The organism is Clostridium mediterraneense, assembly GCF_900091705.1.
GTDB classification, from domain to species: Bacteria; Bacillota; Clostridia; order Clostridiales; family Clostridiaceae; genus Sarcina; species Sarcina mediterraneense.
This window is the reverse complement of sequence record NZ_LT594785.1, coordinates 751257-981942: the sequence shown is the minus strand read 5'-3', so window position 1 is coordinate 981942 and position 230686 is coordinate 751257. Positions and strand designations below refer to the sequence as shown.

Annotated in this window: 212 protein-coding genes, 22 tRNA genes, 3 pseudogenes and 2 riboswitches (1 of these 239 running past the window's edge); of the genes and pseudogenes, 18 read left to right on the top strand and 219 right to left on the bottom strand. The window is 28.5% G+C overall.

Annotated elements, in window-relative coordinates; translation table 11 throughout:
- From BN8917_RS06750 to ilvN, 84 genes and pseudogenes are all read right to left on the bottom strand, one after another.
- Positions 1-1190 carry the 5' portion of a fused FliR family export protein/FlhB family type III secretion system protein gene (locus BN8917_RS06750; protein WP_066872321.1) on the bottom strand. It extends 634 nt beyond the left edge of the window, so the window shows 1190 of its 1824 coding nt (coding positions 1-1190); its start codon is at positions 1188-1190; its stop codon lies off the left edge, out of view.
- An 11-nt stretch (positions 1191-1201) separates the two neighbouring features.
- Positions 1202-1471 carry a flagellar biosynthesis protein FliQ gene (fliQ, locus tag BN8917_RS06745; protein ID WP_066872318.1) on the bottom strand — a complete coding sequence of 90 codons (270 nt, stop codon included), beginning with the start codon at positions 1469-1471 and terminating at the stop codon, positions 1202-1204.
- Positions 1472-1484: 13 nt separating this feature from the next.
- Positions 1485-2240 carry a flagellar type III secretion system pore protein FliP gene (gene fliP, locus BN8917_RS06740; protein ID WP_066872315.1) on the bottom strand — a complete coding sequence of 252 codons (756 nt, stop codon included), beginning with the start codon at positions 2238-2240 and terminating at the stop codon, positions 1485-1487.
- Positions 2237-2626 carry a hypothetical protein gene (locus BN8917_RS06735; RefSeq protein WP_066872312.1) on the bottom strand — a complete coding sequence of 130 codons (390 nt, stop codon included), beginning with the start codon at positions 2624-2626 and terminating at the stop codon, positions 2237-2239. The genes fliP and BN8917_RS06735 overlap by 4 nt, the downstream gene beginning before the upstream one ends.
- Before the next feature lie 12 nt (positions 2627-2638).
- Entirely contained in the window at positions 2639-3124 is a 486-nt protein-coding gene (locus BN8917_RS06730) for a flagellar basal body-associated FliL family protein (protein WP_066872310.1), read from the bottom strand.
- Between the two features lie 11 nt (positions 3125-3135).
- Positions 3136-3858 carry an OmpA/MotB family protein gene (locus tag BN8917_RS06725; protein WP_066872306.1) on the bottom strand — a complete coding sequence of 241 codons (723 nt, stop codon included), beginning with the start codon at positions 3856-3858 and terminating at the stop codon, positions 3136-3138.
- Positions 3858-4667, bottom strand: a complete 810-nt coding sequence (locus tag BN8917_RS06720; protein ID WP_066872304.1) for a motility protein A — start codon at positions 4665-4667, stop codon at positions 3858-3860. Before BN8917_RS06720 ends, BN8917_RS06725 begins: the two co-directional genes overlap by 1 nt.
- A gap of 28 nt (positions 4668-4695) precedes the next feature.
- Positions 4696-4881, bottom strand: a complete 186-nt coding sequence (locus BN8917_RS06715; protein WP_066872301.1) for a flagellar FlbD family protein — start codon at positions 4879-4881, stop codon at positions 4696-4698.
- Between the two features lie 55 nt (positions 4882-4936).
- On the bottom strand, positions 4937-6685 hold the full coding sequence (locus BN8917_RS14825) for a flagellar hook-basal body complex protein (protein ID WP_407641399.1): 1749 nt from the start codon (positions 6683-6685) through the stop codon (positions 4937-4939).
- A 180-nt stretch (positions 6686-6865) separates the two neighbouring features.
- Positions 6866-7549, bottom strand: a pseudogene (locus BN8917_RS14630) (flagellar hook-basal body complex protein); the annotation flags it as partial.
- 86 nt (positions 7550-7635) lie between these two features.
- Positions 7636-8031, bottom strand: a complete 396-nt coding sequence (locus BN8917_RS06705; RefSeq protein WP_066872295.1) for a TIGR02530 family flagellar biosynthesis protein — start codon at positions 8029-8031, stop codon at positions 7636-7638.
- A gap of 10 nt (positions 8032-8041) precedes the next feature.
- Complete coding sequence (locus BN8917_RS06700; protein WP_096030713.1) at positions 8042-8743, bottom strand: flagellar hook assembly protein FlgD; 702 nt, start codon at positions 8741-8743, stop codon at positions 8042-8044.
- 11 nt (positions 8744-8754) lie between these two features.
- Positions 8755-10092: a flagellar hook-length control protein FliK gene (locus tag BN8917_RS06695; protein ID WP_066872292.1), complete on the bottom strand. Its 1338-nt coding sequence runs from the start codon at positions 10090-10092 to the stop codon at positions 8755-8757.
- A 5-nt stretch (positions 10093-10097) separates the two neighbouring features.
- Positions 10098-10538, bottom strand: a complete 441-nt coding sequence (gene fliJ / locus BN8917_RS06690; RefSeq protein WP_066872289.1) for a flagellar export protein FliJ — start codon at positions 10536-10538, stop codon at positions 10098-10100.
- A gap of 5 nt (positions 10539-10543) precedes the next feature.
- Positions 10544-11854 carry a flagellar protein export ATPase FliI gene (gene fliI / locus BN8917_RS06685; RefSeq protein WP_066872285.1) on the bottom strand — a complete coding sequence of 437 codons (1311 nt, stop codon included), beginning with the start codon at positions 11852-11854 and terminating at the stop codon, positions 10544-10546.
- A 12-nt stretch (positions 11855-11866) separates the two neighbouring features.
- On the bottom strand, positions 11867-12619 hold the full coding sequence (locus BN8917_RS06680; protein WP_066872281.1) for a FliH/SctL family protein: 753 nt from the start codon (positions 12617-12619) through the stop codon (positions 11867-11869).
- Positions 12603-13619 (bottom strand): flagellar motor switch protein FliG, encoded by a 1017-nt coding sequence (gene fliG, locus BN8917_RS06675; protein WP_066872278.1) that lies wholly within the window; start codon positions 13617-13619, stop codon positions 12603-12605. The genes BN8917_RS06680 and fliG overlap by 17 nt, the downstream gene beginning before the upstream one ends.
- A 5-nt stretch (positions 13620-13624) precedes the next feature.
- On the bottom strand, positions 13625-15184 hold the full coding sequence (gene fliF / locus BN8917_RS06670; protein ID WP_066872275.1) for a flagellar basal-body MS-ring/collar protein FliF: 1560 nt from the start codon (positions 15182-15184) through the stop codon (positions 13625-13627).
- Between the two features lie 21 nt (positions 15185-15205).
- A complete protein-coding gene (gene fliE / locus BN8917_RS06665; RefSeq protein WP_066872272.1) occupies positions 15206-15535 on the bottom strand; it encodes a flagellar hook-basal body complex protein FliE in 330 nt (109 codons plus the stop codon).
- A 7-nt stretch (positions 15536-15542) separates the two neighbouring features.
- Positions 15543-15956 (bottom strand): flagellar basal body rod protein FlgC, encoded by a 414-nt coding sequence (flgC, locus tag BN8917_RS06660; RefSeq protein ID WP_066872269.1) that lies wholly within the window; start codon positions 15954-15956, stop codon positions 15543-15545.
- 1 nt (position 15957) lies between these two features.
- On the bottom strand, positions 15958-16350 hold the full coding sequence (gene flgB, locus BN8917_RS06655; RefSeq protein WP_066872266.1) for a flagellar basal body rod protein FlgB: 393 nt from the start codon (positions 16348-16350) through the stop codon (positions 15958-15960).
- Between the two features lie 354 nt (positions 16351-16704).
- Positions 16705-17562: a flagellin gene (locus tag BN8917_RS06650; protein ID WP_066872263.1), complete on the bottom strand. Its 858-nt coding sequence runs from the start codon at positions 17560-17562 to the stop codon at positions 16705-16707.
- 31 nt (positions 17563-17593) lie between these two features.
- Positions 17594-18652 carry a pseudaminic acid synthase gene (pseI, locus tag BN8917_RS06645; RefSeq protein WP_066872260.1) on the bottom strand — a complete coding sequence of 353 codons (1059 nt, stop codon included), beginning with the start codon at positions 18650-18652 and terminating at the stop codon, positions 17594-17596.
- 410 nt (positions 18653-19062) lie between these two features.
- Complete coding sequence (locus BN8917_RS06640; RefSeq protein WP_066872257.1) at positions 19063-20319, bottom strand: flagellin N-terminal helical domain-containing protein; 1257 nt, start codon at positions 20317-20319, stop codon at positions 19063-19065.
- A 138-nt stretch (positions 20320-20457) separates the two neighbouring features.
- On the bottom strand, positions 20458-20790 hold the full coding sequence (locus tag BN8917_RS06635; RefSeq protein ID WP_066872255.1) for a flagellar protein FliT: 333 nt from the start codon (positions 20788-20790) through the stop codon (positions 20458-20460).
- A gap of 3 nt (positions 20791-20793) precedes the next feature.
- Complete coding sequence (gene fliD / locus BN8917_RS06630) at positions 20794-22314, bottom strand: flagellar filament capping protein FliD (protein ID WP_066872252.1); 1521 nt, start codon at positions 22312-22314, stop codon at positions 20794-20796.
- A 22-nt stretch (positions 22315-22336) separates the two neighbouring features.
- Entirely contained in the window at positions 22337-22723 is a 387-nt protein-coding gene (gene fliS / locus BN8917_RS06625) for a flagellar export chaperone FliS (protein ID WP_066872249.1), read from the bottom strand.
- 23 nt (positions 22724-22746) lie between these two features.
- Positions 22747-22959, bottom strand: a complete 213-nt coding sequence (csrA, locus tag BN8917_RS06620) for a carbon storage regulator CsrA (protein WP_066872246.1) — start codon at positions 22957-22959, stop codon at positions 22747-22749.
- Positions 22960-23421, bottom strand: coding sequence for a flagellar assembly protein FliW (gene fliW / locus BN8917_RS06615; protein WP_066872242.1), 462 nt, complete (start codon positions 23419-23421; stop codon positions 22960-22962).
- A gap of 10 nt (positions 23422-23431) precedes the next feature.
- A complete protein-coding gene (gene flgL, locus BN8917_RS06610; RefSeq protein WP_066872239.1) occupies positions 23432-24424 on the bottom strand; it encodes a flagellar hook-associated protein FlgL in 993 nt (330 codons plus the stop codon).
- 17 nt (positions 24425-24441) lie between these two features.
- Positions 24442-26253 carry a flagellar hook-associated protein FlgK gene (gene flgK / locus BN8917_RS06605; protein WP_066872235.1) on the bottom strand — a complete coding sequence of 604 codons (1812 nt, stop codon included), beginning with the start codon at positions 26251-26253 and terminating at the stop codon, positions 24442-24444.
- A gap of 21 nt (positions 26254-26274) precedes the next feature.
- Entirely contained in the window at positions 26275-26685 is a 411-nt protein-coding gene (locus BN8917_RS06600) for a flagellar protein FlgN (protein WP_066872232.1), read from the bottom strand.
- A 1-nt stretch (position 26686) separates the two neighbouring features.
- Positions 26687-26965 (bottom strand): flagellar biosynthesis anti-sigma factor FlgM, encoded by a 279-nt coding sequence (locus tag BN8917_RS06595; RefSeq protein WP_066872229.1) that lies wholly within the window; start codon positions 26963-26965, stop codon positions 26687-26689.
- A gap of 123 nt (positions 26966-27088) precedes the next feature.
- Positions 27089-28228 carry a flagellar motor switch phosphatase FliY gene (fliY, locus tag BN8917_RS06590; protein ID WP_066872226.1) on the bottom strand — a complete coding sequence of 380 codons (1140 nt, stop codon included), beginning with the start codon at positions 28226-28228 and terminating at the stop codon, positions 27089-27091.
- Positions 28221-29216 carry a flagellar motor switch protein FliM gene (gene fliM, locus BN8917_RS06585; RefSeq protein ID WP_066872223.1) on the bottom strand — a complete coding sequence of 332 codons (996 nt, stop codon included), beginning with the start codon at positions 29214-29216 and terminating at the stop codon, positions 28221-28223. Before fliM ends, fliY begins: the two co-directional genes overlap by 8 nt.
- A gap of 27 nt (positions 29217-29243) precedes the next feature.
- Entirely contained in the window at positions 29244-29639 is a 396-nt protein-coding gene (locus tag BN8917_RS06580; protein ID WP_066872220.1) for a chemotaxis protein CheW, read from the bottom strand.
- 17 nt (positions 29640-29656) lie between these two features.
- Positions 29657-30013 carry a response regulator gene (locus BN8917_RS06575; RefSeq protein ID WP_066872217.1) on the bottom strand — a complete coding sequence of 119 codons (357 nt, stop codon included), beginning with the start codon at positions 30011-30013 and terminating at the stop codon, positions 29657-29659.
- Between the two features lie 17 nt (positions 30014-30030).
- Positions 30031-30633 carry a chemotaxis protein CheC gene (locus BN8917_RS06570; RefSeq protein WP_066872214.1) on the bottom strand — a complete coding sequence of 201 codons (603 nt, stop codon included), beginning with the start codon at positions 30631-30633 and terminating at the stop codon, positions 30031-30033.
- Between the two features lie 16 nt (positions 30634-30649).
- Entirely contained in the window at positions 30650-32665 is a 2016-nt protein-coding gene (locus BN8917_RS06565; RefSeq protein WP_066872211.1) for a chemotaxis protein CheA, read from the bottom strand.
- Between the two features lie 14 nt (positions 32666-32679).
- A complete protein-coding gene (locus BN8917_RS06560) occupies positions 32680-33441 on the bottom strand; it encodes a CheR family methyltransferase (protein ID WP_066872208.1) in 762 nt (253 codons plus the stop codon).
- 11 nt (positions 33442-33452) lie between these two features.
- The gene (locus BN8917_RS06555; protein WP_066872205.1) at positions 33453-34076 is read right to left on the bottom strand and encodes a CheB methylesterase domain-containing protein; all 624 of its coding nucleotides are present in this window, start codon (positions 34074-34076) and stop codon (positions 33453-33455) included.
- A 16-nt stretch (positions 34077-34092) separates the two neighbouring features.
- On the bottom strand, positions 34093-34578 hold the full coding sequence (locus BN8917_RS06550; protein WP_066872202.1) for a chemotaxis protein CheD: 486 nt from the start codon (positions 34576-34578) through the stop codon (positions 34093-34095).
- A gap of 10 nt (positions 34579-34588) precedes the next feature.
- Complete coding sequence (locus BN8917_RS06545) at positions 34589-35032, bottom strand: chemotaxis protein CheW (protein WP_066872199.1); 444 nt, start codon at positions 35030-35032, stop codon at positions 34589-34591.
- A 205-nt stretch (positions 35033-35237) separates the two neighbouring features.
- Complete coding sequence (locus BN8917_RS06540; protein ID WP_066872196.1) at positions 35238-35606, bottom strand: DUF1292 domain-containing protein; 369 nt, start codon at positions 35604-35606, stop codon at positions 35238-35240.
- A 202-nt stretch (positions 35607-35808) separates the two neighbouring features.
- Entirely contained in the window at positions 35809-39339 is a 3531-nt protein-coding gene (nifJ, locus tag BN8917_RS06535; protein WP_066872194.1) for a pyruvate:ferredoxin (flavodoxin) oxidoreductase, read from the bottom strand.
- 342 nt (positions 39340-39681) lie between these two features.
- On the bottom strand, positions 39682-40752 hold the full coding sequence (locus BN8917_RS06530; RefSeq protein WP_066872191.1) for an undecaprenyldiphospho-muramoylpentapeptide beta-N-acetylglucosaminyltransferase: 1071 nt from the start codon (positions 40750-40752) through the stop codon (positions 39682-39684).
- Positions 40753-40947: 195 nt separating this feature from the next.
- Positions 40948-42483, bottom strand: coding sequence for a single-stranded-DNA-specific exonuclease RecJ (gene recJ / locus BN8917_RS06525; protein ID WP_096030712.1), 1536 nt, complete (start codon positions 42481-42483; stop codon positions 40948-40950).
- Between the two features lie 159 nt (positions 42484-42642).
- Positions 42643-43581, bottom strand: coding sequence for a DUF4145 domain-containing protein (locus tag BN8917_RS06520; protein WP_066872184.1), 939 nt, complete (start codon positions 43579-43581; stop codon positions 42643-42645).
- A 65-nt stretch (positions 43582-43646) separates the two neighbouring features.
- Positions 43647-45398, bottom strand: coding sequence for a DUF2326 domain-containing protein (locus tag BN8917_RS06515; protein ID WP_066872181.1), 1752 nt, complete (start codon positions 45396-45398; stop codon positions 43647-43649).
- Entirely contained in the window at positions 45395-45640 is a 246-nt protein-coding gene (locus tag BN8917_RS06510) for a hypothetical protein (RefSeq protein WP_084748517.1), read from the bottom strand. The genes BN8917_RS06515 and BN8917_RS06510 overlap by 4 nt, the downstream gene beginning before the upstream one ends.
- Positions 45641-45695: 55 nt before the next feature.
- Positions 45696-47141 carry a metallophosphoesterase family protein gene (locus BN8917_RS06505; protein ID WP_066872177.1) on the bottom strand — a complete coding sequence of 482 codons (1446 nt, stop codon included), beginning with the start codon at positions 47139-47141 and terminating at the stop codon, positions 45696-45698.
- Positions 47142-47629: 488 nt separating this feature from the next.
- A complete protein-coding gene (locus BN8917_RS06500) occupies positions 47630-48949 on the bottom strand; it encodes a hypothetical protein (RefSeq protein ID WP_066872173.1) in 1320 nt (439 codons plus the stop codon).
- An 11-nt stretch (positions 48950-48960) separates the two neighbouring features.
- Positions 48961-49659, bottom strand: a complete 699-nt coding sequence (locus tag BN8917_RS06495; RefSeq protein ID WP_066872170.1) for a hypothetical protein — start codon at positions 49657-49659, stop codon at positions 48961-48963.
- A 107-nt stretch (positions 49660-49766) separates the two neighbouring features.
- Complete coding sequence (locus BN8917_RS06490) at positions 49767-51194, bottom strand: carbon-nitrogen hydrolase family protein (RefSeq protein ID WP_066872168.1); 1428 nt, start codon at positions 51192-51194, stop codon at positions 49767-49769.
- A 35-nt stretch (positions 51195-51229) separates the two neighbouring features.
- The gene (locus BN8917_RS06485) at positions 51230-51481 is read right to left on the bottom strand and encodes a hypothetical protein (protein ID WP_066872166.1); all 252 of its coding nucleotides are present in this window, start codon (positions 51479-51481) and stop codon (positions 51230-51232) included.
- A gap of 69 nt (positions 51482-51550) precedes the next feature.
- Entirely contained in the window at positions 51551-51706 is a 156-nt protein-coding gene (locus BN8917_RS14560; protein WP_207644763.1) for a hypothetical protein, read from the bottom strand.
- Positions 51707-51787: 81 nt separating this feature from the next.
- Positions 51788-52438: a hypothetical protein gene (locus BN8917_RS06480; protein ID WP_066872164.1), complete on the bottom strand. Its 651-nt coding sequence runs from the start codon at positions 52436-52438 to the stop codon at positions 51788-51790.
- A 27-nt stretch (positions 52439-52465) separates the two neighbouring features.
- The gene (locus BN8917_RS06475; RefSeq protein ID WP_066872162.1) at positions 52466-52945 is read right to left on the bottom strand and encodes a hypothetical protein; all 480 of its coding nucleotides are present in this window, start codon (positions 52943-52945) and stop codon (positions 52466-52468) included.
- A gap of 177 nt (positions 52946-53122) precedes the next feature.
- A complete protein-coding gene (locus BN8917_RS14355; RefSeq protein ID WP_159426731.1) occupies positions 53123-53275 on the bottom strand; it encodes a hypothetical protein in 153 nt (50 codons plus the stop codon).
- 56 nt (positions 53276-53331) lie between these two features.
- Positions 53332-53787, bottom strand: a complete 456-nt coding sequence (locus BN8917_RS06470) for a hypothetical protein (protein WP_066872159.1) — start codon at positions 53785-53787, stop codon at positions 53332-53334.
- Positions 53788-53812: 25 nt separating this feature from the next.
- The gene (gene recJ, locus BN8917_RS06465) at positions 53813-55579 is read right to left on the bottom strand and encodes a single-stranded-DNA-specific exonuclease RecJ (RefSeq protein WP_066872156.1); all 1767 of its coding nucleotides are present in this window, start codon (positions 55577-55579) and stop codon (positions 53813-53815) included.
- Between the two features lie 45 nt (positions 55580-55624).
- Positions 55625-56155, bottom strand: a complete 531-nt coding sequence (locus tag BN8917_RS06460; RefSeq protein WP_066872152.1) for a hypothetical protein — start codon at positions 56153-56155, stop codon at positions 55625-55627.
- Positions 56146-57948, bottom strand: coding sequence for a hypothetical protein (locus BN8917_RS06455; RefSeq protein WP_066872149.1), 1803 nt, complete (start codon positions 57946-57948; stop codon positions 56146-56148). The genes BN8917_RS06460 and BN8917_RS06455 overlap by 10 nt, the downstream gene beginning before the upstream one ends.
- Positions 57935-60118 (bottom strand): tyrosine-type recombinase/integrase, encoded by a 2184-nt coding sequence (locus BN8917_RS06450; RefSeq protein ID WP_066872146.1) that lies wholly within the window; start codon positions 60116-60118, stop codon positions 57935-57937. The genes BN8917_RS06455 and BN8917_RS06450 overlap by 14 nt, the downstream gene beginning before the upstream one ends.
- A complete protein-coding gene (locus BN8917_RS06445) occupies positions 60108-60461 on the bottom strand; it encodes a tyrosine-type recombinase/integrase (protein WP_066872143.1) in 354 nt (117 codons plus the stop codon). Before BN8917_RS06445 ends, BN8917_RS06450 begins: the two co-directional genes overlap by 11 nt.
- Positions 60436-61446: a tyrosine-type recombinase/integrase gene (locus BN8917_RS06440; RefSeq protein ID WP_066872140.1), complete on the bottom strand. Its 1011-nt coding sequence runs from the start codon at positions 61444-61446 to the stop codon at positions 60436-60438. The genes BN8917_RS06445 and BN8917_RS06440 overlap by 26 nt, the downstream gene beginning before the upstream one ends.
- A gap of 132 nt (positions 61447-61578) precedes the next feature.
- The gene (locus BN8917_RS06435) at positions 61579-61854 is read right to left on the bottom strand and encodes a hypothetical protein (RefSeq protein WP_066872137.1); all 276 of its coding nucleotides are present in this window, start codon (positions 61852-61854) and stop codon (positions 61579-61581) included.
- Positions 61855-61867: 13 nt separating this feature from the next.
- On the bottom strand, positions 61868-63082 hold the full coding sequence (locus tag BN8917_RS06430) for a M16 family metallopeptidase (RefSeq protein ID WP_066872133.1): 1215 nt from the start codon (positions 63080-63082) through the stop codon (positions 61868-61870).
- Between the two features lie 122 nt (positions 63083-63204).
- Positions 63205-64389, bottom strand: coding sequence for an SAM-dependent methyltransferase (locus tag BN8917_RS06425; RefSeq protein WP_066872130.1), 1185 nt, complete (start codon positions 64387-64389; stop codon positions 63205-63207).
- Positions 64390-64756: 367 nt separating this feature from the next.
- Positions 64757-65206 (bottom strand): hypothetical protein, encoded by a 450-nt coding sequence (locus BN8917_RS06420; RefSeq protein ID WP_066872127.1) that lies wholly within the window; start codon positions 65204-65206, stop codon positions 64757-64759.
- A 38-nt stretch (positions 65207-65244) separates the two neighbouring features.
- On the bottom strand, positions 65245-66162 hold the full coding sequence (locus BN8917_RS06415; protein ID WP_066872124.1) for a CPBP family intramembrane glutamic endopeptidase: 918 nt from the start codon (positions 66160-66162) through the stop codon (positions 65245-65247).
- A 114-nt stretch (positions 66163-66276) separates the two neighbouring features.
- Positions 66277-66840 carry a DJ-1 family glyoxalase III gene (locus tag BN8917_RS06410; protein WP_066872121.1) on the bottom strand — a complete coding sequence of 188 codons (564 nt, stop codon included), beginning with the start codon at positions 66838-66840 and terminating at the stop codon, positions 66277-66279.
- A 13-nt stretch (positions 66841-66853) separates the two neighbouring features.
- Positions 66854-69763 carry a DNA topoisomerase IV subunit A gene (locus BN8917_RS06405; protein WP_066872118.1) on the bottom strand — a complete coding sequence of 970 codons (2910 nt, stop codon included), beginning with the start codon at positions 69761-69763 and terminating at the stop codon, positions 66854-66856.
- 15 nt (positions 69764-69778) lie between these two features.
- Complete coding sequence (locus tag BN8917_RS06400; protein WP_066872115.1) at positions 69779-71725, bottom strand: DNA gyrase/topoisomerase IV subunit B; 1947 nt, start codon at positions 71723-71725, stop codon at positions 69779-69781.
- A 352-nt stretch (positions 71726-72077) separates the two neighbouring features.
- Positions 72078-73493 (bottom strand): glycosyltransferase family 2 protein, encoded by a 1416-nt coding sequence (locus tag BN8917_RS06395; RefSeq protein ID WP_066872112.1) that lies wholly within the window; start codon positions 73491-73493, stop codon positions 72078-72080.
- A 267-nt stretch (positions 73494-73760) separates the two neighbouring features.
- Positions 73761-74762: a ketol-acid reductoisomerase gene (gene ilvC, locus BN8917_RS06390; protein ID WP_066872110.1), complete on the bottom strand. Its 1002-nt coding sequence runs from the start codon at positions 74760-74762 to the stop codon at positions 73761-73763.
- A gap of 58 nt (positions 74763-74820) precedes the next feature.
- A complete protein-coding gene (locus tag BN8917_RS06385) occupies positions 74821-76335 on the bottom strand; it encodes a 2-isopropylmalate synthase (RefSeq protein ID WP_066872108.1) in 1515 nt (504 codons plus the stop codon).
- A 27-nt stretch (positions 76336-76362) separates the two neighbouring features.
- Positions 76363-78015 (bottom strand): biosynthetic-type acetolactate synthase large subunit, encoded by a 1653-nt coding sequence (gene ilvB, locus BN8917_RS06380; RefSeq protein WP_066872105.1) that lies wholly within the window; start codon positions 78013-78015, stop codon positions 76363-76365.
- 65 nt (positions 78016-78080) lie between these two features.
- Entirely contained in the window at positions 78081-79739 is a 1659-nt protein-coding gene (ilvD, locus tag BN8917_RS06375) for a dihydroxy-acid dehydratase (protein ID WP_066872102.1), read from the bottom strand.
- A gap of 11 nt (positions 79740-79750) precedes the next feature.
- Positions 79751-80821: a 3-isopropylmalate dehydrogenase gene (gene leuB, locus BN8917_RS06370; RefSeq protein ID WP_066872099.1), complete on the bottom strand. Its 1071-nt coding sequence runs from the start codon at positions 80819-80821 to the stop codon at positions 79751-79753.
- Between the two features lie 25 nt (positions 80822-80846).
- A complete protein-coding gene (gene leuD / locus BN8917_RS06365) occupies positions 80847-81341 on the bottom strand; it encodes a 3-isopropylmalate dehydratase small subunit (protein ID WP_066872096.1) in 495 nt (164 codons plus the stop codon).
- Between the two features lie 18 nt (positions 81342-81359).
- Entirely contained in the window at positions 81360-82619 is a 1260-nt protein-coding gene (gene leuC, locus BN8917_RS06360) for a 3-isopropylmalate dehydratase large subunit (RefSeq protein ID WP_066872093.1), read from the bottom strand.
- Between the two features lie 21 nt (positions 82620-82640).
- The gene (gene cimA / locus BN8917_RS06355) at positions 82641-84236 is read right to left on the bottom strand and encodes a citramalate synthase (RefSeq protein WP_066872091.1); all 1596 of its coding nucleotides are present in this window, start codon (positions 84234-84236) and stop codon (positions 82641-82643) included.
- Between the two features lie 26 nt (positions 84237-84262).
- Positions 84263-84784: an acetolactate synthase small subunit gene (ilvN, locus tag BN8917_RS06350; protein WP_066872088.1), complete on the bottom strand. Its 522-nt coding sequence runs from the start codon at positions 84782-84784 to the stop codon at positions 84263-84265.
- 421 nt (positions 84785-85205) lie between these two features.
- Between ilvN and uvsE the strand changes: the two genes are divergently transcribed.
- Both uvsE and ytaF read left to right on the top strand, forming a co-directional pair.
- Entirely contained in the window at positions 85206-86453 is a 1248-nt protein-coding gene (gene uvsE / locus BN8917_RS06345; protein WP_066872085.1) for a UV DNA damage repair endonuclease UvsE, read from the top strand.
- A 103-nt stretch (positions 86454-86556) separates the two neighbouring features.
- A complete protein-coding gene (gene ytaF, locus BN8917_RS06340; RefSeq protein WP_066872082.1) occupies positions 86557-87183 on the top strand; it encodes a sporulation membrane protein YtaF in 627 nt (208 codons plus the stop codon).
- A 49-nt stretch (positions 87184-87232) separates the two neighbouring features.
- Here the strand turns inward: ytaF and BN8917_RS06335 are convergent, their stop codons facing one another.
- The 10 genes from BN8917_RS06335 to BN8917_RS06290 form a co-directional block, all read right to left on the bottom strand.
- A complete protein-coding gene (locus tag BN8917_RS06335; RefSeq protein ID WP_066872079.1) occupies positions 87233-88678 on the bottom strand; it encodes a DEAD/DEAH box helicase in 1446 nt (481 codons plus the stop codon).
- Positions 88679-88746: 68 nt separating this feature from the next.
- Positions 88747-90126: an MATE family efflux transporter gene (locus BN8917_RS06330; RefSeq protein ID WP_066872075.1), complete on the bottom strand. Its 1380-nt coding sequence runs from the start codon at positions 90124-90126 to the stop codon at positions 88747-88749.
- Positions 90127-90264: 138 nt separating this feature from the next.
- Positions 90265-91428 (bottom strand): enoyl-ACP reductase FabV, encoded by a 1164-nt coding sequence (gene fabV, locus BN8917_RS06325; protein WP_066872071.1) that lies wholly within the window; start codon positions 91426-91428, stop codon positions 90265-90267.
- A 116-nt stretch (positions 91429-91544) separates the two neighbouring features.
- Positions 91545-92615, bottom strand: coding sequence for an NAD(P)H-dependent flavin oxidoreductase (locus tag BN8917_RS06320; RefSeq protein ID WP_066872068.1), 1071 nt, complete (start codon positions 92613-92615; stop codon positions 91545-91547).
- 205 nt (positions 92616-92820) lie between these two features.
- The gene (locus tag BN8917_RS06315; protein WP_066872065.1) at positions 92821-94272 is read right to left on the bottom strand and encodes an amino acid permease; all 1452 of its coding nucleotides are present in this window, start codon (positions 94270-94272) and stop codon (positions 92821-92823) included.
- 404 nt (positions 94273-94676) lie between these two features.
- Positions 94677-97115, bottom strand: coding sequence for a sensor histidine kinase (locus tag BN8917_RS06310; RefSeq protein WP_066872062.1), 2439 nt, complete (start codon positions 97113-97115; stop codon positions 94677-94679).
- Positions 97093-97791, bottom strand: coding sequence for a response regulator transcription factor (locus BN8917_RS06305; protein ID WP_066872059.1), 699 nt, complete (start codon positions 97789-97791; stop codon positions 97093-97095). The genes BN8917_RS06310 and BN8917_RS06305 overlap by 23 nt, the downstream gene beginning before the upstream one ends.
- Positions 97792-97994: 203 nt before the next feature.
- The gene (locus BN8917_RS06300) at positions 97995-99590 is read right to left on the bottom strand and encodes an outer membrane protein assembly factor BamB family protein (RefSeq protein ID WP_066872057.1); all 1596 of its coding nucleotides are present in this window, start codon (positions 99588-99590) and stop codon (positions 97995-97997) included.
- A 150-nt stretch (positions 99591-99740) separates the two neighbouring features.
- Complete coding sequence (mgrA, locus tag BN8917_RS06295) at positions 99741-100733, bottom strand: L-glyceraldehyde 3-phosphate reductase (RefSeq protein WP_066872054.1); 993 nt, start codon at positions 100731-100733, stop codon at positions 99741-99743.
- Between the two features lie 87 nt (positions 100734-100820).
- A complete protein-coding gene (locus tag BN8917_RS06290) occupies positions 100821-101420 on the bottom strand; it encodes a sugar O-acetyltransferase (protein ID WP_066872051.1) in 600 nt (199 codons plus the stop codon).
- A 134-nt stretch (positions 101421-101554) separates the two neighbouring features.
- Between BN8917_RS06290 and BN8917_RS06285 the strand changes: the two genes are divergently transcribed.
- A complete protein-coding gene (locus tag BN8917_RS06285) occupies positions 101555-102394 on the top strand; it encodes a patatin-like phospholipase family protein (protein ID WP_066872048.1) in 840 nt (279 codons plus the stop codon).
- 50 nt (positions 102395-102444) lie between these two features.
- Here the strand turns inward: BN8917_RS06285 and BN8917_RS06280 are convergent, their stop codons facing one another.
- The 6 genes from BN8917_RS06280 to BN8917_RS06255 are packed head-to-tail and all read right to left on the bottom strand — an operon-like array spanning position 102445 to position 107744.
- A complete protein-coding gene (locus BN8917_RS06280) occupies positions 102445-103305 on the bottom strand; it encodes a carbon-nitrogen hydrolase family protein (protein ID WP_066872045.1) in 861 nt (286 codons plus the stop codon).
- Positions 103306-103326: 21 nt separating this feature from the next.
- A complete protein-coding gene (locus tag BN8917_RS06275) occupies positions 103327-103851 on the bottom strand; it encodes a dihydrofolate reductase family protein (RefSeq protein ID WP_066872042.1) in 525 nt (174 codons plus the stop codon).
- 22 nt (positions 103852-103873) lie between these two features.
- Positions 103874-104608, bottom strand: a complete 735-nt coding sequence (locus tag BN8917_RS06270) for an ABC transporter permease (protein ID WP_066872039.1) — start codon at positions 104606-104608, stop codon at positions 103874-103876.
- Between the two features lie 4 nt (positions 104609-104612).
- Positions 104613-105323 (bottom strand): ABC transporter ATP-binding protein, encoded by a 711-nt coding sequence (locus BN8917_RS06265; RefSeq protein ID WP_066872036.1) that lies wholly within the window; start codon positions 105321-105323, stop codon positions 104613-104615.
- Positions 105323-106240, bottom strand: a complete 918-nt coding sequence (locus tag BN8917_RS06260; protein ID WP_066872033.1) for an ABC transporter substrate-binding protein — start codon at positions 106238-106240, stop codon at positions 105323-105325. Before BN8917_RS06260 ends, BN8917_RS06265 begins: the two co-directional genes overlap by 1 nt.
- A 16-nt stretch (positions 106241-106256) precedes the next feature.
- Positions 106257-107744, bottom strand: a complete 1488-nt coding sequence (locus BN8917_RS06255) for an aryl-sulfate sulfotransferase (RefSeq protein WP_066872030.1) — start codon at positions 107742-107744, stop codon at positions 106257-106259.
- A 298-nt stretch (positions 107745-108042) separates the two neighbouring features.
- Here BN8917_RS06255 and BN8917_RS06250 point away from each other — a divergent pair, with 298 nt between their 5' ends.
- Complete coding sequence (locus BN8917_RS06250) at positions 108043-108483, top strand: globin domain-containing protein (RefSeq protein ID WP_066872027.1); 441 nt, start codon at positions 108043-108045, stop codon at positions 108481-108483.
- 37 nt (positions 108484-108520) lie between these two features.
- On the opposite strand, the gene BN8917_RS06245 is transcribed toward BN8917_RS06250, so the two are convergent.
- Genes BN8917_RS06245 through BN8917_RS06235 form a run of 3 tightly spaced genes read right to left on the bottom strand, consistent with a single transcriptional unit; the run spans position 108521 to position 111714 of the window.
- A complete protein-coding gene (locus BN8917_RS06245; protein WP_066872024.1) occupies positions 108521-109555 on the bottom strand; it encodes a M42 family metallopeptidase in 1035 nt (344 codons plus the stop codon).
- A gap of 9 nt (positions 109556-109564) precedes the next feature.
- Positions 109565-110092: a PaaI family thioesterase gene (locus BN8917_RS06240; protein ID WP_066872021.1), complete on the bottom strand. Its 528-nt coding sequence runs from the start codon at positions 110090-110092 to the stop codon at positions 109565-109567.
- A 14-nt stretch (positions 110093-110106) separates the two neighbouring features.
- On the bottom strand, positions 110107-111714 hold the full coding sequence (locus tag BN8917_RS06235; protein WP_066872018.1) for a MutS-related protein: 1608 nt from the start codon (positions 111712-111714) through the stop codon (positions 110107-110109).
- A gap of 234 nt (positions 111715-111948) precedes the next feature.
- Here BN8917_RS06235 and BN8917_RS06230 point away from each other — a divergent pair, with 234 nt between their 5' ends.
- Positions 111949-113286, top strand: a complete 1338-nt coding sequence (locus BN8917_RS06230; protein WP_066872015.1) for a lipid II:glycine glycyltransferase FemX — start codon at positions 111949-111951, stop codon at positions 113284-113286.
- Positions 113287-113320: 34 nt separating this feature from the next.
- Here BN8917_RS06230 and BN8917_RS06225 read toward each other — a convergent pair whose 3' ends face one another.
- The 5 genes from BN8917_RS06225 to BN8917_RS06205 all read right to left on the bottom strand — a co-directional run bounded on the left by BN8917_RS06225 (position 113321) and on the right by BN8917_RS06205 (position 117592).
- Positions 113321-114064, bottom strand: coding sequence for an amino acid ABC transporter ATP-binding protein (locus BN8917_RS06225; RefSeq protein WP_066872011.1), 744 nt, complete (start codon positions 114062-114064; stop codon positions 113321-113323).
- Between the two features lie 13 nt (positions 114065-114077).
- Entirely contained in the window at positions 114078-115589 is a 1512-nt protein-coding gene (locus BN8917_RS06220) for an ABC transporter permease subunit (RefSeq protein WP_066872008.1), read from the bottom strand.
- 293 nt (positions 115590-115882) lie between these two features.
- Positions 115883-116668 (bottom strand): spermidine synthase family protein, encoded by a 786-nt coding sequence (locus BN8917_RS06215; protein ID WP_066872005.1) that lies wholly within the window; start codon positions 116666-116668, stop codon positions 115883-115885.
- 137 nt (positions 116669-116805) lie between these two features.
- Positions 116806-117198 (bottom strand): hypothetical protein, encoded by a 393-nt coding sequence (locus BN8917_RS06210; RefSeq protein ID WP_066872002.1) that lies wholly within the window; start codon positions 117196-117198, stop codon positions 116806-116808.
- Positions 117199-117301: 103 nt separating this feature from the next.
- The gene (locus tag BN8917_RS06205) at positions 117302-117592 is read right to left on the bottom strand and encodes a Dabb family protein (RefSeq protein ID WP_066871999.1); all 291 of its coding nucleotides are present in this window, start codon (positions 117590-117592) and stop codon (positions 117302-117304) included.
- A 415-nt stretch (positions 117593-118007) separates the two neighbouring features.
- On the opposite strand from BN8917_RS06205, the gene zupT reads away from it, so the two are divergent.
- Entirely contained in the window at positions 118008-118844 is an 837-nt protein-coding gene (zupT, locus tag BN8917_RS06200; RefSeq protein WP_066871996.1) for a zinc transporter ZupT, read from the top strand.
- A gap of 45 nt (positions 118845-118889) precedes the next feature.
- Here zupT and rlmD read toward each other — a convergent pair whose 3' ends face one another.
- The 3 genes from rlmD to BN8917_RS06185 form a co-directional block, all read right to left on the bottom strand.
- Positions 118890-120248, bottom strand: a complete 1359-nt coding sequence (gene rlmD, locus BN8917_RS06195) for a 23S rRNA (uracil(1939)-C(5))-methyltransferase RlmD (RefSeq protein ID WP_066871993.1) — start codon at positions 120246-120248, stop codon at positions 118890-118892.
- 18 nt (positions 120249-120266) lie between these two features.
- Positions 120267-120554, bottom strand: coding sequence for an RDD family protein (locus tag BN8917_RS06190; protein ID WP_066871990.1), 288 nt, complete (start codon positions 120552-120554; stop codon positions 120267-120269).
- A 181-nt stretch (positions 120555-120735) separates the two neighbouring features.
- Positions 120736-121425 (bottom strand): helix-hairpin-helix domain-containing protein, encoded by a 690-nt coding sequence (locus tag BN8917_RS06185; RefSeq protein WP_066871987.1) that lies wholly within the window; start codon positions 121423-121425, stop codon positions 120736-120738.
- A 190-nt stretch (positions 121426-121615) separates the two neighbouring features.
- Here BN8917_RS06185 and BN8917_RS06180 point away from each other — a divergent pair, with 190 nt between their 5' ends.
- Positions 121616-122938, top strand: coding sequence for a D-alanyl-D-alanine carboxypeptidase family protein (locus BN8917_RS06180; protein WP_066871984.1), 1323 nt, complete (start codon positions 121616-121618; stop codon positions 122936-122938).
- A 23-nt stretch (positions 122939-122961) separates the two neighbouring features.
- Here the strand turns inward: BN8917_RS06180 and BN8917_RS06175 are convergent, their stop codons facing one another.
- The 27 genes from BN8917_RS06175 to yaaA all read right to left on the bottom strand — a co-directional run bounded on the left by BN8917_RS06175 (position 122962) and on the right by yaaA (position 154114).
- Positions 122962-123876 (bottom strand): RluA family pseudouridine synthase, encoded by a 915-nt coding sequence (locus BN8917_RS06175; RefSeq protein ID WP_066871981.1) that lies wholly within the window; start codon positions 123874-123876, stop codon positions 122962-122964.
- Between the two features lie 24 nt (positions 123877-123900).
- Entirely contained in the window at positions 123901-124470 is a 570-nt protein-coding gene (gene yqeK / locus BN8917_RS06170) for a bis(5'-nucleosyl)-tetraphosphatase (symmetrical) YqeK (RefSeq protein WP_066871978.1), read from the bottom strand.
- 169 nt (positions 124471-124639) lie between these two features.
- The gene (gene yhbY, locus BN8917_RS06165) at positions 124640-124945 is read right to left on the bottom strand and encodes a ribosome assembly RNA-binding protein YhbY (protein ID WP_066871974.1); all 306 of its coding nucleotides are present in this window, start codon (positions 124943-124945) and stop codon (positions 124640-124642) included.
- Between the two features lie 20 nt (positions 124946-124965).
- Positions 124966-126252, bottom strand: coding sequence for a GTPase ObgE (obgE, locus tag BN8917_RS06160; protein ID WP_066871972.1), 1287 nt, complete (start codon positions 126250-126252; stop codon positions 124966-124968).
- A gap of 136 nt (positions 126253-126388) precedes the next feature.
- Entirely contained in the window at positions 126389-126685 is a 297-nt protein-coding gene (gene rpmA, locus BN8917_RS06155) for a 50S ribosomal protein L27 (RefSeq protein WP_066871969.1), read from the bottom strand.
- A gap of 4 nt (positions 126686-126689) precedes the next feature.
- A complete protein-coding gene (locus BN8917_RS06150; protein ID WP_066871966.1) occupies positions 126690-127061 on the bottom strand; it encodes a ribosomal-processing cysteine protease Prp in 372 nt (123 codons plus the stop codon).
- A 6-nt stretch (positions 127062-127067) separates the two neighbouring features.
- Positions 127068-127379 (bottom strand): 50S ribosomal protein L21, encoded by a 312-nt coding sequence (gene rplU, locus BN8917_RS06145; RefSeq protein WP_066871963.1) that lies wholly within the window; start codon positions 127377-127379, stop codon positions 127068-127070.
- A gap of 126 nt (positions 127380-127505) precedes the next feature.
- The gene (locus BN8917_RS06140) at positions 127506-128978 is read right to left on the bottom strand and encodes an Rne/Rng family ribonuclease (protein WP_235829981.1); all 1473 of its coding nucleotides are present in this window, start codon (positions 128976-128978) and stop codon (positions 127506-127508) included.
- 177 nt (positions 128979-129155) lie between these two features.
- Positions 129156-130010 carry a site-2 protease family protein gene (locus tag BN8917_RS06135; protein ID WP_084748507.1) on the bottom strand — a complete coding sequence of 285 codons (855 nt, stop codon included), beginning with the start codon at positions 130008-130010 and terminating at the stop codon, positions 129156-129158.
- A gap of 6 nt (positions 130011-130016) precedes the next feature.
- On the bottom strand, positions 130017-130898 hold the full coding sequence (locus BN8917_RS06130; protein WP_066871957.1) for a peptidoglycan DD-metalloendopeptidase family protein: 882 nt from the start codon (positions 130896-130898) through the stop codon (positions 130017-130019).
- Positions 130899-131036: 138 nt separating this feature from the next.
- A complete protein-coding gene (gene rodA, locus BN8917_RS06125) occupies positions 131037-132161 on the bottom strand; it encodes a rod shape-determining protein RodA (protein WP_066871954.1) in 1125 nt (374 codons plus the stop codon).
- Positions 132162-132254: 93 nt separating this feature from the next.
- Positions 132255-132515, bottom strand: coding sequence for a cell division topological specificity factor MinE (gene minE / locus BN8917_RS06120; RefSeq protein ID WP_066871951.1), 261 nt, complete (start codon positions 132513-132515; stop codon positions 132255-132257).
- Positions 132516-132527: 12 nt separating this feature from the next.
- Entirely contained in the window at positions 132528-133325 is a 798-nt protein-coding gene (gene minD / locus BN8917_RS06115) for a septum site-determining protein MinD (RefSeq protein WP_066871948.1), read from the bottom strand.
- 15 nt (positions 133326-133340) lie between these two features.
- On the bottom strand, positions 133341-133982 hold the full coding sequence (gene minC / locus BN8917_RS06110) for a septum site-determining protein MinC (protein ID WP_066871945.1): 642 nt from the start codon (positions 133980-133982) through the stop codon (positions 133341-133343).
- Positions 133983-134402: 420 nt separating this feature from the next.
- Positions 134403-137399 (bottom strand): penicillin-binding transpeptidase domain-containing protein, encoded by a 2997-nt coding sequence (locus BN8917_RS06105; protein WP_066871942.1) that lies wholly within the window; start codon positions 137397-137399, stop codon positions 134403-134405.
- 176 nt (positions 137400-137575) lie between these two features.
- Entirely contained in the window at positions 137576-140614 is a 3039-nt protein-coding gene (locus tag BN8917_RS06100) for a peptidoglycan D,D-transpeptidase FtsI family protein (protein ID WP_084748505.1), read from the bottom strand.
- Positions 140615-140945: 331 nt separating this feature from the next.
- Positions 140946-143924: a penicillin-binding transpeptidase domain-containing protein gene (locus tag BN8917_RS06095; protein ID WP_207644762.1), complete on the bottom strand. Its 2979-nt coding sequence runs from the start codon at positions 143922-143924 to the stop codon at positions 140946-140948.
- Between the two features lie 91 nt (positions 143925-144015).
- Positions 144016-144516: a rod shape-determining protein MreD gene (mreD, locus tag BN8917_RS06090; RefSeq protein ID WP_066871933.1), complete on the bottom strand. Its 501-nt coding sequence runs from the start codon at positions 144514-144516 to the stop codon at positions 144016-144018.
- Positions 144517-144535: 19 nt separating this feature from the next.
- Positions 144536-145387: a rod shape-determining protein MreC gene (gene mreC, locus BN8917_RS06085; RefSeq protein WP_066871929.1), complete on the bottom strand. Its 852-nt coding sequence runs from the start codon at positions 145385-145387 to the stop codon at positions 144536-144538.
- 7 nt (positions 145388-145394) lie between these two features.
- On the bottom strand, positions 145395-146420 hold the full coding sequence (locus BN8917_RS06080) for a rod shape-determining protein (protein ID WP_066871926.1): 1026 nt from the start codon (positions 146418-146420) through the stop codon (positions 145395-145397).
- Positions 146421-146437: 17 nt separating this feature from the next.
- Complete coding sequence (radC, locus tag BN8917_RS06075; RefSeq protein ID WP_066871923.1) at positions 146438-147121, bottom strand: RadC family protein; 684 nt, start codon at positions 147119-147121, stop codon at positions 146438-146440.
- 42 nt (positions 147122-147163) lie between these two features.
- Entirely contained in the window at positions 147164-147724 is a 561-nt protein-coding gene (locus BN8917_RS06070; RefSeq protein ID WP_066871920.1) for a Maf-like protein, read from the bottom strand.
- A gap of 305 nt (positions 147725-148029) precedes the next feature.
- Positions 148030-148791 carry a hypothetical protein gene (locus BN8917_RS06065; protein ID WP_066871917.1) on the bottom strand — a complete coding sequence of 254 codons (762 nt, stop codon included), beginning with the start codon at positions 148789-148791 and terminating at the stop codon, positions 148030-148032.
- Positions 148792-148959: 168 nt separating this feature from the next.
- Positions 148960-150414 (bottom strand): aminoacyl-histidine dipeptidase, encoded by a 1455-nt coding sequence (locus BN8917_RS06060; RefSeq protein ID WP_066871914.1) that lies wholly within the window; start codon positions 150412-150414, stop codon positions 148960-148962.
- A gap of 195 nt (positions 150415-150609) precedes the next feature.
- A complete protein-coding gene (gene rpsA / locus BN8917_RS06055; RefSeq protein ID WP_066871911.1) occupies positions 150610-151752 on the bottom strand; it encodes a 30S ribosomal protein S1 in 1143 nt (380 codons plus the stop codon).
- A 79-nt stretch (positions 151753-151831) separates the two neighbouring features.
- Positions 151832-153172, bottom strand: coding sequence for a DUF2334 domain-containing protein (locus BN8917_RS06050; RefSeq protein WP_066871906.1), 1341 nt, complete (start codon positions 153170-153172; stop codon positions 151832-151834).
- Between the two features lie 174 nt (positions 153173-153346).
- Complete coding sequence (yaaA, locus tag BN8917_RS06045; RefSeq protein ID WP_066871903.1) at positions 153347-154114, bottom strand: peroxide stress protein YaaA; 768 nt, start codon at positions 154112-154114, stop codon at positions 153347-153349.
- A 157-nt stretch (positions 154115-154271) separates the two neighbouring features.
- On the opposite strand from yaaA, the gene BN8917_RS06040 reads away from it, so the two are divergent.
- Entirely contained in the window at positions 154272-157247 is a 2976-nt protein-coding gene (locus tag BN8917_RS06040) for a helicase C-terminal domain-containing protein (protein WP_066871900.1), read from the top strand.
- Between the two features lie 26 nt (positions 157248-157273).
- Here the strand turns inward: BN8917_RS06040 and BN8917_RS06035 are convergent, their stop codons facing one another.
- The 9 genes from BN8917_RS06035 to BN8917_RS05995 all read right to left on the bottom strand — a co-directional run bounded on the left by BN8917_RS06035 (position 157274) and on the right by BN8917_RS05995 (position 166123).
- Positions 157274-157705 (bottom strand): CBS domain-containing protein, encoded by a 432-nt coding sequence (locus BN8917_RS06035; protein ID WP_066871897.1) that lies wholly within the window; start codon positions 157703-157705, stop codon positions 157274-157276.
- Between the two features lie 89 nt (positions 157706-157794).
- On the bottom strand, positions 157795-158700 hold the full coding sequence (locus BN8917_RS06030; RefSeq protein WP_066871895.1) for a 3'-5' exonuclease: 906 nt from the start codon (positions 158698-158700) through the stop codon (positions 157795-157797).
- A gap of 62 nt (positions 158701-158762) precedes the next feature.
- Positions 158763-160202 carry a transcriptional repressor LexA gene (gene lexA / locus BN8917_RS06025; RefSeq protein ID WP_066871893.1) on the bottom strand — a complete coding sequence of 480 codons (1440 nt, stop codon included), beginning with the start codon at positions 160200-160202 and terminating at the stop codon, positions 158763-158765.
- 114 nt (positions 160203-160316) lie between these two features.
- Complete coding sequence (locus tag BN8917_RS06020) at positions 160317-162059, bottom strand: DUF262 domain-containing protein (RefSeq protein ID WP_066871890.1); 1743 nt, start codon at positions 162057-162059, stop codon at positions 160317-160319.
- A gap of 149 nt (positions 162060-162208) precedes the next feature.
- The gene (locus BN8917_RS06015) at positions 162209-164005 is read right to left on the bottom strand and encodes a MutS family DNA mismatch repair protein (protein ID WP_066871887.1); all 1797 of its coding nucleotides are present in this window, start codon (positions 164003-164005) and stop codon (positions 162209-162211) included.
- 151 nt (positions 164006-164156) lie between these two features.
- A complete protein-coding gene (locus BN8917_RS06010) occupies positions 164157-165113 on the bottom strand; it encodes a metal ABC transporter solute-binding protein, Zn/Mn family (RefSeq protein ID WP_066871884.1) in 957 nt (318 codons plus the stop codon).
- A 327-nt stretch (positions 165114-165440) separates the two neighbouring features.
- Positions 165441-165620, bottom strand: coding sequence for an alpha/beta-type small acid-soluble spore protein (locus BN8917_RS06005; protein ID WP_066871881.1), 180 nt, complete (start codon positions 165618-165620; stop codon positions 165441-165443).
- 57 nt (positions 165621-165677) lie between these two features.
- The gene (locus tag BN8917_RS06000; protein ID WP_066871878.1) at positions 165678-165860 is read right to left on the bottom strand and encodes an alpha/beta-type small acid-soluble spore protein; all 183 of its coding nucleotides are present in this window, start codon (positions 165858-165860) and stop codon (positions 165678-165680) included.
- A 187-nt stretch (positions 165861-166047) separates the two neighbouring features.
- A tRNA-Trp gene (locus BN8917_RS05995) sits at positions 166048-166123 on the bottom strand.
- Between the two features lie 289 nt (positions 166124-166412).
- Between BN8917_RS05995 and tsaE the strand changes: the two genes are divergently transcribed.
- Genes tsaE through rimI form a run of 3 tightly spaced genes read left to right on the top strand, consistent with a single transcriptional unit; the run spans position 166413 to position 168018 of the window.
- Positions 166413-166877 carry a tRNA (adenosine(37)-N6)-threonylcarbamoyltransferase complex ATPase subunit type 1 TsaE gene (tsaE, locus tag BN8917_RS05990; protein WP_066871876.1) on the top strand — a complete coding sequence of 155 codons (465 nt, stop codon included), beginning with the start codon at positions 166413-166415 and terminating at the stop codon, positions 166875-166877.
- A complete protein-coding gene (gene tsaB / locus BN8917_RS05985; RefSeq protein ID WP_066871872.1) occupies positions 166871-167572 on the top strand; it encodes a tRNA (adenosine(37)-N6)-threonylcarbamoyltransferase complex dimerization subunit type 1 TsaB in 702 nt (233 codons plus the stop codon). Before tsaE ends, tsaB begins: the two co-directional genes overlap by 7 nt.
- A 2-nt stretch (positions 167573-167574) precedes the next feature.
- A complete protein-coding gene (gene rimI / locus BN8917_RS05980; protein WP_084748503.1) occupies positions 167575-168018 on the top strand; it encodes a ribosomal protein S18-alanine N-acetyltransferase in 444 nt (147 codons plus the stop codon).
- A gap of 93 nt (positions 168019-168111) precedes the next feature.
- Here the strand turns inward: rimI and BN8917_RS05975 are convergent, their stop codons facing one another.
- The 8 genes from BN8917_RS05975 to recD2 form a co-directional block, all read right to left on the bottom strand.
- Positions 168112-168711, bottom strand: coding sequence for an ECF transporter S component (locus tag BN8917_RS05975; protein ID WP_066871866.1), 600 nt, complete (start codon positions 168709-168711; stop codon positions 168112-168114).
- Between the two features lie 141 nt (positions 168712-168852).
- A riboswitch (FMN riboswitch) is annotated at positions 168853-168972 on the bottom strand.
- Between the two features lie 125 nt (positions 168973-169097).
- Entirely contained in the window at positions 169098-171254 is a 2157-nt protein-coding gene (locus tag BN8917_RS05970; RefSeq protein WP_066871863.1) for a Tex family protein, read from the bottom strand.
- 58 nt (positions 171255-171312) lie between these two features.
- Positions 171313-172411, bottom strand: a protein-coding gene (gene prfB, locus BN8917_RS05965) for a peptide chain release factor 2 (RefSeq protein ID WP_187117188.1) whose coding sequence is annotated in 2 segments (ribosomal slippage) — positions 171313-172332 and positions 172334-172411 — 1098 coding nt in all. Because the reading frame shifts where the segments join, the coding sequence is not laid out codon by codon here.
- Between the two features lie 144 nt (positions 172412-172555).
- Positions 172556-175075, bottom strand: coding sequence for a preprotein translocase subunit SecA (secA, locus tag BN8917_RS05960; RefSeq protein ID WP_066871857.1), 2520 nt, complete (start codon positions 175073-175075; stop codon positions 172556-172558).
- Positions 175076-175355: 280 nt separating this feature from the next.
- On the bottom strand, positions 175356-175892 hold the full coding sequence (gene hpf, locus BN8917_RS05955; RefSeq protein WP_066871854.1) for a ribosome hibernation-promoting factor, HPF/YfiA family: 537 nt from the start codon (positions 175890-175892) through the stop codon (positions 175356-175358).
- A gap of 483 nt (positions 175893-176375) precedes the next feature.
- The gene (locus BN8917_RS05950) at positions 176376-177002 is read right to left on the bottom strand and encodes a ComF family protein (protein WP_066871851.1); all 627 of its coding nucleotides are present in this window, start codon (positions 177000-177002) and stop codon (positions 176376-176378) included.
- A 20-nt stretch (positions 177003-177022) separates the two neighbouring features.
- Positions 177023-177943: a hypothetical protein gene (locus BN8917_RS05945; protein ID WP_066871848.1), complete on the bottom strand. Its 921-nt coding sequence runs from the start codon at positions 177941-177943 to the stop codon at positions 177023-177025.
- 12 nt (positions 177944-177955) lie between these two features.
- On the bottom strand, positions 177956-180214 hold the full coding sequence (gene recD2, locus BN8917_RS05940; RefSeq protein ID WP_066871845.1) for an SF1B family DNA helicase RecD2: 2259 nt from the start codon (positions 180212-180214) through the stop codon (positions 177956-177958).
- 153 nt (positions 180215-180367) lie between these two features.
- Here recD2 and nagA point away from each other — a divergent pair, with 153 nt between their 5' ends.
- On the top strand, positions 180368-181504 hold the full coding sequence (gene nagA / locus BN8917_RS05935; RefSeq protein WP_066871842.1) for an N-acetylglucosamine-6-phosphate deacetylase: 1137 nt from the start codon (positions 180368-180370) through the stop codon (positions 181502-181504).
- A 100-nt stretch (positions 181505-181604) separates the two neighbouring features.
- Here nagA and metK read toward each other — a convergent pair whose 3' ends face one another.
- From metK to BN8917_RS05905, 6 genes are all read right to left on the bottom strand, one after another.
- The gene (metK, locus tag BN8917_RS05930; RefSeq protein ID WP_066871839.1) at positions 181605-182780 is read right to left on the bottom strand and encodes a methionine adenosyltransferase; all 1176 of its coding nucleotides are present in this window, start codon (positions 182778-182780) and stop codon (positions 181605-181607) included.
- A 121-nt stretch (positions 182781-182901) separates the two neighbouring features.
- Positions 182902-183006: riboswitch (SAM riboswitch) on the bottom strand.
- A gap of 101 nt (positions 183007-183107) precedes the next feature.
- A tRNA-Tyr gene (locus BN8917_RS05925) sits at positions 183108-183193 on the bottom strand.
- Positions 183194-183198: 5 nt separating this feature from the next.
- Positions 183199-183274 (bottom strand) — tRNA-Thr (locus BN8917_RS05920).
- 35 nt (positions 183275-183309) lie between these two features.
- A tRNA-Tyr gene (locus tag BN8917_RS05915) sits at positions 183310-183395 on the bottom strand.
- Positions 183396-183400: 5 nt separating this feature from the next.
- A tRNA-Thr gene (locus BN8917_RS05910) sits at positions 183401-183476 on the bottom strand.
- A gap of 156 nt (positions 183477-183632) precedes the next feature.
- Positions 183633-184277: a hypothetical protein gene (locus tag BN8917_RS05905; RefSeq protein ID WP_066871836.1), complete on the bottom strand. Its 645-nt coding sequence runs from the start codon at positions 184275-184277 to the stop codon at positions 183633-183635.
- A gap of 105 nt (positions 184278-184382) precedes the next feature.
- Here BN8917_RS05905 and yyaC (BN8917_RS05900) point away from each other — a divergent pair, with 105 nt between their 5' ends.
- Positions 184383-184913, top strand: a complete 531-nt coding sequence (gene yyaC, locus BN8917_RS05900) for a spore protease YyaC (RefSeq protein WP_066871833.1) — start codon at positions 184383-184385, stop codon at positions 184911-184913.
- A 35-nt stretch (positions 184914-184948) separates the two neighbouring features.
- Here the strand turns inward: yyaC (BN8917_RS05900) and mreB (BN8917_RS05895) are convergent.
- The 19 genes and pseudogenes from mreB (BN8917_RS05895) to BN8917_RS05805 form a co-directional block, all read right to left on the bottom strand.
- Positions 184949-185824, bottom strand: a pseudogene (gene mreB / locus BN8917_RS05895) (rod shape-determining protein MreB); the annotation flags it as partial.
- 1 nt (position 185825) lies between these two features.
- A tRNA-Tyr gene (locus tag BN8917_RS05890) sits at positions 185826-185911 on the bottom strand.
- A 5-nt stretch (positions 185912-185916) separates the two neighbouring features.
- Positions 185917-185992: transfer RNA gene (locus BN8917_RS05885), tRNA-Thr, on the bottom strand.
- Positions 185993-186013: 21 nt separating this feature from the next.
- Positions 186014-186089: transfer RNA gene (locus BN8917_RS05880), tRNA-Val, on the bottom strand.
- A 13-nt stretch (positions 186090-186102) separates the two neighbouring features.
- Positions 186103-186188 (bottom strand) — tRNA-Tyr (locus BN8917_RS05875).
- A 5-nt stretch (positions 186189-186193) separates the two neighbouring features.
- Positions 186194-186269, bottom strand: a tRNA-Thr gene (locus BN8917_RS05870).
- A gap of 21 nt (positions 186270-186290) precedes the next feature.
- Positions 186291-186366 (bottom strand) — tRNA-Val (locus tag BN8917_RS05865).
- Positions 186367-186379: 13 nt separating this feature from the next.
- Positions 186380-186465: transfer RNA gene (locus tag BN8917_RS05860), tRNA-Tyr, on the bottom strand.
- A 5-nt stretch (positions 186466-186470) separates the two neighbouring features.
- Positions 186471-186546, bottom strand: a tRNA-Thr gene (locus BN8917_RS05855).
- A gap of 21 nt (positions 186547-186567) precedes the next feature.
- Positions 186568-186643, bottom strand: a tRNA-Val gene (locus BN8917_RS05850).
- 13 nt (positions 186644-186656) lie between these two features.
- A tRNA-Tyr gene (locus BN8917_RS05845) sits at positions 186657-186742 on the bottom strand.
- A gap of 5 nt (positions 186743-186747) precedes the next feature.
- Positions 186748-186823, bottom strand: a tRNA-Thr gene (locus BN8917_RS05840).
- A gap of 21 nt (positions 186824-186844) precedes the next feature.
- Positions 186845-186920, bottom strand: a tRNA-Val gene (locus BN8917_RS05835).
- Between the two features lie 13 nt (positions 186921-186933).
- Positions 186934-187019: transfer RNA gene (locus BN8917_RS05830), tRNA-Tyr, on the bottom strand.
- Between the two features lie 5 nt (positions 187020-187024).
- Positions 187025-187100: transfer RNA gene (locus BN8917_RS05825), tRNA-Thr, on the bottom strand.
- Positions 187101-187121: 21 nt separating this feature from the next.
- Positions 187122-187197, bottom strand: a tRNA-Val gene (locus tag BN8917_RS05820).
- A 13-nt stretch (positions 187198-187210) separates the two neighbouring features.
- A tRNA-Tyr gene (locus BN8917_RS05815) sits at positions 187211-187296 on the bottom strand.
- 5 nt (positions 187297-187301) lie between these two features.
- Positions 187302-187377 (bottom strand) — tRNA-Thr (locus BN8917_RS05810).
- A 156-nt stretch (positions 187378-187533) separates the two neighbouring features.
- Positions 187534-188178 (bottom strand): hypothetical protein, encoded by a 645-nt coding sequence (locus BN8917_RS05805; RefSeq protein WP_066871836.1) that lies wholly within the window; start codon positions 188176-188178, stop codon positions 187534-187536.
- Positions 188179-188283: 105 nt separating this feature from the next.
- On the opposite strand from BN8917_RS05805, the gene yyaC (BN8917_RS05800) reads away from it, so the two are divergent.
- On the top strand, positions 188284-188814 hold the full coding sequence (gene yyaC / locus BN8917_RS05800) for a spore protease YyaC (protein WP_066871833.1): 531 nt from the start codon (positions 188284-188286) through the stop codon (positions 188812-188814).
- Positions 188815-188849: 35 nt separating this feature from the next.
- On the opposite strand, the gene mreB (BN8917_RS05795) is transcribed toward yyaC (BN8917_RS05800), so the two are convergent.
- The 24 genes from mreB (BN8917_RS05795) to BN8917_RS05680 all read right to left on the bottom strand — a co-directional run bounded on the left by mreB (BN8917_RS05795) (position 188850) and on the right by BN8917_RS05680 (position 210599).
- Positions 188850-189884: a rod shape-determining protein MreB gene (gene mreB, locus BN8917_RS05795; RefSeq protein WP_066871830.1), complete on the bottom strand. Its 1035-nt coding sequence runs from the start codon at positions 189882-189884 to the stop codon at positions 188850-188852.
- Positions 189885-189974: 90 nt separating this feature from the next.
- Positions 189975-190226: a sporulation transcriptional regulator SpoIIID gene (gene spoIIID / locus BN8917_RS05790; protein WP_066871827.1), complete on the bottom strand. Its 252-nt coding sequence runs from the start codon at positions 190224-190226 to the stop codon at positions 189975-189977.
- Between the two features lie 83 nt (positions 190227-190309).
- Positions 190310-191038: a M23 family metallopeptidase gene (locus tag BN8917_RS05785; protein WP_066871824.1), complete on the bottom strand. Its 729-nt coding sequence runs from the start codon at positions 191036-191038 to the stop codon at positions 190310-190312.
- Between the two features lie 150 nt (positions 191039-191188).
- Positions 191189-192262 carry a stage II sporulation protein D gene (spoIID, locus tag BN8917_RS05780; protein WP_066871822.1) on the bottom strand — a complete coding sequence of 358 codons (1074 nt, stop codon included), beginning with the start codon at positions 192260-192262 and terminating at the stop codon, positions 191189-191191.
- A 129-nt stretch (positions 192263-192391) separates the two neighbouring features.
- Positions 192392-193657 carry a UDP-N-acetylglucosamine 1-carboxyvinyltransferase gene (gene murA / locus BN8917_RS05775; RefSeq protein ID WP_066871819.1) on the bottom strand — a complete coding sequence of 422 codons (1266 nt, stop codon included), beginning with the start codon at positions 193655-193657 and terminating at the stop codon, positions 192392-192394.
- Positions 193658-193677: 20 nt separating this feature from the next.
- Complete coding sequence (locus BN8917_RS05770) at positions 193678-194298, bottom strand: hypothetical protein (RefSeq protein WP_066871816.1); 621 nt, start codon at positions 194296-194298, stop codon at positions 193678-193680.
- Between the two features lie 180 nt (positions 194299-194478).
- The gene (locus tag BN8917_RS05765; RefSeq protein ID WP_066871813.1) at positions 194479-194877 is read right to left on the bottom strand and encodes an ATP synthase delta/epsilon chain alpha-helix domain-containing protein; all 399 of its coding nucleotides are present in this window, start codon (positions 194875-194877) and stop codon (positions 194479-194481) included.
- A gap of 17 nt (positions 194878-194894) precedes the next feature.
- Positions 194895-196283 (bottom strand): F0F1 ATP synthase subunit beta, encoded by a 1389-nt coding sequence (gene atpD / locus BN8917_RS05760; protein WP_066871810.1) that lies wholly within the window; start codon positions 196281-196283, stop codon positions 194895-194897.
- A gap of 23 nt (positions 196284-196306) precedes the next feature.
- Positions 196307-197176, bottom strand: coding sequence for an ATP synthase F1 subunit gamma (gene atpG, locus BN8917_RS05755; RefSeq protein ID WP_066871807.1), 870 nt, complete (start codon positions 197174-197176; stop codon positions 196307-196309).
- A 48-nt stretch (positions 197177-197224) separates the two neighbouring features.
- Positions 197225-198733: a F0F1 ATP synthase subunit alpha gene (gene atpA / locus BN8917_RS05750; protein WP_066871805.1), complete on the bottom strand. Its 1509-nt coding sequence runs from the start codon at positions 198731-198733 to the stop codon at positions 197225-197227.
- A 16-nt stretch (positions 198734-198749) separates the two neighbouring features.
- Positions 198750-198995 (bottom strand): F0F1 ATP synthase subunit delta, encoded by a 246-nt coding sequence (locus BN8917_RS05745; RefSeq protein ID WP_066871802.1) that lies wholly within the window; start codon positions 198993-198995, stop codon positions 198750-198752.
- A gap of 1 nt (position 198996) precedes the next feature.
- Positions 198997-199476, bottom strand: a complete 480-nt coding sequence (locus BN8917_RS05740; RefSeq protein WP_066871799.1) for a F0F1 ATP synthase subunit B — start codon at positions 199474-199476, stop codon at positions 198997-198999.
- A gap of 90 nt (positions 199477-199566) precedes the next feature.
- Positions 199567-199785: an ATP synthase F0 subunit C gene (atpE, locus tag BN8917_RS05735; protein ID WP_066871796.1), complete on the bottom strand. Its 219-nt coding sequence runs from the start codon at positions 199783-199785 to the stop codon at positions 199567-199569.
- Between the two features lie 67 nt (positions 199786-199852).
- Positions 199853-200527, bottom strand: coding sequence for a F0F1 ATP synthase subunit A (locus tag BN8917_RS05730; protein ID WP_066871794.1), 675 nt, complete (start codon positions 200525-200527; stop codon positions 199853-199855).
- A 55-nt stretch (positions 200528-200582) separates the two neighbouring features.
- On the bottom strand, positions 200583-200936 hold the full coding sequence (locus BN8917_RS05725) for an ATP synthase subunit I (protein WP_066871791.1): 354 nt from the start codon (positions 200934-200936) through the stop codon (positions 200583-200585).
- Positions 200937-201503: 567 nt separating this feature from the next.
- Positions 201504-202685: an acetyl-CoA C-acetyltransferase gene (locus BN8917_RS05720; RefSeq protein ID WP_066871788.1), complete on the bottom strand. Its 1182-nt coding sequence runs from the start codon at positions 202683-202685 to the stop codon at positions 201504-201506.
- 244 nt (positions 202686-202929) lie between these two features.
- Entirely contained in the window at positions 202930-204084 is a 1155-nt protein-coding gene (gene wecB, locus BN8917_RS05715) for a non-hydrolyzing UDP-N-acetylglucosamine 2-epimerase (protein WP_066871785.1), read from the bottom strand.
- A 73-nt stretch (positions 204085-204157) separates the two neighbouring features.
- Positions 204158-204787, bottom strand: a complete 630-nt coding sequence (upp, locus tag BN8917_RS05710; protein WP_066871781.1) for a uracil phosphoribosyltransferase — start codon at positions 204785-204787, stop codon at positions 204158-204160.
- Between the two features lie 25 nt (positions 204788-204812).
- A complete protein-coding gene (rpiB, locus tag BN8917_RS05705; RefSeq protein ID WP_066871778.1) occupies positions 204813-205262 on the bottom strand; it encodes a ribose 5-phosphate isomerase B in 450 nt (149 codons plus the stop codon).
- 91 nt (positions 205263-205353) lie between these two features.
- Positions 205354-206406 carry an L-threonylcarbamoyladenylate synthase gene (locus BN8917_RS05700; RefSeq protein ID WP_066871775.1) on the bottom strand — a complete coding sequence of 351 codons (1053 nt, stop codon included), beginning with the start codon at positions 206404-206406 and terminating at the stop codon, positions 205354-205356.
- Positions 206407-206411: 5 nt separating this feature from the next.
- Entirely contained in the window at positions 206412-207014 is a 603-nt protein-coding gene (locus BN8917_RS05695; RefSeq protein ID WP_066871772.1) for a hypothetical protein, read from the bottom strand.
- A gap of 93 nt (positions 207015-207107) precedes the next feature.
- Complete coding sequence (prfA, locus tag BN8917_RS05690) at positions 207108-208187, bottom strand: peptide chain release factor 1 (protein WP_066871769.1); 1080 nt, start codon at positions 208185-208187, stop codon at positions 207108-207110.
- Positions 208188-208247: 60 nt separating this feature from the next.
- Entirely contained in the window at positions 208248-209999 is a 1752-nt protein-coding gene (prmC, locus tag BN8917_RS05685) for a peptide chain release factor N(5)-glutamine methyltransferase (protein ID WP_066871766.1), read from the bottom strand.
- Between the two features lie 21 nt (positions 210000-210020).
- Complete coding sequence (locus tag BN8917_RS05680; RefSeq protein WP_066871763.1) at positions 210021-210599, bottom strand: thymidine kinase; 579 nt, start codon at positions 210597-210599, stop codon at positions 210021-210023.
- Between the two features lie 177 nt (positions 210600-210776).
- Here BN8917_RS05680 and rpmE point away from each other — a divergent pair, with 177 nt between their 5' ends.
- Both rpmE and BN8917_RS05670 read left to right on the top strand, forming a co-directional pair.
- Positions 210777-210980, top strand: coding sequence for a 50S ribosomal protein L31 (gene rpmE, locus BN8917_RS05675; protein ID WP_066871760.1), 204 nt, complete (start codon positions 210777-210779; stop codon positions 210978-210980).
- 136 nt (positions 210981-211116) lie between these two features.
- On the top strand, positions 211117-212226 hold the full coding sequence (locus BN8917_RS05670; RefSeq protein WP_066871757.1) for an MGDG synthase family glycosyltransferase: 1110 nt from the start codon (positions 211117-211119) through the stop codon (positions 212224-212226).
- A gap of 13 nt (positions 212227-212239) precedes the next feature.
- On the opposite strand, the gene rho is transcribed toward BN8917_RS05670, so the two are convergent.
- From rho to BN8917_RS05620, 10 genes are all read right to left on the bottom strand, one after another.
- Positions 212240-213757 (bottom strand): transcription termination factor Rho, encoded by a 1518-nt coding sequence (rho, locus tag BN8917_RS05665; RefSeq protein ID WP_265327633.1) that lies wholly within the window; start codon positions 213755-213757, stop codon positions 212240-212242.
- Between the two features lie 192 nt (positions 213758-213949).
- Positions 213950-214372 carry a YwiB family protein gene (locus tag BN8917_RS05660; protein WP_066871754.1) on the bottom strand — a complete coding sequence of 141 codons (423 nt, stop codon included), beginning with the start codon at positions 214370-214372 and terminating at the stop codon, positions 213950-213952.
- 59 nt (positions 214373-214431) lie between these two features.
- The gene (gene spoIIR, locus BN8917_RS05655) at positions 214432-215055 is read right to left on the bottom strand and encodes a stage II sporulation protein R (protein ID WP_066871751.1); all 624 of its coding nucleotides are present in this window, start codon (positions 215053-215055) and stop codon (positions 214432-214434) included.
- A 66-nt stretch (positions 215056-215121) separates the two neighbouring features.
- Positions 215122-215973 carry a 4-(cytidine 5'-diphospho)-2-C-methyl-D-erythritol kinase gene (gene ispE / locus BN8917_RS05650; RefSeq protein WP_066871747.1) on the bottom strand — a complete coding sequence of 284 codons (852 nt, stop codon included), beginning with the start codon at positions 215971-215973 and terminating at the stop codon, positions 215122-215124.
- A 127-nt stretch (positions 215974-216100) separates the two neighbouring features.
- Positions 216101-218704, bottom strand: coding sequence for a cyanophycin synthetase (cphA, locus tag BN8917_RS05645; protein ID WP_066871743.1), 2604 nt, complete (start codon positions 218702-218704; stop codon positions 216101-216103).
- Positions 218676-219518 carry a cyanophycinase gene (locus BN8917_RS05640; RefSeq protein ID WP_066871740.1) on the bottom strand — a complete coding sequence of 281 codons (843 nt, stop codon included), beginning with the start codon at positions 219516-219518 and terminating at the stop codon, positions 218676-218678. The genes cphA and BN8917_RS05640 overlap by 29 nt, the downstream gene beginning before the upstream one ends.
- Positions 219519-219641: 123 nt before the next feature.
- Positions 219642-221207 carry a DUF3794 and LysM peptidoglycan-binding domain-containing protein gene (locus BN8917_RS05635; RefSeq protein ID WP_066871737.1) on the bottom strand — a complete coding sequence of 522 codons (1566 nt, stop codon included), beginning with the start codon at positions 221205-221207 and terminating at the stop codon, positions 219642-219644.
- Between the two features lie 330 nt (positions 221208-221537).
- A complete protein-coding gene (locus tag BN8917_RS05630; protein ID WP_066875386.1) occupies positions 221538-221774 on the bottom strand; it encodes a Veg family protein in 237 nt (78 codons plus the stop codon).
- 198 nt (positions 221775-221972) lie between these two features.
- A complete protein-coding gene (gene yabG / locus BN8917_RS05625) occupies positions 221973-222848 on the bottom strand; it encodes a sporulation peptidase YabG (RefSeq protein ID WP_066871735.1) in 876 nt (291 codons plus the stop codon).
- Positions 222849-223051: 203 nt separating this feature from the next.
- Complete coding sequence (locus BN8917_RS05620; protein WP_066871732.1) at positions 223052-224056, bottom strand: CotS family spore coat protein; 1005 nt, start codon at positions 224054-224056, stop codon at positions 223052-223054.
- A 104-nt stretch (positions 224057-224160) separates the two neighbouring features.
- On the opposite strand from BN8917_RS05620, the gene BN8917_RS05615 reads away from it, so the two are divergent.
- Positions 224161-225291, top strand: a complete 1131-nt coding sequence (locus tag BN8917_RS05615; RefSeq protein WP_066871729.1) for a glycosyltransferase family 4 protein — start codon at positions 224161-224163, stop codon at positions 225289-225291.
- An 85-nt stretch (positions 225292-225376) separates the two neighbouring features.
- Here BN8917_RS05615 and BN8917_RS05610 read toward each other — a convergent pair whose 3' ends face one another.
- From BN8917_RS05610 to BN8917_RS05600, 3 genes are read right to left on the bottom strand one after another with little or no spacing between them, the layout of a single operon-like run.
- Complete coding sequence (locus tag BN8917_RS05610) at positions 225377-226405, bottom strand: CotS family spore coat protein (protein ID WP_066871726.1); 1029 nt, start codon at positions 226403-226405, stop codon at positions 225377-225379.
- 10 nt (positions 226406-226415) lie between these two features.
- Entirely contained in the window at positions 226416-227102 is a 687-nt protein-coding gene (locus tag BN8917_RS05605) for a hypothetical protein (protein WP_066871723.1), read from the bottom strand.
- An 8-nt stretch (positions 227103-227110) separates the two neighbouring features.
- On the bottom strand, positions 227111-228106 hold the full coding sequence (locus tag BN8917_RS05600) for a CotS family spore coat protein (RefSeq protein ID WP_066871719.1): 996 nt from the start codon (positions 228104-228106) through the stop codon (positions 227111-227113).
- 126 nt (positions 228107-228232) lie between these two features.
- On the opposite strand from BN8917_RS05600, the gene BN8917_RS05595 reads away from it, so the two are divergent.
- Entirely contained in the window at positions 228233-229369 is a 1137-nt protein-coding gene (locus tag BN8917_RS05595; protein ID WP_066871716.1) for a glycosyltransferase family 4 protein, read from the top strand.
- A gap of 42 nt (positions 229370-229411) precedes the next feature.
- Here BN8917_RS05595 and BN8917_RS05590 read toward each other — a convergent pair whose 3' ends face one another.
- Positions 229412-230002, bottom strand: a complete 591-nt coding sequence (locus BN8917_RS05590) for a GNAT family N-acetyltransferase (RefSeq protein WP_084748497.1) — start codon at positions 230000-230002, stop codon at positions 229412-229414.
- A gap of 198 nt (positions 230003-230200) precedes the next feature.
- Positions 230201-230686 (bottom strand): annotated as a pseudogene (locus BN8917_RS14750) (hypothetical protein); the annotation flags it as partial.

Genomic DNA, 230686 nt, shown 5'->3' with positions numbered 1-230686 from the left:
AACTTTCTTGTAGAAAACATATTTTTCATTCCCTTTATTGGATTTATCTTATCTAATGAAGGTTTAAGCCCTTCTCCACTTGCCATAAAGCCTGTTTGAAGTAAACTTGCAGCAACACCAACTATCATTATAGGCAAAGCTATAGCTAGAAAAAGTGATATAAATTTTGATAAACCAAGTAAAAAATTATTATTTATATCAAATTCACTTAAAGCTTTTCCAAAATCATACGAAAAATAATGTATAAGCAATTTTTTAAAGGATGTCACAATAAAAGAGCCAAAAGCAGTAATAACTAAAAGTATTGTTCCCAGAGTAAGAGCTGTTGATACTTCCTTACTTTTAGGAATCTGACCTTTTTTTCTTGAATCTGCCTTCTTTTTTGGTGTGGCTTCCTCTGTTTTCTCTTCTGAGAAAATAAATATTATTGGGATAGTAGTAAAAATTGATTTAATCAAATCAGGAATCAGATTAATTCCTGAAACTATAACATCTATTATTATTGGTAGTGATATTAAAAAACTTACAATCCCAACTACTATTTTTATAGGCATGCCAAGAACCATTACATTAAGTTGTGGTACACTTCTTGATATAAGACCCATAACTAAATCTGAAACTATTATTATCATCACTAATGGAATTGATATCCTAAGAGCTAAAATAAAATAACTAATAATAGCTTCTATAATAATTCCTGTACTTTGCTGGGATAAAATATTTCCTCCTAGTGGAATAATCTCAAAACTTTCTCTAATCATTCTTATAAGCATGTGGTGACCATCTATTATAAAAAATATAATAATTGCTACCCAATGAGTTACATTAGAAAGTAAAGTTGAATTTGTTTTTGTATTAGGATCATACATGCTTAACATAGATAGACCCATTTGCAAATCTACAAAACTTCCAGCCATACTTATAAAGTGAAACCATATTGATACTGCAAAACCAAGGACTATTCCTGAAATCACTTCATTTAAAATATTTAATATAAGCCCTATATCGCTATTTATATTTAAAATATCTACCCTACTTACTACAGGCATAAGAACAAATGATAATATTAATGCAAATATAACTTTTAATATATTTGAGCTTGAACTTGGAAAAAATACTGGTACAACTATAAAGAAAGCTGAAACTCTTATAAAGATAAAAATTAAAGCTACAATAGATTCTATCTCCATTTGTTGTCCCCCTAATTTGATATAGTTGCTATTATCTTAAAAATCTGTTCTGTAAATTGCATTACTGTATGTAACATCCAAGATCCTAAAAATAATCCTACTGCTGCTATCCCTAAAAGCTTTGGAACAAAAGTTAAAGTCTGCTCCTGTATTTGTGTTGTAGCTTGAATTATACTTATAACAAGACCAAGAACTATAGCAACTCCTAAAAATGGTCCTGAAACTTTTAAAGCTACAAGCATTGCATCTTTTATAATTCCAATAAGCATTGTATCTGTCATTTAATCACCCCAATTACATAAAACTTTGTACTAGAGATTTAACAAGTAAATACCAACCATCTACCATTACAAATAAAATTAATTTAAAAGGTAGAGAAATCATAGCTGGTGGCAGCATAAACATTCCCATAGACATAAGTACACTTGCAACTACCATATCTATAACTAAAAATGGTATATATATTAAGAATCCTATTTCAAATGCAGTTTTAAGCTCACTTATTATAAAAGCTGGAACAACTGTTGTTAAAGGAATATTATCCCTTGTTAATTCTTCCTTATTAATATTAGACATTTCAACAAATAACTCTAAATCTTTTTTTCTAGTTTCCTTTAGCATAAATTCTCGTATTGGTTTTGCTCCTTTTTCTATAGCTTCTTCTTGAGTTATTTTACCTTCCATATAAGGATTTAAAGCATTTTGATTTATATCTCCAACAATTGGTGCCATTATAAAAATTGTTATAAATAAAGCCAATCCAACTAAAATCTGACTAGGTATTGATTGTTGTGCACCTATTGCACTTTTAAAGAATGATAAAACTACTGCTATTCTAGTAAAACAAGTCATCATAATTAAAAATGATGGTAATAAAGTTAATACAGTAAGAAATATCATAAGCTTTATATTAGAAACATACTCTTTTGGTGTCTCCCCTAACGAAATATCAATACTAGCACTAGGATTTGCTACCGCTTTAATATCAGTAAAAAGAATCAATATTAAGCATATTAGTCCTATAACTAAAACTGTCTTTTTCTTTTTCATCTTTTTTCCCTCTTAAATTTCCCAAGAAATTCACCTAAACTATTCTTTATTATAGAAATTCCTTCATTATATTTAAGCCTTATATCATCATTTAATTTTTCCTTATTTTCTTCTATTACTTTTATCTCTTCTTTATTTAAATCCTTTATTTTTTCCATACCCTTTTCACTAGAAAAAATAACAGCTCCCTCTTCACCAAATTTAAAAATATATATACTTTTATTTTTATCTACCTGAGTTTTTTCTATTATTTTTACATACTTACCTTTAGAGAGCACTTTTATTTTACTTTCTCCATTTTTAAGAAGGGCAACTAATACAAGTAATAGCGCCCCTGAAAAAACAATCAATTTAAATATAAAGAAAATATAATCCATTATCTCCATTTGATGTCCCCTTTACTGAATTAATAAACTTTGGAAATATGCATCAGTTATAACCTCTTCAATATTTAATGATTTATTTAAGTTTGCTATAAGTTCTTTTTTGACTACATTTAAATCTGATATTTCTTCTACTGTTTTCCCTTTAAAATAATTAATAGTTGAATCTCTTAAAACAGCTATATTTTTATCTAAATTACCTGCAAACTCTTTATTTTCTGAATTATAATTTAATATAATCTTAGTCTTTATGTATCTTGAACTTCCCGTATCTTTAAGATTAATAACAAAATCTTCTCCTAAATCTAAATGTTCAGTTTTTATCTCCTTTTTCTCACTAGTATTTGTCATATCAAGCTTACCTTCCGCTTTACTTTTATTCACAAAATAAAATCCAGTAAAAGCAACTCCAAATACAAATGACATTGAAACTACAATTATAATTACAAGTTTCATTGTAGATAGCCCTGACACTTCCTTATCTTTTACACCCTTAGCCAAATTGCTCCCTCCTACTTAACTTCATTTTTTTCAGTAACAAATAATATTGAAACCCTTCTATTTGCAGACTTTCCTTCTATTGTTGAATTATCAGCTATAGGCTTATACTCACCATAACCAACTGCTGATAATCTATCTGCTTTAATATTCTTATTTTCAATGAAAAATCTAACAACATTGACAGCCCTTTCAACAGAAAGTTCCCAGTTACTTTTTCCTTTTTTATTTAAAGGAACATTATCTGTATGACCTTCTATTCTTATTTCACCAGAAGTATTATTTATAATTTCTGAAACTTTATTTAAAACATCCTTACTCTTATCTATAAGTTCAGCCTTTCCAGAATCAAACAAAAGACTTTCTCCAAGTTGAAGTTCAACACCTTCCTCTGTTTTATTTAACTTAACATTATCTTCAAGTCCTTTTTCTTCAATATATTTTTTTAGTTCTTTATATGTATAATCCTCTTCATTTTTCTCTATAATATCTTCACCTTCTATAGGAACTTGTCCATCATCCATATTAAAATCTAATATAGAATCACTCTTTTGACCTTGAAGAACTTGTTGAAAAGCATTAGATAAATTTTTAAGTTTTTCTGCATCAACTTCAGCCATTGAATATAAAAGAACAAAAAACGTCATAAGTAATGTCATAGTATCAGCATAACTAGCAAGCCATCCTGGTGATCCTCCACCATTATCGCCTTTATTTCTTCTTTTTTTCCTAGCCATTACTTATTATCTCCTTCTGAAGAATTAAGTTTTTTATTTAAATAAACTAATTTATCTTGAGGTCCTAAATATGTACTAAGCTTTTCTTCAACAACTCTTGGGTTAACACCTGATTGTATAGCTAAAATACCTTCAAGCATCATTTCTCTTATTGCAACTTCTTTTTTACTTTTTGCTGTTAGATTATTTGCAAAAGGTAAAAATATTAAATTAGCTAAAACTGAACCATAAAAAGTAGTAATAAGTGAAATAGACATTCCTGATGCTATAGATTCTGCATCACCTCCAAGGTTTGCAAGCATTTTTATAAGCCCAAGTAATGTACCAACCATACCAAAAGCTGGTGCATACTCCGCCCAAGCTTTTAAAAGATTTATCCCTCTATTATGTCTTGCTTCCATCTGCTCTATTTCTAGCTGCAATATTTCTTCAATAATTTCACCATCTACTCCATCAACCACCATTTGAAGTCCCTTTTTCATGTAACTATCTGAAATTTCATTTATTTCTTCTTCTAATGAAAGCAACCCTTCTTTTCTTGCTTTTGTAGATATAACAGCAAAACTATCTATAAGTTCTATTTCAGAAACTGCTACTTCTTTCATACTCTGAATTATTAACTTTCCGATATTTTTTATATCAGAAATTGAATAAGTAATTAATAAAGCACAGAATGATCCACCAAGTGTTATTGCAAGAGATTGAGTATCCCAAAATATAGAAAGACCTGCTTCACCTAGCATTCCCCAAATAATCATTCCAAAACCACTTACTATACCAAGCAAGGTAAGTACATCTGATTTTTTCATTTATGCATCCCCCTGACATTTAAATTCATTATTCTAAATGAATTCTTTTTTTAAATTCGATTATAGAAGAAATGACCTTATCTATTGACTCATTAACTATATACTTCTTTCCATTACTAAGAGTTAGTACAGTTTCTGGTACAGATTCTATTTTTTCAATATGATTCTCATTTAAATAAAATTCCTTATTATTAAGTCCTACTAGTTTTATCATATCTCCTCCATAAATCAAGCTTGAAGGGCAAAGCCCTTCATAGCTTTAATAAAATTTATCTCTTAAGATTTATAATATCTTGAAGTATTTCATCACCTGTATTTATTATTTTTCCACTTGCTTGGAAAGCTCTAGTTGTAGTTATCATATCTGTAAATTGTTCTGATAAATCAACATTGGACATTTCAACCATACCTTGTACTAATGAAGCAAATCCCTTTGAATTATCTTCTCCTGTTGTTCCTACACCACTTCTAATAGTTGCATTTCCAGAGTTTGCTGAAACTGAATAAAGATTTGAGCCCACTTTAGTTAAACCTTCTGGATTCTTAAAGTTTGCAATTGCTAATTGTCCTACAGCTGCAACTGATCCATCTTCTAAAATACAATTAATAATACCTTGACCATCTATATTAAAAGATTTAACCTTAAGTTCTTTATCAGTACCTGGAATCTTAACTGTCTCTGGTATTCTAAGAGTTTTTAATCCTTCATCATAAGCTTTAACTTCTTGAGTTCCATCAACAAAAGTAATAACTCCATCTTCACCAATACTTTGTACTGGAGTTCCATACATAGTTTCCAATGATTCTGTATTTCCTAAAACTGTTGGTTTTCCTGAAATAGATACCTGTTGATCTATTCCTGATTCTTTAAGAGCTTTATTTATAACATTTTGAACCTCTCTATTTGATGTTGCACCATCTCTTACAAAATTACCATTTATAACTATAAGTTTATCTTTTTCACTTACCTTAGCTGAAGTTTTTGCAGTAGCTGAAATATCTCCCATTACTATTTTGTATCCATTTAAAGAAGCACCTTGTTCAAATTCAAAAGTCATTCCAAATAATTCTTGCTGAACTGGAGCTTTAAATTCTGCTCCCCCATCAATTATTTCTGATTCTGAATCTATATCTATTTTCGCTCTTCCTTCTACTGTAACCCCTGGATTTATTCCCATTTGATCATTGATAAGCTTTTCTAGACTAGTAGCAGAAAGTACTCCATTTTCTAAGAAGTTACCTGATATCTTAACTTCTTTAATTTTTCCTTTATTATCTTTTACTACCTCTACATTTGGTTTATCTGCTTCTATATCAACAACTCTAAACTTAATATCATTAAATTCTTCACCTTTAGGGAACTTTAATTTAAAGCCTCCTATTTCTATTGCCTCAGGAGCTTTTTTCTCTTTTCCTCCTGATATAGTTGCACTAAATCCATCAGTAACATTTGTCATATCTATGCTTAAAGAAATATCATTAAATTTATCATTTATTGCAGCCTCTATTTCTTTAGCTGTAGCAGTTGTTTCATCCCTATATAAAATTTTTATAGTTTTTTCATTTTTATCTACAGTTATATCTGTCTCTTTTGATTTAGTAAATGAAATTTTATATCCATTAAGTGCATTTAATTTTTCTTGCTCTCCAGATGCAGTAAAATCTATAATTACTTTTGTATCATCATCTGGATCTTTTATTGATAATGGAGGATTTCCATTACTCCCTTCTCCTGATGTTGCTTCAAGACCTGATATTTGACTTGGTATACCTATTCCTGTAACAGTTTGATCTATTCCAGCTACTGATAAAGCTGATGTAATAATATCAGCAAGTTCTTCAGCTGTTGTAGCTCCTTTTTCCATAAAGTTTGCATTTAAAGTAATAATCTTTTCATCAGTATTAACCTCTGCTGATGGAAAAACTTTACCTGGAATTTTTGAATCTTGTATATCACCAATTTTAATACTGTATCCATTTAAATTACTTCCCTCAGAAAATTTAAATGTTACTCCCATAAGTGAAACTGAATTAGGAGATGTTGCATCTGAACCACCTTCAACTCTTTCACTTCCTAAATCAGGTAGTTTTGCTGGTTTACCCGTAGCATATACCCTTTGAGAAATTCCTGAAGAAGAAAGTGATTTATTTATTGCGGTTTCTACTGCTTCTGCTGTAAGTGTTGAAGTAGTAGAAAAATCTCCACTTATTTTTATTATTTTACTTCCCTTATCTATCTCAGCATCTGTTACTGTTCCTGGCCCTATTGCTCCTAATACAATCTTATATCCATTTAATTGTGAACCTGGTCCAAACCTAAAATCTAATCCTGCTGTTGAAACATCTACTGGATTTTGTCCTGTTGGTGACATTCCATTATCATCATTAGTTAATGGATAGCCCATTACTCTATATCCATCAGATGTAAGAAGATTTCCTGATTGATCTAAAATAAATGTTCCTGCTCTTGTATACATCATTTCACTAGATCCAGAATTAGTTATAGTATGAGCTCCAGATTTATGACTTAAAGATATATCATTATTTCCAAAGGACTCCGGCCCCTTACTTACCATAAAGAAACCAGCTCCATCTAAAGCTATATCAAGACTTCTTCCTGTTGGTTGTAACATCCCTTGAGTCATAACTGTATCAATACTTGCAAGTTGTACTCCTAGTCCAACTTGTTTTGCATTAACTCCACCTTTATTAGCTGTAGGAGCTGTTGCATCTGATACATTTTGAGAAAGCATCTCTTGAAACTTAACTGTTGATGATTTAAATCCAGTTGTTCCAAGATTTGCTATATTATTTCCGATAACATCTAATTTGGTCTGATTTACTTTCATACCTGATATTCCTGAATACATTGACCTTAACATTCTCTATTCCCCCTAATCTTTCATACCATCAATAATTCTATTTCTGTCGTTCAATAGAATTTAAAGCTTCCATTCCTGGTCCAGCTTTATATAATTACTACACTATCAATATTAGTAAAAACATTTTCTTTCACTCTTTCTTTTTCTACAACGGTTATAATTGTATTATTTTCAACACTAGCAAGTATTGCCATCTCCTTATATACCATAACTGTATTTTTTGAGCCTTTCTCTCTAGCCCTTCTAATCCCATCTCTTAAATTATTGAAATCTTCTTGCTTAAAATTTATAGAGCTTAATCTTTCTACTGCATGTTTTGATAGCTTGTATTCTTTTTTACTCTCAATTTCCTTATCTAAAAAATCCTTAAAAGTATACCCTTCTTTTATAGGAGTTTTATTTTTCTGTAAATTAACTTTCGAGCTAGATTCCCCTATATTCCCAATAGAATAAACTTGTCCATTTATAATTCTATAGCTCATTTACTTCACCCTATTTTTCTTCTGATTTATTAATCTCTTTTAATTCCCCAATCTCAATAACCTTGTCAATAGTTACAGAAATAACTTCATCACTATCTTTTATTTTTACATTAACTTTTATAATTCCATCTTCCTTAAAAGCACCTGTAACTGTTCCAATATAATTTTCATCACTACTATTTTTTTCGCTTAGTTTCACATCTTTTCCTATAAATGAACTAGCAAGTAAAAATGATGTATTACCATTTACATTATTTAAAGCTGGTAATGAATAATCTGGAACTCCTAAAACTGATATTATTGATTCAATAGGAAACTCCTTATAAACATTTTTTCCACTTTCTACAACTTCTACTGAAATACTTGTTTTTCCACCTTCAATATTTACAGCTTTCACTATTCCTGTATAAGGATTACCTTCTGAATCTGCCACATCAACTGAAACACCTTTTCCAACTAAATTTTGATTTGAATAATCAGTCATAGTTTTATTTAAGTTTTGCATCTGTTCCATTGTAGTAAATTGTGCCATTTGAGTTACATATTGTGTTGAATCTTGGTCTCCTGATAAAGGATCTTGATTTCTAAGCTGAGCTGTTAATATCTTAAGAAAAGCTGTTTTATCCATATCCTCTCCAGGCTTTACAATAGGTGTTCCCCTATCAGTAGTATTTTGACCTATAGTTGTTGTTAGCCTTGAATTAATCTCCATCTTTTATCCCCCTATACCATAATGTTTAAAGATGTTATATCCATTTCTTTTTCTAACTCTTCATTAAGTTCTATAAATTCATTTTTAGTAGCTTGATTTTTATTATTTCTCTCATCAGTAAATTTTTCTTTTTCATTAAAGAAACTTGTATCATCTTTATATAAAGAAATCTCAACTTCTGAAATTTTAATATTCTCATTAGATAGATGCTGCTTTATATCTGAAGAATTTATAAGAGCATATGTCTCTTTTTCACTTATATTAATTACAGCTTTCATTTTTTCCCCTTCTGTAATTAACTTAACAGCAATTTCTCCTAAATTTCCTGGATTAACTTTAACTATAAGCTCTTTTATATTATTTAAACTCATATGATTAATCATATTTTTAATATCAGAATTTATAGTAAACTTATTTACTGAAATTTCATTATTAGTTTCACTAAGCTTAGAGAAGTTTTGAATCCTTTGAAGATTTAAATCAAATCTATTCTGATTTTCTGAAGAAATTAATTTTGATAAGAATTTATCTTCTTTAGATAACTCTTCTTTATTATTTTCTTGTGATAAATTCTTGCTATCTAAGTTAAAATTAGTTTCTATATTCATTTCATCTAAATTTACCATACTTTCAGCTTGAACTATATTTGTCTTATTCGATTCAGTAGTAAAATTTTCTTTTATAATATTAAATTTCTCTCTCAATACTTCTAAATCCACTGATATATCTTTATCCTCATTTAATAATTTAGATAAAACTTCTTTTATTGCTAATTTCTCAGATAAATTATCATCCATAGATTCAAACTCATTAAATTCCTTAATCTCTTTAATAAAATTACTAAAGAAATTATTTAACTTACTATCTTTCAAATCTACTAAATTATTATTTTTAATATTGATAGAAGTTAAAATATCTCCTAAAAAATTCTTAAATTCCCCTATATCAAATTTATCTGATAAAATATAACTTTTTATATCTTTTATTAGATTTATATCATACTCTAAATTAGAGAAATCAATATTAACTGTATTTATATCCTGATTATTATTACTAATAAATAAACTCAATAATAAAATTGAACTTTCTAAATTCTCTTCATAGTTATCTTCTATTAACTCTTCTTTTGATTCTTTATTAATTTTATTATGTTCTATTTTTTCTGCTTTTTCATAATCATCTTGATTACAAACTAGCTCTTTAGAATTTCTAAGTTCTTTTAAATCTTGATTAGACTTAGCTTCAAGAACACTAGCAAAGTTCTCACCCTCTTTATTAGAAGTCTTCTTTTCTGGATTGTTTTTTTCTAAAAACTTAGTAATATCTATATTCTTTAATCCTATTTCCACTTAACTCACCCCCTTTCAAGCTTTCTAAAATGCCCGAAAAGAGCTATTTCATCATTTTCTATTTTTTCAACTCTCTCTTGTTCTTTTATAAATTTCTCATACTGCTTTTCACGCAATCTTTCAACTGTTTTTCTCTCTACCTGCTTATTTTTAAGATTAATTCTCTTTTCTTCTACTTCTCGCTCTTTTAAAATTAAATCTTTTTTAGTTCTTTCAATAGCTTTAGTTAGATTCTGTACATAAATTCTCTTAATTTTTTGATATGCAACTGTTTCATTATTAGAAACATAATTATATTTTGTATAATTACTCTTTAACTCTTCTAAAGAATCTCTTATCTCTTCTTTTTCTGCTTCTACTTTTTTAAAGATTCTTGCACTTTCTTCTTCATTTTTTCTTCTAATATCAAGAATCTTTTCTAACTTAAATTCAAACCCTTTTACCATAAGAACTATCTCCTAATTAATTTCTCTAACATACTAACTGATAAATCAAAATCTGCTTTTTCATCAATACTTTGTTTTAAAAAGTTATTAATATCATTATTTAAATCGACAGCCTTATCTAGTTTTCTATTAGAACCTCTTGCATAAGCCCCTATATTTATTAAATCTTCTGATTCTTTATATGTAGCTAGCATATCTCTTGCAAGTGAAGCGGCTTCTTTATGAGTATTTGTTGCAATACTTGGCATAAGTCTTGATACTGAATTAAGAATATCTATAGCTGGATAATGATTTTTATGAGCAAGTTCTCTTGATAAAACTATATGTCCATCAAGTATTCCTCTAACTGTATCAGCTATTGGTTCATTAAAATCATCTCCATCAACAAGAACTGTATAAAAAGCTGTTATTGATCCTTTATCTGATGTTCCAGCTCTCTCCATAAGTTTTGGAAGCATTGCAAAAACTGAAGGAGTATAACCTTTAGTTGCTGGAGGTTCCCCTATTGCTAGTCCAACCTCTCTTTGTGCCATTGCAAATCTTGTAACAGAATCCATCATAAGAATAACTTTTTTACCTTTATCTCTAAAATATTCTGCTATAGCTGTTGCAGTTAAAGCACCTTTTAATCTTACAAGTGCAGATTTATCAGAAGTTGCACATACAATAACTGATTTTTTCATTCCCTCTGGTCCTAAATCCTTCTCTATAAAATCAAGAACCTCTCTCCCTCTTTCACCTATAAGCGCAATAACATTCACATCTGCCTTTGCTTCTCTTGCTATCATCCCAAGAGTTGTACTTTTTCCAACTCCACTTCCTGCAAATATCCCAATTCTTTGACCTTCTCCACAGGTTAGAAAACCATCAATTGCTCTAAGTCCTGTTGGAAGAATTTCTTTTATTCTTTTTCTTCTCATTGGATCAGGTGGTAAATTTTCTAAAGAATAATATTCTCCATCTACTATGCCTTCTCTATCAAAAGGTTCTCCAATACCATCAAGTATTTTTCCAAGCAACTTATCACTACATTTAACAGATAGAGGTTTACCATGAGCAACAACTTTACATCCTGGAGCTATGCCTATAAGTTCACCAAGTGGCATAAGAAGTACTACATTTTCTTTAAATCCAACAACTTCTGATTTAATTGACTCACCTTTATGATTATATATAGTACAAAGCTCTCCAACTGCTGCCTTTATACCTTCAACTTCAATAGTTAATCCTATAAGTCTTTTAACTTTCCCTTCAAAATGATAAGCAGTTAAATTTTTTATCTTACTATTTAATAAAGAGAAATCAATATCTAACATAAAATCAACTCCTTAATAAAATAGTTCTTTCTTTATACTTTCCATCATTTTATCTATTCCAACTTCTACAAGACCACCATCTAAATTAATAAGTGCATTTCCTTCTCTTATCGAATTATCCTCAATAACAAAAATATCTGAAGTTATAGCCGAATTAGTTTTATAATCTTCAACTTCCTCTTCAATTTTTTGCTTATGAATTTTATTACATCTAATAATAAAAGTTTTACTTTCTCTTGATTCTTCTAATACCTTCGAAATAAAATCATTAATCCCATCTTCTCTAACAATTGTCTTTTCTAAAAGATGCTCTGTAATTCCATAAGCTAAATCTATTATTTCTTTTCTTTTTGATTCAAGATATTCTTCATATTGTTTTCTAACATTAGATAAAAGATTATAAGCCTCATTTCTAATTTCTTCAGCTTCTTTTTTTGCTATATCTATATTTGCTTCATAAGCTTCTTTATATCCATCTTCTTTACCGTTACACAATCCTTCTTTATAAGCTTTTTCATAACTTTCTTGCTCAATAAGCTTAGCTTTTTTATATGCTTCTAAAATTATCTTTTCTTTTTCCTGCTTTGCTTTTTCTAAGATAGTATTACTTATATTTGAAAGACTTTCTCTTGTTCTATCTCTTGCAAAATCTTTATTATCTTGATTAAAATTAGTTATTTCTTTATCTATATAGTCAGTTTTTATTTCCTTACTATCTGTAATATCAACACTAGGACTTTTTATAACACTATACGATAATTGCATCTTCTCCACCTCTTGATAATATTATTTCACTAGCTTCTTCTAGACGTCTTATAACTCCAACAATATTTTGCTGTGCTTTTTCAACATCTACAAGTCTTACTGGTCCTAAGAATTCCATATCTTCCTTTAATGAAGCTGCAGCTCTCTTAGATTGGTTTCTAAATATAGTCTCACAAACTTCAAGTGAAGATCCCTTAAGAGCAAGTGCAAGTTCTTTAATATCAATTTCTCTAAGAATTCTTTGAACATATACATCATCAATAGTAATAATATCTTCAAATACAAACATACTACTTTTAACTCTATCAGCAAGCTCTGCATCTTCAATTTCTAATGATTCAGTAATATTTTTTTCAGTAGTTCTATCAACTTGATTTAATATACCAACAAGTGTTTCAACTCCACCAAGTTCTGTAACCTCTGTCTTAACAACAGATGATAATTTATTTTCTAAAACTTTTTCTATTTCTTTTATAATCTCAGGAGAAGTATGACTCATAGTAGCAATTCTATACGATACCTCTGCCTGAACTTCCTCTGGAAGAGCTGACATAATCTGAGCAGCTTTTTCTGCTTGTAAATAACAAAGTATTAAAGCAATAGTTTGGGGATGCTCTCCTGAAATAACATTTAACACCTGACTTGAATCTGCCTTTCTTGCGATTGAAAAAGGTCTACTTTGTTGACTTATCTCAGCTATGCTACTTATTATTTCACTTGCCCTTTGATTACCAAGAGCCTGTGATAACATAGTTCTTGCATAATCAAGCCCTCCTTCTTTTATATAATCACTCGCTCTATTTAACTCTAAAAATTCTTTAAGTATTTCTTCTCTTTGATGTGAGCTAACTGAATTTATATTTGCTATTTCATAAGTTACCTTATGAATTACCTCATCTGGCAAGGCTTTTATTATTCCTGCTGAAGCCTCAGGTCCAAGTGTTATAAAAAGAATTGCAGCCTTTTGCACTCCTGTTAATTTATTTCTGTCTCTAGCCACATTTATCACCTCTCATTTTCATTAAGCCATGATTTTATAACATCTGCTACTTGGTTTGGTTTTTCAATTGCATACTTTTTAACCTCATCTTCAACATGATTTTTCTCATCCTTTATATGAAAATCAATTGGATTAAAGCTTTCAATTGAATTATCATCAACCGCTACATTTAAAATATTTTCTTTATCAACAAGCTCTTCTTTTTTATCTTTTCTTTTATTTCTAAATAATAAAATAGAAATTATTATTACTAATATTAAAGCTACTACTACTGAAGCTACTATTATAGTTAAGAACTTCTTTTTCTTAGCTTCCTTATTCATAGCAGTTATTTGTTTTTCAGCTTCTTCTTTTTGAGTACTATCAAAATTCATACTTACAACAGAAATTTGATCTCCTCTAGCCTGCTTATAACCTATTGCTGTTCCAACAAGTTCTTTGATAGCTTCTGTAGTCTTATTATCTAAATTTCCATCAATAACTACTGAAGCTGTAACTCTTTTTACTTCTCCTGGAGCACTTATAGTCTTAGTTTCTGTCTTCCCAATTTCATATTCAGTATTTTGTTCATTTCTAATATTACTTCCGTTATTTTCACCATCAGCTATATTATTACTCATATTATCATCAACAGGAGCTGTACTTACAGTTCCTCCACTACCACTTGCTTCTTTTATAGTAGTTTGATTTTTTATAACTTTATTTGGATCAACTATAATTTCAGTTTTTTGTTTTGAATCAAAATCTAAATCAACATTTATTTGTGTTTTAATTTTATTAGTTCCTAACACTGGATTTAAAAGCTCATAAACACTTTTTTGTAAAGCCTTTTCATAATCTTGCTCAAGTTTTCTTTGATTAGAAACAGCTTCTCCTGAAGAAACTATATTTTCTCCTTCATCTGTAAATAATCCATCTGATAAAAGCTTCATATTCTGATCTATTACTTCAACATTTTCTCTTGGAATATTAGATACTGATGAAGATATAAGTGATACTATTGATTTTACTTGTGAAACTTCTAAATTCTCACCAGTTTTCAGCTCTATATAAGCTGCAGCACTACCTTCTTCTTGCTCTTTCATAAATACAGTTTCTTCTGGAATAGTTATATGTACTCTAGCATTATTTACCTGAGGGAAACTTTTTATAGTTTTTTCTAATTCTCCCTGTGTCATTCTAAGCTTTTTAATATGAAATTCTTCTGAAGTTATTCCAAATGAACTTGCTTCATCCATTAATTCATATCCAACACTACCTCCATTTAAACTAGGAGCAATTTCTAATCTTAATTTATCTACTTGTTCTTTAGGTACAAGTATAGTATTACCCTCTATTTTCATATCAACTTTTAACTCTTCAAGTTTTTCTGTAACAAGTTTGGCATCCTTAGATTCAAGATCTGTAAATAAAACCTGATATTTATTGCTAAATGAAAAGAATATAAATAAAACAATTCCAATAACTACTGCAATAAGAGATATGATGACACAAATTCTAGCAAGCTTCCCCATAGCTTTAAATTTTTTTATAGTTTTCTTAAGGAATTCCTTAATCTTATTCATCTGCTTCTCCCCTAACTAAATCTAAATCTGAGTTCTACTTATTTCTTGGTATGCTTCAACTAACTTATTTCTCACTTGCATAGCAAGTTGTAGAGATAATTTTGCTTCTTCACCTGCAAGCATAACCTCATGTATACTTACCTCTTCATCTCCTCTAATCATTTTTTGAGTTAATATATCTGACTCTATTTGTTTATTATTAACCTTATCTAAACTATCTTTTAAAATATTAGAGAAACTATTATTACTCTTATCTAAAGACTCTTCTTTATCTACCTTATTTAAAAATAAATTACTATTTATATCCGAAACTTTATTATATGTATTAATTAAACTTGTGTTTATGTTCATTTAAATATTACCTCCCAATCTCTAAAGCCTTCATAAACATAGATTTTGAAGCATTTAATGTATCAACATTAGCTTCGTAACTTCTTGATGCAGCTATCATATCTGCCATTTCATTAAGAATATTAACATTTGGCATAGTAACATATCCTGTCTCTGGATCTGCATCTGGATGACCAGGATCATATTTTTGTCTTAAAGGAGAATCATCATTTACTATTCCTATTGACTTTATCCCATTCATTCCTAAAGCTGAATCTAAATTTTCTTGAAATACTGCTATTTTTCTAACATAAGGCTTTCCATCCTCACCTCTAGTTACAGAACTATTTGCAATATTAGATGCTACTACATCCATTCTAAGTCTTTCTGCTGAAAGTCCACTTGCACTAATTCTCATAGCTGAAAAAATACCATTACTCATATTACTTACCTCCAGTTATAATATAGCTTTTCATAGATAACTTAGAATTAACCTTAGATATAAGCGCATTATAAAGAAGCGTATTTGCTGCTTGATTTGTTTTCTCTATTTCAATATCAACATTATTACCATTAATATTCATTGATGTTTTCTCATCTTTTTCAAGCTTTATACTACCTATAGAACTATTATTTAATTTAACTCTTCCTGTTTTTTTGATATCTTCACTCACATCTCTAAGACTATCTTCAAAACTTACTACATATTTTTTATAATTTTTTGTATTTACATTAGCCATATTATTAGCTATTGCCTTTCCCCTTAATGAAGCTGTATCTAATCCTCTTTTAATAAGCTCATAAGTATAATTACCTGAATCCATATAAACTGACATAAAACCTCACCCTAAAAATTGTTTTTAATTAAAAACTTTACTTATTTTATTTTTAAATACATTTTTACCTTTATAATACATATTATAACTATAAATGGTACAAATTTCTATATAAACCTTCTATATTATTTTATAAATATTCCATATTCATCAAATTTCACTAAAATTAATTAGTAAATACTTTACATCTTTTTAACATTTCTAATTTATTTACATATTATTTTTAATCAATTTAAATTCATTTGCTAAAAAACCTTTCATAAACATTATTTTTTGTTATTAATCACAAAAAATAAAAATATCCTGTCAATATTTATTTACAAATAGACAGGATATCTCTCAATATTTTTTATCTTATTTAATTTTTTCTAAAACTCTTAAGGCATCATTAGGTAAATTATTAGTTTGAGCAAGCATAGCATTTCCTGCTTCCATCAAAACATTAGTCCTAGTAAACTCCATCATCTCTTTTGCTATATCAGCACTCTCAATATTAGATTTTGATCTCTCTAACATAACTTTACTTGATTCATGATTAGAGCTTAAAGATTCAAATGTATTTGCTAAAGCTCCAAACTTACTTCTTGCAGCACTTACACTACTTATAGAAGAATCTATAGCTGAAAGAGCTTTTGTTATATCTCCTTCTTCTATATTTATATCTTTAATAGAATTTCCTTCTTTATCTTTTAATGTATCAGAAGACAGATTATATCTAGGAATATTTATTTTATCCCCTACATTACTACCTGAAGTCATTGCAATAGTAATAGGATTCTCATTATTTTTAACTTCCTCATATCCAAGAAGTTTAACACCATTAAATTCTGTATTATTTGCTATATCATCAATACCAGCTTTAATATTTTCTATTTCTTTCTGAATTAAAACCCTATCTTCATTATTTAAAGAACTATTTCCAGCACTTATTACAAGCTCTCTCATTTTTATAAGAGAAGATGAAATACTATCAATTCCACCATCTGCTGTTTGCATCATTGAAACACCATCCTGAAGATTTTTACTTGCAACACTCAGTGCTCTTATCTGCATTTTTAAACCTTCACTTTGACTAAGTTTATTAGGATTATCTTTAGCTGACATAAGCTTAGTTCCCGATGAAATCCTAGCTAAAGTTGAACTATTTTCTCTAACAGTATTTTGATAATTCCTAAAAACATTTAAAGACATTATATTAGTATGTAATCTCAAACTAAGTCCCCCTATTTTTATACTAATCTCTTTACTTCTTTTCTATAAAACTCCAATCCATAGGAGTTCCCTTTTCTATATCTTTTATAGATTTTTTGCCTAATATATCTTCTATATATTTTGTTTCTAAACCATAACCTGGTCTTATACTTCTTACATTATTATTTGTAAATATTTCGCCCTTTTTTACATCTTTAACTACAAATAAACTTCTTGAATGATTTTTTGATTTCTTTTGTCTTGGAGTTAAATCATAGCTTACTCTACCTAAAGCTTTTTCCACTCTTCTTATTGAAGTAACCATTTCCTTAAACTCATGAGGTTCCATAGAAAATCTACTATCCTTACCACCATCATCTCTTTTTAAAGTTAAATGCTTTTCTATAATTTTAGCGCCCATTGCAGTAGCTGCTATTGCAATATCATTTCCTGAAGTATGATCTGATAAACCTATTGTAGTTCCAAAATTTATCCCCATATTTTTCATAGTATTTAAATTTATATCCTCTACTGGAGCTGGAGATGCAGAAGTACATTTTAATAGAGCAATATCTTTATTCCCCTCACTATAACAAGCTTGCAACGCTTCTTGTATATCTTTAAGTCTTGCTATGCCAGTTGCTATCATAATTGGCTTCCCCTTAGAAGCTACATATTTTATAAATGGAATATCTGTCATTTCAAATGATGATATATTATAGGCCTGTACTCCTATCTCTTCTAGAAAATCAACAGAACTACAATCAAAAGGAGTTGAAAAAAATACTAAGCCTTCTTTTTCTGCTATTTCTTTAAGCTTTATATGCCATTCCCAAGGTGTATAAGATTTTTGATATAGATTATGTAAAGTCTCCTCTTTAAAGATATCTTTTTGTTTAATTTGAAAATATTCATTATCACAATCTAAGGTTATTGTATCTGGAGTATATGTCTGAATCTTGATTGCATCTGCCCCAGCCCATTTAGCTTTCTTTATTATTTCAACTGCTCTATCAAAATCTTGTAGATGATTAGATGACATCTCAGCTATAACAAAACACTTCTCATGTTCACCAATTTTTATACCATCTATTTCAAAATACTTACTCATATATTCACCTACTTTCATATATTTATTTTTTATCCATTAAATTGTTTCATCTTTTAAAGATTTATAACTATTTTAATCTTTAAATATACAACTCTATATTATGTATATTAAAAATTCTTTTATATATAATATATTTCTAACTATTATATATTTAAAATTTAATTATCCTTAACTTAAGATTATATAAATATTAATCTATCCTTCTAAAACTCTAATTTCTTCTACTCTCATTTTTTCTTAAATAAGTATTTCACTTTAAGAAATTTTTCTATATAAACATATCATCGTATTTTTTAAATCTAAACTTTATACTTAGTACTTATAAAAATAAATATATACTTTTAAAATAAAAAAATTGCCTCTATGAAAATTTAATTTTCATAGAAAGCAATTTTAAAAACTAATTTATATTATCTTAACAATGATAATACTCCTTGTGGTTGTTGGTTAGCTTGAGCTAACATTGATTGAGCTGCTTGAACAAGAACATTATTCTTTGATAAGTTCATCATTTCTTTAGCCATATCAACATCTCTAATTCTTGATTCTGCTGCTTGTAAGTTTTCTGCTGAATTATCATTAGTAGCTATAGTGTGCTCTAATCTGTTTTGCATAGCTCCAAGCTTACCTCTTGCTTCTGAAACAGTTTCTATAGCACTATTTATTGTTTCTATAGCACCACTTGCTTTACTGTGGTTTGATACATCAACACCACCTATAGTAAATTTTGAACCATCAGCTAACTTACCTTTTTCAAAGCCTAAATCAGCTTCTTTTACTACCTTCCCACTATCTTTTAATTCTATACTATTTCCATTAGTAGGATCTACTTTTAATGTACCTATTAATTCTCCATCTTTAAGAACATTTGTACCACTTATTTCATAATTACCACTTGCTAAATCCTTAGCGCTAGCCCCAAGTTCATTTTTAACTGTTGCTATGTTATTTTTAACTGTTAATTCACTTCCAGCCTTTAATGTACTTGTTTCAAAATCAGTAGCTACTCCATTTACAGTAAGGGTACCAGCATTTATTGTTCCTACAGTATTCCCCTTAGAATCTAATAAGTTTGCACCGTTTTCACTTACAGTATAAGTTCCATCTTTTAAGTTGCTATCCGCTTTTAAAGTAACAGTATCATCTATTTTAGTTGTAGTAGTTAATCCCAAGCTTGATGAGTTTAACTTATCTATATCTAAGCCTACATTTTGACCACCATTAGCACCAATTTGTAATTTTCCACTAAATGATCCATCTAATAATTTTTGCTTATTAAATTCTGTATCTGTTGAAATTCTATCTATTTCAGTCATTAATTGATTCATTTCTTCTTGAATCTTTGTTCTATCTTCAGCTGTATTTGTATCATTAGCACCTTGAACTGCTAATTCTCTCATTCTTTGAAGCATATTATGAGTTTCATTTAATGCTCCTTCAGCTGTTTGAATCATTGAGATACCATCCTGAGCATTTCTTGAAGCACCTTCAAGCCCTCTGATTTGACCTCTCATTTTTTCTGAAATAGCTAATCCAGCAGCATCATCTCCAGCTCTGTTTATTCTTTGTCCTGATGATAGCTTTTCAATAGCCTTTCCTTGGTTTGTTGTGTTAATTCCCATTTGTCTATGAGCATTCATAGCATTTAAATTGTGATTAATTATCATAATTTATTCCTCCTTGATTTTAAGCTTTGACATCCTTGTCTTGCTTTTATATATTTATTTAAAGTTTTAAACCTTATACTTATATAATCGTTATAAATTCAAATTATTTAGTTTTAATTTTACTTTTTAACATTTTATTTACATTTTAATATTAACAAAAGATAAGTTTCCTACAGACTTAGAATATTTATTATTCATCTGTCTTCTTTTATTTATCTTTAAAAGCTCATTTTTAGCAATATCTCTATTTTGTTTTATCTTTTTTACTAAAAGTTTATCTTGTTTTAAGACTTCTAGTTTTTCTGCATAGTGCTTAAATTCTTCTTTTGAAAATTCAAGATTTTTTATTTTTTCTAAAATCTTATCTCTTTCTAAAAGATAATCCTCTAGTTTTAAAAAATCTTCAGTTTCTAATTCTTTTAAAGCTTTTTGACCTAAATCATTATACTCTCTTATTAATTCTTCTATCATTTATTACCCCACTGATTGTAGAAATTGTGACATTTGCGCATTAGCCTTATTCATAGCAACTTCTAGTCTTGAAAATTGAAGATAATATTTTTCTTCTTGAGCTTTAAGATTCTTAACTAATTTATCTATTGATTTTTGTTTTTCTTCCATTTTCTTAGTCATTTCATTATTTATAGAAGTTACAGTCCCCTCATATCCTGCTCTCTTTGCAAGATATGAATTTGAACTTACTGCTGTATCATATAAAGTATCTTTTAAATTTTCAAATGTTTCTGTAAGTTTTTTTCTTGTCTCTTCACCATCTTGAGTTAAGGCTTGTACAAGTTTATCTTCATCTAACTCAATTTTACCTTTACCAATTCTATAATCTGAATATGGACTTATCCCCATACTACTAAGTTGAGAACCTGATGTATTACTTGATATAGCTCCAAGTAATTTATTTAAAGCAGTTTGTAGGATATCATCTCCTCTTAAAAGACCAATTTTAGTTTTTTGTTCCCAAAGTTTAATCTCTGTTTCGCTCATCTCTTTTTTCTGATCTTCTGTTAAAGGCATATAACTTTTATCTCTTTTTTCTACAAGCTTTGAATTTATCTTATCTATCATTTTGTTATAATCAGTAACAAAGTTTCTTACATTCTCTACTACTGAATCAGTATTATTACTTCCTCTAAGAGAAGTAGTTTTAAATTCTCCATTTTCATCTTTTTCTGAAACTGAGTTTATAGTATATTGAATATTATCTATAGTAAATTGATTACTTTCTTTTTTAACAGTCTCTTTATTTCCATTAGCATCAACTAAATGAACTATAGCATCTGTTGCCTTTTCTTTAGCCTTTTCTAAATTAATTTCATTACCTTGACTACTTATTCCAAGCTCTATATCATTTGCTTCACCAGTTTTAGTACCACTGATTCTTATGTTATTTCCAAGCTCTGAATACTCAACTTTAACTTCTATTTTTTCTTTGTTATCACTATTTTTATTATAAGACTCAATAGAAGAATTAATTGCTTTAGTTAATTCTCTAATATTTATATCTCCGTTTGAATCAATCATTTCATCAGTAATAACTACATTTACACTTTTACCTTTTCCAAGTTCTAAATCAAAAGATTTTACTCCATTAGCATCTACTGTTATAGACTTTAAATCATTTTGACCTAATGTCATTGAACTAGCTTTAGCAAGCTGTTCTACTTGCACATCATATTTACCAGTCTTAGCTCCAGCAAGTCCTTTAGCAGTTACAACTCCTTCATCTGAACTTGTAAATTTAATAGTTTGATAATTACTACTTAAAATCAAATTAGTACTTTTATTAGCATTAGAACTTATATCAAAATATTTCGTATAGATATCTTTCATATCTTTCATAATATCTCTATACAATTCTTGCTTATATTCTATTAAAACTTTATCTTGTTTAGCTCTATCTACCTTAGTTTGATGAGCATTCATCATTTCTTTTACCATTGAATCAGTATCAAGTCCAGTAGCTATTCCACCAAGTCTCATAAAATCAACCCCTTATTAATTTCTATAAAGCTTGTTTTTTACTTATAGCATAAGCTTCATACCACATATCTCTTATCCCCGAAACTAAATCTATAAGCTCATTTGCTTTTGTTATATCTTTTTTTAAATTTGCCTGTGCAGCTGTTTCATTTATAAATCTATAAAGCTCAAATAAATCGTTTGTCCACTCTCCAGCATTTCTATCTAAAGTTGCCATTAGCTCTGAAAAAATATCTTGAACTCTTACTAAACTTTCATGTGCCATCTTAATATTATTTTCTTCTATTCCAAGCTTTCCCCTTTTAGCAAATTTTACAGCTCCATCTACCAGCATTAAAAGTAATTGCTCTCTTGAAGCACAATTTATACTATTATTTTTATAAATATTATGAGCATTTGCATTATACATAGCTGTTCCCCCAATTTATGTTGTTATTTAAAATTTTTTAAAACTTCTAAATCTATATTAATAGCATTATTATTTTCATTTTTTACTTCTTCTACTAGCTCTTTTCTTAATATAGAAACATCATTCGGTGCTTTTATGGCAAGCTTTACTGAGCCATCTTCAATCTTTACAACTGAAATTTCTATATTATCACCTATAACTATTCCCTCATCTTTTTTTCTTGTTAAAACTAACATTTATCTATCCTCCACTAAATAATGCTTTATCTTATAGTTCTCTGTTCTTAAAATTATTTGCTCTGCCTTATTTACTCTTACATTCATAACTATTGGAGCTCTTAAATTACTTGTTATTTTTTTAGGATCTTTATCTAAAGTAACAGTATTTAAAAGTAATACCTCTTCAGGCTTTTTAATCTCTAATCTTCTTATAACATCATCTTCTAGATCTATTTCATAATCTTTTTTAATATCAAAAGGATTCAAAACTACAAAAGCTATATTTTCATCTTCAAGTGAATGTAATAATTTAAACATTGGATTTTCTTTTATCTCTCTTAAAATAAACTTACCTAAATTCTCAAATCCAAGCATTCCTTTTTCAAAGCTTATAATTTCATTATCAGCATAAGATATATCTCCATAATGATTACTTTTTAAAATATTTATATCTTTTTTAAATGAACTATCTACTTTCATATTAATTCTCCTATCTTATATAATCAAGTAATGATGGTTGTATCACTTTTGCAGATGTCTGTAATGATGCCATATATATTGTTTGCATTGTAGCAGACTGCATTGTTTTTTCTGTAAAGTTTATATCTTCATTTGCTGATAAAACCTCTGTTAAATTAAAGTTTTCCTCTTCATTTTTAAGCTGTGCTGATTCCATTCTATTTTGCTTTGCCCCAACTTCCGCTCTAACTTTTAAAAGATTATCTATTGAACTAGTTATATCCTTTAAATTTTCATTAGTTAGCTTCGAACTTTCATCTAAATTCTTTGAAGAAATATTATTTGTTATATCACTTAAAAGAGACATAAGATTTATACTTTCTCGAACACCATCATTAAACTCTAAAATTTGTTTTGAGGTAACATTGTATTCCATAGTAACACCTTTAGATATTTCAACAGATAACTTTTTATCTAACATATCAAGCTGAGCCTTTTCTTTATAACTATCTGTATTTAAATCTATAATCTCTCCATCTTTTCCAGCATAAGAAATAACATTATTACCATTCTCATTTTTTTCTGTTATCACAGGCTTAAAAGTTGCTCTACTTCCTCCAAATATGTATTTACCATCAAAACTAGAATTTAATATTGTTCCTACTTCTTCTATTCTTTGATTAATTTCATCTTTTATAGCATTTTTCTCATCTTCTCCATAAGCAGCATTTCCTGCTGAAACCATAAGTTCTCTTATTCTTTGCATAGTATCAGTAAGTTGTCCAAGTGCTGTATCTGTTGCATCAAGCCAATTAATAGTATCTTTAATATTACTGTTATATTGCTCATTTGCTGATATATCACCATTAAGTTGCATACTTCTAGCTACTATAAAAGGATTATCTGATGGTCTTCTTACTTCTTTTCCTGATGTTAATTGATTTTGTATCTTATTCATTTTATTAAGATTTCTTTGCATATCATTTAAAAAGCTTGAAGTCATCATTCTATTAGTTATTCTCATCTCTCTTCCCCCTTACTCTATATAAGTCCATTAACTACAACATCTAAAAGCTCATTTACAGTTGCTATAACTTTTGCATTAGCATTATATGCATGTTGAAACTGCACAAGATTTATAGTTTCCTCATCTAAAGAAACTCCTGAAACACTATCTCTTTGCATAGCTATATCAAATACTAAACTAACTTGATTTTCTACCATTCTTTGAGCTTCCTGACTTTGAACACCAAGTCTATCTATACTATCTTTATAATAAGCTTCTAAATTCATACCACTAGTATTATTCTCAATCTTCATTCCATTATTAGTTAATCTATTTCCACCCTTATTTAAGTCAAATAAATCTTTTCTACTTTTTATAGATGTTCCTATATCCTGAAATCTAAGCATTGAACTTCTAAGCTGTGCTATTGCAAGAGCTCTTTCACCATCAGTTTCACCATCTATATAGTTATCAGCTGTATAAGGAAAATCTGAATCATGAGTTCTTGTTTTAAGCTTCATAGGATCTTTTAATATTTCCTTATTTATTGTTATATTAGCTGCTGTTATTTCAGATTCCGCTAAAAGAATTTCATCTAAATTAATAATAGTTCCATCTGAACCATATTTAGCTTTTGCTGAATTAACAAAAAGAGGCATAAAATCTTTATCTGGATAAGCTCCTTCTCTAGTTACACTAGTCATTCCTGAATGTATAGCATTAACTGCAAAAGCAATCCCCTTCGCCATTTTATCTAATTGACTTATATAATCATTTATATCTTTTTGTACAGAAATAGCTCCTGCTAGCTCTCCATTTTTAGGAACAAACACTCTTAGCTCACTTGCTCCAATAGTATCTCCATTTCTAATAGCTGAGCCATCTCCCTTAACTGCCATCCCCCTTGAATCAGATAAAAGTACTCTTGAATTTTGTAAGTCAGCAAGCTGTTCATCAGTTACATCTCTTATAGTAAGAGTTTTCATATTTGCCTCATTAGTTGAATCACCAAGTTGATAATATTTTATTTTATAAGTCTTACCTGCTGGGTCAGTTTTATCTTGCTCTATACTATTAATATATGAAAGCCTTGTATAATCACTATTTGGATCTGCATTAACAAAAGGAGGAATTTTACTTGTATCATCAGAACTTTTTAAATTAATTCCATTATTATGAGACTGCTCAACACTAATTCCAAACTTCCTACTTAACTCATCTAAAAGTAAATCTCTTCTATCCATAAGGTCATTTGGATTATTACCTGATACACTTACATTAGTAATTTCTTTATTTAAACTATCTATTTGATTTAATAAAGAATTTATATCATTAACTGAATTTCTTATTTCATCCTGAGCATTTGTTCTAAGTTCCATAAGCCTTTTAGATGTGTGATTTAAAGCATCTGTTAAAGCTAAAGTTTGTTGAACAACAACAGTTCTATTATTAGAACTTTGAGGTTGCTTTGATAACTCTTGCCATGAATCAAAAAATTTACTCATAAGACTTGCTATCCCTGTATCAGAAGGCTCATTAAATACACCTTCTACTTGTTGAAGATATGAACTTCTCATATCATATGTACCATATATAGAATTTTCATTTCTAACTTGATAATCAAGAAAATTATTTCTAACTCTCTCTATTGCCTCAACTTGAGCACCTGTACCTATTTGACCAATTCCCCCTGGAACAGTATTAGGTCTATTAGTAGAAATCTTTGCTCTTTGTTTTGAATATCCATCTGTATTAACATTAGATATATTATGTGAAGTTGTATTTAAACTTTGTTGTGCTGTAAACATTCCACTTTTACTAGTATTTAAAACTGAAAATAAACTCATTTTTCACTCTCCCACTAAAAATTATCTTTTTATTTTTCCATAAGAATTATAAGTTTTAGCATCCCTACTTGGATTTAAAATCATAAGCATTTTATTTGTATATGATAATTGCTGCTTTATTAAAAGAGCATTTGTATCATTCTGAAGCTTTAAAAGTTCTACCTTCTTTTTAGTATCTCTAAATAACTGCTCAAGCTCTTTATCATCAGATTCAAAAACTAATTCTTTTAAATTTCTATCTTTTAAAATATTTCTTTTTTCCATTTCATACTGTGCTATTTCTCTACTTACAGATTGAATCTCCTCTGCAACTACCTCAAGTTCAATAGCATTATTTTTCATAATTAATCTATTTTGTTTATCAAGTAAAGCTAACTGTTTTTCAACAGCAAGCTTCTCCTTATTTATAACTTCTTTTAAGTCTAAAAGCATATTAAAATCTTCCTTCCCTTATACTGCCTAGCATAGCCTTAGCAAGTTTTTTGCTATCTACTTTATAATTCTCATTCTTAATAAGATTTCTTAAATGCTCAATCTTTTGTTTTTCATCTAAAATAGGCTCATCTATAAAACTAATTTGTTTAGCAATATCCGAAATTTCTATACTATCTTTTTTGTTTAAATTCTTTATTTCTTCTTTTTTATCACTTTTATTATTTTTTTCATATATTTTAGCCATACTAAATGATGAGTTACTTGCATTAATTCTCATACTTTAAAACCTCCTAAGAATATGCTATATAACTATTATCGTAAATTAAATTAATATGTTTATAAGTCATATCTAAATTTATAAAAAAAGACTACCTATATATAGGTAGTTCTTTTTTATAAATTATTTTAAACTCTTTATTCTTTCTATACCTGTTGCTATACTTGTAATCCTAACACCAAAGTTTTCATCAATAACTACAACTTCTCCATAAGCTATTTGCTTACCATTAACTAAAATTTCTACAGGTTCTTCTGCAAGTTTATCAAGCTCTATAACTGAACCTACTCCAAGATCTAAAACATCTCTTATTTTCTTTCTAGTCCTTCCAAGAACTACTGAAACTTCTAGGGGTACATCCATTATTAAATCAATATTATTATAAGGAGCATTTTCTTTATTATTATCTAAACTTTCAAATTTAGCCTTACTAACCTGAACCGGTGGTACTTCCTTATAAGCTTCCTCAGGCTCTCTTGTCATAGTTATTTCTTTTGGTGATGTTATTTCATCATATATATTAGCTAAATCAACTGTATCACTTTGAGTACTTTCTATTTGTTGTGGTGTACTATAACTTAATTCTTCTTCACCCATCATAATAGAAATTATTTTCTTTGATGTTTCTATAGGTAATACTTGCATTATTGTACTATCAACTAAATCTGCAATTTTAAGATTAAATGAAATATTAGTGATAATCTCATCATCTTCTATTTCATCTGAAATATCTTCACTAATACTCTCCCATATCTTTGATTTAGGTGGAGATATATTTACTTCTCTTGCAAACATAGTTGCCATTGATGTAGCTGCAGAACCTATCATTTGATTCATAGCCTCTTGTACAGCACTTATCTCAATTTCAGTAAGTTCTGTAGTTTCTACAACTCCATTACCACCCATCATAAGATTAGCTATAACAGCTGCATCAGTTATTTTCATTATAAATATATTTTTACCTACTATCCCTGAAGTATATTGTACTTCTAATAAAATATTAGGTACTGTAAATTTATTTTTAAGTTCTGATATAGTAGTAACGCTTACTACTGGTGTTGTAATATTTACAGGCTGATTTATAACCTGAGAAAGTGCAGTTGAAGCTGAGCCCATTGATATATTTCCAACCTCACCAAGCAAATCTTTATCTTGTACTGAAAAGAATTTTTCTTCTTCATTATTATTGTTATCACTATCTATATTATTACTTCCATTTAGTAAAGCATCTATCTCCTCTTGAGATAAGAATCCATCAGCCATTATCATTGCCCTCCTCTTTAATCACATCTAATATTTCTACACCTTTATTCTTACTTACCACTCCTGGTTTTCCATAATAACAAGCTTTATCCTCTATAAATATCCTAACTGGATCACTTATTAAGTTATCAAGTCTTAATACATCACCTTTGGCCAACTTAAGAAAATCATTAATCATTATAGTACTTCTCCCAAGTTCAACATTAATATCTATTTGGGCTGAATTAAGATGCTTTTTTATTTCTGTTTTATATTCCTCTTTAAATTCTTCCTCATCATTTTCAGACCAATGATTAAGAATTAACTTATCTAATATATGTTCTATACTCATATATGGAATACATAGATTTATCATACTTGTATTATTCCCCATCTCTACTGAAAATGTAACTAAAGCTATAGGCTCATTTGGTGCTAAAGTTTGATTTAAGGCTGGATTTACTTCCATCCCATCATATTCAGGACTTACTTCAATAACTTCATCCCACGCTCTTTTTAAATTTTGTATAACTTCTTTTGCTACCTTCTCAATAATATTTTTATCTATTTCAGTAAAATCCTTAGCTACATATCTTCTTTCACCTTGTCCTCCAAGCAAAATATCAATTATCTGAAAAACAAAGCCTGGATTAAATTCAAATGTTAAAACACCATTTAAAGGCATAAATTTAAAATTTACAAGAATAGTAGGATTAGGTACTGAACGTATAAATTCTTCATAAGTGATTTGTTCTAAAGTTACTAATTTTAATTTAGTATTTTGTCTTGTTATTCCTGTTAAATAATTTGAACAAGTTCTTGAAAAAGTATTATGTAATAACTCTAATGTTCTAATATGATCTTTTGAAAACTTTTGAGGACTTCTAAAGTCATATAATTTAACTTTCTGCCTTTCTTCTTGCTGTTGAAACTCTTCTGCCTCAAACTCACCAGATGATAAGGCAGATAGTAAATTATCAATTTCGCTTTGAGATAATATATCTGCCATTACTCTCCCTCTCATTTCCTCTTAATTTTAGATTAATTTATTTAAGTCTATTATTGTGATTATTCTATTTCCTAATTTTATAATTCCATTAACATATTCTTTTATTTCTTTATTCTCAAGTTTTTGAATATCTTGTTCTTTTATATCTAAAACTTCATTAACTTTATCTACTGATATTGCTATTTCCTCATTTTCAATATCAATAATTATTATATTTTCCTGCTCTTCTTTATCTGAGTTTATATTTAGAAGTAGATTTACATCTATAAGAGATATAATATTACCTCTAAGATTTATAAGACCTTTAATATGAGGAGCTGCTTTTGGAACTCTAGTTACTTTCATAGCATGATTTATATTTTGAACCTTAGAAGTTTCAACTGCAAACTCTTCCTCTCCTAGTCTAAATACTACTATTTGCATAAGCTTTAACTCCTTTATTATAGAGCTTTATTTACAGCCTCTAATACTCTATCTGCTTGGAAAGGCTTAACTATAAAATCTTTAGCTCCTGCTTTAATAGCATCCATAACCATACTTTGTTGTCCCATAGCACTACACATAATAATTTTAGCTGCTGGATCAAATTGTTTTATAGCTTTTACTGCTTCTATTCCATCCATTTCTGGCATTGTAATATCCATTGTTACTACATCTGGTCTTTCTTGCTTGTACATTTCTATTGCCTTTAGCCCATTACTAGCTTCACCAACTACTTCAAAACCATTCTTTGATAATATATCCTTTACCATCATTCTCATAAATGCTGCATCATCAACTATTAATACTCTTGCCATTTTCTATTCCCCCTAAATTATATAAGTCCTATTGATTTAAATATTTTTTGTAATGAATTCTGACTTGGTAGATAATAAAAATCTCCAACCAAATTACAATTATTATCATTTTTTAATATAGTCTTTATTTCTAACATCTTATCTGATTCTTCTATTGAAGCTATAAATGTAGTAGTTATTATAGCTCCAGCAAAATCAAAAGCTACTGCTGGTACTGATGGAACCATATTAAGATTAGTAAACTTTGATATTGCATTCATATATGCTCCCAAGATTATGTTAACTATTTCAGCTAAAACAGATTCACTAATCTCATTAAAGTTATTATCAGTAGTTCCAGTTAATTGCTTTATAATATCAAAAGCAACATCTTCCTCAAATAAAATCAGAAAACTTCCTGGAAGGTCTCCATAAACATTTACTAATACACCAACACAGATATTCTCTAAATTTATTTTTTTATTAAGTTCTTCTATATCTATAAATTTAAAAGAAGGTACATCCATGTCTATTTTTTTATTTAACATCTGTGATAAAGCTGTTGCTGCATTTCCTGCTCCAACATTAAAAACTTCTTTCAGGGCATCAAGTTCCATTTCATTTAATTTTAAAAAATTCATCTCATCTACCTTTTCCTTATATTAAGGCCGCTACATCTAAAATAAGGGTAACCTTACCATTCCCTAAAATAGTAGCTCCTATATATTCATTTAAACTTGATAATGTTTTACCTAAAGGTTTTATAACAATTTCTTGCTGCCCTAAAAGATTATCTGCTAAAAGACCTACTTGTTTGTTACCAACCTTAGCTATTACTATAAATTTTCTCTTGTCATATGATTCTTCTATATTAAAGAATTCATTTAATCTTATAAGTGGTATAACTTTATCCCTATAAATAATAACTTCCTCGGAATCACTAAACTTTACTTCTACTGAATTAAAATCTATTACCCTTTCAATAAATCCTAAAGAAATTGCAAAACTTTCTTCTCCAACCTTAACTAAAAGTGCTTGAATTATTTGTAATGTTAAAGGAAGTTTTATTATGAATATTGAACCTACACCTTCTTCACTAATAAGTTCGACAGTTCCTCCAAGTGATGATATCTTTGTTTTAACAACATCCATACCAACTCCTCTTCCTGAAAGATCTGTAACTTTTTCATTAGTACTAAATCCACTAGAAAATATTAAATTCTTAATTTCTGCTTCACTTAAATTTTCTGTTGGGATCCCTAGTTTTTCAGCCTTCGCTCTAACTTTCTCAACATTAATTCCAGCTCCATCATCAATTACCTTAATAACAGCTTTAGTTCCTTCTTGATAAGCAGTAAGCCTTATAGTTCCTTGAGGATCCTTACCACATTTCACTCTTTTTTCTTTCTCTTCTATACCATGATCTACAGCATTTCTAAGTAAGTGAATAAGCGGCTCTCCTATCTCATCAATTACAGTTCTATCAAGTTCTGTCTCCTGACCTTCAATAATAAAGTTTACTTCTTTATTAAGCTCCATAGAAACATCTCTTATCATTCTTGGAAATCTATTAAATACAACATCTAAAGGTAACATCCTAATCTTCATAACTAAATCCTGAAGATCTGAAGTAGTTCTTGCTACTTCTTCTAAAGTTTCATTTAATTCTAAAGACTTTTGCTCTATAGCTATTTGCTCTAATCTTGTCCTATTTATAACAAGCTCAGAAACCATATTCATAAGTTTATCTAATCTTTCTAAATCAACTCTAACTGATTGATGAGTTGATTTATTCACAGTACTAGATTTTTTCTTTTTAGCTTTTGGAGTTTCCTTTTTTTCTTCTTTTACTATTGGCTTTACTTCTATCTCTTCATCAATTTTAGTTACAGTAATTTCTTTATTAAGACTAGCCTCTTTTTGCTTTATATCAATAATATCAACACTAAAACTTTCTATCTCTGAAATTACTCTTATAACTCCCTCAACCTGTTCCTTATTATTCTCAGTTAATAAAATAAAGCTTATATCAAAATCAAAATTTTCACTTTCAATATCTTCTGTTGATGGATAAGATTTTATTATTTCTCCTATCTCTTCTAAGTCCTTAACAATTAAAAATGTTCTAGCTGATTTTAAAAGAGTTGTTTCGCTAAGTCTTATATTAATCTCAAATGAATTAAATCCCCCATCAACAGCTTGTTTGATTATACTTAACTCATACTCATTTAAATCAAGCTCACTATTATTTGAAACTTCTACATCTTTATTAATACTTTCATCAACTTTTTCTACTGTAGTTGTTACTGCTTCCAACTCTTTAATCATAGATTCTATTTCAAATTCTTCTTCCCCACCAAGTTCAACATCATCAACCATTCTTTCTAAATTATCTAAACATCTAAAAAGTATAGTGACAACATCCTTACTTATTTTTAATTCGCCATCTCTAAACTTAGAAAGTACATCTTCCATCTTATGTGTAAGCTCTGCTATAGCACTAAATCCCATAGTAGCAGCCATCCCCTTAATTGTATGGGCAACTCTAAATATCTGTGCAATCTTATCTATATCATCTGGCTCTTGCTCTAAATCTAATAAGCAATCATTTAATACTTGTAAATTTTCTCTTGATTCCTCAAGGAACATTGATAAATATTGGCTTGTCTCCATCTCTATCCTCCTTTCTAAACTTTTCTATAGATAAATGTAGAATTTTTTCTAAACCCAAGTTCATTTGCATTATATATGCATTCTGTTGCCCCTATAAAAAGCAAACCTCTATCATTAAGTGATTTATTAAATTCTTTATAAATTCTATTTTTAGTTTCTGTATTAAAATAAATAACTACATTTCTACAAAGAATCAAATCAAAATTTTTTCTATACTTATCTAAAATCAAATCAGCTTTTTCAAACTTAACCATTCTTTTTATTTCATCATTTAAAAAATACTTATTATCTATTTTAGTAAAATACTTTAAATATTTTTTATTCATATTCTTAATTTCTAAATCTGAATAAATCCCTTCCTTTGCCTTAGCAAGTATAGTCTGATCTATATCAGTAGCAATAATATTGTAATTTTTTATATTATTCTCTTTTAAAATCATAGCTATTGAATATGGTTCACAGCCTATTGAACAGGCTGCACTCCAAATATTTATTGATTTATCTTTAGAAAAGTACTCTTTTTTTAGTAAATTCTCTAATTCTTCAAATAAATTAGGATTTCTAAAAAACTCTGTAACATTTATAGTTATAAAATCTAAGAATTTTTGTTTTTCTTCTTTATCATTTTCAAGAATATTTATATATTCTCTTAAATCCTTGACTCCAATTCTATTCATAAGATTTTCTATTCTTCTAGTAAGCTGTGCTTGTTTATAAGCATTTAAATCTAATCCAAAATATCTATAAGCCCATCTATAAAAATCTTTAAAATCCATAATCATCACACCTACTTTTTAATAGATTCTACTATGACATCAGCCATAATATCTATATCTAAAGATAAATCTACTGCCCCTGTATTAAAAGCAGCTTTAGGCATTCCATAAATTAAACAACTTTCTTCAGATTGCACTATGCAATACCCGCCTTTATTTTTAACTTCTAAAGTTCCTGCAGCACCATCCTTGCCCATTCCTGTAAGAACTATAGAAAGAAGAGAATCTCTATAGACCTTTGCACAACTTTTAAATAAATTATCAACAGCTGGTCTAACCCCATGAACTGTTTCATCCTTATTTAAAATTATCTTATCTAAATTACTAACTTCCATATGATAATTACCTTTAGCTATATAAACAATATTCTTCCGAATTCTCTCACCATGTTCTGCTTCTTTAACGGTAATATCACTTTTCTTATTTAGACGAGTTACAAATGTCTTTATCATATCCTCAGCCATATGTTGTACAACAAATATAGGAACTCCTATATCTCTTGGTAGCTTAGTTATTATTTCATCTAAGGCTTTTGGTCCTCCTGTAGATGCTCCGATAACTATGGCTCTTATTATTCTTCCCTTTAAATCATTTAAAAGCTTATTAACTTTATCCTCCCTGACTCCATTAATCATTTTAACTCCCCCAAAGCTAAATTTCTTTAATCTTCTTACCTAAAACTTTTATAGTAATCCTTCCAGTATAAGCATCTACAATCATAGTTCTTCCCTTATTTCCTCCAACATCCTTTGATACTATAGGAATAGAAAGCTCCTCTAATTTTTTTTCTACGGCAATGATGTTTCTTTGTCCAATATCACTTAAAGCTCTACTATCTTTAAAGTTAAACATCTGTGCTCCTCCAACAATTTTTGCTTCTAATTTATCAACATAAGCATTTTGCTTTCTTAGTTCCTCTACTAATATTGATATTGCTGTATCAGCATATTTTAGCTTATTCTCATTATTTTTAAATTCATAACTACTAGGTAACATTATATGTACAAGTCCTGCAATTTTATTTTCTCTATCATACAAGGAAATTCCTACACATGAACCAAGCCCTATTGTAAGTATCTTATCTGGTGATTTTACTATTCCACTTTGAGCTATCCCTATTATTTTCTCAATACTCAAATTACCTCACCTACATCAATACCTTTACTTTATCTAGCCCAAAAATCTTTTTTCCATCTAGTAATACAATTATTTCTTTATCTTCTTTTATAATTCCCTTAATAGGAGTTCTTTCATTTCTTAATGCTAAAGGGGGTGCCTGTTCTATTAAACTCTCATCTATACTTGCAACCTCAATAACATAATCAACTTTCACTCCAATTCTAAGATTCTCGTTTATTATTACAATTATCTTCTCATCTTTTAAACTCTCAACTTCCTCCATATCAAAAATCTTATATAGATTGATAACTGTTAAAGTTCCACCCTCATATTCAACAATTCCATCAACATAAAATTCTGAATCAATAAGCCTAGTTATCTTATTACAAGAAACTATTCTTTCAACTTCTTCTATATCTAAAGCATATTTTTGAGAATTTAAATTAAATATTAAAACTTTACATTGCTTCATAATTAAACTCCTTATAAGCTCAAGCTTTAAATAAATTTAATCTACAACTTGAATCATAAATTTTTATATAACATTTTTACTATCGTTTACTTTGAATAAAACTTAATATAATAAATTTATATTTTTTGTTAATTGACATATTTATAATTAAAAATAAAAAGAGTTATCTCATTCATTTGAGATAACTCTTTCTATATTTAAAATACTATTTAGCTATATTTTCTTCGTAGTATTTTGTTACTTCATTAAATTCTTCTTCTTCTGGAACTTCAAGTTCCCCTTCTTCGCCTACTTCTTTGAATAAGTAAACTGCTTCTTCTTCTGGGTTGAATACTAAAGCATATCCATTTTCTTTATATTCAAAAGCATCAACAATTTCACATGTAACTGTTGTTCCATCTTCTTTTTCTAAATCTACAACCATTGTTTCGTAATGTTCATGGTCATGATCATGATCGTGTCCACATCCACATCCTTCTTCACCGTGCTTATGACCGTGTCCTCCACAGCATCCTTCTTCACCATGATTATGATCGTGTCCACCACAACATTCTTTTAATTCTTTATCTGACATTATTGTTTCCTCCCTTGTGGAAATATTATATTCTCATTTTACCCTTAAATTGAATTTATTAAAAGCTTTTTAACAAAATTTATTATTTTTTATTCTATTATTATTAAAAATCAGGTATTTTACTGGTAATTTATATAATAAAAATTTAAATTATAGTATAAAAAAGAGATGTCTAAAAATTAGACATCCCTTTTATTTATAATTATTTACCAGCAAGTTTCTTGTAGTTTTCTAATCTTTCCATTGCATCTCTTTCTGTCTTAGCAAATAATTCATCCGCAAAATCTGGATAAGCCTTTGCAAGTGATGCATATCTTACTTCACCCATTAAGAATTCCTTAAAGTCAAGCTTTGGTTCTTTTGAATCTAAGCTAAATGGATTCTTTCCACTATCCTTAAGTGTTGGGTTGTATCTGTATAATGCCCAATATCCTGATTCAACAGCTCTTTGAGCTTCTAAATGAGCATTACCCATACCAAGCTTAATTCCGTGGCTTATACATGGTGAGTAAGCAATGATTAATGATGGACCTGGGTATGCTTCTGCTTCTGAGATTGCCTTAAGAACTTGGTTCTTATCTGCTCCCATTGCAACTTGAGCTACATAAACATATCCATAACTCATTGCCATCATTCCAAGATCTTTCTTCTTAGTATTCTTACCTGAAGCAGCAAACTTAGCTATTGCAGCAGCTGGTGTTGACTTAGAACTTTGACCACCTGTATTTGAGTATATTTCTGTATCAAATACTAATATATTAACATCTTCTCCTGAAGCTAGAACATGGTCAACTCCACCGTATCCGATATCATAAGCCCATCCATCTCCTCCGAAGATCCATTGTGATCTCTTAATTAGGTAATCTTTTTCTTCTAAGATTTCTTTAGCTATTTCACTATTTTCTGATTGAAGAACAGCTATTACATTTTCAGCTCTATCTCTAGTTCCTTCTCCATTATTAAGGTTTGCAATCCAATCTTCTAATATAGCCTTAGAATCTTCTGCTACACCTTCTTCAATAAGATCTCTAACTCTATTTGCAAGTCTTTCTCTTATTGCAGTTGTTCCAAGGAACATACCAAGTCCAAATTCAGCATTATCTTCAAATAATGAGTTTGCCCATGCTGGACCTTGTCCTTTATGATTCTTTGTATATGGTGTTGAAGGAGCTGATCCACCCCAAATTGATGAACATCCAGTTGCATTAGCAATCATCATTCTATCTCCATATAATTGAGTTACAAGCTTAGCATATGGAGTTTCTCCACATCCTGCACAAGCTCCTGAGAACTCGATTAATGGTTTTTCGAATTGACTTCCCTTAACTGTTGTTTTCTTTAATGGGTTTTCCTTAGGTGAAACTTCATCTACACAATAATCCCAAACCTTAGCTTGTTCTGCTTGGCTTGCTTGTGGTTTCATAACTAAAGCCTTATCCTTAGCTGGACAAACTTGAGCACAGTTTCCACAACCTGTACAGTCAAGTGGACTTATTGTAATTGAGAAGTGCATTGGTTCTGCTGACTTAATTCCCTTAGCAGCTACTGACTTTGTATCAGCTGGTGCATTGTTCTTTTCTTCTTCTGTCATTAGAACTGGTCTAATTGTAGCGTGAGGACAAACGTATGCACATTGGTTACATTGGATACAATTATCTGAGATCCATTCTGGTATATTTATACCGATACCTCTCTTTTCATATGCAGCTGTTCCCGCTTCGAAAGTACCATCTTCCATTCCGTCAAATGCTGAAACTGGAAGCTTGTCTCCTTCTAATCTATTCATAGGTTCAACTATATCTGTAATAAATCTTGGTTTAGCCTTAGCTTCCACTACTGTTTCTTTATCAACAGCATTCTTCCAGCTTTCTGGAACTGTTATTTCAACTATTGCTTCAATTCCCTTATCTATAGCCTCGTTGTTCATATCAACAACTTTTTGTCCCTTCTTACCATAAGAAGTTTCAACTGCTTGTTTAAGATATTTAATAGCTTCTTCAACTGGTATAATATTAGCAAGTTTAAAGAATGCTGATTGCATTATCATATTAATTCTTCCACCAAGTCCTACTTCTTGTGCTATCTTAACAGCATTTACTGTGTAGAACTTAATATTATTTTCTGCTAAATATCTCTTATATGAAGCTGGTAATTTTTCTTCAATTTGTTCTGGTGTCCAAATTGTATTTAATAAGAATACTCCACCCTTCTTAAGACCATCTAAAACTGAATAAGTTTTTACATATGATTGATTATGACAAGCTATAAAATCAGCCTTATTTATTAAATATGGTGATTTAATTTGATCTTTACCAAATCTTAAGTGAGAAATTGTTATTCCACCTGATTTCTTTGAATCATATGAGAAATATCCTTGAGCATACATATCTGTATGGTCCCCAATGATTTTAATAGCACTCTTATTAGCACCAACTGTTCCATCTGATCCAAGTCCCCAGAATTTACATGCTTTTGTTCCTTCTGGTGTTGTATCAATATCATGTGCACCCTTTGGTTCTTCAAGAGATGTATTTGTTACATCATCAATTATTGATATTGTAAATCCATCTTTAGGAGTTTCATTATTTAGATTTTCATAAACTGCCATAATGTGAGCTGGAAGTGTATCCTTTGATCCTAAACCATATCTTCCTCCAACTATTACAGGAGCATTTTCTTGTCCATAGAATGCATTTTTAACATCTAGGTATAATGGTTCTCCTGATGAACCAGGTTCTTTTGTTCTATCTAAAACAGCTATCTTCTTAGCTGTGCTTGGTATTGCTTTTCTTAATCTTTCTACTGAGAATGGTCTAAATAATCTTACTTTAACAAGACCAACTTTTTCTCCCTTAGCATTTAAGTAATCAATTGTTTCTTCTATAAGGTCAGTAACTGATCCCATAGCAACTATAATTCTTTCTGCATCTTCTGCTCCATAGTAATCAAAACAATTATATTCTCTACCTGTAAGTTTCTTAATTTCCTTCATGTATCCTTCAACAATTTCAGGTACATCATTATAGAACTTATTTACAGATTCTCTTGTTTGGAAATAGATATCTGGATTTTGAGCTGTTCCCCTTGTTACAGGGTTATTTGGATTTAATGCTCTAGATCTAAATTCATCTACCATGTTCATATCTAACATATTTTTAAGTTCATCATATTCTATAACTTCAATCTTTTGGATTTCATGTGATGTTCTGAATCCATCAAAGAAATTAACAAATGGTATTCTTGATTTAAGTGATGCTAAATGTGCTACTGCTGCAAGATCCATAACTTCTTGTACTGAACCTTCTGCAAGCATTGCAAAACCAGTTGCTCTAGCAGCCATTACGTCTTGTTGATCTCCAAAGATACTTAAAGATGATGTTGCTAAAGCTCTCGCTGAAACGTGGAATACGCAAGGTAATAATTCACCTGCTATTTTATACATGTTAGGAAGCATTAATAATAATCCTTGTGAAGCTGTAAATGTTGTTGTTAAAGCGCCTGCTTGTAAAGATCCATGTACTGCACCAGCTGCTCCTGCTTCTGATTGCATTTCAACAACTTTAACTGTTTGTCCAAATACATTCTTTCTTCCTTTTGCACTCCATTCATCAACATATTCTGCCATTGGTGATGATGGTGTTATTGGGTATATAGCTGCCACATCAGTAAATGCATAAGCTATATGTGCTGCGGCTGTATTACCGTCCATGGTCTTCATTAATCTTTTTCCCATTAAAATTCTCCTCTTTTCCTAAAAATTTATTTCAATACTAAATAAAATATAACAAGTTTAATAGGTCACCTATATATCTATTATATTATATCAAGTTTAGATGCATATTACATTATAAATTATAAATATTCACAAATAATTATCAATAAATAATAATTATTAAATAAAATTTATAACTTACAAATGATAATTCAACTTTTACTATACTAAATATATAACTTAGTAATATGTTTTATCAAACACTAAATTCCTTTAAATTACAGTATATTTTTAGCATTTACTGTAATTATTTTACTTATACTTGATTTTATATTATAAATACTTAATATCCCTTGAGTAATTTTATTTAATAATTGACTTAATAATATTAATAATATTATCAATACCATTACTCATATTACTCTTTTCCATATTTTTTATATAAGTTTCTCTATTATTATATAGACTCTTTAAATTGCTTTCTAAAACTTCTTTAGTAAGCTCTTCTTCTTCTATAACTATAGAATATCCTGATTTCTTAAATGATTTAGCGTTTAAAACTTGGTCTCCTCTTGATGCTCTTGCTGAAAGAGGGATTAAAATATGAGGTTTCTTTAATGCTAAAAGCTCAAATATAGCATTTGCACCTGCTCTTGAAACAACAACATCTGCATATGCCATTAAATGTGGTAGCTCTTCTGATATATATTCAAATTGAAGATAACCTTCTCTTCCCTTTAAGCTTTCATCTAAATTGTTCTTACCACAAAGATGAATTATATTAAAGCCAATTAATAAATTATTAAGATTATCCCTTATAGAATCATTAATAACCTTTGAACCTAAGCTTCCCCCTATTATTAATAATACAGGTTTATTCTTTGCAAAATTACAGAATCTTCTTCCTTCTTCTTTACTTCCATGTAAAAGGTCTTCTCTTATTGGTGTACCTGTTAACACACCTTTATCACCTTTCACATACTTTAAGCTTTCTGGGAAAGTAACACATAATTTATCACAGAAAGGTGCAGCTATTTTATTAGCAAGCCCTGGTGTAAAATCTGATTCATGAGATACTACTGGTATCTTTTTAAGTGATGCTGCCATTAGAACAGGAACTGTTACAAATCCACCTTTAGAAAATACTACATCTGGTTTTTCTTTTGTAAGTATTCTAAGAGCATCTCCAACTCCCTTTACAACTTTAAATGGATCAGTAAAGTTTTTAACATCAAAATATCTTCTAAGCTTACCTGATGATATTGAATAATAAGGGATTCCTTCTTTTTTTATTATTTCTCTTTCAATCCCATCTTTACTTCCTATATACTTTATCTCAAATCCAAGTTCCCTAAGTTTTGGTACTAAAGCAAGGTTTGGAGTAACATGTCCTGCTGATCCTCCACCTGTCATAATTATTTTATACTTACTCAATATATATTCATCTCCTTATATTTTTTTCATACTATTAATCAATTTATTTATTACATATACCTACAAAATTCTATCATCTTTCAGAATCCTTATAAATTATATATCATATTCTCTCAAATGCAACAATAATATAGAAATAATAAATTTTCAACACTTAAAATTTAAATTAATTTCAATATATATCTATTCACAAACTTATACTGAAAGTCTTAGATTACTTATAATGATTTGTGTTGAAACATTACCTCTAAATTCATTAATTGAAGGTTTGTATATTATATCTATCTTAAATCTTACTGAACCACCAGCACTAGCTCTTTCAAAAGCTCCTATTCCAAATTTATCATCAAACGTTATTTGAAATTCATCAGCCATATTAAACCATAAAGCTGGAATTCTCTTATTTGTATTTGGATCTAAACAAGCAAACTTTAAATGAGTTTTTTCTGTTCCCATTGTTTGAATCCCTGTTACTAATACTGATTTTGCTGCAAGAACTGGACTAGGATTAGACTTCCCAAAGGGTTCTAATTTTTCTATTTTTGAAACTAAATCAACAGTTACTTGATTTAAAAGTACAGGTGCATCTATTCTTACTTTAGGAACTACATCCTCATCTGTTAATTCACAAATATCATTAAGCATTTTTCTTATCTTGGGTAAATTTTCTTCTTTTGCTGAAAGTCCTGCTGCCATTGGGTGCCCACCAAACTTCTCCATAAGAGATTTACATTTTGATAATTCCTTAAACATATCATATCCCTCTATTGATCTTGCAGAACCTTTTGGCATATCTTTTCCCTTTGTCATAACTATTGTCGGAAGATTGTATCTTTCTTTCACTCTTCCAGCAACTATTCCAGCAATGCTCTCATGTATATTAGAATTATAAACTAGTATAACCTTATCATTATAAAGTTTTTCTTTCTCTATTTGTTCTATAACTTCTTCAACACTTCTCTCAGTGAGCTCTTTTCTTCTTTCATTAAGTTCAACAAGTTCCTTTGCAAGTTCTTCTGCTCTTAATTTATTTTCAGTAACTAACAACTCAACTGCAAGACTTGCTGTTTCAAGTCTTCCTGTTGCATTTATACAAGGCCCTATTACAAATCCTAAATGATAAGCAGTTACTTTTTTATCCTCTAGATTACAAGCTTTCTTTAAGGCATTAATACCTATATTATTACTGTTATTTAATAATTCTAATCCTCTTTTAACTATTATTCTATTCTCATCTTTTAAATCAACAATGTCACAAACTGTAGCTATTGCACAAAACTCTATAAGCTTCATAGCCTTATCCATGTCCATATTCATTTCTTTATATAGAGCCAAAATAAATTTAAATGCTATTCCAGCACCACATAAATATTTGAATTTATAATTACAATCACTTTGATGAGGATTTACAACTGCATATGCACTTGGAACCATAAATTCTTTTTCACCATTTTCTTTCTCCACAAGTTGAATATCATGATGGTCAGTAAGGATAACATCCATTCCTAAATTCATAGCAAGTTCTATTTCTTCAAAGGCTGCTATACCATTGTCACAAGTTATTATTAACTGTGTCCCCTCTTCTTTTAAAATCTTTACCCTATCACAATTCATTCCATACCCTTCACTTTCTCTATCAGGAATATGAAAATTAAAATCTGCACCACATTCTTTTAAACCTTTATATAAAATAGTTGTACTAATAACACCATCACAGTCATAGTATAGTATCTTTTAATCATGTCTAACACTCTTAAATCTTGATATTATAAGCCTTCCCACTTATTTTTATATTTTTATATCATGTAGACATAAATTTTTTCAGATTACTCTATCAACTAAACTAATCATATATATTCTACATTAAAAATAATATATTAAAATAGGCTCTTAAATATTAATTCTTCCTCTAAATACATCTTTTAATTCTAATAACTGCCATTCCTCTGTTATACCAATTTCACTAACTGTTGAAATTACCGACGCTAATATTATATTACCTTCTTTTAAATTCATTTTTTTAATTTTATCAACTTGAGGTAAGGTCAAATCTACTACAGCCACTAATCCTCCTTCTAAGTCATATAATGTCATTTCTTTAAAAATATCACTTTCTACATCTATTTCTAATATTTTATATAATGATGTTAGAACCAATCTATTTATAGATGGCTCTATTTGCAAATCAATATTTTCTTTCTTCTTTATTAAATTTCTGTATTTATATTTAAACTCTTCAAATGACATTTTATTTTCCCCCAGTATCCTCTGAGGTACTTCCATTGTGTTTAATTCATTAAAATCCAATATTTCTTTTAATACTTTTTTATATTCTACCAATATTGCTTTAGCATTAGAATATAACTCTATTTCATCTAACTTTTTAAAATTATCATTATAATGAATACAATCATTACGTATAATTCTTATTTTATTTAAACTTCTAAAGGTTGTATCACTAATTATCTTCTTCTTTTTTAGATTTCTCAATCTTTTATCTTGAGTAAGAGTATCCTTTATAGTATTATTTTTAGCATAAATATATTTTGTTACTTCTTCACTTGCTATTCCTACAATTGCGATAGTACCCGTATAATATCCAAAACAAAATAAACATTCGGCTTCTTTTAGTAATTCTAAAAATTTTTCTTCAATTAAGCAACAACCTATATCTTCAAGTTCATACCATCTTGTAACTATTTCATCTATATTATTAGAAATACGCTGTCTTATTAAATTTCCTAGTACTTTTTTATCCCGCTCTATATATTCACTTCTTCTACCTTCCTCAATATCTAAATAATTATTTTTTATAAAATCTATATACATAAAATCTCCTTACTATAAAAAAGCATGCTACCTTTGTAACATGCTCTTATTAATATTATTTAACATTAATCTACATACCTCATTCCCATAAACCTATCTTCATCATTATCTTTACCCAAGAATGCTACTACTTTCTTTTCATCTATTAACTTCTCAATATCATTTCTATTTAACTCATCTCTATTTAACGTAATAAAATATTGTCCTCTTTTATTAGTACTCATGATATCATCTATGTATTGAATTAAATTATACTTTGCACATTTATCATCTGGCTTTACATATGATCCATCATGTATTAATAAAACTAAATCTTTTTTTTGTTTAATTCTTTCAACTAACCAACATATATCAAACATATTAATTTTCATATAACTTCTACCATGAGAATTTTCATCTATTATACTACATTGAATTTTAATTCTTCCCGTTGTATCTCTTTTGTTAGTTCCACTAATGAATTCAAATTGTAAAATTCCATCTTCCCCATATGTTTTCTTAACTATTTTATTAAATTCATTTTCACTATTATCAACTTTTTCTTTGAAAGTTTTAAATAATTCATTATAACTATAAGTTTCTTTAATTATTTTTTCTTTTAAATTATTTATTTCTTCAACCAACGTTTCTCTCATAGAATATTGTTCTATTTTATATCTTAAATCTGATAACTCCTGATTTTTTTCATTAATTTTATCTAGTATTATGTTAATGTCTTCCACAATAGATGTGCTTTTTAATGCTGATGTTCTCTTCTCTATTTTCTGTTCTAATTCAATTTTTCGTTTCTCCAATTCACCTAACAACCCATTTATTTCCATTATCTTCTCATTAAAATATCTTCCTCTACTATTAACCATAAATTCATAATAGTTTGTAATTTCATCTTTATTTCTTTTTATCTTATCAGGAAAATATCCAATCATTTGATTATAGAAGTTTTCAACATCATCAAGTTCTCTAATTTTATCAACATTTTCTTTAAGATCTTCTATTGTTACTTGATATTGCTCAACCATATTATTTAATTTTATTATACTTTCGTTTGTTTTATTTAATTCTAATTTTACTTTTCTATATTCCTCTTTTTCTAATTCTAAATTATCCTTAACATTAACTGATGTTGCAATATCTTTGAATTTCTTTACTTCATCAGATATTTGCTTTTCTTTTATTCTTATTTCTGTTATATCGTCACTCATGGATTCTATAAGTTTTAATTTCTTTTCCTTCTCATCTTGATCACTTTTCAATTTGTTTATCTCATTTTCAGCGGTAAAGTTAATTCCGAACAAAAAGGATAATATTTCAAATGCTTTAGTTGCATTTCTTCTTAACAGAGTTATATTGGCAAACCCTTCCTTCTCATCCCTAATAATATATTCTCTTATAGATGCAAAACTTGGTGAATCACTTGGTTCATCTTTAAGGAATAATATTTCCACTTCACTTTTATACTCTTTATCTTTATAAGATTTCCAATTATCTAAGTTAAAAGTTATTCCTCCTCCTATTTTTATAAACCCATTATTTTTTTCTTTTATCCTTCTACCTAGATATATATTATCTTTTTCTTTTTGTATAGTTAAAATAAACATAATATCTAAATCATTCAATTTTTTTCTATTTTGAAAATCCTTAGGGATTTTACTTCCTAATAAGTAACTCATACTTTGTACCATAGAGGATTTTCCTGCACCATTACCCTTTTCACTTTTACTCCCTAAAATTATATTTAATCCATACTCATTAAAATCATATTCTTTAAGTACTTTTTCATCTCTTAAAGAATATATTTTAAAATTTTTTAAAATCATCCTATCCTCCTTACAAGGTTATCACTTAAATCTGTCAATCCTATCGAGAAAAGAAAAGTCATTGCTAAAAATAATAATCTTTCTAAATTTAGACTTAACTCTATTTCATTTATCTTAGAATACCTCTCAAATAATTTATCTACACTTATGGGTCTTTCAATTAATTTATATAATTTCATTGCAATATAAGGTATATTTTCATCCACAGATTGATATTTATTTATACTAAAACAATCTATCAAGCAACTAACCTCCTCTCTATTAATAAAACAATATATTCCCATTGGGTTATAAATTCTACTTTCTATCATTGTATATAGTACATTTATCAATACTCCAATAAATTATAGTTCTGAAATATTGCTCTAACTCTAATCTAGGAATACTAATCATTTCTTCATATTCATCACATAATATATCAATCATTTTATCTATTATTTCATCTCCATTTTCGCAAATTGAAAATGCTTTTCTATATACACTACGAATAACCCCTGGAATTACTGTCTTTTTATCATAAGAAATATATGATGGATCTTTAAAAATATTATTTATTACACCAAAGTATTCAACATTATTATCAAACTCCATTTGAAAATCTAAAGTACACCTCATTTTCTCAAATTTTTCTTCTACATCAACTGCCTTGGTATTTTCACCTTCTTCATTATACTCTTGTATGTTTTTACAAAAATCCAATAAAAACTTTTGAAACTTACTTCCTACTACATTAACTTTTAGTATGTCATCTATTCTCTTATCTATAGAATTAGGGATCTCAATAATTCCTTTTTCCTTAATTTCAACTAATCTATCCAAATCAAAATTTATTCCATCGCCATCAATCATCTTCCTAGATATATTATTACTTTCACACCATTTATTTAAATCTTTATCCCAACAATAATATTTAATATTACATTTATAAGATTCTAAATTTATTTCTCCAATAATAAATGATGGATCAGCATAATCATCAACCATACCAGCACCACATACAAAAGAATGAATACTTCTGCATTGATCACTATATATTTTATATTTAGATTTGTGCATATGTCCACAAAGATATAAGTCAATTCCGTAATCATCAAACATTTGAATTATTTTCTCACGCTCGCTCTCATCAAAGCATTCAATACTATGATGTCCTATCGCTATTTTAGGCTTATTTGATTCTTTGATACTTCTTAACACCTTAAATAATTTATCTAAATTAATACTTAAAGTCCCCTCCTCATTCTCTAGACCTGAAATGAGACATGTATTCAGACTCACTATAATACAATCATCAAACTCACTAATAAAATGTAATTCATTCCATTTTTCTTTTTTCCCTAGCAATTTCTCATAAAACTCAAAAAAACTTTTGTAATCATTAATCAAAAAATCTTGTATTTCTTGAGCACATTTAGAAACAATTTCTGATACCTTTTCTTCTGAGTTTAATAATCCCTTTATGGTATTTGTTCTTAGTGTCCCCCTTGGGAAATCATGGTTTCCCGGAACTATAATCACATTCTTTTTATCTACTCCAGTAAAATTCATGATTTCTTCTATAAACACACTTATTTCACTAAAATTATTTTTAAATTGATACAATAGATCTCCCGTAATAAATATATATTTTATTTCTGTTAATTCTTTTATTTTATCAAGAAGTCTATCTCTAGCCCACTGACTATAATAACCCTCAAAACAATAATGCAAATCTGATAAATGCAACCATTTTAATTTACTCAATTTATCCCCCTACTCACTCTCTATATAATTAACATAATTATAATATTCATAAAAATAGTAAGTATATATCTATACCTACTTAAATTATATAACCAAAACCTTTTTTTAGCAATTTACCCATAAATATTCTATTCTTAAATTTCAATATGCTCATTTATTTAAAAATAGATTTCTTCTATTTTTTACAACTGATTTCTACTTAATAAAATAATTCTATTGCAATATAATCCTCAATTATATTTTTTCACTCCATCTATAATTATTTTATATAACATATTGTATTTGTTACAAAGATATTCTTTGACATCCATTTCTTATTTTATGTATATAGAATTGATTAAATCGGTAGAGTATGATTAGTTGGTCTATTGAGAATAGTATATTGCAAAATTTTTCAAATATTTTAGAGAGAAGAAAAAAAATGATAGGCATTCTTTACTTACATAGAATTTCCTATCATTCTTTAATCTTATCAATATTAATTACTTTTAAATAGATTCAAATTTTAATTTAAATATTTTTTTTAAACCTTCATTCTCTATTTTATCGAAAATTGTATCATATCTTTCTTTTTTTATTTTACATTTTATACATTCTATAATATAAGATTCATTTAAAAAACCATTTTCATTTAAGTATGTCATTAGTACATCAAGTTCTTCTGTATTTTTGATAATAATTCTATTGAATTCTTTACTTAAAGTATTCAATACGCCTATAAAATCCATCACAAAAAATTCTTTATACAACATCGAATCTAATTCAAATACATCTATTTTTAATCTTACATACTCATCTATACTATTACATTTCTTTAAAAAATAATCTGCAAATAAATTTTGAATATTTCTTAATAAATCCGGATAATTAAATTCTTTTAAAATATTTAATGAAAGTTCCGAGTATCTCATGAACATTTTTTCATGTTTGTTTGTATTCATAATAATATTTAAAAAATTACAATAAAATTTACATATTTCATATTTATCATTAGAATGTTCAATATACTGCTCTGCTATTTCAATATTTTTTATAGCACTATCAATATCGCCTAAAACCTTATAGCATAATGATAAATTCTCGTAATTTCTTCCAATGTGAATATTCAGGTTTTCTTCTTTATTGCCAATTAGTAATTCACTCATAATTCCTATATTTTCTTCATGAATTTTAATAGCCAAATCTATATCTTTTTTATATTTTCTGGTGTAAATCGCATTTAAATTTCTTATTTCAAATCCCAATTCATCCTTTTCCTCATAAGTAGTAAGAATTATTTCTATTTTTTGTTTATCAATTTTAGGATTATAACCTATAATTACGTCGGAAAAAGCCAATAAATACTCTATCCATCGTCTATTTTTTAAATTTATTTGCACATTGTCAAATTTACCCAAAAAACTTTTAAGTTCATTCTTCATTCCCCAATAAACCATTTTTTTGGCTACTTTCAAAATATTCTCTATTGCTAAATCATATTTCTCCAATTCATAGTATGCACTTGATAATTGTAAATACAAAAGTAAGTTATCAATTATTGAGTTTAAATTAAATCTCCTCTCATCATTAATCATTGTCAAATAGTAATTATTTATAATATCATTAAGAAAATCTTCCTTTTCATCTTTTTTTATTTTTATATACATTTCTTCTGAGTTACTTAATTCGTATAGATATTTTCGTTTAATTACAATACCATCTTGTTCAAGTTTCTTAAATTCAGAACCAGATCCTATTTTTTCTTTGAAAAACTCCTCTGAAAACCCCATCCATAATAAACTTAAAAATTTAATTTGTTCATTCTCCATGTGCTCACATCCTATGCTGCTAATTCGCCTTCGCTATAAACTTCATAATCACAACATTCTTCATATGAATTACCTAATCCATAATCTAAACTTTCATCAATCTTTTCTATTTTATTTTCTGATTTCATAACATTTACTGATTCAATATTTAACTGTAACAAATTAATAACTCTATCTACATCTTTTTGTAAATGCTTATTACCTAAAAATTCTTTTCCTAAACTAGTTAAATAATAGTATTTAGTTCTACCAATTTTATTTGATTCAAATATTTTTGATTCTACTATCAATTCTTTTTTAAAAAAATTACTTAAATTAGTTGTGCTCATTTCTATATGTTCTGCAATTTCTTTATGAGATGCAAATTTAACACTATTCAAATAAGCCATTATCTTTATTGCTCTAGCATCTTGGGCTAAGATTTGTTCTATCTTTAAATTACTCTCTTCACTCCTCATTAATCTTCTTGCTATATTCTCGTATGCATAAATATATCCTAAATAATAATTTGCATCTTTTTTTACATTACATTCTATTTCTATATCTTCTCTTGCATCTGCGGAATAAAAACATAATTCTTTAAGATCTTCAAAATTCTTCTCCATTAAATTTATAGTAATCATTTTTGCGAATTTTTTACTTAATTTAGAAATTTCTTTCAAACAATTATTTCTATATGCATTTTTAATTTGTTTTATCAAATTTTCCATATAACCAACCTCCTTTTATTATTAGTATTATCATTTTTTAAAGTTTAAAACTAATAAATATAAAATACTTCATTATTACTTCACTAATAGTTCATTTATATATTATATTATAGTATTATCTCTTCTGTGACACAAGCATTATTACTAAATTTAACAATTTTAGCACAAATTTTATTTATACATTCTCTTGTACAATCACTACATTCATTCCTTCTCTTATACATTAGTTCAGACGAATTAATAGGCATTGCCTTATCATCCAACTTTATTGGAACATATATAAATCCTATATTTTCGTTACTTCTAAAAATACAAGTATTACTAATAAAAACAGTAGCCTTATTTTTAGTTCCTAATTGTTTTGCATTCAAATCAAATTTAGTCAAACTGCCTGTGCAAACTGGATTTAACGCGACATTAACCCCTCCAACTGCTAATTTATTATAATATTCCTCATTAACAAAATCTACACATATCGGAGTTGCAACTCTTCCAAATTTATTTATATCAATAATATTTATAATTGCATCTTCTCCATTCATATTTATTCCTTCTCCATTTCCTTTAATTTTCATTTTTGGGTCTGGTCTATGAAGAAATGGATAAACTTTCACTTGCTCTAACAACACCTGTCCCTTATTATTTAAAATATAACACTTATTAGTTTTATTTTCCCAAACACTTCCTGATACAATTAACTCAAAAGGGTTTTTATTTTTTCTTAGATATTTTTGAAGTTCTCTTTTAATCTCTAAAGTAAAAGTCATTTCTGGAAAAATAACTACATTTACTCCTCTTTTACTTAATTCATCCATTATATCTTTAATATGAGTAAAATTTTCTTTATTATTTTTAATATTTATTGTGAATTTTATTCCTTCTTCTTTAATATTTAAATAGTCCTTACTTCCAACAAACGGAACTAACGCAACAGTTATTGAATTTTCTAATTTTGCTATACGATCTAATGTAATTTCAGAAGTTAATCTATTATATTGTATTCTTGTTTCAGTTTCTAACTCCCTCATTATTATTAACTTATCAATAAAACTATCTATAGAGTAACTAATCTCATCATCTGACCTTGGGAAATTGCATTTAGATAAAAATCTTGTAAATATACTCTCTTCCCCCTTATAATATACCTTCCCTATATTCACAGTTTCTTCACTATTAAGCATTTCACATTGAACTACTAATTCGCCATCCGTTTCATCCTCATAGTCTAATTTATAAGCATCTTCATAATTACCAAAAGTATTATTAATCGCTGTTACTAATGCAAATTCATATAATTCTCCATCAACATCCTTCATTTCACTGATTTTATCAATTAAATTCTGTCTATTCTCCTCAAATAATTTATGACAATCATTCTCTTGAAAAAAGCACATAAATTCTCTTACTATGATTTCAAAATTATTTTGTCTTCTTTCAAAAATACTCATAATTCTTCTATTTTTTATAATTATATTATTATAAAATATCAGCAATACATCAAATATATTTTTATATTTATTTGTGGCACTTTCCATATCTAACATTCCTTTTCTAGACTATATTTATATTATCAAATCTTTTTATACCTTATTTCACACAAATATATTATAACCAAGGTTATATCTCTATTGCTTATATAACCTTTTTCTTCTGTATCTAAATTAAACTTTAATAAATAGCAAAATTGCTCATCCATTCTATCTATAATAGCAATATGTTCGTAGTATCTCTGTAGAAAAGTATCTTTATTATAATAATTATTATAAGTTACTACTTCTGCCCACTCCTTTGTAATCTCTTTACATGCCGTATACCTATTCAAAATTCCTCTAATTACAATTTTCTCTCTTACTACTATTTTTCCATCTGTAAAACTGATCCCTTGTACTATCTATTCTTTATTCCATCCTAAATTAGTTATAGCAGGAAGTATATATTTAGTGATGATACTTGTCTCACTTAAACTCTTCTTATTCACTTTATCCCCCCCAATTAAGATTAAAAACACCATAATATTTAAACTATCTATTCTAATTAAATTATACATTATAATTCACAAAAAAGTTATTCTAATCATTAATTATTAATAATTTAAAGGTTGCTAAACTAAATTAGCAACCTTTAAATTTTATTTTCTTATTTTCAAATTATATTTATACTTAAACTCCTGTACTGAATGATTTGCTGTTATGCCTCTTACATTTAATATCTCTAAGAACTTGTCCTCATACTTAGTAGAAAATTCAATAGTTGCTCCCATCGCATCTATTTCTTCCTCTCTTTTTTCCCATTTGGTAAAAAATCGTTTTAACCAATTTTTACTTAACCTTTTTTCTTTATCCTGTATAGCATGAGTTAATTCATGAATTAACATATTTATAATCATATACTTAATCCATTGTTCTCTATAATATTTTAATATATCTTTAGTTATAAACTCCTTATACTCCTCATATCCTTTAGATTTTTCTATATTATTTAGGCATAAATCTATTAGTTTATACATATTCTCACATAATATATATACTTCCTTACTCTGAATGTTATAATATCCATCAATACATGTCCTTAAAAACTTATTTACTATAAAAAGAATACACTCTGCAATAAAAGTAAGTATTTTAAATCTTTTTAATAAATATCTTAAATATTCTATATTGCTCCCAAAAATATTTATATAAATATCTAGTTCTTTATATTTTTCAGGTAATAATTCTAAGCATTCCATTAATTCTTTATCAGATATAATGGATGTATAATTTCTTAATTTCAGTCTCAATAGTCCACACTCCACATTTAAAATTTATTATTTAATAATCTTATAAATATTAATATTCAATAAATCAAAAACTCTTTCCTCAATTGAAATATCTACTTTTATAGCATATTTATTATCTAACTCTTCTTTAACCTTAATCCCCTGTAATACCGATTCATATTCATAACCTATTTTATTTACTGTTAATACCTTCAAGTTCATAAGCCTTTTAAAGTACTCTATCAGGTATTCTAGTGACTTTTCTTCTAAAACATCTTCTAAATCTTTTATCATTTCATCTGAATCTTTAATTATATGTGCTACCCCTACTATTGTATATTCTACATTACTTTTAAAATACCTAAGAATTTCTTTATCTAATTTTCTTAATGTAGTTATTATAGTTCCTTCTCCTGTTTCTATTACTTCTAACTCACCTTCATTAAGCATTTCTTTAATAATACCTTCTATAAATTCTCTATCAACTTCCTCAAACGCCCTAATGAGTTCTTTAATTTTGTTATTCATGCTTATCTCCTCCTAATCATAATCTGTAGTTTCTACTTAAGTGTAACGTGGTCTTTCGCTTAAGTCAGCGCCCTTTTTGCACTCTTGCACAAAAAAGTAAAATCCAGTAAAATTCAAAATAATTTTACTGGATTTCTTTATTATTATTAATCAAACTATAAATTTAATCTATCTTAACTATATATTGTTTTCTTTATTCAACTTCCTTATAACTTCTTCAATCGTCATACCTTTACCATTCATTCTTTCTTTTTCTGCTAAAAGTATTCGTTCTTTTAATTTAAGAATATCTTCTCTTTCTTTAGCGTCATTTTCTAAATAACCGCCCATATTTACCCTCCATTTCCCACAAATCAAAATACTACGTACCATCAACATAACCATTATTAAATCCATTCAACTATAGCATCAGTTGCGTCTTCATCTTCTGTTGGATCTAAAATAACTTTCTCCCCATTAGGTAATATTTTAACAACATCATATTTTCTTATATTTCCATCATAAATAACCAATACAATGCCTGTAAACATGTTAAAGCATCCTGCCGCTCCTAATATATATTCTTCTACTTGTTTAAAATCATTTAATTCTCTTATAAACCATTCTCCTGAATGATTGCAATAAGTAAATATAAGTGGTCCTTTATAATACAGTTCTACATTTTCAAATTTTACATCTTTGTTATCTTTTCTTATAATAGTATAAAATCCACTTATCTCTAATGGCTTTTTACTGTCAATCGTATAATTTTGTAGCATATCTTTTAAAACATATTGTTGTAAAGATTCTTCTTCAGTTGATTTAACAATACTATTAAATAATTCTAAAGTTGTTGTTTGCATCAAATACAATCCCCTCTTGAATAAATTATTGTGAAACCCTATAATTACTTATAACTAATTGAACTTTTTTATTTCCCATATATTCATTAATCTCAGGAAAACAAATTATATCTAAATATACGTGATTAGGTTTTCCATTAAGAACTAAACTATATTCATATTCTCCAACTTCCCACTTCATAGTTTCTTCAAATCCTTCAATATCCCCAAAATATATTCCTTCAATAATCAAATCTCCATCACTTAACTTGAGTTTAAGCACATTCCTATTTTTACCTAGTATCTTTGCATCTAATAATTTTAACTTTTTCATTCCAAAAGTAGGTTTTGGATTTGCTTTTCCATATGGTTCTAATAATGATATTTGATCTATTAACTTATAATTTATTTTATTTAATGATAATCCCATATCTATTTGTACTTTCACCATAATGTCTTCTTCTGTTAATGTAGTAACCTCATTTAATCTTTCCCTAAAAGCATCTATATTCTCAATCGGTATTGACATACCTGCAGCCATAGGATGCCCTCCAAACTTACCTAATAGGTCCTTACACTTTAATAACTCTTCAAACATGTTATATTCCTCTATTGATCTTCCAGATCCTTTAGCGCCATCATGAGCCTTTGTAAGGATAATTGTAGGTAGATTATACTTTTCTCTTATCCTTCCTGCTATTATTCCTGCTATACTTTCATGAATATCATCTAAATATACTACTATGACTTTATTATCTTGCATTTTATTTTCTTCGATTATATGAATAGCCTTATCTACACCTTCTTTAGTTAAATCTTGTCTTTCCTTATTTAAATCATTTAATTTACATGCTAATTCTTTTGCTCTATTAACATCATTACTTAATAATAGTTCTAATGCCCAAAACGCTTGTTCAAGACGTCCTGAGGCATTTATACTTGGTCCTATAACAAATCCCAGAGTATATACAGTAATTGTCTTATCCTTTATACCAGTCTCTTCATATAATGCATTTAATCCTACATTATCTGTATTATTTAACAACTTCAAACCTTTTGTAACTATTATTCTATTTTCATCAACTAAATCTACAACATCACAAACCGTTGCTATTGCAACATATTGTAGCAAATCAATTGCTTCATCTCTGCTAATATTATTAAGTTTATATAATTCTTCTATAAATTTATAGGCTACACCTGCACCACATAATCCTTTGAACTCATATTCACAATCATCTTGTTTAGGATTGATAACTGCTAATGCATCTGGTGTTACATATCTTCTTTCTCCATTTTCTTCAACAAAGGGTATATCATGGTGATCTGTTATTATAACTTCTATCCCTAATTCATTTGCCAACTTAACTTGGTCTATTGCTGCAATACCATTATCACAAGTAATTATAATATCTATTTTTTCATCATAAGCCTTACGAATAATACTCTCATTAATTCCATAGCCTTCTTTTATCCTATCTGGAATATGATATGAAACATTAGCCCCACATCTACTTAATGCCTTATACAACATGAATGAACTCATGACTCCGTCCACGTCATAATCACCTACAATTAATATTTTGTTTTTTTCTTTGATGTGGTAATTTATTCTTAGAACTGCTTTCATTAAATCCTTCATTTTAGAGGCTTCATGTAAATCACTAATATCTGCCTTTAAAAACTTTCTTATATCTTCTGGCTTATATACTCCCCTATTAACCAATAATTTTGCTACAACTTCATCTATACTACATTGTTCTGATATAACCTTATAATTACTTTTTATATTCTTTACCATCCATTTTTCCATATCCATCCTCCCCATTAATCTAATCTTTATTGTATACTTTACTTTTTAATTTTTTTCTGGAAAGTTTACAACATTATTTCTATTATTCATTTTATATTTTTTATTTTCTTTATTAAGTATATCTATTCTTTTCTCTAATTGTTTATTTATATCTAATAATTTCCTTATATCATTATCTTTTGCTTCAATTTTATCCATTAACTTTTGCTCTCTAACATCTCTAATACTAGCCTTGTATAACTTTTCATTTAACTCTGATATATTATCCTTTATTTCTTTATATTTATTTAATAAATTTATTTTCTCTAATTCCTCAATTCTGATATCCATATACTTTTCAAGTAAAGGCTTATTATTATAATATGTTTGTCTAGCAATCTTAATTTCATTTACTATTTTGCTCTTAGTTAATTTTAACTCAATATATTCATTATTTAAAAATAATAATTTATTTTCTACTTCTGATATATATTTTTCAATATCTATTAAATATTTTTTCACATTTTCCTTAACTTCATCTAATTTTACTGAATAATTATTTAATAAAACCTCATTAACCTTTTCTTCTATAAGCATTTCTCAACCTCCATAATAATAGAGTCAACATTTAATATTAGATCTTCCAACTCTTTATACTCACTTAACATATACTCAATACCTTTTTGATTTATTTTATCCTTTAACTGATTTAACTCTGGAATTAATGTTTTGCTAATAAATTTAATCATTTTAGCCTTTTCTAACTCACCCTGATTAGTAAATTCATTTTCTAAGTTATACTCTATTATTTTTAGGAAATCTTTATATCTTTCATAAGATATGTCTACAAATAAAAAACTAGTAAAATAATTAGGACATTCTTCAAATGCACATGAAAATTCGTTATATTTGCATTTCTTACCAAATGCACTTTTTATACAAAATCCATATTTCTTTTCTCTTATAGGTACTTCATCAACTATTTCTTCAATTATTTCATCTAAGTTTTTCGCTACTTCAATATTTCCTTTTTCCAAAAACTCTTTTATTTTTCTTGTAAGTTCTTCACCATTTTCCCCTATAAGGGTGTATTCATCTTTTAATATCGCCTTTACAACTCTTTTAGCAAATGCTCTTTCCTCATCCTTTTCTCTTGCATAATACATAGTCATTTCTCCTGTTAAATGCTGCATATGTTTCATAATCCAATATATATTGACTCCTTGTTCAAAAAGTTCATTACAAACAGATACTCTAAATTGGCATATAGTTGGTATTGAAATAAAATCACTACTCCCATGACTTACCCAATCATTTTTTACCACAACTTCATTACTAGCATGTTTTAAGCGTACCAATTCATCTAAAGTGGTCATACCAATATCATCAAACTCTTTGTTGTATATACCCAGTTTATTTGCAAATCTTATATGAAATTTCTTTACCCAATTTTCTACTGTATTAGTTACAATGACTCCTCCTTTACCATTAGAAAATATATACTGACTTTTATTATCTTCCACCAATTTTACTAGCGTATCATATGCTTTTTCTGCTCTATCAGTCAAATAAGTATATACCCATCGCCCATCTTTATTAGCCGCTTTACCCTTCTCAGACTTAAATGTTCTATGATGTAAATATGCTACACTCTCATTAATGCCGTTAATAACCTTAGTGTTCTTTCTATCCTTTTCTAGATAAATTATATCCTTTTGCCTCATCCCTGTTTGTGTAATGAACAATACTAATGCTGATAAAAGTTTTTCTTCCTTTGTTAATGTATTATCCTCTAAATTTTTCATACTTAATTCAATTGTTCTTAAAAACACTTCTTTGGGAACTTTAGGCTTTTTATTATTTTTAATTTGACATTTCATAAGTTTTGTATCAGACTTTTCTAATAAATCATAATAAATAGAATAATCAACACGATACGAATTAGATATATATACCAATAATTTCTTTAAACTTCTTTTCCTTTTTACTCTTTCATTCTCTGTTTTTATATCTGAGTTAAGATATTCTATATATGCATCTAAATCTGATTTAGTTATCAAATCACAAGATACTATATTTCTATCTTCAAGAAATCTACTTATATTTCTATAAGTATCCATATCTTTTTTTATAGTTGCTACTCTTGAATTGCTAATTATCCTATCCATTAATATTATTTTACAAATTTTCTTAGTCTCTTCTCCAAACTTACTAAAATTACACTTTAAACAGGCTCCTGAATCTGTCTTGATATCTTGCAACTCCCATATATCATCCGATATCCTTATTTCTTGACTTTTATATTTAAACGTATAAACATCATAATTATCAATTATAAATTTTCTTTCTGGCATTCTTTGTAAGGTTAAATCTTCTTTATTCTTTCCCATTTTTTCCCCCCTCTTTATATGAAATTATTGCTCCTAGATATGCGACTAAAAGTCTCTTTATAATTACTAAATGTTCTTTCTCATGCATTATCTTTTCTTCCATTATATCTCTATCAATTTTTTTAATAGCATTTATAAAATATTTTTCTCTATCAATAGTAACCTTAAAATCTCGACATATTAAACATGCTATTCTATCAGTTTTATGAAATTCATTACCACAATATCCACATCCATCTAAAACTAGTCGTTGTTCATTCTTATTAATCTCATATTCATTAACTATTTGACCTAGAAGTTTTATATCCCCTATACATACCTTATACATAGCCTCTAAATATTCCTCTACATCATCATCAACATAGTTTAATGTAGTTTTTATATCCTTATGACCTGTTGCTACTATAGCCTTAAAAAAGTCCCCTTTTTCTCTATAATAACTTACTATCTTAGTCATAAAGGTATTTCTACAATTATTAGAAGTATATTTATGCTTATCAATACCATTATTAACTAAGATATCTTTAAATTTTCTATATACCTCATCCTCTGATATACATCCCATTGCATTTAGCCTGTTTTTTTCTTTTATAAATATTTTTTTAGCCATTTCATCATCACAATTGACTCTAATCTCATTAGTTATTTTTATAGCATATTTTATTAAATTAATAACATACTTTGAGGGATTAACTTCTATGACTCCCCCATTAGAAACCTTACTTTTACTGCTAACAGATGTAATATCCTTTCCTTCAATATAATATTCTCCATCTTTTATAGTATCCTTTATACAGTCTGTCTCTAAGGATAGTATAGAAGATCTCCTTAATGATGTATTTAATTGTAGATGTATTATTATCCCTATTAGTTTTTCATAAACAGTTCCATCTTCTATCATATTCTTTATAGTTACAAATATTTTATCTAATGCCGAATCATCTATTTTCTCTCTATTATTGTTTTTTACTTTTTGACAATATAGATATCTATCTATAAATGGAGATATGTTTATTCCTTTACCTATTATGAAATCAATAAAGGATCTAATCGCCATTTTATATCCATTTATAGTATTATGAGCCATCCCTTTTCCTTCGGCTTGATTTGTGAATTCTAATATATATTCACAAGAAAAATATCTTTCAATCTCATTAATAGATCTTATATTAATATTAGTATATTTGTTTTCAAGTTCATCACAAAATTCAATATATTTTATTATTTTATTGCTACTATCATTAATTGTTTTCAAAACTACTTGGCGTTTCCAACACCATTCCTTTACCAATTCCCTTAATTCAACTGATGCAATACGTGTAAAATCTATTGGAAAATATGTATTCTCATTCTCCAATGTTGCCTTTTCCCTAACATCATTATCTGCCACTATCCATTTATCATACTCCGAAACAGTGTCTATTGAATTTAAGAATACTACTCTATGCCCCTTTATATATAAATCAAAGAAATTATTTTTCATGAAATAATTTCTATCTATTCCTCTTTTTATATCAAAAAATTCTTTGGCATTTTGATCATAATTATTAATAACATATAAATAAAACCACCTCAAACAAGTAATCTGATGCCTATAGTCATTATTCTTAAAAAATTTAATTTGTCTATCTAATGTATCAATATTAAAATCTAATATACCTGTAATGTCATTATTAATTTCTCCTAAACTCTCCTCAAAATACTCTATAAACTTTATAATTCTACTTATAACAACCTTCTGTTCTCTTAAATACACTATAAATTTATGCATAATATCATTGATAACTTGATTTTTCATTTCAATGTAAATAAACTGATCCCCTTTTTTACCTACATTGCATGAGTATATATTCCTAGGATTAGATTCTAAAAAGTAATATTTTTTTATCGATACTTTGGTTGAATAGTTCCTCAATATCTCTATATTATTTTTTATAAAATCTGAATAATTATCTTTAATAACGTTACTTTTATATAAAAATTCAAAACTTTGCAATATATATTTTCCCATTCCTTTATTTTTATCAAGTATAATACATAGTTCTTTCCAATTTAAATCTTCTCTTTTGTAACTCTTAAAAATATCAACAATATTTCTAGCATATTTTTCATCAACATCATTGACCTCTAAAAATTCTTTTATTATAATTCCAACTTCATTAGTCAACATCTTCTATTTTTATCCCCCTATTATCCCATATATCTTCGTTTGCATCATATTCATCTTCATCATTAGGATTTATGTATATCATTACACTTGCTAGTGACGAATGTCTTAATATTCCCATTAAGTCCTGAACAGTATTTCCATTTTTAAGCGCCTTCATTGCACATCCATGCCTTAATCTATGATTTAACGACTTAGATTTTTTCTCTTTATCAATTTTAATATTACATTTTGAATATATATTCTTTAAATATTTATTCCAATTAGTCCTCCTTAATGGTCTAGCATACCTATTTATAAATAAGTAATAATTATCACCCTCATATAAATAAGTAATAATTATCACCCTCAAGAAATGTATTTCCTTCAACTTTATCAGCCTTACAATAATCCTTATAATTCTTTCTTTTTCTTTTATTCATTTTTTCATGATACATATAAATATATTGTTCTAATAAATCATGCAATCTACTATCAATTTTTATTATGTTAAACCCAAAATCTAAACTTAGATACTTCTCCCCTATATACTCATCTTTGTTTACAGGTTTATAAAGACATTTTGCATGTTGATCTTCACTATCACTTATTCTATTTCTTATTATAATGCAGTCATCTTTTATATCCTCTATTGTTAATCCTAGTGCTTCACCTATTCTTAATCCCTTTTGGTACATTAATCTAACCAATATTTCTTCTCTTATTCCATAATCTTTTTTAATACATTTTAATATCCTATCATATTGTTGTTCTGATATATATTTAGGTACTTTTTTGACTTTTATAATACGCTCACTTATTTTATAACAATCTCCTATTTTTTCAAAACTATTCCCCTCTGAACTCTTACTACTTTTAATTTTTTCATTTATATATTTGCAATCTACTCCAATATACTTAAAATATCCTCTATAAATACTTATGTATTTATTAATTGTTTTCGCTTTTCTCTTTTTAATCAAGTCAGTATCTATAACTACTCCCTTCTTAGATGTTCCATATAGAAACTTTTTCAATATGTTCATTTCATCTTTTTCTAAATTATTTATTTTGAAATCGTATACTTCCAAAAATGAATATAACTTGACTAAGGCAGTTGCTGTCAATGTTCTAGTATTAATCGAACTCTCTTTTAACTCGTTAATAATGTATTTATAAGCATCTCTTATAACCTTCCTATTAGAATCATATACCAATATATACTTTTCATTATTATAGTCTACTAGTTGAGATTCTACCTCTACTGTTCTTATAACATTTCTTTTCCCATCTGCTATAATACTAATCTCATATTTACTCTTACTTCCCTTGATTACTTCTTTTACATCCATAGTTACTCCTTATAAATAAAATAAGATTAAAATTAATTACTAAATTAACTTTAATCTTTAATATATTATTTATATAAATATAACGCGTTGCTTTATCTATAGCAACCTTTAATTAGACATAATTAAAGGTTACTATACGTCATAATCACCATAAATAGTTATTTTTTCTCCCTTTTCTATGGCATTTTTCATTCTAATAACAGCTTTTTTCATATCCTTCATATCTAAAGGATTTAAAAAATCTTCTATATCACCATTTAAAAATTTTTTTGCTTCTTCAACAGTTTCTATTTCTCTATTTAAAAGAATTTTTGCTGTTAACTCATCTATTGAAAGCTCAGTCATAAATTCTTTAACCTTATCTTTATTAGTTCCCTCTCTTTTTAAAAACCAATTCTCTTTTCTCATAATTCCTCCTTTATTATTGTAATATCATTAAGACCTTATCTTTAAATACCTTATCTATTAAAGCTTCTATATCATTTACAGTTATAATCTGATCAAACTTTAATTCTTCAAAAAGAATATTATATCTATTATACAATATTTCATAAATAGCAGTTCTATTAGCAGCAACTATAGCTCTTTCTATATCTAAAGATAACTTTAATTTATATCTTTTTATTAAAGTATTTATCATTTTTTGATCTAAAATCTTGGATATAGACTTAATCTTCTTTAATATATCATTGATACTATTTATTACAAGTTCTCTATTTTTCTTTGATGTATTTACTATAATCTTAAAAATTCTTATTCCTTTTTCCCATTTAACTTCACTATACACCTCATAAGCAAGACCTTTTTTAGTTCTTATTTCATCATATAAAAGCGAACTCACACCTTCCCCTAGAAACATATTAAATATTCTTAGTCTAGTTATTTCTTCTATACTTAGAGAGGATATATCAAAAGCTAACTGAATCTTACAAGTATCTCCTAAATTCTGATTCTTTATATAAGTACCATTTTTTATTTCTTTTCTATCAAAATCTAAATTATTAACTTCTTTCTTTTCTAATTCTCCAAAATTTTTATACACAATTTCTCTAACTTCTTCATAAGATAATGAACTTATCACAGATATAACAATATTTTCACTAACGTAGAATTTATTATAAAATTGCTTTATTTGCTCTAAAGTTATTTTAGATATACTTTCTTCCTTAGCTATTATAATTTCTGAAATTCTTTCTTTTGGAAAAGCATTTTCTAAAAGTAAATCCTCACAATATTGTTCTAAATCTTCCTTCCATTCTCTTGACTCTTCCTTTATAACGGAAATTTCTTCATTAAACCCTTCATGATTAAAGCTAGGATTTAAAACTATATTACTATATAAATCAAAGCCCTCTCTAAAATCTTCACTTAGACTAACTCCATAATAAATAACATAAGGAAAATTAGTCATAGCATTATTAAAAGCAAATAACTCATCTAATTTTCTATTTATCTCATCTTCATCATATCTATTTGTTCCTTTAAAAACCATATGCTCTAAGGCATGAGCAACTCCCCTATTTTTATCATTTTCTCTATTTGCCCCTGCCTCTAAAGCTATACAAAATGAGCTTGTTTCGCCCTCTCTATATTTATATAAAAATCTTACTCCATTCTGAAAAATTTCTTTCTTCAAAGCATTTCCTCCACACTACTAATATCTTGAATTAATTATACTACAAAATATAAAAATAAATTTTAATACAAAAAGAGATATAACCCTTAAGCTATATCTCTTTAAAAAATATATTATTCAAATTAGTCTTCGTACATATATTTTCTTGTCATTGGTAAATCATTGTTGATTCCCTTTGAGTATAATGTTTGGTGAATATCTATTCCCCAGTGATGGAATCCAGCTGCACATGAATTTAAGTACATTCTCCACATTCTGATGAATCTTTGATCAAACATTGTTTCTATCTTATCCATATTTGCTTCGAAACCTTCAACCCAACACATTAATGTCTTCATGTAGTGAAGTCTTAAGCTTTCAACATCAATTGTCATGAATCCATGTTCAGCAGCTATTGATAATTCTTCTCTAAGTGTTGGAACATATCCACCTGGGAATATGTAAGTTGTAATCCACTTGTTACCTTGTGTTTCTAATAAGTTTGTTATGTTGTGAAGTAAGAATAATCCACCTTGTTTAAGAACTGCATCAACATTCTTGTAGTATAAAGGAATATTTGCAGCTCCTATATGTTCAGCCATACCAACACTAACTATTCTATCAAATTGAAGTCCGCTCTTTTCTAAATCTCTATAGTCCATTAATTTAACTTCTATTAAATGATCTAAACCTTCTTCTTTAATTCTTTCATTAGCTTTTTTATATTGTTCTTCACTAAGAGTTATTCCTAAACCTTTAACTTTGTAAAGTTTAGCTGCTTCTATTAATAAATAACCCCATCCACATCCGATATCAAGAAGTGATTGACCTTCCTTTAAGTTTAATTTCTTTAATATGTGATGAATCTTATTCATTTGAGCTTCATATAAAGTATCATTTTCTGTTTTGAAATATCCACATGAATAACTCATTGTTTCATCAAGCCATAAGCTATAGAAATCATTTCCTATATCATAGTGACTTGCTATATCTTCTTTAGCTTTTACTTTTGATGTTGGCTTAAGCTTTCCAACTATTTTTAAAAGAGTACTCTTATTGAAGAAACTATTCTTGTTTCTCATCATACTTTCGATTGCTTCTTGTATATTTCCTTCAATATCAATATCTCCGTCCATATAAGCTTCACCTAAAGCTAAACTAGCATCTGCTAATAAATCTTTCTTTGAAGGGAATTTATTTATAACTAAATTAAACTTTGATTCACCTTCTCCAACTTTAACTTCTTCTCCGTCCCAAAATCTTAAAGTGAAAGTTTGATCACTTAAGTTTTTAGTAAATGTTTTTACTAATACCTTATCCATTGCCATCTTAGTCACCTCTTGTGTTTTTTCTATTAAACTTTTTTCTAAATTATTAATCCTTTTAACAATTAGTTCATATTATTTGATTATACTACTTTTTAAGATTAAAAGTTAATCTTTAATTTTCCCATAATCTGAAGCTTTTTTAACTATTTATACTGTCTATGTAAACATAACTTATATTTACTTAATTTTACTCTATATAATAATAAATAAATTAAAATATTAAATAGCCTATAAGAAAAGATATATTTTAAAAATTTTAATTATAATTACATTTAAATTTATTAAAATTAAGTAATTATTTTTATAAATATGTGAATATAAGCAATAATGAGAAATTTATAAAATTCCTAACTATTGCTTATAAAAACTATATCTTATCCGAATTTATAACCTCTTTTTTCTTAAATTCAAATATTTTTTTCTCTTCATTTTTCATTTTTTTATATTTTTCCTTAGAATAAACCTCCATCTTCTTTGCAACTGATTGAGGTGGTATAGAAAATGTCATTGCAGGAGAGAAAACTACATAAACAGTATCACCTTTTTGAATAGCTCCATCTTTGTTTTTTTCATCTTTATTAAAAACTAATTTAGTATCATCTGATATTATAGCCATTACTTGTGTTTTATAAACAGTTGTTGTTCTAATATATCCATCAACTAATACTCTTTCAGGTTTTCCGGTATCTTTATTTACTTCAACCGATTCAACAGTTCCCATAAAAATAGGACAGTCAAACTCAACTTTCTTATCTACATTAGCAACTGGACTAAAATTCATCATAATTAAACTCATAATCATTACTATTTGCTTCAAACTCAATCACTCCTATCTTGTTATCAGCATTAGTATGTCTATTTTATTGAATTTAATTCTCTATTTTTATTCTTATTCTTTATTAAATATAAAAGTATAGCAATACCTATACTTAAAACTAAAGTAGTTATAACTCCTCCCTCTGGACCAAAACTACCTCCATTAACTAAATTATCATTTTGTAATTTAATAATAAACAAACTATCCCCTGTTTCAATTCCACTAACTAAAAATCCAAATATATTCCCTTGAGCAAAATTCCAAGCTGAATGAAGAGCACATATTCCCCAAATACTTTCTTCCTTAATAGCATAAAAGGCTGCAAAAGCTCCAAATAAACTTAAATTTATTAAAGATAAAGTATTTATTCCATTATTCAATAAATGCAAGGCAGAAAAGAAAACAGATGATATAACAATTGCTACAGTTGGATTTATCTTAACCCCAAGTCCCTGAAGCATATACCCTCTCATCATTACCTCCTCTGAAGCTCCTTGAATCATCCATCCTACTATTAACATTAAAAATACAGGTAAATTACTTAGTTTAAAAGAAGTATTAACTAAAATTTTTCCTCCACCAAATAAGCAAATCCCAAGTGCAACTATCGCTATCATAAATATTCCAAATATAAATCCTTTTAAATAATCTGGTATAAGCCTTTTATTTAGCTTAAGTCCTATACTTGATAATTTTCTTTTTTCTTTAAATTTTAAAATTAAAAAATAAGTAAATATTACAATTCCAGTATTTATAGCTAAGTTAACTCCTAGATTATCTATTACAACTTTACTTCCCCCTGGAACTAATATAAAAATTATAGTAAATATAACTGTAGTTATAAGTTCTGCTAAAATGGTAGTAATTATAGGCGAAAGAATTAAAAATATCTTTCCTGATACTTTTCCTTCCTCCCTAGCTAATTTAAATAGTCCTTCCTCATTATTAATTAACATCAAACTCCCCCTTATTCTTCTAAAATTATTTTACCATATTTTTACAAATATTAATCTTATAAATTTTATTTATAAATAAAAAAAGCCATCCCATATGAGATAGCTTTTTTTAATCTATTTATTTCCTAAGTAAAAATTAACAAGCATTCCAGCTCTAATTTCATTAGCTTTTTCAATATAACCAAGTTCTTTTATAATAGCAAGTGAAAACTCTATAGCAGTAGCTGGTCCTCTACTTGTTATGATATTTTCATCTATCACTACTATATCTTCTTTATAAATTACATTTCCAAGCTCTTCTTCATAACATGGATATGATGTAACTTTTCTTCCATTTAATATTCCTGCTTTTGCTAAAACTATTGGCCCAGCACAAATTGAAGCAACTATTTTACCTGTTGCATAATAATCTTTTACAAGTTCTACAACTCTTATATTTTCTTTAAGATTTAAAGCCCCTGGCATTCCTCCAGGAATAACTATTGCATCATAGTTACTTAAGCCCTCATCATCTAAAGATAAATCAGTTTCAACTACAATATTATGTGAGCTTTTAATTTTTTTAGAATTTACTCCACATAAGTCACAAATAACTCCAGCTCTAGTACAAATATCTTTAACAGATAATGCTTCTAAAACTTCAAAGCCTTCTGCTAACATAATTAAAACTTTTTTCATAATAAAGCCCCCTTTATTTTATAGAAACATCCTTTACATAGTCATCTAAAACTACAACTATAACATTATTTCCTCTACCTGCTCTATTTTGTAACTTAAGGTCTTCTATAAGAACTTCTTTTCTTTGTTTTTCCTTTGATACAAGTATAAGCTTTTTATAATTAGAATATTCTGCTTCTTGTCCTTCTATATTCATAACAGTTATACATTTACCAAATATAACTTCATCATCTTTAAGACTTATAGCAGTTACTCCTGTAGCATTTTTACCCATTGTGCTTATTGACTTAGAATCAAATTTTATTACCATACCTTTTCTAGTTACTATAACTGATCTTACTTCTTCTCCATCATTTATATCAACAGATACAAGACTATCATCAGTAGATTTAAACTTAATACAAGGAGTGTTATTAAACTTTTCTTTATAATCTAGAAGCTTAGTCTTTTTAGCTATACCGTTCTTTGTATATAGATAAACATAGGCCTCTTCTCTATTATAACACTCTTCATTTACTGAGAATATATTTATAATTTCTTCTCCTGATTCAAAATTATCTACTAAATCAGAAAGTTTTAATTGCTCTAAACTTTGAACTAAGAATGCTGGGAACTTAAATACATTTCCTTTATTAGAGAAAACAAGTATATCTTCAAATGAACTTGTCTTAACTTTAAAGTAACTGTCACTTGATGGTTTATGATAAATCTTAACATTACCATTTTTATTTATTCCTAAAGTAAACTCTGCATATTCAAATTCTAAAGCTTCTTCTACTTCTACTATCTTATTATCAGAATTTAATGGACATAATTCTTCACCTAAAATATTTCTATCTGTAATTTCAAGTTTTGGTTCTTGAACTACAGCTTCAATACCATTTGAAGTCTTAATATTTAAGAACTTACGCTCACTTTCTGTATTATCTAAGAATACCTTAGCTAAACTATCATCTGCCTTAAGCTTAATAGCTACAAGTTTAGTATAACTTGTTGCAAGCTTATCTAATGAAGTCTTTTTAATTAATCCATTAGCTGTTATAAATTTAAATGATTTATTAGGATCTAAAGCATCTACAGATTCTATTGAAATTATCTTTTCTTTTTCTAAATCTAAGCTCTTTATAATACTGTCTATTCTTTCACCCTTATCTTTCCACTTACCTTCAGGTATATCATAAGCTTTTAATTTATACATATTACCTTTATCAGTAAATATCATAAGAGTTTCTTTAGTATTAGAGCTTATTAAGAATCTTAAGAAATCTCCTTCTCTATAATCAATATCATTTTCATCAACATTTGAACGCTTATATGTTTTTAATGGTATTCTCTTAACAAATCCATCATTTGAGATAGTAGCAATTACATCTTCGGCTATTATAAGCTCTTCAAGGTCAATCTTTGCTTCGCTATCATCTTCAACTATAGCTGTTCTTCTTTCATCAGCAAATTTTTCTGATACTTCCATAAGCTCATTCTTAATTACAGAAAGTAAAACTTTTTCATCAGCCAAGATTTTCTTTAATTCCTTTATCTTCTTTAATAATTCTTTATATTCTTTTTTAAACACATTAATTTCAAGTCCTGTTAATCTATAAAGCATAAGCTCTAAGATAGCATCAGCTTGAATAGTTGTAAATTCATACTTATTAACTAAGTTTTCATGAGCATCTTTCTTAGATTTTGAAGCTCTTATTGTTGCAATAACTTCATCTAAGATATCTAAAAGCTTTATGAAGCCTTCAACAACATGAAATCTTTTTTCAGCTACTTCAAGTTCTTTTTTAGTTCTTCTTATTACAACATCCTTTTGGTGATTTACATAATGATAAATTATAGTCTTAAGTCCCATTGTTTCTGGCTTACCATCTGCAAGGGCAACCATATTAAAACTTACATTACCTTGAAGGTCTGTCTTTTTAAATAAATATTTTAAAACTTTATCTACAGTAACTCTATTTGCTGCTTTTTTAAATTCAATAACTGCTCTTATTCCTGTTCTATCTGATTCATCTCTAATATCTATAATAGGATCTAAAACTTTTGCATGTTTTTTATCAGCAGTCATCTCTGAAATAGTTTGTAAAATCTTAGCCTTATTTTTTCTATAAGGAAATTCTGTTATAACTATTCCAAGTCGGCCATTATCAAGTTCTTCAATAGCTGTTTTAGCTCTTACAGTAACTTTACCTTCTCCAGTTTCATAAGCAGATTTTAATGATTTCTTACCAATCATAACTCCACCTGTTGGAAGGTCTGGTCCTTTAATATATTTCATAAGTTCTTCTGTTGTAATTTCATTATTATCTATATAAGCAAGTGTTCCATCTATAACTTCTTTTAAATTATGAGGTGGAATATTTGTTGCAAGTCCAACTGCAATACCAAATGCTCCATTAACTAATAAATTTGGATATTTAGCTGGTAATACCTTTGGTTCCATTTCAGATTCTGAATAGTTTGGAACCATATCTACAACACCTTTTTCTATATCTCTAAGCATTTCCATTGATATAGGAGCAAGTCTTGCTTCTGTATATCTCATAGCAGCTGCACTATCTCCATCAATTGATCCCCAGTTACCATGCCCATCAATAAGTGGTGCTCTTGTACTAAAGTTTTGTGCTAATATTACCATAGCATCATATACTGAAGTATCACCATGTGGGTGATATTTACCTAGTATGTCCCCAACTATTCTAGCTGATTTATAGTAAGGTTTATCTGGAAAAGCTTTCAGCATATATGATCCATATAAAATTCTTCTATGAACAGGCTTTAATCCATCTCTAACATCTGGTAAAGCTCTTTCTTTCGCTACTTCTACCGCATATGGTAAATAATTCTCTGGCATTACCTCTTCTAAAGGTGATTGTATTATATTATTATCTCTAGGAACAATAAATTTTTTCTTTGCCATATATTTCTCCTCCTATTAAAACTCTCCATACTTGTACATATATTTTTTTCTAGGTTCAACAACATCTCCCATAAGTAAAGATACCATTTTTTCAGCTTTAGCAGCATCTTCAATAGTAACTTGTATTAATGTTCTTGTTTCTGGATTTAAAGTTGTTTCCCAAAGTTGATCTGGATTCATTTCTCCAAGTCCTTTAAATCTTTGAACTAAAGCTCCTTTACCAACTTTTTTCTTAACTGATTCTAATTCTTCATCTGTATAAGCATATTCTGTTTTAGCATTTTTCCCAGTTTTATATACTTTATAAAGAGGTGGCTGAGCAAGATATAAATGTCCTCCTGCTACAAGAGGTCTCATATATCTATAAATATATGTCATCCATAAAGTTCTGATATGATATCCATCAACATCAGCATCACTCATAATTATAATCTTATCGTACTTTAAATCTTTTTCATTATAATTATCTAGAGTACCTGTTCCTATAGCTGTATTGAATATCTTTAACTCTTCTGAAGCTAATACATTTTCAAGCTTTTGCTTTTCTGTATTCATTATCTTACCCTTAGAAGGCATTATTGTTTGGAATCTTCTATCTCTAGCTTGTTTTGCTGAACCTCCAGCAGAATCTCCCTCAACTACTATAAATTCATTAACAGAGCTATCTTTTAAAGTACATACTGCTACTTTACCTGCAAGTGGAGCTGTTCCTTTTCCTATTTTTTTCTTTTCAGCTTCATTAATCTTTTTAATTTTTTCTCTTCTAGCTGCTGCATCTAAAGCATTGTTAATAACCATAGTTGCAATTTTCTTATTATCTTCTATCCATTCTGAAAATCTAGTATAAGCTAAATCATTCATCATAGTATAAGCTTCATTATTTCCAAGCTTAGTTTTAGTTTGACCTTCAAATACAGGATTAGTAATCTTAATTCTAACTATAGCGGTCATACCTTCTCTTATATCATCGCCTTCAAACTCTCTATCCTTTTCTTTAACAAGTCCTAACTTCTTTGCCCATTCCTTAAATGCTCTAGTCATACCTGTTTTAAATCCAGTTTCATGAGTTCCTGCTTCTGTAGTAGGTATATTATTAACATAACTTGCTATATTTTCAGTAGATGAATCTGTAAACTGTAAACAAACTTCCCCATACATTTGAATATCATTTACTACTCTTTCACCTTCAAATAAAATAGGTTCTGGATGAAGAGGTGTCTTACTTTCATTTAAATATTGAATAAAGTCTAAAAGTCCTCTTTCTGAAAAATATTCTTTAACTACTTCTTCATCTTTTCTTCTATCTATAAGTTCAAGTCTCATTCCTTTATTTTGGAATGCTAATTCTTGAAGTCTTTCATCTATAACATCAAATTTAAAATCGCTTGTTGAGAATATATCATTATCAGGTAGGAAAGTAACCTTAGTCCCTGTTTCTTTAGTTTTTCCTATAATATCAAGATTAGTTACTGGAGTTCCTGGCATATCTTTTTTAAGTTCTTTATCATATGCATATTCAAATCTTTCTCTATAAACATTACCATTTTGTTTTACTTCAACTTCTAACCATTTTGATAAAGCATTTACAACAGCAGCTCCAACTCCATGAAGGCCTCCAGAAGTTTTATAATTTTCATTATTAAACTTTCCACCAGTATGGAGTTCTGTAAATACCATCTCAACTCCAGTTTTCTTTTTAGTTGGATGCATTCCAGTAGGAATTCCTCTACCATCATCTATAATAGTTACACTTTTATCTTTATTTAAAATAACTGTTGCTTTAGTTCCATATCCATTAGATATTTCATCTATTGCATTATCTAATATTTCCCATATACAGTGATGTAATCCCTTTGTTCCAGTAGAACCAATATACATACCTGGTCTTACTCTAACTGGCTCTAACTTCTCAAGTGAAGTAAGTGCTGTTACATCATAGTTATTACTTGCTTTATTAACCATTTTTATCCTCCAATGCTCAAATAATTTATTATATCTTTTTAATTACTAACAAACTCATAATTAGTATTTACACAAAAACTAAAATTAAATTCATTTTTATCTTTACATAAGTTATTATAAATATTTTTTATTATAATGTTACATTAGTTCTAAAGCTCATAACTTTATGAGTTTATAACTTTTTATTTATTATGTATAATTAATTTTAATATCTATCAAACATTTAAAAGAATGATAAATGCTAGTAATAGCCCTTATCACTAGATTTTAGTATAATTTTTTTAAAGATTATTGTCAAACATAGGTTCTCATTTTTTTATAAAAAAAATAGACACCCATCGGGTATCTATTTTTACATTTCGTATATTCCAAGTTGTCTTACATGCTTTGTATGTGACCACTCTTTATTATCTTTATTTGCAATTCCTTGCATTGTTATTGGAACCCAAGTTAAAACATATACTGCTGAACCAAGGTATCTTAAAACTTCATCCTTAACTTCTTGTCCTAAGAATTTAACACTTATCATAAAGAATACTATTGCATATACAAGATTAAACATTGTAAGCATTACTTTATCATCAAGTATTGATAGATTTACCACAAAGAATGGTTGTATGAAAGCTACTACTAAGAAAGCTGTCATCATAGAAAGTGTTCTTCCCATTTTTGCTTTATCCTTCATCATCATAACTGCCATAAATCCAATTTCTAATAAGCAAATCATTCCCCAAAGACCATCATAGAATACATAATTTGAGAAGAAATCTCTAAGTGTTGCTATGAATACTGCTGATGCTGCTGAAACTACTAAAGATATAGATAATAATGTTGTCATAAATGGTTGTAAAACATACATAGCGCAGTCAAATGCAACCTTATCTCCATCTTTAATTGCTTTCTTAAACAGTTTTAAAGTATATCTACTTGCAACATCTGCAAATCCTTGCATCCATCTTTTTCTTTGTTTCCATGAATCATTTAAAGTTAATGGTTTTTCATCATAGATAATAGCATCATCTGCTACTCCAACTTTCTTTCCGTTAAGAACTAACTTACATGTAAATTCTAAATCCTCTGTAAGACAAGTTGCTCCCCAACCCATTTCTTTTAAAATATCTGTACTTAAAGCAAATCCTGTTCCTCCAAGTTGTGCTGAAAGACCTATAGCATTTCTTCCATATTGAAGTCTTCTTACTGTTGATCCAAGTGATATATCACAAGATTCTGTTACCCATGAATCCTTAGGATTCTTAGTTTCTATATAACATTGAACCACTTCATATCCTTCACACATTTTAGAATTCATTCTTGTTAAAAATTCTTTATGAACTAAATTATCTGCATCAAATATAGCAATTGCATCATAATTTTTATCCATTTCGAAAATTTTATTGAACATCCATTCTAAGGCAAAACCTTTACCTCTTTTATCTTTATTGAATCTCTCATAGACATTTGCGCCGTGCTCTCTAGCAATATCCGCAGTTGAATCTGTACAGTTATCTGCTATAACAAATACATCATATAATTCTTTTGGATAATCTAGTCTATTAAAACTATCTACAAGGTTACCTATAACAATTTCTTCATTATGTGCTGACACAATAAGTGCAAAACTTTTTTCTGGATTTCTCAAATTATTATCCTTGTCCTTATCTTTTGATAATTTATAGGCTCCTATAAGCCCAATTACAAAATGATAAGCCATCATTGCTAATATAATTAAAGGAAACATAATTGTAACTATCAAAAAGCTTTTTTCCATTTTTGTCACTCCTAAAGTTTAAATTAACCTATAAATATAATATTTTCCATTTTTTATATCATTTCATTCATTGCTAGTATTTATTATATTATTTATTTTGTAAAATATCAAATACTTTGTTTATTTTATACTTAAAATTTATTTTTATTTATAGGTTTATAGAACTCCTGAGATACTTAACATTTTAAATTTAACTCTTAAAAAGGAGTTACAATTTTTTTGTAACCCCTCTTTTATTATAAAACAAAAATCTAACTAAGTTAATAGCTAATTGATGTCATTTTTTATCCAACTCATCATTTCTCTTAGTTCTGAACCTACTTTTTCGATTTGATGATTTTTTTCCATTCTTCTTGTTGCATTAAAATTTGGTCTTCCAACCATATTCTCAACAAGCCAATTTTTAGCGAATGTTCCATCTTGAATTTCAGTTAAAACTTTTTTCATTTCATTTTTTGTATTTTCAGTTATAATTCTTTTACCTACACAATAATCTCCATACTCAGCTGTATCACTTATTGAATATCTCATAGTTTCAAGTCCACCTTGATACATTAAATCTACAATAAGTTTCATTTCATGCATACATTCAAAATAAGCATTTTCAGGGGCATAGCCTGCCTCTACAAGCGTTTCAAATCCAGCTTTAATTAATGCACTAACTCCTCCACATAAAACAGCTTGTTCACCAAAAAGATCTGTTTCTGTTTCATCTTTAAATGTAGTTTCAAGAACTCCAGACCTTGCACCACCAATTCCATTAGTATAAGCAAGCGCTAAATCTTTTGCTTCTCCTGTATAATCTTGATATACAGCTATAAGACAAGGTACTCCTGAACCTTCTGTATAAGTTCTTCTTACCATATGTCCTGGCCCTTTTGGTGCTACCATAAATACATCAACATTTTCTGGTGGAACTATTTGTGTGTAGTGAATATTAAATCCATGCGCAAATGCTAATGCCTTTCCTTCTGTTAAATAAGGAGCTATTTCTTTATTATACATTTCTCTTTGTTTTTCATCTGGAATTAGAATCATTATTACATCATTATTTTTAACAGCATCACTTACTGTTGAAACTTTAAGACCTGATTCTTCAGCCTTTTCCCATGATTTACTGCCTTCATATAAACCTACTGTTACATCTACTCCACTTTCATGAAGATTTAATGCATGAGCATGTCCCTGACTACCATAACCAATAATTGCTACCTTCTTAGATTTTAATAAATTTAAATTTGTATCTTGTTCATAATATAATTTTGCCATAATTATTCCCCCTAATTATTACTTTTATCTTAAATAAAACTTAATTTATTTATCTTCATTATTTTTTAAAATCTATCATTCTATTTACAGCATTAATTAACGCCTCTATACTAGCTTCCATAATATCTCCTGAAAGAGCACTACCTGTAAATACTTCACCATTATCAATAATTTTAACTGCAACTTCTCCTAATGCATCATCACCATCTGTTACAGATCTTATTGTGTAATCTTCTAATTTAATTTCAATTCCTAAAGCTCTTTCGACTGCTTTAAAAGCTGATGCTACTGAACCATCACCAACTGCACTTTCTCTTAAAATATAATCACCTTTTTGAATTTCTACAGTTGTTGTACATATCATCTTATTTCCACTATAAACTTGGAATGATAAAAGTTTATAAGTTTCTTCTATACCTCTAAACTTATTATTTATAATTGCATCAATATCTTTTGAGCTTATATGTTTTTTCTTATCTGTCATCTTCTTAAATTCTATAAACGCTTTATCTAAAGCATCTTTTTCTAACTCTATTCCATTACCTCTTAAATAATTATCAAAAGCATGTCTTCCTGAATGCTTACCAAGAACTATATTATTATTTTCAATCTTTCCAATAGATTCAGGTGTAATTATTTCATAAGTTGTTTTTTCTTTTAATACTCCATCTTGATGTATTCCTGATTCATGAGAAAAAGCATTTTTACCTACTATTGCTTTATTAGGCTGAACATAAACTCCTGTTATAGATGAAACTAAAGTTGAAGTTCTATAAATTTTTGTAGTATCTAAATCTGTATAAACGCCTAAAGATTTACCCTTAGTTTTTATAGCCATAACTATTTCTTCTAAAGCTGCATTACCTGCTCTTTCACCAAGGCCATTAATAGCACATTCTACTTGTGTGGCTCCAGCAACAACTCCACTTAAAGAATTTGCAACTGCCATTCCTAAATCATCATGACAATGAACTGAAAAATCTACATTTTCTGCACCTCGAGTATTTTTAATTATTTCACTTATAAAATTGTGATAATCAGTTGGTAAAGCATATCCAACTGTATCAGGAATATTTATAACTGTAGCTCCTGCTTCTATTACTTTTCCAAAAAGCTCGATTAAAAATTCTTTATCACTTCTATAAGCATCTTCTGCTGAAAATTCAATATCTTCACATAAAGCTTTCGCATATCTAACCATATTTATTGCTTTTTTTAAAACCTCTTCTTTATTCATATTCAATTTATATTTCATATGAATTGGTGAAGTTGCAATAAAAATATGAATTCTTGGCTTTCTAGCTTCTTTCAGTGCCTCATAAGCTTTATCTATATCAGCTTTAACTGCTCTACAAAGTGCAGCTACAGTAGAATTTTTTATTTCTTTTGCAATTGCTTCAACTGCCTCAAAATCACCTTTAGATGACATTGGAAAGCCTGCCTCTATAATATCTACTCCTAATTCTTCTAATCTTTTAGCTATAATAAGTTTTTCCTTCAGATTTAGATTAACTCCAGGTGTTTGTTCCCCATCTCTTAAGGTTGTATCAAAAATCTTTATTTTTCTACTCATATAATCATCCCCCTTAATTAATCTACTTTATTCTTCAATAATATCTGCTATAGGAGCTCCTGGAGCCACCATTGGAAATACTTTTTTATCCTGATTTATAATATAATCAACTAACGTAACCTCTTCACTATTAATAGCTTCTTTTAAAATTTCATAGCTATCATCACCATAATCTACTCTATAACCTTTTCCCCCAAAACTATCTATAAGTTTTAAGAAATCTGTTTTTCTATTAAGTGTAGTTTCTGAATATCTCTTTTCATAAAATAAAGTTTGCCATTGCCTTACCATACCAAGAGTATTATTATTCATAATAATTATTGTTATCCCTAAATTATTTTTAACAGCTGTAGGTATCTCATTACAATTCATACCTAAACTTCCATCACCAGTTATAAGTATTACTTTTTTATCTGGTTTTGCTACTTTTGCTCCAATAGCTGCTCCCATTCCAAATCCCATAGTTCCAAGTCCACCTGAAGTTATACAAGTTCTAGAGTATTTAAATTTATAATTAAGAGCTGTCCACATTTGATGTTGTCCAACATCAGTAACTATTATTGCATCACCATCAGTAATATCATTTAAAATATCAAATAACTCTTCCGGAGTATTTTCTGCCATAACTTTTTTCTCTATATTTTTTAATTCTTTAACTCTTCCAAGCCATTTTTTATTATTTTTTTCTTCAATAACTGGATTTAACCTCATTAAAACTTCTTTTATATCTCCAATAATAGAAGCTTCTGTTTTAATATTTTTATCTATTTCAGCTGGATCTACATCTATATGAATAACCTTACAATCTTTTATATGATTTTTATTAGCAATTACTCTATCACTAAATCTTGCCCCAATACATATAAACAAATCACTTTCTACTGCAAGTAAATTTGAAGCCTTAGTTCCATGCATACCTATCATTCCAGTAAATAATGTAGAATCTGCATTATATGCACTAAGTCCCATAAGTGAAGATGAAACAGGGGCATTTATTTTTTCAGCAAATTCCTTTAATTCTTTTTCAGCAGCAGAACTTATAACTCCACCACCTGCAAATATAAAAGGTCTTTTACTTTCATTAATAAATTCAACTGCTTTATTTAAAGAAGCTTCTGTTATAAATCTTGTACTTCTTTTTATTTCTTTAGGCTTTTTATAATTATATTCTGCATATGCTGCCGTAACATCTTTAGTTATATCAATAAGAACTGGACCTGGTCTTCCTTTTTTAGCTATATAAAATGCTTCCCTAATAACATCTTGTAAATCTTTTATATCTTTTACTATATAATTGTGCTTAGTTATAGGCATTGTAATTCCAGCTATATCAACCTCTTGAAAGCTATCTTTTCCAAGCAAATTTTTTGGCACATTTCCTGTTATAGCAACTAAAGGTATCGAATCCATGTATGCTGTTGCAATACCAGTAACTAGATTAGTTGCACCAGGACCTGAAGTTGCAAGACAAACTCCAACTTTACCTGTTGCTCTTGCATAACCATCAGCAGCATGTGCTGCACCTTGCTCATGACAACTTAAAATATGATTTATCTTATCCTTATTTTTATAAAGAGCATCATATATATTAAGTACTGCACCACCTGGGTAACCAAATATAGTATCAACCCCTTGTTCAACTAAACATCTAACTAATATTTCTGAACCATTTAACATCATAAATATCCCCCCTTTTTTCTACAAATTATTTATAAAATAAAAAACTCTTCCTATTATATATACCTTTATTTTAATATTGCTCCTTCACTTGCTGATGAAACAAGTTTAGAATATCTATATAAATATCCTTCTTTTATTTTAGGCTCTAATAATGTTACGGATTTTCTTCTCTTATTTAATTCTTCATCCGCAACTTTAAGCTCTAACACTCCATTTGGAATATCTATTGAAATAATATCTCCTTCTTCTATAAAAGCAATAACTCCACCTTCAGCTGCTTCTGGAGATATATGACCAATTGCTGCCCCTCTAGTTGCACCTGAAAATCTTCCATCAGTTATTAAAGCAACATCTTTATCAAGTCCCATTCCAGCTATTGCTGAAGTAGCTGAGAGCATTTCTCTCATTCCAGGTCCACCCTTTGGTCCTTCATATCTTATAACTACTACATCACCTTTTTCTATTTTTCCAGTCATAATAGTCCTTAATGATTCTTCCTCTGAATTAAATACTCTTGCTCTACCTTCATGAACTAACATTTCTGGAAGAACCGCTGATTTTTTAACTACAGCTCCATCTGGTGCAATATTACCTCTAAGGATTGCTATTCCACCTGTTTGACTATATGGATTATCAATATTTTTAATAATATTATTATCAAGTACTTTAGCATTTTCTATATTTTTTCCTTGTGTTTCTCCTGTTGCAGTAATTACATCTAAATCTAAAAGGTTTTTCTTACTTAATTCATTCATAACAGCTCCAACTCCACCTGCAACATATAAATCTTCTATATAATGATTTCCTGCTGGTGCAAGCTTGCAAAGATTTGGAATTTTTGAACTCATTTCATTTATAATATCAAGATTCATATCAACTTTAGCTTCATTAGCAATTGCAGTTAAATGAAGAACACTATTACTTGAACAACCAAGTGCCATATCTACTGCAAGTGAATTTTTTATACTTTTTTCATTTATTATATCTCTTGGTTTTATATCTCTTTTTACTAGCTCCATTATTTTCATTCCAGCTTTTTTAGCAAGTCTTATCCTTTCTGAATAAACTGCTGGTATTGTTCCATTTCCAGGTAAAGCTATTCCTAAACTTTCACAAAGACAATTCATAGAATTAGCTGTAAACATACCAGAACAAGATCCACAAGTTGGACAAGCTTTATTTTCTATTTCATTAAGCTCATCAATATTTATTTTGCCTGCCTCATATGAACCTACACTTTCAAATACATCTGAAAGACTAAGGCTTTTATCTCTAACTTTCCCTGCAAGCATTGCTCCACCTGAGATTGCAATAGTTGGTATATTAACTCTTAAAGCTCCCATGATACTACCTGGAACTATTTTGTCGCAATTTGGTATTAAAACAAGTCCATCCAAAGCATGAGCTTTAGCCATGCATTCTATTGAATCTGCTATTATTTCTCTAGTAGCTAGAGAATATTTCATTCCTTCATGCCCCATAGAAATTCCATCGCAAACTCCTATAACAGGAAAAACAAGAGGGGTTCCACCTGCCATAATAATTCCTTTTTTTACAGCCTCAGTTATTTTATCTAAATTTATATGACCAGGTATTATATCATTTTGAGAAGAAACAACTCCTATTATAGGTCTATTAATTTCTTCCTCTGTTAAACCTGTTGCTTTTAATAAAGATCTATGAGGTGCTCTATCTGCTCCTATTTTAATTCTACTACTTATCATATCTTTACCCCCTAAATAGACTCTACAACAAGTCTTCCCATTTCTTTAGTTCTAACTAAATTCATAGAAGCACTATTTATATCTCCTGTTCTATATCCTTGTTCTAAAACATTAACAACTGCATTCTCTATAGTTTTTGCTTCTTCTTCTAAATTGAAGCTATATCTAAGCATCATTGCTGCTGATAAAATTGTTGCTAGTGGATTAGCTATATTTTTACCTGCAATATCAGGAGCACTACCATGTATAGGCTCATACATTCCAAAACTATTTTCACCAAGACTTGCTGATGGTAACATTCCAATAGAACCTGTAATCATTGAAGCTTCATCTGATAAAATATCTCCAAACATATTACTAGTAAGAATCACATCAAATTGCTTTGGATCTCTTACAAGTTGCATTGCTGCATTATCAACATATAAATTATCAAGTTCAACTTCTGGATAATCTTTATGAACATCTTCTACAACTCTTCTCCAAAGTCTTGAACTTTCTAGAATATTTGCCTTATCAACACTTGTAACTTTCTTATTTCTTTTCAAAGCTGTTTCAAAAGCAATTTTTGCAATTCTTCTAATTTCTGATGTTGAATATTGCTCTGTATCTCTTGCAATCTCTTCTCCAGAGCTTTTTATAATTTCTCTTTTTCCAAAATATATTCCACCTGTAAGTTCTCTTACTACACAAATATCTATACCATCGCCAATAATTTCTTCTTTTAATGGAGATGCATTTTTAAGAGATTTATATAATAAAGCTGGTCTTAAATTACAATATAAATTAAGACCTCCTCTCAAACCAAGTAAAGCTTGCTCTGGTCTTACTCCGCCATTTAAATTATCCCATTTAGGTCCACCAACTGCTCCTAAAAGTACAGCATCCATTTTTCTACAAAGTTCTAAAGTATGCTCTGGAAGTGCTTCTCCAGTTATATCAATTGCAACTCCTCCAGCAATAGCCTCATGATATTTAAAAGTATGATTAAACTTAACTGCTATTTTATCTAATACCTTTAAAGCTTCATTAATTACTTCTGGTCCGATTCCATCTCCTTTAATAACCCCAATATTAAAATTCATAATTTTTTCCCCCTTTTATTTCCTATTACTTATTTTGCTGTTTTTTTATTCTCTGAACTAATCCACCACAATTTATTATTTCTTGCATAAACTCTGGGAAAGGCTCTGCTTGATACTCTTCATTTTTAGTAAGATTTTTTATAACTCCTGTAACAAAATTTACTGAAACCTTATCTCCTGACTTTATGGCTTTTGCAGCACTTTCACATTCAAGAATTGGAAGACCTATATTAATTGCATTTCTATAAAATATTCTTGCAAAAGTTTGTGCAATTACACAACTTACTCCACTAGCTTTTATAGCTATAGGCGCATGTTCTCTTGAAGAACCACAGCCAAAATTTTTATCTGCAACTATGATATCTCCTTCTTCTACATTTACTATAAAATCTTTATCTATATCTTCCATACAATGCATTGCAAGTTCTTTTTCTTCAGATGTATTCAAATATCTAGCTGGTATAATTACATCTGTATCAACATTATTTCCGTATTTAAAAACTTTTCCACAAACCTCCATGATAAATCCCCCTTCTTCTTATAAATCTTCTGGTGAAGAAATCTTTCCTGTTATAGCTGATGCTGCTGCGACTGCTGGACTTGCAAGATAAACTTCTGACTCTACATGCCCCATTCTTCCAACAAAATTTCTATTTGTAGTTGAAATAGCTCTTTCACCTGCAGCAAGGATTCCCATATGACCACCAAGACATGGGCCACAAGTAGGTGTAGACACTATTGCCCCTGATTCAACAAATGTCTTCAAAAGTCCCTCTTCCATAGCTTGTAAATAAATTTTTTGAGTTCCTGGTATAATTATTGTTCTTACACCCTTTTTAACTTTTTTTCCTTTTAAAATTTCTGCTGCTTCTCTTAAATCTTGCATTCTACCATTTGTACAAGAACCTATAACTACTTGATCTACATTAATTTCTCCAACATTATCAATAGTTCTTGTGTTATCTGGAAGATGTGGGAAAGCAACTGTTGATTTAATTTTTGATAAATCTATTTCATAAACTTCTGAATAATCTGCATCATCATCAGCTTCAAACACTTCCCATTTCTTATCAGAATGATTTTTCATATATTCTATTGTTAATTCATCAACTGGGAATATCCCATTTTTAGCTCCTGCTTCTATTGCCATATTAGTTATAGTAAATCTTGAATCCATAGAAAGATTTTTTACTCCCTCTCCTGTAAACTCCATTGATTTATATAAAGCACCATCCACACCAATCATTCCAATTATGTGTAAAATAACATCTTTACCACTAACCCATTTATTAGGTTTATTCTTTAAAACAAACTTTATAGCCTCTGGAACTTTAAACCAACATTTACCTGTTGCCATACCTGCTGCCATATCAGTAGAACCTATTCCTGTTGAAAAAGCTCCAAGTGCTCCATAAGTACAAGTATGTGAATCAGCCCCTATAACTACGTCTCCAGCTACAACAAGTCCTTTTTCAGGTAAAAGACAATGTTCTATACCCATTTCACCAATATCAAAAAAGTTATTAACTTCTTTTTCTTTTGAGAAATTTCTAATAAGTTTTACCTGTTCTGCTGATTTGATATCCTTATTTGGAGTAAAATGATCTGGTACTATTGCAACCTTATCACTATGAAAAACTTTCTTAAGTTTTAATTTATGAAACTCTTTCACAGCAACTGGTGTTGTGATATCATTTCCTAAAACTAAATCTAAATTTGCCTCTATAAGCTGTCCTGCTTTAACTTTTTCAAGTCCTGCATGCTTTGCAAGAATTTTTTGTGTCATTGTCATCCCCATAATAAACCCCCCTTTTTATAACTAGAAATACTTTCTTACTTTTCTTTCTATATCTTTTATTAATTTATATTCTATTGAATCAACAAGAGCAATCCAGCTTGCCTGAATAATATCTCTAGAAACTCCAACTGTACTCCAGTTTTCTTTGCCATCTGTTGATTCTATAAGAACTCTAACTCTAGAATCTGTAGCTGCATCTGTATCTAAAACTCTAACCTTATAATCTACAAGTCTTACATCTTTCAGTTCCGGATAAAAAACTTCAAGTGCAGCTCTTAATGCTTTATCTAATGCATTAACAGGTCCATCACCTTCTGCTGCTGTTATTTGATTTTTACCATCTACAGATATATTTACAAAAGCTGTTGAACTATATTTATTTTTAAGCTCTGAATATTGCTCTCCTATAGTTTTAAAGCTATTCAGTTCAAAAAATGGTTCATATTTCCCCATAGTTTTTCTTATTACAAGTTCAACGGTTCCTTCAGCTCCTTCAAATTGATAACCTTCATATTCTAACTCTTTAAGTTTTTGAGTTATTGAAGATACCTCCTCTGCTTCTTTTGATACTGCTGGAAATATCTTTTGAATTTCTTTTAATATAGTTGCTTTACCACTAACCTCTGATACTAAAAATCTTCTTCTATTCCCAACTGATTCTGGTGATATATGTTCATAAGCTGTAGGATTTTTAACTACAGCATCTATATGCATTCCACCTTTATGAGCAAAAGCACAACTACCTATATAAGCTTCTTCATCTCTAATATTTATATTAGAAATTTCAGCTATAAACCTAGCTGTTTTAGTTAAATTTTCTAAATTATAATCTTCCATTAGCTTATATCCCATTTTCAATTTTAAAGTTGGAATTATAGTACTAAGATTAGCATTTCCGCATCTTTCACCTATTCCTAAAAAAGTTCCCTGAATATGAGTAACCCCTGCCTGTACTGCAATTATTGAATTAGCTACTGCCATTGAAATATCATTGTGACAATGTATACCTACATTAATATTAAAATTCTCTTTAACATCTCTTACTATCTTTTCTACTTCACTACAAATACTTCCGCCATTAGTATCGCAAAGAGTTACTGTTATAACTCCAGCATCTATTGCTGTTTTCAAAACTTTTAATGCATATTCTCTATTTGATTTATAGCCATCAAAAAAATGTTCTGCATCAAAAATAACTTTCCTATTATTCTTCACTAAAAATTCTATGGTATCTTTTATCATCAATAAATTTTCTTCAAGGCTTGTCTTTATAATATCTTTAACCTGAAAATCCCAAGCTTTTCCGAATATAACTACAGTTTCTGTTCCTGCTGCCAAAAGATTTTTTACATTTTTATCTTCACTTGCTAAAATTCCTACTCTTCTTGTACTACCAAAAGCAACAATCTTAGCATTATTAAATTTTATCTCTTTAATTTTGTTGAAAAATTCCATATCCTTTGGATTTGAACCTGGATTACCTGCTTCTATATAATCAACACCTAAATCATCTAGGCTCTTGCATATCTTTAATTTATCTTGAAGTGAAAAGCTTATTCCCTGCCCTTGTGCACCATCTCTTAATGTAGAATCAAAAATTTCTATCCTTTTATTCATCTAAAATTCCTCCTTATACCCCAAATTTAATATTTATCTTCAAAATATTCGCCATAAGAAGTAATTTCTTTATCTCCTCTTTCAATTGCAGTGAGCCCTGTTCTTACAATCTCTTTTATTCCATACTCCTGCATTAAATTAATAAGTCCTGTAACTTTACTTTCATCACCAGTAAGCTCAATAGTTAATGACTTATTAGCTATATCAACAATCTTACATCTAAATATCTTAACAACTTCATTTATATGAGCTCTTTGCTGTGCATCTGCATTAACTTTTATAAGAACTAACTCTCTATAAACTGCTTTATCATTTTTAACATTTATTATTCTTATAACATCTTCTAACTTATTTAACTGCTTTATAACCTGATCTAAAACATCATCATTTCCCATAATAGTAATTGTCATTCTAGATATCTTCTCATCTTGAGTTCTTCCTACTGTTAAACTTTCGATATTAAATCCTCTTCTAGAAAATAAACCTGAAATTCTACTTAAAACCCCAAAAGAATTTCTGACTAACACTGATAAAACATGTTTATCCATACAATTGCCCCCTTTATTATTTTTTAATTATATTCAACCCCAAAATAAATATATGTTATTTTTTTACATAATATATTGTGAAAAAAAGTATAAGTCTTTACAAACCTATACTTATTACTTCTATCTTATTAATCTTAAATTTCCTTTATTTATTGATATTTATTTATTATTTGATAAAAATATTACTCTTTTATTCCCATATTGTCAATACTTTCAATAAATTATTATTATTCACATACTAAATATATTATTTTCTAAATTCAAATTAAAAATATTTAATTTTCTATTTTCGGACATACTATATTTATAATCTTCATTTTATATCTTTTGAATAGGACTTTTCTACTTAAAATAATATAAAATTCTACATAAGAAAGGTGGTGAACTGCTACAGATAATTATAATTTGTTAGCAGATAACTATGAAAATAGGTTATGCTTGTATCCCTTTAACAATAAGTGCCCGTACAAGTAAAAAAGTACTTCTTAAAAATTTCTCAGAAGAATCTTTTTTACAAGCTTGTGCCGAAAATATAAGAAATTTAAAAGTAATACTAATTCATAATATAAATAATAATATAAGATTTTTTAGAATAAGTTCTGATATAATCCCACTTGCCTCTCATCCCATAAATACTATAGATTGGCAAACTATATTTAAAACTGAACTAGAAGACATAGGTAATTTTATAAAAGAAAATGATATTAGAGTTTCTATGCACCCAGGGCAATATACAGTGATAAACTCCCCTAACCAAGAGGTAGTAAAAAAATCTATAGCTGATTTAGAATATCATTGTAAATTTCTAAATTCATTAAATATAGACTCATCACATAAAATAATTTTACATATCGGTGGAATATATGGTGATAAAATAACTTCAAAAAATAGATTTATAGAAAACTATAAACTACTTAGTCAGAATATAAAGGAAAGACTTATTATTGAGAATGATGAAAGGAACTATTCAATAGATGATGTTTTAGAAATATCTAGTTTAACAGGAGCTCCTGTTGTTTTTGATAATCTTCATAATGAATCTTATGGTGACAATAATTATACAATTCCAGAGATACTAACTAGAGTTATTAAAACTTGGAAAAATACTAAAGGTATCCCTAAAGTTCATTATAGTCAACAAAGTTATGCTAAGAAAAAAGGTGCTCACTCAAGCACTATATTTGTTAATGAATTTCTTAAATATTATAATGATATAAAAAATTTTGATATTGATGTTATGTTAGAAGTTAAAGATAAAGATATTTCAGCTATAAAATGTATAAATATCTTAGATGAACTCACTGGTAAAGAATTTAATCCTGAATTCCTAATGGATGAATATAAAAAATACAAACTTCTTCTCTTAGAAAGAGGAGAACATTTTTCAAATCATGCTTATGGAATAGCAGCTGTTAATACAGATGTAATTTCTTTTTATAGGGTAATAGATGAAGCTTTAGAAAGTTTTATAAAACCTCTTAGTTTTTCACACTCTCTTAGAACTGCTTTAAAACTTATTGAAAATGATATAAAAGCTTCTGAAAAAAATCATATAGAAAAATTACTTTTAAACAGTAAATTTGAACGTTGTAAGACTTATATGCATGAAGTTGCAATAAGAAATAATGTTGAAAGTATATTATCTACTTATTTCTTCTCTCAAGAATAAAAATATTTAAATATATATCTTATTATGTAATAGGTTAATTTGTAACAATTTGATTTACAAAAAAATATATTGACATTAGATAGAAATATTTTTGGAGGGTTATATGAATCTCATTCCAACTATCTTACTAGTTTTATCCTCTAGTATAGATAGCTTTATAGTGTCAGTAGCCTATGGAACAAAGAATATAAGAATAGGATTTTTCAGTAATTTATTAATAGGTGTTGTTTGTGCTCTTGGAACTTACCTTTCAATGTTATTTGGATCTATATTGATAAACATATTTTCAATAAATACAACTAGTTTCCTTGGAGCATTAATATTATTTCTACTTTCACTTTATTTTATTTATGATTATAGAAAAAATAAAAATGAAAAAAATAATCTTAATATATATAATACTGATGATAATAATCCAACAGATATATTAAAATATCCTGAAATAGCTGATAAAGATAAATCTGGTTCAATAGAAATTAAAGAATCCTTTATGCTAGCCTTAGCACTTACTTTAAATAATTTTGCACTTGGTACAGCTGCTAGTATATCTGGTTTTAATATTTATCTAACAACAATTTTAGCTTTTATATTTTCATTTATACTAATTCCTCTTGGAAGCTATCTTTCCAAAAAAATATTAAGTAAGATTATAGGAGATAAAGGAAGTTTAATATCAGGATTAATAATTCTTATTTTATCATTAATACAATTTTATAATATTATATTTTAAAGATTGAAGATAAATAAAAAGAAGCTATCTAAATTAGATAGCTCCTTTTTTAATTTTTAGCTTTGCTTAATCTTATCTTTTTACCTTTTATAGTAATTTCCTTATATTTTCTTAAAATAGTATTTCCTTTTCCATTTAAGATATCAATATATGAGAAACCATCTTGAACATCAATAATTCCTAAGTCATCTGCTGTTAATTCATTCATATTACTAAATGCACCAACTATATCTAAGACTCTAATCTTTTTCTTTTTACCACCACTTATATGTATTTTAACTACATCTTTATGAATGACATTTTCTTTCTTAGTCTTTCTTTCTTTTATAAGTTCTCTTTGACTTTCCTTAAAGATTTTCTTACCTGCTTTTACCTCTTCATCTGATGGATAAGTTCCATCTGCTACTGTATATCCTATATATTCTTCAACAGCATTCATAAACTTTTCTTCATAAGGAGCTACAAATGTTACAGCATCTCCTTCTTTTCCAGCTCTTCCTGTTCTACCAATTCTATGAACATAACTATCTTGTTCCATTGGAACTTCATAATTTATAACAAGATTTATATGGTCTATATGTATACCTCTAGCAGCAAGGTCTGTAGCTACAAGAACTTTGAATTCTTTATTTTTAAACTTATTCATTACTTCTATACGTTTCTTCTGTTCCATATCACCATGAATTTCATCTACAAGTATGGCTTCTTTCTTTAAAAGTCCTACTAAATCTTTAACTTGACCTTTAGTATTACAGAAAACTATAGCACTTTCAGGGTGTTTACCATAAAGAACTTTCCAAAGCATTTTTAATTTATTTTTAGGTTCAACTTTTAATTTTGTTTCATTTATCTTACCTTCATTAACAAGCTTCGCTTTAACTGATAAGGTTTCTGCATTTTTCATATATTTACTACAAAGCTTTTCTATTTGTTCTGGAATTGTTGCTGAGAATAATGCTGTTGTTCTCTCACTTGGAAGAATATCAAATACTTCTTGAATTTGATCTATAAAGCCCATATTAAGCATTTTATCTCCTTCATCAACTATCATAAGTTTTAATGAATCAAGATTCAAAGTACCTCTTTTTATATGGTCTATAACTCTTCCAGGTGTTCCTACAACAACATGAACTCTTTGTTTAAGCTCCCTTATTTGCTCATTATAAGGTTGCTTTCCAAATATAGCAGCAACTCTAACCTTTTTGATTCTTCCTATATTTCCAATTTCCTCTTTAACTTGAATAGCAAGCTCTCTTGTTGGTACAAGAATTAATGCTTGAACCTCTCTATTTTCAACTTCTACTATTTCACAAGTTGGTATACCAAAAGCAGCAGTTTTACCTGAACCAGTTTTTGATTTAACTATTATATCTTTTTTATCTAATATATATGGAATAGCTTCTCTTTGAACATCTGAAGGCATTGTATAACCTAAATTATCTAAAGCCTTTATGATCTTATCATCTAATCCTAAGTTCTTAAAATTTTTATCCATAGAATCCTCCTATGCGTTTTCTCTAAATTACTATTCCTATTATAACAGATAAATCTAGATTTAGAGACTTAAGCTTCTACTTCTTCTATATTTGTTATAACACTCTTTATCCATTTACCACTCTTTAATCTAAGCATAGTAAATATAAACTTAACTATTTCTTCTATTGAAACTAATAATACAACTTGATAAACTTTTAAATTTAACAACATTGCACCAATAAATGCTAAAGGAACTCCAATAAGCCACATTGTTGAAGACTCAAGCTTTAAAGCATATGATGCATCTCCACCACCTCTAAATGCTCCAACAATAAGAACAATATTTATAATTCTTATAGGTGCTATAAAAGTAAATATATTAAGCATTAAAATAGATGAATTTTTTACTTCCTCTGAAACATTAAATAATCCTATTATTGGTCCTGATAATAATATAACTAAAATTGCTATTACAATCCCCATTAAAAATGATAGACTTGTTATTTTTCTTGTATATTTTTTAGCCTTATCTTCTCTTCCAGAACCTACTTGATTTCCTATTATAACAAGAGATGCACTAGCTAGACTCATACAAAGTACCATAAATAAATTTTGTATATTAGTACATATTTGAACTGATGCCATAGCTTCTGTTCCTATTTGTCCATATGCTATTGAATAAAGGAAATTTCCAAGCCCCCAACATACATCATTTAAAAGTATAGGAATTATTGATTTATAAACTTCAATACTAAATTTCTTATCAAAACTTATAAATTCTTTAAACTTACCATTTAACACTTCATTTCTAGAAGCAACCCATATTAATAATATACATTCAACTACTCTAGCAATTACTGTAGCAATAGCTGCTCCCTTAACTCCCATAGCTGGAATACCAAACTTACCAAAGATAAAAATATAATTTAATACAACATTAGTTAAAACTGCAATAGCACTAATTATCATTGGAGTCTTAGCATCTTCCATACTTCTAAGTACATAAGCTAAACTTAAAGTTACAGCATTTAAGATATAACTAATCACAACTACCTTTAAATAATCATTAACTTGAGCTATAACAACAAGATCATTACTAAATAATCTAGCTATTCCATTTGTATTAAATAAAACTACTAAAGTACCTATTAGTCCAACTACTAATGAACTAATAATTCCAAGACCTACAACCTTTTTTATATTTTTCTTATCTTTCTTTCCCCAAAACTGAGCAACAAAGACACTACATCCTCCTGCTATACCTACCATAAATAATTGAACTAAGAAACTAACTTGATTACCTATTCCAACTGCTGCAACTGGAATATCTCCTAAAGCGCCTACCATTAAAGTATCTGCCATATTAAGAGATGTCATAAGTAAATTTTGAATAACTATTGGTAAAGCTAAAATAAAAAGTGTTTTATAAAATTTCTTATCACTAAACAACTCCTTAAATCTTTCCATCTTAAATGTCCCCCTTTGTGTAAATAATTATAAGCACCCTAAAATTTAGAGTGCTTATCTTATGTTTAATCCCTACTTAAATATAATATTCTATTAAACAATTTTTATCTACTATTTTTATACATTAAGATTTATTATTTAAATTTCTACATCCTTCTTATAATCAATATTAGCAAAACCAAATCCAAATAATTTAAAGAACTCATCTCTAAATCCCTCTACATCAGTTAACTCAAAAACTGTCTCTGAATTTAAAAGAGGCCAAATATCTTTTATCTTTTCTTGAATATCTTCTTCCATTTCAAAATTATCTAATCTTATTCTACCTTCACTATCAAGATTTAATTCTTCATTACCATAAAGTTGTGAAAACATTCTATAAATTTGTTCTATACATCCTTCATGTGTTCCCTTTTTTTTCATAACTTTATAAAGAAGTGATACATATAAAGATACTATTGGAATAGCTGAACTAGCTTGTGTTACTAAAGCTTTATTTACTGAAACATATGATTTACCATTTATATCTTTTAATAAATCATCTATTTTACTAACCGTTGCTTCAAGATGTTTTTTAGCCCTTCCTATTGTTCCTTCTCTATAAATAGGTTCTGTTACATCTGGTCCTATATAACTATAAGCTATAGTTCTTACTCCATCTGATAAAAGATTTTCAGCTTTTAAGGCTTGAATCCAAAGTAACCAATCTTCTCCCCCCATTACTTTTATTGTTCCATCTATTTCTTCCTGTGTTGCCGGCTCAATAGTAACTTCTGTTATTTTTCCTGTATGAAAATCAACTGTTTTACTTTTGAGGGGCTCACCTGTAGTTTTTAAATATGAATTTACAACTTCATCTGTTCCTGGCATTTTTCTTTTAGGTGCAGCAAGTGAATATACTATTAAATCAATAGTTCCCATATCCAATTTAATTTTTTCTATAACTTCACTCTTAGCTTCATTAGAAAAAGCATCTCCATTCATATTTATATATTTTAAATCTCTTTCTTTAAAAAATTCTTTAACAGCTTTTGTATTATAAAAACCAGCAGATCCCGTTCTCTTTTCTGTAGATTCTCTTTCAAAGCTAAGTCCTAAAACATTAGCCTTACAAGCAATTCCTGAAACTATACTAGTTGCAAGTCCATATCCTGCCCCTGCCCCAATTACTAAAACATTTTTAATCTCATTTAAACTATCCTTATTTTCAACATAATCTATTTGCCTTTTAACATTTTCTCTGCATCCACTAGGATGAGCTGTAGTACATATAAATCCTCTAAATTTAGGTTCTACTATCATTTTCTTTCTCCTTAAATCTATATATTCTATAATCAAATATTTTGAATATCAAACTTTTATTATAATATAACATAGATTTATAATAAAAGTAAACTTCATTATATTAGATTAAGGTACTAAGCATTTAAAATTTCTTCCTTAAGTTGATCTACAAGTTCTCTTACTGGTACAATTTTATCTAACCTATAAGCATTGCTTCCACAAAAAACAAGACCTTCATCTATATTTCCATTAACAGAATTAATAAGTGCCTTACTTATACAATAAGGTGTACTCCCTGGATTACATGGGACTAAACAATTATAGCATTTTTTAATTTTGATATTACCAAGCTCTTCAGTTCCTTTAATAAATTTATTTCTTACGCCTCTTCCTGGCATACCTACTGGACTTTTAACTATAACTATATCATCTTTTTTACTCTCTATATAAGCTTTCTTAAATTCATCACTAGCATCACATTCATCTGTTGCCACAAATCTTGTTCCCATTTGAACACCATCAGCACCAAGCTTTAAAAATTTTGCAATATCATTTCCATCAAATATTCCTCCAGCTGCAATAACAGGAATTTTCTTATTATACTTTTCCTCATATTTTTTCTTTTCTTCAATTATTGCCTTTACTTCATCTTCTAGAGAATTTTGATTATTTTCAATCTCTTCTAATTTAAATCCTAAATGCCCACCAGCTTTTGCTCCTTCGACAACTATCATATCTGGAGCAATATTATCATGTTTATCCCATAATCTTAAAATAACTCTAGCTGCTTTTAAAGATGAAACTATAGGAGCTATTTTTATAGAACTTCCTTTAACTAATTGTGGTAATGACTTTGGAAGACCTGCACCAGAAATTATTATATCTGCTCCTGCCTCTATAGAAGCTTTAACATGTTCTGCATATTCAGTAATTGCAACCATTATATTAACTCCTATAATACCTCCATTAGAATATTCCTTTGCTTTTTGTATATGTTTTTTTAATCCTCTTAAATTAGCCTTAAGTTGATTTTTCTCAAAATCTTCTTCTTTAAATCCAGGATGTGCTGCTGAAATTACTCCTATTCCACCTTGACTAGCAACTGCCCCTGCAAGTTTTGATAAAGAAACTCCAACACCCATTCCACCTTGAATTATAGGTAATCTTGCTTTTAAATCACCAATAACTAATGGTTTTATTATCATATAAACCACTTCCTTTTTAATAATATATAATACTTTGATTATCAAAATATTAATTTACATTATAAAACTTAATTTACACTTTTTCAATATATTTCTATTAAATATTATAAACATCTTAAAGTAAATTTAAACTTACTAGAAAAATTTATTTTAATATAAAAAAAGAAGTTATCTCTTTTCGAGATAACTTCTTTAAATTTATTTATTATGCTGCTTCTTCTACATCAGCATTTTTATTTGTTCTCTTTGCTATCTTTGGAAGTATTAATCCAAGTCCGATTAATACAAATGGTGTTGCAAAGTTTGTTATAGTTAACATCCACCATTCTGAGCTAAATGCTTGTGCATCTTTAGGGAACATACCCATGATACATGCAAATGCTGTAAATGCAAAACACCAAATACCGAATATTCTAGCTATCACTCTATTTTTTATAAATTTGTAATCTGATTCAAATTTATTACTCATCTTTGTAAGAGCAATATATGCAAGGAATACCCATAAATATCTTAATGGCATTACTGCTGCATTTAAATCTAGTAACCAGTTGTATAATCCGTTTGTATTACTCATTCCAAGAGCTGGTACAATTATAAGAATTGAAACAAGAACTGCTGTCATCTTATAACCATTTATAGGAGCACCATTTTTATTAACTTTAGTTAATGCCTTTGGAACATATCTATCATCTGTATCTGCTAGTAGAACCTTTAATGGAGCATCTATTGAGAATAGTAATGCTGATACTTGAGCTGCAAAGTTAGCTAAAGCATATAATACTAATAATGTATTTCCTATTCCATAGTAATTTCCAAGGTTTTGGAATGCATAGTAAGCACCGTTCATCTTTAAGTCTGATGGTATATTATTTGAATTAAACATCATACCCATAGCAAATGATCCAAGGAATGCTGTAACAGCAACCATTGCTGCAAGAGCTATCATACCTTTAGCAAATCCTTTTTTCTTATCTTTCATATTATTTACATATGGTGACATTTTTTCTGCTCCACCAACAGCAAATACTAACATAGCAATTGTTGTAAAGTATTTAAAATCAAATGTTGGTATAAATGATTTTAATGTAAGATGTGGTGTAGCCACTTGAACTCCTCTTATTACTGGAGCTGCTATCATTAATAATATATATAATATTGACATTACAAACATAGATATTCCAGCTATAGAACCTATTACTTTAAGTGATGTAACACCTTTTGATGCTATAAATAAGAATACAAAGAATATTATTAATGATAATCCTTGTAATACTAAAGGATTTAAATTATCTATTGTATGTCCATTTTGGAATACTGCCCATCCAAGTGATATCATAATACCTTGAGGTTTTTGTGCTAAATAAGGTATATGTACTACCCAGTATGTCCAACCTGCTAAATATGCAAGTGTTGGTCCCATAGTTTTTCCTATCCATGAGCTAACCCCTGCTTTACCATCTCTAAATGTTGAACCAAGTTCACCAACCATAAGAGCATATGGTACAAAATAAAGTGCTAAAATAAGAATCCATGATGTAATAACTGTTAATCCTTGGTTTGCATAGTTATTAACTACATTTGCAAATCCCCAAACTGATACAAATGCCATTAATCCAAGGTTATACCACATGAGTTTCTTTGAATTATCTTTCCCCATTTTTTTCTCCTCCTAACAAACAAGTGTCCACTATATATACACAAATATATATATTTTCTTTTCATTACTTAATTTATAATTTCTGATTTTTAAAATTTTTATAATCCAATTCTATCATTTTTGATACAATTCGACAACTATTTTTTATTTTTATAGTAATCTTTTTTTTATCTTTTTACTTATAATTTAATATTATTTTCACCAATTTGTTATGATTTAATTTAAATTTATTGTATTTATATTTATAATTCATCTCGTATATGGTTTTCATTAACATATTCATAAAAACACATTTTTTGAAAGTTATATATTTCATATCTTGCATTTTATTTATTTACACTCTAAATTTAACTAAAAAAATACATGAACTAAATTATTCATGTATTTTTATATATTAAAATTATTTATTTTTTAAAAATTACTTTAACTTTAAATAAATCTCCATCTATACTTATATCAAGTTTTCCTCCTTGAAGTTCTACAAGACTATTAGCTATAGATAAACCTAAACCTGACCCTTCAGTATTCCTTGATAAATCTGCTCTCTTAAATCTTTCTTTAAGTTCTGAAACTTCACAATTTAGTTCATATCCTGAAATATTTTTAATCTCAAAAATAACATCCTCACTAGTTTCTCTTAAATCTATATACACTCTTGTATGTTCCATAGAGTATTTTAAAGCATTTCCTATAAGATTCTCAAAAACTCTCCAAGTTCTAGCCCCATCAAGATTTAAAATGATTTTATTACTTGAGATATTAAGCTTAAAGTTTAAGTTTCTCTCATCTATCTTTTCTTTAAACTCGCCCATACTTTGCCTTAAAATAGCAACTATATCAATATCCTCTTTATTAAGTTTTATATTACCTGTTGATGCCTTAGAAGCTTCAAATAAATCTTCTATAAGAACCTTTAATCTTTTTGACTTATTATCAAGAATTTTTATATACTCTTCTTTTTGCTCTTCAGTTAAATTATCTCTTTGAAGTAAATCAACATAATTAATTATTGAAGTTAAAGGAGTCTTTAAATCATGAGATACATTAGTTAAAAGTTCTGACTTCATTCTCTCACTTTTTATCTCATCTTCAATAGCAATTTTAAATCCTTTATTTATATTAGAAAGATTTTCTCTTATATTATTGAAATTTTTTACCTCATTGCTCTTAAACTTTATATTAAATTCTCCTTTAGCTATTTTGCTACTTACCTCTTCTATATCCTTTATATCCTTCATATATCTATAATTTTTATATACTAATATTATGGACATTATTATTGATACTACTATTGTAAATCCTGTCATTATACTATTAAAATACCCATACCAAATATACATACTATTAACAATTTTTATATATATATAATTTAATATTATACATATTATAAGTTGTATAATAAAAAGCTTATTAATTGAAGTGTTTGTAGCTAATATCTTATTTCTAAAAAACTCCTTAGATTTAGATCCTATTTTATATACTCCACTTCTGTCTTTGAGAGCCTTTTTAAAGCCATTTCTTGAGAAGTAAGCTATATCACTTCCAAATAAAATTATAATTATAAATAATCCTATATATAAGACTTTTGATATATTTCTATCTCCAAAACCATTTATAATACTTGATGGAAAGCCTTGCATTATGAATATAAACATTGAATAACTGAAAACCATATATGAGATTTCTATATAAATCTTTCTATAATATTTAAATATTAATTTATCATAAAACTTCATTCCTAATACTATAAACATTAGACATATTAATAATATTATATTGGGAATCATTAAAAAGATAATATCATGCATATCTACATTAAGTTCAGCATCTTTATAAATTTTATAAAATGGATTATGCTTATTTTCAAGATCTTCTACATCAAATTTTATTTGTAAAGCATATATTGGAGATACTCTAGAGTATTTTTCTGCATACTCTATATTTTCTTTTGACGGTCCTTCATCTTTAACTCTATTAAATATAGAATCACTATACTCCTTACTATAATTCTCTATCCCCCAATTAGTTCCCCCAGTAGAATATGTTATTTCAGCCCCATACCCTGTATTCATATATTTTATTAAAATCTTATCTTTATCTTTTTCAATAATCTTTTCAGATTTAATCAATGGTTCATTATATTGATTATCATTTACAGCATTAATCTCAAAATAATATCCAAGATCTTTTTTTATTTTATTTTGCTCTAAAGAATCAATATTTCGTCTTTCTTCAACCTCTTTATCAATCTCTACCAATCTATCTTGATATATTTTTTTTCTTTTACTTTCTTCATCATTATAATATTTTTTAACTCTTTCATATTCTAATTTTATATCCTTATTATTTTTTGACTCTTCATCTAAAGCTTTTTTCAAAGTATCTAATACCATTCGATTTTCATCTTCATACTTTGAAATATCTATAGCATAAAGATTTAAAATTGAAGTATACTCTTCTTCTTTTTGTGTATTTAATTTTTCTAAAGATTTCTCATATTCTTGCCTTGCTTTTTTAATATTATTTTGTTTAATATAAATTATATTTCCTAAATAAGCATCTTTATTATCACTTAACATCTTAGCTCTTATGCTAGGAATCATTACATTTTCAACATCTTTAAGTATTTTTTCTTTAAATGCTGTACTATGTGTAAAATTCCTAATTTTCTCTGTTTTATAAGCTGGATTAATTTTCTTAATAGCTGAAAAAGAATTAACTAAAATTCCAACTATCACTATAAGCAATATTATATTTTTTTTATTTATTAATTTTCTCTTTAACTTATATACTGATTTTAAATTAAATATCTCCCTAAACTTATTCTTGAATTTTATAGCCAATTCCCCACACCACCTTTAAATATCTAGGCTCTCTTGGATTAATCTCTATTTTTTCTCTAATCCTTCTTATATGAACTGTAACTGTATCTGCATTTATTGCAGGTTCATTCCATACCTTTTCATAAATATCTTCTATTGAGAATACTCTTCCCTTATTTCTAATTAAAAGTTCTAATATTCTATACTCTATTGGAGTTATTCTAACTACTTCCCCATCTAATTTGAGTTCTTTATTTTCTATGTTAAGTTCTAGTCCCCCTGCTTTTAAAATCTCATTCTTAACTATTTCTACCTTTGATGAATATCTTGTATATCTTCTAAGCTGTGATTTAACTCTAGCTATAAGTTCTAAAGGATTAAACGGCTTAGTTAAATAATCATCTGCTCCCATATTTAAACCAAGTATTTTATCAGTATCTTCAGATTTTGCTGAAAGCATTATAACTGGCAATTCTCTTTCTTCTCTAATCTTTGATAAAGCTCTAATTCCATCAAGTTTTGGCATCATTATATCTAAAATAATTAAATCTATATCATTATTTTTCTCTAAAATACTAAGTGCTTCTAATCCATCAAAAGCTTTAACTACCTTATATCCCTCACTTGTTAAATAAATTTCTATAGCATTTGTAATTTCAACTTCATCATCCACAACTAAAATCTTATAATCATTCATTTTTATATCCCCCTAAAAAAAACTATTCCAATTATAACACGCCCCTCTGCTAAAAATTATATATTTTTCATTTAATTTACATTTTAATAATACATTTTAAAAATTACATGCTTCTTACTAAATTTCTTACAACTTTCTAAAATTTTTATACAAAAAATAAAAGAGATTGTCTTAATGTACAACAATCTCTTTATAAATTCATATTATTTTATTTCAATCCCATATATAGTTGAGCTTCTACTTGCAACTACAATACTATTATTAAAAATAGCTGGACTAGCTTCTATATTCGCATTTAAATCTACATGATTTAATGTCTTTCCTGTTTCCCCATCTATAAGAAACATCCTACCTGCTGAATCCCCTTGAATTATATAACCATTTCCATCTTTATCATAAAAATCTGTTGGTGATGACCAAGCATAATTATCTAATTCTTTTTCCCATTCTATATCTCCTGTTTTCTTATTTAAAGCAACTAAAAGACCTTTATTAAAACCATTATATCTTGAAAGTGAAAAATAAACCTTATCATCTATTTTATTTTTTCCAACTGCTGGAGTTGAAAGAAGTCCACCATTAACAGGGTCAGAACCTAAAAGTGAAGAGCATTTAAAAGCTTTATCCCAAATAACTTCTCCAGTTACTCCATTAATTTTTTTAAGCTTTGCCTCACCAACTGCTCCTTGGTGATCTACTTCATTTCCTATATAAATATAAGGAACCTTATTTTCTACTTCTACAGTAAGTGTAGCATCTATATCATCAACTCCATCTACTATCCAAACTGGTTTCATAGTATTTATATCTACACATTGAATTTTTCCACTATTATCAGCAAAATAAACTAAATTAGCATAAGCAGCTACTGAATTCTCTATTCCAAGTCTTGAACCCATTCCATAAGTATATTTACTAAGCTCTGGCTTTACTGAAATAGTATTATTTTTTTTATCATAATTAGAATTAAGCTTTATTCTGTATAATATCCCATTTTCTCCACCAACTATCACACTATCAGTATCAGCACTTACAATTGCTGAAGAGTCAAATGCTGGCCAAGATCTTGGAGCATCACTATCTGAACCTGAAAGTTCAAATAATTGACTTCCATCTATAAGACTATATATATTAAATCCAACAACTCCATTTTCATTTATACCTTCTCCAACATATAATAAAGGTAATCCTCTTGGGTCAATGCTAACACTTCCCTTTATAGGATTTCCAACTCTTATTTTCTCTCTTGTTTCTTTTCCAGTTTCCATATCTAAAAAATAAACATTTCCATCAAGTGAAGCATAAATAACTTCAACAGCATCTTTCTTCTTCTTAAATTCTTCACTTACATTCATTTTAGATTTAATTTCACTAGGCCATTTAACTAAAGCAGGTTGTCCAGTCCAACCAGCTCCTCCTCCCCATGAACTACTTGAAGTGAGATATTCCCAATTTATATCTAACTTCTTTTGTTTTATATCACTAACTCCATAAGATGGTGATGTCCTATAATGATTCCCTCTAAAAGTTAAAACTCCTTCAATATCCGTGTACTCATTTTGAAAAAGTATATTATCATTTTTCTCATCTACATTTATTAATTTATAATTAAACTTATCATTAGTAATATGACTAACACTTACTGGTTTAACTTCTTCTATAACTTTCTCTTTTACATCAGTCATTTCTACTTTTTCATCTTTTTTAATAGCTTTAACAGAACTATCTGAACAAGCAACTAATGTTGATATTAATGCTATAACACTAAAAATTTTTCCTAATTTATTTTTTGATATCATAAATCCCCCTAAAAAAACCAATTCAATTCCCAATATTTAATATTATAACATCTTTACATAATCAATTTAACATTTTATGTAAATTTTTTATTTAAAAATATAAATTAATAAAAATAAATAAGCTATCTCGAAAGAGATAGCTTATTTGTACTATTTTAAAATTTCATCTATAATTTTTAATTCTTCAACTGTAAATTCTAAATTCTCAATTGCTTTAACTGATTCTTCTATTTGACTAACCTTACTTGCTCCAACAAGAACAGAAGTTATTTCTTTATTACGAAGTACCCATGATAAAGCCATTTGAGATAATTTTTGACCACGCTTTTTAGCAACTTCATTTAATTTATTAAGCTTTTCTAAAAGTTCTGGTGTTATATCTGAAGAATTTAAAAATGGACTATCTTCTCTTGCAGCTCTTGAATCTGAAGGAATTCCATTTAAATATCTATCTGTAAGCCTTCCTCCTGCTAAAGGTGAAAAAGCTATTCCCCCTATTTTTTCTTCATCTAAAACATCAAGAAGTCCATCTTCAACCCACCTATTTAACATTGAATAACTTGGCTGATGTATAACACATGGAGTTCCAAGCTCTTTAAGAATAGCAAAAGCTTTCTTTGCTTCTTCTGGTCCATAATTTGATATTCCTACATATAAAGCTTTACCTTGTCTAACTATTAAATCAAGAGCTCTCATAGTTTCTTCTAATGGTGTATTGGGATCTGGTCTATGGTGATAAAAAATATCTACATAGTCTAATCCTAATCTTTTTAAACTTTGATCTAAACTTGCAATTAAATATTTCTTTGAACCCCATTCACCATATGGACCTGGCCACATATAATATCCAGCTTTTGTTGAAATAATAAGTTCATCTCTATATAGAGCTAAATCTTCTCTTAAAATTCTTCCGAAGTTTTCTTCAGCTGATCCTGCTGGTGGACCATAATTATTTGCTAAATCAAAATGAGTTATTCCAAGGTCAAAAGCTCTTTTTATTATTGCTCTACTATTTTCAAATTTATCAACATCACCAAAGTTATGCCAAAGTCCTAGTGAAATTACCGGTAACTTAAGACCACTATTTCCACATCTATTATATTTCATTTTTTCATATCTTTTCTCATCTGCTATATATCCCATACCTTTACCCCCAGTAAACAATCTCATATATATACTTATTACACCACTTTATCCCAAATTTAAATATTAAGTTTTGTATAAAGCTATTTAATCTATATATCTATCCTTAAAATATCTTCTCTTATCATTTTCATCTATTTTTCTAATAACTTTACATGGATTACCTCCAGCTACTACATTTGCTGGTATATCTTTTGTAACAACACTTCCCGATGCTATAACAGTTCCATCACCAATATTGACTCCAGCATTAATAGTAACTCCTCCACCAATCCAAACATTATTTCCAATATTTATAGGAAATGCATATTCAAACTCTTTTAATCTTAAATCTACATCAACTGGATGTCCCGCTGCAAATAAATTAACATTAGGTCCGATAAGAACATTATCACCTATTGTAACTCTTGCACAATCTAATATAACTAAATTATAGTTAGAGTAAAAATTTTCTCCTATAGATATGTTGTAACCATAATCACATCTAAATGGTGGCTCTATAAAAAATTTTTCTCCATAACTTCCTAATAATTTTTTTAATAATTCATTTCTTTTCTCCACTTCCTGTGGTCTTAAATTATTAAAATCAAAAATTATTTCTTTAGCAAATTGCCTTTCATTAAATAATTCCTCTCCAAATGAAAAATATAAATCTCCATCTAGCATTTTTTGTTTTTCAGTTTTCATCTAAAATCCCCCCTTATTCTCTATTGTAAATTATACCAATCAATTTTTCTATATCATTTAGTTATACAAATTTAATAAAATTAGTTTATAATTAATAAGAATAATTATTTTTACTAAAGAAAAGGAGTTTGATTATGCCTAGTTTAATATTAGAAGGTGGAACTTTTAGACCTATTTTTAGTGCAGGAATAATGGATGCACTTTTAGATAATGATATTATTTTCCCTTACTGTATTGGTGTATCTGCTGGGATAACAAATGGATATTCTTACATATCAAAACAAAAAGGAAGAAATTTAAAGCTTTTAGCTTATCGTAACGATAAGAGATACGTAAATATTAAAAACTTTCTTAAATGCAAAAGTCTTTTTGGTTTAGATTTTGTATTTGATGAAATTCCAAATAAATTAGTACCATTTGATAACGAAACATTTTTAGATTATGATGGAAAAGTTGTAGTTGGCGTTACTAATGCTAAAACAGGACAAGTTGAATATTTAGATGGAAAACAAATAGATAAACCTTGGACAATTTTAAGAGCAACTTGTGCTATCCCATTAATATTTCCAGCCATAGAATTTAACGGTAAGAAATATTATGATGGAGGTGTAGGAGATCCTATACCTATAAAAAAAGCAGTAGCTGATGGTAATGAAAAACATTTAATAATACTTACCCAACCAAAGGGTTATGTAAAAGAATTAGATAAAAAATCCATATTCCTATTAAATTTATTTAAAAAGAAATTTGGTGCTTTAAAAGATCATGCATTAAATAGACATACTCGTTATAATGAATCAGTAAAATATTGTGAACAACTTGAAAAAGAAGGAAAAGCACTAATACTTAGACCTGCACCAGATCAAGCAATTAATAGCTTTGAAAAGGATGTTAATATATTAAGAGAAGCATATGAAAATGGTTATAAGCTTGCAATAGAAAATTTAGATAAAATAAAATCATTATTTAACTAAAAAAATAGTAACTCCAAATTAACCCTTGGAGTTACTATTTTTTATTATATTTAATCTATTAATCCCTTATAGGCATCTATTTTCCTATAAGCATTTCCCCAAACTTCTTTTTCTCTATAATCTCTTATATCTTCTAAATCAAATTCTGCTATTATAACATCTTCCTTTATATCATCTTCTGAAATAATTTTATTATCTATATAAGCTCCATATTTATCAAAAACAACAGGACTATATGCACATGAGTTCCCCCAACCTTTTTGAGGATAATTAGCCATTGCAACACCAACCATATTTTCAAATGCTCTTGTAGATAATTGATTTATTCTTGCTTGATTCATATCACAAGCATTAGGAACAAGTATTATTTCTGCTCCCTTTAACATTAATAATCTTGCACTCTCTGGAAACTCTCTATCAAAACAAATCATTAAACCAAGCTTTACACCATTAAAATCACAAACCTTAAACTCTTTACCTGATTCAAATAATGCTTCTAAAGAAAAATCACATGTATGAACCTTAGAATACTTCATTAAAATCTCTCCTGTTTTATCAATCATTAAAGCTGTATTTTGTGGCTTATTCTCTGATTTTGAAAGATATGTTATAACAAGTCCTATCTCAAGCTTTTTAGCAATATCTCTAAATGATTTAACATAATTACTATCATCTTTTATAGCTTCATTTAACCATTTCTTTCTTTCATCTTCATGATTTTCATCAAAAGGATCATCAAAAGCTCCATCATATGGTGGATTATATCCATTTGACCACATTTCAGGAAAAAGAACTATATCTGCATTCTTTTCTTTTGCTCTTTTTATATATTTCAATCCTAGCTCTAAATTAGCATCAATATCATTTGCTACTGCTTTTTGTTGAACTAAAGCAACTCTTAATTTATTCATTATAATACCTCTATATTAATTTTACCTTTTTGAATATTTTAAAATAGTAATCCCTTCTCCTACACTATACTCATCTAAATGTAAATTTATCATTGGATTACCTTCAAAAAATAGAGGTCTTCCTTTTCCAAGTATAGTTGGAATAATACCTATTATATATTCATCAATAATATTTTCCTTAATAAAGCTATCTATAAGAACTCCTCCACCAAATAAGAAAATATCTTTCCCCTCTTTTTCTACCTCTCTTTTTATTACCTCGCATATATCATCTTTAACAAAATGAATATTATCATAATCTTTTATATCCTTTGAAGTTACAATATAAACTTTTTTATCTTTAAATTCCTTATGCATATCTTGATCGTAACAGTTCTTTCCCATAACAACTATATCTATATTTTCTAAGAATTCTCTAAAATCAAATTTATTATCCGTATTTAATTTATTATCGCCATCTCCAACTATCCAATCATATCCACCATCATCTGTAGCTATATACCCATCAATACTCATTGCTAAATTTAATATTATTTTTCTTTTCATATTCTCTCCCTTTACTCCCTATTTACCACTTACAAACTTTTTTCTGAATTAAATCAATACTTTTAAATAAAATTATTCCTAAAATACTTATTGCTATTATTCCAGAATACATAGCTTCATAATCAACATTTATCCATGAATTCATAATATAATACCCAATTCCCTTCTTAGTAGCATAATTTTCTGCAAAAAATAAAGCTGCCATACTTGAACCAAGAGCTATTCTAACTGAAGTGAAAAGCTTTGGAAGTGTAGCTGGGATATATATATGTTTTATCATGTTAGTCTTAGATAATTTTAAAGATCTTGCTGATAATAGTAAATCTTTGTCTATATCTTTTGCTGCATCTCTAGTTGTAATAATTATTTGAAAAATCGCTATTGCAATAATAAGAATTATCTTTGAAACATCTCCAAGTCCAAATAAAATCATAAATACAGGTAGAAATGCTATTCTTGGTACTGGGAAGAATAAATATAAAATTGGACTTATAAGTTTGTCTACTTTCTTATTTACTCCTATTAAAATTCCAATTGTATAACCTAAAATAATAGTTATAGTAAGTGCAATAAATAATCTATAACTACTTGCTAAAACATGAGTTAAAAGGATATTTGTTGAACTAAAGAATTCTTTAATTACATCAATTGGATTAGGAATTACAAATGAATCTAATAAGATATGCAATACATACCAAAAAATAAGTATTGTTATTACTGCATATATATATTTATATAAAGCTTTTATCATCTTCATCTGTCTATTCCCTTCCACTTTCTAAATATTCTCTTACTTCATTACATTTATCAAAAAACTCATATGACTTTCTTATATCATGTCTTCCATAGTAAGGATTATCTATTATCTTTTTAATTTTCCCATTACCCATTACAGCTATTTTCTTCCCCAAAACAACAGCCTCTTCAATATTATGAGTTACTATTATATAAGCCATATTATATTTTTCTTGTAATTTACATAATAAATTCTGAAACTTCTCTTTATTTATAGAATCTAAAGCTGATGATGGCTCATCTAAAAGTAATAAATCTGGATTTAAAACTAAAGACCTAGCAACAGCAGCTCTTTGTCTTTCTCCTCCACTAACTTCACTAGGATATTTATCTAAAATATAAGTAATATTTAAATCTTCGGCTATTAAATTTATTTCTTTATTAATATCAACTTTTGAAAACTTTCTTGAAATAAGCCCAAGCTCTATATTTTGCTTAATAGTCTTCCAAGGGAAAAGACTATTATTCTGTAGTATAAGTTCCTTATCTCTAAACTTATCTTTAATCTCTCCACTGCTTATTTTATTAAGCTCTGCTAAGCTTAATAAAAGCGTACTTTTACCACAACCTGACGGACCTATTATTGAAAGCGTTTCACCTTTATCTAAAGAAAAAGAAATACTTTTTAAAATATTTCTTTTTCCATAAGATTTATATAAGTTTTTAACTTCTAACATTAATTAGCAACAAAATCCTTTGATACTATATCATCATAATTGATATTTAATGTCTTCCCTTGTAATTTTTCTGTCCAAACTTTAACTTCGTTTATATAATCAGCTGTTGGAATTCTTGTCTTATGATATGTTGGAAGTACCATTAATTCCTTAACTTTTGGATCTAATCCTAATTTATTAACTAAAACATCCTTAGCTTCATCTGGATTATTAATTATATCTTCAACTGCTCTATTATAAGCTTTATGGAAAGCAGCAACAGTATTTGGATTATTCTCTATAAACTCATCTGAGAATACCATAGCATTAGGTGTAAAATCATCTGGATCTCCATAAACTTTTTTGCCAAGCCCTTTAAGCTGTGCATTTGAAGCCATAGGTTCTGGTAAAACAGCCATATCTATCTTATCAGCCATAAGCATTTGCATTCTTACAGGCATTTCATTTATAAATTCCTTAGTAACATTATAATCTTTTAAGTATTTATCAGCCAAGAAGTTTGTAACACTCACTTCCATTAATCCAACTTTTACATCTTTCTTTTCTTTATAATTCTTTGATAAAACTATTGGGAACATACCATCAGTAGTAGTTGTTATTTTTGCCTTAAGTCCCCCATTAGCATTATTTAAGATTTGAGTCATACTAAGCATTCCACCATCAAGTTCACCTGCTTGAATTGAGCTTTGCTTTGTAGCTCCATTAGTAAATATCTCTAACTCAAGGTTTACTCCTTCTTCTTTAAAATATCCTTTTTCTTCTGCTAAAAGAATTGGAGCTGAATCTGATGCAGACATTACACCAAGTCTAATAGTTTTATTTTCTTCTTTTTTTGCTTCAGTTGTACATCCTCCAACACTAAACATTACTCCAACTATCGCTGCTGTAGCTGCAACTTTTTTAATTACGTTTTTCATTTTTTACCCCTCTGTATTAATATAATCTTATTTTTTCTGCTCTATAGCATTTGTAACCTGTAGCCTTTGTAATATCATTATCACTAATTTTTAATTCAAAAACTTTTTTATCTCCTGATATTTCGATAATATTAATATGATTTTTCATTCTATCACTTTTCATATCATCAATTGGATTACCAAAAATATCTCGAGTTATTCCACCAAAACATATAAGCTTGTTTCCATTTTCAAGTACTCTAATAGCTCCAAGATATGAACAATAAAGCTCACTTCCTCTTTCTTTGCCATATTGCCAAACTTGCTCAACAGTCATTTCATCCTCATTTATCTTATATTCAACTCCACGACTATAATTATTGTGAGCTAAAACAGCATCTTCTAATTTGTAACTTCTAAAATTACCATTATCAAATAAAAGTAAATTACCTTCATTATTTAATACTGGTGTATGTTGAGCATAGCTCCATTCAAAACCTTCCCCCAAAGGTTTTAAAAGATATTTCTTTAGCTCATCATTCCAATCATAATACGGAGCAAGTATCCACTTTATTTCCTCAGTATCTTTATTAAACTTAACAACAGTACTTTGATTTCTCGAAGAAGCTATTATGGAATTACTTTCTTTATCATAAACTAAAGAATTTAAATGTAACCAATCTAAAGGATGGTTTACTGAAATCTTATCAATAACAGTCTTTCTATTAAAATCTAAGATTTTTCTAAAATCCCACTCTTTAATTACCTTTTTACTTTCTCTATCTATTTCAACTAATAAATCTTGCTTAGTATTCTCTCTTTGAGTAATAGCTAGGAAATTTCCATTTTCAAGTTCTATAACATCATGATGTAGGCCATTTTCAATAGGATAGAAATTTATTATCCTACCTACAAAGTCCATCTCAATAAAACCTGCTGCTGTATAAGCTCCACAAATACCACTTGATATTGGTGCATCAACTATGAGGTTCCCATTTCTAAGTTTAAAAAATACATGACATGCTCTACCTGTATATAGCCATCTTACTCTTGCTATATCATCAATAATTGAATATAAATGATTAGTAGTTTTTACTCCAAGAGATTTTCCAAGAGATATAGCTATCATCCCATCTTCCATACCTTCTTTATCACTTTCTAAAAGTTCTAGGCTTGGATACTCTTTTGGTAATTGCTCTGTTCTAATAAAATGAATAACTTTTTCTTCTTCCCCATCTTCATAAATACATTTTACTTCAACCTTATTGTTTTCATCAGGTAGAAGACCTAAAATATTTACTTCATGTTCTACTTTGAAATCTTCTACTTCTAAATTTAAATTATTTGCTATACGTAAACCTAATTTACAAGGCTTATTAGTAGAAAATTTTAAAATAGCAGATAAGGGACATACCCCAAATGGATTTAAACTTATATACGGATCATCAACAGTATAAATTTTTTCTTTATATGAATCATTTATACTTTTAATAATCTTTTTTTGATTTTCTAATAATTCTCTCAAGCTTTTCTCCTTTGTACTTAAATTTTTGGTGTAATATATATTACTCTTTTAAGTTAATTATACTTTGTTAAAATTTAAATTTTGTCGCCTTTTTGTAAATATTATGTAAAAACTTGCATTTATTTTAAATTTAATCAAAAAAATTAGCAATCTAAAGAAAATATTATCGTTTATATCTATAATCTATTTTAAAAATGAGCATATAATTTGCTCATTAAATTCCTTTATGCTATATTATGCCTAATAAGTTGATAATATATAAACTTAAATATAGATATAATTTTAGGGAGAAACTATTATGTTAGATCAAAAAACAATTGAAATCGTAAAAAGTACAGTACCTGTATTAAGAACTCATGGAGTAGAAATCACAAAAGTTTTCTATAAAACTATGTTTGAAAACAATCCTGAAGTTAAAGTATTCTTTAACATGGATAAACAAAAATCAGGAGAACAACCTAAAGCATTAGCTATGTCAATTTTAGCTGCTGCACAAAATATAGACAATCTATCAGCAATTATGCCAGTAGTTAAAAAAATAGGTGAAGTTCACTGTGATCGTCAAATTAAAGCAGAGCACTACCCAATAGTAGGTTCTAATCTTTTAATAGCTATCAAAGAAGTTTTAGGTGATGCAGCAACAGATGAAATCATTAATGCATGGGCTAAGGCTTATGATGAAATTGCTAAGGTATTTATAGAAGTAGAAAAAGAAATTTATGCATCAAGAAATCAATAATGAAAAAAGCTATCTCTTTTGAGATAGCTTTTCTTAATTACTTAGTTAAATATAAATAAAGTAATTTTATTGTATTTTCTATTGCTTTATAATGTGTTCTTTCCATTCCATGAGAAGCATGAACACCTGGTCCTATTAAAGCTCCTCTTATATCATTTCCACCACGAAGTGCTGCTCCAACATCTGAACCATAGAAAGGATATATATCTACAGCAAAATCTAAATTATTTTCTTTACTTAAATTTATAAGATCTGTTGTCATATTATAATCATATGGACCTGTTGAATCTTTTGCACAAATTGATACATCATATTCTGTACATGTTAAATCTTCACCAATACATCCCATATCAACAGCTATAAGCTCTGTTATATCTTCTGGTATATAAGATGAACCATGGCCAACCTCTTCATAAGTTGAAATTATTATCTTTGTTTTATAAGTTGGAACTATCTTTTCACTGCTCATTGCTTCAAGAAGCCCCATTAAAGCTGCAACACTACCTTTATCATCTATAAATCTAGATTTTATAAATCCGCTTTCTGTTATTGTAGTTTTAGGATCTATAAATACAAAATCTCCAGGTGCTATTCCAAGCTTTTCTACATCTTCTTTAGATTTTACAACTTCATCTATTCTTATTTCCATATTTTCAGGATCTCTTTTTTTATCTTTTGCATCTGCATAAACATGAATAGCTGCACTTGTACTTAAAAATGTTCCAGAATACTCTTTTCCATCTCTAGTTCTAATAATACAATATTCACTATCAAGTGTTGGAACTATTGGTCCACCAACTATAGTAAATTTTAAAGTACCATCACTTGTTATTGATCTTACCATTGCTCCAAGAGTATCAACATGAGCTGCAAGTCCTATAACTTTCTCATCACTCTTTCCTTCAATAGTTATAATTCCATTTCCTTTATTAGTTCTTTCAAATTTATATCCAAAAGAATTCACCCAATTTTCAACCATATCCATGATTTCAAAACAGAATCCACTTGGACTATTAAATTCTAAAAGTCTTTTTGCCTTTTCAAGAACATAATTCTTTTTTATTTCTATCATCTTTATCACCTATCTTTTTACTTTATCTGTTTCTGGAAGATCTACCTCTGTTGGGTCAGTATCTTTTTCATTACTTCTCCACTCTTCTTCATCAAGCTCTACATCTGATATTTTATCCACTGGAAGCTTCATATATCTACCATAAGCAGTTACTGCTACATCACCATTTGGAAGTAAAATCTCTCCAGTACCTTCAAATGCTCTTCTACCATCTTTAGTTATTCTACCCACACATCTTAATTCTGTTCCAAGTGGAACTGGCTTTCTATATTTTAATTGAAGTTCTATTGTTACACCCCAAATTTCTGGATCAGTAATACAAATTGCCCTACCTATTGTTTCATCTAAAATAGCTGCTGATATTCCACCATGAGTTCTACCAGGATAACTTTGATGTTCTTCTAGAGTTCTAAAAACTCCTAAAAGCTCTCCATTATCTAATTCATAGAAATCAGTCTTTAAACCAAAACTATTTTCCACTCCACAAACTATACATCTTTTACCTACATTTTGTTTACATGTAACTTTTCTTTTCATTAAGAACATCTCCCTTATATTATTTTATTATCGTTCTGTTCTATATTTTTATATGCTCCTTCAATTATATCACTAGGATAACCAACATACTTTAACAATTTAATTGCATTTTTTGTTTTAAGTACACCTTTTTTAAGCTTATAATCAAAACTAAGTCCATCTTTCTCATCAACTTCTTCACTAAAGTGATAAAATTTATGAGTACTTTCTAAAAGTTCAGTAAGTTCTCTATCATGAGTTGCGACTAAAGAAACTGAATTTCTTTGCTGAATATATTTAAGTATTTCTTCTGATGCTGCTATTCTTTCAACTGGATTAGTTCCTCTAAATATTTCATCTATAACACAGAATACTTTTAGTTCTTTATTTAAATTATTTATTATTCTTAAAATAGATTCTGCTTCTGCAAGATAATAACTCTTTCCTGTTATAACATCATCTTCTGGGCTTATAGAACTTATAATATTTAGAAATGGTGCTTTATATTCTTTTGCATGAACAAAATTAAAGCTTTGAGCAAATATTATATTGATTCCAAGCATTCTTAAAAATGTTGATTTACCAGACATATTAGTTCCTGTAAGAACTATACCTTTATTATCTATCTCTATAGAATTAGTAACTACATCTTCAATTAAAGGATGTGCTCCATCTATAATTTTAAATATATCTTCCTTTATAAACTCAGGAGTTGAAATTTCATATTCAATATCTTCTTTATACGCTGCTACTGAAATAAGTGCATCTATATCTCCTAAAATATCATAAAGCTCTTTTAATTCTTTTTTATACTTATTAGTATTTTCAATTAAGCCATAATAAGAATTTTCTAATCCTAAACTACATTGTCTTACTACATCTATAAATGGCTCTATAATTTCAATATCATGAATACTCCCTGATAAAGTTGAAGTTACTAACTTAAATTTCTTCTCATCTTCTTTAAGTATATCCATTACTTTTTCTAATCTCTTATTATAAGGCTCTATAACTTTATAATTCTTACTTAATAAATATCTACTAGTTTTCATCATTCTTCCTGCATATTGTATAGCTTCATATGGTTTTGTATTTTTAACTCCACTTTCTTTATTACTTATATAAGAATTCATAAAAACTATTCCCACAAAAAGAACTATGAGTTGTGGTCTTATAAAACATAAAGCTATAGATATTAAAGGTAAAACTCTTCCTAAAAAAATATATAAAATTCTCTTCTTTTTGTTACCTTGCCAATCTTGCGACAAAAAATCAATAAATGAAAAATTTCTATCCTTTCCAAGCTTCAAAAATTCTTTTTGTATATCTATTCTCTCTTCAACATTTTTACTAAAGCTTTCTATTTGCTTTGAAATACTCTCTAACTTATCTTTATCATAAATAGGATCTCTTAACATATTATAAAGTTTTGCTTCCCCAGCACTACTATATGTTCTATCTAATTTATCAAATACTTCTTTCATTGATAAATCACTAAAAGTCTGGTCATCAATCTCACCATATTTACCTTTAGTAAAATCCTCATAATACTTTTTTATTCCTACATAATCTCTATCTTTATCAATACTACTAGGCCAATTTACTTTTACATATCTTCTCCACTTTTCATCCCTATTAAACATCCTTCCCACTCCCATTAAATTACATTTTATTTAATGATAACATATTTGAATAAGTTTTTTAAATTTATAACATTTTTTTCATCGTAATCTTATCTTAACTTGAATATCGCTTAAATTCATATTAGAATATACATATGCTTTTAGAAAAAGTTAATTTTTTTTATAAAAAATTAATAATTATCGAAACAGAATATAAGAAAACTTTCAATGGAAAATTTTGAGGAGGAAACAACATTGTATAATTTTAAAGAAATAGCTCCTACTGAAGTTGATAAATTTAATGCAACTCATTCTAAAGGACATATATTTCAAACTTCTTATTGGGCTTCACTAAAAGGAGACTGGCAACATAAATTTATTGGAGGATATGATAGCAATAATGAATTAGTATTAACTGCTACTATTCTTTTAAGAAAGGCTCCACGTGTTAACATATATATGGGATACATACCAAGAGGATTTACTTGTGATTATACAAATAAGCCACTTGTAACTGAATTTACAAATTATCTTAAAGATTTCGCTAAAAAAAATAAAGTTAGCTTTATTACTGTAGACCCTGATATCCATCTTCGTGAAAATGAAGAATTAATGGAAGAAGGAAATAATACAAAAGAATTCTTAAAGAGCTTAGGATATAGAAATACTGATAGTAAGAACTTTGAAGCTATACAACCAAACTTTGTATTCAGACTTCCACTTCCAACAGAAGGAGATAAAACTGATATAAAGAAAATTGTATTTAAGAAGTTCTCAAGTAAAACAAGATATAACATAAAAGTTGCTGAAGAAAGAGGATTAACTGTAGAAGTTTATGATAAAGATACTCTTAATAATGAAGTTATATCAAGATTCCATGAAATCATGGTTACAACAGGTAAGAGAGATAACTTTATAGTAAGAAATAAAGCTTACTTTGAAAACATGATAAATTATTTAGCACCTCATGCTAGACTTTACATGGTTAAATATAGTTATGAGAATGATTTTAATAGATTAAATGAAAAACTTGCAAAACAAGAAGATGAAAAAAATAAGGCTATTAAAAAAGTAGAAGAACAAAAGGTTAAACTTGCTGCTGAAGAAGATGCAGATAAGAGATCAAGAATAGAAAAAAGAATTGCAGACCAAGAAAAGAAGGTTGCAGAAGCAGAAAGACAAATAGAAGGATTTAATAAAAAGCTTGATGAAATCAAACCTTATGAAGGTAAAGAACTTTATCTTTCAGGATCATTATACCTATATTATGGTAATATAGGTTGGTACCTATATGGTGCATCAGATAACCAATTAAGAGATACAATGCCTAACTTTGCAATGCAATGGGCTATGATTGAAGATACAATTGAACTTGGTTGTCCTGTTTATGATTTCAGAGGAGTTTCAGGAGACTTAAATCCAGAAAATCCATTATACGGACTATATAAATTCAAAAAAGGATTCAATGGAAACTTTGTTGAATTTATTGGAGAATTTGATTTAGTTATCAATGGATTTGTATATGGCTTATATAAGAAAGCCTTCCCTGAATTTAAAAAGATAAGAAATAGTTTAATGAATAAGAAACAATAATAAATAAAAAAGAGTTATCTAAAAAGATAACTCTTTATTTTATATTTTGTATAAATTTTGCTAAAAATTCTCTAGTTCTTTTTTCTTTTGGATTTGTAAATATCTCTTGTGAAGTTCCTTGTTCTACTACAAGTCCGCCTTCCATAAATATAATTCTATCTCCAACTTCTTTTGCAAAACTCATTTCATGAGTTACTATTATCATAGTTCTATGCTCTTTTGCTAGATTTTTTATAACATTTAAAACTTCTGCAACAAGCTCTGGGTCTAATGCTGATGTTGGTTCATCAAATAAAATTACTTCTGGATTTATTGCCATTGCCCTTGCTATACTTACTCTTTGTTTTTGACCACCTGATAAAGTTTTAGGATAGGCATCTTTTTTATCTTGAAGCCCAACTTTTGTAAGCATATCTATAGCTATTTTTTCTGCTTCTATCTTACTCATCTTTTTAACTACTATTAAAGCTTCAGTAACATTTTGCATTACTGTTTTATTATTAAATAAGTTATAGCTTTGAAAAACCATTGCAGATTTTTTTCTTAGTTCATTAATATCTTTTTTAGTAACCTTTGTTGCATCTATAGATAAATCTGCAATAGTTATATTCCCCTTGTCAGGAACTTCTAAATAATTAAGGCATCTTAGTAAAGTAGATTTTCCTGAACCTGATGGTCCAAGAATTACTACTACTTCACCTTTCTCCACTTCTAGATTTATATCTTTTAAGACTTCATTATTTTTAAACTTCTTTGCTAAGTTTTCCACTTTTATCATACTAATTCACCTCTTAATATACAGATAATTTTTTCTCTAGTTTTCTTTGTAACCAATTGAAGAATAAAATTATAACCCAATATACTAAGGCTGCTATAACATAAGGTTCAAAGAATCTGTAACTAGCTGCTGCTACCATTTGCGCTTCTGCTAGTATTTCTACAACTCCAAGTGTAAATGCAAGTGATGAACTTTTTACATTATCAACAAATACATTTCCTAATGGTGGAATTGCTATTCTTAATGCTTGTGGAAGAACTATTCTTCTAAGCCCTTGTGCTTTTGTCATTCCTAGTGAATAACATGCTTCCATTTGTCCTTCATCTATCGCATCTATTGCTGATCTTAATACTTCTGCTATATAAGCTGAAGAATTTAAAGCTAGTCCTATTATAGTTGCAATAAATGCTGACATATCTTTAAATGCTGGTATTAATTGTGGAATTCCAAAATATAAAATAAATAATTGAACTAATAATGGTGTACCTCTAAAGAATGATATATACACTTCAACTATTTGTTTTAAACCTTTTATATTATAATATCTTATCACTGCAAGTATAAGTCCTATTATAAGCCCTATTATCATTGAAATAACTGCTATTAATAGTGTAGCCTTTACTCCCTCTAAAACTTTAGGTAAAATTTGCATTGTATACTCTATACTAAAATTACTAGTACTTGAATCTGCTTTATCCTTATTAGCTACTGTATTTATATTTGCTGAATTATCAGTATCTCCAGGTGAAGTTACATTAGTTCCAAGCCATTTTTCTGAGATATTTTTTAATGTTCCATCTGCTCTCATTTCATTGATAGCAGTATTAATTTTTTCTATAAGCTCTTTATTTGCATCAGTTTTTACAAATGGATATGCATTTTCAAGAGATTCTATTGGTTTTCCTACCATTTTTAAAGGAAGATTTTCTTTCTTTATCATCATAGCTGCTGATACTCTATCTATAACAACCGCATCTATTCTTCCCATCATTAATTGATTAAATGCTACATTTGTATCCTGATAAGTTTTTATATTAATATCTTCACCAGAAGATTTAAGAATTTGCTCATAATTACTTCCAAGGTCAACCCCAACAGTTTTTCCTTTAAGTGAACTTAAATCAGTTATACCTTTTTCATCATTTCTGACAACTATCTGAGCTCCTGTATAAACAGTTGGTTCAGTAAAGTAATATTTCTCTTTTCTTTCATTATTAACAGTTATCTGATTAGCTATAGTAGTTGCCTTACCTGAATCAAGTAATCCAAATAATCCACTAAATGAAGCTGTTTTATATTCTACTTTATATCCTATCTTATCAGCTATATGATTCCAAACATCAACTTCAAAGCCCTCTAATTTGTCACCTTCCTTAAATCCAAATGGATAATAAGTACCTGACATGGCTACTGTTATTACTGGTTTATTATTAACATTATTTTTCTTGTTATACTCTTTATATCCTACAAAAGCTAGTACAAATAATAAAATAACTATTATTCCTATCCACCACTTCTTCTTCATGTATATGCCCCCTTTTTGTGATCAAATGATATATAATTATTCAGATAGAAATTATCAACTTTTAATACATAAATATACATATGAATTTTAAAAAATAATATATATATTTTCATTTTATTTAGTTAATTTCTCTCCTCCGAAATAGTTACATAAAAATTAATTATATTTTACAATCGAATTATGAATATGATATGAAATTTTCATTTTAAAATCATATATTTTACCCTTTTGTTATAAAGCAAATAAAAAAAGAGCTATCAAAAGATAACTCTTTTTTTATTTAATATTTTAAATTACTCATATTCATTAAATATAAGAATCTTTCCAACTTCTATATATACTAAAGATAATTGACCTACTAACACAAGTAAATAAGTTATTGCTAGTGTCATACCTGATGATAGATTTGGTATCATTCTTAAGAAATTAAATCCTACCATTATTACAAATGCTACTAACATTAAACCTAATACATTTAATATTACTTTACCATCAGTTGTAAACATTAATCTTACACTTCTTTTAAGTGCAGCAAATACCTTATAGTCTTTAATCATAATTAAAGGAACTATAAATGATATTAAAAGACCTGCTATCGCAGTTACTGCAAATGATAATATTATTGCAAATATTCTTCCTGATGATCCGATATACGCAATTATTAAAACTGATATTATACTCATTAAAAAGCCTGCTATACCTGTTATTATACTTGTTAATATAGCAGCACCTATTAATCTCCACTTCTTTTTCCAAATTGCTTTTAGTGCACTTCTTGTTTTCATCTTTCTACCATGTATTCTTTCATACACTACCATTATTGCACCTGCATCTGTAAAGCTTTGAATTATTAACATAATAAATGCAGCTCCTAAAACAACAGCTATTGAAATTCCTGATAAAGCTTTTTCTCCATAAAAATTACCTATTGATATACCTGCATATGTAAGTGCTCCAGCTAATATTGTTAAAAGAATATAGAATATTATTACTATTTTAAATATTCCCCATAGATTTTTAGCTGTTAAAGAAAATGCATTAAGTATTACATTTCTATTGTTTTTGCTTTCGCCTTTCAACTATTCTCACATCCTGACTTTTATTTTAACCTTTGTTTAATAAATTAATATAAAACTAATTATATCACGAATCTTTATTATAATATGATATTTTTATGTCAAAATCAAAAAATCCAGGGATTTTATCCCCAGATTTCTTAATCATCAAATATTGTTTTAGGTTCAACATCAACTATTAAACTTTCTAAACCATATTTCTCAGCATCAAACTTTATATCCTTACCTAAAAGTTTCTTTATAAGAATTTCTTTTTCTGAATCAAATAACTCTGATTCTCTAATTGCTTCTATAACAGAATCTGTATCATATAATAAAGGATGACCCTCATTTTGACCTATTCTTACAAGTATACCATTTCTCATATCTTCATCTTGAAGATCATAATCTGAAAATTCTTCTTTTTCATGATAATCTCTTACTCTAATTTCATAATAAGTATTTACAAAGGCTCTAGCATATTCTATATCTTCGACACCAGCTACTGTTTTATCTGGCATAATTAATATATAAGCATTTTCTGCTGAAATCATTTTTTTCGCCTCCTTAATATTCTTATACTTTTAGATTGTCCACTTTTAAAGAAAAAATACTTTAAATAAAATCCAAAATAAAAAGAACCTATGAAAGGTTCTTTTATACTTCGTAATCTACCACTACTCTTGATGAAACTACTTGTCTTATAAATACTCCAGCTTCTTTATGCTTTGGATGTACTTGATAATTATCTAAATCTTCTTGTGAATCAAATGTTGAATATAAAACAACATCATATGCTGCTTCTGACTTATTAACATCAATTCCAACTTCTATTTCTTTTATTTCTGATATTTCTGATTTTAAGGCTTCTAAGTCTTTTTTTATCTTAAGAGCATTTTCTTCTTTATTTTCATCTTTTAATTTCCACATTACTATATGTTTAATCACTAATATCTCCACCTTTTATTATTATGCTATAACTTGAGTGTACTAAAATAATTAATAGCTGTCAAAATAACAATTTTATTAAATTCACATCAAATAACATGATATTAGAATTTTATTACCTACATTGAAATATAACAAATGAGCCATCTATCAATCATCTATTATTAATTAATATTTATTATGTAAAGTCTATATTGCAAATTAAAAAGTAGTTTTAGCATATTCCAACAAATATTAATTTAAGTATTGCTAAAAGGTTACAACTAAGATACAATAATGTTAATTGATATTCAATTTCAATTAATATTAAATTTCAATAAATATTAAAATAATATTACTATTTAACAAATATAAAAAATAATGAATATAATACTATAACGAATATAAATAAAATATCACATAAAGGAGGAAATATATGAGTAAAGAACTTTTTGCATTTTCATTAACACTACTAGCTGGTTTAGCAACTGGAATCGGTAGCCTTATAGCTTTAGTTGCTAAAAAAACAAATACAAAATTTTTAGCAGTATCTTTGGGATTTTCAGCTGGTGTAATGATTTATGTATCTATGATAGAAATTTTTGTTAAAGCTCAAACTTCACTAAAAGCTTCTTTAGGAGAGCGTAAAGGTGCATGGGTTACTGTAATAGCTTTTTTTGGTGGAATGCTTCTTATTGCACTTATTGATAAATTAATTCCATCTCATGAAAATCCACATGAACTTAGAAAAGTTGAAGATATGGATGCAGTTGATAATATAGAAGATAATCCAAACTCTTTAAGTTCTAGCAATACTAAAAGTAAACTTCTCAGAATGGGTGTATTTACAGCTCTTGCTATAGGAATACATAACTTTCCTGAAGGGCTCGCTACTTTTATTTCTGGACTACAACAGCCAGAAATTGCACTTCCAATAGCATTTGCTATTGCTATTCACAATATACCAGAAGGTATAGCAGTATCAGTACCCCTATATTATGCAACAGGAGATAGAAAAAAGGCTTTTTGTTATTCATTCCTATCAGGACTTACAGAACCTTTAGGAGCCTTAATTGGTTACACTCTCTTAAGGCCATTTATAAATGATACAACTTTTGGTATTGTTTTTGCAATGGTTGCTGGAATAATGGTATTTATATCATTGGACGAGCTACTTCCATCAGCAAGACAATATGGTGAACACCATTTATCAATTTACGGAATGGTTGCTGGAATGGTTCTTATGGCAGTAAGCTTACTATTATTTATGTAACAAAAAGAATCTATTCAGAAAAACTGAATAGATTCTTTTAATTTATTATCTAACTTTATTTAGCTTAACTATTGTTTCAATATGTGGAGTATGTGGGAACATATCCATAAGTAAAGTCTTTTCAACTTCATATCCATTCATTTCTAGAGCTTCTAAATCAGTTACAAGACTCTTTGGATTACATGAAACATATATAATTTGCTTTGCATTAAACTTTATTACATATTCCATAGCTTTTGGATGTACCCCACCTCTTGGTGGATCTAAAATTATAATATCAGGATTACCCTTCATTGTTTTTATAACTTCTGCTACATCACCAGCTATAAACTTACAGTTATCAAGTCCATTAAGCTTTGCATTTTCATTTGCTGCAACAACAGCCTCTTCAATAAGTTCAACTCCTGTAACCTTTGAAGCCTTACCAGCTGCTATTTGACCTATTGTTCCAGTTCCACAATATAAATCAAATACTTCTTTATTTTCTGCATCTCCCATAAAGTCTCTAACTATACTATAAAGCTTTTCTGCTCCAAGTGAGTTTGTTTGGAAGAATGAGAATGGAGAAATTTTAAACTTAAGACCTAAAAGTTCTTCTGTTATATAATCATCTCCATATAAAACATTAATTTTATCAGCTATAACAGCATCTGAGAATGAATCATTTTCAGTATGTATTATTGATTTTAATGTTCCATCATAATTAAGTGATTTAATAATTTCTGCATACTCTGATAAATCAAAATCTATTTGAGTAGTTGTAACAAGATTAACTAATATTTCTCCTGTCTTTTGAGCTTTTCTAACTACAAGATGTCTAAGGTACCCTTCTCTTGGCATTATCTTATAAAATGGTAGGTTTTGTTTTCTGAAATATTCAACTGTTGCTCTTGATACTTTTGCAAAGTCATCATCTGTTAAACAACATTCATCTATATTAACAATTCCAAATCTCTTTCCAACCATATGCATTCCAAGATTAAGTTCTCCACCTTTTGATTCATCACCAAAAGTATATTCCATCTTATTTCTATAGTTATTTATTTCTGGGCTTCCTTCTATACCAATGAATTCTCCCATTGATCTATTTGCTTCTTCAAAAAGCTTTTTAACTTGAATTTCTTTAAGTTCTAATTGCTTTTCATAAGGGATAACTTGTTGTAGACATCCACCTGATACACCAAAATGATCACAAACTGGAGCTATTTCATATTCAGCTCTTTCTCTTACTTCTGAAACTTTAAGCTCAGCATAGTTTTTTCTCTTTTTGCTTATTCTCCCAAAAACTTTTTGTCCTGGGAATGTATTTTTAGCATATACCTTTAATCCATCAACATATCCTATTCCCTTAGCAGGAAACTCTATATCTTCTATAATAAGCTCTAACTCACTACCTTTTTTCATGCCTTCACCTCTAAAATACTATCTAAATAATCTATTTCCAAATGTAGTCTTAAATCTTGTTCCTTGCATTATTGTAGGATATATAATATTTGTAAGAACATATACTATAAAGAATACTTCTACTCTTTCTGTTATATAATATCCAAATAATCTTGCACATCCATCTATTATTAATAAACTAGCAAATGAACATGCAACTACGATACATTGATCTAAAACTGCACTCATTAATCTAGAAAAGAATCCCTTTTCACCAGTACTCTCATTATTTATTAATTCTCTACTTTCTTGATTACTATTTTCCATTATTGACCCTCCTCAAATTTCAAACGTAGAAATGTCATTTCATTAGTATACTATACAGTTTTATTTATGTAAACCATACTACTCCTCAATACCATCTCTAACTTAGTATATATTTCAATAGTTTACAATTTATTTTTGCCATCTATGTGGCATTTAAATGTTATTTTCTATTTCTCACTATCTAATTAATATTAATTTTTTCCCTAATTTTATTTAAAGTTCCTTCACCTATCCCTGATACATTTTTAAGCTCATCTATAGACTTAAATCCACCATTAGAATCTCTATATTCTATAATAGCCTCAGCTTTTGTATCACCAATACCTGATAAAGTCTTTAATTCATCCTTAGAAGCTGTATTTATATTTATACTATCTCCACTACTTGCTGAACTACCACCTTGGCTTAAAATATTTACCTTACTATTTAGATTCTCCTCTTGTACCTCTGCATCTTTATCATTAATATTTCTTATAACTATACACTCACCATCTGAAAGTAAACTTGCTCTATTTATATTATTTATATTTGCCTCACTAGTTAATCCACCAGCCTTTTCTATAATATCATTCACCCTACTATTTTCAGCTAGGGTATAAACATTTGGCTTTACTACTTCTCCTTTTATCTCAACTACTATATTCTTTCTCTCAGCCTTTTCGTCTTGATTTTTTTCTTCATTAACTGTTTCACTTTTACTACTTATTTTTTTAGTTGACTCCATACCACTATCTCCCTCTTCATTAAACATTTCTAAAACTTCCTTTTGAGAAAACTCCTGTGGCTTTCTCATATTGAAAACAAATAAAAGTACAGACCCTAAAATAGCTAAAAGTACAATAGCTCCTATTATTCTCTCTTTCTTTTTCATAACCCCTCCAAATAAATAAAAATAGTTTAATTGTATTAATTTTTATTTAAATTATTGACAACTTTACATTTTTTTATAGATTTTTTTGAGATATTTTTGTATAATTGCATATTATCAGTATAAATATGCCATATAACTAATTCTTATATAATCATAAAATAAAATACATATCATTCGGGGGTAAAATTTTATGAAAAGATTTTTAAAGATACTATTCTCTTTAACAATATGTTTTACTTTCTTTAACACTGCACTTACTTTTGCTAAAGAAAATGAACCTATTGTCGATGCTGAAGGAATGGTTCTTATTGATGCAACTACTGGTACAATTCTTGCTGAAAAAAATTCTGATAAAAAATTAGCACCAGCATCAACAACAAAAGTTATGACTGCTTTACTAGTACTAGAGAATACTAAGCTTAATGATATTGTAACTGTTGGGAAAAATCCTCCATTTGCAGATGGAAGTTCTATAGCCTTAAAAGAGAATGATCAGTATACTGTTGAAGAACTCCTTTATGCTTTATTACTAGAATCATCTAACGATTCAGCTATGGCACTTGCAGAACATATATCAGGGAGTGAAGAAAAATTTGCTAAGCTTATGAATAAAAGGGCAAAAGAACTTGGAGCTACTAACACTAATTTTGTTAATGCTAGTGGATTATATGATGATAATCATTACACTACAGCAACAGATTTGTCTCTAATAATGAGAGAAGCTATAAAGAATAAAGATTATTTAAGAATAAGTAAAACTATTACATATGAATTACCTGAAAGTAAAGTAGATGGGGCTACTAAATGGGTAAACAATACAACATCAATGATAAATCCTAATAGTTCGAGCTATTATGAACATTTAATTGCAACTAAAACTGGTTATACTGAGCTAGCTAAATGTAGCTTTGTTGCTGCTGCAAAAAAAGGAAATCAGACTCTTATATCTGTACTTTTAAAATCTGAATTAAAAGCAAATAATTTTACAGATACAAAAGCTTTAATGGATTATGGTTTTGATAACTATGGTTTAGTTAAAATAATTAATAAAGGTGATGAAGTTTCAAGTATTGCAGTAAATAATGATACTAAAGTACCATTACTTGCTTCAGATGATGTATATTATCTAACTGAAAACGATTCTACTTCATTTTCAAGAAGTAAAACTATTTCAACAGATGATAATATATCTACCAATATAAAGCTTGAAAATAAAGATTTAAATAATATTACGCTAAAAAAAGGCGAAGAAGTGCTAAATTCAGAAATCTTAGTAAACAATAAAACTATTATACATTTACCTTTATTAAGTGGAGTTGATGTTTCTCCTTCACCTCTAAAAAAATCTATAAACTTTATAAAATCAAATATATTAATAATACTAGCTGTACTGGTATTACTACTGATAATTATATTTATAATTAAAGATAGATTATTTAGAATGCGTTATAGAAAAAGATATAAAAAGATAATATTTAAAAGTAAAAATAGACGAAATAAATTAAGATGGTAGATATTCTACCATCTTTTTTATAATTAAAGTTTTATTTCATTATTTCTAAGCTTATTTATAAGTTCTTTTAAATCATTTGGAAGTTCTGCTCTAAGAGATAACTTTTCTTCACTTCTTGGACTATAAAAATCTAATCCATAAGCATGTAATGCTTGCCTATTTATGTATTGTTCATCATCAAATTCTTTACCATATAGCTCATCTCCAAATATAGGGTGTCCCATACTCTTTAAATGAACTCTAATTTGATGTGTTCTCCCTGTTTCAAGTAAACATTCTACAAGATCTGCTCCATTAAAGCTTTCAATAACTTTATAATGTGTTATACTCTCTTTTCCTCTTTCATCAATAACTCTTTCAATAGTTTCTCCACCTACTCTATATATAGGCTTATTTATAGTACCCTCTTTTTCTACAAAATTCCCATGAACTAAAGCAAGATATCTTTTTTGGAATCTTTCAGTCTTCATTTCAGATGAAAGTTTTGCATGAGCATATTGATTTTTTCCTATAATTATAAGACCAGAAGTATTCATATCAAGTCTACTTACAAGTCTTACTATACAATTTTGACCTGTCTTTTTAAAATAATATAAAATACCATTAGCAAGAGTTCCTGTACTATAATTTTTAGTTGGATGTACAACCATAAAAGGCTGCTTATTTAATACTAAAATATCATCATCCTCATAAACTACTTCAATATCTATATCTTCTGGTTCTATATCTTGACTTTCTTCTCTTTGTAGTTCAACTTCTACAATCTCTCCAGCTGATAAAATATAATTCATAGTAACAGGCTTACCATTTACAAAAACTCTTTTCTCTCTTCCAGCTTTTTTAATAAATCTACTAGATAACTCTAAGCTATCTTTTAAAAGTTCTCTAATTTTCTTTTTATCATAATCATCGTTTATTACAGATTTTAATTTACTCATTTAACTACTCCTTAGCTTAAAATACTATTTTTTCAAATTAATTATTAAATAGTTTCTAGCCTCTAATGTAAGTGGATGTATTACCCCTCTATTATCAATAACAAGCTTAATTGTATTATTAAGTCCCATAAGTACACCTTCATCTAAACTCTTCTTAGAAACTTCTCTAAGCTCATCTACACCTGGATAAATTCTACCTGGCTCAATATAATCAGCAAGATAAACTATTTTCTCAAGTTTTGTCATATCTCTCTTACCTGTACTATGATAATAAACAGAACTAAGTATTTCTTCATCAGTTATATTAAATATACTTTTTCCTAAAATAGATGCAACAAAGCCATGTAATATCTGTGGTGAATTTTCTTCATCCTCAGTTATCTTAAAGCCATTTACTTCTAATATTTCTTTTTGATCTTTTATAGGCATTTCCTTTGCCATATCATGAATAAGAGCTGCTATTTTTGCTCTTTCTGTATCTTCCCCATAAAGTTTTGCAAGTTCAATCGCTGACTGACAAACTCCTAAAGTATGATTATATCTTCTATCACTCAAATGTTCTTTTAAATAATCCTTAATTTTTTCTTCTAACATAACATTCTCCTAAATTAACAATCTCTAAATATTATAACAAAAAATATTAGATAATAGGAACTCTATAAGTATTTAATAAACTAATTAAATTTATACTCTACACTCAAAAATTACTCTTAGCTTATAATATAAAAAGACTGCCCCACTTGAGACAGTCCTATAGATAATATTATTTTCTTTTTGCAACAGGTAATTCTATTTTAGGATTTTTCTTTGATTGCTTATAAATTACAAGCTTACTTCCGATAGCTTGAATTCCTTCGCATCCAATTTCCTCACAAATTATATCTGAAGCTTCTCTAGCTGTTAATCCACTATTTTCTAAAACCTTTATTTTGATAAGCTCTCTTTTTTCTAAAGCTTCTTCTAATTGTTTTAAGAAATTATCTTCTACTCCATTTTTACCAACTTGGAATATAGGATCTAATTTATTTGCTAGTCCTCTTAAAAAAGCTCTTTGCTTTGTTGTTATCATAATAACTCTGCCTCCAATAATTACATTAGATATTCGAATTCATAGTCTTTAAGTCTTACTATGTCTTCGTCTTCTATTCCCATTTCTCTTAATTCATCAAATATACCTTTAGTTGTAAGTACCTTATGAAGATATCTTAATGAATCTGGGTCATTAATGTAAGTAGACATTAATAATCTATCTATAAAGCTTCCTTCAAGTACAAATACATTAACTCCATCTTCAACTATCGGTGTTATTGTATATGTGAAGTTCTTATCTTCTGGTATATATCTTTCATCTTCTTCAATATAAAGATCTGTTACTGGAATTTGATCTAACATCATTGCTACTTCTTTCATAAGTTCATCAACCCCTTGAGATGTAGCTGCTGACATTTTAAATACCTTGTCATATCCCATTGCATTAACTTCTTTCTTGAAGTTTTCAAAGATTTCATCATCGTATAACATATCAATCTTATTAGCAACAACTATTTGTGGTCTATCCCATAACTTTACATTGTAGTTTTTAAGCTCCTCATTGATTTTCTTAAAGTCATCAACTGGATCTCTTCCTTCTATTCCTGAAATATCTACAACATGTATTAAAAGTCTTGTTCTTTCGATATGTCTTAAGAATTCAAGACCTAAACCAACTCCTTCTGATGCTCCTTCAATAATACCTGGAATATCAGCCATAACAAATGGTTTTGTTCCCTTACCGGCAACAACTCCTAAATTAGGTTTTAAAGTTGTGAAGTGATAGTTAGCTATTTTAGGCTTAGCCTTTGTAACTACTGATAATAGTGTTGACTTTCCTACATTCGGGAACCCTAAAAGTCCAACGTCAGCTAAAAGTTTAAGCTCTAACTTTATCATTCTTTCTTCACCTGGCATACCTGGTTCTGAGAAACTTGGCGCCTGTCTTGTAGGTGTACAGAATTTACAGTTACCTCTTCCACCTCTTCCACCTTTACAAACTATGTACTCATCATCTGCATGTGAAAGGTCAACCATTATTTTATTACTTTCTTCATCTCTTACTATTGTTCCCATTGGTACTTCAATAACAAGATCTTTACCATCTTTTCCATAGCATTTTGAACCTTGGCCGTTTTTACCTTCTTCAGCTATGAATTTTCTCTTATATTTTAAATCTAATAATGTTGTTATTTGTGGATTAACTCTTAAAATTATATCTCCACCTTTTCCACCATCTCCACCATCAGGTCCTCCTAATGGGATATATTTTTCTTTTCTAAAAGAGATAGCTCCATTTCCACCATTACCAGATCTGACAAATATTTTGGCTGTATCTATAAACATTTAATCACCTTACCTTACGTCAAATAGGATTTATTTTTATTATTGCCTAGATAGAATCATTTAAATCCTACCTTCAGTTAATTGGTTCTAAAAAAGCACCCTAGTGTCTAGGGTGCTTTTTATTAAAGAATAAAAATTATTCAGCTATTTCTATGTTTACTGGGTAAACAGAAGCTTTTTTCTTATCTCTTCCAAGTCTTTCGTATTTAACAACACCATCTATCTTTGCGAATAGAGTATCATCTCCACCTTTTCCTACGTTAGCACCTGGATGGATTTTTGTTCCTCTTTGTCTAACAAGGATGTTTCCTGCAAGTACGAATTGTCCGTCTGCACATTTAACACCTAATCTCTTTGACTCTGAGTCTCTTCCGTTCTTTGTACTACCCATTCCCTTTTTGTGAGCGAATAATTGAAGGTTCATGATTATCATTTTACTACACCTCCTCTTTTTTAAAATCTATATATTCACAACGTTTCTTATATCCAAAACTTTGTTCTATACTTAGAATTACACTCTCTAAGCTTTTTTCAAAGGTTTTTAATAAAACCTGAGCTTGATTAATTTCTTCATCAGTGAATCCATTTAAATCAAGCTTTAAATATCCATCAGCAATTTCATAGTTTACATTAAGCTTTAACACTTCATCTAAACCAATTAAAGCACTTTGAGCTAATACTGATACAGAATTACATACCATATCATATGCTTCCCCTGCTAAAATCATATCTCTTTCACGAAGAGCATGATTTTTTACTGTAAAGGATATTATGTTATCGTTCTTTGTTTCAATTCTAATCTTAATCATAATAAATTAAGCTTCGATCTTTTCTATAACTAACTTTGTGTATGGTTGTCTGTGACCATTTTTTCTTCTATAGTCTTTCTTTGGTTTGTACTTGAATACAACAACCTTCTTAGCTTTTCCTTGAGCTAAAACTTTAGCAACAACCTTAGCACCTTCAACTACTGGTGTACCAACCTTGATTTCTCCATCCTTTGCAACTGCAAGAACTTCTGTTAATTCAACTGTTGATTCTACTTCAGCATCAAGCTTTTCAACGAATAATACGTCTCCTTCTTGAACTCTGTATTGTTTTCCTCCTGTAGTAACTACTGCGTACATAAAAACACCTCCTCATAACGGTCTCGCCACTTAAGGTACAGTAAAACTGTTTAATAAAAAAAACCTATTCGTGAGCGGTTTACAAAAGAAATTCTATCATAATTGACAGTCCTTGTAAAGCTAATTTTAATATTTTTCAATATTCTTAACTAAGTAATCTTTAACATTTTCTATCTGGTTTTTAAATATAAGAGGTTCTATTTTATAAAAGTCTTCAAACTCTTCAAAACTTAGATAAATATTAAGATTTAAAGCATCTATATCCTTTAAGAATTTAAAGATATCACCTCTTACTTCTTTCTCATATATCTTATTTAATACTATATGGAAATCTCTAATATTATTTTCTAAATCCCATCTTAAAATTTCATTCTTAAGAAGAAGATAAATATATGAAAGTTTTAATACCTTTCCATGTCCACTACATCTATTACAATCTTCTTCTAGGAATTCATAAATACTCTTCCCTCTTCTTGCTCTAGCAATTTGAATAAGTCCAAGCTCTGTAAATTCATAAACCTTAGCTTTTTGCTTATCCCTTGATAATTCATATCTTAAAATATTAAGAATCTTTTCTTTAGCAAGTTCATTATAACTATCAATAAAATCTACTATTATAATACCACTAAGATTTCTAAGCTTAATTTGTCTTGCTATTTCTTTAGCAGCTTCTATATTAGTTATATCAACAGTTGTATCTTTACTTTTAGCTGAGTTATTCTTAGCTGAATTTACATCAATAGTATACATAGCTTCTGTTTTCTCGATAACTATATTCCCACCACATTTTAAATTAACCCTATTATTTCTAAGACTTAAAATAGCCTTTTCTATTCCATAAAAGCTAAACAATGTTCTAATTTCTTTATGTAATTCTAATTTTATTTCCGTATCAATTAATAACTTTTCTATTAACTTAAAATCATCTTCATTATCTAAAACTATCTTCTTAGTTTCTTCGTTAACAAAATCTCTAGTTATTTTATTAATTAAAGCATTATTATCATAAAGTTTTTGAGGCTTTAATTCATATTTTGCTTTCTGCTCTATGCTCTTATATACTTCATAAAGTTCATTAAGCTCTCTTTGAATTTTATATATCCCTACATTTTCTGCCTGTGTTCTTAGAGTTACCCCTACATCACTTGGTTTCTTTAAAAGACTTCTTATCTCTTTTTCAAAAGCATGGTTTTTAATTTTCTTAGATACTGTTATCAGCTTATGTTTAGTTTCTAAGACTATATATTTTCCTGCTAAAGAAAATGAACTTGTAACCTTTGCAGATTTTTTACCTATTTCCTCTTTCATAACTTCTACGATAAATTCTGATCCTGGTTTTAAACTATCAAAATCTTTTTTATCTAAAGACATATAAACTTCTTTTTCATATCCAATATCTAAAAAAGCAGCCTTAATTCCAGGTACTATTCTCTTTACTACAGCTTTATAAAGTTCACCAACTAAAGGTTCTTCTAGTGCCTCTTCTATATAACACTCACTTAATTCACCATTATCCTTAATGGCAACTCTTAATATATTTTCTCTTCTCTCTATAAAAATTTCTCTCATCTTTTCGCCTTCAATCCTTAATATATTCACCTAAAGGAAAACCTCTCCATAAGGTTCTATCTAATTTTTATCATATTAACAAATGAATATTCTTTACAATTAAAACTTTAAATTATTTAAAAAGAAAAAAGAAGTACAAACTAATATACTTCTTTATAATTTCATTTAATTGTATCATAAAACTTTAAATTAACCAATATTCCAATACTATTTTATTTGCTCATTATAATATTCCTCAAGGCTCATATTTCCCTTATTCTTTAGAACATCTACAACCTCATCTTCTCTAATTTCATAAAGCAGTTCCATATTATCATTTAAAATATGAAAAGTATTAAATTTATTTTTCTCAACCATATTAAGAAGTTTAATAAAGTCACCTTTATAATAAACAGATATATCTTTATTATCTATATAAGTATTCTTTTTAAATCTTTTATTCTTTTTAATAATTTGATCTAAAACTATATACATAGTTCTTCCTTTAGTCGTATAAGTAGTATGCAAAATAAAAAGTCCAACTATTAAAATATTTATACTCGCAAAATCTATAGTTATTAAAAAAGCTCCTAATAAAATAAATATCACTGATATACTAAAACTAATACACATAACTATTTTATGTGCTTTCTTATACATAAATATCTTACTTAAAATTGCTCTCAAAATTTTAGCACCATCTAAAGGATAGGCTGGTAAAAGGTTTAATAAGCCTAAAACCATATTAACCTCAAAAATATTTAATAAAAAAACTTCACCATAAAATTTATATAGACAAAAACTTACTCCTCCTGCAATTAAATTAAAAACAGGTCCTGCTAAACATATAATTATCTCATCATTTAAATCAAGACCCTCGTAATCCTCTATCTGAAGTGTTGCCCCTAAAACATGAACCTTAAAATCCAAAATATTATTTCCAAGCTTCTTTGCAATCAAATAATGAAAAAATTCATGTGCTATTATAAATATAAAAGCAAAAACTAACTTTCCTCCCATATCAATAGCAAAAAATACTAGAATTTGTGGAAATACCCACTTACTTATTTTTATCTTTTTCACCTCTAATTAAATAAAATCTAAATATTCCTTTGGACTTACAAATTCTCCATTAGCTTTAAGTTTAAAAACAATATCCTTCTTTGTTTTTATATTTCCTATTCCATCTCCTTTTTTAAGTTTATCTCCTTGTTTACACTCTAAGGACTCTAAATTATAAAAATACCCCTCTAAATTATCACTATATTTTATAACCACCATAAATCCTTCCTTCTTTTCATCAGTATCTTTAACCACTCCATCTTTAGCAAGTAATAACTTTTTATCCTCTAAAGATAATACAATTCCCTCATCACTCTTTGCTTTTATATCAAATCCTTTAAAAGTTGATACTATATCTTTATATGACTCTTTAGAAAGTGTATTAGAACTACTATCATCTTCTACTACACTATCATCAATATTAAATGAGCCAACTTTAGTACTCTCATCATTTTCCTTATCTAACTTAGCTGCCTTTTCTACCTTTTCTTCTAAATTCTTTTTCCCCTCAATCATACTAGCATCTAAAAAATAATCATCATCTCTTTTAAGTTTTGCTACTATATCTAACTTCAATGATGATATATAGTCTTTATAATAGCCATCAGTAGATACTACATCCTTAAAATAAAGATAAACATATTGACCTTTTTCACCAAAATTATATTTACAAATAACTATTCCAGAAAATAGAGCTAATGAAAGAACTGTTGATACTAAAAAAATCCTTGCTAAAATCACTAATAAATTATCATCATTTTTCCTTCTATTATTGTTATTCCCTCTATTTGAACCTCTAATTGTATACTTAACATCATTTAAATTTTCTTCCTGTTTATTTCTAAATATCTTATCACTACCGCCTATATTTCTATAATATTGCTCATAAACCTTATCATATTTTCCCATTTCACATCACCCGTTTATATCTTTTTATTCTAAAATTATAAAAATTCTTAATTAATATATATTTTATTGAATTAAATCTTAGAACTTATTTTACATAAATAAAAAAAGAAGCCATCTCTTACGAGATTGCTTCTTTTCTTAGAATTTTAGTCTTTTCTTTCTCATACTTATGTTTAATACAAGGGCAATACTTGCGTATGTTGTTAGAAGTGAACTTCCTCCATAACTTACAAGTGGTAATGTAATACCTGTAATAGGCATAAGTCCTATAGTCATTCCTATATTTTGTAGAATAGCATATATAAAGTACGAACAAATTCCGACACTTATTACCATTCCAAATATATCTTTTGACTTTCTAGCTGTATTAACCATTCCTGAAAGTAATATGAAGTATAACATTAATAATATTATAGCTCCTATTGTTCCCCAGTGTTCACCAATAACAGTGAAAATAAAGTCTGTTTGTCTTTCTGGAACGAATTCAGCAGCATATCCTCCACCTTGTACATTCATTTCAGGTCCTATTCCAAAGAATCCACCTGACCCTATACCAATCATAGATTGATTAAGTTGTAAGTTTATTCCAAGCTCATCTGTACTTGGATGTAAGAACCCTGAAAGTCTTGCCTTTTGATAATCTTTTATGAAACCTGAGTTCCATACTAGTGCAACTACAACAACCATTGAAACTAGTCCACCTAAGATTACCTTTAAGTTTAAACCTGAACAATAAAAAATTCCTAAAACCATAAAGAAACAAACTAAGGTCATACCCATATCAGGTTGAACAATTATAAGCGCCATAGGAATCATAGCATATAGACACATTAACATAAATGTCTTTAAATTATTTACATTTCCATCTGCTTTCTGCAACTGTTTACCCATCATCATAATCATAGCTATCTTAGCTATTTCAGATGGCTGAATACTAACAGGACCAAGTTCTATCCAACCTCTTGCTCCATTAACAGTAGTTCCTATAAATCTTGTTATAAATAATAGGAAGATAGAGAACCAGTAAAATATTTCTACATAATCATATATAGCTGTATAATCCCATCTTAAAATTACATACATTGCTATAAGTGATATTCCACACCATATTGATTGTTTTAAGGCATATTCTATTCCCCATTGGTTGTAGGTTGCTAGATATATGTTAAATATACCAAATGCAGTGATAAGTAATGTCGCTATCAACATCCCGAAATTCATCTCTCTCCTTAATCTCGGATCTATCTTTAGTCTCTTAAGCATAGATAACCCTCCAAACCTAGTTTAGTTCCTTAAAGAATCCTATCGATAATATAACCTAATTTTAAAATTTTTACAAGGGGAAAAATTTTAAAATTATCTCCCTCTTAGATTTTTTATTGGAATATTTGCTATTAATGAAGGCATTTCTCCATCCATATCAGTTGATTTTGTAACCGCTATATCAATATCCTGATCATCTATATCAACGTATTTTGCTAAAACTTCATAAATTTCTCGTCTTATTTTTTCTAATGTTGTTGGTGATAATTCTCCTCTGTCATGTATAAGTATAAGCTTTAACCTATCCTTAGCTACTTGCTTAGGTGAAGGCTTACTAGAAAAAAATTTAAACAATTATGTCGCCCCCTAATTTCTTCTAAATAATTTTAATATTGAGCTAAAGAATCCTTGACTTTCTGTATTAAGATTTAATATTGGAACTTCTTGTCCATTTATTCTCTTAGCGATATTTGTAAATGCTTTTCCTGCTAATGCATCTTTATTTAAAACTATTGGTTCTCCCTTATTTGTTGAAACTGTAATTCCTTTATCGTCTGGAACTACCCCTAAAAGTTCTACAGATAATATCTCTAATATATCAGGGATATCTAACATGTCTCCCTTTTGTGTCATTTCATAATTTAATCTATTTATAACAACTTTGTGATCATCAAGACCTTTTGCATCAAGCTTTCCTATAACTCTATCAGCATCTCTTACAGATGTTATTTCCGGATTAACAATTACTATAGCCTTGTCAGCTCCTATAATTGCATTTTCAAATCCTTGTTCTATACCAGCTGGACAGTCTATTAAAACATAATCAAAATCTTCTTTAAGTTCATTTATTAATCTTAACATTTGATCTCCGCTTATATCATCCTTATCCTTTGTTTGAGCTGTTGGTAATAAGAATAAACTTGGAAATCTCTTATCCTTTATTAAAGCTTGCTTTGTTCTACATCTATTTTCTATTACATCTATTATTGTATATACTATTCTATTTTCTAATCCCATTAAAACATCAAGATTTCTAAGTCCAGTATCACCATCAATAACAACTACCTTTTTTCCTAGTGATGCAAGTGCTGTACCTATATTAGCAGTTGTAGTAGTTTTACCAACTCCACCTTTTCCTGAAGTTATTACTATAGATTCTCCCATTTTTAATTACCTCCACTATTTTTTATATGTATATTTATTTGGAAGATACGGCTCAACAATTATAGCCCCATCCTTCAATTTAGCTACCTCTGGATAATTAGGTATCTCAAAATCATCTGGTGTAATTGTCATAACTCCAGCTATTGACAATACCTCTGGTTGTAATAGAAAGGCTGATATTATTGCTCTAGTATTCCCATTATTACCAGCAAAAACTCTACCTTTTATACTACCAAAAACTATTATGTTTCCCAGAGCAATAACTTCTGCTCCATGATTTACATCTCCAATTATAACTATGTTCCCAGAGTAACTAACACATTGACCACTCCTAATTGATTTTCTTAAGAATTTAGTCCTTCCCTCATATACTCCTTGAAAAAATTTTTCTTCTTTCTCTTCTTTATCCGCAAAAATACAGTCTTTTATTAATATTTCATCAAACAAAACGTCTTTTAATTTTGACATTTGTCTTTCATTTATATGCTTTAAATCAGCAGTTATAGTTAAAGTAGCTCCTTTATAAAAATGCTTACCTACACTTAGTCTTTCAACTAGAGCCTCTAACATCTCTTCAAAGTCGCCAAATTTATCCATATTTATAATAGCATTTAGACCATCTTTATTACCTTTTATCATTATATTTTTATTTTGCATATTAACTAATAACCTCCAAATAAGCATACAAAATTTTTTTGCTATTTACTAAAAAAATACATTTAAATTTAGCACATATATTTATTATATAAGGTATTTACCAGTTATTAAAGTATTAATTTTAACATATTTTAAATATTTGAAGTATTTCATCTTATTTTAACTTATTTTTACATATTTTTAATTATTTATATATATTTACAGTAAAATTTAGCTATATCTTTTAATTATAGTATTAAATTAATATCTATTTTTAAATTATATTGAATAATATAATTTTTAAATAAAAAAGAACCCCTTGATAGAATTTATACCATAAAATAATTAAAATCAATTCATTTTATATACTAAAAAGTAAAAAGCCCTTATCAATATTGATTTTATTAACCAATCTGATAAAGACCTTATTACTAATTATATTTAATTTTCTTTTTTCTCTTTGTTATCTGTATTCTCTTTATTGTCATTTGAATCATGCTTTATAACTTTATCAATTTCAGTTTCATAGAATATACCTGTATCTTGATAATTCATACTCTCTGGATTTAAAGTATAAGTATATTCCTCACCATTTGCTGTTCTTGGTGTATATCCTGGATATTTTGATTTAATTTCATCTCTCCAATAAGTTTCATAGATAGCTCTTGCAACTATAGCTACTTTTGAGCCTCCATCACTATCATATCCAACAACACACACTGCTATCTCTGGATCTTCTATAGGTGCATATGAAACATAAACACCAAAAGCCTTTCTTCCATACTCCTCTTGATCTGCTTTAAATGTTGCTGTACCAGTTTTACCTGCTGTTTTTATTGGGAAATTAGCAAATGTTCCAATTGCTGTTCCTCCAGCTACATGGTTAACTCTATACATTCCTTCTTTAACTATATCAAGAGTTGATTTACTAACATCAACCTTTCCAATAACTTCTGGCTTAAAATCTTCTACTAACTCACCATCTGCAGTTGTTATTTTATCTACTATACTAACTTTATATCTTGTTCCTCCATTTGCAAGAGTTGCAATAGTACTTGCCATTTGTAATGGGGTAACATTAGTGTCCCCTTGTCCAATAGCTGCATTAGCTAAGTTACCAGCACTAGTAACTTCTTTTCTCACGGTAAAGTGTAACCAATTCCAAAGTTCCTCTGCAACCATCTTATATTGCTTTTTAGCATCAGCATTTTTCTTTTTAATATTATCTTTGTAAATATCAGAAGTATCGTATATATCTTTTAATCTTTTTTCAGCTTCTTTTTTAAACTGAACTTCTGATCCATCATACTCATCTGTAGCAAATTTACCTATCTGTTCTTTAACTAATGTTTTTAAATTTTCCTTAGCTTCTTTTAAATCTTTAGAATCATCAGTTTTCTTTTCAATATCAACCGATACAAATGTATTTCCGCTTCCTCTCATTTGTCCATTTTTCATTCCATCAACCATTTCCCACATAGAGAATGTTTGGAATTTTTCCTTTGATGATTCAACATTATATACATCACTAGCTCTTTCTGCTATTTCAATGCCAGTTCCTGAAATAGAATCTTCTTTATTAGGATCGTTACCAATACCAAATTGCCATGCATATTTAGCTATACTATTTAAAGCTTCTACACTATTTTCATATTTTCTATATAACCTAACAGCTGTCTCATAGAAATATGAGTTACATGACTTTTGAATAGCTCCTCTTACATCAACTACTCCATGGAATCCATTATCTTTTGGAGTTTTAATAAGATTGGGATACTTAATAAATTGATATCCTGATCCTAGAACACTTCCATCATTTATAGTTTCATAAGCTCCCATAACCCCTTCTTCTAAAGCAGCAATAGCTGTTATAGGCTTAAATACTGATCCTGGAGGTATAAGTCCCATAGTAGCATAATTGAACATTGCCTTTGGATATAAATCATTAGGATCCTGTCTTACTCCATTACTATCCTTAGGAAATACTTCATCTAATGTTTTTTTAAGTCCTCTTCTACTTATAAATTCTTTACCAAAGCTTTCAAGATCTGGACTTATTAAATCCTTAGCTTTATCATTATCAACTTTTCCTGTTGCAAACATATTTGGATCATAACTAGGATAACTTGCCATTGCTAAAACTTCTCCTGTTTTAACATTAATAGCAACAGCAGCTCCCCTTGTAGCATTATTCCCCTGTGTCTGTAGATATTTAAGCTGAGTTTCTAACATTTTTTCTGCTGAATATTGTAAATCTTTATCTATTGTTAGATGAACATTTTTCCCTGGAGTAGTTTGCATACTGTAAAGGCTCTCTCTTCTTCTCCCTTCAGCATTAACCTTAACCATATCTCCGCCTTTAGTTCCTTTTAAAATGCTCTCAAAACTTGATTCTATTCCAGCCATACCTATAAGGTCTGTTGATATATCATATCCTCTTTGCTCATATTTATCTTTACTACTGCTTGGAATAGCTCCAACATATCCTAAGAAATGAGCTCCAAGTTGTCCATAAGGATAATATCTAACTGGCTCTAAAGCTATATCTATTCCATTTAAATCATTAAGCTTTTGAGATAATATGAATGCAGTATCTTTTGACATAGTAGGTGCTATTACAACTGGTCTAAAACCTGAAAAACTTTGCATTTTAATAGCATCTTTTATAACCATATAATCTCTTATCTCTTCAAGACTATTTTCTTTTAAAAGGTCGTCTAATAACTTCTTACCATTTTCATAATCACTTAATTCTTTTTGATTATATCTATTTTTAATAGCCTTTCTATAATTAGCATCCTCTTTGCTAGTCATATTTTTATCTCTATCTTTATATTCTGATAATAGTTCTGCCATATCATATTTTTTAACCAAATAATAAAATACTTGTTCTGGTGTGATTTCTAAAAGCTTTTTCTCGATAGTTTCTATTTGTTCATCTGTTAGGTCCTCTGATTGCTTTGGATATAATTCCTTCTTTATTTCATCCTCAAGCCCTCTATCCTTCTTAAATCTTAATTCTGCCGCTCTTATATTGTCTTCATTCTCAAATCCAAAATCAAAAACTATCTTGCCATTTTCATTTATTATTAAATCAAGATCATCATTTATTTGTTCATTATTTTCTTTCATAACCTTAAAGAATAAATTCATAGTTCTATAAAAAGCTTCTTTTGAACTTTCTGTTTCTGTAAATGTAGCAATATACGTTTGCTTATTTGTAGCTAAAACATTACCCTTAGAATCATAAATTTTTCCCCTTGGAGCTTTCTCTGCCATAAACCTCATTGATCTAGTATCTGCTTTTTCTTTAAAATCCTCATGTCTAAAAACCTGTAAGTATATTAATCTAGATATTATAATCATAAAAAGAAATGCCATTATCCCAATTAATGACTTAAATCTATTATTTCTAAACCCCTTATTCTTCCTAATCATGTATCCCCCTAATTTTATCCTTTTTCTACAAACCTCTTATAGATTCTATTATATATTTTTTTTATCAATTATTGGGATATGTCTCAAAATGTATACAAAAAATTAAAAGACTATTAGTTAAGATTTAAATATCTCAACTAATAGTCTTTATTATCAATCATTTATTATTTTAAATACTAATCATTTATAGCTTTTTTATTTGTAGTAGCTTTTGTTTGTGTACTACTACTCTTTCCATTATCACTATCATTTGCACTAGCATTTAATTCTGAACCTTCTCCTGTTATTGCAGGTGACTCATTATCAGTGATGCTTGGTAGTGGTGGATGTAAACTATAGCTATAAGTAGCATTTGTTGATGTAGTTGGTCTATAACTTGGATAATCTTTATTTATTTCATTTCTGAAATATGTTTCATAAATTGCTCTAGCAACTGGAGCACCCCATTCTCCGTGAATACCATTATATATAACAACAGCTACGGCAATTTGTGGGTTCTTTACTGGAGCATATGAAATAAATACTCCCCAAGCTGCTCTACCAAAACTATGCTCATCTTTAATTAATGAGGCTGTTCCTGTCTTACCAGCAGTTGGTATTGGGAAATCTTTATATCCATAACCAAAGTCTATATCTGATGTACCTTGAATTGAGTTATCAACTTCCCACATTCCTCTTTTTATAAGATCTTCATCAGCTGGTGGAATATTAACCTTATCTAATATTTCTGGTTGTACTTTTTCAATAACTTGTCCTGTTGGTGATGTTATCTCACTTACAAGATGAAGTGCATATCTTGTACCACCATTAGCAAGTGTTGCTGCATAATCTGCTATTTGTAAAGGAGTATATTCACTTAACCCTTGTCCAATAGCTGCATATCCAAGCTGAGCTGGTGTTGTTATTGTTGTATACATTGTATATACTATCCATCTATCAATCGCAATTGCTGTTTCTTTAAGATCGCCTTGAACTGTTAATTTTGGATCTTTAGCTATTGCTTCTGCTAAACTCTTTTTAGCACCTGGTGATACATTATAGAAGTTTTGTAAATCTCCTTGAAGTTCAGCTATAAACTTTTGTTGAGCTTCATCACTTCTTATATTTTGGAATCCGATCTTTTCCATTTGATTATCTATATCTTCAAGTAATTTAGCCTTTGCATCTGCAAGGTCCTTTGGATCCTTTGGATTAATTCCAACATTTAATGGAACGAAAGTTATAGATTCTCCAGGTAATTGTCCTTTTGCCATATCAGCAACATATGTCCACTTTGAATAGAAAATAGAGTTCTTCTTAAAATCATCAAAGTTATATGTGTTACCAAAGTTTTCTGGTAATTCAATACCTGTTGATGCTTTTTGATCACTTCCTGGCATTACTCCCATACCAAACTTAGCTGCATATTCAGCTAATATATTAAGAGCTGAAACTGATTGATTGTACTTATAGTACATCTTAGCAGCCATATTAAAGAAGTATGTATTACATGAAACCTCTATAGCTTTTACTATATTAACAACTCCGTGATCGTAGTTATCCTTTGGAAGATCATCACCAAATATATTTGGTTGTGCATCATAATACCAAGGATATGGAGCATCATCAATTGTATATGATGCATCTGTTACTCCTGTTTCAAGAGCAGCAGTTGAGTTAATAAGCTTAAATGTTGATCCTGGTGGAACAAGTCCCATTGTTGCATAGTTAAATAAAGGTTTAGGTAAAACATCATATAAATCTTCTCTAGTTCCATTTGGTTGTAATGGGAACATTTGATTTAATGTTTTATCTATTCCTGATGAATCAATAAATTCTTGACCAAGTTTTGCTACATCAGGATTGAAGTATTTATTAAATACTTTTTGACTAACCTTACCTGTTGCAAAATCATTTGGGTTATAACCTGGTAAACTAGCCATTGCTAATATTCCACCTGTGTGAACATTAACAGCTATAACAGCTCCCATTTTAGCATCTTCACCATATGGTTGAGTTTTTTGTATGAAAGTCATTTGCTGTTGTAATGCTCTTTGCGCTGTATATTCTAAGTTTGTATTAATAGTTAAATGTACGTTATCTCCTGGATAAGCTGGTATTGTATACAATGTTTGTACTTTTTGCCCTTCGGCATTAACTTTAACCATTGTTCCACCAGTTCTACCTCTTAATACATTTTGTTCAGCTGCTTCTATTCCTGCAACCCCTATTAAGTCATTTGATACATTATATCCTTGTTCTTCGTAAGTATTTGCCTCACTAGATGGTATAGCACCAAGATATCCAATAACGTGTGAAGCTAATGTTCCATATGGATAATATCTAACTGGTGTTTCAACTACACTAATTCCCGGCATAGTACTTGCTTCTTGTTCAAAGATAAATGCTACACTCTTTCCTATGTTCTTAGCTATTATTACAGGCTTAAATCCTGAATAACTTTGTAACTTCATAGTATCCTTTATAAGCATAAAGTCTCTTATTTCAGTTAAGCTATAATGTTGTAAAAGAATCTTTGTGATTTCAGCTGCTGGCATCTTTTGATACTCATTATTAAAAGCAGTTTGCTCAGCAGGTGTTAAAGTCTTTCCTATATTAAGCATATTGTAAAGACCATATTGCTTTACTAAATCATCAAAAGTTTCTTGTGGTGTATATGTTAGTAATATTTTGTTTACTTCTGCTGTTTGAGCTGGTGTAAATGTACCATCATTCTTTGGTGCAATTTTATTTTGTATAGGTGCTTCAAGTCCTCTATTATACATAAATCTTATTTTAAGTGAATCATAAACTTTTGGATCTGAACTTTCAGATACTGGGAAATTAAATTCTAACTTTCCTGTTTTAGGATCTATTTGTAGTTGGAATGTATCTTGCAGTTTAGAAAATTCATTATTTTGTTTTAAAAGTTTGAACACTGTATTTATAGTATTATAGAAATCTTTCATACCTGTTTGTGTCTCAGTAAACTCAAGAGTATATTGTTCTTTATTAGTAGCTAATAAATCACCATTTGCACTATAGATTTTACCTCTGGGTGCTGGTTGCTCTATGAACCTAGTAGATCTTATATCTGCTTTAGCTTCAAAGCTTTGATGTTCGAAAACCTGTAGGTATATTAATCTTGCTATCAGTAATGTAAAAACAATAACTGCTATTATGATAAGCAAGGAATATCTATCCGTAGATTTTCGCCTTCTGCGAAATATTTTCATTTCATCACCTGTTTTCCTTAAATTATAATCATTTATAAAACACTAACTTAATTTAAAAAGTTTCCCCCTTTTTAAAATTGTCTTTATAAACAATTAAAACTTATCACCCAAATTTTAATCAAATTTAAAATCTCTAATACTTTTATATTCTTTAATATTACTCACTAAATTCTATCAATTTAGGCATAGTCAATAGTTTAAAATTTGTAAACAATCTTATGACATTATCCTTACTTACACTCTAGCCCCCTTTTTTAAACCTAAAACAATAAAAAACTGATGGGAAACTTCCCATCAGTTTTTAATATTAACTACTTTTAACAATATATTTTTAATCAACTGTACTTAATGTATTTTGTTTTGTAGCTGTATTTGTATTTTTTGTATCTTGTGAAGATTTATTATCCTTATTTGTAGAATTACTATCTACTTTAGAATCCTTAGATTTATCAGTATTAGCTTCTGTATTTGTATCATCTGGCACATTTCCATCTGTAATCTTTGGAATAACAGGATTTAATGTATAATCATATGGTTCTCCTGCCATAGTTGTTGGATGATAATTTGGATAATCCTTCTTTATTTCATCTCTAAAGTATGTTTCATAGATAGCTCTAGCAACTGGTGCACCAAAGTATCCATGTATACCATTATAAATTACAACTGCTACTGCAATTTGAGGATTTTCTACCGGAGCAAATGAAATATAAACTCCCCAAGCTGCTCTTCCGAAGCTATGTTCATCTTCTACAAGAGAAGCTGTACCTGTTTTACCTGCTGTAGGTATTGGGAATCCTTTACCTCCAAATACTGTATAAGCTGTTCCGTGTACCTCGTTATTGACATTATACATACCTTGCTTTATAAGTTTTAAATTTTCTGGAGAGATATTAACTTTATCAATAACTTCAGGTTTAGTTTTTTCTATAACTTGACCTGTTGGTGATGTTATTTCATCTACAAGATGAAGTTTATATCTTGTTCCTCCATTAGCAAGTGTTGCTACATATCCAGCTATTTGAAGTGGTGTAAATTCATTTAACCCTTGACCAATAGCTGCATATCCAAGCTGAGCTGGTGTTGTCATTGTTGTATACATTGTATATGCTACCCATCTATCTATAGCTGTTGCAGTATTATCTAAATCTTGATCTACACTCTTTATTGATGGATTTTTAGCCATAAATTCTGCTACAGATTTTTGAGTTTCTGGAGATACATCATAGAATTGCTTTAATGCTCCCTTTAAATCATTTATAAAGGCTGTTTGAGCATCATTACTTTGTACATCATCTACTCCTATTTTTTCTAGTTGTTTATTAACTATTGTTTTTATATTAGCTTTAGCTTGTGCTACTTCTTTAGAATCTGATGCACTTACTGATATATCAATTGGAGCAAATGGAATATTAACAGCATCAAACTTACCAGCTTTTAAATCAGAAACTAAAGTCCACTTTGAGTAGAAAATAGAATTCTTTTTAAAGTTTTGGAAACTATAAGCATTCCCAAACTTCTCTGGTATTTCTATACCCGTTGATGCTTTTTGACCACTACCTGGTACTGTTCCAAGTCCAAATTCTGCTGCATATTTAGCTATTATATTTAAAGCATCAACAGATTGACCGTATTTATAATAAAGCTTTGCTGCCATAGTGTAGAAATAGTTGTTACATGAAACTTCTACAGCTTTTACTATATCTACAACTCCATGGTCTGCATTATCCTTTGGAAGAGTCTTACCAAATATATTTGGTTCTCCAGTATAATATAAGTTAGGAGAATCTGTTACAGTAAATGCTGCATTTGTTACTCCTGATTCTAATGCTGCTGTTGCAGTAACTGGTTTAAATGTTGAACCCGGTGGAATAAGTCCCATTGTAGCATAGTTAAATAAAGGCTTTGGTAATACATCATATTTATCTGTTCTATTACCATTTGAATCTTCTGGGAACATTTGATCTATAGTCTTATTTAATCCCATAGAAGTAATAAATTGCTGCCCTACAGTTGCTATATCTGGATTAAAGTATTTTTGGAATACTGCATTACTTATTTTTCCACTTGCAAAATCATTTGGGTTATAATTAGGTAAACTAACCATAGCAAGAATAGCTCCTGTATGAACATCAACAGCTATTGCTGCTCCCATTTTAGCATCTTTACCATAAGGTTCATTTTTTTGTATATAGTTCATTTGAGTTTGTAGCATCTTTGTAGCTGCATATTGCATATCTGCATTAATTGTTAAATGAACATTATCACCTGGATAGGCTTGCTTTGTATAAAGATCTTCTATCTTTTGTCCATCTGAGTTTACTTTTATTAAAGTTCCTCCATTTCTACCTCTTAATACATTTTCATATGCAGACTCTATTCCTGAAACACCTATTAAATCAGATGAAATATCATAACCTTGAGATTCATACTTATTAGTTTGATCTGCTGGTATTGCTCCCATATATCCTATAATATGTGAAGCAAGTGATCCATAAGGATAATATCTTACAGGAGTTTTTGCTACATTAATACCTGGAAGTGAACTAAGCTTTTGATAGAATATATAAGCTACATTCTGATCTAAATTAGAAGCTATAGGAATAGGCTTAAATCCTGAATAACTTTGTAACTTCATAGCATCTTTAACTACCATGAATTCTCTAATTTCAGTTAGACTAAAATGTTTTAATAACTCTTGTGTTATTTGAGCTCCAGTCATATTGCTATATGTCTTATTAAAAGCCTTCTGCTCTGCTGGTGTTAAAGTTTTTCCAATATTAAGCATATTATAAAGCTTATATGTTTTAACTAACTCATCAAAAGTTTGCTCTGGTGTATATGATAATAATATTTTATCAGCTTCAGCTTTTTGCTGTGCTGTAAAATTACCATCATTTTTAGGAGCAATCTTATTTTCAACAGGACCTTCAAGTCCTCTATCATACATAAATCTTAATTTTTGAGCATCCCATACTTTTTGATTAGTTTTACTTACTGGAAAATCAAAATATAATTGTCCTGAACTATTTATTTTTAGATTTAAACTATCATCTACCTTATCAAGTTCATTATTAGCCTTTAAGATATTGAATACTGAATTCATAGTATCAAAAAAGCTATTTGAAGCTTTATTACTTTCTGCTGTATAAGTAAGATTATAAACTTCTTTATTTGTAGCCAAAAGATCTCCATCTGAACTATAAATTTTTCCTCTTGGAGCTTGTGTTGGCATAAATCTTGTTGATCTTATATTTGCTTTTGTCTGTAAATCTTTGTACTCAAAAACCTGTAAATAAATCAATCTAGCCAATATAACTAGAAAAAGTGCTAAAGCTATTGCTAAGAGCACTTTGAATCTATTAAAAGGTTCCCTTTTCCTTTTGTTACGTTTTTTCATTTAATCACCTGTTTTTACTAAAATTCCAACCTTTTTTCATTAGATTCTTTCCAGAGATTCTAGATACCCAACCATACATTATCATTGCAATAACAAGGTTGTAAATTGTCATTATAATTATATTTTCTAGAGGAACATCCATATTGAGTATTCTTCCAAAAATAAATATCACTATAAACTTAACTGCTGTTAGCCCTGCAACAGTTGCAACTGGTATCGCGACTCTGTTTTTAATTGTTGTATTACCTATATATGCGGCAATTACACATAATAAAAGATTTGTTAAAGCATTTATTCCAAATACATTAGTAAAATATATATCTTGAAGTATACCTGAAACTGAGCCAAGTATAACTGCATCCCAATAGCCATTTATTGTTGAGAACAGTATTACAAAAACAAATAATAAACTAGGATAAACTCCGCCTATTTTGAAAAACGGCATAAGACTATTATCTACTATGAATAATAATATACATAATAGTATAAGTATGACTCTCTTCATAATTATAGTTCTCCTTTAACTAATATTTTATCTCTCCTCTTGTAGGGTCCTTAGGAACTACTACAACTAATTGTGATAAAGTACTAAAGTTTGCAAATGGCTTTATTACTGCACTCTTTGAAACTTGAACATTATCTGTTTCAACTGAAGTAACTGTTCCTATTCTTATTCCTTGTGGATATATTCCACCAAGTCCTGAAGTAATAATAGTATCCCCAGCTTTTATAGTTGAATTCATTGGTAGATTAAATATTTTAGCCATAGGAGCTTTACTTGCTATGTCTTTATATCCCCTTACTATTCCAGATACTTCACTTGTTTGTTCAACAGTAGCTGCAACAGCTGTATTTTCACTAGCTATAGTTTGAACTTTAGCCCAATTACTATAAACTTCTGTTACTATACCAACAAGTTCATTTCCTGAAATAACTATCATATCCTTTTGAATACCTGAATCTGATCCTCTATCTATAACATAACCATCATAGAAGCTTCCACCTGATTCTCCTATTATGTTAACACCTAAATAATTATATTGTTCATGTCCTTGCTTAAAGTTTAATTCTTTCTTTAAATTTTCATTTTCAGTCTTATAAGTATTATAACCAACTAATTGATTTTGAAGCTCTATATTTTCTTTCTTTAATTGATCATTTTCTTGTTTAACTTGTGAAAAACTAGCAAAGAAATCTATACCACCTTTAATTTTATCGCCTGCCATATATATAACCTTTTGAATTGGATTAAAACCTGCGCCTAAAGCACCAGAGATAAATTTTGAATCTGATTTAGAAGTGTAAATAATCACACCTAAAAATGTAACTGACAGAACTATAACAGTTACTGCCAGTTTACTTTTAAAGAACTTCATCTAAAATTTAGCCTCTTTGTTGTTTAGCTATTAGATCAAATTTATCTAAAGCTTTTCCTGCTCCTAGAGCTACGCAGTCTAATGGTGATTCGGCTATATGAACAGGCATGTGTGTTTCATGATTAATTAAAAGATCTAATCCTCTTAATGCAGCTCCACCACCTGCAAGCATTATCCCTTTATCCATTATATCAGCTGCAAGTTCTGGTGGTGTTTTTTCTAGTGTTGTTTTAATTGATTCAACAATTGCTGAAACTGGTTCTCTTAAAGCATCTCTAATTTGAGCTTCATTTATTTCAACTATCTTAGGAAGACCTGTTACTAAATCTCTTCCCTTGATTTCCATCACTTCATCTTCTTCGCCTTCAACCTTAAAAGCTGATCCTAATTGCATCTTAACTTGTTCTGCTGTTCTTTCACCAATCATTAAGTTATATTCTCTTTTAATGTAGTTGATTATTGCTTGATCAAGCTCATCTCCAGCTACTCTTAATGATTTACTTGTAACAATTCCTCCAAGTGATACAACTGCTACTTCTGTAGTACCGCCTCCGATATCTACTATCATGCTTCCTGTTGGTTCATCTACTGGAAGTCCTGCACCAATTGCAGCAGCCATTGGCTCTTCCATTAATATAACATCTCTTGCTCCAGCTTGCTTAGTAGCTTCTTCAATAGCTCTCTTTTCCACTTCAGTTACACCTGAAGGGAAACAAACAATTATTCTAGGACTTGTGAAAGTACCTTTATTAGTAACTTTATCAATAAATTGTTTAAGTAAAGTTTGTGTAACATCAAAATCTGCTATAACTCCATCCTTTAATGGTCTAATAGCAACAATGTTCCCTGGTGTTCTACCAATCATTTGCTTTGCTTCTGCACCTACTGCTAAAGCCTTTTTAGTTAAATTATTTATAGCAACAACTGATGGCTCTCTTAGTACAATACCTTTTCCTTTAGCAAAAACTAAAGTATTAGCTGTACCTAAGTCTATTCCCATGTCTTTAGTCATTCCTAATCCAAATAAACCCATGTTTATTCCCCTTTCGATTATATAATTCCTTTTTCTTTCAAACTGATGAATTTGTTCCTTCCTAATATAACATGATCCAAGAGTTCGATTCCAATAACCTCTCCACATGTTTTAATTCTCTTAGTTATATTAATGTCTTCAATACTTGGTGTCGGATCTCCTGATGGATGATTATGACATAAAATTATCGAAGCAGCACTTATACTTAAAGCTTCTTTAAATATTTCTCTAGGATGAACTATTGAACTATTTAAACCACCTTTAAATACTTCTTTTATTGATATAACAACATTTTTAGTATTCAAACTAATGAGCTTGACTATTTCTTGCTTCTCTCTAATAAAAGAATCTTCAAAAAGATTTGCTATATCACTTGGTGATTTAATTTTCAAATCCTTCATGTTTTCTCTTTTTGCTCTTCTATAGAGTTCACAAGCCGCAACAATTTGACAAGCTTTCGCCTCTTTGATTCCTTTAACATTCATTAAAGTAATTATTGATGCATTAAAAATCCCTTCGACTCCATTAACAGCTTCTAAAAGCCTTTTTGATAAGTCTAAGACACTTTCACCTTTTTGTCCTGTTCGTAATAATAAAGCTAATAATTCAGAATCACTTAATGTACTTACTCCATAATTAATCAATTTTTCTCTAGGTCTTTCATCTTTTGGAATATCTACTATTTTAAAATTCTGTTTCAATGAAACACTCCTTTTTAAAGAGATTTCCACCGTGGAAAATCCTTAAGGATTTAGCATATTGTATAAAACATTCAATGGAAGTCCCATTACATTATAATAGCACCCATTTATTTTTTCTACAAAAACTGCTGCGAAGCCCTGTATTCCATAGGCCCCTGCTTTATCCATAGGATCACCCGTATCTATGTACTCTTGAATAACTTTATTAGTCAGTTTTCCAAACTTCACTTCTGTTAAGACAGCCTCTTGCTTTAAAGTGTTAGTAGCTGTATCAAGAACACATACTCCAGTGTATACTTTATGATTATTGCCACTTAAACTCTTTAACATACATTCAGCATCTTTTTTGTTCTTAGGTTTTCCTAAAATTTTATTTTCTAACACTACTACCGTATCTGCTGATATAATAATAGAAGTTTTTTCTAACTTATTTGCAACTTCTTTAGCTTTGTTAAAAGCTAAAGTTTTTACATATTCTTCTGGATTTCCATTGAATTCTACAGTTGTTTCATCAAAATTCGACTCAATAATCTTAAAATCCTTTACTATCTTACCTAAAAGTTCTTGTCTTCTTGGTGATTTTGAAGCTAGAATTATATTCATTTTTTGAATCACTCCTAATAAAAATACAGAATAATATTAAAAAACAAAAAAAATAGCCTAATTTTCTATTTCTTTGTCATCTTATATAGTTTAACATTTATTATTTTTATACACAAGTTAAAATAATTCAATGTTAAAAATTTTAATCTCTTTCATTAAAAGGCTACTTTTATTAACCATTTTTTTTATATTTCTATATAAAATTTAAAGAACTCCAAAAAATTAGAGCTCTTAATTTAAAAATTCCTTAATTATTATAATCTATACTCAAAAAGTATTTATTAAAATTTAATTACAACTTAAATTTATTTGTAGTTACTTAAAGTTTCAAAAACCATTTGATAAATAGTTTCAATTCCATTTTTATTTAATTCTTCTGGTAACTTATTTATATTCTCTTTTAATTTACTAAACACCTTATAATTAGTTGCATCTTTTTCATCACTTAATTTATTGGTCCATGTTTTAAATTCTGCTGTTTTTACCTTTGAAACCTCAGCCTCATTTAATTTATTAGTTATATTAAGTAAACCATTTATCATTTCTATTATCTCTTTATCACAAGTATCATCATTATGAACCTGAAATCTTGTTTTTGTATTTTCTACTGATTTACTAGTTAGATTTTCTGACACTTTTATAGCCTTATCATCTTCCCCTATAAATCCAACAACTCTAAACTTATCTCCATCCTTTAATACAGTACTTCCTTGACCAACTTCATTCTTAACTTTCATAGCACTTTCATTATTTGAAAAATATCCATATTGGACCATTGTGTATGTAGTTGTACTTTTTACTTCCTCTTTCTGATTTTCCCCTTTACTTGTAGTCACAGGTGGTGTTTCTGTATTCTTTGGAGTATTATTTTGACTTCCACCTTTATTTGCTTCTGACTGAGTTGTTTTAGCTTTATCTAAAGCTTTAAAATCTTTCGGGAATAATTTAAAAAATATTAAGCTACCTATACCGATTGCTAAAGCTACAACTACTAAAATTAATAGTAATGTTGTTTTCCAATCATCCTTCTTCTTTTTAGATTTAACATCATATCTTGTATACTTCACTAAAATCACCAACCTTAACTTACTTCTCATTTACATATTATTCTTAAGGTCTAATATTTATTACTAATAAATCTACTATTTTTAAAATCTATATATAAACTATAATTGTAACTTTATAAATAAAAAAAGAACTGTCTTTTTAGACAGTTCTTTATATTTATAATTAAATTATTTTACTGCTTTTAATAAAGCTAATAAGAAATCCCATGTTCTTTGTACTGATGAGATACTTACATGTTCATCTGGTGTATGAACATCATACATATTTGGACCAAATGAAATCATATCAAGTCCACCTTCAACTTTTTCTCCAATAAGTCCACATTCAACTCCAGCGTGAATTGCTACAAATTTAACTTCTTCACCTGATAATTCTTTGTATACTTTTGCTGCAACTTCTCTTATTTCTGATTCTGGGCTATATTCCCATGATGGATAACTTGATGATATTTCAAGTCTTGCACCTATAACAGAAGCTACATTTTCAATCTTTTCTGTTAATGCCCATTTTGCACTTTCAACAGCACTTCTTGTAGCACTATCATATTCAACAACCTTATCTGTTGTTGTAACAACACCTATATTTGTTGATGTTTGAACAAGTCCTTCCATATCCATACTCATTGTTTCTACACCATTTGGAATTAATTGAAGTATCATTATAGCTTTCTTTGTTGTTTCCTTTGAGAAAACATCAATTGGCATTTCATCTTCTTCGATTAATTGTAATTCAACATTTGGATCTTGAACTCTAAGTTCATTCTTTAATATAGCATCTAGTTCTTTAACTACTGAATTTAATTTTTCCACATCTTTTTCATCTACTACTATCAAAGCATCTGCCTCTCTTGGAATAGCATTATTCTTTGAACCACCATTTAATAAAGCAAGATTGAAATCTACATCTTTTGAAAGTTTATTTAAAACTCTTCCCATTATCTTATTTGAGTTTCCTCTTTCTTTATTTATTTCCATTCCTGAGTGACCACCTCTTAGGCCTCTAACTCTAATTTCAAATGCTTTCTTTGATTCATCAGCTTTTTCCCAGTCAATATCAAGTAATATCTTACTTCTATTTCCACCAGCACAGCTTACAAGAATTTCTCCTTCAACTTCTGAGTCAACATTCATAAGAATTTTACCTTGTATATTCTTTCCATCAAGAGCTATTGCTCCTGTCATTCCAACTTCTTCGTCTGTTGTTATTAAAAGTTCTAATGCTGGATGTTCATAGTTTCCAGCTAAAAGAGCCATTCCATATGCTACTGCAATTCCGTTATCTGCTCCTAAAGTTGTTCCTGTGGCATAAATATAATCTCCATCAACTCTAAGCTTTATTGGATCTTTTTCAAAATCATGAACTGTATCCTTATTTTTTTCACAAACCATATCCATATGTCCTTGGATAATTACACCTTTAGCATTTTCATAGCCTTTTGATGCTGGCTTTCTAATTATTATATTTAAAGCTTCATCTTGAATTACTTCAAGATTTAAATCTTTAGCAAACTTAACTAAGTGATCACTTATAGCCTTTTCATTTCCTGATCCTCTTGGAATTTGTGATATTTCTTCAAAATACTTAAAAACGTCGTTTGGTTGTAAATTTTTTAAAACTTCCATCTCTCTTCACTCCTGCTTATCTATTTTTTATATTTATTTTAAAATTTAATTTATTTCTTAATCTCTATTAATTATTATCATTATATCAAACTTTTATTATTTAATACAATGACCTCATTTTTAATTTAATCATAATGTAGGGCGATAAAATATAAAAAAGAAGTTATTTTTACTAAAATAACTTCTTTTTACTAATTAAAATTTGAAATCTTTAAAAACATCACCTAAAGTGAAACCATCTTCATCATCATTATATTGTAAGTATTCTGTTGATTTTTCTGAAGCATCTTTTATGCTAAGTGATAACTTTTCATTTTCTGCATCTATTGATAGTATCTTAACTTTAACTTCTTGTCCAAGCTTTAATACATCCTCTGCTGAAGTTATATTTTCATCTGTAATTTCTGAAATATGAACTAAGCCTTCAATTCCATCTTCTATTTCTGCAATAGCACCAACTTGAATAAATCTTACTATCTTAGCATTTACAGTATCTCCAACATTGTGTTCATTTGATACTTTTACCCATGGATTTTCACAAACATCTTTTAATGATAGTTCCATTCTTTCTTTTGCTAAGTCTACACTTCTAATATATACTTCTACTTCATCACCAACTGATAAAATATCTTCAACTCTCTTAACTCTAGTCCAAGCTAAATCATTAATATGAATTAATCCTTCAACTCCGCCAATATTAACAAAAGCTCCGAATTTAAGAATCTTAGTTACTTTACCTTTTCTCTTTTCGCCTTCTTTTATAGTTTTCCAAAGAGCTGTCTTTTCTTTTTTCAGTTCTTCTTCTTCAATAACTCTTCTTGAAATAACAACTTTTCTATTTTCTTTATTGAATTCGATAATCTTTACTTCTAAAGTTTTACCTACTAATTCCTCTAAATTCTCAACTCTTCTAGCTGCACATTGTGAAGCTGGCATAAATACTCTAATTCCTGATATAAAAGCAACTATTCCACCTTTAACAACTTCTTTAAGCTTAACTTGTAGACTCTTTCCTGATTCAAATAATTCTTCAATGTTATCCCAAGCCTTTATAGCATCAGCTCTTTTCTTTGATAATGAAACATTACCTTCTCCATCATCTCCACTTAAAACCATAACATAGATTTCATCATCTACTTTTATTTCATTTATATCAAAATCACTATCATTTGATATTTCATTTCTTGAAACTACTCCATCAGCAAAATGACCTATATTAACTATTATTTCATCATTTCTAACGCTTACAACTTTTCCTTTAACGATTTCTCCCTTATGGAAATTCTTTAGTTCAAAATCATTCATTAAGTCACTCATTGACATATTTTCATTATCCATGATTTTCATCTCCTTATAACACACAATTATTATTGTTATTTCTTCTTTTATTTTACATAAGTATTCTAAATAACTCAAGCTACCTAAAGCTATTCACTGATACGGTAACATATCCTGTTCTCTCTAATTCATTTAAAATATTATTAAGTGGTGAATTTTTATCATACTCAAAATAAGTAACACCATTTTCATCAATATCTGAAATTTTTATAAAATTCATTTCCTTTGTTGGATGTAAAAATAAACTTGCTAAAACATTATTATTCTTATTTTTATTAATTTTATTTACTACTTCCTCACCATTTTCATCTTTTATATATGAAAGAGGAGTTGGAACATATACAGTAAAATCATTCCTTTTACTAATCATAGGTCTAAAGTTCCAATAATATTTATATGGTTCATAACAAATATCAAAATATTCTTCTATTATGGCTTGCTGTTTTCTAGTGGCGTGATAATGTCCACTTTCAAAGAATGAAACAGGTATATTAAGTATTTTTGATATTTTTATAGCTGATTCAACAATATTTCTTGTTTCTTCTTCTGAACTATTAAACTCTTTACTTAAATCACTACCAACTGCACTTGCATATATTCCAGCTTGATGAGTATATCCATGAAGTCCAACTGTTCCTCCTCTAAATATAAGATAATCTAGCATATTTATAAATTGAACATTTGCCATACTTCTATTTTCTAATAAATCATTATCTATTTTTTTACTAGGGTCTTTAAATCTAGAAATCCAAGCTACATTAAACTTAGCTCCTCTTTGATAAAGTAAATCAGCCATTAACTTTGTTTTTTCAATTCCCTCACTTGTAATATACTTATTACCTGCTGATACATCTTCAAGTCTAATTAATGCTGGTTTTCCTGACATCTGCTCTCTATCTCTAGCTTTTATTGAATCTTTATTTTCAAATATATAAATTTTTTTCTCTTCATGATTCCAGTGATCTTTAAGTCCTAACATATTTTCAAAATCATTTAATGATATATAAGTCTTATTATCTATATGTAATGCCTTCCCTAGAACACTATAAGCATGATCATTTAAAGTAAATGCATTATTTTTTAAATCTAAGCTTACATCATTAAATAAATAATTATCTTCTATATTCTTAAATTTTATATTTAATTTATTAAGACCTTCTTCTAAAGGAATATAATATCTTTGATTATTTTCATATATTTTATATTCAAAATCTAATTTTTTTCCGTTATAGATAAATTCTATATCATTAATTTCTTCTATTTTATCTTTATATTCTATACTTACATTTTTTAAATCACTTTTCTTTCTTTTATCAAAACCTTCTTCATAGATAAGCTCTCCATTCTCCACCCTCATATTTTTAAACATGGAAGCTCTAAAATAAATAACAGTACTAGCTGCAACAACTAATATAAACAAAATTACCCATAAACTAATTAAACCAATTTTCTTTTTTAATGATTTCTTCTTTAATTTTATACTTATCCCCCCTATATATCACTTTAATTATATAATAAATTAAAATAATACATATAAGTATATTTTTAACATAATGTTTATAAGTTTTATGAAAAGTTTTTCACCTATGAAGCTTTAAAAATTCTCTCTTGTGAAAACAAAATTATCTTTATCTGATAATTCTTCATTAAATTCATATCCTTCTTCATCAAAGTTCTTTAATTCTTCTACATTTGTTAATCTATTTTTCACCATATAATTAACAAGCATTCCTCTAGCCTTTTTAGCATATATAGTTACTATTTTATAATCAAATCCTCTTCTTTCTTTAAATATAGGAGTAACTACTCTTACTTTTCCTTTAAGCTTTAAAACTTTTGAATATTCATCTGAGGCAAGATTAACTAAAACTCCTTCCTCATCTTTACTTAAATCATCAATTATACTTTCTGTAAGAGTATCTGACCAAAAATCATAAAGATTCTTACTTCCATCAACAGATAATTTAAGTCCCATTTCTAATCTATAAGGCATAAGTCCATCAAGAGGTCTTATACTTCCATAAACAGCTGAAAGTATTCTAAGATGTTTATCACAAAATTCTAAATCCTCTTTATCAAAGTTTTGAGCATCTAAACCTTTATATGCTTCCCCATGAAAAGATAATACTGCTGCTTTTCTCTCACTTCCATCAAAAGGCTTCCAATCTTGATTTCTCATAAAATTTAACTCTCCAAGCTTATCATTAATCTTCATAAGCTTACAAAGCTCTGGTATCTCATATTTTTTAAGCTCATTCATAACTCTTTCTGATTTTTCTAAAAATCTTGGAGTTGTTGTATCTATATCTATTTTTGCTTTACTTTCATCTATTGTCTTTGCTGGTGATAAAATTGCTATCATATCTCTTCCCCTTTATTTTTTTAATTTCGTATACTATAGTTTTTATTTTTGTTAATAATTATAGTATTAATTTAAACTCTTATCAAATTATAGAATGACTGTATCTTCTATTTAATATATAATTGACTATATTATAAAAAACAAAAGGAGCACAATTATGTTAAGTTCTTATTTTAAAAATATAGTTTATATAGATTTAAAAACAAGCAACACAAGTTCTAATGACGGAGAAATCTTAGAACTATCTGCTATAAAATTTACTGACGATAAAATCTTTCATTTTAATAGCCTTATAAAAAATAAGAAAAAAGTATCAAAAACTGCTCTTGAAAAAATAGATAATTTAAAATTAAGTGATTTGAGAAATGCTAAGGATTTAGAAGAAGTAATTGATGATTTTAATTCCTTTATAGGAAACTTTAAATTAATTTCTTATAATACTAGAATAAAAAAAGAATTCTTAGAAATAGCTTTCTTTAATTGTAATAAAGTTATAAAAAATAAATTTCTAGATGCCCTAGAACTTATTGCTCTTTTAGAGCCTTATCATAAAGAATATTCACTAAAATACTTAACTGAAAATATACTATCTAAAGAATTTATAAATAGATCTAACAAAAATATTGAGTATACAATAGAACTTATAAATTTAATCTTAGAAAGAAATGATATTGGTGAATTTATAAGTTTTTATGCTCCACTTCTTAAGGATTGGCCTTGGATAGATTATTTAACATCATTTAACCTTACAGAAGAAATATTTAAATTAAAAGAAGCTTATGTATTTAATGATGACCTTACTGAGCCTACATTTACTTTAGATATAAATAAGAAATGTGAGGAAAGCTTAAAAGATATTGAAAACTTTAAAAAGATAAGTCCTAATTATAAGTTTAGAGAAGCTCAATATAAAGTTATGAAAAATGTTAGAAATACCTTAGATAAAGAATTAATATCTATAATTGAGGCTCCTACTGGAACTGGTAAAAGTATAGCATATCTTCTTCCCTCTATAATAAAAGCTTATTATACTGGTGAGAAAATATTTATATCAACTAATACTAAAGAGCTTCAAAGACAGTTAACTGAAAAAGATATTCCCTTCCTTTTAAATGCATTTGACCTTAATCACAAAGTAGATTTTGTTAATATAAAAGGTAAAGGAAATTACTTATGCCCTGAAGTTATAGATGATATTTTAAATGAAAGTCTTTTAGATCCTACTAGATCTACTCTTGAGAAGTTAGGAATTGCTTTTTTACATAGATATACTTATCAAGGAAAGTACGGAGATTTTGAAGAGATTAATTATTATCTTAAAGAACATTTTAAATTAAATTCTCTTCTTCCATTTTGTAGTGCTGATAGTGATGGTTGTGATATAAATCGTTGTCAAAAAAAATGCTTCTATAAATCAGTTGTAGAGAAACTAAAAGAAAGCTCTATAGTAGTTCTTAATCACTCTCTCCTACTAAAATGGTCTTATGAAGATGAAATAAAAAATGTAATTATAGATGAGGCTCATAATCTTAGCGATTCTATTTTTGATGCTTATGCAGCTACTTTAAATTCAAAAGGAATCAAAGCTCTACTTTTAGAAATTCTAGATTACAATAAAAATAAAGGTTACTTAAACTATGTATGGAAGTTCACTCAAAATAGAAATGCAAACTTTAGAGAATCAATAAGAGATAAAATTAATACTTCATTTAATACAATAGATAAGATATCTTATCTTTCTCTTAATGGACTTCATCTTGAATATGATCTAGATATAACTTTTGATAAGTCATATAAAAATTATGAAACTATAAAACATGAACTATTAGTTTTAAAGGAAGATTTGCTAGATATATATAAAAGTATGCAAAAATTTATAGAAAATAATAACTTAGATGAGCCAAGAATTAAAACTAGAGGAGAAATTCTTATAAAAAAAGTTGATAGACTTAAAGAATACATAGATTTTATAGAACTATATACAGCAGAACATGAACAATCAAATTGCTACGGCTACTTTACTAATAAGAACTCTACTTTTTGGGAGGCCTATATAAAGGATTTAAATTCTGCTTTAATTTTCTTTGAAAAGTTTTTAAATACCCTTTCTAGTTGTAGCTTTTTATCTGCTACACTTAAAAATAGAAATAGCTACACTCAATTTAAGAATTCTCTTGCAATAGATAAGGTAGAACATACCTTCTTAAATGAGGTACTAGATGTAGAAAATACTTTTGATTTACCAAAAAGAAGTATTGCTGTTTCTCTTTTAGATTCACCTAGATATTATGAATCTGACTTTATAAAATATATGGTTAAAACAACTCTAGATATATTAATGAAAGTGCCAGGTAATTTATTAATATTATTTACAAGTAAAAAAAGATTAGATGAGTTCAAAGAAAAAATTTCTATATTCTCTGAATCAGCTAATTTTAAAATCTATACAGGTAAAAGAGATATTAGTAAACTTCAAGATACTTCTGAAAAATCTATTTTACTTGGTTCAAGAGGTTTCTTTGAAGGTATTGATATTCCTGGAGATTCTCTTAGCTGTGTTTTAATGGATAAACTACCAGTTATAAATCCTAGTACCCCTTTATATTCAAAACTTATGGCTAATGGCAAAAGTTTTAATACTATAAATCTACCTAGAGTTATAACAAGCTTTAAACAATGTTTTGGTAGACTTATTAGAACTGAATTTGATTATGGATATTTTATAGTTTTTGATAGTGGAAAAGATAGTAGCCTTTGGTCTAACATCTCAAGAGAATATCCTAAGGTAAGATTTTTAACTCCTAGAAACAGAGAATTCCTCTCTTCTATTGATAATAATTTTATTTACTGGAACACTCTAAACTTTGATATAGTAATTAGTCAAACTATTGAGAAATTAGAAAATAAGCTTAAAGAAAATAAAGTTAATTTATTTGGAGATTCTAATAAACTAATAAAATTTTTAAATGATTTTTATAAAGAAGAACTGCTTAATAGAAAACTAAATCAAAATATTATTTTAGGAGTTAAAAATAAAAAAATACTAGCTATCTATCTCCCTACTGATAAAGAAATAAATCTTTCAAATAAAAAACTAATACTTGAATCTATAAATAAATGTTTTAAAAAATAAAAAGCTATCATATAAGATAGCTTTTTTTATATCACTTTTTCTTTATTTACTTTTTCTTCGCATAAATGTGAATAGCAATACTCAATTATATCACTTCTTTTTATTATTCCTATAAATATCCCCTCATCATCTACTACAGGAACAAAATTTTGAGAAATTGCTAGAGAGATTAAACTATCCATATCTGAATTTATAGAGACACTCTTATGATTCACTCTTCTTTCAACATCTTTTATTTTTATTTCATTAGTATTTTCAAAACTAAGTCCATCTGTATTTTTAAGTTTCCATAACAGATCCCCTTCTGTAAGCGTACCTATATAAACTCCGTTATTATCTATAAGCGGAATTGCTGTATAGCCATGACGTTCCATTCTTTCAATTACTTGACGCATTGTAGCATCTATCTTTTCATGAACAACCTCTATTTTAGGAGTTAGAAAAAAAGCTATATTCATAATATTAACCCATACCTCTTTTTTTATTTTCTAATGATAAAATATCACCATTTTTATTTTATCACATATTGAAGAATTCAAATATTAAATTAATATTTCTTTTTACTCTTAAATTTATATGAATAATTCATATAATCATAATCATCTAAAGAAGTAACTGCATCTTTATATGCAATCCCCCCAGATAAAGTTTTCTTTAAAATAACTTCTTGTAAAAGCTTATTATCACACTTTTTACATCTTCCTAAAGATACAAATCTCCAGCTAAATAAAGCTAGTGGATAATCAACTGAAACCTCCTTATTACATTTAGGACATTTAAAATCTATATCTATTTCTTCAGCGTTATAATTTTTTAAATCTTTCACACGTATAGATGGCATATTATACACATCTTTTACTATATATTCTCTAACAATTCTACCATTATAAAGTCTTTTAAATACTTCAGCTGTATAATCCGCATCATTAAGAGCATCATGTAATTTATTCTTATCAACCTTTATCTTTAATTCTTCTAAGGCTGTTTTAAGACCTAAGACTTTTTTATGTGCTAACATCTTTGTACAATAATATTGAACATCTAAATATTCATCTATCCAATTGATATCTTTATAATTGTGATACTTAGCATTTGATATGATTTCAGCTATATCATCTGTTGCCCAAGAACATACTATATATCCTTCTCCAACAAAGTCTTTTAAACCATTCATAGCCTCTTCAAAGCTAACTCCATTTTTAAGATGCTCATTAGTAATCCCTGTTATTTCAGTTATTTTTGGGTTTAAAACTTTAAAAATACTCGGTTTTACATAAGTCTTATACTCAGCTGTCTTTTTCATAAACTTATCTAATTTAACAGCACCAATTTCAATTATCTCATTTTGAACATTAAGTTGTCTTAATTCTTTGCACTCTTCATAGATATTAGGGTAGTACTTTGTTATATTTTGCATATTATTAAATTCTAAGTCTATTATTATAAATCCCATTTTTTACATCCCCTCACTATTATATCCATATACAATTATGCCATAAATTAGATATTTTTTCATTAATTATCTTTATTTTTAAGTGTACCTAATATGACTCCTAGTATATTTACATCTTTTCCTTCCAACTTTATAGGCTCATACTTTGCGTTAGCAGGCATTAAAAGTGGTTTTTCAGCATTAAGATTTAGTGTCTTTAAAGTCGCACTTCCATTAATAGAAGCTGCGACTATCTCATTGTGATAAGCAGAATTTTGTCTTTTTATAAGAACAAAATCTCCATCTTCAATATTTTTATCTATCATACTATCACCCTTAACTTGAAGCATAAATACTTCCTTCTCAGTTCCTAAAAACTCTTTTGGAATATTCATATTATCTTCAATAAGTTCATTTATCTCTATTGGTGATCCCGCTGCTATTTTACTATAAACAGGTACTTTTAATAATTCATTTTTAATTAATAATTCTTCTTTATCATCTCTATTAAGTATTATTTCATCTAATGTATTTAAAGTATCTATACTAAAATTAAATACTTTATTATGTCTCATATCTATATACTCATAATTTTTTATAGAACTTTGTACTTTATCCTTATTCTTAAACTTATTTTTAAAAGTAAATGTTCTTCCTTTTATATCTCCTGCTATTGTAGAAATATTTCTTCCTTTATCGAGCCATTTATTTTCTTTAGTACTGCTAAGCTTATTTATAATAAATATTAAATTTCCATATTTATTATTTTTTATAGACTGTATAAATTTAAATTCTGCTCTTGTTAAAGATTCACAATCGTCTAAAATTATATGACTATATTTTTGTGCTATTTTTTTTGAATGTTTTATAGCAAATAAAACTTCATCATATTTATCCATATATCCTATTTTATTTAATTCAACACTATAAGTTTCATATAAATCGTATATTTTCTTTCTAGTTTCTGAATTAGTTCTAATATTTTTTCCTCTGCCTCTTCTTGAGATTTCTAAATATTCATTTAAACTAAAAGCTGCTGACTTTATCCATTCTATTTCTTGTAATAAATAATCTAATGATACATTTTCTAAAAATCTACTTAAGCTATTCTCTTTCTTATGTTGATTATATAACTTTTCTAACACTCTTAACTTAATACTTTTTTTAGCATAAACTAAGAACAGCTTATTTTCTCTCATATAAGCTTTTGAATATAACTCTATAAATTGATTTATTCCCTTAACTTCAAACCTCTCCTTATTTGCTGTTGAGAATAAGGAATAAAACTCATCTTGCATCTCAATTTTTGCAGACAAATATATTTCATTAGCTCTTTTAGCTTTATCAGCAGTTGAAGATATAAATAAAACCTTATCATCATTATAAATACAATAATTATTTTCAAAATCAACAGCCTTATATAAAGCCACTGTTGTTTTTCCTGTATCTACTTCACCTTTAATAATATTAATACCTGTCTTCTTACTATTTAAAAACCTTTTTTGATTTTTTTGAAATTCCATACTAACACTCCTTTCCTATAAACTTGTAAAATAATATTTTAAAAAAACCCCAAAGAGATTATATAAACTTAGTCTCTTTGGAGTTTTAAATTAGTAAATCTTTATTACTTATTATTAAAATTTAGTCCAAAGATTTAAAGCTCTTTCAACAAGAGTATTATGTCTTTCTTCTAAACTTTCCATATTCCATTCTTTATTTTTGAATACTTCCTCTGTTATCTTAAATTGACCCTTCTTACTTAAGTATTCTTCAACTTTTTCATCAAATGGCTTATTATTAAGTCTTGTATTCTTTGCTCCTGATATAAGAACTAAGTTACCAAACTTATTAGCCCAATTTCTTCTTTGGTCTGCTTTAAAGTTTCCTACCCAGTATGAATCCTTCGCATTTCTTGGAAGTATATGTTCTATCATTATCTTATTTCCATAATAATCAACTTCAACTCCTGGATTTAATTCTATATCCATTCTTATTAGAACATACTTTGGAACTGTCATTCTTCCCTTACTATAGAAATCAATATCATTTAATGCATTCTTAAAGTAAGCTGATGTTCTTTCTAAATCTGAAATAAATACTTCGCTATTTCTTAATTCTTCTAATGAGCTTGTCTCATCAATTGCCTTAATTATATCATAAACTCTGTTTAATCTATCTGCAAATGAATTTCCATTTACCCAATCAATAACAACTCTCTTTTCAAGAAGCTTAACAAATTCTACAACTGCTTTATCATCATTTTTATACTTTTCTACAAATCTGATAACTGCAGCCATCCACTCTTCATATGGTAAAACTTCAATCATAAGCTTAATTAAATTCTTATAGAAAATAACTGTATTCTTATCTTCTATATCTAAATCGGCATCTACTATATATTTACTATATAATTCTTTAATGCTATGCATATGATTTATAAAGTTTTCTCCTAAATAATCTCTATTATCAACAAAAATATTCTTACTAAATTCTTCATATAATGAAACTTCTGCTTTCTTCTTAAGATTTATAGCTCTCATAAATCCGATAAGCATTTCTAAGTTATCCTTACCAAGATCTAATTCATCATTTTCCCATATTTGAGTAAATTCTGCTCTCTTTTCTTGTGGTATAACTCTTAAGTTTTCACTCTTTAAAAGATCTGCATTTGTAAGAGGTAATCCTCTAGCATTTATAACATTAAATAGTCTAAATGCTGATTCAAATGAATTTGTCTTTATTACTACAAGTACAACCTTTTGTAATAAGTATTTTATAAAGTTATTTAACTTTTCATCTAATATATTTCCATTTTCATCTTTGAAGCTAGCCTTAAATACTTCAAGAGCATTTAACATATTCATTTTAGTTTCTGTTAAATCTTCTCTATCTATTTCATCTATAAGGTTTGTACCATTTTCAGCTAAGACATATTTCTTAAAGAACTCTTCTTCTTTTCCTCTAACTCTAACTCTTATGTTTTCTTTAATTCCCATAAGCTCATTAGCTTCTTGATAGATTAAAGAAGCAAGTACTTTCTTATACTCTTCATTTTGAATCATATCTCTAATTGTTGCTATAAGCATTATTAAAGATGTTAATCTTTGTTGTCCATCTATTACATCATAACGACCCCAACCATCATCTTTATATTCTTTTCCACAAAGAACTATACTTCCTATGAAATAGGGTTCAAAGTTTTCAAACTCTCTTCCACTATTTAAATTAATTGAATCATTTATATCATCAACTAGTTGTTTTAGATTTTCTGTTGTCCATGAATAAGCTCTTTGATAATCTGGAATTTCAAATAAGAACTTAGGGCTTAACAAATCCTTTATGTAATATTCTTTTGCTTTTATATTCTCTGTAAACAACTGTATTCCTCCTACTATTCTGCAATCTTCTTAATTCACAAAAAAAAGCCTTTTAAAAAAGGCTTAATTTTCTATTTATTATGTTAACTATTATATTATTATAGCAGATTTACCTAGCTTTGTCTAAGTGTTTATAATGGTTACACGTATTAGGTATCTATCTCTATACCTGCCATTTTCATAAGATACCTAGCATTTCTTGTTGTTGAAATACCTTTTCTAAGTTTATAATCAAATCTTAGCTTATTATTCTCATAGTATTCTCTAAAGTTATAGTTTATTATTTCACTTTGTTTTTCCTCCATATTACAAAGTTCTAAATCATGAGTAGAAACAAGTCCTATGCTCTTTCCCTTTAAAAGTTGATTTATAAGAACCTCTGCCCCTTCATGTCTATCTAATGAATTAGTTCCTTTAAATATTTCATCTAATAAGAACATAATTCTCTCACCTTTTTTAGCTCCTTCAACTATACTTTTAACTCTTAGTATTTCTGCATAAAATGAAGATATACTTTCATTTAAATTGTCGCCTATTCTCATACAAGTATAGATATTAACTATTGGAAGACTAAACTTCTGAGCCTTAACTCCCAGTCCAAGATAAGATAAGAACATACTAAATCCTATAGTTCTTAAAAATGTACTTTTTCCTGACATATTAGATCCAGTTATAAGTGCAACTCTTTTTTGCTCATCTAATCTAAAACTATTTCTAACACCATTATCAACAATCATAGGATGAACTATTTCCTCTGCTTCAATTATTAAATCATCATTTATTGTAGGTAATGTATATTCTTCATTTGCTAAAACACTTAAACTTTCTAAAGCTTCAAATTCACCTAAAGCATTCATCCACTCTTCAACTTTTTCACCATATTGTTCTTTCCACTTCTCTGCTCTACAAAGAATTTGATAATCCCAATATAGAATTCCATTTAAAACAAAGTAAAAAGCATTTCCCCTATCATTGAGCCAAGAACTCATATTATATAGTTTTTTAAGACTTTTACTTGCTCCTTCACCATTTATAATAGCTCTTTTTATCTGATTAAGCTTATCAGACTTAAACTCTTCATTTTCTAAAATTTCTAGAGCTTTTACATAACCTGAAATCTTATATTTTAGTTCTTCAAATAATTCTAAACCTTCATTAACTTGCTTACCAACTGTACTTATAATAGCAAGATTAATAATAAATATACTTAAAAAGAATAAGAAGTTTATCTTACCACTAAAAGAAAGAATTAATGTAAGTACCGTTATTACAGGTGCAACTATTCTTAACATATAGATTCCACTAGATAAAATATTATGATTTCTTTCTTTAGCCCATTCTATAAGATAATGTTTACTTTTTTCTGTTCTTTTCTTATTACTAATAAGAGCTGATAAGAACCTTTCTCTAAGTTCAACTTTTTTTCCTAATTCCTTTAAAGCTTCCTGAGTTTTATATATTTCATTTTTACTTATATATTCATTTAATAAAAGTTTATTTTTTAAAATTTCTCTTCCATATGGAGTCTTTGTTGCATTAATCCATTGGAAAAATGACTTATCACCAAAAACATCTAAATCTCCCGCAAATTTATGCTTAATATCCAGATACTCTTTTCCTGTATCCTTAAATTCTTTCCACTCACCATTATTTCTTTTAATATCATCAGTATTTAATTGTATTGAATTATTTATCTCTGCTAATAATTCATCTATGCCCTCATGCCATTTAGCTAAAAATATAAATATAACTACTCCAATAACACTTCCAACAGCAGATACAATTTTAAAATTGCTACCAAAATACCAATAAGCTAGAAAGAATATTATCAAAGCAACATCTAATAATCTTAGAAAACTTATAAAATTATATCTATTTTTATATTCTCTAAATTCCTTTTCTTTTTTCTCTATTCTTTCCTTATAAAAATCTATCCTATTAAACATAACTTACCCCCTTCAATAGTTATAGTTTATAGTTTACATAACAAAATTATACCATTAGTTTTTAATATTTTTTGATTTATATAAGTATTTAAAAATTTATTAATAATAAAAAAAGATGCCCTTGTATTAGGACATCTAAATTTAAAATATATTATTTTAAATTATTATATATTGTACTTAAATTATCTTCCATTGTTTGAAGATAAGTTTTATTTCCATTTTGACTTTCTAAACTAGAAATCTTAACAAGTTTTGCTCCAACTTCATTAGCTAATGTTTGAGATACTTTTTCACTTGTTGAGTCAGGCATAAATATTGTTTTTACATTATTAGCCTTACAATATTCTGATATTTGCTTTAAATGTTGTGGAGTTATTTCACCTTCTCCAAATACATCTTCGACGCTTTCTTGCTTTAAGCCAAAATCTCTACATAAATATCCAAAGGCTGCATGACCTGTAACAAAGTTTTTATTTGGCAGGCTAGCAAACTTTTTAGAATATTCATCATATAAACTGTCAAGTTTTGCAGCAAAATTATTATAGTTATTTGTATAATAACTTGCATTAGCAGGGTCAATCTTTATAAGAGCTTCTTCTATAAGCTTTGATTGATTTTTAGCTTCTTTTAGACTTAACCATATATGTGGATCTTGTCTTCCATGATCATGATGGTCATCATCATCTCCATGATTTTCATGCTCATCATGTACTTCTTCTCCATCTTTATCTACTAAAATTACATTAGTATTTTTTGATGTATTTACTACTTCTAAATTTTTATTTTCTATCATAGCAAGAACTTTATCAACCCAATGCTCCATTCCAAGTCCATTATATAAAAATAGCTGTGAGCTATTAAGATGTACTATATCTTTACTCTTTGGTTCAAAATCATGTGGTTCTGCTCCATCTGGAACCATTGATCTAACTATTACCTTATCTCCTCCTATTATTTGAGCAAACTCCTTAAGGGGATAAATACTAGCCATAACCTTTATTTTTCCTTGCTCCGCTGCATCAACTTCATGTTTTTTAGTAATGCCTATAAAGCCTAATATACTCAATATTGCAACTATTGCAGTTGCAAATATTATTTTTCTTTTCATAAAATACTCCTAAAATTCCATTCTACTTGCAAATAATTTGCATCTATGATTATAGGATACTTTTTATCCTTACTATTGTCAATCAATCTATCAATTTAAATTATTAACTTTTTATTAACTTTTTAATCATATTTATTTTTATAAAAAGAAAAGACCACTTAAAAGTTAATAAAATTATCTTTTAAGTAGTCTTCCCTTTAGATAGAAGATTTTAAATTAATTTTTTAAAACTAATCTCTGGTGGTCCATCCATCACAAACACCCTTTCGCAAAATATATTAAATGTTGTAAAATCATTTTTACTCCACTATAATACTTTCGTTAAGGTTACTCGCTTAGGTGACTTTCATATTCTTCTACCATTCTTCTAACCATTTCGCCACCTACAGAACCACATTGTCTTGCACTTAAATCGCCATTATACTCTTTAAATGTTATACCTAAATCATTAGCTACTTCAGCTTTGAATCCTGCTAAACTTGCTTTTGCTTTATTATTCTTTGACATAATGAATCCCTCCTTGGCTATTTGGTCATTTTAGTAGTTAACTAAAAGTTAGAGAAATTATTGTTCTCCGTGCTTACTTTCGTAGTCTTCTACCATTCTTTTAACCATTTCCCCACCTACAGAACCACATTGTCTTGCGCTTAAATCACCGTTGTATTCCTTGAATGATACTCCTAAATCTCTAGCTACTTCAGCTTTAAATCCTGATAAATCTGCTTTTGCTTTATAATTCTTTGACATAATGAATCCCTCCTTGGATATTTGGTTTAAAATTAGTAGGTTTTCAGAAACTTTTTTAATTTCTTTCCCTCCTACACTAATAGAATGCCACATTTATAAAATTTAATTCATAGTAATATTTTCTAATTTTAATTTATAAAAATAAATAAAAAAAAAGAAGATTTAGATTAAATCTAAATCTTCTATCTGGCAGGGGCAGCAGGACTCGAACCCGCAACCAATGGTTTTGGAGACCACTACTCTACCAATTGAGCCATACCCCTTTAATGCGTTTCCGCTTGATTACATAAATTATTATATATGCTATAAAAACAAATTGCAAGTCTTTTTTTAAATTTTTTTAAAATAATTTGTCTTATAATAAAAAAGTCCCATAAACACTTACTTAACACTACTATTACTACCTAAAATTTTTCTAATATAATTGAATACTTCTTATATATATAATAATTATGGTCATAATTAAAACAAAAGCTTTCCTTTTCTTTTTAATAAATATTAGATAGAATATTTAAAGAAGTAATTTACATATTACTGAAAGGAGATATCAATATGGAGTTTATAGTTAATAGTGTTGAAGATACTTTAAATATAGGTAGACAAATAGGTAAACTTGCAGGAAAGGGAGATATAATCTGTTTAACAGGTGACCTTGGAACAGGTAAAACTCATATGAGTAAAGGTATTGCTGAAGGTCTTGGAATTACTGAACATATTACAAGTCCTACTTTTAACATAGTAAATGAATATCACAGTGGAAGACTTAGCTTATACCATTTTGATGTATATAGAGTAGATGATCCTGATGAAATATATGCAATAGGATTTGATGAATATATCTTTGGTGAAGGTGTTAGCTTAATTGAATGGGCTAATTACATAGAAGAACTTATACCAAGAGAATATTTATATATAAATATCAGAAAAATGCCTGAAAAAGGTGAAAACTTTAGAAAAATAACTCTAGAAAGCTACGGTAATTCTTATGATTATATAAAGGAGATTAAAATATGTTAGTTTTAGCAGTAGATTCATCATCAAGCACTGCTACTTGTGCTTTAGTTAAAAATGATCAAATTCTTGGAGAAATAAATTTAAATAGTAAAAAACAACATTCTGTTATTTTAATGGATTTAATAGATAGACTTTTAACAGATTATGATTTAACAATAAAAGATATAGATGCATTTGCCATTTCAGAAGGTCCTGGTTCATTTACAGGTCTTAGAATAGGAATGGCAACAATAAAAGGTTTAGCACTTGGTTCAAAGAAACCTTGTGTTTCAATTTCATCACTTGAAACTTTAGCTTATAATGCTATGACTTTTGATGGAATAATCTGTCCTATAATAGATGCACTTAGAGATAATGTTTATACAAATCTTTATAAAAATGTAAATGGAAAGCTTACATCTATTTCAGAGGCTTCTTGCTCATCTTTAGAAGAGCTTATTTCTACTTTGAATGAAAGAGGAGAAAAAGTTATATTTATAGGAGATGCAACACAAAAACATCAAGCAAGACTTAAAGAAGAAGTTAAGCTTGCAAACTTTGCTCCAATGAACTGTCTATATCCAAAAGCTTCATCACTTGGAGAACTTGCAATAGAAAGACTTACAAATGGACTTACAAATCCTCTTAATGAATTTGTTCCTGTATATCTTAGAAAATCTCAGGCTGAAACTGAATACGAAAAGAGAATGGGGATATAAATTTGTTAGAGTTTAGATTAATGACAACTGATGATATTTCAGATGTTTTAAAAGTAACTTCACAAGCATTTTCTGGTGGCGAAGGCTGGAGTAAATCTACTTTAAATGCAGAGCTTATTAATCATCTTGCACATTGCTTTGTTGTTTTAAAAGATAATGAAATCTGTGGCTTTGCTAACATCTGGATTATTGCTGGAGAAGCAAATATAAATAGTATTACTATTTCACCAAACTTTAGAAGACAAGGACTTGGAAGCTTCCTTATTGAAAATATTATAGAATATTGTAAAGAAAATAACACAACTATAGTAACTCTAGAAGTACGTGAATCTAATATTGCTGCTCAAAATTTATATAAGAAGCATAATTTCAATATTGATGGCGAAAGAAAAAAATACTATAGAGATGGTGAAACAGCTATTTTAATGTCAAATAAAAATATTTAAAAAGGATGTCTCAAAATATTGAGACATCCTTTTGTTTTTTCACTAAATTATCTTTTTTGTTTTATCTTTACTATTATTAACATTTTCTACTTTTTAATCTTTTAGTGTATATATATTTTTTCTATTTGTACTATTCTCCATAGGGGCTACTTTAAACATTGTAGTTGCTAATTTCTTATATAAAATATAAGTTACAACTGAATCTAACACAGCTTTAATAATATTAACAGGTATTATCCCTACTATTATATAGCTTGTTAACTGAGTAGCTGTCATTTTCATTCCATATAGAGGTAATAATATAAAGATATTTGCTAGTATTCCCATAAGCACTATAGCTACTGTTCCTACCAACATTCCTACGATTGCTAATTTTTTAGTATTGCCTTTTTTATAAACAATTGCTGCTGGAACAACAAAAGCTATTCCTATAAGAAAGTTAGCAATTTCTCCTACTCCACCTGTGCTTGTTCCCATTAAAAGCATTTTTAGTACGTTTTTAAGTAACTCTATTACAACTCCTGCTACAGGTCCAAAAGCAAATGCTCCAATTAAAGCTGGTACATCACTTAAATCAATTTGTAACCATGGAAATGCAGGTACTATAGGTACTTCAAACATCATTAAGATAAAAGCTATAGCGCTAAGTATTCCTATCTTAATGTTAATACTAAGTTTTTTACTGGTATTCATTTTTTTATTCCTCCTAGAATTTCACTTCTAAGGCAACAGGTATTAATTTATACTCAACCTTCTATCTATAAAATAAAAAATAACCCCAGTACAGACTTGTACCAGGGCTAAAATATTCTAATAATAAGATTGAGTTATCTATTTTACCTTCTTTCATCCAGACTTTAACTGTCGGCTTTGGAATTTCACCAAATCATGCTAACACTGTAGCTCGTGGGCTTTACCACCGGTGGGGAATTACGCCCCGCCCTGAAGATATTTATTTTTTAATTAAATTATATCTCTACTTATTTAGAAATTCAATAGACTTTTTAGATATTGTAAAATTTTATAATTTTTTAAAATTTAAAAAGGAAGTTATTTTATATAAAATAACTTCCCTTTTATTAATTTTTCATAGTTAATGATATTCTTTTTCTCTTTAAATCTACTTCTAATATAGTAACTTCTATTACATCTCCAAGTGTTACTACATCTAAAGGATGTTTTATAAATCTATTTGCCATTTGACTCTTATGAACAAGTCCATCTTGATGAACTCCAATATCAACAAATGCACCAAAATCAGATACATTTCTTACTGTTCCCATAAGCTTCATTCCAGGTTTTAAATCTTTCATATCTATGACACCAGATTTAAATATAGGCTTTGGTAATTCCTCTCTTGGATCTCTTCCTGGTTTCTTAATTTCCTTTATTATATCATTTAGAGTAGGTTCTCCTATTTCAAGCTCTTTTGCTAAGTTTTTAATTCCTTTTTCTTTAACTCTTTCATCTATATCTATAAGCTTACCTTGCTTTAATTCATCTTTTGTATAATCAAGAATTTCTATAAGCTTTGTTGCATGTTTATATGATTCTGGGTGAACTGCTGTATTATCAAGATATTCTTTACTTTCAGCAACTCTTAAGAATCCTGCACATTGTTCATAGGCTTTTTGCCCAAGTCTTTTAACTTTTAAAAGCTCTTTTCTTGATTTAAATTTACCATTTTCTTCTCTATATTCAACTATATTTTTAGCAATAGTTGAATTAACTCCTGATATATAACTTAAAAGTGCTGGTGTTGCTGTATTAAGGTCTACTCCAACACTATTAACACAGTCCTCTACTATTCCTTTTAATGATTCATCAAGCTTTTTAGCAGTAACATCGTGTTGATATTGTCCTACACCTATTGCTTTTGGCTCTATTTTAACAAGCTCTGCAAGTGGATCTTGAAGTCTTCTTCCTATTGAAATAGCTCCTCTAACAGTTACATCTAAATCTGGATACTCTTCATTTGCTAGCTTAGATGCTGAATAAACTGAGGCACCAGCTTCAGAAACTATTACATAGAATATATCTTTACCTGATTCATCTTTTATTTCTTTTAACATTTCAGCTATAACTTCTTCTGATTCTCTTGAAGCTGTTCCATTACCAAGTGATATAAGCTCAACATTATGTTTATAAATAAGTTCCTTCATTTTTTTAACTGCATCTTTAACCATATTAGCTGAAGTAGTTGGATATACTGTTGTATTTTCAAGGAATTTTCCTGTATCATCAAGAACAGCTATTTTACATCCTGTTCTAAATCCAGGATCATATCCCATAACAACCTTTCCTTTAATAGGTGCTTGCATTAATAATGATTTTAAGTTCGCTTTAAATATATTTATAGCGCCCTCTTCACCTTTATCAGTAAGCTCAGCTCTTATTTCTCTTTCAACTGAAGGATAGATAAGTCTTTTTAATGAATCTTTTATAGATTCCTCTAAATATTTATCTGTTATATTATTTTTCTTAAGTAATCTATTCTTTAAGAAGTTTACTATCTTTTCTTCATCTACTGAAACACTAACAGATAATATTTTTTCTTTTTCACCTCTATTTATAGCAAGTATTCTATGAGATGGAAGAGTTCTTACAGCTTCACTATAATCATAGTACATTTCATAAGGAGTAGTTTCTTCACTCTTTCCTTTAGTTATAACAAGCCCTTCTCTTCTGATTAATTCTCTTATCCATTTTCTAAAATCAGCATTATCAGATATTACTTCACTTACAATATCCATAGCACCCTTTAAAGCATCTTCTATTGATTTTACTTCTTTTTCTTCATCAATATACTTGCTAGCTTCTTTTTCTAAGTCTCCTTTAAATTCTCCTAAAAGAATTAAATCTGCAAGTGGCTTAAGACCTCTTTCAACAGCCATAGTTGCTCTAGTTCTTTTCTTTTGCTTATAAGGTCTATATAAATCTTCAACTTCTGTAAGACTCATAGCATTTTCTATTTTCTTTTTAAGTTCTTCTGTAAGTTTACCTTGCTCTTCTATAAGTCTTATTACATCTTCTTTTCTATCTGATAGATTTCTAAGATAAGTAAGTCTTTCAAGAAAAGTTCTTAATACTTCATCTGTTAGTCCACCTGTTCTCTCTTTTCTATATCTAGCAATGAAAGGAACTGTATTACCTTCATCTAACATTTCTATAACACTTTCAACTTGATTTAAAGAAATACCAAGCTCTTTACTTAAAATAGCATTTATATTTTTCATTAACTTTATTCCACCTTCTCTTTATAAAACAAATCCTCAATTTATAAAACTCTAATATTTAGTTTGAACTTAGATAAGCAACCATGAAGTCATCTAAATCTCCATCCATTACAGCATTAATATTTGTATTTTCTACATTAGTTCTATGATCTTTAACCATTGTATATGGTTGGAAAACATAACTTCTTATTTGACTTCCCCAACCCATATCTTTTAATTCACCTGTAAGATCTTCAATCTTTTCTTTATGAGCTTTTTCCTTAAGTTCAATAAGCTTTGCCTTAAGCATTCCCATAGCAGTATCTTTGTTAGCAAACTGACTTCTTTCACTTTGACACTGAACAACTATTCCTGTTGGAATATGAGTTATTCTTATAGCTGATTCTGTTTTATTAACATGCTGTCCACCAGCTCCACTAGCTCTATATGTGTCTATTTTTAAATCTGCTGGATTTATCTCTATATCCTGATCCTTTGTAAGTTCTGGTAGAACTTCTAATGATGCAAATGATGTTTGTCTTTTACCATTAGCATTAAAAGGAGATATTCTAACAATTCTATGTATTCCTTTTTCAGCTTTTAAATAACCATATGCATATTCACCTTTAACACTTAGAGTTACACTTTTAACTCCAGCCTCATCTCCTGGTTGATAATCAAGCATTTCAACTGAATAACCTTTTTTCTCACACCATCTTGTATACATTCTAAGAAGCATAGATGTCCAATCGTTAGCATCTGCCCCACCAACTCCTGTATGTAGAGTTATAATAGCATTATTTCTGTCATACTCACCTGATAGCATTGTTTCTACTTTTAACTTTTCTACTGCCTTTTGAACAAATCTAATTTCAGAAATAATTTCATTTGCTGTATCTAAGTCGTCTTCATCCATTAATTCTTTTAAAACTTCTATATCTTCTATTTTACTTACTAATGAAGTAAAGCTTTCTATCTTATCTTTTAATCTTTTACTTTCCTGAGTAATTTCTTGAGCTTTATTTATATCATCCCAAAAATCTTTCTCTTGCATCTTAAATTCTAGCTCTTGATTTTGTTTTTCTAAGCTAGGGATGTCAAAGTGAATTCCCCATTTCATTTAAATTTGCTTTTAGCTCTGGAAGTTTACTTAACTTACTTTCAAGTTCTATATTCAAATTAACTCACCCTTTTCTGTATAAATTTCTTATATGATTTATTTATAGTATATCATTTAATATAAAAAACCAAAAATATCTTATCTATAAATATTAAAATAAGGGAGTGTTCTCATAATGAGACACCCCCTCTTAAAAAACTAATTATGCTTCTTTACCACAACAGTTCTTAAATTTCTTTCCACTTCCACATGGACATAAGTCATTTCTACCTGATAATTTAGTTGATCTTACAGGTGTATTTTTAGCTGGCTTGCTACTTCTTTCACCATGGATTTCTTGAGTTTTGCCAACTACATTTTCTCTTTGTATTGATTCTGATTGAATTCTAACATGATAAAGATATTTAACAGTATCTTTTTGAATACTTTCTATCATTTCTTCAAACATATCACTACCTTGTTGTTGATAAGCTCTTACAGGATCTTCTTGCTTATAAGCCATAAGTCCTATACCTTGTTTTAAATGATCCATATTATCTATATGATCCATCCATTTACTATCAACAGTCTTTAGAAGTATAACTCTTTCAATTTCTCTCATTTGTTCTGAGCCAATTACTTCTTCTTTTTGATTATATAAATTATGAGCCTCTTCTAAAAGAATTTGCTCTATTTCTTCTGTATCCTTTTTAGCAAGTTCTTCTGCTGTAAATTGTCCTGCTGGAAGATATATATCTTCTAAGTAGTTTAATAATGTATTTATTGATTCAACATAATTTTCATCTTCATCACTTAAGTGAAGAGCAACAGCTTCTTTAATTATGCTATCAATCATATTCATTATACTTTCCTTAAGATCTTCACCTTCTAAAACTTCTGTTCTTTGCTTATAAATGATTTCTCTTTGTTTATTAATAACATCATCATAGCCAAGTAAGCTCTTTCTTATATCAAAGTTATTACCTTCAACTTTCTTTTGAGCATTTTCAATAGTTCTAGTAACTACACCATTTTCAATAGCTTCATCTTCTCCTAGACCAATCTTATCAGCAATTGAAATAACTCTATCTGAACCAAACAGTCTCATTAAATCATCTTCTAATGATACATAGAATCTTGATTCCCCAACATCTCCTTGACGACCAGCACGCCCTCTTAACTGATTATCTATTCTTCTTGATTCATGTCTTTCTGTTCCTATGATCTTAAGACCACCAACTTCACGAACTCCTTCTCCAAGTCTGATATCAGTACCTCTACCAGCCATATTAGTAGCAATTGTTATGTTACCTAATTCTCCTGACTTAGAAATAATTTCAGCTTCTTGTTCATGATACTTAGCATTTAAGACTTTGTGAGGTATTCTTTTTTTCTTAAGTAAATCTGAAATTATTTCTGACTTTTCGATACTTGTTGTACCTACAAGTATTGGCTGACCAGTTTTATGTGATTCTATAATATCTTCTACTATAGCATTATATTTTCCTCTTTGAGTTTTAAATACTAAATCCTTTTTATCTTGTCTTGCTATTGGTCTATGTGTTGGAATAACAACAACATCAAGTCCATATATATCTCTAAACTCATTTTCTTCTGTTAAAGCTGTACCTGTCATACCTGATAATTTATCATACATTCTAAAGTAATTTTGGAATGTAATTGTAGCAAGTGTTTTTGATTCTCTCTTAACTTCAACACCTTCTTTAGCTTCAATAGCTTGGTGAAGACCATCTGAATATCTTCTACCTTCCATGAGTCTTCCTGTAAATTCATCAACTATGGCAATTTCTCCATCTTTAATCATATAATCTTTATCAAGCTTCATAAGATAGTTAGCTTTAAGAGCTTGAGTGATATAGTGTTGTAATTGCATATTTTCAGCATCCGCATAGTTATCTACATTAAATGCTTTTTCTGCTTCTTCAACCCCTTTATCAGTTAACATAACAGCATGACCTTTTTCATCAACTGTAAAATGTTCTTCCTTCTTAAGTCTCTTAACAAAGAAATCAGCTATTTTATAGAAATCAGTTGATTTATCACCTGCTCCTGAAATAATAAGAGGTGTTCTAGCTTCGTCAATAAGGATTGAGTCAACTTCATCGACTAAACAATAGTTTAGTTTTCTTTGAACTCTCTCTTCTTTGTATATAACCATATTATCTCTTAAGTAATCAAATCCAAACTCATTGTTTGTTCCATATGTTATGTCAGCATTATAAGCTTCTCTTCTTTGTTCATTTGTAAGTCCATGAACAATAACTCCTGTTGTAAGTCCTAAGTATTCATAAATATTTGCCATTATCTCTCTATCTCTTTGTGCAAGATAGTCATTAACTGTAATAACATGAACTCCTTTACCAGTTAAAGCATTTAAATAAGTAGGTAATGTAGCAACTAAAGTTTTACCTTCCCCTGTTTTCATTTCTGCAATTCTTCCTTGATGAAGAACTATACCGCCAATTAATTGTTCTCTATAATGCTTCATATTCATTTGTCTTTTTGCAGCTTCTCTTACAACTGCAAATGCTTCAATTAAAATATCATCTAAAGTTTCACCATTTTTAAGTCTATCTTTAAATTCTTGTGTTTTATTTTTCAATTCATCTTCAGATAATCTTTCCATATCTGGACCTAAGGCATCTATCTTGTCAACCATAGGAATTATATTCTTAACTTGTCTTTCGCTATAACTGCCAAAAATCTTATCAAAGAATCCCATATTCATTCTCCTTAATTCTCTCGTTTATTTATTCATTTATTATAACACTTATACTTAACTATTTTCAATAAAGTTACTTAATTAAGTATTTTTTAAACTTTTTGTATGTACTTTTTTATTTTTTTTAAATACTTATATAACAAAATCTACTTTAATCAATATTTAATAAAATTTCCCTATTTTAATAATAATATTCCTATTTATTAATATCTATTTTTAAAGTAAAATATCAAAATTAAGGAGCTATCTATTAGATAGCTCCTTAAATATATATCTTAAATTAAATTTCTTCTGGATCTATTAAACCGTAGTTTCCATCCTTTCTCTTATAAACAACTTTAATTTCGTTTGTTTCTCCATCTCTATAAACAAAGAAATTATGTCCTATAAGTTCCATTTGTAAAACTGCTTCCTCTTCATCCATAGGTTTTAAATCAAACTTCTTAACTTTTACTATCTTTTTATTATTAACTTCTTCATTTTCTTCATCAGGCATTTCTTCAACCTTTGAATACTTTAAAGAATTATACTCTCCTCTTTTTAACTTAGTTTTATATTTAACTATTTGTCTTTCTAACTTCTCTTCAACTAAATCCACTGATTTATACATATCATCAGTAACTTCCTCAGCTCTAATTGCTATTCCGTTAAATGGGATCAAGACTTCAACTATATGTCTATTTTTTTGAACGCTTAAAGTTACTTTCGCCTCTACATCGTCTATAAAGTATTTTTCTAATTTTGATACTTTCTTCTCAACTGATTCTTTAAGTGCCTCTGTTAATTTAATGTTTCTAGCATGTACTTTTACCTTCATATGCCCAGCCCCTTTCAAAAGACCATTTAATGATTCTTAAATATTTTATACCTTTATTTTACACTTCTTTAAATTCCTATACAAATCGAAAAAAAGCTACCTTCTACAAAATTTTGTTTTCTAATCAAAATTGCTATCTAATACTCCATCATATATATTCTTTAAGTATTTGACATGTAAACCTTTTAAGTGTAAAGTAAAAGTTAAGGGCTTTTTTTATTTTCCTATAAAAAACAAAAAAACCACCAGATTCTATATCTGATAGTTATAAATAAATGCTAGCTGACCTGGTCTTTGACCCCACACTCGCCTGCTGGAGCTTTCGCTACCCAGAATTACCCTCTCACTACTAACCCTCTCGATTTTCTCGGCAGGTCTTACTTCTAAGCCGCACCATGCTCATTAAAACTTTGTTTAACTTACGTGGATCGTTTTGCCTGCGACTGGCATCGACTTTCAACCACAGACCTAGCACATATATTATTATATACTACTTTTCACAACAGTCAATAGTATAATTTCTGATTTATACACTTTTTTTATTGTATTTTGACAAGATTCTAGTGTTGCTCCAGTAGTACTTAGGTCATCTATAAATAAAATCCTCTTATTATTTAAATCTAATTTAACTCCATCATTTACAATAAAAGCATTCTCTACATTTCTTTTTCTCTTACTTGAAGCAAGCTTTTTCTGTTCCTCTACATTTTCTTTCTTTTTAAGTAGATTTACAACTGGTTTATTAAGCTTATCTTTTAGACCTTTTGCTAAAAATAAGCAATGGTCAAAACCTCTTTGTTTTACAACCTTTTTTGTACTAGGAACAAAACTTATATAATCAAATTCTATTTTTTCCTTTTTTATTTTCTCCTCTAAAAGACTAATAAAAAATTCTCCACACTCAAAATTTTTTCTATACTTAAAATCAATTACTAAATTTCTCATTGCAGATGAATAATAAACAGCACTATAAAAACTTAGGTTTTCTATTTTTGATTCCCCATCTATTCGTGGAAGCTGCCTTGAACATTTAGGACAAATAAAATCTGAATCTATTTCACTTTTGCAAATAAGACATTTATCCTCTCTTGGATATATTAGTTCTAACATGCAATTAAATAAATACTTAATTATTTTTCATCCCCCCAAGCAATTTGATTATAAAGTCTTGCCTTACCTCTTGCCCTATCTATATTGATACTTTCTTTTTTACTAAGAAGTATTAACTCCTTTTTTTCTGTTAAAGTTGAATATCTTCCACATAAAAAAACTATCTCTTTATAGTAAAAAAACTTCTTACTGTCATTATATAAAATTACATTTGTATTTCTTATATTATCTATGATACCTTGAATATTACTATTAATAATTATTGTCTTTTTATTTTTATCAAGCTGGGTTAATAAATTATTTGTATTACCCTTAAAAAGAATTACATTCATATCTATAAATTCTTTCTTAAACTCAATAAACTTTCCATATATTCCCTGTTCTTTTTCTTTTTCTACATATATAAGTACATTTTCTCCATTATGATAAAACCATTCTAAATAACTATAAAATATAGATGGTATAGTTCTCCTAAGATCAAATCTACTTACTATAACTCTTGGTTCCTTAAAATGAGTTTCCTTAGTTTGTGTAGTTATAAATATATTAGCTGTATTCTCAAATACAATATCTATTGCAAATATAATAATATTTTTTGTATTCTTATAAATAGAGTTAGCAAGCTCTATAAGTGCTGAAATATTATAATTAGAATAAAAACTAATATCATCTATTATTACAAAATCATATACTTTTGTAATATTCATAAAACTATCAAACAATAAGGTATCACAAGCTAAATTACTATCTAATTTTGATTTTTTAAAGCTTAAATATAATATACTTTTATGCTTATTCTCTTCTATAAACATTTCTATTATTTCTTTAGATTTATAAGGTTCCATAATAACATTAATCAAGTTATTCCCTGAACCTAGAACATTTCTTATAGTTTTTAATCCTTTAAAAATATCGCATAAATAATAATCCTGCTTTATCACTTTAATCCCCCTCTACTCTTCGTTTTCCTCTATCTTCTTTCCATCTTCAAAAGCATCATTTTTTATTATTTCTTTTATTCTCCATTTAAGTGACGAATATCTTTCCATACTTCTAGTATTATCAACCATATACTTAAGAGCTTTAGGGAATCCTGCTATTACTACCATTTGTTTTGCTCTTGTTATACCTGTATATAAAAGATTTCTATTCATAAGGAATGGTGCTCCCATATAAACTGGAATTATAACTACTGGAAATTCACTTCCCTGACTTTTATGTATAGTAATAGCATATGCAAGTTCTAACTCATCAAGAAATACAAAATCATAAACAACTCTTCTTTCATCATCAAAAATAACAGTTAAAGTTTTATCTTCATTATTTATTGATTCTATAAATCCCATATCCCCATTAAAAACTCCCTCACCTTCATTATCACCAATTCCAGCTACTCTAGTCCATTTTAAGGTATAATTATTTTTAATTTGCATAACCTTATCACCTTCTCTAAAAGTGATGTCCCTAAACTCTCTTTCTGTTTTATAAGGTTTCTTCTCATTAAGAACTTCTTGAAGCTTTTGATTTAAATTCATAACTCCAAGATTCCCCTTTTTCATTGGAGCAAGTATTTGTATATCTTTATACTTATCCCAATTCTTATTAAACTTAGGAAGTCTAGTATTTATTAGATCAACAATAGTTTTTACCATCCTATCTTGACTTTCTTCTCTTACAAAGAAAAAGTCTTTTCCTTTTTCATTTAAAATAGGCATTTCACCTTTATTAATTTTATGGGCATTTACAACTATCATACTTTCTTTACCCTGTCTAAAAATTTCACCAAGTCTAACAACCTTAGTAAAATTACTTTCAATTAAATCACTAAGAACATTCCCTGCACCAACTGAAGGTAATTGATCTACGTCTCCAACTATTATAAGCCTAGTACCAACCTTTATAGCCTTTAAAAGATTATTCATAAGAGCTACATCAATCATAGAAGCCTCATCTATAATAACAACATCAGCATCTATTGGCTCTGTATCAGTTTTTTGGAACACTTTTTCTTCTTCATCATCTGATATTCCCATATCTAAAAGTCTATGTATAGTTTTCGCTTCTCTACCTGTTGATTCTGACATTCTCTTGGCTGCTCTACCAGTAGGTGCTCCTAAAACTACCTTCATAGAACACTTTTCAAAAATATCAATTATAGCCTTAATTATAGTAGTCTTACCTGTTCCAGGCCCTCCAGTTATAATTTCTATCCCATTTTGGAAAGCTCCTAGGATAGCCTCTTTTTGTGAAACTGCAAAATTTATCTTATTCTCACTCTCAAACTTTGTAATTAAATCCTCTATATCTACATTTATATTTTGAAAATTACCTATAGCTAAAGTTAAGATTCTATTAGTTATACCAAGCTCACTATAATAATATGGTATAGTAAATACCCCTTCATGATTTTCTAACATTTCAAGTCGTATTCTATTATCAAGACTAGCATTTATAATATTTTGCTCAACTATTTTTCTATCAACACCAAGAACTTCTGAAGCCTCTTTAACTAATTCATCCTTAGGCATATATGTATTTCCAGCAGCACAAAAATTATTTATTATATATTTTAATCCACTTTGAACTCTAAAATCTGAATCTTCTTCTATACCTAATGATTTTGCTATTCTATCAGCAGTTTTAAACCCTATCCCACTTATCTCATCAGATAATGTATAAGGATTCTCCTTAACAACATCTACAGACATAGCTCCATATTTTTTATAAATTTTTAAGCATTGATTTATACTAAGTCCATGCTCTTGTAGAAATATAGAAATATTTTTTAATTCTTTCTGCTCATTATAAGAATCTATGATTATTTCAAGCTTTTTTTTACCTATCCCTTCAATCTCTTTTAACTTATTTATATCATTATCTAATATTTCTAAAGTTTTATCTCCAAACTTAGATACTATTTTTTTTGCAGTTACAGGACCTATTCCATGTATAACTCCTGAAGATAGGTATCTTTCAATCCCTTCAGCTGATGTAGGTAAAATTTCTTCAAATTCTTCTATTTTAAATTGTCTTCCAAATTGAGGATGTGAACCCCACTGACCTCTAATTTTTAAATTCTGACCTTCTTTCAACTGAGGGACCGCTCCAACCGCAGTATGCACTTCATTATTTTGCCTAAACTTTATGACTGTATATCCTGTATCTTCACTTTTAAATACAATACTTTCTACAATACCATTTAATTCGTCCATTTTTAGCTCCTAATAATAATTTTTATTATTATGATTATAACATATTTAATAATTTTAAATCATTTTTATAAATATTAATAAATTGACTAAATTAGTTAAGATGGATTAATATATAAATATAAATATATTTATATAGAATTAGGAGGTTTTTCTATGTTAATTAAAAATTGTAATATCATATATTTAGATAGAATTGAAAATGGCTCTGTTTTAATTGAAAATGGAAAAATAAAAGAAATCAATCCAGCTAACCCTACAGATGATAATGTTATAGATGCAAATGAACTTTATCTTTCACCAGGATTTATAGATGTTCACATCCATGGAGCTGGTGGACATGATACTATGGACGGAACATTTGAAGCAATAAATGAAATTGCTAAAGTTATCGTAAAAAGAGGGACAACTTCATTTACACCAACAACAATGACTGTCGCAGCTGATGATATAAGAAAATCAATGAAAGTTATAAAAGAAGCTAAATTAAACGGAACAGACGGAGCTAATGTACTTGGTGCCCACCTTGAAGGACCATTTATAAACAGTAATGCTATAGGGGCTCAAAACCCAAATTTCTTAATACCTCCATCAATAGAAAACTTCAATAAAATAGTAGGTGATTGCGAAGACGCCGTTACTTCAATAACTCTTGCTCCAGAAGTAGATGGTGCTAAAGAACTTACAAAATATCTATCCTCTAAAGGAATAGTAGTATCAATAGGACATACAAAGGCTAATTATGAACAAGCAATGGAAGGTATTAAATGTGGATGTTCACATGCAACTCACTTATTTAATGCAATGACTCCTCTAGCACATAGAGAACCTGGTGTTGTAGGTGCTGTTCTTGATTCAGATATAACGACAGAAACTATTTCAGATGGAATACACATAGCTTATCCTAGTCTTAGAATTGCTTATAAGGCAAAAGGTACAGATAAAGTATTATTAGTAACTGATGCTATGATGGCTTGTTGTATGCCTGATGGAAAATATAGCCTTGGTGGTCAAGATGTTATAGTTGAAAATGGAGCTGCTAGACTTTTAAATGGAGCTCTTGCTGGTTCAGTCTTAACTCTTGATAATGCTGTAAGAAATGTATATAAAAATTCAGAATACCCACTATATGAAGTAGTTAAAATGGCTTCATACAATGGAGCTAAGTTCTGTAAAGTTGATGATAGAAAAGGTCAAATCAAAGAAGGATTTGATGCTGACCTATTATTATTCGACGAAGATATAAACATAAAATCAGTTTTTGTAAACGGAAAAATAGTTCACCAAAACTAATAAAAAATGCACGATTTAATAATTTAAATCGTGCATTTCTATTTTAAAATTATATTTAAGTTTTAGTTGATATAAAATTTATTTTAATAAATCTTTTATACTAAAGATGCTTCTTTATTTCTTCAACCTTACTTAAGTTTTCCCATGGAAGTTCTACGTCTGTTCTTCCAAAGTGACCGTATGCAGCTGTTTGCTTGTATATTGGTCTTCTTAAGTTTAATTCATTTATGATAGCACCTGGTCTTAAGTCAAATACCTTTTCAACTATTTCTACTATCTTTTCTTCTGATATTTTTCCTGTTCCGAAAGTATCAACAACTATTGAAACTGGTTTAGCAACACCTATAGCATATGCTAATTGGATTTCAGCCTTATCTGCAACTCCAGCTGCAACTAAATTCTTAGCTACCCATCTTGCTGCATAAGCTGCTGATCTATCAACCTTAGTTGAATCTTTTCCTGAGAAAGCTCCACCACCGTGTCTTCCATATCCACCGTATGTATCAACGATGATCTTTCTTCCTGTAAGACCTGCATCTCCTTGAGGTCCTCCAATAACGAATCTTCCTGTTGGGTTGATGAAGTATCTTGTTGAATCATCTAATAATTCAGCTGGCATTACTGCTTTAATTACATGTTCCATTAAATCTTCTCTGATTTGTTCTTGACTTACATCTTCTCCATGTTGTGTTGAGATAACTATTGTATCTATTCTTACTGGCTTATCATTTTCATATTCTACTGTTACTTGAGTCTTACCATCTGGTCTTAAGTATGGAAGTGTTCCATTTTTTCTAACTTCTGATAATCTTCTTGATAATCTGTGAGCCATAGCTATTGGTGCTGGCATAAATTCTGGTGTTTCATTTGTAGCGAAACCAAACATCATTCCTTGGTCTCCAGCTCCTACTGCTTCACTATCATCTTTTTGACCTTCTCTTGATTCAAGAGCTTCGTCAACTCCCATAGCAATATCTCTTGATTGTTCATCTATTGTTGTCATTACTGCACATGTATCACAGTCAAATCCAAACTTAGCTCTATCATATCCGATTTCTTTTATTGTTTTTCTAACAACCTTTGGAATATCAACATAACAATTTGTTGTAATTTCTCCCATAACCATAACTAATCCTGTTGTTACAGCTGTTTCACAAGCAACTCTAGCTTGTGGGTCTTTTTCTAATATAGCATCTAAAACCGCATCTGAAATTTGGTCACATATTTTATCTGGATGTCCTTCTGTTACTGATTCTGATGTAAATAATCTTCTCATTCTTATATCGTTATTTAAATAATAAATTTAAATAACTTCCTCCTCTCATTCATATATTTAAATTTACATAAAAAAATAAGTCTCTTCCTAAGAAGAGACTTGCCTTATAAGCTACTATCTCCTCTTATCTCGCAAAGATATACTTTGCAGGAATTGGCACCGTGGTCTTATATAACTGGTTGCCGGGTTTCATAGGGCCCTGTCCCTCCACCTCTCTGGATAAGAGTTCTATTTTTTTATCTAAACTTTTTTTCGTTACATTGTTTACAAAATGTTATCATTTAAAATTCTAAAAATAAACAGACACTATTTTTATAGTGTCTGTACTGGTGGTGGAAGAAGGATTCGAACCTTCGAAGTCATACGACGACAGATTTACAGTCTGTTCCCTTTGGCCACTCGGGAACTCCACCACATTTGGAGCTGATAATCGGACTTGAACCGATAACCTGCTGATTACAAATCAGCTGCTCTGCCAATTGAGCCATATCAGCATATACTCTGATGTTTATATATTTTAAAATTTAAATGGTGGTGGGAGAAGGATTCGAACCTTCGAAGTCATACGACGACAGATTTACAGTCTGTTCCCTTTGGCCACTCGGGAACCCCACCACATTTGGAGCTGATAATCGGACTTGAACCGATAACCTGCTGATTACAAATCAGCTGCTCTGCCAATTGAGCCATATCAGCATATTATTTTTTAATGTCTTTCAGAGAATCTCTCTGACTGACAAGGATTAGTATATAACTAACAGATACTTATTTCAAGTTAAAATTTCTCCATTTAAACAAATTAAATTTATATTTTTCTTATTTTCTTCTTATTTCTCTCTTTTAATTAATTTTTTATAAACTTTTCTCCTCTAATAAATCTATATTTATATATGGATCTAATATCCCTTTTATTTTATTATACTCTTCATTATTCAATCTTTTTGTTAATATTTCTAAAACATCTAATGCTGCTTCTTCTTCACCATTATTTTTTATAGTATTTATCATTCTAGCATAATCATACATAGATAATTTTTTTACCATCCTTGTTAAAGTTTTTCTATCTTCACTTGTCATCTTAGAAATTATTTTTTCTTTGTCTACCTTAAATATTACTTCTTTTGTTTCATTATCACTTTTATCAATTTGATATTCACTATCAATCTCTTTAATACTATTAATATCTTCTTCTAAAGCTTGCTCCTTAGTTATTGTATTTTTAAACTCAATATCATTATTTTCTTTTTTTATCTTCTCTCCACTATCATTTGATAAATTTTCTTCATTATGATTTTTTGATTCTAGATCACTAATAAAATTATCTAATTCTTTTTCATTAATTATTTTAGAACTATCAGCTAATTTTTCTTCTTTTTTAATTTCTTGATCACTTTTAACCATAATATATCCATCATCATTTCTACTCCCTTTTACCATAAATATAACTAAAATCATAGTTAATAATATAACTAAAATTGATAAATACTTCTTTTTCATATAATCACCTCTTTTACAATATTGACAATATATTCTAAATATATACTAATTCTAATTATAAAATCATTTTTATAATCATATAAATTTATGAAGGGAGGCGAGATTTTGAAGAAAGTAAAGACATACTATAAGGATACTTTATCCTATTTCGAAATTGCACATTTTCTTAAGGATTATATAAATAACTCAATATTTATATGTATAGGGACAGATAAGTGTATTGGTGATTGTCTTGGTCCATTAGTAGGAACTCTTTTAAAAGAAAAAAATTTCCCACTTCCTCTTTATGGAACTTTAGAAGAACCTATACATGCATTGAATATTGATACAGAATTAAAAAAAATTAATAATAATCATCCCAATTCTTTTATAATAGCAATTGATGCTTGTCTTGGTGATAATAAATCTATCGGTGAAATTCATGTTAGAAATGAACCATTAAAGCCAGGTAAAGGTGTTGGTAAAATCTTACCTTCTGTTGGTAATATTTCTATAATAGGTATTGTAGATTCTTCAAGCAAATCAGATCTCTTCTCTAATAGGGCTATTAGACTCAATTTAATAATGGATATTGCTAAAGTAATAAGTAATTCCATTTTAACTTCCTATATATTAAATAAAGAGATACAAAAATAATAAAAGCACTAGAAACAATCTAGTGCTTTTATTATCTATTTAATTAAATTTACCTCTTCTGCATCCATATTTATATTAAGCTTATCAAGTACATCAAGAATTTTTCCTGTTCCCTCTGCAACACAAGTTATTGCATCTTCAGCAACTCTAACTTCAACTCCTGTTTTTGACTCTAGGAATTTATCTAAGCCATATAATAATGCTCCTCCTCCTGTCATAAGTATTCCTTCTTCCATTATGTCAGCAGCAAGTTCTGGTGGTGTTCTTTCTAAAACTGAATGTAAGCTTTCAGCTATAAGTTTAACTGAATCTTCCACTGCTTCTCTTACATGTTCAGTTGAAATAACAGCCTCATCTGGTAAACCTGTTATCATATTTCTTCCCTTTATTGTGAGGCTTTCATCTCTAACGCCTTCCATAGCAGCTCCTACTTTTATTTTAAGTTCTTCTGCTGTTCTTTCACCTATCATTAATTTATAATTATTTCTTATGTATTTTATTATAGCATCATCAAAACTATCTCCTGCTATCTTAAGGGATGATCTAACAACTATTCCACCTAAAGATATAACTGCTATATCACAAGTTCCTCCACCAATATCAACTACCATATGTCCATTTGGTATTGATATATCTATTCCTGCACCTATAGCTGCTGCTAAAGGTTCCTCAACTAAATAAACACTTCTTGCTCCAGAATTTCTTGCTGCATCAATTACAGCTCTTTTTTCAACTTCTGTAGCTTGTGATGGTATACATATCATAACTTTTGGCGCAGCAACTTTACTTTTACCTATACCTTTTTTAATAAAATATTGTAACATTTTTTCTGTTACATCGTAATCTGATATAACACCATTTCTTAATGGACGTATTGCTACTATGTTACCTGGTGTTCTTCCTATCATTTGNTGGTGGTGGGAGAAGGATTCGAACCTTCGAAGTCATACGACGACAGATTTACAGTCTGTTCCCTTTGGCCACTCGGGAACCCCACCACATTTGGAGCTGATAATCGGACTTGAACCGATAACCTGCTGATTACAAATCAGCTGCTCTGCCAATTGAGCCATATCAGCATATTATTTTAAATTTTTAAATGGTGGTCGCAACAGGGCTCGAACCTGTGACCCCCTGCTTGTAAGGCAGGTGCTCTCCCAGCTGAGCTATGCGACCATACTGAGAAAAATGGTGGTGGGAGAAGGATTCGAACCTTCGAAGTCATACGACGACAGATTTACAGTCTGTTCCCTTTGGCCACTCGGGAACCCCACCACATTTGGAGCTGATAATCGGACTTGAACCGATAACCTGCTGATTACAAATCAGCTGCTCTGCCAATTGAGCCATATCAGCATATTATTTTAAATTTTTAAATGGTGGTCGCAACAGGGCTCGAACCTGTGACCCCCTGCTTGTAAGGCAGGTGCTCTCCCAGCTGAGCTATGCGACCATACTGAGAAAAATGGTGGTGGGAGAAGGATTCGAACCTTCGAAGTCATACGACGACAGATTTACAGTCTGTTCCCTTTGGCCACTCGGGAACCCCACCACATTTGGAGCTGATAATCGGACTTGAACCGATAACCTGCTGATTACAAATCAGCTGCTCTGCCAATTGAGCCATATCAGCATATTATTTTAAATTTTTAAATGGTGGTCGCAACAGGGCTCGAACCTGTGACCCCCTGCTTGTAAGGCAGGTGCTCTCCCAGCTGAGCTATGCGACCATACTGAGAAAAATGGTGGTGGGAGAAGGATTCGAACCTTCGAAGTCATACGACGACAGATTTACAGTCTGTTCCCTTTGGCCACTCGGGAACCCCACCACATTTGGAGCTGATAATCGGACTTGAACCGATAACCTGCTGATTACAAATCAGCTGCTCTGCCAATTGAGCCATATCAGCATATTATTTTAAATTTTTAAATGGTGGTCGCAACAGGGCTCGAACCTGTGACCCCCTGCTTGTAAGGCAGGTGCTCTCCCAGCTGAGCTATGCGACCATACTGAGAAAAATGGTGGTGGGAGAAGGATTCGAACCTTCGAAGTCATACGACGACAGATTTACAGTCTGTTCCCTTTGGCCACTCGGGAACCCCACCACATTTGGAGCTGATAATCGGACTTGAACCGATAACCTGCTGATTACAAATCAGCTGCTCTGCCAATTGAGCCATATCAGCATATTATTTTAAATTTTTAAATGGTGGTCGCAACAGGGCTCGAACCTGTGACCCCCTGCTTGTAAGGCAGGTGCTCTCCCAGCTGAGCTATGCGACCATACTGAGAAAAATGGTGGTGGGAGAAGGATTCGAACCTTCGAAGTCATACGACGACAGATTTACAGTCTGTTCCCTTTGGCCACTCGGGAACCCCACCACATTTGGAGCTGATAATCGGACTTGAACCGATAACCTGCTGATTACAAATCAGCTGCTCTGCCAATTGAGCCATATCAGCATATTATTTTTTAATGTCTTTCAGAGAATCTCTCTGACTGACAAGGATTAGTATATAACTAACAGATACTTATTTCAAGTTAAAATTTCTCCATTTAAACAAATTAAATTTATATTTTTCTTATTTTCTTCTTATTTCTCTCTTTTAATTAATTTTTTATAAACTTTTCTCCTCTAATAAATCTATATTTATATATGGATCTAATATCCCTTTTATTTTATTATACTCTTCATTATTCAATCTTTTTGTTAATATTTCTAAAACATCTAATGCTGCTTCTTCTTCACCATTATTTTTTATAGTATTTATCATTCTAGCATAATCATACATAGATAATTTTTTTACCATCCTTGTTAAAGTTTTTCTATCTTCACTTGTCATCTTAGAAATTATTTTTTCTTTGTCTACCTTAAATATTACTTCTTTTGTTTCATTATCACTTTTATCAATTTGATATTCACTATCAATCTCTTTAATACTATTAATATCTTCTTCTAAAGCTTGCTCCTTAGTTATTGTATTTTTAAACTCAATATCATTATTTTCTTTTTTTATCTTCTCTCCACTATCATTTGATAAATTTTCTTCATTATGATTTTTTGATTCTAGATCACTAATAAAATTATCTAATTCTTTTTCATTAATTATTTTAGAACTATCAGCTAATTTTTCTTCTTTTTTAATTTCTTGATCACTTTTAACCATAATATATCCATCATCATTTCTACTCCCTTTTACCATAAATATAACTAAAATCATAGTTAATAATATAACTAAAATTGATAAATACTTCTTTTTCATATAATCACCTCTTTTACAATATTGACAATATATTCTAAATATATACTAATTCTAATTATAAAATCATTTTTATAATCATATAAATTTATGAAGGGAGGCGAGATTTTGAAGAAAGTAAAGACATACTATAAGGATACTTTATCCTATTTCGAAATTGCACATTTTCTTAAGGATTATATAAATAACTCAATATTTATATGTATAGGGACAGATAAGTGTATTGGTGATTGTCTTGGTCCATTAGTAGGAACTCTTTTAAAAGAAAAAAATTTCCCACTTCCTCTTTATGGAACTTTAGAAGAACCTATACATGCATTGAATATTGATACAGAATTAAAAAAAATTAATAATAATCATCCCAATTCTTTTATAATAGCAATTGATGCTTGTCTTGGTGATAATAAATCTATCGGTGAAATTCATGTTAGAAATGAACCATTAAAGCCAGGTAAAGGTGTTGGTAAAATCTTACCTTCTGTTGGTAATATTTCTATAATAGGTATTGTAGATTCTTCAAGCAAATCAGATCTCTTCTCTAATAGGGCTATTAGACTCAATTTAATAATGGATATTGCTAAAGTAATAAGTAATTCCATTTTAACTTCCTATATATTAAATAAAGAGATACAAAAATAATAAAAGCACTAGAAACAATCTAGTGCTTTTATTATCTATTTAATTAAATTTACCTCTTCTGCATCCATATTTATATTAAGCTTATCAAGTACATCAAGAATTTTTCCTGTTCCCTCTGCAACACAAGTTATTGCATCTTCAGCAACTCTAACTTCAACTCCTGTTTTTGACTCTAGGAATTTATCTAAGCCATATAATAATGCTCCTCCTCCTGTCATAAGTATTCCTTCTTCCATTATGTCAGCAGCAAGTTCTGGTGGTGTTCTTTCTAAAACTGAATGTAAGCTTTCAGCTATAAGTTTAACTGAATCTTCCACTGCTTCTCTTACATGTTCAGTTGAAATAACAGCCTCATCTGGTAAACCTGTTATCATATTTCTTCCCTTTATTGTGAGGCTTTCATCTCTAACGCCTTCCATAGCAGCTCCTACTTTTATTTTAAGTTCTTCTGCTGTTCTTTCACCTATCATTAATTTATAATTATTTCTTATGTATTTTATTATAGCATCATCAAAACTATCTCCTGCTATCTTAAGGGATGATCTAACAACTATTCCACCTAAAGATATAACTGCTATATCACAAGTTCCTCCACCAATATCAACTACCATATGTCCATTTGGTATTGATATATCTATTCCTGCACCTATAGCTGCTGCTAAAGGTTCCTCAACTAAATAAACACTTCTTGCTCCAGAATTTCTTGCTGCATCAATTACAGCTCTTTTTTCAACTTCTGTAGCTTGTGATGGTATACATATCATAACTTTTGGCGCAGCAACTTTACTTTTACCTATACCTTTTTTAATAAAATATTGTAACATTTTTTCTGTTACATCGTAATCTGATATAACACCATTTCTTAATGGACGTATTGCTACTATGTTACCTGGTGTTCTTCCTATCATTTGTCTAGCTTCTTCTCCGACTGCTAGAACTTTATTTCTGCTTTTATCTATAGCTACAACTGAAGGCTCTTGAAGTACTACTCCTTTGCCTTTTATATAAACTAGTACTGATGCAGTACCTAAGTCTATACCCATATTAGTTCCACTATTGAAAAACCACATACCCTTACACTCCCCACTATTCTTCATTATCTGCTTTTTTTCTTTTTATTTACTCAAAATATACTATATATTATATACTTTTAGTTTTTCTCATTCAACTATTTTATACTTTAATTTAGTGGCTTTACCACCTCTTATATGTCTTTCAGCTTTATTCAAATCTAATATATTTTTTGCTTCATCTGCTATATTAGGATTTATTTTCGGAAGTCTTTCTGTCATATCTTTGTGTATTGTACTCTTGCTGACACCGAATACCTTAGCAGTTCTTCTAATAGTAGATTTAGAATCTATTATATATTTCGCTACTTCTAGCACTCTTTCTTCAATATAGTCCTTCAAAATAATCATCCTCTTTCTCAAACTCTCTAGAAAACTTCCTAGAATTATTAACCAGCCATAAAGAATGGCTGGTATTTAATTTATTATTTCTTTACTGTTAAGTCTTTAAAAACAGTTAATGGATCTATTGCTTGTTTATCTTTTTCTACATGTAATAAAAGATATTCTTTAGATACTCTATCTGAAGGATTTACTTTAATAGAATTACCTATAGTTCCTAAAACAGTACCTTGTGAAACCTTATCACCTTTTTTAACCTTTAGCTTAAGATCCAAATTTCCGTACATAGTAATTAATCCTTTTGAATCTTTTACCTTAATATAGTTACCTTCTCTTGAATCTCCACTACGAGCATCTATAACTTCTCCATCAGCTACAGCTAAAACTTCTGACCCTTTCTTAGCTTCTATATCAATTCCTTTATATACATTAGCTGACTTACCATCCTTTTCAACTCTTGGTGCTATATTAAATTTTCTTGTTACAACACCATCTTTAACAGGACTTATATATTCTGATTTTGGAGTAGCGTTAGTTGCCACTGCATCATCTTCTTTTTTAGCTTCACTTTTATTTTCTTTATTCTCTTTCTTTTCAGTATCCTTCTTAGAGTCATCCTTAACTAGCTCCGCCCCCTCTAGGGATTTACCTGTTTCCTTTTCTTGAACTGAATTACTAGCTACTGGTTTCTTTATATTATCTTCTGCCTTCTTTCCACCAGTTACTACAGCAACTCCTGCTAATACTATTAAGCAAAGAGTTAAAATTACATAGAAACTCTCTCTCTTTAAAAAGTTTTTAAATTTTTCCATGTCAACACCTCCTTTAAATAGTCTGTCCTATGAAAATAAAAAAATACCTACATTCCTTAAAAACTTTTAGATTAAATACGCTATTTTACTACAAATAAAAACAAAAAAAATCCTATAATCCGCTGATTTACGAATTATAGGATTAAATTTTTAATCTATCATAATATTTTTTATATCCACAACTGAAGATTCAGTAAAATAATGTTTTAATATTTCAGAATAATCTTTTCCGTCCTTAGCCATAGCGTTTGCTCCCCATTGACTCATTCCTACTCCATGTCCATATCCTTTACAAGTAATAGATACCTTATTAGAGAAATCTAAATTAAAATTAGCTGAATTAAGTGAAAATAAAGTTCTGAATTCAGTTCCTTTAATAGTTACATTTCCAAGTTGAATTTGCTTTACACTCCCACCTTCTGTTCTACTAAGAATCTTTACTTGAGAAGCTAAATTACTAGTGCTAAGCCTTGCATTACTATAAGTACTATTTACCTTATAAGCAAAATCACTATTACTAATATCTACATTAGTCTTAGACTTAGGTAAATCTTCTTCACCATTACTTATTACAGATCTTAAATAAGGAACATCCATTCCAAATATCTCACTTCCATTTTCAGTTTTTCCTGAACTTATAGCAAAATACTGAGGATATCTTACTAATAACCCATCATAACTAAGAACCTTAGATTTTGTTTCATTTACAGCCTTTTTAATCTTCTTTTTAAATTTAGCTTTATTACTTCCTGTACTACTTACTCTTTCATCTAAATCCTTATAAACCTGACAATGAACAGTATCACAAATATCAGCACCCTTTTCTTTTGCTTTAGTACATGGTGTTATCATCTTACTAACTACAAAAGTTCTGGCAAGTACTCCTTGGGCTACTAAAGCTTCTTTTTCAAATGATAAAGGCATTTCTGTACTAACTACACCTTCTACATACTCTTCTAAAGGAATACTCTTAACTTCACCAGTATCCATTATCAACACTTTTACTATAGATGTATCAATATCAAGCTCTCTTCCTTTAATTAAATCTATTTTATTACTATTATCTTTACTAATTTCTTCATAACTTCCATTACTGAGATATCCAAAAATAACTGGTATAGAAAATATAATTATAATAACTAGTGCTATAATAATAATTTCTTTAAAATTACTCATAACAAAATTTATAAACTTTCTAAAATTTCTAGAGTCAATTCTTCTCATAATCCCTCCTAAAGCATCAACATTACATTTTATTTATATGTCTATCACTTCACTAGATATTACTAAAAATACAAAAGACTATAAAATTAGCTTAAAACTAATTTTATAGTCTTTATAATAAATATTTCATTAATCATTAATTCTATAAATTTCTGCACCTAATGCTCTAAATTTTTCCTCTATATTAACATATCCCCTATCAATATGATAGATATCACTAATTTTAGTATATCCTTCTGCAACAAGTCCAGCTAAAATTAAAGAAGCACCTGCTCTTAAGTCAGTTGCCTTCACCTCACATCCTGTAAGTTTATTAACTCCTTGTATAATTGCTGAATTACCTCTTATTTTAATATTAGCTCCCATCCTACAAAGTTCTGCTGCATTCATAAACCTATTTTCAAAAACACTTTCTTCTATTACAGAATTTCCTCTAGCTAATGATACTAAACTCATAATTTGTGACTGCATATCTGTAGGATATCCTGGATAAGGCATAGTTTTTATATCTGTAGGTAATATTACATCACTACCTTCAACTACTGCTATTTTAGTTTCATTATCTATGCTTATACTTGTTCCTATTTCCTTTAATTTTTCAATAACTGGTTTAAGATGATTTTCCTCCACACCATTTATCTTAATTTTTGAACATGTTATAGCTGCCGCAACCATAAATGTACCTGCTTCAATCCTATCATATATAGGTGTATACTCTCCTCCACTTAAGGATTTAACACCTTCAATTTCAATATTACCTTTTCCAGCACCTTTAATTTTTGCACCCATACTATTTAAAAAATTAGCTAAATCCTCAATTTCTGGTTCTAAAGCTGGATTAATTATTGTTGTTTTTCCTTCTATAAGAGAGGCAGCCATAATTAAGTTTTCTGTTGCACCTACTGATGGAAAGTCTAAATATATAGTGGAACCTTTTAAATTTTCTCCTATAACTTCTACAAATCCATGTTTTTGAATAACTTTAGCTCCTAGCGCCTCAAATCCTTTTAAGTGCAAATCTATAGGTCTAGTTCCAATATTACATCCTCCAGGTGATGCTAATCTAAATCTCTTATACTTTGCAAGCATTGGCCCCATAATTAAAAAAGAAGCTCTCATTTTTCTAACAAGTTCACTATTAGCAGTATATTTATTAATACTACTAGAATCAATTTTTAAATTATGACTAGGCTCATCCATATTAATATAACAACCAATATCATTTAAAACTTCTGTAAGAACCTTAACATCTTCAAGCTTTGGATAATTTTTTATAACAACTGGATCATCAGCTAATATTGTAGCTGCTATTATTGGTAAGACTGAATTCTTAGCTAAACTTATATTAACTTCTCCACTTAATTTTTGTCCACTTTTTACTACTATCTTTTCCATATCGTCCTCCATTATTCTTCCTAATATACGGTGAATATTACAGGGCTTCCAACAATAATATAATTGTCGTCCTTTTCATAAGTTATAAAAGAGTAATTATATTCTTTCTTATTATAAAGTTTAATTGTACCTGTTACTCCACTTGATATTTTTAAGTTAGTAATTTCTTTAATCTTTGAATTCTCATTCAAAATACTAATTTCTTTATCTATATCAAAATTATTTTTAACTTTAGCCTTTATATAAGAAAAACTCTCTAATTCTCTTTTTGTATTAAAGATAGCCTCTAATTTTTTCTCTATTTCTTCAACTTTAATATTCTCAATAAAGTACTTTATCTCCACCTCTACAAATGAATCTATACCTTTAATTTCTATACTATATTTATCTGTCTTATCATGATAATAAAAATTTTCATTATATATATTAAAATCTGATTCTATTTTAAGTAAAGATTTAATACTTTCTATTTCTTTTTTATAAATTCCATCGTACCTATATTGAATTTTTACTCCCTGCTCTACAACATTAGCCTTATTTCTAACTAGATTATCATATACATCAAAATTACTTTTACTAACTGATCCTAAAAGAGAACTTGCCATTAATATACTAAAAATAAATACAATAAACTTCTTCATATCTTAACACCTCTTTTAAGATTATGGACAAGTTTTTTAAAAGTAATCAAAATATTTTCCTATATTATAAATATATTCCTATGTATTTTTATTTGTGAGCATTATGTGAGCACTATATGTTTAGTTAAAGACTTATTAATAACATAAAAAAAATAGCAGATGCAAATTGCATCCGCTATCCTATTTAGCAAATTTTATTCTTTCTTTAGCTCTTGCTAATGAAAGTTTTGCTCTATTTCTATCTATGTTATATTGATTTGAAGCAAGTCTTTGCTCTGCACGAACTTTTGCTTCTTCTGCTTTCGCTAAATCTATATCTTCTTTTTTATCAATTGAATTAACACAAAGAATAACCTTATCACCCTTTGTTTCAATAACTCCCTCTGAAATGAAATAAGAACTCTTTGTTCCATTTTCATCTACAAGAGTTAGAGTTGATGGGCTAACTATTGATACAAAAGGTTCATAGTTAGCTAATATTTGAAATTCACCATTTGGATTTTTAGCCTTTAATGATGAAACTCTACCTTCGAAGAAAGTTTCTTCTGGTATTGATACTAGTAGGTTAAATGTCTTCATAAATTAACCTCCCTATATTAATCTAACTTTGAAGCTGCTTCTATAACATCATCTATTGATCCTGCATTTAAGAATAATCCTTCTGGTATATCATCATACTTACCTGTTAAGATTTCCTTGAAACTTCTTATAGTTTCTTTTACTGGAACATACTTACCAGGACATCCATTGAATTGTTCAGCAACGTGTAATGGTTGTGAGAAGAACTTTTGAACTCTTCTTGCTCTTGCAACAATTTTCTTATCTTCATCTGATAATTCTTCAATTCCAAGGATAGCAATGATATCTTGTAATTCCTTATATCTTGCAAGTATTTTCTTAACTGCCATAGCTACTTCATAGTGTTCTTCTCCAACTATTCTTGGTTGTAGAACTCTTGATGTTGAAGCTAATGGGTCAACAGCTGGGTAAATACCTATTTCTGTTAATGCTCTTGCTAGAACTGTTGTTGAGTCTAAGTGAGCAAATGTATTAGCTGGTGCTGGGTCAGTTAAGTCGTCAGCTGGTACGTATACAGCTTGAACTGATGTAATTGATCCATTCTTTGTTGAAGTAATTCTTTCTTGTAAAGCACCCATTTCATTAGCAAGTGTTGGTTGGTATCCAACAGCTGATGGAATTCTTCCAAGTAAAGCTGAAACTTCTGATCCAGCTTGTGAGAATCTAAAGATATTATCTATAAATAATAGAACATCTTGACCCTTATCTCTGAAACTTTCTGCCATTGTAAGTCCTGTTAAAGCAACTCTCATTCTTGCTCCAGGTGATTCATTCATTTGTCCAAATACTAATGCAGCCTTATGGATAACTTCTGAATCTGTCATTTCAAGAATAAGGTCCTTACCTTCTCTTGATCTTTCTCCAACTCCAGTAAATACTGATAATCCACCGTGAGCTTTAGCTATATTATGAATAAGTTCTTGTATTAAAACAGTCTTACCAACTCCAGCTCCACCAAATAGACCTGTCTTACCACCTTTTTGATATGGTGCCATTAAGTCAATAACCTTGATTCCTGTTTCAAACATTTCTGGTTTAATTGATTGTTCATAGAATGCTGGTGCTTCTCTATGAATTGGCATTCTAAGTTCTGTTTCAACTTCACCTTTTTCATCTATTGGATTACCAAGTACATCAAATACTCTTCCTAGTACAGCTTCTCCAACAGGAACTGATATAGCTTTTCCTGTATCAACAGCTTCTGTACCTCTTTGTAGTCCTTCTGTTAAATCTATAGCGATTGTTCTTGCTATGTTATCTCCAATATGTTGAGCAACTTCACAAACAAGTGTCTTTCCTTTTAATTCTATGTTAACAGCATTATAGATACTTGGAAGTTTATCTTCGAACTTAATGTCAACAACTGGTCCCATAACTTGAATAACTTTTCCTATATTCTTTGACATATAAACTACCTCCTCTTTTATTATTATTTCTTCTTCTTCTTCATCGCTTCTAGTCCACCGATAATTTCGGCAATTTCTTGTGTAATAGCACCTTGTCTTATTCTGTTGTATTGACCTGTTAAATCTACAGCCATTTGTTCTGCATTATTTGTAGCATTATCCATAGCCATCATTCTAGCACTATGTTCACTAGCCTTTGAATGATATACGGCATTTATAAAATGAGCTTCTAATTGTCTCATTATATATTGTTCTACAGCTTCAGCTGAATTTGGTTCTAAATCAAAGTCTAAATCTGCTACTGGATCTTCTGCTTCTGGTAATACAAATGGAAGTAATCTTTCTTCAACAACTTTTTGACTAGCCGCACTAAAGAATTTAGTATAAACAAGACTTATTTCTCCATATCCTTCATGTAAGAATAATTCAACTATATCTCCAACCATCTCTCTAGCTTCTTTTATAGTAATTCTATCATTAGGATCTTTATACTCTTTAATTACATTAAAATCATATTTACTTGCATAATATCTAGCTCTTTTACCTGATAAAATTGCTGAGATATTTTCACCTTCATATTTACGTGCTAAATAAACAGCTCCGTTACCATTAAATCCACCACATAATCCTGTATCTGATGCTAAGATAATAAATAATTTTTTCTTATATCCATTTTCTTGCATAAAAATATTTCTTTCAGGTGTATCTGCATATTTAAATATTGTATTTCCTGTATGCTTTAAAGCTTCTAAATAAACTTCGTTCTTTTCAAGTCTAACTCTAGCCTTTTTCATCTTTGCAGCTGAAATAAGTGACATAGCCTTAGTAGTCTTCTTTGTAGTTTGAACACCTTTAATTCTATTCTTTAAAGCTAATAATCCTCCTGCTGGCACTAACGTACACCTCCTATCTTAAAAGATGGCATAGCTAAATAGCTATGCTTATCTTAAAAATATTTTTTTGAATTCAACTATTGCCTTCTTTAAGTCTTCTTCAGCTGATTCAATAAGTTTTTCTTCCTTATCTATTGAATCAAGTATATCTCTATGATTATCACTCATAAATTCTAAGAATTCTTTTTCGAATCTAGTTACATCTTCAACTTTTACATCTTCTAAGTATCCGTTAACTCCAGCATATAAAGCTGATACTTGTTGTGAAAGGTCTCTTGGTGTAAATTGTGGTTGCTTTAATAATTCTACAAGTCTCTTACCTTGTTCAATTCTTCTAGCAGTATCCTTATCAAGTTCTGCTCCGAATTGTGAGAATGATTCAAGTTCTCTATATTGTGCAAGGTCAAGTCTTAATCCTTTAGCAACTTGCTTTATACCTTTAGTTTGAGCACTTCCTCCAACTCTTGATACTGAAATACCAACGTTAACAGCTGGTTTTTGTCCTGCATCAAATAATCCTTTTTCTAAGAATATTTGACCATCTGTTATTGAAATAACATTTGTTGAAACATAAGCTGATACGTCTCCTGCTAAAGTTTCAATTATAGGTAAAGCTGTTATTGAACCTCCACCTAATTCATATGAAAGTTTAGCTGCTCTTTCAAGTAATCTTGAATGTATGTAGAATACATCCCCTGGGTAAGCTTCTCTACCTGGTGATCTTCTTAATAATAATGATAATGTTCTATAAGCAACTGCTTGCTTTGATAAATCATCATAAACTATTAATACGTCTTCACCTTTCCACATGAAGTGTTCTGCCATAGCAACTCCTGAATAAGGTGCTATGAATTGTAAAGCTGCTGCTTCTGAAGCTGATGCTGAAACTATTGTTGTATATTCCATTGCTCCTGCTTCTTCTAATATGTTGTATACATTAGCAACTGTTGATTGTTTTTGTCCAATTGCAACATATATACATTTAACATTTTTACCTTTTTGGTTTATTATCGCATCAAGTGTTACAGTAGTTTTACCTGTACCTGCATCACCGATGATAAGTTCTCTTTGTCCTTTTCCTATTGGAATCATAGCATCTATAGCTTTGATTCCTGTTTGCATAGGTTGATGAACTGGAGTTCTTTCAAGAACTGCTGGTGCTTTAGTTTCTATTGGTCTATAACCTTCGTTATTTATAGCACCTTTTCCATCAATAGGATTTCCTAGAGCATCAACAACTCTTCCTAGTATCGCGTCACCAACTGGTACTTCCACTACTCTTCCAGTACTCTTTGCTCTAGCTCCTTGTCTTAAACCTTCTTCAGATCCTAATAATACAACCCCAACATTATCTTCTTCTAAGTTAAGAGCCATACCAACTGCACCATTTTCGAACTCAATAAGTTCTCCTTGCATACAGCTTTTTAGCCCGTCAACTCTAGCAACTCCGTCTCCAACTTGTATTATAGTTCCTGAGTCTATTGTCTTAATTTCCTTTTCATAACCTTTTACGTCATCTTTAAGTTCTGAAGATAAACCTTCTGTCTTAATTTCCATATAGACTCACCACCTTTTAATCTCTATTAAGCATTAAGCCCTTCATTTCTTGGTATTTTGATCTTATAGTTGCATCTATAATTTCATTGTCAATTTCTATATAAAGTCCACCAATAATGCTTTTATCTATTTCTTGCTTTAATAAGATTTTCTTATTAAATTTAGCTTCTAATTTAGCTAATAATTTAGTTAATTGTTCTTCTGTTAATGGAACTACTGTTTTAACAATTCCATTAACAGTTTGATTTGTCGCTGTATTCATATTACATACCTACTTTCTCGATATATTCATCAATAATAGCGCTATGTTTAGCTTCGTCTATTGATCCTTCTACAGCTTTCTTTGATAATACTATTGCAAGGTCAATAACTTGTTCCTTAAGGTTTGCTTGTGCCTTTTCAATATCTATCTTAACTTGTTCATTTGCTTTAATCTTTAAGTTTTCAGCTTCTGCGTGAGCATCTGCAACTATCTTATTGTAGATTTCTTCTGCTGATTTCTTTCTAGCTTCAATAATTTTCTTACCTTCTTCTTGAGCTTCTCTTAAGATTCTTTCATTTTCAGCCTTTAACTTACTTGCTTCTTCTCTGGCTCTATCTGCACTTAATAATTTTTCATTAATTGCATTTTGTCTTTCTTCGATAGCTTTTTTAATTCTATCCCAGAAGAAATGTCTTAAAATAAACACTAAAATAACAAGGTTAATTATAGCCGCTAAAATTGATTGCCATTTAATTTCCATACTTATCCCTCCGTAGTTCACCAATTATATCTCTATAAATATTAATCTTTTGAATTTTAAATTTTGAATTTTGAATTATTTTACTTTAAATTATTTAACAAATAATAAGATTATTGATACTACGAATCCGTAAATAGCTGTAGCTTCTGAAAGACCAGCACCCATGATGAATAAACTTTGGATCTTATCTGATGCTTCTGGTTGTCTTGCTATTGCTTCTGTAGCTTTTCCTGTTGCGATTCCTATACCAATTCCTGCTCCGATACCTGCTAATACTGCAATTCCTGATGCTAATAATGTCATATCCATAATAGATATACCTCCTCAATTTAAATTAATTTTGATTTGTTTATTAATATTGATTTATATATTTGTATTAGTGCTCTGCTAATACTTTAATGTTTATAACTGTTAACATTACAAACACTATCATTTGGATTGTTCCGTCGAATAAATCGAAGAATCCATGAGCTATTATTGGAAGTCCAATTTGTGCTGCCCAAGTAATATGAGCAAGTCCTTCATATATTAACTCAACTGTTATAGAAGCAGCTAACATATTTCCGAATAAACGTAGTGCTAATGATACTGGGAAGATTGCTCTTTCCATTAAGTTAAGAGGTAACATTCCAGCTACAGGACTAGCGTAGCTCTTTAAGTATCCTCCTATTCCATTAACTCTAATTGCATTACCGTGAACTACAAAGAACACTGCTAATGCAAGTCCGATGGTAACGTTTAAATTCTTTGTTGGAGGAGACATTCCTAATAAACCTACATAGTTTAGTAATAATATGTAAATCATCAATGTTCCAACAAATGGTATGAATATTGCGCCTTTTTTCCCCATATTGCCACATACTATTTTTTCTACATATTCATAGAATAATTCTACAAGCGCTTGTTTCTTACTAGGTTTCATCTTCAGTCCTGTTGCTACAATAGCTCCTATAATTATTATAAGTAACATAATAATCCACTGAATGATTAAATAACTTGGTAATACTATTCCGCCTATATTGATAGTAAACATAGGTGCAAAAATATTCATTTAATTCACTCCCTCTCTTTTGAAAAATATTTAGAAAACACTAGTAATGCTCACTTTAGCTTAAACCTTTTCTAGCATAAATGAACATCGCTAACTGATGAAAAATAAACCCTACTAAATAGAATATAAGGTTTACACAGCTCGCCCTAAATAATAATGCTATACCTATTATTATTAGCATTCTTATTATAAAGCTTGCCTGGATAATAAACCCTGATTTTTTTCCTTTAAAAACTCTGTTAATTGTTAAAGCATTAACTGTGAAATTTATAACAGCTATTATATTTCCGACAAAAAATGCCATTGCATAACTAAAATCTATAAAGGAAATAATAAGAGTTGTAACAATAGCTAAGATAATGTCTACCTTAGAAATACTTAAAATCATTTCCTTATTTTTCTTGTCCACCTCTTACCTCCACAGTGATTAATATCCCTTGATATTATATGCTTAAACACTACTTTTTAAAAATCACTTTATAGGTTAAATTCTTTAATATTCGACAATTTTATTAAATTAAATTAAATTTATAAGCAGAAAACTTCTCTTTAGTCATGTTTCCTTTAAATTTCATTAAAAAAGATTTAACTTTTATTTTTTAATTCAATTTTCAGAATATTCAGATTTTTTTATTTTTTATTATATTCTACTATAATGGCTAAAATAAATAATTCTTATCAATTTAATATTTTTTTTGTTAAAATATTATTTATTCAAAATCAAATAATTAATATTACAAAATTCTATCATTTTGAAATTTATGCTCTAACAATAAAATTGAATGTATATTTTTTTATAACTTCATATTTTTATAACTTTTTTTATCATCTTTATTAATTTTTTTGTATTACTTTCTCATTTTTCTAACTTTTTCATAAATTTTTTAACTGTATTACAAAAAAATAAGCCTAAAATTAATATAGGCTTATTTTATACATTATTATATTTTTTATTCAATTTTTAAATTCTAAATTTTTATATTAACTCTACTACTAACGCTGTTCCCATTCCTCCACCAATACATAAAGTAGCTAAACCTCTCTTGGCATCTCTTTTTTGCATTTCATGAAGAAGTGTTACAAGTATTCTTGTTCCTGAAGCTCCAACTGGATGTCCAAGCGCTATAGCTCCACCATTTACATTTACTTTATTCATATCAAATTCTAAATCTTTAGCTACTGCTAAGCTCTGAGCTGCAAAAGCTTCATTTGCTTCAATAAGATCCATATCATTTACTGATAATCCTGTATTTTCTAAAGCTCTCTTAGTTGCTGCAAATGGACCATATCCCATTATTGAAGGATCTACCCCTTTTGAACCATATGATAGAATCTTAGCTATTGGCTTAATGCCTAATTCTTTTGCTTTGTCTGCACTCATAACAACTACTGCTGCTGCTCCATCATTTATTCCTGAAGCATTCCCTGCTGTAACTGTTCCATCTTTCTTAAATGCTGGTCTAAGTTTTGCAAGTTTTTCAGCAGTTGTTCCGAATCTTGGGAATTCATCTTGATCAAATACTATTGGTTCACCCTTTCTTTGAGGAATTACAACAGGAACTATTTCATCTTTAAATCTACCAGCATTAATTGCAACTTCAGCTTTTGCTTGGGATGCTGCTGCAAATTCATCTTGCATTTCTCTAGTTAAATTCCATCTTTCTGCTATATTTTCTGCAGTAATTCCCATATGATAACCTTCAAATGCATCTGTTAGGGCATCATTAACCATTGAATCTATCATTTGACCATTTCCCATTCTTTGTCCATATCTAGCTGTTTTTAAAAGATAAGGTCCTTGTGACATATTTTCCATACCACCAGCAACAACAACATCAACATCTCCTGTTTTAATTAATTGTGCAGCAAGTGATACTGTTCTAAGTCCTGAACCACAAACTTTATTTATAGTCATAGCTGGGACTTCTACAGGAAGACCAGCTTTAACAGCTGCTTGTCTTGCAACATTTTGACCTAGTCCTGCTTGAACAACATTTCCCATTAATACTTCATCAACTTCATTTGAAGCTACTCCTGCTTTATTTAAAGCTTCTTTTATTACTAAAGCTCCAAGATCTACTGCTGGAACATCCTTTAAACTTCCACCAAAACTACCTAAAGCAGTTCTAACTGCACTTACTATTACAACATCTCTCATTTTTTCTCCCCCATTAAAACCCTTTTTGTATTTGAAATACAATTACATTATATCCATATAATGTATATTATTCAAGTGATTTGTTAAAAAAAACACAATTGAATTTAATCATTTTATATATACCAATAAATAGTTTCCTTAAATTTATAAAAATAGAATTATATATAAATTTTATGAATTTTTATTTTTTATAAAATTCATAAAAAAAGACTGTCTATTTTTAGACAGTCTAAATATAAAAATATTATTTGCTTACAAACTCTTCTACTTCTTTATCATTTTTACCATAATACTTAAGTATTGCATCAACTATTCTTTCTGATGCTTTACCATCACCATATGGATTTACAGCCTTACTCATTTTATTGTAGTAAGCTTCATCATTAATTAAAGCATTTGCTTCATTTACTATAACTTCTACATTTGTTCCAACAAGTTTAACAGTACCAGCTTCAACTGCTTCTGGTCTTTCTGTTACTCCTCTTAAAACTAGAACTGGTTTTCCAAGATGAGGTGCTTCTTCTTGTAGTCCACCTGAATCTGTCATAACCATAAAGCATTTATTCATTAAATTATGAGTTTCTTTTGTATCAAGTGGTGATAATAAATGAACTCTTTCTTTGTTACCAAGCTTTGCGTGAACAACATCTTTAACAACTGGATTTAAATGAACAAGATATACTAATTCTACATCTTCATTGTTATCAACTATATTTCCTAAAGCTTCACAAATATTATCAATTCCTTCTCCCCAGTTTTCTCTTCTGTGAGCAGTTACCATAATAACTTTCTTATTTTTAAAATCAATTTTATTAAGCTCTTCTGTTTCAAATACATAATCATCTTCTACTGTATGAGCCATAGCATCTATAACAGTATTTCCTGTTATATATATATCTTCTTCATGTATACCTTCTCTTAATAAGTTATTTTTTGAACCTGGTGTTGGTGAGAAGTGTAAATCTGCTAATGCTCCTGTAAGTTTTCTATTCATTTCTTCTGGGAATGGGAAGTACTTATCAAAAGTTCTAAGTCCTGCTTCTACATGTCCAACTCTTATTTGTTGATAAAATGCTGCAAGACCACTTGAAAATGTTGTTGTTGTATCTCCATGAACTAATATCATATCAGGTTTTTCTTTTGCAAATAGCTCTTCTAATCCTTCAAGAATTCTATTTGTTATACCTGTTAATGATTGTCTTGTTTTCATTATATCAAGATCAAAATCTGGCTTTATTTCAAATAGTTCTAAAACTTGGTCTAACATTTCTCTATGTTGTGCTGTTACACATACTTTTGATTCTATCTCTCCTCTTTTTTCTAATTCCTTAACAAGTGGAGCCATTTTTATAGCTTCTGGTCTTGTTCCGAAAATAGTTAAAATCTTTATCTTATCCATTTTCCTGCCTCCTGCAATTTAATCATAATAAATAGTGGAGTTTTTATTAAACCCCACTATGTAATATTATACACTATTTTGTTCCAAATAATCTATCTCCAGCATCTCCAAGTCCTGGTACAATATATCCATGTTCATTAAGCTTTTCATCAATAGCTCCGACATAAATATCTACATCTGGATGTGCTTCCATAACAGCCTTAACTCCTTCTGGTGAAGAAATTAGACACATAAGTCTTATATATTTTGCTCCCTTTTGCTTTAAAAGAGAAATAGCATCTGCTGCTGAACCCCCTGTTGCAAGCATAGGGTCCACAACTATAACATCTCTATCTGCTATATCTTGAGGTAACTTACAGAAATACTCTACTGGTTGAAGAGTTTCTTCATCTCTGTATAATCCTATATGCCCAACTTTAGCTGCTGGAATTAATTTAAGCATTCCATCAACCATACCAAGTCCTGCTCTTAAAATAGGTACTATAGCCATTTTCTTTCCTGATAAAACTTTTTGTCTAGTTACGCATACAGGAGTTTCAATTTCTACTTCTTCCATTTGTAAATCTCTAGTAACTTCATATGCCATAAGCATTGATACTTCTTCTACAAGTTCTCTAAAATCTTTAGAACCTGTATTCTTATCTCTTATGATTGTTAATTTGTGTAATATTAATGGATGTGCTATTTGTGTAACCTTACTCATTTACTATTCCTCCTAAGACTTTAAATTATTTTGAATATTTTTCTTCTATTGAAGTAATTTTTCCTATTCTTCTTTCATGTCTTCCACCTTCATATTCTCCCCCTAAAAAGGCATCAACAATATCAAGGGCTAATCCAAATCCTACTACTCTTTGACCTAAGGCTAAGATATTTGCATTATTATGTTCTCTTGTTAATCTAGCACTAAATGTATCAGAACAAAGTGCTGCTCTTATTCCTGGAACTTTATTGGCTGCTATAGATATTCCTATACCAGTACCACATATTAATATTCCATAATCATATTCCTTAGATGTTACTGCTTCTGCAACTTTTATTGATATATCAGGGTAATCACATGATTCTTCACTATAAGTTCCGAAATCTTTAAATTCAATTCCCTTTGATTCAAGATGTGCAACTATTTCATTTTTTAATAAAAATCCACCATGGTCGCAACCTACTGCTATCTTCATATATCAAGCCCTCCTATTTAAAATAATATATAAAAAAAAAGAAGTGTAAAATTTTTACCTTCTTTAATTTTCAAAACTAAACTAGTATCCCTTATACATCTATAATATCAAATCCAGAAGATTTTTTTAATCTATTCATTATAGCTATGCCAATCCCTTTTTCTTCAAAAGATTCGCTAAGTATAATATCTACTCCTGCATCATCAAAACTTCTAAGAGCTTCAAATAAAGATTTAGCTATAGTTTCTGGCTTTGATCTTTTACCAAGACTTATAACAAAAGTATCTTTATAAAAATCTTTTGTTTCATCGGTTGCCATAATTCCTACTTTTAAATCTTCATCTTTGTAATTATGCAACATCTCGCCAATTTTTTCAAGTACTTTTTCTTGTTCTCCTCTAATTATTCTTACTTTTGCTTTTGGAGAATAATGAGTATACTTCATTCCTGGCGCTTTAGGCTTTAAATTATTTGAAACCTTTTCCTCTAGTAAAGCTTTATCTATATATATTTTTTCATCTACTTCTCTAAGATCTTCAAGTGTTAATCCACCTGGTCTTAAAATACATGGAGGATTTACTGTTAAATCTACAATTGTAGACTCAACTCCGACTTCACTTCTTTCTCCACCAAGTATATAATCAATTTTTCCATCAAGATCTTCAATGCATCTTTCCATATCAGTTGGACTAGGTCTTCCTGAAATATTTGCTGAAGGAGCAGCTATTGGTTTTCCTGATCTTTTAATAAGTTCTAGTGCTATTTCACTATCTGGCATTCTAATTCCTATACTATCTAAATTTGCTGATGTAGTAGCTGGAATTATACTTTTTTTCTTTAAGATCATAGTCAAAGGACCTGGCCAGAATTTATCCATAAGCTTTACTGCAAGCTCTGGTATTTCTTCTACATATTCTGATATATCCTTTGATGCTACATGAACTATTAAAGGATTATCTTGAGGTCTTCCTTTAGCCTTAAATATTTTTATTACAGCTTCTGGGTCTAAAGCATTTGCTCCAAGTCCATAAACTGTTTCTGTTGGAAATGCTACAACTCCACCATCTTTAATTATCTTTGCAGCTTCATCTAAAAATTTACTATCTTTATTTATATCTTCTATGTAAGCTTTTTTAGTTTCCATATTTATCACCTCTTTTTAGAGTCTTTAAATTCTTTTTGTGATCTTGCAATTTTTATATTTTCTATTGCATCTTCTGTGAATACAGCAGTAACACAACTTCTGTAAAGATCATCTAATAAATAGAATTTACTTAACCCTCCATTTTTTATCACTGTGTAAAAATAATTTGTATCAGGATACATTGTTTTAAGTCTTTTATACTCTTTAGCTGCCATAGGATATTTACTTACAAAGCTTTTTCCTATTAATCTAAAGTTTCTATTCCCTATTCTAGTATTAGTCACTAAAACAATTTCTATATCATCTAATTTATTTTCTGTATGTACTAATTTAATTTTATCACACATTGTTTTTCTAAATGGCTTAAATAAACTTTGTTTTACATTTAAAATATTTCCTTCACAAGTATATTTAAGAGTCATTCTTTCCTTCATAATAACCATACAAGCTACTATTGCTACTTCAAGCAGGATAAGAATTAGAATAAACAATTTATTAATAGCAAAACCAAAAACAGCTATAGGTAATAGTATAAAAATAAAAATCATAACTACATTAAATCTGCTATAGGATGCATTTTGCTTCTTAACAGCTTTGTCTATAAACATTTTAAGTTCTCCTTCATCTTATATTCATTATACCAAAACACCAATTTATAATATGATTAAAGCCCTACATTTTCATGTAAGGCTTCAAAAGGATTAAAACTCTGTATTACCCATTTTTTTCATTCTTTGAGCTTGATCTTCAGTTATAAGAGCATTAATAACTTCATCAATATCTCCATTTAAGAATGAATCTAATTTATAAAGAGTTAACTTTATTCTGTGGTCAGTTATTCTTCCTTGAGGATAATTATATGTTCTTATCTTCTCACTTCTGTCTCCTGATCCAACTTGGCTTCTTCTGTCCTCAGCTATTTCTTCATTTCTTTCTCTTTCAGCAATATCATATAATCTAGCTCTTAAAACCTTCATAGCTTTTTCTTTGTTCTTAAGCTGTGATTTTTCGTCTTGACATGATACTACAAGTCCACTTGGTAAGTGAGTAATTCTAACAGCTGAGTCAGTTGTATTAACACATTGTCCACCGTTACCTGAAGCTCTAAATACATCTATCTTAATATCTTTATCGTTGATTTCAATTTCAACATCATCAACTTCTGGTAAAACAGCTACTGTAGCAGTTGATGTATGAATTCTTCCTGAACTTTCTGTATCTGGTACTCTTTGTACTCTGTGTACTCCACTTTCATACTTAAGCTTTGAATATGCTCCGTCACCTTTAATCATAAATACAACTTCTTTGAAACCTCCAATATCAGTTTCATTTACACTCATAAGCTCTATTTTCCATCTGTTAGTTTCTGCATATCTTGTATACATTCTAAATAAATTAGCTGCAAATAGTGCTGCTTCATCTCCACCAGCCCCTGCTCTAATTTCTACGAATACGTTCTTATCATCGTTAGGGTCCTTTGGTAGAAGTAAAATTTGTATTTGTTCTTCTATTTTAGACTTATTTTCTGTTAATTCTTTAATTTCAGCTTGAATCATTTCCTTCATTTCTGGATCTGATTCTTCAGATAATATTTCCTTACTTCCTTCTAATTCTTCTAAAGTATTTCTATATTCTCTATATTTATTAACTATAACTTCTAAATCAGCATGCTCTTTACAAAGTTTTCTCCACTCATTTTGATTTGCCATAATTGATGGGTCACTTATTTTAACTGACAGCTCATCATATTTATTTTCAATAAAATTTAATCTATCAAGCATTTTCTATCACTCCGTAATATAGATTTTCATATTTTTTTATTATAACATAGTCTTCTTATGTTATTCAATAGGTAGTTTACCAATGACCACTCTGTCAAGTCCTGCTAAATCTTTAATTACATGAATATTTTCAAATCCACTTTCCTTCATAAGATTACTTACATCTTCACCTTGGTCATGTCCTATTTCAAAGGCTAAAATTTTCTTTCCCTTTAGTAAATTTACACTATCTTTTATTATTTTTCTATAAAATATAAGTCCATCATCTCCACCTGAAAGTGCTAAATGTGGCTCATAATTTTTTACATCTTCCATAAGAGTATCTATTACTTCTTCTCTTATATAAGGTGGGTTTGATGCAATTATATCGTATTTTTTATCTTCAACTGATTTAAATAAATCACTATGAATAAACTTCGCTCTATTACTCAAATCTAGTTTTTCTATATTTATTTTTGTTACAAGCTCTGGTTTTTCATCTATATCTAGTAAATCTACTTTAATATTTTTTCTAAACATAGCAAGTGATAAACCTATAGCTCCACTTCCACAACAAAGATCACATATTTCTAGACTTTCATCTTCATCTATATTTTTTAATACTTCCTCTACAAGTACTTCTGTATCACCTCTAGGTATTAAAACACCATCTTTTACAGTAAAATCTATTCCCATAAACTCTGTTTTCTCTAAGATGTACCCCATTGGATATTTACTTTCTCTTTTTCTTACTAATTCTAAAAACTCTTTTTCTTTTTCTTCTAATATTCTTTCAAATGAATTTGTCATAAGCCATAACTTATCTTTTTTAAGCACATGTGCAAGTAAAAGATTTGCATCTAAAATATATGTTTCTATATTAGCATTCTTAAGAATTGTATTAGCTTCATTTAAAAGTTCTCTTACTGTTTTTTCTATTCTTAATCCCTCCGATTTTTTTAATGCTAATATCGCTACCTCTAACTCCTTATCATCAGGTTCTCTTGTAGTTAAAAGTTGTAACTTCAAGCCTGGTAATGCAAGTGTTCTTGCAAAAAAATTATTAGTTCTATCAAGCCAATTTATTAATTCATAAGATATACTAATCATAAATGGGATAAGGATTATTTTAAATAAAATCCTATATAAAATAGAATCGTATGGTAAAAATATAAACACTAAATTACTATTTACTATAATATTAAATATTAAATTTGTTCCGCATCTAGGATGAAGTCTTTTTTCCTTTCTAACATTTTCTATTGTAAGTTTTTTAGATTTCTCATAGCAAAATATCGTTTTATGTTCTGCACCATGATACCTAAATGTTTGCTCCATATCATCATTCTTACCAATAATAAGTAAATATATAAGTAAGATACTAATACTTAGAGATGATTCTATAGCTGAAAGTAAAATACTATTATAAGTATACTCTCTTAATATATAAGTAACCAAACTAGGTAATACAATAAATACAAAACTAATCAATATAAAAACTAAAGTTTCTATCATCATTAACACAATTTCTCTTTTGCTTTTCTTTGTATATTTTGCAATCTTAGAAATAAACCCATCCTTTGATATGTCCTCTTTTATTTCATCCCATAAATTAAAAGTATCAACTCCTGATTTAAGAGAATTAATAAAAGCAAAAATTCCTCTAAAAAAAGGAAAAGACCTAAAGCCTTTCTCATTATCACTTATAAATAATCTTTTAAGCCTTAAATCTATACTGCCATCTTTATTTCTTATAGCTGTAGCAATTCCTCTTTTGCCTTTCATAGCAACTCCATTTAAAATTGCTTGTCCCCCAACTTGGCATTTACTCATTTAATTTCCCCTTTTTAAAATTTAGCCTCTATGCTTAAAATAACATTGTGCACATAAAGATTCATACTCAATATTATCAACTAAATCTATAGCTACTTGTTCCCCTTCAAATATATATTGACCATTTATTTTTCTTCCATTTAAAATAGCTTTTCTTCCACAAGTACAAATTGTTTTCATCTCTTCTATACTGTGTGCTAATAAAAGAAGTCTTTCACTTCCTTCAAATCCATTCATTTGGAAATCAGTTCTAAGTCCATAACAAATTACTGGTATATCTTTTTTTACTGCAATTTCAAATAATTGATCAATATGTTCTTTTTTTAAAAATTGAACTTCATCTACTATTATACAATGAAATTCTCTATTCCCCATAAAATCTTCTAATTTATTAATTATATTGTCATTACTGTCAATTAATACATCTACTGTTCTTTCTACTCCAAGTCTTGAAACTACTTTATTACCACCTTTTTTATCTGTAGCTGGCTTAATTAAAATAACGTTCATGCCTCTTTCTTCATAGTTGTGTGCTACTTGCATTAAGTGAGTTGATTTCCCTGAATTCATAGCACCATATCTAAAATATAATTTACTCATATTAGCTCTCCCTCTCCACATTAAACTAACTTCAAAAATTCTTTACCTTAACGATTATAACTTAAAAGTGCCTCTTTTTAAACTATTGACCATTCAAAATCACTATGCTATACTTTATTTTGGTTGTGACAAGTTCACAGATTAGATCTAAAAAAGATAATTAAAGAGGTGAAAATAATGAGAGAAGGCATACATCCAGAATACCACAACAACACAGTGGTTAAGTGTGCATGTGGAAACACATTCGAAACTGGTTCAGTTAAAGAAGAATTAAGAGTTGAAATATGTGCTAAATGCCACCCATTCTACACAGGTAAGCAAAAGCTTGTTGATGTTGGGGGAAGAGTTGACAAGTTCAACAAGAGATTCAACCTTAAGTAATATTTTAAAATATTATTATAAAATGGGAAAGATTTATCTTTCCCATTTTTTTCTTAACAAAAATTTTAATAATTATATAATCTGTAATATTTATATGGTATTATATTAATTATATTTAGATGAAAGAGTGAATTTTATGCGCAAAATTTTAATTTTAACTACCGCTACAGGTGAAGGGCATAATCAAGCTGCAAAATCTTTAAAAGAAATATTAAAAAATAAATATGATGATGTTGAGATTTTTGATTTTTTACAAGAAACTAAAGCCACTAATGATTTTATAGTTGGTGGATATGAATTAACAGCTAAAGTTTTCCCAGCTATTTATGGAATTTGTTATAAAATGAGTGATTTAAGATTTATTAATAGATTTTTAGAAAACTTTTCGAGGAACCCTAGAAATAAAACTTTAGAACATATAAATAATTATAAGCCTGATATAATAGCTTGTACTCATCCACTAGCTGTTTGTATCTTAGGAGCTTTAACAAGAAAAGGATTAATAAATGTTCCTACTGTTTCAATAATTACTGATTTCAGACCTCACTATACTTATTTTAGTAAAGAAATTAGTGCTTATATAACAGGTAGCAAATTTTCAAAAAAAGAACTTATTTCACTTGGTATAAATGAAAATAAAATTTTCCCAGTTGGTATACCAGTAAATCAAAAATTTTATCATAGATACGATTTTGCTAAAGAAGAAAAGGATTATTTTAATATATTATTAATGGGTGGAAGTATGGGCCTTTCTGGTCTCTCATCTGTTTTAAAAGAGATAGTTCTAAATAAACATAAACTGAACATTACCATTGTTTGTGGTAAAAATGAAGAATTGAAAAAGAAGTTAGAAACAAAATATGAGGATAGTAAATTTCCTAATAAACATATTAAGATATTAGGCTTTACTAATACAATTTCAGAACTTATGGATTCTATGGATCTTATAATTACAAAACCAGGTGGATTAACTACAACAGAATCAATACATAAATCATTACCTATGTTAATTCCTTTTGTGATTCCCGGACAAGAAACAGAGAATGCAAAATTCCTTTGTGATGAAAATGCAGCTATTAGAGTTAAACATACAAAAGATATTAATGCTGCACTAGATAATCTTTTAGATAATCCAGCTAAATTAAAGGAATTAAAAGATAATATGCAAAGATTATCAGAACCTTATTCAATAATAGATACAATAAGAATATTTGATGATTTATGCAAAAAGAGCCCTTCTAAATAGACGGGCTCTTTTATTATTTATTATCCTTTTGATTAGATAATTCTTTATACATTTCTATAAACTTTTCATTATTCTTAGTCTTAGATAATATATTTATTAACTTTTCAGTTATCTTATCTGAATTTTCTTCTTTATACATATTTCTCCTAATAGAATAAGCAATTTCTCTCTCATCCTTTGTTAGAAGAAGATTTTCTTTTCTAGTACCTGATTTATATATATCAATAGCTGGGAATATTCTTCTTTCTTGAAGTTTTCTATCTAAATGCACTTCCATATTACCAGTACCTTTAAATTCTTCAAAAATCATATCATCCATTCTACTACCTGTTTCAACTAAAGCTGTCGCAAGTATTGTAAGACTTCCACCCTCTTCTACATTTCTAGCTGCTCCAAAGAATTTTTTAGGCATTACTAAAGCTCCAGGGTCAAGTCCTCCTGATAAAGTTCTACCTGTTGGTGTAATAGTTAAATTATATGCTCTTGAAAGTCTAGTAAGAGAATCCATAAGAATAACAACATCTTTTCCTTGCTCTACCATTCTCTTCGCTCTTTCTAACACCATTCTTGATACTTTAGCATGATTTTGTGGTTCTTCATCAAATGTTGAATAAATAACTTCTCCATCAATACTTCTCTTCATATCTGTAACTTCTTCTGGTCTTTCATCTATTAAAAGAACTATAAGAACTACATCTGGATGATTCTTTATAATATTTTGAGCTATCTTTTTTAATAAAGTAGTTTTACCAGCCTTTGGTGGTGCTACAATAATACCTCTTTGACCTTTACCTATAGGACAAATTATATCCATAAGTCTTGAACTAAGATCTGAGCTTTCACCTGTTTCTAATCTTAATCTTTGATTTGGATAAATAGGAGTTAAATGTTCAAAATGCTTTCTTCTAATAGCCATTTCTGGTCTATCTCCATTTATTTTTTCAACATATAAAAGAGCTTTAAACTTTTCTCCTTCTTTAGCTTCTCTAACCTTACCTTCAACTTCATCTCCAGTTTTAAGATTAAATCTTCTTATTTGTGATGGAGAAACATATATGTCTCCTTCTCCTGTTAAATAGTTTTGACATCTTAAGAAACCAAAATTATTTTGTTCTAAAATTTCAAGAACACCTTTTGAACTATTAGATGTACTAACCATTGTTCTAAATTTTTCTTTTTTTTCAACATCTTCAGGTTCATTAGAAGTTGAATTCACAGTGTTATTATAATTATTGTTATAACTAGCATTGTTGTTATATCTATTATAATTATTACTTCTATTTTGATAATTTACCTCTGTATTATCAGAAGTATTTTCATTTCTCTTAGGAGAAATTTTTTCTCTTAAGATAACTCCATCCTTTTCTATTTCTTTGCTTAAATCTGTTGAATTACTAGAATCCTCTACTTCCTTTACTTCTAATATAGCTTCTATTAATTCACTTTTTTTCTTTTTAGATATATTTTTAATACCGAGTTCTTTTGCTATGTCTTTTAACTCGACTAATGTCATCTTATCGTAAGCTTGCACCGAGAAGCCACCTCCTAATATAATTGTGTGTAAAAAATCTGGGGATAATTTAAAGAAATGTTTATTAAAAGATTTTATGTATTTTAAATATACTGAATATACTAATTTAAAATATAAACTAATTATAATACTTATTCTACCTAGCTTACAAGAACTTTATTATATTTCTCCTAATAAATAACAAAGTTTAAATTAGTCCTCTAAAACTTTTATTCCAAGTTTTAAGTTTGTCTTAATTGGTTTTTCTGTTGCTACACTTAATTCATAGTCTATAACAGCTTTTCCACCCTTTTCATTCACAAACATATCAAGTGATTTGGTCTTTACTCTTAACTCTAACATACCATATGGTGTATTATAAAGACAAATATTATTCCCTTCCTTTTCAAACACCATTACAGTTTCAGTACTTCCCTTTCTTTCTAAAGTTAACTTACCATCTTCAATGATTATAGAAGTTGTTGTTCCTTCCATTCCTGAAATTTCACTTTCTTCATAAATAACTTTAAAACCATTTTCTAATATATGAAACTCACCTGGAGTTACTACTTCTACTGTCTGATCATCATTATTTATTTGTACACTTGATATAGATACAACTGCCTTTTTTTTCATAAATTCACCTCTAAGTATAATAATTTATTAAGCATAGACTATATTCAAAATAAACACTATTATTTTGAGAAAACTTCTCCTAGCTTAAATCTAAATTTTATTTTACTATTTTCCTTATCTGTTATCAAATCATATTCTTCATCTGTAAGAACACCTTCTAATTTTTCTTTACTCTCATCATAGCTTATTTGTCCTTTAGTCATATCAACAAAACATAATGGAGGAAACATAACACACCACCAATTTTGTCCCTTAGCTTCTCCTATAAGGATTCTAAACGCTTCATATTCACCTTCTGGTAAAGTTATATTACCATATGTCTTTACTGGAAAGTTCTCTCTTTTTAACTCTGTTCTAACACTATAATTATATCCCTCTTCTTTTATAACTTTTTCTGCAATTTCTATAACCTTATCTTGATTATTCTTTAAAATTTCTCTTGATTCATCAAGTGATTTTGATTTATCTAAAATTGGTGACATATATTTTATAACTTCATCTCTTACCTTGAATTTAAGCTCTTGATCTTCATCTGAATCACTATTTGCCAAAACATGAAATCTTATTATCTTATTACTTATATCATTTATCATCTGATCTGCTTGTACACCTTTATTATTTGTAAAACTAAAAGCTCCTATTATTAATCCTAAACCTATTATTCCTAAAATTATTTTTTTCATATAAAAAACACCCCCTGATAGCTATATGATAGCCAGGAAATGTTAATTATATACATCATATTAAAATTAAATTGTTCTAGTTATAAATATTTCACTATATTTATATTTTTCTTTCATTTTTTCATATGCTCTTTGTGCTGTAAGCATATCTTCAAAAAATCCAAATACTGTTGGACCACTTCCACTCATCATAGAACCAGTAGCTCCATTTAACACTAACTCTTCTTTTATTTCTCTTATAACCTTATACTTTCTTATAGTTACGTTTTCTAAAACATTTTTCATCTTATTTGAAACGGATACTATATCATTATCATTCATATGTTTTATTATATCTTCTATATCAACATGTCTATGAATCTTATTTATGTCTAAAGCTTTATAAACATCTTTAGTTGATACTCCAAAATTAGGTTTAACAATAACAAGTATTTTATCTCTAAAACGCTTAAGCTTTGTTATTTTTTCACCTATTCCCTCGCAAAGTGCTGTTCCACCTTCTATACAATACGGAACATCTGCACCTATCTTAACAGCTAATTTCTCAAGTTCTTTTTTACTAGCATTAATATTAAATACTTTATTCATAAGAAATAAAACTGCCGCCGCATCTGTACTTCCCCCTGCCATCCCAGCAGCTACAGGTATGTTCTTCTTTATACTAATATCCACTCCAGATTTTATTTTAAATTTATCAATAAAAAGTTGTGCTGCTTTATAAGCTAAATTTCTTTCATCCGTAGGTAAATAATATTTATTAGTAGTAATCCTTATCTTACCTAGATAATTTTTTCTTACTTCGATTAGGTCATATATATCAACCGTCTGCATAATCATTCTTAATAAATGATATCCATCATCTCTCTTGCCAACAGCATCTAAGGCGATATTAATCTTTGCATATGCTTTCCTCTTCATTTATTCTTCAACCTTTCTAGATATAACGTTAACTATTTTGTTTAAACTAATTATAATATTTTATATTTAAAACTCCAAGAAAAAATAAATTAAGGAATAGAAAATTTTTTTCTATTCCTTAATTTATCTAAGCTCTTTCTTGCTTTTTTTGTTTAAGTTCATTTAATTTATTTAAAACTTTTTTATGATCTTCGAAGAATAATATGATAGTATCTCCAATCTTACTTTCATTAAATGCTCTCTCTAAAGCTTCTGCTTCATCTAAAACAGTACTTACACCATCACTATTTTTTCTGCTTTCTAATACACCTTTAAGTATAAGATCTGCTACTTCATTTTCTTTTCTACCTCTTTTATCTACATCTTCTTTTATAAATACTTTATCAAAATTCTCCCCTGAAATTTTTCCTATTTCAATAATACTTTGATTAGTTCTATCTCCCGGGACACCTATAATACCTGTTATACTTTCTTTCCCCATATCTTTAAGTGAATCTATTATCATTCTATATCCTTCAGCATTATGACCATAATCAAAAATTATATCTCTTCCATCTACATTATAAAGATTAAATCTACCTGAATTAAATTTTTCATCACTCTTAAATTCTAAAAATCCTTTTGATATCATTACATAATCTATTCCCATACCAACTAAAGCTGCACAGGCTGCTAAAGAATTATAAATATTATGCTTTAACTTACCGTTCATAGTTAAAGGCATATATCTTACATCACAAATCTTATAAACCTTATTTCTATTTTCAACAATAATAAAATTATCCTCTTCATAGACTACAGGATAACCTTTAGCTCTATTCTCCTGAATATATTTATTATTCTTATCCCTTGAAAATACAATAGTTTTAGCTCTAGCTCTTTTTAAGAATAATTCACAATATTTATCATCACCATTTACAACAGCATAACCATCTTTTTTTACTGCTTCTACTACAAGAGATTTTACAAATCCTAATTCCTCCATAGTATTTATCCCATCTACACCTAAATGATCTTCTGTAAGATTAGTTATTACTCCTACATCTGCTACATCATAGGCTAAGCCTTTTTTAACTATTCCACCTCTTGCTGTTTCAAGAACTGCAACATCTACATCTTTATTCATAAGTACTGACATAGCACTATCAAAGCCAGTATCATCACCTTTATGAATAAATTTATTACCAACAACTACGCCATCAGTAGATGTCATTCCTACAGTATATCCAATTAAAGATATTACATATGAAATTAATCTAGTAGTTGTTGTTTTTCCATTAGTTCCAGTAACAGATATAATAGGTATATTAGAAACATCACCTTTATACATGGTATCTAATATATTTTTTGCAACTTCTCTTCTTTTACCATCAGTAGGAAATTCATGCATTCTTATGCCTGGAGCTGCATTTATTTCTATAATAACACCATAATCATCTAAAGATTTTGCTATATTATTAGTTGAAATATCTATACCACATATATCTAAGCCTATAGCCTTTGCTGCTCTTTCACAAATATCTATATTTTCCTGGCTTATAATATCAGTACAATCTTCTGCAAGCCCTCCTGTTGATATATTAGCATTTCCTCTTAAATAAACTTTTTCTCCTTTAGCTGGAACAGTATTCAAAGTTTTCTTATGTCTACTTAAAACTTGATCAAGCTCTTTATCTAATTTAATTTTAGTTAATGGCTTTTCATGGTCATCACCTCTTAAATCATCATTATTAAGCTCATCTATAAGTTTCTTTATTGTTTTTACTCCATCTCCCTTTACATATGGTGGAGTTCTTAAAGATACAGCAACAACTTTATAATCTACTACACATACTCTGTAATCTTTACCTTCAACATATTCTTCCACTAGTATATCCTCTGTTTTTTCTCTTAAATCTTTATAAGCCTTTAAAAGTTCTACTTCATTTGTTATATTTACTACTACACCTGTACCATGACAACCAAACTGTGGTTTTAAAACTACTGGATAAGATATTTTTTCTGCACATTTTAATAAACTAACAGTATCATTAACTTTATAACCTCTCGCTACTGGAATACTGTTCATTTCTAATATTCTTTTAGACAAAAGTTTATCTGACGCTATATCAGCAGCTATACATTTAGTGTTACTACCAATAGTGGCTCCAAATACCTTTGATTTTTTACCATATCCTATTTGATATATTCCTGAACCTAAGTGAGTAACTGGAAGCCCTCTACTTATAGCCTCATTATAAATAGCTTCAGTAGATGGTCCCATCATTTCTGATTTCATTATTTCTTTTATGATATCTAGTCTTGCCTCTAAATTTATCTCTACTTTTGCAATAAGGGAATTAATTAAATCAACTGCTAGCCTTACTATAGCTAAGCCTACATTTTCATATTGATATTGAAAAATAAGATAATATCTATCACCTTCTATTTCTCTAGCTTTTCCATAAGCTACATCAATTCCTAATCTATTTTGAAGTGCTATAACTATATGTTCACAAATATGAGCAAGATAGGTTCCTTCTACAAGCCTTATATAGAAACCATGTTCTTCATCTATACCACATCTATGTTCATAAAGTTCTGGTATAAATTTTATTAAATTTTCATTAAAGCCATCTATATCTTTACTAGGCTTTTCACAGAATCCTTCTAGGTCAACATCTATTCTCATAACCTTTTTGTGGGAATAGATATTTCTCCCTTTAAAAATTCTTTGACTTACTATCTTCATCTTTTAAATTTTCCTCCTCAAAAGGCATCTTTGTTACTAGATCATATTTTTTTCCTGATATTAAAACATGCAAAACAATATTAAAAATACTTATTAATTCATTCTGACTTTGTTCTGAAATATTGCTATAAGTTAAATTTCTACCATCTACTATATAGATAGCTCCTGAGCCAATAACTTTTAACATATTTTTATTATCTATTACTATTGCAGTATCTTCGTCTATTCCTATACCAATATTTTGTGGATTTTGAGCCACAGCTGTTAAAAGTCTTCCTATTCTTCCTCTCTGAGCAAAATGTTGATCAATTACAACATCATTTAATAATCCAAGCCCTTTAGACATCTCTATATGAGATTTACTTGGAGATTCTTCATCTTGCCCATAAACAACCATAGTTTCACTAACCACTGAAGCTCCAGCTGAAGTACCAACATAAATAGTACCATTCTCAAATTGATTTCTAAGCTCAACATATAAAGGAGTACCTCCTAATATGCTAGTAATTCTTAACTGGTCGCCACCAGTAAAGAATATAACTTTAGCTTCCTTAACTAAATCAATTCTACCTTCATCTGAACATTCATCTCTATCGTTTATATTAAGTTCTTTAATATTTTTTACACCTAAGTCAGTAAAAACTTTAAAATATTTTTTTATTACTGCTTTAGGTTCTTCACTAGCTACTGTAGCAATTAATAGCATTTCTTTATCTTTAATAAGATTTGCTACATAAGTTAAAATTGTTTTTTCTCCTTCTTTATCTTCTGCTCCTCCTATAATTATTAACTTGTCATAATTTATATCTTCCATTAAGCTCACCTCTTAAATACGCATTTTTTATTTTAACCACTTCTAAATGATTTATTCATTTATACTATAAATAAAAAAAGAGCTATCTAACTTTAGATAACTCTTTCTTTTAAAACTTATATTTTAAACTCTAGCTCTTCCCGGAATTAATAGTTTAGTTCCAATTTCTAATTGGCTATTTAAATCAAGACCATTAAGACTAGCTATATTACTCATAGTAGTTTTATATTTCTTAGCAAGATTCCAAAGACTATCCCCTGCTTGTACTACATAAATTATAACTGAAGCTTTCTTTTCTGGAACTTCTGCTTCTTCATCTTCTACTATATTTTTTACATATTCTTTAGAAGTTTCATAATTTGCTTTTCCTTCAACTGAAATTATAGCTTTAACTGCTATTGTACCTGCTTCTATGCCAGCTTGAATACTTTCTAATGTACCCTTTACATCGATAGGCATATCATCTTTTAATCCTTCTATATCAATAGTTGCAGTAAAAGGTAAATCAGCTGTTTTATTTCCATATCCTATTTCTTCATTACTACTCTTATATAAAGTATTTACTCTAATAAGTCCTTCTACTTCTATCATTCCATTTTTGACTTCAGCATCCATGGAAATTATATCACCTGTAACACTCATAACTTGAGTAGGCTCTTCATCATTTTCTAAACGTATGTTATCTTTAGCAAGAGTTTCTGTACTACCCTTTCCAAACATAATTTTAAGATTAGTTGTTTCTTTATCTATATCAAGTTCCTTAAGTGGAGAATATGCATCTTCCATAATTTCTATATCTTCTAAACTAGATACCTTAGCTGCTAAGTCAACTGAAAAATCTAAATCAATAATTCTACTTTCACCTAAATCATCTTGAGAAACCTTATAATCAGCATTACTTAAAGTAAATCTGTAATCACAATTCATATCTGAATTAATATTTTCTAAATCTGCTGAATCTGCTATAAATACATCATCTTCTAATGCATATAATTCTCTTGATTCTGGTGATTTATAAAGTAAATTCACTTTTGCATAACAAGAATATTGAATTCTTCCATCTAATAATTTAACTTCTTTTTTATGAAGTATAACATCAAACTTAAGTATTTTTTCTATTTGAGGTTTATCCATAGTAACTTTTAATTGATTTTTAACTTTCATATTAAAATTTTTATTAAAAAGAATTTTTTCTATACTATCTATTTTCTTTCTAACTTGTATGTCTTCTCTACCCTCAACACTCTTAACAAACTCTATTGTCTCTTCCTTATAAACTTCACATTTTGATCTAAAGTAAGCTTCTACATTTATTTTCCTTTCATTTATAAGTACTGTATTAATATGTTCTAGTTCACACTCCACATTGCAGAACATTCCCTGTTCAGCACCTACTATGTCTATAAAGTTTGATAACTTAGCTTTATAAACCACATCATTTGCAGCTCTTCCCTCATCTTCATCTGATAAATAAATTATGCTATAAGTAATATCAGCATCTACTAAAACCTTTCCTGTTTGAACTTCAATATTATTAATCTTTTTTCTAACATCTACTGATAATATTTTTTTTACATCAGGATGTGTATCTGGAATAAGATATTCATCTCTTAGCACATCATCTGTTGAATTTCTTCCAACTTCTCTTTGTAAGTCTATATTTTCTTTTATAAAATCTAAATTAGCCATATTTTACCTCCTATATTATACCTACTATAATATATAAAACTAATATGAAATAAATACCACTTTTTTTGAAAAAAGTTTTATATCTTTTATATTTTTGAAAATATAGTATATATCTTCACTGTTTATTTATTAAATTTTGTCGAATTATCTTTATTTTTTATCGAATTTGGTTGACACAAGTCGTAAAATATCGTATTATAAAGATGGTTATTGACCATATAACCTCTCATAAATTCTCAATACCCTTTTATACCATAGTTGAAAGATGGAAACCCACCATCTTTCTTTTTTTTGCAAAAAAAAACTCCTATTTATAGGAGCTTTTATTGTCTATGCTTCAAAGTCTAATTGTACTGTATTTGTTAACACATCAGAATAACTGTATGTTACTGTCCTTTGGGTGTCTTTTTGTAGTCTAACTACAAAAATACTTGGATAAACACTTTCTAAAACGCCTTCGTTTACCAAGATTCTTTTTCTTCCGCCATTAGCCTTTAACATGACCTTTTGTCCTACATGCTCTTCAAGGTTTCTTTTTATAGAAGATAATGTTATTTTCTTCTCCATATGAAACACCCTCTTTCTTATTTTATTATATATTATAAATGGCAAATTGTCAAATAAATCCATTATTTTATCACCAAATTAATATATTTGTCAATATATTTTTTAAAAATTTTATTATTTCTTTTCTATTATTAACAAATAACAAAGATTTTATTCAAAAGGATCACTTCCATAAAAGACCACGAATCACTCTATCCCTTATACATAAGGAGATTTAGGATATCCTTCTCTATATTTACCTCTAGTTTGAAGACCACCTATTCCTTTTATACCTGTTATAGTATTTTCAATGACATCTGTTATTGATACAACTTTATCTATTCTAGTATAAGCAACTTTTTCACATATAAAAACTGGATCAAGACAATGTATAAGCACTCTACTAGGTGAACTAGCATAATTTGCACCAGCATCTAAAATAGCTTCATAACATGACTGGCATGCCCCTGCAAATATAACAAGTTCATCATAGCTACTATTATATTCTCTTAAAACTCTAACAGCATCTATAAAATATTTAGAATTTCTATAATTATTAACATCTAAAAAATCATTGGCATTTTTATACATCCCATCGTGTCCTGTTAAAACAATTATATCCGGCTTAACTTCCTTTACTATACTTAAAATTTCTTTAGCTTGATTCTTTTCTGGTATAGCCCTACCTTCAGCATCTAGTTTTAACTGCTTATAAACTTTTAAACAATTATCTAAGTATTCTCTATCTCCATCTATATGAAGTATCTTACCTGGCCTACCAAAAATAAGCTCATCTTTTTTTTCAATTTTAGGGGACTTAGTTTTCTCTTTTTTTAATGGTTCACCATCAGTTCTTTGTAGAATAGCACTTTTTATAGCACCATTAACCCTTGCATTAAATAATTTATCTTTATTAGCTTCAAAATCTCCATCTACCTCTTCTAAATCTTCTGCCTTTGAATCTGCAATTATTCTTATACTAAGTCCCTTTAAAACATAATAAACTCCTATATCCTCATCTTCTCTAATATCTATTATTTTAAAAACAATATCTTTCTTATAGGACTTTCTTACTACATAGTCGCCTACTTTCATTAATAAAACTCCTTATTTAAAGCTTCCCATATATATTATGACTTTTTACTTACTCTTGTTAATAAACTACAAAATATTTAATATACATACTTTATTTATTTTTATAAAAATAAATACACAATTATTAAGTAGCTACTTAATAATTGTGTATTTCCCATTTATAAACTTAAAATTTAATTCTAACTTACTCACAGCAAGACATTCTATTCTTTTAAATCATACTCTTGTTTAAAGTCTTCAATAAATTTCATATAATCATCTTGCTCATTTATTATATTTTGAATCTTCTTAGTAAATGTATTAGCTCCCCAGCTAACCTCATTATAATAATGCCTATTTGCTAATCTCCAATATCTTTGTGGAAATAATAAAAATGCTAATAAAACCTTATATTCTCTATCCTCTAAAGGTGAAACTTCATTATATGAATTTATAATTTCTTTTGCAAAATTAATATCCCAATCAACTTTCTTTAGAACCTTTATCATAAAATTAGATATATCAAAAACTCTAATTTCTCTCTTACAATAATCAAAATCTAATACATGTAATTTTTCATCTTTATCAATTATAATATTATGATATGTGTAATCATGGTGACAAAAGTTCTTATCTATTTCACTTTTTTCACAAAGAGCTTCATATTCTGATTCTTTTAAAACATTAGCAGCCCTAATAGCTAAATCCCTATAAAAATCTACTGTTTTTATATAAGTTAAATCAAAGTTTTGCTTCATATTCTTTTTTCTTGCCATATCTCTCATTTTTGCAAGTGCTTTAATTCTTTTATCCATAAGATGTGGCCATCTTCCTAAATCACTCTTAAGTTTTGAATTTTCAGGTGGGTCATATCCTTTACTAGCCTCATGAAGTAAAGCTAAGTTTCTTGCAGCAAGCTTAACTTCATCTATGTTATGAAAGTCACACTCTCTTCCTTCGATCCACTGTGATAAGGTATATAAGTCCTCATTTACTAAAGCATATGGTTCCTTATCTATGTTTAAATAATATCTATCCACATTAGAAAACCCATTTTTAATTAAATGTTCTTTTGCTCCACATACAAAAAGTAATTTTTGTGGCCCATAGTTTATCCTTTTAAGACATCTTTCTCCTTTGTCAGTATTTAAATAATAAATTCCTTTACTTGGTTTAATCTTTTCAATTCTAAGATTAAACTGTCTTTCTATTTCAAATTCCCTCATCATAATTACTCACCCCCGTATATTTATATGTTAAAGTCCTTTTATTTATTAACAAATTTTATCTAATAATAATATAATAGAATATAGCTATACTGAAAGGATATGTTATGGATATAACAATAGATGGTAGAGCCTCTAATTGGTATAGAGGAACAGGCATAGGAAACTATACTTATCAATTGATTAATAACATAAATCAAGTCGATTTCATTAATAAATATACTATTTATATCTCTAAAAACTCCAATTTGGATTTAAAATTAAAAAAGAATTTTTGTTTAAAACATTCAGATAGAAAGATAAGCAATAATTTTTGGGAAGATATAAAATCTCCTAACAAAATAAATTATGCCAATACCAATATCTATCATATACCTCAGAATGGAATAGGCTTAGATTCTGACTCAGATATCCCAAAAGTAATAACTCTTCATGATATTATACCTTTAAAGCTACCTAAGACAGTTAGTGAAAATTATCTAAAAATATTTAATGATCAGTTACCTTCTATTCTAAAAAATATTGATGGGATAATAACTGTTTCTAATTACTCTAAAGAAGATATTCATAAAACACTTTCATTTCCTAAAGAAAAAATATTTGTTACTTACCTTGCTGCTGAAGAACAATATAAACCACTTAATAAAAAATATTGCAAAGCCTTTCTAAAAGAGAATTATAATATTTCTGATAATTATATCCTCTATGTAGGTGGATTCAGCCCTAGAAAAAATATTCTAGGATTAATAGAAGCCTTTAGTACTGCTTTGCCTAAATTACCTAGTTCTACAAAGCTTGTTGTTTTAGGAAGAAAGGGAAACTCTTATGAATTATATAAATCTAAAGTACATGAACTTAATTTAGAATCTAAAGTAATCTTTCCTGGATTTATACCAACAGATCATATGCCAATTTTCTATAACTCTGCTTTAATGCTTGTCTACCCATCATTTTATGAAGGATTTGGACTTCCTCCAATAGAAGCTATGGCATCTGGAACTCCTGTTATTTCATCTAATTTGACTTCTATACCAGAAGTAGTTGGAGATTCTAGTATATCTGTAAATCCAGCAGATATAGATGAAATATCAAAAGCAATTATAGAACTTACTTCAAATACAGAACTTAGAAATTCACTAATAAAAAGTGGTCTTATACAAGCATCCAAATTTAATTGGAAAAATACTGCCTTTGAAACAATAAATTCTTATAGCTCTATCTTAAATAATTTACCATAATTATACAATATATGTATTATTATATCAATTATCATAAAATTAAACGTTTGAAATACTTATAAAAATAAGAATTTCAAACGTTTTTCTATTTATTATCTATCTTCTCAATTAAATTTGCCTTTTCTTTTTTATACAAAACTTTTGTAGTAAGTTTATCTAAATAACTTTCAAAGCTCCATTTTTTTAAAGATAAATAATAATTTTTGCTTATAGTATAAAAATCACTAGGATACTTAAGAAGAATATATAATATTTCTTTTTCTTCATCAGTTATTTTACTAACACTTGAATAATCACAAATTATCTTATTATAAATATCATAATCAAAACCATATCTTTTTAATGTCTTAATTATAAAATTATAAATATCCATTACTCTTATATCTACATTTGAATAATCGAAATCTATAAAATAAACCTCTTCATCTTTAACCATTATATTATGATATGCTAAATCATTATGACAAACACAAATATAATCCTTATTTTTGCACATTTCTTTATAACTACTTTTTTTCAAAAGCTCTATTGCCTCATTCATAAGTTCTAAATTATAATCTACATTTTCTAAAAATAATTTATCAAAATTATTTTTAATCTCTTTTATATTTGCTATAGACTTAAACTTTATTAGATTTTGTTTTTCATCTTCAAATCTTTCTAACAGTCCACCAAGTGATATATTGCTCTTTTCATTTTCATTTAAAATATCTAAAGCTCCAAGTCCTGCTTTATGCATCAGTGCTATTGCTTTTGAAACATTTCCCAAATCTATTGGATTAGTTAAATTACACTCTACTCCTTCTATAAGATCTAAAAGAATATATTTATTATCCTTCCAATAAACTGAATACTTATCATCAGCAAATTTATGAATCGTAAGGACTCTTGGATATTTTTCTTTAACATAAGTAAGAAGCTTCACTATAAAGCTTAACTTTTCATCTGAATAATTAATCATCTTTAAAATCTTTCTTCCATCATCACAATCCAAAACAAAGATATTCCTTGTTGGCCAAAGATCATTTATATTTAATGAAAGCTCATTAAAGAAATTAGTATCTAAATCATACTTACAAAGATATTTTGCATCTCTATATCTTATCTTAGCCATAAATTCCTCCTTAAAACTTATCCTTATATTCCATTTCAAATATCTTAATCATATTACTAATACTATCTATGTCTTTAAAATCATTTATATAACAATCTGACGAATACTTCATAAAATTATATGGATACTTTATTATAGAGTCTATATATCTAGAACTAAGCTCCCCCAGCCCCTCTTCTTCTAAAAATATATTTTTTAGTTTTTCATAGTTGATAAGTTCTTCCTTTCTATTAAGTCTTAGCATAAGTCTTATAAAGTCATCTTCTATCATTCCAAACCTTATCTTAGTAAAAGTCTTTATATAAACCTTATCCTCTTCAAATGCAAATCCATTCATACTAGCTCTACCTATAATTATCTCTGAATCACCAACTGATCTTCTTATAAGACTTATAAATTCATCATCACTAATTTTATTAAGACTACCCTCTGCCATCTCTATAAATTTTCCACAATCTATATTCAGTTCATCCCTAAAAAGAATTGTTCTTCTAAGTAAAAGCTTATAGTCCTCTCTTATCTTTCCAATATCACTATTAAGTCCTAGCATATAATCTCTTTTCTTCTTAGCTCTTTTGTGAAACTCAGCTAAAATCCTTATAGAATCTTCTTCACTATAGCTAATTTTTTTCTTTTTATTAATCACAAAGATACCTTGTTTATTTAAAAATCTCTCTAGTAAATCTTCTCTTCTCATAAAATTATTTATCTCCTTCCCTCTAAGGAGTTTATAAATTCTTGCCTATTTTCTCTATCATCTATATAAGAATTTAATCTTCCTAAAAACCTTTCTTCAGTCCAAGGTAACTGCTCCCAATAATATTGAAGCCCAACTTGCCAATAAGCCTGTGGAAACTCTATAAATCCAAGCATAATTTTTTCTTCTTCTTTACTTACCTCTTCAGAATATGAGTTTTTAATAAAATCAAATCTTTCAAGACTCCACTTTCCATCCTTCATAGCTCTAACTAAAAGACTACTTAAATCATGCAAATGAGAATCTAAAATACAATAATCATAATCAATTATATTTCCTACTCCATCCTTACCAATAAGTACATTATGATTAGCATAATCATGATGACAAAAACCTAAAGATTTTAGTTCATTTTGCATATAATTTATATAATTACTTTCTTTAATATGATTAATTGAACTTTCTACCCTTTTAAGCTCATCATCCATAACGCCTAAATATTTTATATCAAATTCAGATTTATAAAACTTTTGACCTATTCTCTTTTTAAAATCTAGGATTTCCTTTGCTCTAGTCTCAAAAACTCTAATCCAAGTCCCCCACCCAATTCTTGGTCTCATATTATCATTTAAAATAAATCCCTTACTACATATATGTAGTTTTCTTAGCCTATTTGCTGCTTCCTTTAAATCATAATCATTATCATAATCTGCTTCTCTAGCATCAATCCATTTAGTTAAATAGGCATATTTTTCTTCTAATTTTATATATTTTTTATTATCAGAAGTTAATATAATTTTTGGAGTGTTTGTAAAGCCATTACACTCTAAATGATTAATAGCAGAAATTATAAAATTAAAATGTTCAAAATCATAATTTATAACCTTTAAACAAAAATCTATAAAACCAGACTTTATTCTATAAACATTTTTTCTTTTTATAACATCTTCTACTTTTATATTATAGTTATCTTCTACTAACTTTTTGATTAATTCAAAATCCATAAGATAACCTCCAAAATATAATTTATTTTATTATATGTGCTCTTTTTATAGCTTGTTACATTCACATTTGTAACTAAGCTCTAATACTATTAATTATATAAGTAAGATTGGAAGTGAATTTAACTTATGAAAATACTTATTGATTCAAGAGGTGCTAGTTTTTATAGAGGTACTGGTATAGGTACTTATACCCATAATTTTTTAAAAACATTAATTAATATAGATAAAAAAAATGATTACCACCTCTTTTGTTCTGGACCTGATCATAATGATTACAAATCTGATAATACAAATATCATTATGAGCTCCAAAAAACATAAAACATTTTTTGAAGAATTTTATATGCCTACTTATGCAACTGATAATAAAGTAGATATATACCATGTACCTCAAAACGGTATGGGAATTCAACATAGTCCTGACTCTACATTAAATATAGCAACAATACATGACTTAATTCCTTATATACTTCCTGAAACAACAGGAAAAAGATACTTGAAAAATTTTTTAAGATATATGCCCGAAATAATAGAAAAATCTGATGGTATCTTAACAGTCTCAGAATACTCAAAAAAAGATATATTAAGGTTTTTCCCAAGCTTCCCAGCTGAAAGAATTTTTGTAACTCCTCTTGCAGCTAATTTACAATATAAACCTTTAGATAAAGAAAAAGATTTAATAAATGTACAAAATAGATTTAACTTTACAGGTAACTTTATTATGTATATAGGTGGCTTTAGCCCTAGAAAAAATGTTCAAGGGTTATTAGAAAGCTTTAATAAGATATATAAAAACTTTAATGAAGATATAAAACTTTTAATAGTTGGTGGACTTCGTGATGAAGGAATACGTCTTAAAAATTTAAGCCAGACTTTTGAATTTAAAGATAAAATAATTTTTACAGGTTTTATTGAAGAAGATTATCTACCTACACTATATAGAGCTTGTAGCTTATTTGTATACCCATCATTTTATGAAGGATTTGGTTTACCACCTTTAGAATCTATGAGCTGTGGAACTCCTGTATTAGCATCTAATGTAACTTCTATCCCTGAAGTTGTTCTAAATTCTGACTTATTATTTAATCCTTATAATAATACTGAATTTGAAACAAGACTTATAAACTTTATAAATAACATAAATCTAAGAGATCAATATTCAAAGGAAGCTCTAGAAATAGCAAATAACTTCTCATGGAAAAAGACATCTGAGCTTACACTAAAAGCTTATGAGGAAATATATAAAATGGGCAAAAAAATTTAATAATAATAAAAAGGAACTGAATAAACAAATCAGTTCCTTTTATTAATTAACTATGGCATAAATATAAGTATCCATATACTCCCTAGTATTAATATTATAAATATATTTTTTTCTAAGTCCTTCTTCTTCAAAACCTAAAGACTTACATAAATTAATTGAGCTAATATTTTTGATATAGATATTAGCCTCAACTCTTTTTAAATTATATTTTGAAAAAAGCTCATCTAATAATACTTTTATACATTCTTTCATTATACCTTTTCTCATACATTCTTTTTTTATTATATAATTAATCTCAACTTTTCTATCAGGAATTGATATATCACTTATTCCGATTATACCTATAATATCTTTACTTACTCTATCTTCTATTCCCCAAGTAACTCTTTCCTCAAGTTCATATTCGTATTTCAATTGCTTAATAAGTCTTATGGCATCTATTCTCTTTCTAATATGAGGAACATTATTATACTTATAAATATCTTTATTATTATAAATTTTAATAACATCACTATAATTATTTTCTTTTATATCTCTTAATAAATATTTATCCATTTTAATAATAGGAAAATCAATAAATAAATCTAATATTCTATTCCTTTGTAAATAAAAATTATTCATCCACTTCACCATATAATATCATATTCACTACTAATATATAATTCTTATTCCTATCTTCTCCTATAAATTAAAAAAATATATTTATTTAATTAAAAATCTAAGTTTGAAATAAAAAGACCCTACTTACTTTAAATATAAGTAGAGTCTTTTTTATTATAATGACCAGTTATTATTAAATTTACCTGTCATAAATCTTGTATCAAGTATTAATTACTTATTGCTTGTTGTTGAAGCTGTTGTATTATCTTGATTTGTTGAAGTTGCTGATGTATTATTTGCAACTGATTGTGATTGATCAGCTTTCTTATCTTGATGATTTTCAGCTGATGCTGTTTTATCTTCGTGATTTACAGCTGGTGCTGTTTTGTCTTCGTGATTTACAGCTGGTGCTGTTTTATCTTCGTGATTTACAGCTGGCTTTGTTTGGTCAGCTGGTTTTACTGCTGGCTTTGTTTGGTCAGCTGGTTTTACTGTTGGCTTTGTTTGATCAGCTGGTTTTACAGCTGGCTTTGTTTGATCAGCTGGTTTTACTGCTGGCTTTGTTTGATCAGCTGGTTTTACTGCTGGCTTTGTTTGGTCAGCTGGTTTTACTGCTGGCTTTGTTTGGTCAGCTGGTTTTACTGCTGGCTTTGTTTGATCAGCTGGTTTTACTGCTGGCTTTGTTTGATCAGCTGGTTTTACTGCTGGCTTTGTTTG

Coding starts and splice junctions, on each gene's coding strand:
- yaaA (WP_066871903.1), bottom strand. CDS start 154,114: ATGATAGCAATTTTATCACCAGCAAAGACAATAGATGAAAGTAAAGCA.
- BN8917_RS05660 (WP_066871754.1), bottom strand. CDS start 214,372: ATGAAAAAAAAGGCAGTTGTATCTATATCAAGTGTACAAATAAATAAT.
- rplU (WP_066871963.1), bottom strand. CDS start 127,379: ATGTACGCAGTAGTTACTACAGGAGGAAAACAATACAGAGTTCAAGAA.
- BN8917_RS06130 (WP_066871957.1), bottom strand. CDS start 130,898: ATGGGAAAATATGATAAGGTTTATGAGCAATATTATAGAAATATAGGC.
- BN8917_RS06460 (WP_066872152.1), bottom strand. CDS start 56,155: ATGCTTATAGAAGAAAAGGTTAATGAGGTTTTATTAAATAATTATTCA.
- minD (WP_066871948.1), bottom strand. CDS start 133,325: ATGGGAGAATCTATAGTAATAACTTCAGGAAAAGGTGGAGTTGGTAAA.
- leuD (WP_066872096.1), bottom strand. CDS start 81,341: ATGGAGGTTTGTGGAAAAGTTTTTAAATACGGAAATAATGTTGATACA.
- fliP (WP_066872315.1), bottom strand. CDS start 2,240: ATGAAAAAGAAAAAGACAGTTTTAGTTATAGGACTAATATGCTTAATA.
- BN8917_RS05740 (WP_066871799.1), bottom strand. CDS start 199,476: ATGGAAATTAAATGGCAATCAATTTTAGCGGCTATAATTAACCTTGTT.
- BN8917_RS06030 (WP_066871895.1), bottom strand. CDS start 158,700: ATGGGATTTATAATAATAGACTTAGAATTTAATAATATGCAAAATATA.
- BN8917_RS06595 (WP_066872229.1), bottom strand. CDS start 26,965: ATGAGAATTAATGCAAGTAACTCATCATTTAGTATGGCTAAAATATAT.
- BN8917_RS06210 (WP_066872002.1), bottom strand. CDS start 117,198: ATGATTTCAGCAGAAAATGCTTATATATTAATTATGCCAGATAAAACA.
- atpE (WP_066871796.1), bottom strand. CDS start 199,785: ATGGATATGACATTATTAGCATCAGGAATTGCAGTATTAGCAGGTATC.
- BN8917_RS05695 (WP_066871772.1), bottom strand. CDS start 207,014: ATGTTTATAGACAAAGCTGTTAAGAAGCAAAATGCATCCTATAGCAGA.
- BN8917_RS06715 (WP_066872301.1), bottom strand. CDS start 4,881: ATGATAAAACTAGTAGGACTTAATAATAAGGAATTTTATTTAAATGAG.
- leuC (WP_066872093.1), bottom strand. CDS start 82,619: ATGGGGATGACAATGACACAAAAAATTCTTGCAAAGCATGCAGGACTT.
- rpmE (WP_066871760.1), top strand. CDS start 210,777: ATGAGAGAAGGCATACATCCAGAATACCACAACAACACAGTGGTTAAG.
- BN8917_RS05630 (WP_066875386.1), bottom strand. CDS start 221,774: ATGGAGAAGAAAATAACATTATCTTCTATAAAAAGAAACCTTGAAGAG.
- fliW (WP_066872242.1), bottom strand. CDS start 23,421: ATGAAAGTAGATAGTTCATTTAAAAAAGATATAAATATTTTAAAAAGT.
- BN8917_RS06005 (WP_066871881.1), bottom strand. CDS start 165,620: ATGTCAAAGAATAATAAAGCAAAAGCAAGTTTAGCAGGATTCAAAGCT.
- metK (WP_066871839.1), bottom strand. CDS start 182,780: ATGAGAAGATTATTTACATCAGAATCAGTAACAGAAGGACATCCAGAT.
- BN8917_RS06490 (WP_066872168.1), bottom strand. CDS start 51,194: ATGGAAAGTGCCACAAATAAATATAAAAATATATTTGATGTATTGCTG.
- BN8917_RS06635 (WP_066872255.1), bottom strand. CDS start 20,790: ATGATAGAAGAATTAATAAGAGAGTATAATGATTTAGGTCAAAAAGCT.
- BN8917_RS05905 (WP_066871836.1), bottom strand. CDS start 184,277: ATGAAAAAGAAGTATTTATCAATTTTAGTTATATTATTAACTATGATT.
- BN8917_RS06235 (WP_066872018.1), bottom strand. CDS start 111,714: ATGTTTAATAGGGATGAAAAGTGGAGAAGATATGTAAAAGTAAATTGG.
- BN8917_RS05595 (WP_066871716.1), top strand. CDS start 228,233: ATGAAAATACTTATTGATTCAAGAGGTGCTAGTTTTTATAGAGGTACT.
- atpA (WP_066871805.1), bottom strand. CDS start 198,733: ATGGAAATTAAGACAGAAGGTTTATCTTCAGAACTTAAAGATGACGTA.
- recJ (WP_066872156.1), bottom strand. CDS start 55,579: ATGGAAAAATGGATGGTAAAGAATATAAAAAGTAATTATAAGGTTATA.
- fliI (WP_066872285.1), bottom strand. CDS start 11,854: ATGTTAGATATTGATTTCTCTTTATTAAATAGTAAGATAAAAAATTTA.
- BN8917_RS06315 (WP_066872065.1), bottom strand. CDS start 94,272: ATGGGGAAAGATAATTCAAAGAAACTCATGTGGTATAACCTTGGATTA.
- BN8917_RS06450 (WP_066872146.1), bottom strand. CDS start 60,118: ATGTTGACTAATGAAGTTGGAATTATAATAAAAGAATTTTTAGAGGTC.
- fliJ (WP_066872289.1), bottom strand. CDS start 10,538: ATGGTAAAAGGGTTTGAATTTAAGTTAGAAAAGATTCTTGATATTAGA.
- leuB (WP_066872099.1), bottom strand. CDS start 80,821: ATGAATTTTAATATTGGGGTTATTAAAGGAGATGGAATCGGACCAGAA.
- BN8917_RS06600 (WP_066872232.1), bottom strand. CDS start 26,685: ATGCTTTTAGACTTAAAAGAAGTTATAAATAAGGAGAAGCTTGCTGTT.
- yabG (WP_066871735.1), bottom strand. CDS start 222,848: ATGAAAGTAGGCGACTATGTAGTAAGAAAGTCCTATAAGAAAGATATT.
- BN8917_RS06105 (WP_066871942.1), bottom strand. CDS start 137,399: ATGATTAGGAAGAATAAGGGGTTTAGAAATAATAGATTTAAGTCATTA.
- BN8917_RS06495 (WP_066872170.1), bottom strand. CDS start 49,659: ATGGAAAATTTGATAAAACAAATTAAAAATGCATATAGAAATAATTGT.
- uvsE (WP_066872085.1), top strand. CDS start 85,206: ATGAAAATAGGTTATGCTTGTATCCCTTTAACAATAAGTGCCCGTACA.
- nifJ (WP_066872194.1), bottom strand. CDS start 39,339: ATGGGAAAAAGATTAATGAAGACCATGGACGGTAATACAGCCGCAGCA.
- BN8917_RS06545 (WP_066872199.1), bottom strand. CDS start 35,032: ATGAAGCAATGTAAAGTTTTAATATTTAATTTAAATTCTCAAAAATAT.
- flgL (WP_066872239.1), bottom strand. CDS start 24,424: ATGAGAATAACTAATAGAATGATGACTTCAAGCTTTTTAAATGATATG.
- BN8917_RS06320 (WP_066872068.1), bottom strand. CDS start 92,615: ATGATAATAAAACCATTAGTTATTGGTGATTTAAAAGCAAGATTACCT.
- BN8917_RS06500 (WP_066872173.1), bottom strand. CDS start 48,949: ATGGAGAATGAACAAATTAAATTTTTAAGTTTATTATGGATGGGGTTT.
- BN8917_RS06335 (WP_066872079.1), bottom strand. CDS start 88,678: ATGGATAAAAATTTTAAGAACTTAGGATTAGATGATAAGATCATAAAG.
- BN8917_RS05680 (WP_066871763.1), bottom strand. CDS start 210,599: ATGAGTAAATTATATTTTAGATATGGTGCTATGAATTCAGGGAAATCA.
- BN8917_RS06250 (WP_066872027.1), top strand. CDS start 108,043: ATGTTAGATCAAAAAACAATTGAAATCGTAAAAAGTACAGTACCTGTA.
- ilvD (WP_066872102.1), bottom strand. CDS start 79,739: ATGATAAGTAGTAGAATTAAAATAGGAGCAGATAGAGCACCTCATAGA.
- BN8917_RS06435 (WP_066872137.1), bottom strand. CDS start 61,854: ATGAGAAAAGAGAATTGGTTTTTAAAAAGAGAGGGAACTAATAAAGAT.
- BN8917_RS06705 (WP_066872295.1), bottom strand. CDS start 8,031: ATGAGCTATAGAATTATAAATGGACAAGTTTATTCTATTGGGAATATA.
- BN8917_RS05590 (WP_084748497.1), bottom strand. CDS start 230,002: ATGGTGAAGTGGATGAATAATTTTTATTTACAAAGGAATAGAATATTA.
- fliF (WP_066872275.1), bottom strand. CDS start 15,184: ATGAATAAGATTAAGGAATTCCTTAAGAAAACTATAAAAAAATTTAAA.
- csrA (WP_066872246.1), bottom strand. CDS start 22,959: ATGTTAGTTTTAACAAGAAAAAAAGATGAGGGAATAGTTATAGGTGAT.
- BN8917_RS06575 (WP_066872217.1), bottom strand. CDS start 30,013: ATGGCAAGAGTATTAATAGTTGATGATGCAGCATTTATGAGAATGATG.
- BN8917_RS06280 (WP_066872045.1), bottom strand. CDS start 103,305: ATGAATAAATTAAGAGTTGCTTTAGTTCAACAAAAAGCAGTAGCAAAT.
- BN8917_RS05730 (WP_066871794.1), bottom strand. CDS start 200,527: ATGAATATTTTTGCACCTATGTTTACTATCAATATAGGCGGAATAGTA.
- BN8917_RS06300 (WP_066872057.1), bottom strand. CDS start 99,590: ATGATATCAAAAAATAAATTAGGAAAAATTTTTAGTGTTATAGCATTA.
- ilvC (WP_066872110.1), bottom strand. CDS start 74,762: ATGGCAAAATTATATTATGAACAAGATACAAATTTAAATTTATTAAAA.
- BN8917_RS06735 (WP_066872312.1), bottom strand. CDS start 2,626: ATGGAGATAATGGATTATATTTTCTTTATATTTAAATTGATTGTTTTT.
- cphA (WP_066871743.1), bottom strand. CDS start 218,704: ATGAAGATAGTAAGTCAAAGAATTTTTAAAGGGAGAAATATCTATTCC.
- fabV (WP_066872071.1), bottom strand. CDS start 91,428: ATGATAGTAGAACCTAAATTTAGAGGATTTATATGTACTACAGCTCAT.
- mgrA (WP_066872054.1), bottom strand. CDS start 100,733: ATGGGATATATAGCAGATGAGAAAAGATATGAAAAAATGAAATATAAT.
- BN8917_RS06060 (WP_066871914.1), bottom strand. CDS start 150,414: ATGGAAGTTTTAAAAAATTTACAACCAAACGACGTTTTTAAGTATTTT.
- prmC (WP_066871766.1), bottom strand. CDS start 209,999: ATGAGTAAATGCCAAGTTGGGGGACAAGCAATTTTAAATGGAGTTGCT.
- BN8917_RS06305 (WP_066872059.1), bottom strand. CDS start 97,791: ATGAATGATTATAAGATTTTAGTTGTGGATGATGAAGTTGAAATTACA.
- BN8917_RS06265 (WP_066872036.1), bottom strand. CDS start 105,323: ATGTTAGAAGTTAAAAACTTATATAAATCTTATGGAAAAAGAAATATT.
- zupT (WP_066871996.1), top strand. CDS start 118,008: ATGAGTAAAGAACTTTTTGCATTTTCATTAACACTACTAGCTGGTTTA.
- BN8917_RS06640 (WP_066872257.1), bottom strand. CDS start 20,319: ATGATAATTAATCACAATTTAAATGCTATGAATGCTCATAGACAAATG.
- prfA (WP_066871769.1), bottom strand. CDS start 208,187: ATGCTTGATAGATTAAATTTTATTGAAAATAAATATGATGAGCTGTCA.
- BN8917_RS06425 (WP_066872130.1), bottom strand. CDS start 64,389: ATGGCAATGGATAAGGTATTAGTAAAAACATTTACTAAAAACTTAAGT.
- BN8917_RS06080 (WP_066871926.1), bottom strand. CDS start 146,420: ATGGGTTTATTTGGATTAGGAATGACTAAAGACATGGGAATAGACTTA.
- flgK (WP_066872235.1), bottom strand. CDS start 26,253: ATGAGTTTATTTTCAGTTTTAAATACTAGTAAAAGTGGAATGTTTACA.
- BN8917_RS05635 (WP_066871737.1), bottom strand. CDS start 221,207: ATGGCTAATTTAGATTTTATAAAAGAAAATATAGACTTACAAAGAGAA.
- minC (WP_066871945.1), bottom strand. CDS start 133,982: ATGCAAAATAAAAATATAATGATAAAAGGTAATAAAGATGGTCTAAAT.
- ilvN (WP_066872088.1), bottom strand. CDS start 84,784: ATGGATAAACATGTTTTATCAGTGTTAGTCAGAAATTCTTTTGGGGTT.
- rlmD (WP_066871993.1), bottom strand. CDS start 120,248: ATGAAAAAAGGTAGTGAGTTAGAGCTTATTATAGAAGATATAGAGTTT.
- upp (WP_066871781.1), bottom strand. CDS start 204,787: ATGAGTAAGGTTACACAAATAGCACATCCATTAATATTACACAAATTA.
- BN8917_RS05700 (WP_066871775.1), bottom strand. CDS start 206,406: ATGGAAACTAAAAAAGCTTACATAGAAGATATAAATAAAGATAGTAAA.
- BN8917_RS05620 (WP_066871732.1), bottom strand. CDS start 224,056: ATGATGAGGGAATTTGAAATAGAAAGACAGTTTAATCTTAGAATTGAA.
- BN8917_RS06225 (WP_066872011.1), bottom strand. CDS start 114,064: ATGATAAAAGTGGAAAACTTAGCAAAGAAGTTTAAAAATAATGAAGTC.
- BN8917_RS05745 (WP_066871802.1), bottom strand. CDS start 198,995: ATGAATACAGCGACAAATCAAACTGTTAATGGAATTGTTAAAACAGTA.
- lexA (WP_066871893.1), bottom strand. CDS start 160,202: ATGGAATTTCAAAAAAATCAAAAAAGGTTTTTAAATAGTAAGAAGACA.
- BN8917_RS06415 (WP_066872124.1), bottom strand. CDS start 66,162: ATGTTAATTAATAATGAGGAAGGACTATTTAAATTAGCTAGGGAGGAA.
- mreD (WP_066871933.1), bottom strand. CDS start 144,516: ATGAAGAGAGTCATACTTATACTATTATGTATATTATTATTCATAGTA.
- mreC (WP_066871929.1), bottom strand. CDS start 145,387: ATGAAGTTCTTTAAAAGTAAACTGGCAGTAACTGTTATAGTTCTGTCA.
- BN8917_RS06270 (WP_066872039.1), bottom strand. CDS start 104,608: ATGAAGATGATAAAAGCTTTATATAAATATATATATGCAGTAATAACA.
- BN8917_RS06720 (WP_066872304.1), bottom strand. CDS start 4,667: ATGAAAAAATCAGATGTACTTACCTTGCTTGGTATAGTAAGTGGTTTT.
- mreB (WP_066871830.1), bottom strand. CDS start 189,884: ATGTGGTTTTTCAATAGTGGAACTAATATGGGTATAGACTTAGGTACT.
- BN8917_RS05610 (WP_066871726.1), bottom strand. CDS start 226,405: ATGGCTAAGATAAGATATAGAGATGCAAAATATCTTTGTAAGTATGAT.
- BN8917_RS06395 (WP_066872112.1), bottom strand. CDS start 73,493: ATGGAAAAAAGCTTTTTGATAGTTACAATTATGTTTCCTTTAATTATA.
- flgB (WP_066872266.1), bottom strand. CDS start 16,350: ATGTCAGTTTATATGGATTCAGGTAATTATACTTATGAGCTTATTAAA.
- rpmA (WP_066871969.1), bottom strand. CDS start 126,685: ATGATAATCATGAACCTTCAATTATTCGCTCACAAAAAGGGAATGGGT.
- BN8917_RS06455 (WP_066872149.1), bottom strand. CDS start 57,948: ATGGGAAAGAATAAAGAAGATTTAACCTTACAAAGAATGCCAGAAAGA.
- BN8917_RS14560 (WP_207644763.1), bottom strand. CDS start 51,706: ATGTATAATTTAATTAGAATAGATAGTTTAAATATTATGGTGTTTTTA.
- BN8917_RS05670 (WP_066871757.1), top strand. CDS start 211,117: ATGCGCAAAATTTTAATTTTAACTACCGCTACAGGTGAAGGGCATAAT.
- ilvB (WP_066872105.1), bottom strand. CDS start 78,015: ATGATGTTAAATGGTTCAGAAATATTAGTTAGATGTTTAGTTGAACAA.
- fliS (WP_066872249.1), bottom strand. CDS start 22,723: ATGTATAATGCAAATGCTCATAATATTTATAAAAATAATAGTATAAAT.
- BN8917_RS06700 (WP_096030713.1), bottom strand. CDS start 8,743: ATGGAGATTAATTCAAGGCTAACAACAACTATAGGTCAAAATACTACT.
- rpiB (WP_066871778.1), bottom strand. CDS start 205,262: ATGAAGATAGCAGTAGGTTGCGACCATGGTGGATTTTTATTAAAAAAT.
- BN8917_RS06100 (WP_084748505.1), bottom strand. CDS start 140,614: ATGAAAATATTTCGCAGAAGGCGAAAATCTACGGATAGATATTCCTTG.
- fliD (WP_066872252.1), bottom strand. CDS start 22,314: ATGAGACTTGGTGGAATAGCTACTGGACTTGATACTGATTCAATGGTA.
- fliM (WP_066872223.1), bottom strand. CDS start 29,216: ATGGCAGATATATTATCTCAAAGCGAAATTGATAATTTACTATCTGCC.
- yhbY (WP_066871974.1), bottom strand. CDS start 124,945: ATGATAACAACAAAGCAAAGAGCTTTTTTAAGAGGACTAGCAAATAAA.
- BN8917_RS06570 (WP_066872214.1), bottom strand. CDS start 30,633: ATGAATTTTTTAAAATTAAATGAAATGGAACTTGATGCCCTGAAAGAA.
- BN8917_RS06150 (WP_066871966.1), bottom strand. CDS start 127,061: ATGATTAAGATTAGAATTGAAACAAAGAACGATAACATAATATCCTTT.
- BN8917_RS06010 (WP_066871884.1), bottom strand. CDS start 165,113: ATGAAAAGAAAAATAATATTTGCAACTGCAATAGTTGCAATATTGAGT.
- yqeK (WP_066871978.1), bottom strand. CDS start 124,470: ATGTTAGAAGAAAAAATTAAGGATTATTTAAAAGAACATTTGAGTGAT.
- BN8917_RS06240 (WP_066872021.1), bottom strand. CDS start 110,092: ATGAAAAGAAAAGTTACATGTAAACAAAATGTAGGTAAAAGATGTATA.
- BN8917_RS06290 (WP_066872051.1), bottom strand. CDS start 101,420: ATGAAAACTGAAAAACAAAAAATGCTAGATGGAGATTTATATTTTTCA.
- fliY (WP_066872226.1), bottom strand. CDS start 28,228: ATGGCTGATGGATTCTTATCTCAAGAGGAGATAGATGCTTTACTAAAT.
- BN8917_RS06520 (WP_066872184.1), bottom strand. CDS start 43,581: ATGTATATAGATTTTATAAAAAATAATTATTTAGATATTGAGGAAGGT.
- BN8917_RS14355 (WP_159426731.1), bottom strand. CDS start 53,275: ATGGGCGGTTATTTAGAAAATGACGCTAAAGAAAGAGAAGATATTCTT.
- BN8917_RS05615 (WP_066871729.1), top strand. CDS start 224,161: ATGGATATAACAATAGATGGTAGAGCCTCTAATTGGTATAGAGGAACA.
- fliE (WP_066872272.1), bottom strand. CDS start 15,535: ATGAACATAAACACAAGTTTAATTAATACATATAATAAAGTTTCGGAT.
- BN8917_RS06190 (WP_066871990.1), bottom strand. CDS start 120,554: ATGGAAAATAGTAATCAAGAAAGTAGAGAATTAATAAATAATGAGAGT.
- BN8917_RS06410 (WP_066872121.1), bottom strand. CDS start 66,840: ATGAAAAAAGTTTTAATTATGTTAGCAGAAGGCTTTGAAGTTTTAGAA.
- BN8917_RS05970 (WP_066871863.1), bottom strand. CDS start 171,254: ATGAAAAATATAAATGCTATTTTAAGTAAAGAGCTTGGTATTTCTTTA.
- BN8917_RS06515 (WP_066872181.1), bottom strand. CDS start 45,398: ATGATTTTAAAAAATTTTAAAATATATTCTTTAAGAGATGAAAAAGTA.
- BN8917_RS06475 (WP_066872162.1), bottom strand. CDS start 52,945: ATGAATAACAAAATTAAAGAACTCATTAGGGCGTTTGAGGAAGTTGAT.
- BN8917_RS06015 (WP_066871887.1), bottom strand. CDS start 164,005: ATGTTTAATAGGATAGATTTTTATAAGGAAAGAATAGAGAAAAAAGAA.
- BN8917_RS05765 (WP_066871813.1), bottom strand. CDS start 194,877: ATGAAGACATTTAACCTACTAGTATCAATACCAGAAGAAACTTTCTTC.
- wecB (WP_066871785.1), bottom strand. CDS start 204,084: ATGGATAAGATAAAGATTTTAACTATTTTCGGAACAAGACCAGAAGCT.
- BN8917_RS06560 (WP_066872208.1), bottom strand. CDS start 33,441: ATGGATTTTAAAGATTTTTATAGATGGGCTTATAGATATTTTGGATTA.
- BN8917_RS06275 (WP_066872042.1), bottom strand. CDS start 103,851: ATGAAAAGAAAAATAATATTAAATTTAGCAATGAGTATTGATGGGTAT.
- BN8917_RS06580 (WP_066872220.1), bottom strand. CDS start 29,639: ATGCAAATAGTAGTATTTAGACTAGGAGAGGAAGAGTTTGCAGTTGAA.
- BN8917_RS06555 (WP_066872205.1), bottom strand. CDS start 34,076: ATGATTAATGGAGTCAGGGAGGATAAAGTTAATAAGCTTTTAAATGAT.
- fliQ (WP_066872318.1), bottom strand. CDS start 1,471: ATGACAGATACAATGCTTATTGGAATTATAAAAGATGCAATGCTTGTA.
- BN8917_RS06035 (WP_066871897.1), bottom strand. CDS start 157,705: ATGAATATAGCTTTTTTTCTAACTCCTAAAATAGAGGTTGTTCATGAA.
- BN8917_RS06400 (WP_066872115.1), bottom strand. CDS start 71,725: ATGGTTAATAAAGCAAGTAATAACTATGATGTAACAGCACTTACTTCA.
- BN8917_RS05640 (WP_066871740.1), bottom strand. CDS start 219,518: ATGGAAGATATAAATTATGACAAGTTAATAATTATAGGAGGAGCAGAA.
- BN8917_RS06220 (WP_066872008.1), bottom strand. CDS start 115,589: ATGAAGAAGAAGTGGTGGATAGGAATAATAGTTATTTTATTATTTGTA.
- ispE (WP_066871747.1), bottom strand. CDS start 215,973: ATGAAGAGGAAAGCATATGCAAAGATTAATATCGCCTTAGATGCTGTT.
- atpD (WP_066871810.1), bottom strand. CDS start 196,283: ATGTCAAAGAATATAGGAAAAGTTATTCAAGTTATGGGACCAGTTGTT.
- BN8917_RS05785 (WP_066871824.1), bottom strand. CDS start 191,038: ATGGAAAAATTTAAAAACTTTTTAAAGAGAGAGAGTTTCTATGTAATT.
- BN8917_RS14825 (WP_407641399.1), bottom strand. CDS start 6,685: ATGGGAGTAACATTTAAATTTTCTGAGGGAAGTAATTTAAATGGATAC.
- nagA (WP_066871842.1), top strand. CDS start 180,368: ATGTTAATTAAAAATTGTAATATCATATATTTAGATAGAATTGAAAAT.
- spoIID (WP_066871822.1), bottom strand. CDS start 192,262: ATGAGAAGAATTGACTCTAGAAATTTTAGAAAGTTTATAAATTTTGTT.
- ytaF (WP_066872082.1), top strand. CDS start 86,557: ATGAATCTCATTCCAACTATCTTACTAGTTTTATCCTCTAGTATAGAT.
- BN8917_RS06000 (WP_066871878.1), bottom strand. CDS start 165,860: ATGTCAAAGAATTATAAAGCAAAAGCAGATTTATCAGGATTTAAAGCT.
- BN8917_RS06385 (WP_066872108.1), bottom strand. CDS start 76,335: ATGAGTAGAAAAATAAAGATTTTTGATACAACCTTAAGAGATGGGGAA.
- BN8917_RS05720 (WP_066871788.1), bottom strand. CDS start 202,685: ATGAGAGATGTTGTAATAGTAAGTGCAGTTAGAACTGCTTTAGGTAGT.
- recD2 (WP_066871845.1), bottom strand. CDS start 180,214: ATGGACGAATTAAATGGTATTGTAGAAAGTATTGTATTTAAAAGTGAA.
- spoIIR (WP_066871751.1), bottom strand. CDS start 215,055: ATGAAAAAAATAATTTTAGGAATAATAGGTTTAGGATTAATAATAGGA.
- BN8917_RS06185 (WP_066871987.1), bottom strand. CDS start 121,425: ATGAAAAAGAAAGAGAGAATAATAGGAGCTATTGTACTTTTAGCTATT.
- BN8917_RS06175 (WP_066871981.1), bottom strand. CDS start 123,876: ATGAGTAAATTAAAATCTGTAATAAACGATGATTATGATAAAAAGAAA.
- BN8917_RS06565 (WP_066872211.1), bottom strand. CDS start 32,665: ATGGAGACAAGCCAATATTTATCAATGTTCCTTGAGGAATCAAGAGAA.
- cimA (WP_066872091.1), bottom strand. CDS start 84,236: ATGAATAAAAGGATAGAAATTTTTGATTCTACATTAAGAGATGGTGCA.
- BN8917_RS05605 (WP_066871723.1), bottom strand. CDS start 227,102: ATGAGAAGAGAAGATTTACTAGAGAGATTTTTAAATAAACAAGGTATC.
- BN8917_RS05950 (WP_066871851.1), bottom strand. CDS start 177,002: ATGTTAGAACTAATATATCCAAGAGAGGATAAATGTCTTATTTGCAAA.
- BN8917_RS06180 (WP_066871984.1), top strand. CDS start 121,616: ATGAAAAGATTTTTAAAGATACTATTCTCTTTAACAATATGTTTTACT.
- tsaE (WP_066871876.1), top strand. CDS start 166,413: ATGGAGTTTATAGTTAATAGTGTTGAAGATACTTTAAATATAGGTAGA.
- pseI (WP_066872260.1), bottom strand. CDS start 18,652: ATGAGTAAGTATTTTGAAATAGATGGTATAAAAATTGGTGAACATGAG.
- BN8917_RS06440 (WP_066872140.1), bottom strand. CDS start 61,446: ATGGATGTAAAAGAAGTAATCAAGGGAAGTAAGAGTAAATATGAGATT.
- BN8917_RS05805 (WP_066871836.1), bottom strand. CDS start 188,178: ATGAAAAAGAAGTATTTATCAATTTTAGTTATATTATTAACTATGATT.
- murA (WP_066871819.1), bottom strand. CDS start 193,657: ATGGAAAAGATAGTAGTAAAAAGTGGACAAAAATTAAGTGGAGAAGTT.
- BN8917_RS06330 (WP_066872075.1), bottom strand. CDS start 90,126: ATGGAAAGATTTAAGGAGTTGTTTAGTGATAAGAAATTTTATAAAACA.
- BN8917_RS05600 (WP_066871719.1), bottom strand. CDS start 228,106: ATGGATTTTGAATTAATCAAAAAGTTAGTAGAAGATAACTATAATATA.
- BN8917_RS06040 (WP_066871900.1), top strand. CDS start 154,272: ATGTTAAGTTCTTATTTTAAAAATATAGTTTATATAGATTTAAAAACA.
- BN8917_RS06540 (WP_066872196.1), bottom strand. CDS start 35,606: ATGTCAGATAAAGAATTAAAAGAATGTTGTGGTGGACACGATCATAAT.
- BN8917_RS05770 (WP_066871816.1), bottom strand. CDS start 194,298: ATGAAGAAGTTTATTGTATTTATTTTTAGTATATTAATGGCAAGTTCT.
- BN8917_RS06245 (WP_066872024.1), bottom strand. CDS start 109,555: ATGATAGAAATAAAAAAGAATTATGTTCTTGAAAAGGCAAAAAGACTT.
- BN8917_RS06405 (WP_066872118.1), bottom strand. CDS start 69,763: ATGGCAAAGAAAAAATTTATTGTTCCTAGAGATAATAATATAATACAA.
- BN8917_RS06070 (WP_066871920.1), bottom strand. CDS start 147,724: ATGAATATAATTCTAGCTTCAAAATCACCAAGAAGACAAGAACTTTTA.
- tsaB (WP_066871872.1), top strand. CDS start 166,871: ATGTTAGTTTTAGCAGTAGATTCATCATCAAGCACTGCTACTTGTGCT.
- secA (WP_066871857.1), bottom strand. CDS start 175,075: ATGGGATTCTTTGATAAGATTTTTGGCAGTTATAGCGAAAGACAAGTT.
- flgC (WP_066872269.1), bottom strand. CDS start 15,956: ATGAGTAATGGTATTTTTTCAGCTATGAGAATTAGTGCAAGTGGACTT.
- BN8917_RS06470 (WP_066872159.1), bottom strand. CDS start 53,787: ATGCAAACAACAACTTTAGAATTATTTAATAGTATTGTTAAATCAACT.
- BN8917_RS06680 (WP_066872281.1), bottom strand. CDS start 12,619: ATGCAATTATCGTATAGTGTTATAAAAAGTCCTAGTGTTGATATTACA.
- rodA (WP_066871954.1), bottom strand. CDS start 132,161: ATGCTTAAGAGACTAAAGATAGATCCGAGATTAAGGAGAGAGATGAAT.
- BN8917_RS06725 (WP_066872306.1), bottom strand. CDS start 3,858: ATGGCTAGGAAAAAAAGAAGAAATAAAGGCGATAATGGTGGAGGATCA.
- hpf (WP_066871854.1), bottom strand. CDS start 175,892: ATGAAGGTAAAAGTACATGCTAGAAACATTAAATTAACAGAGGCACTT.
- BN8917_RS05975 (WP_066871866.1), bottom strand. CDS start 168,711: ATGAATACCAGTAAAAAACTTAGTATTAACATTAAGATAGGAATACTT.
- obgE (WP_066871972.1), bottom strand. CDS start 126,252: ATGTTTATAGATACAGCCAAAATATTTGTCAGATCTGGTAATGGTGGA.
- BN8917_RS06260 (WP_066872033.1), bottom strand. CDS start 106,240: ATGAAAAACGTAATTAAAAAAGTTGCAGCTACAGCAGCGATAGTTGGA.
- rpsA (WP_066871911.1), bottom strand. CDS start 151,752: ATGGATAATGAAAATATGTCAATGAGTGACTTAATGAATGATTTTGAA.
- BN8917_RS06285 (WP_066872048.1), top strand. CDS start 101,555: ATGCCTAGTTTAATATTAGAAGGTGGAACTTTTAGACCTATTTTTAGT.